Genomic DNA, 227,909 nt, shown 5'->3' with positions numbered 1-227,909 from the left:
TCGAGGTAGCTGACCAGGGTGCGCAGCTTGGCCGTCGAGCCCAGGTCGAGCTTGGCGCCTTCGTTGATGTCGAGCGGCTGGTCGTAGTTGTCGGTTTGCAGGCGCAGGAAGTTGGTGTCCTTGCCCTTTTCCAGCAGGGTAAAGCTGTACACCACGTTGGCCGGGTCACCGTTGCCGAGCATGCCCTTACCGGTCAGGCCGGCAGCCTTGGCGCGCTCGGGGTCGCGCAAGTCGTTCAATACTTGCGTGACCGCTGTTTGCGCCTGCGCGTCCAGCGTGCTGGTCACGTCCAGGTCCAGGCGGTCGAGGTTGTACATCCGGTTGTCGCCCAACAGGTTGGCCAGGTGGTTGCGGATCGCATTGGTGGCCTTGCGCGAAACAAAGGTCATCGGCGGCGCCGCTTGCAGGCCGTTGCCCTTGGCCGGATGCAGTTTCTGTTTCAGGGCCATGTCGCGCATGGCGGCCGTGATTACGCCATCCTTGGCCAGGATGCGCAGGTGGGCGTCGGCCAGCTGGTCGAGGTCGTCGGCGCCGTCGCCCAGATAGTAGCTGGGGCGGCGCTGCGCGATCATCAGGCTCAGCGCTTCCTTGTACACCAGCGCGGTATCGGCGTCCGGCTTTTCCAGGTCGCGCGCCATGATGCGGTTGAATTCGTCGAAGGCACGGCCGTACCACACCCACATGCCGTCACCGACGCCATTGACTTCGCCATAGCCGGGCTTGGCCGACAGCGGCACCGTGTTCAGGTATTCGATGACGATGCGGCGGCGCGCCTTGGTGGTATCCGGGCCGTCCTGGTACGAGCGCAGGCTGGCCGAGATCATCTGCTGCAGCTTGTCGGTCATGGAACCGGTGCGCCCTTCGGGCGAATGGCGGTATTTCTCGATTTGCGTGGCCAGCGTGCTGCCGCCCGCGGCGCGGTGGCCGGCGCCCAGTGCACTCATGCTTTTCTCGAGCACGGCCTTGGCCAGGCGGTCCCATTCCACTGCCGGATTGCGCTTGGGGTAGGTATTGTCGAGCAGTTCGCGGTTTTCGATGTAGAGCAGGGAGCTGATCAGCGCCATCGGCGCCTGCTCGAACTTGCCGTAGATACGCTCCGGATAAGCGGTAGCGTACAACTGCTGGGCGCGGCAGTCATAGATCGTCAGGCCGGTCTTGGTCTTCTCGTGGTACACCGGGAAGATGCCGCGCTCGGCCAGCTCCAGCATCTTGGGCGACATGCGCGACTGCGCGCTGACCTTGTACTCGCGCTCGCTCAAGCGGCCAATGTAGTCGGGCAGATTGGAATAACCGAGGCGCTCGTCGTACGGGCTGTCGTGCGGGAAGCGGATCGCCTTGCTCAGGCCCGGCTCGACCTTCCAGGTCATCTTGCCGGCCAGGTCGGTAAAGATGCGCGCCTGCATGGCGGAGGTACGGCTTTCCTGGACGCCGAGGTACACGGCAAACGAGGCGCCGACCAGCAGCACGAGGATGAAGGCATTGCGTGTGCGCTTGCTCTTCCGTGGTGGTTCGGACGGTGGCGCGTCAGGCTGCGCCGGCGCGAGAGGCGCTTCGGAATCTTCTATGGACATGGGGGGACAACTCGAAGGTGATGCGTGCGTCGAAAGTCAGGGTCAGCTGTTCAGTAAAGACTGCTAGTCACCATTGCACCACAAGGCGACCTTACAGACCGGAACGTTCGCAGAATAATTGCTTTACGGTGCGCATTTTCGCAAAAAAACAACGGCCAGGCCTACCCCTGACTTCCTTTAGTGATAGGCATGCGCCGCTGCTGGAGAAGCTGCAGGTTTTACGGCGCCGCGAACTCCACGCCCAGGCGCGTCAACTCGTCGCGCAGTTGCTGGAACGCCTCTAACGTCTGCGCCGGCTCGCCCTTCACGCCCAGCTCGATATGGCGGCGCGTATTGGCGTCGCCCACGCTGGGCAGGCTGAACACTTTGACACGCGTGTACTGTTTTTCCAGCGCCACCATCAGCGGCGTGAGCGACGACTCGGCCGCCTCGTACACCAGCACCGACTGCTCCAGGTGCGGCTCGCGGTTGAACAGGTTGGCGTACTTGTTGTCCAGCACCCATTCGATCATGGGCCAGGCCATGACCGGGAAACCGGGCACAAAGTAATGCTGGTGCAGCGAGAAGCCGGCGATGTTGTTGTACGGGTTCGGGATCAGGTCCGCGCCTTGGGCAAACTCGGCCATTTTCAGGCGGTGCAGGTTTTCCGGCGAATTCAGATCCGCCGGCTGGCCGGCCTCCTCGCCCATTTGCACGATGCGCTGCTCGATGTTGCGCTTGCCCTGTTCGTGCAGCACCAGCGGCAGGCCCAGCGCGTCGGCCACGGCCTGGCGCGTGTGGTCGTCCGGCGTGGCGCCGATACCGCCGCAGCAGAACACGATGTCGCCGCTGGCAAACGTGCGCTTCAAGGTGGCGACGATGCGCGGCGGCTCGTCGCCGAGGATTTCAGCCCAGTCGAGCTTCATGCCGCGCGCGGCCAGCAGTTGCACGACCTTGGAAAAATGCTGGTCGACGCGCCTGCCGGACAGGATTTCGTCGCCGATGATGATAAGTCCGATCGCCATAAGGTCCCGCTTTCTCAGAGTTCAATCGGGGTGGGGTCGGCCACCGCAGGTGCCTGGGCGCGCAGGCGCGCCAGCGCTTCCAGGCAGTAATAGGCAAACCACAACCCGGTAAAGATAAATACCAGCACGTACAGCCAGATCGACGCAGCCGCCAGGAACGGGAAGAATACCACCGCCATTACGCCGCCGAGCCAGATCGCGCCCGGCAAGGCGCCGGCCGCGCCGGACACCATGCCGATCACCAGCAAGCGCCAGCGGTGCTCGGCCAGGATGGTGCGGCGTTCCTCCGCGCTGGCATAGTCGGCCAGCACGTCATAGACCATCACGCGGCACGTCAGCCAGCCCCACAACATGGCTTGCACCAGGACCGCCAGCGGCGGAAACACGTACAGCGGCAAGGTCAGCAGCCACAAGCCGATAAAGATCAGCATGCCGCCGACCGCCGTGCCGACGCTGCCCATCACGCTGCCGCCCTGGCGCTGCTCGAGCTGCGGATAATGGCGCAGGCCCACGTGGCGGCAGATGACCGGCATGGCCACCACGCCGATGAAAATCAGCGCGGTCATGATCATCAGCGGCAACAGCAGCAACATGGAAATCAGCGGCACCACCACCGTGGTCAAGGTGCCCAGTCCGAGCGAGCGCAGCCAGCTGGTGCTGGTGGAGAACAGGTTGTGTTCGGCGAACAGGCCCTGCATGGCGTCGATCAGCGGTTGCAGGCCGAAGTACAGCAGCACGGCCCACACGCCCACGGCCAGCAGGAACGGCGCCAGGCTCATCGCCAGCAGCTTGCCATGCCATTGCGACAGGAAGGCGCGGCCCCAGGCGCGTACGACATTGCTCATCAGACCACGTCCTTTCGTGCGTATTCCACCAGGCGTTTGAGCGCCAGCCAGTGCTGCGACCAGAAACCCTTGCCGTATTCGCGCCCCGGCACCACGGTGCCGTCCGCTGCGGTTTTCGGCAGCTGGTCGCGGATGCCGGTGGTGACGAATTCCGGCGTGAAGTTGGCGGTCCTGAAAATGATATCCCACACCGGCAGCAGCACGGCAAAATTACAGCCGCCCAGGGTGCCGGCGCCTTTCGATTCGTGGCCGACGCCAATCGCGTGGTGCATGCGATGGTAGCGCGGCGACACCAGCAGGCGCTCGCCGAGCCAGCCGAAATGGATGCGCACGTTGGCGTGCTGCAGGCTTTGCAGGATGCGCGAGACCGAGACCAGCATCACGTACTGCGACGGCTCCACGCCGATGCACAGCGCGATCACGCCCATGTAAATGTCGCGCAGGAAGTCGTCGAGCACGTGGTTGCGGTTGTCGCTCCACAGGTTCATGTTCTGCTGGCTGTGGTGCAGGCCGTGCAGCGCCCACCACCAGTTGAACTGGTGCGAGGCGCGGTGGTACCAGTAATCGAAAAAGTCCAGCACCACGAAGTACACCAGGAACGCCCCGAGCGGACTGATGTTGGGTATCAGCGACTCGAGGTTGAACGGCTGGAAGCTCTCGAAGCGCAGCACGCCGGCCAGCGAGTCGAGCAGCGGATCGAGCGTGAAGAAGATCAGCACCGAGAACAGGCCGATGCGGTGCAGCACCGTGTAGATAAAGTCGTTCCAGCGCGCGCGCGGGTCGGTAAACTTGTGCACCGGGATCAAGGCTTCCATCGGCCGCAGCACCAGGAACAGCAGGAACAATTCGAGCACGCCGATCATCAGCCACTCGGTGCCCTCGAACGCCTCCTCGATGTATTCGCCAAAGCCGAGCTGGAATACCAGCGGCTGGATCACCGTTTCGAACAACCACCCCTGGGCGGCGCCGAACCAGTCAGAAATTGTCTGCATCATCGCGATTTGAACAGTGAAGAATAGTCAGGGTGCTCGCGCAGCGTGGCAAAGCAAAAACCTTTTTGCTCCAGGCCGCTAATGAGCGGCTCCAGGTTGGCGGGCGCCCACGCATCCTTGCGCGACCAGATGCCCATGTGGGCCACGAAGATGTCGCCGCTGCGCAGGTCGCGCAAGGACTTTTGCAACAATACCGGATTCGGGTAAGCCGTGCTCGACAGCTCATCGCCGGAGAAGCCTGCCGGCGCCCAGCCCACGTGCGCATAGCCGCACGCCTTGGCGGCCGCCACCGTGCGCGGCGACGTGCGGCCGGCCGGTGCACGCCACAGCGGGTCGAGATGGACGCCCGTCAACTCGACGAAGCGGCGATCGACGCGCTTGATTTCGTCGCAATACTGGTCGGGGGTCAGGCTGCGCAGCTTGCCGGCAGAGGCACCGAAGCCGGGCTTGACGCGGAACTGGCCGTCTTTTTCGCCGGCCAGCACGTCGTGGTCGAACGTGTGCGAGCCGAACGCATGGCCCTCGGCCACGCGCGCCTTCCAGTAGGCCGACCAGGCCGGGTCGAGCGAATAGTCGCCGCGCACGGTTTTCTCGTTGGCCAGGAAGAACGTGGCCTTGATGTGGTGGCGCTTCAGAACGTCGGCGATCAGCTCGGCCTGCGACTGGCTGCCGGTGTCGAAGGTGAGATAGATGGTGCCGTTGCAAACACCGGCTGGCGTAGCTGGGGCGGCAGCGAGCGCCGGCAACGCCAGCGCCGTCAGCAGCGCCAGCAGCGCCAGCAGCGGCCTGGCAGTCATGGGGCCCATCAGCGCTGGGCGGCGTTCATGAAGAACACGCCGTGCGGCGAGCGGCCCACCGGGATCAGCTTGGTGATCTTGCGCGTCTTGAGGTCGATCACCGCCACTTTTTTAATCCAGCGCAGCGTTACCCACATGGTCTTGCCGTCGTCGGTGATTTCCATGCAGTCGGGGCCGCCGGGCACGTTGATCTGGCCGACATTTTCCAGGGTCTTCTGGTCGATGATGTTGATCGAGTTCGAGACCCGGTTCGAGACATAGGTGTAACGGCCGTCGCCGGCCGAGCGGAAGTTGTGCGCGCCCATGCCGGTCTTGATGCGCTTGACTGTCTTCTGGGTTTTCCAGTCGATCACTTCGACGTAGTCGCTGCCCATGATGCCAACGAGCAAGTACTTGTCGTCGGGCGTCATGGCGATCCCGGCCGGCAGCTTGCCGACCGACATGGTCCATTTGACCACGCCGCTGGCCAGGTCGATGGCGCTGACCTGGTCGCTGCCCTGCTGGGTGATGAAGGCGGTGGTGCTGGCCGTGTCGAATGCCATGTGGCTCGGCAGCTTGGCCAGCGGAATGCGCTTGTTCAGGGTCAGGTTGGTGCCGTTGTAGCGGTAGATATCGACCCGGTCCAGGCGCAGCGAATTCGAGACGAACCATTTCTGGTCGGGCGAAAAGCCGATCTGGTACGGGTCGAGGATGTCCTTGAGGGTGCGCTGGATCTGGCCCGTCTTCGGATCGAGGAAGATCAGCTCGTTGCCGACCGAGCTGGCGACGATCAGCGACTTGTTGTCGGGCGTGGCCATCAGGTGGTGCGGCTCCTTGCCGACCGGGAAGGTCGACAAGCTCTGGTACGTGGCCTGGTCCAGCAGCTGCACGGTCGCATCACGCGAGTTGAGCACGACCACGACGTTGGCCTGCGCGCTCGGCAGGCAAGCGATGGCGCAAACGCTGGAAAAAACAATACGGCGGAGACTGCTGAACATGAAGAAATCGCTTGTAGGAGCAAAGACTTTATTTTACGTGCAAACCCAACCGTACCGAGGGAGAAAGTCACAATTATTCTGCCGTGAGGGCGGCCACGCGACACGGGCTGCGACTGCACCTTGTCGCTGCTGCTACAATTGATGACTTGTACCCAACAATAGAAGGAATAGCTATGTCCACCATCACTACCGACTCCGGCCTGCAATTCATCGAACTGACGGTTGGCGAAGGCGCCGAAGCCAAAGCTGGTCAAAACGTCACCGTGCACTACACCGGCTGGCTGCGCAACGACGACGGCACCAAGGGCGCCAAGTTCGATTCGAGCAAAGACCGCAACGACCCGTTCGAGTTCGCGCTGGGCGCGGGCATGGTCATCCGCGGCTGGGACGAAGGCGTGCAAGGCATGAAAATCGGCGGCGCCCGCCAGCTGATCATTCCAGCCGAACTGGGCTACGGTGCACGCGGCGCCGGCGGCGTGATCCCACCAAACGCCACCCTGATCTTCGACGTGGAACTGCTGGGCGTTTAATTAAGTAACGTAACACCGGAACGCCAGATCCGTCATCCCCGCGCAGGCGGGGATCCAATTACCGCCCTTCCCCCTCTACCGCTGCCAGTTCCGCCGCAACGCCTCCTGCTCCGCGCGCGCATCCATCATCCCCCCCACGATTCTCTGGTCGATCGCCTCGAGCACCGCCGTTGGCATCTCCGTACCCGCCACGCGCTGCGCGCTCATTTGCGGTGCCGGCCGCATGTTTTGCACCAGCACCGGCACCCGCCACTCCGCGCTGGCGCGGCAGGCCACGCCCACCAGATCCTGGCTCAGGCCCACCAGCGTAAAGGTGCGGCAGTAACCGCCCTGGTTGGACAGGAAACTCAAGCCCACCCGCACATCGCCCTCGGACGGCGCGGCGCCGCCCATTTGTTGGCTCAGCGCCAGGTCGAGCTTGCCCTGCGCCACCAGCATGCCGTTGCGGCTGATGATGGTGGTGGGTGCGGCTGGTGATTCGCCCAGCCAGGCCGGCTGCCAGTAAATCAGGGCGAAGCGTCCCGCCAGCAAGCCCGCGACCAGCGTGACGCCAAGCGCGCTCCAGACGCGCCAGCTCCAGCGCGGAGCCTGGGCCTTGCGCGCCGCTTGCTGCACGGCCACGCGCTGCGCGCGCACGGCCGCCAGGTGGACGACCTTGCCGTGGTGCGGCGCTGATGCCGGTGGGGTTGGGGACGAATGCGAGGTGAAGCGTGGCGCATGCATGAAGACGTCGCGCGTCGCGCGCAAGCGCGCCACCCGGCGCTGCAGGCTGGCGTCGCGCTGCATGGCATGCTCGACGGCGCGGCGGGTCGCGGCGTCGAGCTGGCCATCGGCGTAGGCAATCAGTGTGTCGTCTGAAAAGCTCATCATCCTGCTCGTCAATGCTGCGCAAGTCGTGTCATGATAAACCTTTTTGCTCATGATGCGAGTCCGTCAGGATTGCGTAAGCCCTTTAAGTACAAGGGATAAACCGGTGCACATCGACGCACGGCAGGTGCAGCAAGGGTTACTTTGAAACTCTTCGCGCGGAAACCATTACATCTGACAATATTTATGCTAATCTGCGCGCTCTAATAACCAAGGAGGTAGTAATGAAAAAAGGCGAACTGATTGCTGAATTTGCGAAACGCACCGAGATGTCTGCTGCTGCCGCCAACACCGCAGTAAACACCTTGATCGCCATCGTGACCGAGCGTCTGAAAAAAGGCGACACGGTAGGCATCACCGGCTTCGGCACCTTCTCCGTTGCCAAGCGTGCTGCGCGCAAAGGTCGCAATCCAGCTACCGGCGAAGCGATCAAGATCGCGGCGTCGAAAACCCCGAAATTCTCGGCGGGCGCGACCCTGAAGTCGGCTGTCAACCCGGCTAAAAAAGCCAAGTAATCATCACTATGCCGGGACGCAGCAGCGTCGCTGGCAGCAAGTAACACGGCGGTTCATGCCAGGCGCACACCTGTCATGGCCGCCGTTGTGTTTTTGAGGGGTTCCTCTAGCGGGTTTCGCGGAGGCTGCGGGTATGATGGACGATTGCCCCCAATACCAGGAGAAGACATGAGCTTACAAGCACAATTCGAACAAGCCCAGGCGGACTCGAAAAACCTGCCGGAACGCCCGGACAATATGACCCTGCTGAAAATCTACGCACTGTTCAAGCAGGCGTCGGTGGGCGACGCCACCGGCGAGCGCCCTGGCTTTACCGACATGGTCGGCCGCGCCAAGTTCGACGCCTGGGATGCCATCAAAGGCACCAGCGCCGACGACGCCAAGCAGCAGTACATCGACCTGATCGAAGACCTGAAGTAAGTCACCCGACAGGATGTGCGGGTTACGCGCTGAACACCCGCCGCATCTTGTCCGCCACCTTGCTCTCGATCTGCGCCGCGAACGCGCTGATCGGAAAGCCCAGCGCGATATGCAACTGCGCCTGGTTCGGCAGCAAACTGAGCGTACCATTCACGCCGCTGCGCTCGAAGCGCAGCACATCGCCATCCCAGCGCGACGTCAATTCGAATTGTTCGGACAGTTTGTCCGCGACTTGTTGCGCCGCCGCACGCGCTTGCTCGGGCGCCAGGTGGTGTTCCTGGACGATGTTGATGTCCGACATGCACTTCCTCATCAATAAAACAAAGGCTGCATCATGCCAGTTGCGACCGTGCCGCGCCACCCCAGGACGGTAGAATGCGGTCCTGCGCCGATTCCAGTCGCATTTGCTTATATGTATTGTATATAAGCGCCGTTTGTGAGAAATAGGGAATTACCTTAAAATACAGTGCTTTGCCGAGGTTAGCCGGCTACGCCATCGCCGACTACGCCACTGCGCACCAACAGGGCGCCTCGAAAAACCGTCGCGAGCGGCCTGTTATTGTCGGGAGTAGCGCAAGCGTACTCCGGTACGCTGAGCAACGCAGCGGCGATAGCGGGCCGCGCAGTAGGTTTGTCGAGGTGCACCAACATTGATAGGACTGTTATGACCCACGTTGTCACCGAATCTTGCATCAGCTGCCGTTATACGGACTGCGTCGATGTTTGCCCGGTAGATTGTTTCCGCTCTGGACCGAACTTCCTCGCCATCGACCCGGACGAGTGCATCGACTGCGCCGTGTGCGTGGCCGAGTGCCCGGTCAATGCGATTTACGCCGAAGAAGACGTTCCCGGCGACCAGCAGCAATACATCAAGCTCAACGCCGACCTGTCGCGCCACTGGCCTTCGATCACCAAGACCGTCGCCCCGCTGCCGGACGCCGACCAGTTCAAGGACGTTAAAGATAAGCTGCACCTGCTGGTACGCTAAGACGTCTGTCTGGCCGGGCAACACCGGGCCGCGCGCTAGTTACAGCGTGCAGCGTGGTGTCGCCTAACCACTATTGAAATCACAGGAAAAACGAATGAATAGCACTGTCACCCCTACCGGCGTCATCGAAACCGATGCCGTCATCATTGGCGCCGGCCCGGTCGGCCTGTTCCAGGTCTTCGAACTGGGCCTGCTGGAAATCAAAGCCCATGTGATCGACTCGCTGGGCGCGGTGGGCGGACAATGCGTCGAACTGTATCCTGACAAGCCCATCTACGACATCCCGGCCGTGCCTTCGTGCACCGGCCAGGAACTGACCGACAACCTGCTCAAGCAGATCGAGCCGTTCGAGCCGACCTTCCACCTGGGCCAGGAAGTGGTCAAGGTGCAGCGCCGCGACGACGGCCGTTTCGACGTCGCCACCACCGCCGGTACCGAATTCATCACCAAGACCATTTTCATCGCTGCCGGCGTCGGTTCGTTCCAGGCCCGCACCCTGAAAGTGGACGGCATCGACGTCTTCGAAGGTTCGCAGCTGCACTACAAGGTCAAGGATCCGGCCCAGTTCGAAGGCAAGAACCTGGTCATTTGCGGCGGCGGCGACTCGGCCCTGGACTGGGCCCTGAACTTCGTCGGCAAGGCCGAATCGGTCGTGCTGCTGCACCGCCGCGAAGACTTCCGCGCCGCACCGGCGTCGGTCGCCAAGATGAAAGCGCTGTGCGACGACTACGAAATGCAATTGATCGTGGGCCAGGCCACCGGTTTCGAGACCAAGGACGACAAGCTGACCGAACTGAAGGTCACCGGCCAGGACGGCGTCACCCGCCGCGTGCCGCTCGACATGCTGCTGGTGTTCTACGGCCTGTCGCCAAAGCTGGGCCCGATCGCCGAATGGGGCCTGGACATCGAGCGCCGCCAACTGAAGGTGCAAGATACCGAGAAGTTCGAAACCAATGTGCCGGGCATCTTCGCCGTGGGCGACATCAACACCTATCCGGGCAAGAAAAAGCTGATCCTGTCGGGCTTCCACGAAGCCGCGCTGGCCGCCTTCGGCGCCGCGCCGTACATCTTCCCGGACAAGAAGATTCACATGCAGTACACCACCACCTCGCCGAAGCTGCACAAGGTGCTGGGCGTCGAGACTCCGGTCTTCGACTGAGCATGAATCGCGCGTTACTATCGCCACGCCAGTAACGCAACACTCAAGTGGATGTCCTACACAAAAGCAGCGGAAACGCTGCTTTTTTTATGGGTTCGGCAGTATTATTCTTTGGACGGGCATGTTGCGCAATATCAGCAATTTTGCTTCGAAGCACCTAAAATACGCTGATCGCCAGCCTGAAGCGGCTTGCCACGCTGAATTGGCGTATCATGCAGTAATTGGTGCAACGCACCATAAATACACCGGGACAACTACCATGCTCTACCAGCTGCACGAAATGCAACGCTCGATGCTCACGCCACTGATGCAGTGGGCCGACGCCTCCGCCAAAATCTTCAGCAACCCGGTCTCGCCGCTCGCGCATACGCCGTTCGCGCAGCGCATCGCCGCCGGCTACGAATTGATGTACCGACTGGGCAAGGACTACGAAAAGCCGGCCTTCGAGATCGATACCTCGCCGGTCAAGGGCCTGGACCAGCCGGTGGGCATCATCGAACAGGTGGAAGTGAACAAACCGTTCTGCCGCCTGATCCACTTCAAGAAAGACCTGGGCGAGCAACAGGTCAATGACTTGGCGCAGCCGACCGTGCTGCTGGTCGCACCGCTGTCGGGCCACCACTCCACGCTGCTGCGCGACACCGTGCGCGGCCTGCTGGTCGAGCACGACGTCTTCATCACCGACTGGACCGACGCGCGCATGGTGCCGCTGAGCGACGGCGCCTTCCACCTCGACGATTACATCTATTACGTGCAGGATTTCATTCGCCACCTGGGTCCGGACGTGCACGTGATTTCTGTTTGCCAGCCGACCGTGCCGGTGCTGGCTGCCATTGCGCTGATGGCCACTGCGAAGGATCCGAAACTGCCGAAAACCATGACCATGATGGGCGGCCCGATCGATCCGCGCCGTTCGCCCACGGCAGTGAATAACCTGGCCACCGAGAAGAAATTCTCGTGGTTCGAAAATACCGTGATCTACCCGGTGCCGTCGAACTACCCCGGCTTTGGCCGCAAGGTATATCCGGGCTTCCTGCAGCACGCCGGGTTCATCGCCATGAACCCGGGCCGCCACGCCCAGAGCCACCGCGATTTCTACAACCACCTGGTCAAGGGTGACGAAGAAACCGCCGAATCGCACCGCAAGTTCTACGACGAGTACAACGCCGTGCTCGACATGCCGGCCGAGTACTACCTCGACACCATCAAGACCGTGTTCCAGGACTTTGCCCTGCCGCTGGGCACCTGGAACGTGGGCGGCCAGCTGGTGCGTCCGCAAGACATCACCACGGTGGCGCTGTTCACGGTCGAGGGCGAGCTGGACGACATTTCCGGCGCCGGCCAGACTCAGGCCGCGCACGACCTGTGCAGCAATCTTCCGGACACCATGAAGCAGGACTTCGTGGCCCCGGGCGCCGGCCACTACGGCATCTTCTCGGGCCGCCGCTGGCGCGAGATGGTGTGCCCGAAGATCACCGACTTCATCAAGCAACACGCTTAAAATCGCGGATCAAAAGTCCCGGCCCTTGAAAAGCGCCGGGCTTTTTTTCAGCCAAATACATCACGTTATGATATATTTCGGCATGACTTCCAAAATCCTGGCCAAATCTGACTTCGCCGCGCTCTCCGAATTCCGCTACCAGATGCGCCGCTTCGAACGCTTTTCCGAAGACGTGGTGCAAGCGCAAGGCATCACTCCGCTGCAATACTTGCTGCTGCTGCACATCAAGGGCTACCCGGGCCGCGACTGGGCCACGGTGGGCGAACTGGCCGAACGCCTGCAAGCGAAGCACCATGGCGTCGTCGCGCTGGCCACCCGCTGCGAAGCGATGGGCCTGGTCGTGCGGCGCGTGAGCGAGACCGACCGCCGCCGCGTGGAAATCCACTTGCTGCCGCACGGCGAGACTATCCTGGCGCAACTGGCCGAACAGCATCGCACCGAGCTGTTGTCACTCGACGGCGTATTCACGATTCCGCGGATCCGCCATGAGTAACCATGACACCCGCCGCGACTTCGACGGCAGGTCGCGCCTGCTGCTGCTGACCAGCATCGCTGCCGTGGTCGGTGCGCTCAGCACCGTCACCGCCGACCTGCTGCTGCACGCGATCCGCGTCTTCACCAACCTGTTCTTCTTCCAGAAGCTCTCGACCGCCTTCACTTCGCCGGCGGCCAACACCCTGGGCCCATGGGTGATCGTGGTGCCCGTGATCGGCGGCCTGGTCGTGGGCCTGATCGCCCGCTACGGTTCCGAGGCGATCCGGGGCCACGGCATCCCGGAAGCCATCGAGGCAATCCTGTTCAAGAAAAGCACCATGTCGCCCAAGGTGGCGGTATTGAAACCGCTGGCGTCGGGCATTGCGATCGGCAGCGGCGGCCCGTTCGGCGCCGAAGGCCCGATCATCATGACCGGCGGCGCGGTCGGCTCGCTGATCGGCCAGCATTTCCATTTGACGGCGGCCGAGCGCAAGGCGCTCCTCGTCGCTGGCGCCACCGCCGGCATGACCGCCGTATTCGGCACGCCGATCGCGGCCGTGCTGCTGGCGGTGGAGCTGCTGCTGTTCGAACTGCGCCCGCGCAGCCTGGCGCCGGTGGCTGTTGCCTGCGCGGTGGCCGGCTTCCTGCGTCCGCTGTTGATCGAATCCGGTCCGCTGTTCCCGCTGCACACGCAGGCGCTGCCGCCCTCGGCCCTGCTGTCGTGCCTGATCGCCGGCGTGCTGTGCGGGATGCTGGCGTGGCTGCTGTCGAACGCGCTGTACAAGGTGGAAGACGGCTTTCACAAGCTGCCGATCCACTGGATGTGGTGGCCGGCCCTTGGTGGCTTGGCCGTGGGCATCGGCGGCTACCTGCAGCCGCGTGCGCTGGGCGTGGGCTACGACGTCATCGCCGACCTGCTGAACAACCACCTGGCCGCCACCGCGATTGCCAGCCTGCTCATCGTCAAAGCCGTGATCTGGCTGCTGGCGCTTGGCTCGGGCACCTCGGGCGGCGTGCTGGCGCCGCTGCTGATGCTGGGCGCCGGCCTCGGTGCCCTGCTCGGTCCGTACCTGCCCGGCGGCGAACCGGCCGTGTGGCCGCTGGTATTCATGGCCGCCACCCTGGGCGGCATGATGCGCGCGCCGGTGATGGCGGTGGTGTTCGCATTCGAACTCACCCACGACGCCAACGCCCTGCTGCCGGTACTGGCCACCGCCACGGTGGCGTACGCGTTCACGGTGCTGACCATGGACCGCTCGATCCTGACCGAAAAAATCGCCCGTCGCGGCCACCATATCTACCGCGAATATGGCATCGATCCACTCGAGCGCCACAGCGTGGCAGAGGTGATGACCCACGTGCCGGACACCATCGCCGACGACGCGCTGCTGGCAGACGTGGTGAGCACCCACTTCCATGCTAAGCCTCGCCACCGCGCATACCCGGTGGTGCGCAGCGACACCGGCGCCCTGGTAGGCATGCTCGACCGCGAAGGTGCAGCCAGTCGCCCGGATGCGTTAAGGGTGGGCGAGCTGTTCGGGGTGAACGTTCCACTGGTGGCGCTGGCCGACGAGACCTGCCGGGCGGTGGCCACGCGGCTGGCCGTGCACGGCACGGGCCGGCTGCCGGTGGTGGCGGACATGCAGTCGCGGCGCCTGGTCGGCATCATCAGCCACAGCGACCTGATTAAACCAGCGCTCGGTTTGCACACAGACGAACTGGAACGGGAGACAGTACGGCATGTGCGGTTTTTCGGTGCGCGGCGCGCAGATGTCGGATAATGGCGTTTTACCGATTTTAAAACCGCCGTGTCCGACCTCCACACCCTTGCCGACCGCATCGAAGACGTCCTGCCGCAAACGCAATGCACCAAGTGCGGCTTCGATGGCTGCCGTCCGTACGCGCAGGCGATCGCGGACGGCGCGGCCGAGATCAACCAGTGCCCGCCGGGCGGCCTGGAGGGCATCGCCCGGCTGTCGGCAGTCACCGGCCGCAAGATCATCGCGCTCAATCCCGTCAACGGGCTCGAACGGCCACGCGCGGTGGCCTACATCGACGAGACGCTGTGCATCGGCTGCACCCTGTGCATCCAGGCCTGCCCGGTGGACGCCATCGTCGGCGCCGCCAAGCTGATGCACACCATCGTGCCCGACCTGTGCACCGGCTGCGACCTGTGCGTGAACCCGTGCCCGGTCGATTGCATCGTGATGTACCCGGTCACCGAGGCGACCGGCTGGGCCGCCTGGAGCCAGCCCGATGCCGATGCCGCGCGCGAACGCCACGACTTCCGCCTGCTGCGCCTGAAGCGCGAAAAACAGGAAAACGACGAGCGCCTGGCCACCAAGGCCGCCGCCAAGATGGACGCGGTGGAAGCGCTGGCGCCGGTGGACGACGCTGGCGCCGCCGAAAAGGAACGCAAGCGCGCCATCATCGCCGCCGCCATGGAGCGCGCGCGGGCCAAGAAAGAAGCGGCTAATGCTGAAGCGGCCGAAGCCGCCGCAGCCGACCGCCATAACGGAACCCAGCCTGAATGAATCCAGCCAAACGCTACGACATGTTCGTGCGCTTCCGCGCCGCCAATCCCCATCCCAAGACCGAACTCGAATACACCACGCCATTTGAACTGCTAATCGCGGTGCTGCTCTCCGCGCAAGCGACCGACGTGGGCGTCAACAAGGCTACCCGCAAGCTGTACCCGGTGGCCAACACGCCGCAGGCCATTCTCGATTTGGGCGAGGACGAACTCAAGACCTACATCCAGACCATCGGCCTGTATAAAACCAAGGGCAAGAACGTGATCGCCACCTGCAAGATGCTGGTGGAACTGCACGGCGGCGAGGTGCCGCGCGACCGCGAGTCGCTCGAAGCGTTGCCCGGCGTGGGCCGCAAGACCGCCAACGTGGTGATGAACACGGCGTTTGGCGAGCCGACCATGGCGGTCGATACGCACATCTTCCGTGTTTCCAACCGCACCGGCCTGGCGCCCGGCAAGAACGTCGACATCGTCGAGCAGAAGCTGCTGAAATTCGTGCCGAAAGAGTTCTTGCAGGATGCGCATCACTGGCTGATCCTGCATGGCCGCTATACCTGCAAGGCCAGGAAACCCGAGTGCTGGAACTGCATGCAGATCGATTTGTGTGACTACCGCAGCAAGACCCCGGCGCCGGACGGCATTTAAAACCCGACTTACACCAGCACCAGGTTATCGCGGTGCACCAGCTCCTTGCCTTCCAGGAAGCCGAGGATGCCTTCGATTTCGCTCGACGGCTTGCGCATGATGCGGCGCGTTTCGGCGCTGGTGTAGTTCGACAGCCCGCGCGCCACCGGCACGCCAGCGTGGTCCACGCACGTGATCACCGCGCCGCGACCGAACTCCCCCTTCACCTCCACCACGCCGATCGGTAGCAGCGACTTGCCCTCGGCGGTCAGCTTCTGCACCGCGCCCGCATCGAGCACGACCTGCCCTGCCGTGTGCAGGTGGTCGGCCATCCATTGCTTGCGCGCAGTGAGGTGGCCGGTTTGCGCGGCCAGTTCGGTGCCGATGGCTTCGCCGGCGGCGAGGCGTTCGAGCACATGGTCTTCGCGCCCGTAAGCGATCACGGTGTGTGCGCCCGACTTGGCGGCGCGCTTGGCGGCCAGGATCTTGGTCAACATGCCGCCGCGCCCCAGGCTGCTGCCGGCGCCGCCGGCCATCGCTTCCAGAGCAAGATCACCGGCGCGGCCGTGCTGGATCAATACCGCTTGCGGGTCCTTGCGCGGATCGGCGCTGTACAGGCCCTTCTGGTCGGTGAGGATGATCAGGGCGTCGGCCTCGATCAGGTTGGCCACCAGCGCGCCCAGGGTATCGTTGTCGCCGAACTTGATCTCGTCGGTGACCACCGTGTCGTTCTCGTTGATGATCGGCACAATCCCAAAGCGCAGCAAGGTGGTCAGCGTGGAGCGGGCGTTCAGGTAGCGTTCGCGGTCGGCCAGGTCGGCATGGGTGAGCAGCACTTGCGCCGTGCCCAGGCCGTGCGCGCGAAAGCTGGTTTCGTAAATCTGCGCCAGGCCCATCTGCCCGACGGCGGCGCAGGCCTGCAGTTCGTGGATGTCGTGCGGGCGGTGCTCGAAACCGAGGCGCAACATGCCTTCGGCAATCGCGCCGGACGAGACCAGTACCACCTGCTTGCCGAGCGCGCGCAAGGCGGCGATCTGCGCGGCCCAGCGGGCGATGGCAGCGTGGTCGAGACCGCGGCCGTCGTTGGTAACCAGCGACGAGCCGACCTTGATGATGATGCGTTGGGCTTTTTGTATGACGGAATTCATGGGTGCGACACTGCTCCAGACAAGCGAAAAAAACGACCGTGGTTGTGCTGTGATTGTGCTTAATGTGCGCAGGTCGGGCGGATGGCCTTGCTTGCCGCAGAAGGTTGCCGGGCTCGTGGTGACAAAGGCCGGCGGGCATCATCAGCTGATGGCGATTATGCCGATGGAAAAACAAAAGGCATAAGCAGCTGATGCTGATTATGCCTTTGATACCAGATTCCGTCGAGGACCGGTGCGGTCCCCGCGTGAAAATCAGTCGAGAATCTTGAAGCGCGGATCGTCCGGATCGATCGACGAAATGCCGCGTGCTTCCTCGGTCATCTGCGTCTCTTCGCTGCGCTGCTCGGTGTGACGCACTTGTTCCAGGTGCATCTGGATGGCGTTGACCAGCTCTTGCGTACCATCGTGGCTCAGCGCCGAGATCTCGAATACCGGGCCCTTGAAGCCGAACTTCTTGACGAAGTCCTTGACGCGCTTGACACGTTCCGCTTCCGGCACCATGTCGAGCTTGTTGAGCACCAGCCAGCGCGGCTTGTCCACCAGCGCTTCGTCGTATTTTTTGAGCTCGTTGACCAGGGCCTTGGCTTCCTTGACCGGATCGACATTGGTCTCGAACGGCGCCAGGTCGACGATGTGCAACAGCAGACCGGTGCGCTGCAAGTGACGCAGGAACTGGTGGCCGAGACCCGCGCCTTCGGCGGCGCCTTCGATCAGGCCCGGGATGTCGGCGATCACGAAACTTTTCTCGTGCGATACGCGGACCACGCCCAGGTTCGGGAACAAAGTGGTAAACGGGTAGTCGGCAATCTTCGGACGGGCGTTCGATACGGCCGAAATGAAGGTGGACTTGCCGGCGTTCGGCATGCCCAGCAGGCCGACGTCGGCCAGCACTTTGAGCTCGAGGCGGATTTCGCGGCGTTCGCCTTCTTTACCCTCGGTCTTCTGGCGCGGTGCGCGGTTGGTCGAGGTCTTGAAGTGGATATTGCCCCAGCCGCCCTCGCCGCCCTTGGCCAGCAATTCCATCTGACCGTGCTCGGTCAGGTCGGCCAGGATCTCGCCGGACACGTCGTCGATGATCAGGGTGCCGACCGGCATGCGCATGTGGATATCGTCAGCGCCCTTGCCATAGCAATCGGCGCCACGGCCCGATTCGCCGTCTTTCGCGCGGTGCACCTTGGAGAAGCGGAAATCGACCAAGGTATTGATGTTACGGTCCGCTACAGCCCAGATCGAGCCACCCTTGCCGCCGTCGCCGCCGTCAGGGCCGCCAAATGGGCGGAATTTTTCACGGCAAAACGAGGCGCAACCATTGCCGCCGTCACCACCGATTACTTCAATTTTTGCTTCGTCGATAAACTTCATGATGTACCGCCATAAAACTAAAAGGCCCTACCATGGGCAGAGCCTTTTCGATTGAAGGCTTGCGCCTTACAAAATCGGACCATGCGCCCCGCGCATCATCCGTTCAGCGTTATTACGCTGCTGCTGCTACCACGGTAACGTATTGCTTCGAGCCTGCGCCCTTGATCACGAACTTGACCACGCCGTCCACCAGAGCGAACAGGGTGTGGTCTTTGCCGGTGCCAACGCCTTCGCCGGCGCGCACTGGGGTGCCGCGTTGACGAATGATGATGCCGCCTGCATTGATCGTTTGACCGCCGTAAACCTTAACGCCCAGGCGTTTTGATTCTGAGTCACGACCATTTCGCGTTGTGCCGCCGCCTTTTTTGTGTGCCATGCTAAAGCTCCTTGAGTACTAGTGTGCCGGAACGGGATTAGCCGTTGATCGAGACGATTTGGATTTCGGTGTAATTCTGACGATGGCCTTGATGCTTCTGGTAGTGCTTACGACGACGCATCTTGAAAATCTTCACCTTATCGTGACGACCTTGAGCCACAACAGTAACCAGTACCGTAGCACCTTCAACCAGGGGAGCACCAAACTTGATGCTGTCGCCCGCGCCAACGGCGAGGACTTGGTCAATGGTGATTTCGGAACCAATGTCTGCAGGTATCTGTTCTACTTTAAGTTTTTCGCCAGCGACAACTTTGTATTGTTTGCCACCGGTTTTTATGACCGCGTACATGATTTGAAACCTCTTCATATGTTGAGAAAAATCCGCCAGCGCCTTGCAGCTACGAGTACTGCTGTCCTGCATGGAAACCGGGGAACCGCAGATTATACATGGGATGGGTTTTCGCGTCAAAAACTATTCACAAACTGCCGGCGGCGTGGTATGTCAGTCAACTTGGCTCTCCATCAAGATGGACAAATCCACCAGCGCCCCCGGTTGAGAGGGCCATGTCGTATAATCTCGGCACCTATAATGTCAACGCACAGGTTCGTCTTGTCTGCCGCCACCCAAACCGCCCCCCAGAACACCATCGCCCACTCGATCGCCGCCGACATGGACGCGGTCAATGCGGTGATCCGCCGCAAGCTGCATTCCGAGGTCAGCCTCGTCAACCAGATTGCCGAATACATCATCAGCGCTGGCGGTAAACGCCTGCGGCCGGTATTGGTATTGCTGGTAGCTAATGCGTATTCCTACAAGGGTACGGCCCACCACGAACTGGCCGCCGTGGTCGAATTCATTCATACCGCCACCCTGCTGCATGACGACGTGGTCGATGAATCGTCGCTGCGCCGGGGACGCGCCACCGCCAATGCGCTGTTCGGCAACGCCGCGTCGGTGCTGGTGGGCGACTTCCTGTATTCGCGTTCGTTCCAGATGATGGCCGACCTGGCCAATATGCGCGTGATGCAAATCCTGTCGGAAGCGACCAACGTGATCGCCGAAGGCGAAGTGCTGCAACTGCTGAACATGCACGACCCGGACGTGAGCCAGGAGCGTTACCTGCAAGTGATCCGTTCGAAAACCGCCAAGCTGTTCGAAGCCGCCGCCGAACTGGGCGCACTGATCGCCGGCGCCACCGAACCGCAGATCGCCGCCGCCGGCGAATACGGCCGCTCGCTGGGCACCGCGTTCCAGCTGATCGACGACGTACTCGACTACGCCGGCGACGCTGCCGAAATCGGCAAGAACGTCGGCGACGACCTGCGCGAAGGCAAGCCGACGCTGCCGCTGATCTACCTGATGGAAAACGGCACGCCGGAACAGCGCGAACTGGTGCGCACCTGCATCGAGCAAGGCGACGAACAGCACTTCGACGCCGTGCTGGCAGCGGTCACGAGCAGCGGCGCACTGGACTTCACGCGCCGCCAGGCCGAGCTCGCTGCCGAGAGCGCAGCCCAGGCGATTGCCGGACTGCCCGAGAGCGAATACAAGGACTCGCTGCTGCAGCTGGCGCATTTTTCGGTTAATCGTACGCACTAACCGTACGGGCGCGGTTTACCGCTGAGACCCATGGGGTCGGACCCCGTACGGGGTCCGACCCCGGCCCTGGCCGTGCGGGTCTTACAAAATTTCCAGCACCAGCTCCGAAGGCCGGCACAGGCGCACGCCCTTGTCGGTTACCACGAACGGCCGGTTGATCAAAATCGGATGGGCCAGCATGGCATCGAGCAGCGCCGAATCGGGCAACGACAAGTCACCGAGGCCCAATTCGCCGTACAGGTCGCCCTTGTCGCGCATGGCCTGGCGCACCGTCAGGCCGGCTTTGCCTATCAGTTCTTCCAGCTGCACCCGGGTGGGCGGGTTTTTCACGTAGTCGATGATCTGCGGCTCCACGCCGGTGGCGCGGATCGCCTCCAGGGTCTTGCGCGACGTGCCGCAAGCGGTATTGTGATAAATCGTGATTGCCATGAGGCTGCCTTCGAGGATCAATTCAAAGGCAGCATTATCGCCTAGAACTTCGTCGCCAGACTCACACCGATCGCGCGCGGCATCAGTCGATAGCCCTGCACGATCGACGCCACCTGCGGATGCTGGATCACGGTATCGTTGTCGAACGCATTCTTGACGAACACGGTGACCGTATAGTTGTCGAAGCTGGTACCGGCGCTGAAGTCGGCCGTGTGGTAGCCGGGCCGGTCGTAGTCGGTCGACTCCGGGTTGAGCGAGCCTTTGCTCGTACCCACCCACTGCACGCCCCCCATCACGAACGCGCTCTGGGCGCCGGCCAGGGCGAAGTTGTAGCGCGCACTGATGGCCGCGTTGTACTTCGGCACGCCCTGGATGCGCGCGCCAGCCACCGCCCCCACTACGCCGTTCTGGCTGCCGACATCGTTGCTCAACTCGGCCTTCACATAACCACCCGACGCGCTCAAGGTCAGCCCGGCCATCGGCTTGGCCTTGATGTCGAACTCGACGCCACGGGTAGTGGCGTCGCCGGCGTTGGCGTTATAGGTGTAGGCGCAGGTGGGCAGGTACACGCCTTGCTGGATGTTTTTCCATTTTACGTAGAACACGTCGGCGTTGACCGTCAGGCGGTTGCCGAGGAAGCGCGACTTGCTGCCCAACTCGTAACTCCACAGGCTGTCGGCTGCGTAGTTGGGCGGGCCTTCGCTCAAGCCGTTCAGCTCGAGGTCGGGGCCGCAGGTCGTCGGCGGCACGAAGATGTTCGAGCCGCCCAGCCGGAAGCCCTTGGCCACGCTGGCATACACGGTGTTGGCCGGATCGACTTCCCACGTCATTGCATACTTGGGCGTGAACGCGTGCGACGACAGGCTGGCGCCGCTGTTGTTGCCGGCGCCGGCCAGGTAGTTGCCGTTGCGCTGGGCCAGCGTCGACTTCGCTTTCAGGTAACGCGCGCCGACGGTCGCGTGCACGGCGGGGGTGAAGTAATAATTGGCTTCGCCAAAGATCGACGCCTGCTTTTCGCGGTAGTGGAACTGGCCGGCAAACGCGTCGTCGTTCGGAAACGCGCCGGGCCGCACGTCCGGCAACAGCTCGGGATCGTCAATATCGAAGCCGAACGATTTAAAGGTATCGGTCAGGCCGAAAATCGGATCGTTCTCGGCGATGTCGGTGCGCTGGCGCGAGAAATAGGTGCCGGCCAGCCAGGTCCAGGGCGACACCGCCGGAGCATAGGGACGCGAAGCCAGGCGGAATTCCTGCGACACCTGGCGCACCCGGTTTTGCAGGTACACGGCCGATGGCAGGCCGGCAATCGCGTCGATGAGCTCGGGCGGCGCCTTGCCGCCGTCCTCGGTCGAAGTAAGGAAAGTCGAGAGCGAATAGCTGTTGTAGGCCGAGCCGTTCTGGGTGCGGTCGAACTTGCGCGAGAAGTAGCTGGTGGCCGACGTCAGGTCGGCGCCGCCCAGGTCCCAGTTGACGGTGATGCTGGGCGCGAGCAGCTTGTCGATCGATGGCTCGCGCACTTGCTTTTGCGCCTGGTAATTGGGTCGGTCGAGGTTGAAGGCCGAGATATCTTTCGCATCGAGGCGCTGGAAATACAGCGACGGCGTCACGGTCACATCGCGCGTGGCCCGCCACTTGAGCGCCACGCGCAGTTCCTGGTCGCTGATCTTGTTGATGTTACTGGCCAGGCCAGACCCGTTGCCATCGACCTGGTCGATGAAGCCACCCGTGTGCTGGGCCTGCACACCGATGCGCAGCGCCAGCTCGTCGGGTACCAGCGGGAAATTGCCGACCACATTGGCCGACCAGCTGGCGCTGCCGCCCCTGGCATTCGAGGCCTCGGTATACGTGGTCACTTCGCGCTCTTTCAGATCCGGCTCGTTGGGCACGAACTTGATGGTGCCGCCCATCGAGCTGGCGCCATACAAGGTCGCCTGCGGGCCGCGCAGCACTTCCACCCGGTCGATATCGAAAAAGCGCGGCTCGATATTGCCCATCGTGTAGACGTTGCCGACCGTGACCGGCGTATCGCCCAGGTACACACCCACTGTGGCGGCCCCGGCGGTTGAGCTGACGCCACGGATTTCGATATTCGACGTCCCCGGCCCCGCCCCGCCGTTGCCGCTGGCAGCGGTAAACGAGATATTCGGCACCACGCGCGTGAGGTCGGTGATGTCGCGGATATGCTCTTCCTGCAACTGCTTGCCGGTCACCGCCGAGATGCTCATGGCCACCTTGGCCGGGTCTTCCCGGCGCTTTTGCGCGGTGACCGTCACCACTTCGATCTGGTCGCTGTTAGTCATCTTCTGGGCCACCTGTGCCTGGGACTGCGCCACTGGCGCCAGTACCGCCAACGCCGCCGCAACCGCACTGAACATGATCGTCCGTCGTGTTTTCATCCGTATTCCCCAATCGCCAAAGTGAGCCATGAGGGCGAACTGCGCCCTGAAATGATGCATCTTTTGCCAATCAACAAGCTTAACCATCTTAATCTTTTTGCAAAGCAAGATCTTTGCCAAGCTGGGTGAAAGCGTTGGCGGTGTGCCACAGACAGGGACAGTGCTGATGTGACGCAAACAATGGGCGCAAGCAGGTCAAATACCGTGGCGCACGCGCATCACGCGATTGAAGCGCGGGCGGGAATATGCTGAAATATCGGGGTGTCGGGGTGTAGCTTAGCCCGGTAGAGCGCTACGTTCGGGACGTAGAGGCCGGAGGTTCGAATCCTCTCACCCCGACCAACTTTGCCAAGGATCAAGTCAAACAGGAACCGTTACCATGACGAACACTGACCGCTTTACCAGCGTATGGGACGCGATCGAAGACACGCCGGAAGAAGCCGCGAACATGAAGGTTCGTTCGCAGCTGATGATGCAGCTGAAAAGCCACATCACCAACTCCGGGCTGAGCCAGGCAGACGCGGCCAAAGTCCTGGGCATCACACAACCGCGCGTATCCGACCTGATGCGTGGCAAGATCAATCTGTTCGCTATCGATGCGCTGGTGAATATGGCTGACAAGGCAGGCCTGCACGTCGAACTCCAATTGCTCGATGCAGCTTGACTGGCACGACCTGAACCTATCGGTAAGCGTAAGGCATTCACCATGGCCAAGCCAAAACAACTTGCAGACAAACCGGCAAACAAATCTCCGAAAAGCTGGCGTTTTATCTAAAAATTCATCTGCAATCAATGGCTTATACAAGCTGAAAAGCGGCAGAAAAAGCGGCATAGACCGTGTCCGCGCCCGCCTCCCTGCGGCGCCTGCAATGCTAGACTGAACCCCAGTCAAAACAACGCCACGGAGACGACATGCCACAAACGAGCGCTGCACTGAATCCTCAACCCACCGAACAGCCAAGCTATGTCCATGGCGCCCACGACGTGCCGCTGATCGGCGTGACCATCGGCCGCTTCCTGGCCGACATCGCCGCGCGCCACCAGGACAACGAGGCGCTGGTGGTGCCGCACCAGGGTGTGCGCTGGACGTATGCCGAACTCGATGCGCGTGTGTCGCGCCTGGCGGCCCGACTTCTTGCGCTGGGTTTGCAGCCGGGCGACCGGGTCGGCATCTGGTCGCAGAACTGCGCGGAATGGGTGCTGGTGCAGTTTGCCACTGCCCGCGCCGGACTGGTGCTGGTCAACATCAACCCGGCCTACCGGCGCAGCGAGCTCGAATACGTGCTGGGCAAGGTGCAGTGCGCGGCGCTGATCCTGTCGCCATCATTCAAGGCCAGCGACTACCTGGCCATCGTCAACGCCGTGGTGCCCGAGCTGCGCCACAGCAGTCCCGGCCAACTGCACGCAGATAAGCTGCCGCAGCTGCGCCACGTGATCCGGCTGGGCGCTGAGCGCACGCCCGGCATGCACAACTTCGACGAGCTGCTTGCCCTGCCCGATGCGCAGCAGCAGGCTGCACTGGCGGCCGTGGAAGCCACGCTGCAATTCGACGACGCGGTCAATATCCAGTTCACGTCCGGCACCACCGGCGCGCCCAAGGGCGCCACGCTCACCCACCACAACATCCTCAACAATGGCTTTTTCGTGGGCGAAGCCATGCGCCTGACCGAACGCGACCGGCTGTGCATCCCGGTGCCGCTGTACCACTGCTTCGGCATGGTGCTCGGTAACCTGGCGTGCGTCACGCATGGCGCGACGATGGTGTTTCCCGGCGAGAGTTTCGAGCCGGCGGCCGTGCTGGCCACGGTGCAGGCCGAACGCTGCACCGGACTGCACGGCGTGCCTACCATGTTCATCGGCATGCTCGATCATCCCGATTTTTCCCACTACGATTTATCGACGCTGCGCACCGGCATCATGGCCGGCTCGCCCTGCCCGGCCGAGGTGATGAGCCGCGTGATCGAGCGCATGCACCTGACCGAGATCACGATTGCCTACGGCATGACGGAAACCTCGCCGGTCAGCTTCCAGAGTTCGGTGGACGACCCGGTGCACCTGCGCGTATCCACCATCGGCCGCGTGCATCCGCACCTGGAAGTGAAAATCGTCGATGGCGACGGGCGCATCGTGCCGCGCGGCGTGAAGGGAGAACTGCTCACGCGCGGCTACTCGGTCATGCTCGGCTACTGGGGCGACGACGAGCAGACGCGCGACACCATCGACGCCGCGCGCTGGCTGCACACGGGCGACCTGGCCGTGCTCGATGCCCAGGGCTTTGCCAGCATCGTCGGCCGCGCCAAGGACATGGTGATACGCGGCGGCGAGAACATCTACCCGCGCGAGATCGAGGAATTTTTGTACCGCCACCCCAAGGTGCAGGACGTGCAGTGCGTGGGTGTGCCGGACGCAAAATATGGCGAGGAACTGTGCGCCTGCATCATCGTGCGCCCGGGCATGACCGCCGACGAGGACGAGATCCGCGCTTTTTGCCAGGACCAGATCGCGCGGTACAAGATTCCACGCTATATCCGCTTCGTGCCGGCGTTCCCGATGACGGTCACCGGCAAGATCCAGAAATACCTGCTGCGCCAGCAGGTGGCGACCGACCTCGGGCTGGCGCAACACTAGGCAGCCGGCACCATCTGCACCACCACCTTGCCCTTCGCCCGCCCCTGGTCGAGGTAAGCGAGCGCCTCCTGCGCCTGCGCGAACGGATATACCTGGTCGATCACCGGCCGGATGGCGCCCGCGTCCAGCAGCTTGCCGATCTCGGCCAGCTGGCCGCCATCCGGGCGCACGAACATGAACGAATAATCGGCGCTGCGCCGCTTGGCCAAACCCCGGATCTTGCGGCTCAGCAGCCCCATCACCAAGCGGAACACGACATTCATGCCACGCTGGCGGGCAAAGTCCGCGGTGGGTGGGCCGATCAGCGATACCACGTGGCTGCCCGGACGGACGATTTTCAGTGCCTGTTCCAGGCCGTCGCCACGTACCGTGCCCAGCACCACGTCGTAACCGCTCAGCACTTGCGTGAAGTCCTGCTGCTTGTAGTCGATCACTTCGTCGGCGCCGAGGCTGCGCACCAGCGCCACGTTGGCGGTGCTGGTGGTGGTGGCCACGCGTGCACCCATCTGTTTGGCCAGCTGGATCGCGAACGAACCGATGCCGCCCGAGCCGGCCGGGATGAACACTTTCTGGCCCGGCAACAGCCGCGCGTGTTCGTGGAACGACTGCCACGCGGTCAAGCCCACCATCGGGATCGACGCGGCCTGCACGAAGTCGAGGTTGACCGGCTTGTGGGCGGCCGCGTGTTCGGACACGGCAACGAACTCGGCCAGCGAACCGCGGCCGGTATCGAACACGCTGGCAAACACCGCGTCGCCGACCTTGAAGCGGCTGACACCGGCGCCGGTGTCCACCACCACGCCGGCGAGGTCGCTGCCGATCACGGCAGGCAACGCAAACTTGAGCAGCGGCTTGAAGTCGCCCTTCGGAATCGCATTGTCGATCGGGTTGAGGCCGGCCGCGTGAACCTGCACCAGGATCTCGCCAGGCCCCGCCACGGGACGGGCCACCTCGGCCAGCGCCAGGGCGCCGCTCTTGCCGTAAGCTTTCAGGATGAGTGCCTGCATGGTATTCCTCAGTTGGCCAGGGTTGGGTAATCAGTGTAACCGTTGGCGCCGGGCGTGTAGAACGTTGCCGGGTCCGGCGCATTCAACGGCGCATCGCGGCGCAGTCGCTCGACCAGGTCCGGGTTGGCAATGAACGGGCGACCGAACGCCACCAGGTCGGCCTCGCCGGCAGTCAGCGCCTGTTCGGCGCTGGCCTTGTCGAAGCCGCCGGCAGCGATGAACGGGCCGTCGAACGCTGAGCGCAAGGCCGCCTTGATGCTGGCCGGCACTGGCGGCGTGCCCATCGCGGAATGGTCGAGCACGTGCACATACATCAGGCCCAGTTGCGACAGTTCCGACACCAGCGCCACGTATTGCTCATCGACGCCGTCATAGGCGCCGGCAGCATTGACCACGCCGTAGGGAGAGAGGCGAATGCCCACGCGCTCGGCGCCGATCGCAGCGACCGCTGCGCGCGCCACTTCCAGCACGAAGCGGTTGCGGCCTTCGGCGGTCGCGCCATAGCCGTCGGTGCGCAGGTTGATATTGGCGTTGAGGAATTGCTCGAGCAAATAGCCGTTGGCCGCGTGCAGTTCGATGCCGTCGAAACCGGCCTCGATCGCCAGGCGCGCGGCGTTGGCATATTCGGCCACTGCGGTGGCGATGTCCGCTTCGGTCATGGCGCGCGGCGCCGTGTGCGGCACGGCTTCCTCCTTGCCATCGACGCGCATCTCGCCAGGGCACACTTCGGCCGAAGGCCCCACCACCACGGCGCCGGCCGGCAGGTTATCGACGTGGGTTACGCGACCGGTGTGCATCAGTTGCACGACGATCTTGCCGCCTGCGGCATGGACCGCGTCGGTTACCAGGCGCCAGCCTGCAGCGTGCTCGGCATTGAACAGGCCGGGAATCCGTGGGTAGCCGAGGCCGTTGGGCGATGGCGACGTGCCTTCGGTGATGATCAGGCCGGCGGTGGCGCGCTGGGCGTAGTACGTGGCCATCAGGCTGTTGGGCGTATTGTTGTCGACGGCGCGGCTGCGGGTCAGCGGCGACATCACCACGCGGTTGGCCAGCTCGGTGCCGCGCAGGGCGAAAGGTTCAAACATCATGGTGGTTATCCGGGGTTAGGGGTTAAGCAGGCAGCAGGCGCGGCGCGACGGTGCCGGTCTGGGCGGTGGCGAACAGGGTCACGCGGGCTGCTTCGTATTTTTCGATCAGTGACGCGTCGGCAATCGATGGCAAGGTCAGGGTTTCGCCCTGGTCCAGGCCGAACAGCGCGGCATCGACCATGGCGTCGGCCGCCATCACGGTTTCCGGCGCCAGCGCGGCCAGCGGCACGCCCGAAGGGTCCCACAGCTCGGTGGCGGTGGCAGCCGGCAGCACCGCTTGTACCTTGACGCCGGTCTCGGCCAGCTCGTGCTCGATGCCGCGCGTAAAGGCCACCACGAACGACTTGGTGCCGCTATAGACAGCGGTGATCGGCAGCGAGTGCAGGCCCAGCACCGAGGCGACGTTGATGATCAGGCCGGCGTTGCGCTGTTTGAACGCTGGCAGCACGGCGTACGTCAGGCGGGTCAGCGCGGTAATGTTCAGGGCCAGTTGCGCGGCCACATCCTCCGGGCTGCTGGCAGCCAGCGGCGCCAGGCGGGCGATGCCGGCGTTGTTGACCAGCACGCTCACGGCCGGATTGTTGGCCAGCACGTCGGCCACGCTGTCCTGCCCTGCGCTGGTGGCCAGGTCGGCCACCAGCGGCGTCACCTGCACGCCGTGTTTTTCGGTGAGGCTGACAGCGAGGGTTTGCAGGCGGTCGGCGCGGCGGGCGACGAGCACCAGGTCGTAGCCACGGGCGGCAAAACGGTCGGCATAGACGGCGCCGATACCGGACGAGGCGCCGGTGATGACGGCGATATTGCGGTGGCTGTGAGCGGTAGACATGACTTTTTCCTTTAGTGAACTGCAAAAAATATGACGATCATCATATTACGAGGCAAAAAAAACCGCCGAGGAATTATTCGGCAGCCGGTAAATACTGCTTGAGGGTGGCCGCGCACAGCGCCGCCGACAACTTGGGATCGTCCACCGCCCGGGCCAGCATGGTGGTGCCGATCAGGGAGGCGAGCAAGGACATGGCCTGTTCGTGGGCCTCGGGCTGGCCCCACTCGGGCATCTGGCGCGCCAGCACGTCGATCATTTCCTTGATGTGCACCGTGGCGACCTGGCGTACCTCGGGCGCCTGGCGCGGCATTTCGGATGCCAGCGCCGACACCGGGCAGCCGTGCTCGATGGACGCGATGTGTTGCGGTGACAGGTAAGCTTCCATGATGGCCTTGATCGCCTGGCCGGGCGGCGCACTGGCCGCCACCCTGGCCGCCAGCGCCACCGCGTCGGCGCCTGCGCGGTCGCCGGCCTCGGCCAGCAGCGCGTCGCGCGAGGCGAAGTGGGCGTAGAAGCCGCCATGGGTAAGGCCGGCCTCCTTCATGATATCGGCCACGCCGGTGCCATCGTAGCCGCTGCGGCGGATGGCGCGCGAGGCCACCTCGACGATACGGTCGTGGGTGACTTCCTTGCGGCTGGCAGCCGGGCGCTTGGCGGATTTGGTTTGCATGACGGTCATCATATACCCGTTTTAATTTGGCTGCAAGCCGCGCCCTGTTTTGGCGAACACGGTTACCGCACCGGCGGCATCGCATCCGTCTCAGCTTGGCCGGCCGGGCGCGCCAGCCATGCCACCGCCAGCGACACCAGCAGCAAACCCAGTGCCACCGGCGCAAACGCCCGCACGCCGAACCGGTCGAGCAGCAAGCCACCCGCCAGGCCGCCCCCGGCAATGGCCAGGTTCCAGGCCGTCACCAGCATCGATTGCGCCACGTCGGCAGCAGCGCCGGCGACGTTGTCGAGCGCGGTCTGAAACAGCGTGCCGGAGCCGCCGAACGCCACGCCCCACAGCGCAACAGCGAGATAAATCATGCCGGGGGCCGGCTGCGCGGGGATCAGCACCAGCAGCAGCGCCGCCAGCGCAAACAACGCATGGCTGGCAATGATCAGCGCGCGCAGGTGGCGGTCGATCAGCACGCCGGTAATCCAGATGCCGGCCAGCGCAGTCAGGCCGAACACCAGCAGCACCACGTCGATGCGCGGCGCCAGCCCGGCGCCGGCCAGGAACGGCGCGATATAGGTGTACAAAATATTGTGGGCCAGCACATACACCAGCACCATCGACAGCACCGGCCGCACGCCGGCCAGCGCCAGCACCGATGCCAGTGTCGATACCAGCGACCGGCGCGCGCTGGACGGCTGGCCCGCCACGTCGGGCACCTGGCGCCACACCCACAGCATCAACAGCAGCGCCAGTGCACTCATGGCGGCAAAGCACAGGCGCCAGCCCAGCAGCTTGCCGAGCAAGGTCGCCAGCGGCACGCCGAGCGCCAGCGCCAGAGGCGCGCCCACCATCGCCACCGCGATCGCCCTGCCCTTCTGGGGCGCCGGCACCATGCGCGCCGCGTAGCCGGCCAGCAGCGCCCACAGCACGCCGGCAGAAATGCCCGCCACCAGCCGGCCCGCCATGATGGCGCCGTAGTGGCTTGACAAGCTGGTGATACTGTTGGCGATGGCAAAACCGGCAATCGCCAGCAGCAGCAACGGCCGGCGGCGCCAGCCCTGGGTGAGCGTGACCAGCGGAATGGCCGCCACCAGCGAGCCGATCGCGTAAATCGTCACCATCTGGCCGACCATTGCTTCAGAGACCGACAGGCCGGCTGCGATCGGCAGCAACAGGCCGGCCGGCAGCGTTTCGGTAAGGATGGTGAGAAAGCCGGCCATGGCCAGGGCCAGCAGGGCTGCCAGCGGCAGTGGGCGCTCGTTTGACATGTGATGTCCTTTGGATAAAAAGAATCGATCATAGGCAGCGCGCCAATAAAGAAAAAGTCGGGTACAGTTCCTCGTTCTAAGGACATAACTGTCCGCAATCAGGGAGATGCATGGACAGCTTGACCGGCTTTACGGTGTTCGTGGCAGTGGCGGAGGCGCGCAGCTTTGTCGCAGCCGGCCGCGCCCTCGGCGTGTCGGCGTCGGCCGTGGGCAAAAGCATCGCCCGTCTCGAAGACAAGCTCGGTGTGCGGCTGTTTCACCGCAGCACGCGCAGCATCACGCTCACTGCCGAGGGCGGCCTGTTCCTCGAACGCAGCCGGCGCATCCTGGCCGAGATCGAAGCGGCCGAGCAGGAACTCTCGCAAGCGGCCGGGGCGCCGCACGGACGGCTGCGCCTGAGCCTGCCGCTGGTCAGTACACTGGTGCTGCCGATGCTGAGCGACTTCATGCGCCTGCATCCGGCGGTGCAGCTCGACCTCGACTTCACCGACCGCATGGTCGATGTGATCGACGAGGGTTTCGACGCCGTGGTGCGCACCGGCCAGCCTACCGACTCGCGGCTGTCGGCGCGCCAGGTCGGCACGTTTCGCCAAATGCTGGTGGCTTCGCCCGCTTACCTGGCCCAGCGCGGCGTGCCGCAGGCGCCGGCGGATCTGCTCCTGCACAGCTGCCTGCATTTCCGCTTTCCCCATAACGGCAAGCTCGATACCTGGCCGCTTCCCGGTGAGGACGACCAGCCGCCGTGGTCACCGCCCATCTCGATGGTCTGCAACAACATCGAAACCCGCGTGTGCTTCGCGGTGCAGGGGCGCGGTATCGCCTTCCTGCCCGATTTTTCGATCCGCGACCAGCTGGCCGACGGCCGCCTGGTGCAGGTGCTGCCCGGCTGCGAGCGCAGCAGCGCGTTTCACGTGCTGTGGCCGGCCAGCCGCCATCCGTCGCCCAAGGTGCGGGCCCTGGTGGACTTCCTGTGCGAACATCTGTTCGCGGCGTCCCCGCCTACGACCAAACAGGAGCATGGCAAACGATGAAGACGGTGTTGTTCTGGTTCCGCAACGACCTGCGCCTGCACGACCAGCCCGCCCTGCAGGCGGCGCTGGCCAGTGGCGCCCGATATCTGCTGCCGGTGGCGTGCCTGTCGGCGCCGAACGCGACTACCGCCTGGGGCTGGGAGCGCGCCAGTCCACAGCGCCGCGCCTGGCTCCACGGCGCGCTGTGCGACCTGGACCGGCAACTGACCGGCCTTGGCTGCCCGCTGCTGGTGTGCGATGGCGATCCGGCCACCGTGCTGCCGGCGCTGGCCGCTGTAGTCGGCGCTACCGAACTTTACTGCGAAGACATCGCCGCACCAGAGGAACAGCAGCACGTGGCCGCCTTGAGGGCGGCTGGCCTGGCGGTGCATACCACCTGGCAAAGCACACTGCTCGATCCGCAGTACCTGCCGTGGCCGGCGGATGCGCTGCCGGCCAGTTATACGCCGTTCCGGCAGGCGGTCGAGCGGGCGCTGCAATCGGCTGCGCCGGTGCCGCAACCGTTGGCGCCAGCCCGTGCTGCGGCATCGACAGCGCCATCCGCTGATACTGCGCCGGTGTCGCACAGGTCGTTCCCCGCTCTGGCCCCGGCGCCGCTGGCAGCGCCCGGCGCCATGTTGCCGTGGCCGCCGGCGGCTACCGCTGCTGGCGCGACCCTGCCGGGCTACCGCGCTGTACTGCTTGCGGTACCTGAGGATGCGCTGCTGGCCAATCCCCGCTCATCGCTACCGGCTGGACCGGCAGGTCTGCAAGGCGGCGAGACCGCCGCCCTGGCGCATCTGCACCAGTATTTGCAACGGCGCCTGCCCGACAGCTACAAGCGCACCCGCAACCAGTTATACGGCGTCGATTTTTCCAGCAAGTGGTCGCCGTGGCTGGCCAATGGCGCACTGTCGGCGCGGCGCATCCTGGCCGAGGTGCGTGCTTACGAGGCCGAGCATGGCGCCAACGAAGGCACCTACTGGCTGTGGTTCGAACTGCTGTGGCGCGACTACTTCCGCCTGCTGCATTTGCAGTATGGTGCGGCGCTGTACCGCGAACGCGGCCTGTCCACGCGGTCGGCAGCACCGCCTTCTGCTACCTCGGATGAGCGCACTGCCAACCTCGCTCGCTGGCGCCACGGCGCAACCGGCGAGCCGCTGGTGGACGCCGCCATGCGCGAACTGCTGCACACCGGTTACCTGAGCAACCGCCTGCGCCAGGTCGTGGCCAGCTACCTGCTGAACGAGTTGCAGGGCGACTGGCGCGCCGGCGCCGCGTGGTTCGAGTCGCGCCTGGTCGATTACGACGTCTACAGCAACCAGGGCAACTGGCTGTACATTGCCGGACGCGGTACCGATCCGCGCGGCGGGCGGCATTTCAATCTCGAGAAGCAGACCGCCGAGCATGATCCCGATGGCGTTTATCGCCGGCGGTGGGCGGGAAGCGAATGTCCGTAGCGCGGGCTACGGAAAACTCAGCACGAAACGCGCCTCGTCGCCATCGGTATCGAGCCGCGCCGCGCCGCCATGCACCGCCATGATGGCGCTGACGATCGCCAATCCCAGGCCGGTAGAACCGTCGGCATTGCCGCGCGCGGGATCGGCGCGGTAAAAGCGGTCGAACAAATGCGGCAAGTGTTCTGGCGCAATGGGTGCGCCCGTATTGGCGACCGTGATCTCGGCGCCGCTGCCGCGCCGGTCTGCGCGCAGGGTGATCGTGCTGCCCGGCTGCGCATGGCGCACCGCGTTCGAGACCAGGTTGGCCAGCGCGCGGCGCAGCAGGGCCGGATCGGCCTGCACCACCGCCTCGCCCACGCAGGCGATGTGCACGTCCTGCTCCTCGGCCATGCCCTCGTAAAAGTCGGCCACCTTGCGCAGTTCGTCCAGCGCGGCCAGCGGCTGGCGCGCCAGCAGCACGTCGTCCTGGCCGGCGCGCGCGAGGAACAGCATGCTCTCGATCATGCGCGCCAGGCGTTCCAGTTCCTCGATATTGGAGCCGATCAGCTGCTCGTAGTCTGCCGTGCTGCGCGGCTGCGCCAGCAGCACCTGGCTTTGCCCCAGCAGGTTGGTGATCGGCGTGCGGAACTCGTGCGCCAGGTCGGCCGAAAAGCCCGACAGCCGTGCATAGCCCTCCTGCAGGCGCGCCAGCATGGCATTCAGGGCATCGACCAGCGGCAGCAGCTCGGACGGCGCGTCGCCGGCATCGAGTCGCTGTGCCAGCGTACCGGGACGCACCAGCGCCGCGTGGGCCGCGATGCGGCGCAGCGGCCGCAGTCCGCGATGCAGCATCAATGCCGCGCACAGGGCGGCAGCGAGCGCACTGACGGCGGCGGCCATGGCGATGCGCCAGCGGTACTGGCCGAACATCGCATCGCGCTCGGCGTACAGGCGCGCCACGTACACGTTGACGTCACGGGTACCCAGGCGCGCGGCCGCAGCCACCACCCGGCCCGGCTCACCATTGCGGCCGCGCCAGCTGACGATCGCGTCACGGTCCGGTGCGGCGCCGGCCATGGTCGGTAGCGGATAGCGCTCGCTGCCGGCGTTGATATCGGCCAGCACGGCGCCGTCAGCGGCCACGATGCGCACCAGCGAGTTTTCCTGGCCGCTCATGGTGTCGCGAAAAAATTCCGGTTGCGTGCCCACCAGTTCCGCCGCACCGGGACGGGCCAGCACGATCTGCACCTGGCGCAGCTTGCCCAGCAGCTGGGCGTCGTCGCGGCGCTCGATCTGGGCCACGAACTCGCGGTACAGGTACGCACCCAGGCCGGCCGCCGCCAGCGCCACGATCAGCATGAACAGCGCGGTCACCCGCACTGTCAGCGAAGAGCGCCAGCGCCTCATGGCGCGTCCGGAACCGGAACCGGGGCCAGGTCGCACACATAACCCATGCCGCGCCGGGTGTGGATCAGTTTGACCGGGAACGGGTCGTCGAGCTTGCGGCGCAGGCGGCGCACGGCCACTTCGATGACGTTGCTGTCGCTGTCGAAGTTCATGTCCCACACCTGCGAGGCGATGATGGAGCGCGACAGCACCTGGCCCTGGCGCTGGGCCAGCAGGTGCAGCAGCGCAAACTCCTGCGAGGTGAGCACGATGGTGGTGGCGCCACGCCGCACGCGGCGGCGCAGCACGTCTATTTCGAGGTCGCCGATGCGGATCAGGTCATCCTCGCGCGCCGGGCCACGCCGCAGCAGCGTGCGGATGCGCGCCACCAGTTCCACGAACGCGAACGGCTTGACCAGGTAATCGTCGGCGCCCAGTTCCAGCCCGCGCACGCGGTCCTGCACTTCGTCGCGCGCAGTGAGAAACAGCACCGGCACCTGCTCGGTGGCCTGGTCGGCGCGCAATGCCGCCAGTACCTGCCAGCCGTCCATGCCGGGCAACATCACGTCCAGCACCACCAGCGCGAGGTCGGCGGCGCCTTCCTTTGCCATGGCCAGTCCCTCGCGGCCCGTGCGCGCCAGGCGCACTGGAAAACCCGATTCGGCCAGGCCGCGCATCAGGTAATCGCCGGTCTTCGGCTCGTCTTCGATAATCAGGATGGTCATGAAAGGGCTCGCCTGCAAAACAGCCATTCTACCCCTGCCATCCCGGGCGCTGGATGACGAAATTATCATCTGGCGGTCAGCTTCTTGTCGGGGTCGGGCAGGCACACTGCGGTCTTCGTTTAGCCGAGGACATCATGACTTTTACTACTGCACTCCCCGCTGCCTTGATCGCTTTCGCAGTCGCAGCGCCGGTCTATGCGCAAGACCTGGTTCAGCGACCGACCGTGACCCTTGAAGCCGCCGACCGCCTGGCCACCTCCGCCGCTGGCGCCTGCCAGCAGCTGGGCCGCACCATCGTGGTCGCGGTGCTCGATGGCGGCGGCCACCTGCTGGTGGTCCGGCGCGACCCGGCGGTCGGTCCGCACAACATCGAGGCGGCCCGGCGCAAGGCGTTCACCGCGCTCTCCACCCGCACTGCAACGCTGGACCTGGCGCGCCGCGCAGCGCTCGATGCGGATAGCCGCAACCTCAACACCCTGCCCGAGCTGTTGCTGCTGGGCGGCGGCGTGCCCCTGGCGGTCAAGGGTGCGCCGGTGGGCGCCATCGGCGTGGCCGGTGGCGGCGGCGCCGGCAACGACCATGCGTGCGCGCTGGCAGCGATTGCCGCCGTGCCCGCCCTCGATCAACCAACTTCGTCAACCACCAAGGAATCACCATGAACCAGCTGAAAAACTTCGCCCTCGCCCTGTCGTTCGCAGCCACCGCTACCACAGCCGGCCTAGCGGTCGCCGCGCCGGCAGCCAACCCGCTCAGCGTCCACGTGCTGGACCTGCAAAGCGGCCAGCCAACGGCCGGCATCCGCGTCACGCTCGAGGAACGTAATGGCGATGGCAGCAACGACTGGCGCGCCCTGGCCGCCGGCGTGACCAACGCCCAGGGCAGGATTGCCGCGCTGTACCCGGAAGGCAAAACCATGGCGGCTGGCGATTACCGCATCGTGTTCGAGACCGGCGACCATTTCAAGCGCGAAGGCAAGGCCACCTTTTTCCCGCGCATCCCGGTCGAGTTCAAGACCGAGGCGGGCGTGGCGCACTACCACATTCCGCTGCTGCTCAGCCCCTACGGCTACTCCACCTACCGCGGCAACTAAGCGGAACGCCAGCCATCGAGCCTGGCCCGTACATCGCGCATCGGCGAATTGCCGAACACCCGGCTGTATTCGCGGTTGAACTGGCTGGCGCTCTCGTAACCGACTTCGAAAGCCGCGCTGGCCGCATCGAGGCCGTCGATCAGCATGCGCCGGCGCGCCTCGTGCAGGCGCAGCTGCTTCTGGTACTGCAAGGGGCTCATCGAGGTCAGGCGACGAAAATGATGGTGCAGGGTCGACACGCCCATGCCGGCCTGCTGCGCCAGTTGCTCCATGCGCAGGGGCTGCGTGTAGTGGTCGCGGATCCAGTCCACCGCGCGGGCCGTGCGGTCGCTGTCGCCGCCGGCTGTGGCGATTTCGCGCAGGCGCGCGCCCGCTTCGCTGTGCAGCACGCGGTAAATGATCTCGCGCTGCAGCAGGTCGCCGAGAAACGCCGGCGGCTCGCCTGAACCCAGCAGGTCGAGCATGCGGCCGAACGCTTCCACCAGTTCCACCGTCACCACGCCGGTGGCCATGCCATAGGCGTCGGATGCTTCGACCCGGGCAACGGGTGGCGCGCTGACCAGCACCTCGCGCACCAGGCGGATATCGAGGCCCAGCCGCAGGCACATGTAAGGCGCCTTCACGCTGGCGTCGAGCACCTCGCTGCTGACCGGCAGGTCGAGGGCGGTGAGCAGGAAACGCGAGCGGTCGTAGACAAAGCTGTTCTCGCCCAGGTGCACGCGTTTGCTTCCCTGCATCACCAGCGCGATGCTGGGCAGGTAGGTGGTGGGCGCCGGCGGCGTCGGTTCCAGGTGGCGGTACACCGTGAGCGCGGCGATGCCGGTGGGGTTTTCGATGGCGCTGACCAGCGGCGCGCTCTTTCGCACCAGCTCGGCGCACAATGATTCGATCGTTTTATCCATGGTTGAGGCCAATGATAGCCACTGGCGCCCCCGGCTGGCTACCGGATTCGGCGATGCCAGAGGATTAGGCAAGCGACATAGAGGAACGGGATACCGCCGTGCCTGTCGAGGCGGCACACTGGTCCGGTTAGCCGGGCATGGCCCGGCATTCCCGAACCATGGAGCCCCAGATGCCAGACACGATGCCAAAAAACCCGGTGCCAGCCGCGCCAACGATTGACCGCCGCACCTTCATCGCCACCAGTTCCGGCGCCGTGGCCGCCACCATGCTGCCCGGTGTCAGCAAGGCAGCAGGCCAGAGCCCTTCCACCAGCGGCGCCGTCCCCTTTGCCAAAACCACCCTCACCGTCAACGGCAGACAACACCAGCTCGACCTCGATACCCGCGTCACCCTGCTCGACGCGCTGCGCGAACACCTGCACCTGACCGGCACCAAGAAGGGTTGCGACCACGGCCAGTGCGGCGTCTGCACGGTACTGGTGGGTGGCCGCCGCATCAACTCGTGCCTGAGCCTGGCCGTGATGCACGACGGCGACCACGTCACCACCATCGAAGGCCTGGGCACGCCCGATAAGCTGCACGCGATGCAGGCAGCCTTCGTCAAGCACGACGGCTACCAGTGCGGCTACTGTACGCCCGGCCAGATCTGCTCGGCCGTGGCCACGCTCGACGAAATCAAGCGCGGCGTACCGAGCCACGTCACCGGCGACCTCAATGCCGCGCCGCTGCTGAGCGCCGAAGAACTGCGCGAGCGCATGAGCGGCAATATCTGCCGCTGCGGCGCCTACTCCAACATCATCGACGCCATCACCGACGTGGCCGGGAGCCGCGCATGAAAGCCTTCACCTACGAACGCGCCCGCACCCCGGCCGAAGCGGCAGCGGCCATCGCCCGCACCCCGGGCGCGCGCTTCATTGCCGGCGGCACCAACCTGCTCGACCTGATGAAACTGGAAATCGACACGCCCGCGCACCTGGTGGACGTCAACCACATCGGCCTGGACCAGATCGCCGCGACGCCGGACGGCGGCCTGCGCATCGGCGCGCTGGTGCGCAACACCGAGCTCGCTGCCGACGCCACCGTGCGGCGCGGCTACGGCGTGCTGTCGCGTGCGCTGCTGGCTGGCGCCTCGGCGCAGCTGCGCAACAAGGCCACTACCGCCGGCAACCTGCTGCAGCGCACGCGCTGCCCGTATTTCTACGACACCAACCAGGCCTGCAACAAGCGCCAGCCCGGCAGCGGTTGCGCGGCCATTGGCGGCTTTACCCGGGGCCTGGCCATCATCGGCCACAGCGACGCCTGCCTGGCCACCCACCCGAGCGACATGGCCGTGGCCATGCGCGCGCTCGATGCGGTGGTGGAAACCGTGCGCGCCGACGGCGCCACGCGCAGCATTGCCATCGCCGACTTTTACCGCCTGCCCGGCAACGCGCCCGAGCGCGACACCAACCTGGCCCCCGGCGAGCTGATTACGTCGGTGGTGCTGCCGCCACCGGTGGGCGGCCAGCATTTCTATCGCAAGGTGCGCGACCGCGCCTCGTATGCGTTCGCGCTGGTGTCGGTGGCCGCCATCGTCCAGCCGGACGGCAGCGGGCGCGTGGCGCTGGGCGGCGTCGCCCACCAGCCGTGGCGCCGGCCGGAAGCCGACAGCGCGCTGCAACAAGGCGAGCAAGGCGCCCGGGCCGCCATGGCGCACCTGCTGGACGGCGCCAGACCGACCGCCGACAACGGCTACAAGGCAGTGCTGGCCGAACGCACGCTGCACGCCATCCTGGAACAAGCCACCAAGGAACGCGCATGAAATTCGACAAACCCGCCACCACCAATCCGATCGACCAGCTGAAGGTAGTCGGTAAACCACTGTCGCGCGTGGAAGGCCTGCTCAAGGTCACCGGCACCGCCACCTACGCCTACGAACAGCACGCGGCCGCGCCGAACGCCGCCTACGGCTACGTGCTGGGCGCCGCCATCCCCAAGGGCCGCATCGACAGCATCGACATCGCCCGCGCCCGCGCCGCCCCCGGCGTGCTGGCCGTGGTCACCGCCGACAACGCCGGCAAACTGGACAAGGGCGAGTTCTACGCCGCCCGCGCGCTGGCCGGTCCCGACGTCGATCACTACCACCAGGCCGTGGCGCTGGTGGTGGCCGAAACGTTCGAACAGGCGCGGTCCGCGGCCCAGCTGATTGCCGTGCGCTACACGCGCAGCGCCGGCGCCTTCGACCTGGCCGCCGCCAAGGACACGGCGCCGCCGCCGAAAGCGGCCAAGTTCACGCCGCCGGCCGAAACCGGCATCGGCGACTTCGCCTCCGCGTATGCCGGTGCCGCCGTCAAGCTCGACCAGCACTACACCACGCCCGACCAGGCCCACGCCATGATGGAGCCGCACGCCAGCATCGCCTCGTGGAACGGCGACCAGCTCACGCTGTGGACCGCGATCCAGCAGATCAACTGGGGTGGGCGCGACCTGGCCAAAACGCTCGGCATCGCGCCAACGAAGGTGCGGCTGGTGTCGCCGTACATCGGCGGCGGCTTCGGCGGCAAGGGCACCATCCTGTGCGACGCCGTGCTGGCCGCTTTAGGCGCGCGCGCAGCCAAACGGCCGGTGAAAGTGGCGTTGCAGCGCCCGCTAATGTTCAACAACGTCACCCACCGCCCGGCCACCATCCAGCGCCTGCGCATCGGCGCCACCAGCACCGGCGAGATCGTCGCCATCGGCCACGAAAGCTGGTCCGGCAATATCGCCGGCGGCCGGCCCGAGGCAGCCACCGCTCCCACCCGCCTGCTGTACGCGGGCGCCAACCGCATGACGCGCCTGCGCCTGGCCCACCTGGACCTGGCCGAAGGCAGCGCCATGCGCGCACCTGGCGAGGCGCCCGGCATGATGGCGCTGGAAATCGCCATAGACGAACTGGCCGAGCAGCTGAAGCTGGACCCGGTGGAACTGCGCATCCGCAACGACATCCAGGTCGATCCGGAAAACCCCGGGCGGCCCTACTCCCAGCGCCAGCTGGTGCAGTGCCTGCGCACCGGCGCCGAGCGCTTCGGCTGGCAAAAGCGACCGCAGCGCCCGGCCAGCCGCCGCGACGGCCGCTGGCTGGTCGGCTACGGCGTGGCGGCGGCCATCCGTGGCGCGCCGATCACCACGTCTGCCGCCCGCGTGCGCCTCGACCAGCGCGGCGTGATCACGGTGGAAACCGACATGACCGACATCGGCACCGGCAGCTATACCATCATCGCCCAGACCGCCGCCGAGATGATGGGCGTGACGGTCGAGCAGGTGGTGGTCAAACTCGGCGACTCGCGCTTTCCGGAATCGTCCGGCTCCGGCGGCCAGTGGGGCGCGGCCTCGTCAACCGCCGGCGTGTATGCGGCGTGCGTCAAACTGCGCGAGGCGGTGGCGAAGCAGCTCGGCTTCCAGGCCGATGACGCCACCTTTGCCGACGGCCAGGTACGCTGGGGCGGGCGTAGCGTGCCGCTGGCCTATGCCGCGCGCACGCGCGAGCTGGTGGGCGAGGACAAGATGGAGTACGGCGAGCTGTCGAAACAGTACGCGCAGCAAACCTTCGGCGCCCATTTCGTGGAAGTGGCAGTGGATGCCGCCACCGGCGAGGTACGCATCCGCCGCATGCTGGCCGTGTGCGCGGCCGGGCGCATATTGAATCCCAAGACCGCGCGCAGCCAGATCATCGGCGGCATGACCATGGGCGCGGGCGCGGCGCTGATGGAACACATGGTGGTCGATCACAAGCTCGGTTTTTTCGTCAACCACGACCTGGCCGGCTACGAGGTGCCGGTACACGCCGACGTCCCGCACCTGGACGCGATCTTCCTCGACGAGGTCGATCCCACCATGAGCCCCCTGAAAGCCAAGGGCGTGGGAGAGCTGGGTATCAGCGGCGCGGCAGCGGCGATTGCCAACGCCATCTACAACGCCACCGGGGTGCGGGTGCGGGATTACCCGGTGACGCTGGACAAGCTGATCGACAAGCTGCCGCTGCGGGCATAAGCGCGCCGCGCCGCCACCCGCAGGGTCACGCGGGTGCCGCTGCCGGGGGCGCTGTCCACGTGCAGCGTGCCGCCCACGTCGCTGGCGCGTTCGCGCATGCCGGTCAGGCCCCAGTGGCCAGGTCGGTGGCCCTGCACGGACACCTCGGCCGGCAGTCCGCGTCCACGGTCGCCCACTGTGAGCGTGAAGTGGCGCGGCGCATAGTGCAAGTCCACCGTGACGGTGGCGCTGTGGGCATGGCGGCAGGCGTTGAGCAGCGCTTCGCGGGCGATGGCGTATGCTTCCGCCGCCACCGCCGTCCGCAAAGGCCGCGCCGTGCCCTGCACCGTCAAGGAAAATTGCGCGTCGTGACGCGGCGCGAGCGAGTGGCCCAGTTGCGACAGCGCGGTGTCCAGGTCCCCCGACAATTCGTGGCCGATGCGCAGCTCCAGCACCTGCGCCCTGCCTTCGTTGAGCACCTCCTCGGCCGTATCGAGCGAGCGGTCGATGCTGGCGCGGGCCGGGTCATCGGGCGCCAGGCCGTGCTTGATGCGGTCGAACTGCAGCATCAGCGCTTCCACGCTTTGCAAGAAGTTGTCGTGCAGCGTACGGGCGATGCGTTGCCGTTCCCCCAGGCGCTCGCGCAGCCGTTCGGAGATGCGCCGGGTGACCAGCGCCAGCCGCCACCAGTAACACAGCAACAGCAGCACAATCGCCGCTGCGCCGCACAGCAGTTTGAACCAGATGGTTTGCACGAAAGCCGCCTCGATGCGGAACGCCACCGCGCCCGGCACGGTACTCCACACGCCGTCCTCGTTGGCGGCGATGACCTCGAAGCGGTAGTCGCCCGGACCCAGGCTGGTATAAAACGCCTGCCGCCGGGCGCCCGCATCGCGCCAGTCTTGCTCCAGGCCGCGCAGGCGAAACCGGAAACGGATGCGCTCCGGCACCGACAGACCGGCCGCCGTGAAATCGACCTCCAGGTTGCGCGTGCGGCGCGGCAGTACCTGTCCCGATATCGGCCGGTATTGCTCGCGGTCGGTGCGCAGTGCGAGCACCTGCGCCGCCGGCGGCCGCCGGTTGCGCACGATGTGCGCCGGATCGATCCAGCCCACGCTGCCGGACGTGGCGTACCACAGGCGACCGTCGGCCGCTTCCGTGAGCGCGCTCAGCGGCCGCAGCGGCGCCGGCTTGCCTTCGTGGCCGTCCAGGTGATTGAACCGTTCGACGGGCAGGCGCAGCGCACCGCTGCGCACGCGGGCCAGGTCGGCAGCGGCCACGCGCGTGAGGCCATCGGCCCCGTGGAGCCACAGTTCACCGCCGCGCGTGAGCGCCATGCCCGAGCCGCCGCCCAGCGCGGTGCCGTCCTCCCCCTCCAGCGCGGCAAAGCGGCGGCCGTCGAACCAGCCCACGCCCTGGTCGCCGCACACCCAGAGACCGCCGCTGCTGCCCGGGTCGGCAACCATCACCGTGATATTGCCCACTTCGACGCCGTCCCCGGGGCCGTATTCGCGCACGGTGGCGCCGTCCAGCACGGCCAGGCGGTTGCCGGGATAGCCGAACCACACCCGGCCCCGCGCATCGGCCAGCAGCGACACGCTGGTGCGCGTGGCCAATGCGGCGATGCCGCCGCCTGGCTGCCACTGACCATCGCGAAACACGTGCACGCCCTTGCGCATCACCGACACCCACAGCCTGCCAGAAGCGTCCATCGCCAGCGCCTGCACGTCGTGGCCGCGCAAGTCGGGCGGCAGCGGCCAGCTTTGCCAGCGACCGGCTGCGCGATGCCATAGCGTCAGCCCGCTCGCGAACCAGGCGCTGCCGTCCGGCGCACGCGTGGTGGCCGTCACGCCCAGCAATGGCGTGGTCTGGCGCGTGCCATCGGCCAGCAGGCCGAAGCTGCGCTGCTCGTAGTTGCCAGTCGACTGGAAGTTTCCGACCCACACCGCGCCGTCGCCATCGGCCTGCACGCTCAGGCCGCTGAACATGCGCGGCGGCAGCGCAATCGTGGTCAGGCGCGATTCGCGCACGCGGTCGACGCCATTTTCGGTGGTGAACCACAGGTTGCCTTCGCGGTCGTCGAAGGCGTTGTAGATCAACTTGCCGCTGAGATTATTGGGCGCATAAAACGCGCGCTGGGTGCGCAAGTCGGGCGCCAGCAGCTTGACCCCGGCGTCGGTGTTAATCCACATGGCACCGCGCTGGTCGAGAAAAACGCCGAACGGCTGGTCGCCGTCGGGCAGGTGCAGTGGCGTGAGCGCGCCGGTGGCAGGCGCATAGCGGTACAGCTTGTGCTCGGTACTTACCAGCAACACGTCACCATCGGGCCGCAGGTGGCCGATTTCGATATCCTTGCCCGCCAGCACCCGGCGGAAGCGGTGGCCGCCTGGCGTGCTGCGGTACATGCCGTCCGGGTGGTAGGCCAGCACCGTCTGATCGGGCAGCACCGTAAAGTAATGGAAATCGCCGGCCGGCAGGCCGTCCTCGGGCTCGACGTGGCGCCAGCGCTGGCCTTCCAGCCAGTACAGCCCGGTGGAAGCCGAGAGCCAGACTACGCCCTTCGCTGTCCGCGCCAGGCGGTACACCGAGCGTTCCGGCAAACCGTCGCTGGCATCGTAATGGCGCACGCGGCCCTGGTCGAAGACGCTGACGCCGCCAAAGTTATAACCTACCCACAAGGCTGTGCCCACCACCAGCAGGGCGTTGGTGTTGGACGAGCGCAGCTTGTTGCCGTCGATGGCGGTGAGGCGCTCGAAATGGACGCCGTCGAAACGGTGCAAGCCGTCGCCGGCGGCAAACCACAGCATGTCGCGATGATCCTGGGCCATATCGAACGCGGCGGTCGGGGCGCCATCCTGCTTGGTCCAGGCAGTGTGCACCATGCTCGTGTGCCAGTACGGATAGGAAGCGGCGCCAGCGCCGGTGACGCCTGACCACAGGACGACAAACACCAGCCAGCGCACGGCGCAGGCGGTCGATATTGAACGAAGCGGGAACATAAAACAGGCCAGAAAACGGACTGTTATTGTAAAGGCGGGGCACTGGTTTCGGAGGGACCGAGGCCTCCGCCTGATGGCCTATCCACGCCTCTGGCTAACGGCAGAGGCGCAGATCGGCCGGCGTGCCGGCGACGCTTAATCGAGGAAGTCGGCGAACTCGCGCTGTGCGTAACCGTGGAGATTTTTCCACGGCGCCGGCATTGCGCCGGCGCGCGCCACCACGTCCACCCGGCGGTAAAAGGTCCCGGCCTTGTCGCCGCTCTCGATCATCAACGGAATCTGGCGCTGTTCGTCCCACAGCACGCGCTGATAGACGCCATTGTCCTCGCGCTCGCGCCACCTGGCGCCCGGCGTGGTGCTGGCGCGGGCGGTCACTGTCATGGTTTTGAGCAGCCGTGGATCGAGCAGGTAGAACGCGCGGTCCCACGAACCGTCGAAGTTGACGTTGTCAAATTCGGTGGCGGGAATCGCGATCACCGCCTTCTCCCTGGCATCGACAAACTCCAGGCGCGGCGTCTTGCCGGCATCGATCACGTGGCGCGGCATGGCGATGTGATTGAGGCCGTGGCGGTGGCCACCCTCTTCGTTCTGGTGCTGGTGCTGGAACTGCGGCGCATTGGCCGGCAGCACCCGCGCGCTCCACACGTGGCCGGGCCGGCGCAACATGGTTTCCTGGTAGCGCGACTCGCGGGTGACGCCATCGGGCGTCAAGGTTTTGCTGTAGTAGGTAATCGCCAGGTCCAGGTCCGGCGCGGAGGCAGCCGGCGCGTTGGCGACGGCGTGGACGGTGCCAGCGAGGCTGAGCGTGGCGAGAAGGACAGATAGGCTGGAAGTTTGCATGATATTTCTGTATGAATTAATGCCGACTCCGTTTATTCCGTCATTCCCGCGTGCGCGGGAATGACGGAATGGCGTTTTTCGTCTTGATTGGATTCCCGCCTGCCTGGCGGTCCACCAAGACCCTTTGCATCGCGTACTTAAAACCCGAACGCCGTCTTCAGCAAACCGAACACCTTGGTGTTATCCAGCGTGCCCTTGAACGGCTTGGCGCCGGCGCCGGTGGCGAACAGTTTGACATCGCCGCCGCCGTGGGTTTCGCTCGACAGGCGCACACCGGTCTCCTGCAGGTAGTTATCAGCCATGACGGTGGTGCTGTCGAGGTTGTCGCGCAGGTTCGGGCGGTTCGGGCCGTTGCCGAATACCAGCGTGGTGTAGGTCTTGCCGTCGGCATCCTTGGCCGGCTGGCCGTCGCGGTAACCACGGTTGATGTCGAGGATAGGATTGCCGCGCTTGCCGTAGCCGTTGAACGCCAGCGTGTGGTCATGGTCGGCGGTGACCACGATCAGGGTGTTGGCCAGGGTCGGGTCGGTCAGCCTGGCCTTGGCCAGCGCGGCCTTGATGGCGTCGTCGAAAGCGATGGTGTCGGTCAGCGCGCGCTTGGCGTTGGTGCCGTGCAGCGCATGGTCGATACGGCCGCCCTCCACCATCAGGAAGTAGCCGTTGGTGTTTTGCGCCAGCAGGTCCATGGCCTTGACCGTCATCTCGGCCAGGCTCGGTTGCGCCGCGCCCTCGCCCAGCGGCGGCGTGGCGGTGCGATCGAGTTCGTATTCGAGGTGGCTGCGGCTGCTGTACAGGCCGATGAACTTCTTGCCGGTGGCGGCGTTCATCTCGGTCTTGTTGGCGGCCACCGTGTAGCCCTTGGCGGCCAGCTCGGTCAGCAGGTTGCGGCCATCGGCGCGGCCGGTGGTGTTGCCGGCGCCGTAAGGGGTGAAGTGGTTGCGGCCACCGCCCATCAGCACATCGACGCCATCGCCCAGGGCCGTGTTGAAACCGGCGCCGCCGGGCACCAGCTGCGCGGCGATCTGGTACTGGGCGTTGCGGTTGCAGATGTGCGACCAGGCCGTCGCCGGTGTGGCGTGGGTCAGCTCGGTGGTGGTAATCGTGCCCACGGCCTTGCCCTTGGCCTTGGCCAGTTCCAGGATGGTGGCAGCCGGGGTGCCGTTGGTGGCCGCGCAGTTGTTCACGCCGAGGTTGCCGTTGGCGTCGCGGCCCGGGTTGGTTGCCACGGTTTCGGGCGACATCGAGATCACCTCGTTGTTCATTTTGACGCCGGTCATGTAGGCGGCCATCGACGGGGCGCTGTCGGTGGTCTGGGCGTCGGCCGAGAAGGTCTTGATGCGCGCAGTGCGCTCGAGCGTGTCCATGGTCAGGCTGCCGTCTTCGCCGTACTTGTAAATGCGCGCGGCGGTGATGGTGGTGGGGCCCATGCCGTCACCGAGGAAGAAGATGATGTTCTTGGCTTCGCCGGCGGCGTGCGCTGGCAGGGCAAAAGTCGTGGCAAGGCCCAGGGCCAGGCTGGCCGCAATCAGGGTAGGTTTCATGTCTGGTATCCGTATGAAAGTTTTACAGGCCGGAGGCGGTCTTGACCAGGCTAAACACCTTGGTGTTGTCGATGGTGCCGGTGAAATTCTCGGCGCCCTTGCCGATGGCGCCCAGGAACACGTCGGCGCCGCCGTGGGTCTCGCCGCCCACGGCCATGCGCACCACCGCTTCCTGGTGGTAGGTGTTGGCGCCGGTCACGCTGTCGTCCATGCTGGCCATGCTGCTGCGGTTGCCCTGGGTGCGGTTCTCGCCGTTGCCGAAGCCGATGATCGAATACGGTGCGCCGTCGAGGTCCTTGTCCACCGCGCCGGTCACATAGTTCTTCACCACGCCCAGCACGCCGGCGTTGGCGGCGGTGGTCTTGCCGGTGCGCTTGGCGTAGCCGTTCAGCACCAGCGTGTGGTCATGGTCGGCGGTAACCACGATCAGGGTGTTTTTCAGATCAGGGTCGGCGATGCGCGCCTTGGCCAGCACGGCCTTGATGGCGTTGTCGAAGGCCACCATGTCGTGCAGGGCTTTCTTGGCCGTGGTTTCGTGCAGCGCGTGGTCGATGCGCCCGCCTTCCACCATCAGGAAGTAACCCTTGCTGTTCTTGGCCAATACGTCCATGGCCTTGGTGGCCATTTCCGCCAGGCTCGGTTCCTTGGCCGGATCACGGTCGAGGTCATAGCTCATGTGGCTCGAGCTGAACAGGCCCAGCAGGCGCTCGGTCTTGCTGGCGTCGACGGCATTGAGCTCGGTGACGTTGCTGGCAAAGGTGGCGTTTTTCGCCTTCATCTCGTTGATCAGGTTGCGGCCGTCGCTGCGCTTGCCGCCGGCGGCGACCGGCACGAAGAACTGGCTGCCGCCACCGAGCAGCACGTCCAGCCCCGTGCCGAGCGCGGGATTGAAGCCGGCGCCGCCCGGCACCGAGGCGGCGGCGATATCGTTTTCCAGGTCGCGGTGGCAGATGTGGGCGTAGGTCGCTGCTGGCGTGGCGTGGGTGACGCGGGTGGTGGTGACCACGCCGGTGGCCATGCCCTGCGCCTTGGCCTGTTCCAGCAGGGTCGGCACCGCCGTGCCATTGCTGGCGCCGCAGTTGTTGCCGAGCTTGTTGCCATTGGCGTCGTTGACCGGATCGACCGCGACCGTGTTGGTCGACATCGAGATCACTTCGTTGTTCATTTTCACGCCGGTCATGTAGGCGGCCATCGATGGCGCGCTGTCGGTCACCTGGGCGTCGTTGGAGAAGGTTTTCACGAACGCCGATTCCGGCAGCGTATCGACGGTCAGTTCGCCCTCTTCGCCCACGGCGTAGATCCGGGCGGCGGTCATGGTGGTCATGCCCATGCCGTCGCCGAGGAAGAAGATCACGTTCTTGGGGGCGGCAGCCACCGGGGTGGTGGGCGCGGCGTTGTTGACGGGGGTGGAATCGCTGTTGCAGCCGGCCAGCAGGGCGGCGGTCAGGCCGGCAACGAGCATCGGCTTGCACAAGGAGTTGCGGTTCATGGTGTGTATCCGGCAATCGTTTTAAAGATTTGCAAGATAACAAGCCGGTATTACCAGCCGATGACAGGCCGTGGCCGTCCTACAACATCAGGCCGCGTGCGGACCGCCCCGGTGCAATGGCAAGGTGACGCTGAACGTGGTGCCGCTCTCCTCGCCGGAAACGACCTCGATGCGCCCGCCGTGGGCGTGGGCGATCTGGCGCGCGATGTACAGGCCGATGCCAAGGCTGGTGTGTTCGCCCGCATCCGGGCTGCCCTCGTGGCCCACCCGCACCAGCGGGTCGAAGATGCCGGCGATCTTGTCGGCCGGGATGACCGAGCCGAAGTTGTTGACCGTGATGACGATGTCTTCACCGGTGTCGTCCACCACGGTAATGGTCACCGGCGTGTCCACCAGGCCATACTGGACGGCGTTGCCGATCAGGTTGGACAGCATTTGCGCGATGCGGCCGTTATCGATCATCGCCATCACGCTCGCTGGCGCCTGCAGGGCGATATTGCGCTCCGGGTGGAAGGTGCGCAATTCTTCCACCACCTGGCGGCTGACGGTGGCCAGGTCGCCGTGGCGCGCATCGATCGGCATGCCGGCGCCGAAATGGGTGCGGGTGTAGTCGATCAGGTCGTCCACCAGGGAGCTCATGCGCCTGGCGCTGCTGTGCATGCGGGTGGCCGCCAGCGCGTACTTGTGCGGAATATCGTTGGCCTGCATCAGGAAGCTCGATCCCATCACCACCGCGCCGAGCGGGTTGCGCAGGTCGTGCGCGAGGATGGCCAGGAACATGTTCTGCGACTTTTTCACCAGGTACTCGTAGCGCGCCACCGATTCGGCCAGCGCCTGGTCGATCGCCTCGTTAAAGCGCGTCATGTCGCCGCTGTCGGTAGCGCGTTCTTCCTTGGTGAAAGCGTCCCACAGCGCCAGCACGCTCGAGCGCAGGGCACGGTATTCGGACACCAGTTGCACGATGGTGTAGCCCGACAGCAGGCGTGCTTCGGCGTGGATTTCGGAGGCGGTGTCTTCATGGTCGCGGTCCCCCAGGCCCTGCGACTTGGCCACCCGTTCGCCTTCGGACTGCGGCTGATCGAGGTCGTCGGCCACGGCCAGCAGCATCTGCCGGGCGTGGTCGCGCAGCGCGACGTCGTCCATGGTCAGTGCCGGCGGTTCGACGGTGCGGGCAAAATCTTCCCAGGCCTGCAGGATCGCCTCGATATTGGTGCGGATAAAATCGGCAAGCCGAAGGTGTGCCATGGGTGCTCGCCTCGCGTTAAGGGGACTATCAAAGGGGTGGGCGATGATAGCACCTGCGGCTTGCCGCACTGTTGCTTACTTACATCGACGTCAGCGTAAAACCGCCATCGACCATCAGGCTCTGGCCGGTAACGAACCGCGCCTCGTCGGTGGACAGCCACACGGCCACGTCGCCCACATCGGCCGGCAGGCCCGCGCGGCGCAGCGGCGTGGCGGCGGCAAAGCCGGCCAGCGCTGCGTCGTCGCCCAGGCGGTGAAACATTGGCGTGTCGATAATGCCGGGATACAGGTTGTTGATGCGGATGCCCTGCGGCCCCACTTCCTGCGCCACCGCGTGCATCATGGCGTCCATGCCGCCCTTGCTGGCGGCGTAGGCCGAGCTGCCCGCCACCGCGCGCACCGCCAGCCACGACGACGTATTGACGATCACGCCGCCGGCCTTCATCGCCGCTACCTCGTGCTTGATCGACAGCCAGGCGCCCTTCAGATTGGTGCCGATGATGTGGTCGAAGTCGTCCTCGGTCAGCTCGGCGATCGGCGCGAAGCGCCCTTCCGCGCCAGCGTTGTTGAAAGCGATGTCGAGCCGGCCGTGGCGCGCCATCACGGTGGCGACCAGTTGCCGCACGCTCGCGCCCTGCGACACGTCCGCCACGCAGGCCGAGGCGACGCCGCCGGCAGCCGTGATCAGGGCCACGGTGTCATCGAGTTCGGCCTGGCGGCGCCCGGCCACCACCACCTGCGCGCCTTCGCGCCCGTAGGCCAGTGCTGCGGCGCGGCCGATGCCGGAACCGCCGCCGGTGACCAGCGCCACGCGGCCCGGCAGTCGCTGGTTGAAATTCTGTTCCATAATATGCCTTCCAGTAAACGAAGCACCTACTGAGGCGCGCCGTTTGCCGGCGATAAGCCGTCCACCATCACCTGGCCTGCTGGCCCGTATTCATCAATCATGCGCTCGAACGAACTTGCCGAACTGATCGCCTTTGCCGCCGTGGCCGAGCACAAAAGCTTTCGCCGCGCGGCCGAACAGCTGGGCCTGACCGCCTCCACGTTGAGCCACTCGCTGCGCGCGCTGGAAACGCGGATGGACGTGCGCCTGCTTAACCGCACCACGCGGTCGGTGGCGCTGACCGAAGCCGGCATGGCGCTGCTCGACCAGGTAGGGCCGGCGCTGCGCCAGATCGCCGGCGCGGTGGACCAGGTCAACGCCGCCAGCAGCGAACCGCGCGGCACGGTGCGCATCAACGCCTCGCACCTGGCGGCCGACCTGGTGCTGGGCCGGCGCCTCGGCGACTTTGCCCGCGCCCATCCCGGCATCACGCTCGACATCGCCAGCGACGACCGCTTCGTGGACATGGTGGGCAACGGTTACGACGCCGGCATCCGCTTGGGTGACAGCGTCGAGCAGGACATGGTGGCGATTCGCCTGACCGCGCCGCTGCGCATCGTGGTGGTGGGTTCGCCCGCCTACCTGGCCGAGCGGCCGGCGCCAGCAACGCCAGACGAACTCGATGCGCACCGCTGCATCGGCTACCGCATCAGGAACGGCAGCGGCACCGGCAAATTATGCAAATGGGAGTTTGGCCGCGACGGCGTCACGGCCGCCTTCGAGCCCGGCGTCCAGTTGGTGGTGGACAGCCACGCGCTGCTGGTCGGCGCCGCACTGTCCGGCGCCGGCCTGGCCTACGTGGTGGAGGCGGCAGTGGCCGGTCATCTGGCCGCTGGCCGCCTGGTAACGGTGCTGGACGACTGGTGTGCACCGGTGGCAGGGTTTTTCCTGTACTACCCGAGCCAGCGCCAGCTGCCGTCGGCCTTTTGGGCGCTGGTCGAATTCCTGCGTGCAGGCCAGGGCGCCTGACGACGGTCAGCCTTCGGTATCGATGGTACAGGTGAGCGCCGTCACGCCCTCCTCGGTGCCGGCAGACAGTACGCCAAGCTTGGTGGCGCGGCTATAGTGCTGGCCGTCCTTGCCGGGTTTGAGCTTGGCTGCCTTGGCCAGCTGGGCGACGGTTATGCCTGGCAAAAAAGCGCGATAAACCTGCTCGCCGCTGTCATTGGCGACCGCAATGCGCAGGGTATCGAAGCCGAACACTTTCAGTGGCACGGGCAACGTCACCGGATCGGTGCCTTGCGACGCATTCCAGCCAGCGCTCGCCAGCGTGCCTTCGGCCTGCTTGAACTTGTCGATGCTGGCGCAGGTCAGCGCCGCCTCGATCAAGGGCCGCGCCTTGGCCCATGCGGCGGCATCGGCCGCGCCGGCTCTTGGCGCGCCCATGGCAAACGCTGCCAGCATGCTGGCGATCACCAGCCCGCGTGCGGCGGCGCGGCATTGTGGATGACGGATGGTCATGGATGCTCCCGTGCTTGAGTTATTTATATGATAACTCTGGTTGTATTGCCGGGCCCGCACGGTTAGCCGCGTGACTGCGGCCTCACGATGCCTGGGCGCGCCGCCACTGCGCCGGGCCATGGCCTTCAGTCCGCCGGAATTCGCGCGCCATGTGGCTTTGGTCGGTAAAGCCGCAGCGCTGGGCGATGTCGGCCAGGGTCAGTTCGGAGCGCAGCATCAGGTGGCGCGCGCGCGCCAGGCGGCGTGTGATCAGCCAGCGGTGCGGGGTAACGCCGGTGCTGACCTTGAAGGCGCGGCCGAAGTAGCCCGGTGAAAGCTGGCACAGCGCCGCCAGTTCCATCAGGCCGATGCGGGTATCGAGGTGCGCTTCCATGTATTGCTTGGCGCGCGACTCCTGCCATGGCGCCAGGCCGCCGCGCTGCGGACCGCGCCGGGCCTGGCCGGCATAGTGCTGCGTGAGGTGGCTATGGACCGACAGCAACAGCGTATCGAGAAACAGCGACGTGGCCGGTCCGGACGGGTTCACCGCCACCCGGGCGATGCGGGCCAGGTGCGCCAGTACCAGGTCGTCCGCGCCCTCGAGCAGCGGCAGGTTGTCCAGGCGCCGGGTTTCCTGGACGTCGGACAGGGCGTCAAGCGCGGCATGGGGCAGGTAGAGTTGGACGCATTCGTAGCCGCTTACCAGGTCGGCCACCGGCCGGCTGCGCAGGTCGAGCATGGTCAGCGCGCCGGCCTGATACGGATCGACCAGCACTGCCTTGCCATCGAGCCACAGGCGGTGCTGACGCAGCGGTTGCAGCTGCACGGCCAGCAGCAATGCCGGTTCAGCCGGAATCGGCGCCGTCATGCCGGTGCCGCTGCGCGCCTGCAACCACGTCAGCGCCACATCGTTGGGCAGGGCCGCGCTTTCGACCGCAGGCAGATGCCGGCGGCCAAAATACTCGCCCATGGTATCGCCGTACGCCTTGCCCACTTGCCCCTCCGCAGCGCTGTTTTGTCGCCCGACAGTTTACCAGTGTCCCGACGGGCCTGCCTGTAAGCCCCCGATGGCGACGTTTTACCGCCGGCCACGTCGTTTTTGTACAAGCCGGCGGGGATCGGCCCGCACTATGCTGGGCTCGACCGAATAGTGGAAAGGGAGCGGCACGATGCGCAGCAAACGACAGAACAGATTACTGGTGGCCGGCCTGTGCGCCTGCGCCGCCGGCCTGACGCTGCAGCGCGAGGGGCTTGGTGTGGCTGCCATGCTGGCCGTCATGGTGGTCTGGCTGGCCTACCGGCTGGGGTGCGCCGAACGCGGCCCAGCCGCCACGCCACCGCCGACCGGCGACGATATCCGCCTGGCCGAACGCGCGCGCATCGCCCGCGCGCTGCATGACGCTTTTCTGCAAAGCCTGCAAAGCCTGATCCTGCGCCTGGGCGTGGCGATCGCAAGGCTGCCGGCGGGCTCGAACGACCGCCTGGAGCTGGAACGGGCGCTGGACCTGTCCACCGCCGTGATGGAAGAAGGCCGCGACGAATTGATGTACTTGCGGGCCGCCACGGTCTCGACCGACCTGGCCACGGCGCTGGCCCGCAGCGCCGAACGGTTTCGCCATGACAGCGCGGTGGCAGTAGCCATACACAGCCGCGGCGCGGCGCTGGCCATGTCGGCGCTGACCCGGTCCGAGGTGGTGCGCATCGCCTGCGAAGCCATCGCCAACGCCCTGCGCCACGCCCAGGCGCGGCATGTCGATATCGCGCTGGAATGGGGCAGCCACGCCCTCACCCTCGCCATCACCGACGACGGCGTGGGCCTGCCTGACGCGCTGCTGTTGCAAACGCGGCTCGGCGGCTGGGGGCTGACCGGCATGCACGAGCGCGCACTGCTGATCGGCGCCAACCTGTCGCTGGCGCGCCGCGCAGAAGGCGGCAGCCGGGTGACACTGGTGGTGCCGTGCACCCCGCAACCGGAAGACGCCGGCCTGGCATGGCACCAGCGCCTTTGCGGACGCCGGCACCAGTGGTAAAAATTACGGCACGATGGCCGTAAACAGGTACACCGCGAAAATCACCAGGTGCACCGTGCCCTGCATCACCGTGGTGCGGCCGGTACCGAGCGACAGCGTGGCCACGATCAGCGACAGCAACAGCAGCACGCTCGACTTCACATCGATACCGAGCGACAGGGTCCAGCCGGTCATCAACGAGACCACCGCCACGGCCGGAATGGTCAGGCCGATACTGGCCAGGGCCGAACCGAGCGCCAGGTTCAAGCTGGTTTGCAGGCGGTTGGCGCGGGCGGCGTGGAACGCGGCGATACCTTCTGGCAGCAGCACCACGGCAGCGATGATGATGCCGACCACGGCCTTCGGTGCACCCAGCTTGAGCACGGTCGCTTCCAGCGTGGGCGACAGCATCTTGGCCAGCAACACTACGCTGCCCAGGCAGGCCAGCAGCAGCGCGGCCGACAGCCAGGTCATTTTCAATGGCGGCGGCGGCGCGTGGGTGTCTTCGTCGTTGGTGGCCACTTCCGGCAGGAAGTAATCGCGGTGGCGCACGGTTTGCACCAGCACGAACGTGCCGTACAACACCAGCGATACCAGCGCGATGAAGCCAAGCTGGCTGGCGCTGTACGACGGGCCGGGCACGGTGGTGGTGTAGTTGGGCAGGACCATGGTGAGGATGGAAATGGCCGCCAGCGTGGTCAGCGCGGCCGACACGCCCGACAGCGTAAAGGTCTGCTCGCCATGGCGCTTGGCGCCGGCCAGCAGGCACAGGCCCAGCATGCCGTTCAGGATGATCATCACGGCCGCGAACACGGTATCGCGCGCCAGCCCTGCCGTGGACTCGCCACCGGCGATCATCAGCGAGACGATCAGCGCCACTTCGATGGCCGTGACGGCCAGCGCCAGCACCAGCGTGCCGTACGGTTCGCCCACCCGGTGCGCCACCACCTCGGCATGGAACACGGCGGCCAGCACGCCGGCAAACAGGCCCGCCACCAGCAGCAAGGTATACACCTGGCCGACCATGGCCTGGGCGCCCATCGCCTGGCCGGCGATCAGCAACCAGGCCACCACCGGCGCGGCGACGGACCAGAGGGGCAAAGACTTCGATATTTTCACTGTGACGCTCCCGTGCTTGATTCTGGAAAGCGCATTGTAACTTGCGCATCCCTCGACCCTGTCACGGCAGCGTATGCGTGAGTCCGGACGGTCAGGCCGCAGCCGGCATGCCCCGCGCGTCCGCCTGCTTGCGCCGGCGCATCCAGCCGATCAGCCCCAGGCCACCGAGCATCATGGCGTACGTGGACGGCTCCGGCACGGCGGTGACCGAGATATTGTCCACCGCGACGTCGAAGTTGGTGAAGCCGTACATATAGCCGGGCACGAAGGTGCCGAAGACCACTTCGTCCACGCTGGCCAGGACGTCGGCAAAGCTGCGGCCGGTGGGCAGCTTGGGACCTGCGCCGTCGTCGGTGGAGCCGTAACCGCCCCAGCCCGCCGGCAGGCCGGTGGCGGTGGGGTCGCCGATGGTGACCGACAGGTGCTGCCAGTCCTGGGTGGCGTCGATGGTGCCGAGCTTGTACCACACGCTCGAGTACGGCATGCCGGCTGGCGTATTGCCGTAGTCGCGCAGCTCCACCACCACGTCGCGCGCGACGTCCTGGTTGAAGAACTTGATCTCATTGGCCTTGATGTCGAGGCCCAGCGTGACCGGACCCTTGGCGGTGTAGTCACCGAGGAAGGCGGCGTTGGTGGTGGTGCCGAACGAAATGCCGAAGTTTTCGATCACCGTGCGCAGCGCCGGCGCGCCGTGGCCCATGCTGGTGTCGATGCCGGAGCCGCCGATGCCGTCTGCCGGTTCCATGCCATACCAGCCCTGGTTACCGTTGGAAAAATCCACCGTGGTGGAGCCGCCGGCAGCAAACGCGGCGCCACCAGCTACGGACAACACCGCCGCCATCAATGCTTTGTTCAAAGTCATGAGTCTTCCTTTGTCAGTTGGAGGGAGAACAGGCCACCGGGGCCGGAAAACTTGTGATTTCCTCAAGCCGGTGCAAGGCCAGTTTGTTGTCGTTCCATCCAGCTGTCAAAGACTACTGGTCACAAATTTGTAACCATAATGTAACCATTGGGCGGGTAAGTTTCCACAGTTCCACCCTGCGTTCTATTTGGAAATGGTCACAATAACGACCGGAAGTCGCCAATCGATCGTGACACACTATGAATGATGAGTCCGTCAGTACTTGCGTCCATAGCGCCTGCAACGCGCAGTTCTGCATAACCGCCGGTAATGTTCATCGCATCATGCATGTCACGTTTCTGCCACAGCCCTACCGCGCTGGCTGCTGGTACAAACCCTGTAACTGGGCATAGGGCATGGCTTGCGCCACCAGCGGGCCGGCGTTGCCGGTAGCGAGGAAGTCGCGACCCATGCCGGCTGCTGCCGCCCATAACGCCTGCGCAATGCCGGAGCCGGCGCTCAGGCGGCGCACGCCCAGTTGCGCGAGCGCCTCGGCGTCCGGCACGCCCGGCCAGTCCATCACGTTGACCGGCAAGGCCACTGCCGCCACCACTTGCGCAATCTCGTCCGGTTTGACCATGCCGGCCACGAACAGGCCATCGGCGCCGGCCGCCTGGTACAGCGCGGCGCGGCGCAGCACTTCTGCCACCCGCTCCCCTTCTGGCGCCAGGCCTTTCAGGTAGACGTCGGTGCGGGTGTTGATGAAGATGTCCCGGCCCTCCTGCGCCGCCAGCTCCTTGATCGCGGCGATCTTGGCAGCGAGTACCTGCGGTGCGTCGTGGCCGTCTTCGAGGTTGATGCCGGCCACGCCCGCGTCGATCAGGCGCAGCACGCTCAGTGCGACGGCCTGCGGATCATCGTCGTAACCGTTTTCAAAGTCCACCGACAGCGGCACCGTCAGCACCCGCGCGATATTGGCGGCCACCGCGATTGCCACATCGACCGGCATCTGGCCGCCATCGGAATATCCGGCCGCCCACGCCACGCCGGCGCTGGTGGTGGCAATCGCCGGCGCACCAAGACTTTCGAACAGGCGCGCACTGCCCGCGTCCCAGGCGTTGGGCAGGTGCAGCAGGCGGCTGCCGTCGTGCAGCTGTTTGAAAGTGGTCACTAGGTTCATCAGGGCTCCTTAGAATAGGCTCGATTGCATGGTGGTGAGATTGCCGAAGCTGTCGTGCATCGGTTGCAGGATGGCGTCCGCGATCGGCTGCAGCTGCTTGGCCAGATAATGTTCGTAGTCGATCTGCGAGCGCAGGTCTTCCAGCGGCTCGGGACCGCTGGTGGTCATCACGTAGCTGATCCAGCCGCCGTTCTGGTACCGTTGCGGGCGCCGGTGCGCCAGGTTGTATTCGTCGGCCAGGCGTGCCGCGCGCACCTGCGGCGGCACGTTGACCTTGTATTCGTCGAGCGGCTGGCGCAGACGCTTGCGGTACACCAGCAGGTCGTCGCAGTGGCCGGCAAGCATGCGGTCGGCGTACTCGCGCACATAGTCCTGGTACGGCTGGTTCTTGAACACGCGCAGGAACAGCCCTTGCTGGAACTGCTGCGCCAGCGGCGTCCAGTCGCTGCGCGCCACTTCCAGGCCGCGGTATATCACCTCTTCTTCGCCCCTGGCGTTGATCATCAGGCCGGCGTAGCGCTTCTTGCTGCCCATCTCGGTGCCACGGATGGTGGGCATGAAAAACTTCTGGTAGTGGGTGTCGAACTCGATTTCGAGGTGGCAGTCGAGGCCATGTTTTTCCCTGAGCATGGTGCGCCACCACTGGTTGATGCCATCCGCCAGTTGCTGGCCGATGGCCAAAGCGTCGTCGTTCCTGTGCTCTTTTTTGAGCCAGATGAAGATCGAATCGGTGTCGCCGTAGATCACGTCGTAGCCTTCCGCTTCCACCAGCTTGCGCGTCTGCTTCATCATCTGGTGGCCGCGCAAGGTCACCGACGACACCAGGCGCGGATTGAAGAAGCGGCATTCGGTGGCGCCCAGCACGCCGCAAAAGGAATTCATCAGGAGCTTCAAAGCCTGCGACAGCGGCTCGTTTTTTGCCCGCTTGGCGGCGTCGCGCTGCTTCCAGATTTGCGTGGTGATCTCGGGCAGGCAGTGCCTGGTGCGCGAGAACACGGTGCCGTTCACGCCTTCCACCTGGTCGGCCGCATCGGTGGCGGACTCACCTTCGACCAGCCCCACCGGATCGACCAGGAAGGTGCGGATGATGGACGGGTACAGGCTTTTGTAGTCGAGCACCACGACCGAGTCGTACAGGCCCGGCTTGGAGTCCATCACGAAGCCGCCCGGCGACGCTCCGCCCGACACATCGCCCACGCTGGGCGCCACGTAACCCTCCCGGTGCATGCGCGGCAGGTAGTGGTGGCTGAAGGCGGCAATCGAGCCGCCCAGGTGGTCGGCCTGCAGGCCGGTGACGGTGGCGCGCTCGATCATGAAGGCCAGCAGGTTGGCCTTGTCGAAGATGCGCGTGACCAGCTCGCAGTCTTTCAGGTTGTAGTGCGCCAGCGCCGGCTTGTCCTCGTGGAAGCGGCGCTCGATCTCGGCCATCTTGTCGTAGTCGCTGCCGATGTCCTTGCCCTCGCCCAGCATCTCCTGCGAGACGTTCTCCAGGCTGTACGACTGGAACATCCACGACGCCGCCTTGAGCGCGTCGATGCCGTCCAACACGATGCGCCCCACCACCGGCGCGAACATATAGCCCTGCTTGCCCGGATGCTCGCGCCACTCGATGGTTTTGTTTTCGCGGCCCAGCGTGAGGGCAATGCGGTGCTTGTCGGCGTTCTTTTGCAGCACCCGTAAATCGAACTGCACCACGTTCCAGCCGATGACCACGTCGGGATCGTGGCGCGCGAACCAGGCGTTGAGGCGTTCGATGATCTGGCGCGGCGTGGCGCAGTATTCGAGGTCAAAGTCGATGGCTTGCGTTGTCGCCTCGGGTGCGGCGCCGAGCATATACACCTGACGCTGGCCGCAGCCTTCCAGCGCGATCGAATACAGGTCACCGTGGGCGCTGGTTTCGATATCGAGCGAAACGATCTTGAGCTTGGGGCGGTAGTCGGGCGCCGGCTTGAGCTTGCAGTCGAAGATGGTATGCCCTTCGATACGTCCGCCCTCGACATTGACGCCGGCCGAAATGAAGCGCTCCATCAGGTAGCGCTCGGGCGGCCGGATGTCGGCCTCGTACATGCGGATGCCATGCTCGCGCAGCGTGCGCTCGAGCGCGGTGAGCGCCTTGTAGCGCGACGCATACACGCCCACCACCGGCTCCTGCTGGAAGGTTTTCAGTTGCAGGTCGCGCAGCTCGATGCCGCCCGACTGATCCATCAGCGCCTCGATGGCCGCGCGCTGGCCTGCCTCGGCAAAGGCGACCGAGGTTTGCGCGGTGAGGCGGATTTTCCGGGGGCCGTCGTCGGTGGCCAGCCAGAAATCGATCTCGGTGCCGTGCGCAGTATCGCGCCAGTGGCGCGTGAGGATAAAGCCGGTGCAGGTCATCCCGGAATTATACTGTATGCGCATACAGCCACCGTCTAACCCGCACAGCCAACCGGGGTCGGACCCCAGACGGAGTCCGACCCCAACCTGTCAGGCATGCGTATCACAGCCCGCGTCTTGGGGGTTAAAACTCAAGCGCTATCGCGCTCGATGATGGAAAAGCCGATATCGAGTATGCGCTCGCCCACGTCACGGTCCTGCGAGCGGTCGAGGATGAAGCGCGCGGCCGTGGCGCCGATCAGCGCGCCGTCGATGCGCACGGTAGTCAAGGCCGGATGCAGCTCGCGCGCAAACGCCAGGTCGCCCAGGCCGATCACCGCCAGTTGCGACGGCACCGCAATGCCCAGCGCCTGCGCCTCGGTCAGCACGCCTAGCGCCACCATGTCGGAACTGCAGAACACCGCGTCGATATCGGGATGCTGCGCCAGCAGTGCGCGCAAGCCGGTGCGCCCGAAACCGGTGTTGGTGGGCGCCGGCGCCACCAGCGCGGGAATTGCCGCCTCGCCCGGCGCGGCCATGCCCAGCGCGATGGCCGCGTCCGAGAACGAGCGCATGCGACGCTGGGCGCGGTCGTCGTCGGCTCCCAGCGTGGCCACGCGGCGGCGGCCGCGCGCGTGCAGGTACTCGGCCACCGCCTGCCCCACTTTTTCGTGCGAAAAACCGATCAGCATGTCGATCGGATTGGGCGCCAGGTCCCAGGTTTCCACCACCGGGATGCCGCTGCTCAGCAGGCGCTTGCGGCCGGCAGCCGAATGCATGATCCCGGTGAGCACCACGCCGTCCGGGCGACGGCCGATGATCGCTTCGAGCAGTTCGTCCTCGCGCGAATCTTCATAGCCGGACTGGCCCAGCATGACCTGGTAGCCATGCTGCGCCAATGCGGCCGTCAACGACTGCACCATCTCGAGGAAGACGTTGCCGGTAATGGTGGGGATCACGGCGGCCACCAGCCGGCTCTTGCGCGAAGCGAGGCCGCCGGCCAGCATATTGGGCACGTACCCGGTTTGCGCGACCGCGTCTTTTACCCGCTGCATGATCGCATCCGACACCACGCTGGGATTGTTGAGCGCGCGCGACGCGGTGATCGGCGCCACCCCGGCCAGGCGCGCGACGTCGCGCAGCGTGATGCCGCCGCTGTTGCGGCGGCGCTTGGGAACGTCGTTACCAGGTGGGTTATCGGTGGGATAGGTCATGCGGCGATTTTAACAGGTGAACAACAGGTGGACTTCAGCGGTAGGTCAGCATGTCGGTCCCGCCCAGCGCTTCCAGGTGGGCGTAGTTGTTGAAGTAATCGAGGCCGAACTCGCCGGGCCGATGCAGCAGCCGCGTGACCGAGCAATTGGCCATTTTCCAGGTCATTTCCATCACCTGGTAGTCCTGCAAGCCCAGCACGTGCTGCATCACGGTGGCGATCACGCCGCTGGACGTGAAGACCAGCGTGGCCTGCTTGCTGTCGGGGCGGTCCAGGCGCTCGAGCGCGGCCACCACGCGGGCGCGAAACTCGGGCCAGGCTTGCGCATACTGGTCGTCGTGCCAGCCCGTCATCCAGCGCTGCATGGCGGCGCGGAACAGCTGCTCCATCGCACGCTGCGGTTCGGCCGCGCCGGCCAGGCGCGCACCGAGTGCTGCAGGATCGGCAAATTCCGGGCAGTGGCGCAGCATCACTTCGTGGTGGTCGAATTCGGCGAAGCCGGGTTCGAGCTCACGCTGCGCTGCGGGCCACGAGGCGGCCGGCATCTCGGCCTGGCAGGCCTCTGCCGCCTGCGCGTGGCGCGCCATGGCGCCGGTCAGCACGCGCTGAAAGCGCTGCCCGCGTTTGGCGAACCACTGCCCCAGCAAACGCGCCTGCTGTTCGCCGCGCGTTGACAGCTGGTCGTAATTGGCGCTGCCGAACGACGCCTGCGCGCTGCGCACCAGGAAGATCTGTCCCATGACGGTCCTAAGGTTACGAAACCGGGCAGGCCGCGCTGCCATTGGCAGCGAGCGCGCGCACCGCCGTGGCAATGTCGGCGCCCAGGCGCGCCACGGCGCGGCGGTGGCCGGCCACCAGCGCCTCGTTACCGTCGCCGACCGTCTCGTTGGCGACAGTGCGGCAGGTCAGCACTTTCGGGCTGCCCACCATTCTCACGCTCCACACGGCGTCGAGCAGCGCGTACTTGCCGGGGGCCGACTCGAAGCGCTGCACATTGGTGCTGATGCGGTACACGGTCGCGCCTTCCGGCGTGGGTGTGCGGAACACGTCCACCGCGCCCAGGTCATTGGTGACCACCTGCGACAGCGCCTGGCCGATTTCGGCCGCCGGCGGCGAAGTCCACAAGTCCTGTTCCAGCAAGTCCATGCGACCGTCGGTGGTCACCACCAGCTGCTTGCGCGCCACCTGCTGCGGCACCGTCACCGCCGGGATCTCGATGAAGTAACTGGGCGCCGCGCCGCTCTTGGTTGTGGGCGTGCCCATGCCGGTGGCCAGGCTGTAGAAGCGGTCCGGCGGCGTGCTCGAGCAACCGGCCAGCGCCACGACAGCAGCCGCTGTGACTGCGCTGGCGAGACGGAAAACTTGGTGCGTCATTTCTTCTCTCCTTTTTTCTCCGGCTTGCCGCGGATGAGCGACTCGGGATGGCGCTCCAGGTAGTCGGTCAGCGCGTTGATCGATTCCATGGTTTGCGTGAGTTGCTGCAGCGCCTCGCGCAGGTCGGACTGCACCGGCGAATCCTTTTGCAGCAGTTCCTCGGCGGTGCCGAAGGTCTTGCGCGCCGCACCCAGGGTGTCTTTCATCTCGGGCACCACTTGCGAGTCGAGCTGCTTGAGCAGGGTGTTGGCGCTTTTCAGCGTGTCGCGCAGGTTGGTGCCGATTTCTTCGAACGGTACCTTGTCGAGCTTGCGCGCGATGCTCGAGAGCTGGGTTTGCAGTTCGTCGAGCGTGTTGGGCACGGTCGGAATCTCGAGCGGATCCTTGCTCATGTCGAGCTTGACGCCCTTGGCGTTCGGGAAGAAGTCGAGCGCCACGTACAGCTGGCCGGTGAGCAGGTTACCGGTGCGCAGCTGGCCGCGCAGGCCCCGCGCCGCCAGGCGCTCCATTAACTGCGGTCCGGCGTTGCCGTCCTGGTCATCGTCGATGCTTTTCTGGAAGGCGCGGCCCAGGCGCGCCGGGTACATGTCCACCGTGACCGGCATGCGGAAGGTTTTCTTGACTCGGTCGAATTCCACGCCCACCGAGCGCACTTCACCGAGCACGATGCCGCGGAAGTCCACCGGCGCACCCTGCGACAGGCCCCGCAGCGACTGGTCGAAGTACAGCACCGTGGTAATGGCCGGGCCGTCCGGGTCGCGCAGCGCGCTGGCCTGGTCAGCGGCCAGCAGGAACTGGCTGCCCTGCGGCGCCACGGCGTCCGGCTTCTGGCCACTGGCACTCTCGAAGGCGATGCCGCCCACCACGAGGGCGGCGAGCGACTGCGTATTGAGCTTGAAGCCCGACGAATCGAGCCGCACATCGACGCCACTGGCATGCCACCAGCGCGTGTTCTTGCCCACGTACTGGTCGTACGGCGCGCGGATAAAGACCTTCATTTTCACGCCGCGTCCCTGCTCTTCCAGGTCGAACGCGGTCACCCGGCCCACCGCGATGCGGCGATAGTAGATGGGCGAGCCCACGTCGACGGAACCGAGGCTCTCGCCGTGCAGCGTGTACAGGCTACCCTTCTCGTCGGTGGCTACCTGCGGCGCCTCTTCCAGGCCGGTGAAGTCGCTCGCGGTCTCCTCGGACTTGCCGGCATCGACACCGATGTAGGCGCCGGAGAGCAGCGTGCCCAGGCCGGTCACCCCGGTGGCGCCCACCTTGGGCCGCACCACCCAGAAGCGGGTGTCGGTGGCGGCGAAGCGCTCGGCTTCCTTGCTCATGTCGATCTTGACCAGCACTTTGGAAAGGTCGCGCGAAATCGAGATCGAGCGCACGATGCCGATATCGACGTCCTTGAATTTGACCTTGGTCTTGCCCGGCTCGAGGCCGTCGCCGCTGCGGAAGCTCACCGTCACCGAGGGCCCCTGGTCGACAAAAGTCTTGATCACCAGGCCCACGCCGATCAGCGCGGCCAGCAAGGGGATCAGCCAGACCAGCGAGGGCAGCCAGCGATTGGCCTTTTCGACGGCCGGCTCGTGCACCGGCCGGGGGTGGTCTTCATTTTCAGGCATGCTTTTCTCCATGTGTATCGACGGGGTCCCAGATCAGGCGTGGATCGAACTGCATCGACGCCATCATCGTCAGGACCACCACGGCGCAAAACGCCAGCGCGCCAGGGCCGGCGGTAATCACCGCCAGCGTCTGGAAGCGCACCAGCGCCACCGTCAGCGTAATGACAAAAATATCGAGCATCGACCAGCGGCCGACGAATTCAACGATGCGGTACAACACCGTGCGCTGCTCCGGGCGCCAGCGCGAACGACGCTGCGCGGTGTACGCCAGGATCGCCAGCGCCACCAGCTTCATCACCGGCACCACGATACTGGCCACGAAAATGATGATCGCCAGCGCCTGCGAACCGCTGTTCCAGAACAGCAGCACGCCGCTGATGATGGTGTCGTCCTCCTTGCCGAACAGGGAGTTCGTGTACATCACGGGCAGCAGCATGGCGGGTATATAAAGAATCGTGGCGGCCAGCAGCAGCGCCCAGGTGCGGCCCACGCTGTCCGGGCGGCGCCGGTGCAACGCCGACTTGCAGCGCTCGCAATGTTGATGCCGACCGCGTTCGGGAGCCACCAGGCCGCAGCTGTGGCACGCCACCAGCGGCGCGCCAGCGGCCAGCGCCTGGTAATTGAACTGCGACTGCGACGGCCGCATGCCCTTGGGGCCCGGCAGGTGCTCGCCGATATTCCACAAAATCTTGGGGTCGAACGACATCACCAGCGCCAGCATCAGGGTGAGCACCGCAAACGCGAACAGGCCGGGATGGACGATCACCCGCGCCAGGCTGGTCATCTTGACGATGGTGATCAGGATGCCGATCATCAGCACCTCGGTCATGCCCCAGCGCCGCGCCGTGCCCAGTGCGCGCAGCATGGAGTCGAAGCCGGGCGGCCTTCTGCCCCGGCTCAGCGACAGCGTGACATAGAACAGCGACCCCAGTTCCACTGCCGGCAGCACGATGGTAAACAGCGTGACAATCGCCGCGACGATCTCCATCTTCTCGTGCCAGAGCACGTAAATCGCGCCCATCAAGGTGGAGTCGATGCTGTAGCCGCCAATCGACAACTCGACGATGGGGAAGAACTGGGCAATCAGGTAAGTGAAGATGGCGGCCAAGGTGATGGCGGCCATGGCGCGCGGGTCGGAGCGGATGCCGCGATACAGGACGGAGCCGCAACGCACACACCGCGCCTTTTCGCGCGGTTGCAACGGCCGGTGCTGGTGCAGCACGCCGCAGTCATGGCAACTGATCAAATCGTAGCGATACACGGTCCGGCCGGAATGAGGGAAACATTCGTATCATACGGCAATACTGGTGCGCACAATTGTGCGGCGGGGCCGGTTTCGGGCCACTTTTCGTGTCACTTACGCCAATTTACTTTTTCTGCAGGAAATCCAGCAGCGTGGCGGCCACCACCTTGGTCGCGTTGCGCAAGTCGTCGAGGCTGAGGCGCTCGTCGGCCTTCTTGGCGTTCGATTCGGGCACCGTGCGCGGGCCGGCGCCGTACAGCACCGCCGGCATCCCGTGTTCGCCGTACAGGCGCGCATCCGCGTACAACGGCGTACCCTGGGCAGGAATGGTCTCGCCCAGGTAGGTTTGGGCATTGTGCTGGAGGCTGGCCACCAGTTGCGCGGTGCCGGGCAGTTCGCGCAGCGCGTGCGACAGCAGCAGCCGCCGGATCTCGAGCGTGATGCCCTCCTGCCCCGTCACAGCTTTCTCGATCAGCGCCCGCACCTGCGCCTCCACCTGCACCGGGTCTTCCTCGGGAATCATGCGCCGATCGAGCTTGAGCACCACCTTGCCCGGCACCACATTGGTATTGGTGCCGCCGTCGATGCGACCCACCAGCATGGTCGGCGAGTCGATGCCGGCAATCTTCGACTTGATCTTTTTGAGCTCGGGCAGCTCGTCGTAGATGGCGTTGAGGATGCGAGTGGCCGCCTGTAAGGCGTCGTGGCCCGTCTCCGGCATGGCGCCGTGGCCGGACTTGCCGTGCACGGTCACTTCCAGTTGCAGGCAGGCGTTGTGGGCGGTGACGATGTTGTAGCTGAAGCCGGCGGCGATCACGTAATCGGGCTTGGTGAGCTTTCGTTCGAGCAGCCAGCCGGGGCCCAGCAGGCCGCCGAATTCCTCGTCGTAGGTAAAGTGCAGTTCCAGCGCGCCTCGCAACGGCACGCCCAGCGCTTCCAGGGCGCGGGTGGCGAAGATGTAGGTGGCGAAGTCGCACTTGGAGACCGCGGCGGCGCGGCCGTAGATGTAGCCGTTATCAATCACGCCGCCGTAGGGCGGATAGGTCCAGTTGTCACCGGGCGGCACCACGTCGCCGTGGGCATTCAGCGCAAGAGTGGGGCCGCCGCTGTCGTACGGGCGGCGTACGATCAGGTTGGTGATGGACTCCATGCCGTAGTCGCGCACCTGTTCTTGCGGAACCGCGTGCTGCTCGGCGGTCCACCCGTAGGCTTGCACCAGTTGCGCCACCATCTCTGCGTGCGGCGCGTTGTTGCCGGGCGGGGTATCGGTGGGGATGCGCAGCAGTTGCTGGAGCACGCCCACCTGTTCGTCGAAGTGGGCGTCGATCCACTGCGCCAGTTGTGCTTTTTTTTGGTCGTTCATGATGTCCTTCATTTTGCACCGGCCTCGTACCAGGCGGCGATTTGTGCGCGTTCGGCGTCGGTCATCTGCGTCAGGTTCGCCAGTGGCATGGCTTTCAACTGGACCGTCTGCTTGTAGATCTTCTCGGCGTTCTGGCGAATCTCCGCCTCGTTCTCGAGCATGATTCCGGCCGGCGCGGCCGCAAAGCCTGCCTGCTTCGGTTGCGCCGCGTGGCACGCCACGCAGCGGTGGTCGATGATGGTTTTCACTTGCGCGAATTCTTTCGCAGATGACTGCGGATCGACGGCGGGCGCGCTCGCTACGGCCACCGGGCGCGCTGGTGCAATCGCCACGGCCACCGCCGCCAGCAGCGCCAGGCCGATCACCGGATAGCGCCACTCCACGCGGCCCTTGTGGCGCAAGTTGAAGAAGTGGCGGATGAACACTCCGGCCGCCATGATCATGGCCAGCACCAGCCACGAGTACTCGTGGCGGTACGTCATCGCGTAATGGTTGCTGATCATGATGAACAGCACCGGCAAGGTGAAGTAGTTATTGTGCACGCTGCGCTGCTTGGCCTTCTGGCCGTGCACCGGGTCCGGCATGCGGCCGGCCGACATGGCTTCGACCATCTTGCGCTGGCCGGGAATGATCAGCATCAGCACATTGCCCACCATGATGGTGCCGATCAGCGCCCCCACGTGGATGTACGCTGCGCGGCCGCTGAGCACATGGGTCAGGCCATATGCGGCGGCAACGATCAGGATAAAGATCACCACGCCGAACCAGAAGTCATGCTTGCCCAGCGGTGAGCGGCACAGCAGGTCGTACACGGTCCAGCCGACGACCAGGGTACCGATACCGATGCCCACCGCCTGCCAGCTGGTGATGTCGGCCACCGATTTGTCGATCATCATGGCCTGGGCGTTGAAGTAGTAGGCGATCGTCAGCAGCGCGATGCCGGACAGCCAGGTGGAATAGGCTTCCCATTTGAACCAGTGCAGCTCCTTCGGCAGTTCGGCCGGCGCCACCAGGTATTTTTGCGGATTGTAAAAGCCGCCGCCGTGGACCGCCCACAGTTCGCCCGACACGCCTTTTTTTGCCAGTTCCGAACCCGGCGCCGGTGGCCGGATCGAGTTATCGAGCCACACGAAATAGAACGACGCACCGATCCAGGCGATGCCGGTGATGACGTGGAGCCAGCGTACCAGGAGGTTGAGCCATTCGAGGCCATACGGGACGAGGTACGCGAACAATTCCATGGCTAGTCTTTCAGGTCAGGGCTGTGGCTAATTTACAGAAGATAGCCGCAAATGCTGCAATGCACATGAACTATCGAGTATATTAAACATATCGTATCCCGTATAACCTGAACAAGACTTTTCATGGCCGCTCTGCCGCAACACCTGGACCTGCACCTGATCCGCATCCTGTACATGCTGCTGGTGGAGAAAAACGTCTCGCGGGTGGCGCTCAAGCTCAATCAGCCGCAGCCCTCGATCTCGGCCTCGCTGCGCAAGCTGCGCGAGCTGACCGGCGATCCGATCCTGGTGCGCGGCGCCCGTGGCATGGTGCCTACCCAGCACGGCGAGAGCCTGCTGCTGCCGGCCAAGCGCATCCTCGACGAGACCGAGAACCTGTTCCTGAAAAAGTCGCCGTTCGTGCCGCAGATCGAAGCGCGCACTTTCCACGTGGCCGCGCCCGATTATCTCGACAGCCAGTTCCTGCCCAATCTTGTTGCGCTTTTACGACGCGGCTCACCGAATAGCCGCGTCAAGATCCACAGCCTCGGTCCTCGCGTGGACTACGTGCGGCTGCTGTCGGACGGCGACATGGACCTGGTGATCGCCAACTGGGACGAACCGCCCGAGCACCTGCACATGTCCAAGCTGTTCGAAGACCCGATCACCTGCGTGATGCGCGCCGACTGCCCGTACGCGCTGCGCACCCCCAGCGACGCCATGACGCTCGACGACTACCTCACCCTGCCCCACGTGGCGCCCACCCAGCTGATGCCAGGCTACCTGGGCGTGATCGACGATTTCCTCGACCGCCAGGGCTTGCAGCGCAACGTGGTGGTGGAGTCGGCATATTTTGGCCTGATCCCCAACATGCTGGCGCAGACCGACCTGGTACTGACCACCGGGCGTCAGTTCGTGCGCCAGTACGAAAAGCAGATGCCGTTGAAGACCTACGCGCTGCCGGTCAAGTTCCCCGCAATGCGCTTTTACCAGCTGTGGCACGAGCGCGTGCACCAGGCGCCGGAACACAAGTGGTTAAGAGACCAGGTGGCGGCTGCGGCCAAGGGATTGGTGCTGAAGTAAGCGTGCGGCTATAGCTCCTACCTGGCGCCGCATATGTCACGCCTACGCCACGCGCGCTATTATCGGGGCTACATAACGGACACCCACGCCATGACCACCCTCTCCGAGCTCAATCGCTGCGACGCCGCCACCTTCATCGACAGCCTGCGAGGCATCTACGAACACTCGCCATGGATCCCCGAACGCGCCGCCGCCCGGCGCCCGTTCACCAGTGAAACCGCGCTGAAGCTGGCCTTGCAGGACGTGGTCACACGCGCCACGCTCGACGAGCAACTGGGCCTGATCCGCGAGCACCCGGAACTGGCCGGCAAGGCCGCGGTCGCCGGCCAGCTCACGATGGAGTCCACCAGCGAACAGGCGGCGTCCGGCCTGCACCTGTGCAGCGCCGAGGAATACGCCACGCTGCACCAGCTCAACGCCGACTACAACGCCAAATTCGGCTTCCCGTTCATCCTGGCGGTCAAAGGTCCCACCGGCAAGGGCCTCACGCGGCGCCAGGTGATCGCCGCCTTTGCCCGCCGCCTGAAAAACCGCCGGCCCGACGAAATCGCCGAATGCCTGCGCCAGATAAAGCGCATCGCCGAGATCCGCCTGAACGACCTGCTGGGCGTCACGCTCGCCTTCGGCCCCGCCATCATGGAGTGGGCGGAAACCATCGCCGCCTGGAGCGATGTGGAAGTGGGCGAAGACCAGGACTTCGACCTCACCTGCGCCTACCTGACACCGGCCCACCAGCGCACCGCCGCGCAGCTGCGCGACTGGATGACCGAAGCCGGCATGGACGCCCACATCGATGCGGTGGGCAACGTGGTCGGCGTGTACCGCTCCGATGCACCGGGCGCCAGGACCCTGATGACCGGCTCCCACTACGACACCGTGCGCAACGGCGGCAAGTACGACGGGCGCCTGGGCATCCTGCTGCCGATCGCCATCGTGCGCCACCTGCACCAACTCGGCGAGCAGTTGCCGTTCCACCTGGAGGTGGTGGGCTTTGCCGAAGAAGAAGGCGTGCGCTTCAAGAGCACCTTCCTGGGCAGTAACGCGATCACCGGCCGCTTCGACCTGGCGCTGCTCGACCAGCAGGACGCCGACGGCATCTCGATGCGCGCAGCATTGGCCGCCGCCGGCCACGACTTCACCCGCATTCCCGACATCGCCCGCAAGCCGAAAGAACTGCTCGCCTTCGTGGAAGTGCATATCGAACAAGGCCCGGTGCTGCTGCAGCGCGACCTGGCGCTGGGCGTGGTGACGGCGATTGCCGGCAGCTCGCGGTTCCTGGTGCAACTGACCGGCCTGGCCAGCCACGCCGGCACCACGCCGATGGTCATGCGCAAGGACGCCGCCGCCGCTGCGGCAGAAATCGTGCTGCTGGTCGAACAGCGCTGCGCGCAGGCGCCCTCGCTGGTCGGCACCGTGGGCCAGCTGGAAGTGCCGGGCGGCTCGGTCAACGTGATCCCCGGCGCCTGCAAGCTCTCGCTCGACATCCGCGCGGCCGACGACGCGGTGCGGCTGGCAGCGGTGCGGGATGTACTGGATGGTATTGCCGCCATCTGCGAACGCCGCCAGGTGGAGTTCGCGCTCGAACAGATCGTCGATGCGGCCGCCGCACCCTGCGCGCCGCGCCTGATGGACCAGTTGGGCGCCGCCGTGGAACGCGCCGGCCTGCCGCGCTTCGATCTGCTCTCGGGCGCCGGCCACGACGCGATGGCAATGGCAGCGATGACCGACGTCGCCATGCTGTTCACCCGCTGCGGCAACGGCGGCATCAGCCACAATCCGCTGGAAACCATGACTGCGGACGACGCCGACATCGCCGCGCGGGTGCTACTCGATTTCATCCGAAACTTCTAAGCTTCGGGGTCAGTGCCGACATTCGGACACGGCCTCAACAGATCATGGCAGAGCTCGTGTCTGAATGTCGGCACTGACCCCGAACTCAAGGTTGTGGTGTGCTGTTCTTGTCGGCCGTGACCGGCACATACACCAGCCCGAACAGCTTGGCGTATTCTGCCATGCTGGAAAGCCCGATGCTGCGGCGGCGGGCATCGACGTTGGCCTCGTCCTCGATCGGCTGAAAATGCAATGGCTCGCCAACCAGCTGGCTGCCGTAGAGTTGTGGCTTGCCCTCGGCTACGCGTAGCCTGTCCTCCAGCAGCGCCAGCTGCGCGCCCAGCGCATCGTGACGCTCCACGGCCTGGCGCAGCAGGGGCAGGTACTTGCGCTGGGTGGCATTATCTGAGTGCTGCAATACCAGGAAGGCGGTCTGCGACGCCGCGCCGGCAAAGCGCAGGCCGGGCCAGCCGAAGGTGTCGACAATTTCCGACAAACGCTTGGTGTTGGCGACATCGATGGCAGTTTGCTGCCGCCAGTCTTCGTCGGTCAGGCTGGCGCCGGTGGCGTCCCGTCCACGGTACAACTGGTCGGACGCCGACATCTTCACCAGGTCCTGCACGGCCCTGGCACGTTCGGCACTGATGGATTCCCTCGACATGACGACGTCTTCGCCGAAAAAAACGATCGGCTGGCCCGCCGGTGGCGTCAATCTTCCCTGCACGTTGTCGGCGTAACGTATGCGCTTGTCATCGCTCTCGGTCTTGTTGGACACAGCCCTGAATTCCACCGTGCCCCCGATCGGAAAAATCATGCCGCCAACTGGCTTGCCGTTGGCATAAAACGAGATCGTGGTCTGGCTCAGACTCTCCTGGGCATGGCTGACCTGCGTTAGCCCCAGTAGCGCGGCAGTCAACAACCAGCGTAGCCTCAAGACGCCACCCTGCCCGCCCGCTCCAGCATCGCATGCAACAGCACATTGCATCCGGCCTCCAGGTGCTCCGGCTTGGCGTCCTCGATTTCGTTGTGGCTGATGCCGTCCTTGCACGGCACGAAAATCATGCCCGACGGCGCCAGCCGGGCCGCATAAATGGCGTCGTGGCCGGCGCCCGATACCACGTCCATGGTCGAGTATCCCAGCTTGGCGGTGGCGCTGCGCACCGCGTCCACGCAGTCGGGATGGAACGGGCATGGCGGATAGTACGACACGCGTTCGAGCGCGATCGTCAAGCCGGTGTCGCTGCGGGCCTGGTCGAGGAAGGCCAGCAGCTCGCCGTGCATGGTGTTGAGCAGTTCGTCGTTGACGTTGCGCAGGTCGATGCTGAACTTGACTTCGCCCGGAATCACGTTGCGGCTGTTGGGGAACACCTGCACCATGCCCACCGTGCCGCGACCGTATGGCGGGTAGCGGTTGGCAATCGCCACCACTTCCTGCATGATCAACGTCGACACCTGCAAGGCGTCGCGGCGCAGCCCCATCGGCGTGGGGCCGGCGTGCGCTTCCATGCCGGTCACCACGCAGTCGTACCACGACAGGCCCATCACGGCCGGCACCACGCCGATCACCTTGTCGGCGTCTTCCAGCACCGGGCCTTGCTCGATATGGGTTTCGAAATAAGCGCCGATCGGATGCTGGCCCGGCACCTGGTCGCCCTTGTAGCCGATGCGCTCCAGTTCCTCGCCCACGGTCTTGCCATCGGTGTCCTTCGCAGCGTACGCGGTCTCCAGGCTGAAAGCGCCGCAGAATACGCCGGAGCCCATCATCACCGGCACGAAGCGCGACCCTTCCTCGTTGGTCCAGAAGGCCACCTCGATCGGCGCCTCGGTCTGGATGTTCAAATCGTTCAGGGTGCGCACCACTTCCAGCCCGGCCAGCACGCCGTAATTGCCATCGAACTTGCCGCCGGTGGGTTGGGTGTCGATGTGGCTGCCGGTCATCACCGGAGGCAGCGCGTTGTTGGCGCCGTCGCGGCGCATGAAGACGTTGCCGATCTGGTCGATGGTGATCGACATGCCGGCTTCCCTGCCCCACCCGACCACCAGGTCGCGGCCCTGTTGATCGAGATCGGTGAGCGCCAGGCGCTTGACGCCGCCCTTGGCGGTCGCGCCAATTTTGGCCAGTTCCATCAGCGCCGCCCACAGGCGGTCGCCATTGATGCGCATGTCGGTCATGGTCAGGCTCCTTGGTTGAATGCAGGGCGGTCGATGTGGCGGCCAGCACCGGCCACCGCCATCAGTTCGCCGCGATGAAATACCACCACGCCCGCCGCCAGCGTGGTGGACGGGATCCCCTTGACGGTGCGCCCTTCGAACACATTGAAGCCGCCCTTGGCGAACTGGGTTCTGGCCGAAATGGTGCGGGTGCCATCCGGGTCCCACACCACGATATCGGCGTCCGCACCGACCGCAATCACGCCCTTGCGCGGATAGATGTTGAAGATTTGCGCGGCGTTGGTGGAGGTCACACGGACGAATTCCGACGGCGTGAGCACGCCGGTATTCACGCCCGCATCCCACACCACCGACATGCGGTCTTCCACGCCGCCGCAGCCGTTGGGGATCTTGGTGAAATCGTCTTTGCCGGCTGCTTTTTGCTCGGCGCAGAAGGTGCAGTGGTCGGTGGCAGTGGTATGCAGGTTGCCGCTTTGCAGGCCGTTCCACAGCGCCTTTTGATGATGCTTGCTGCGAAACGGTGGGCTCATCACGTGGCCCGCCGCAAACTCCAGGTCGTCGCTCTGGTACACGCTGTCGTCGATCACCAGGTGGCCGGCCAACGCTTCGCCGTATACTCGCTGGCCGTTGGACCGCGCGCGGGTAATCGCGTCCAGCGACTCTGCGCACGAGACGTGGACGATGTACACCGGGGTGTTCAATACATTGGCAATCGCGATGGCGCGGTTGGCCGCTTCCGCTTCCACCGCCGGAGGGCGCGACAGCGGATGCGAGCTGGGACCGGTCAGCCCCTTTTTCAGCAGGTCCTGCTGCAGCTGGTACACCAGCTCACCGTTCTCCGCGTGCACGGTCGGAATCGCCCCCAGTTCCAGCGACCGGCGGAAGCTTTTGACCAGGGTTTCGTCGTCGGCCATGATGGCGTTCTTGTATGCCATGAAGTGCTTGAAGCTGTTGACGCCATGGTCGCGCACCAGGATGCCCATGTCGCGGTGCACGGTATCGTCCCACCAGGTGATCGCCACGTGGAAGGTGTAGTCGCCGGCCGACATGGCGGACCACTCGCGCCACTGCTGGTAGGCTTCGATCAGGTTCTGCTTCGGCGCGGGTATCACGAAGTCCATGATGGTGGTGGTGCCGCCGGCCAGTCCGGCTGCCGTGCCGGTGAAAAAATCGTCGGCGGTGACGGTGCCCATGAAGGGCAGATTCATGTGGGTATGGGTGTCGATCCCGCCCGGCATCACGTACTGGCCGCTGGCGTCGATCACCCTGGCCGACGCCGGAGCGTCGAGGTTCTCGCCCACGGCCACGATCTTGTCGCCGTAGCACAGCACATCGGCGCGGAAGGCGCGGTCGGCGTTGACGACGGTGCCGCCCCGGATAATGGTGGTCATACAGGTCTCCTGTTTTTCTAACGTCAAGAGTGAACCGGCGCGCCGACGGCAGGCACGGTCTTCCCCTTCATCATGATGCCGTAGACGGTGGCCGAAATGGCCACGCCGACAAACCAGGCATACGTATAAATCGTTTTGAACAATTCGCCCACGTCCGGGAACGAGGCCGGGAAGGCGGCGTTGAGAAAGCCGGGAATATTGGGCAACACGCCGATGATGAACGCCACCAGTGCGGCCATGTTCCACCCATTCCCGTAAGAGTACTGCCCGTCCTCGCGATACAGCTCATCGACATTGAGCTCGGTCTTGCGCACCAGGTAGTAGTCAACGATCAGGATGCCGGCGATGGGACCGAGCAGCGCCGAGTAGCCGATCAGCCAGGTGAAGATATAGCCCTCGGTCGACTCCAGTATTTTCCACGGCATCATGACGATGGCGATTGCCGCCGTCAGGTAGCCGCCAGTGCGGTAGGTGATCTTGCTGGGCGCGAGCGCCGAGAAATCGTAGGCCGGACCCACCAGGTTGGCCGCCAGGTTGACCGACACCGTGTCGATCAGCAGGATGATCAGCGCCACCAGCACGGCCACGCCGGTCATGCGGCTGGCCAGGTCCACCGGATCCCAGATCGCCTTGCCGTACAGGACCACGGTGGCCGAGGTGACGATCACCGCCATCATCGACAGCAGCGCCATCGGCACCGGCAGGCCCACCGACTGTCCCACCACCTGGTCGCGCTGGGTTTTGGCAAAACGGGTAAAGTCGGGAATATTCAGGGCCAGCGTGGCCCAGAAACCGACCATGGCGGTCAGCGATGGCCAGAATACTGACCAGAACTGGCCCGCCTTCTTGCCGCCTTCAACAAACTGCGACGGCGCCGACAGCAGGTCGCCGAAGCCGCCGGCCTTGCTGTGCACCCAGCCCAGCAGGACGAAGCAGATCAGGATTTTCAAAGGTGCGGTGTAGGTTTCGAGCTTGCGGATCGATTCCATGCCGTGCACGATGTAGTACAGCTGGATGGCCCAGAACCCCAGGAAACACAGCAACTGCGTACCATTGATGCCGAGGATGGCGATTTTTGCGCCACCGATCTCGCCGCCCATCAGCACACCGAGCAAGGTGTAAATCATCTGCCCGCCGAACCAGGTCTGGATGCCGTACCAGCCGCAGGCGACGATGGCGCGCATCAGTGCCGGCAGCTTGGCGCCGGCCGTGCCGAACGACGCCCGCGCCAGCACCGCGTACGGAATGCCGAACTTGGTGCCCGCGTGGCCGATCAACAGCATCGGCAACAGCACGATGGCATTCGCAATGAACACTGTCATCACCGCCTGCCAGCCCGACATGCCGCCCTCGATCAAACTGGCCGACAAGGTGTACGCCGGGATGCACATCACCATGCCCACCCACAGCGCCGCGAAGTGATACCAGCGCCAGGTACGCTGCGCGGCGGTGGTCGGCGCCAGGTCTTCATTCCACAATTGCGTGCTGCTCGTTTTGCTGGGGTTATTCACGGTCACGGGGCGGACTCCAAAGGTTGATCGACAAGCTTCTGCGAATCCAACGCTGCGCCGTCAATTGGATTCCCGCCTGCGCAGGAATGACGGCTCGTCGGTCTTCGGTGTGACTGCTGCAAGTTTCGTACCCAGGAAGATCAGACAGTCTCCGCCACCGCAGGCCGCTCCGCGCGCGGGTTACGCGGGTCCTGGGTCCAGTTCATGTACGGCTTGCCGGTATGCTGCGGCACCATCGTGATGCAGCCCTGCACCGGGCAGGTGATCTCGCACAGGTTGCAGCCCACGCATTCGTCCTTGATCACCTCGTAGGTGCGCACGCCGGCAGCGTCGATCAACTGGCTGATCGACTGGTGCGACGTGTCTTCGCACGCCACGTAACAGCGGCCGCACTTGATGCAGTCGTCCTGGTTGATCTGGGCGATGACCTGGTAGTTCATGTTCAGGTATTTCCAGTCGGTGGTGTTGGGCACGGCCTTGCCGACAAAGTCGCTCACCCTGGTGTAACCCTTCTGGTCCATCCAGCGCGACAGGCCGTCCTTCATCTCTTCGACGATGCGGAAGCCATGCAGCATGGCGGCCGTGCACACCTGCACGCAGCCAGATCCCAGCGCCATGAACTCGGCCGCGTCGCGCCAGTTGCCGATACCGCCGATGCCGGAAATCGGCAAGCCGGCGGTGGCCGGATCGCGGGCGATTTCCGCCACCATGTTCAGTGCGATCGGCTTGACCGCCGTGCCGCAGTAACCGCCGTGGGTGCTGGCGCCGCCGACGACCGGGTACGCCACCATCTGGTCCAGGTCCAGGTGCGTGATCGAGTTGATGGTGTTGATCAGCGAGACCGCATCGGCCCCGCCAGCCTTGGCTGCACGGGCCGGCGCGCGCACGTCTGTGATGTTGGGCGTGAGCTTGACGATGACCGGCAGCTTGCTGTGAGTCTTGCACCAGCGCGTGACCATTTCCACGTACTCGGGCACCTGGCCCACGGCCGCGCCCATGCCACGCTCCGGCATGCCGTGCGGGCAGCCGAAATTGAGTTCGATGCCGTCGGCGCCGGTCGCTTCCACCAGCGGCAGGATGTCGGCCCACAGCTTTTCTTCGCACGGCAGCATCAGCGAGACGATGATCACGCGATCGGGCCAGTCCTGCTTGACCTGCGTGACTTCCTGCAGGTTGATCTCGAGCGAACGGTCGGTAATCAGTTCGATGTTGTTAAAGCCGATCACCTCGCGGTTCTTGCCATACAAGGCGGAATAGCGCGACGAGACGTTGACGGCTGCCGGGTCTTCACCGAGCGTTTTCCACACCACGCCGCCCCAGCCGGCTTCAAAGGCGCGCACCACGTTGTAGGCCTTGTCGGTGGGCGGTGCGGACGCGAGCCAGAACGGATTGACCGATTTGATGCCGCAAAATTCGATGCTCAGGTCAGCCATGTGCGGCCTCCGGTTTGAGGTGGATATTAGGGTTGATGTCGCTGTGGATGGCGTGCGCTGCCAGCTTGCCGTGTTGTACCGCCTGCACCGTCAGGTCCTGTCCCGGCGCCACGCAGTCGCCGCCGGCGTAGATCTTCGGCAGCACGGTGCGGAACCGGTCATCGACATGAATTTTTTCGCCGTCGCGCTTGAGCGTGGCAGCGAGCGGATCGCTGATGCTGCTTGTATCCATACCCTGGCCAATGGCCTTGAAGATGGCGTCGGCCGCGATCTCGAACGTCTCGCCGGTGCCGGTCAAGCGGCCACTGATATCGGTGGTGCGCTCGAAACGCATGCCGCGCACGCGGCCCGCGTCGTCGAGCAGCACCTGCTGCGGTTGCGCCCACGTGCGCATGCGCACCTGGTTCTCCTTGGCGATGTGCTGTTCGTGCTCGGTGGCGCTCATCGCCTCGAAGCCACGGCGGTACACCAGCGTTACTTCCTCCGCACCGAGGCGCTGGATCTGCACCGCCATGTCGATGGCGGTGTTGCCGGCGCCGATGACGATGGCGCGCGATGGCAGCGGCAAGGCAGCGAGGTCGCTAGCCTGGCGCAGTTCGGCGATGTAGTCCACCGCTGCCAGCAGGCCCGGTGCATCTTCGCCGGTCAGGCCCAGCTGCTTGCTGGCGCCCAGGCCCAGGCCGAGGAACACGGCGTCGTACTGTGCATGCAGATCTTTCAGTTGCAGGTTGGCGCCGAGCTTGTGACCATGGCGAATCTCGATGCCGCCGATTTCGAGCAGGAAGTTCACTTCCTTCTGCGCGAAGTTGTCGGTCAGCTTGTATTTGGCAATGCCGTATTCGTTGAGGCCGCCCGATTTTTCCTGCGCCTCGAACACCACCACGTCGTTGCCCAGCATGGCCAGCCGGTGCGCGCACGACAACCCCGCCGGTCCGGCGCCCACCACCGAAATGGTTTTGCCGGTAGCGGCGGCGCGCGTAAATGGATGGGCGGTGAGCGTCATGTTGTCCACTGCGTAGCGTTGCAGCAGGCCGATTTTAACGGGCTGGCCTTCAGCGTCGTGGTTGCGCACGCAGGCGTCTTCGCACAGGATTTCGGTGGGGCACACGCGCGCGCAGCTGCCGCCAAAAATGTTCTGCTTGAGGATGCCGGTGGCTGCGCCGTTGATGTTCTCATCGTGGATGTTGCGGATGAAACTGGCGACGTCGATGCCGGTCGGGCAGATGCGCGTGCATGGTGCGTCGTAACAGTACAGGCAGCGCGCGCTTTCGATGGCGGCCTGGCGCGCATTGAGCGCAGGCGCCAGGTCGGTGAAGTGGGAAGCCAGTTGGGCATTGGCTTGCTTTGGATGCGGCATGTAGTTCAGAGATTCGATCATCATCTTTTTCCTGGCGAATTGCTTGGTGTGAACGTGATGCCCGAGAGCGGCCTTACTTCATCTGGGGGAATGCAAATTCCGCGCCAGCCGTCGAGGTATTGGGCCAGCGTTCCATCACTGCTTTATGCCGCGTGTAAAAGCGCACGCCTTCCGGTCCGTAGGCGTGATGATCGCCGAACAGGCTGCGCTTCCAGCCGCCGAAACTGTTGAACGCCATCGGTACCGGCAGTGGCACATTCACCCCCACCATGCCCACCTGGATTTGCCGCACGAACTCGCGCGCGGTACCGCCGTCGCGCGTGTAGATCGCCACACCGTTGCCGTACTCGTTGCGATTGATCAGTTCCACCGCGCTGCCCACGTCGGGTAGGCGCACGATGCACAGCACGGGGCCGAAAATCTCTTCCTTGTAAATGCTCATGTCGGGCGTGACATGATCGAACAAGGTGCCGCCGACGAAGAAGCCGTTTTCGCGTTCGGGCACTACGTGGTTGCGACCATCGACCACCAGCGTTGCGCCTTGCGCCACGCCTTCGCCGATCAGTTTTTCGATGCGCTGCTTGGCGGCGCTCGATACCACCGGCCCCATTTCGGCGTCATGCGCCATACCGTCGCGCACTTTCAGTGCGGCCGTGCGCTGTGCCAGTGCATCGATGATTTTGTCGCCGGCGTCGCCCACCGCCACCACCACGGAAATGGCCATGCAACGCTCGCCGGCCGAGCCGAACGCCGCACCCATCAGGGCATCCACCGTCATGTCCATGTCGGCGTCGGGCATGACCACCATGTGGTTTTTTGCGCCACCCAAGGCTTGCACGCGCTTGCCGGCCGCGCAGCCGCGTGCATAAATGTATTCGGCAATCGGCGTGCTGCCGACAAAGCTCAGCGCCTGGATCGCCGGGTGATCGAGCAGCGCATCGACCGCCAGTTTGTCGCCCTGCACCACGTTGAACACGCCATCGGGCAGGCCCGCTTCTTTGAGCAATTTGGCGTGCAGCAGCGACGCCGAAGGATCGCGTTCGGACGGTTTCAGCACGAAGGTATTGCCGCAGGCGATAGCGAGCGGGAACATCCACATCGGCACCATCACCGGAAAGTTAAATGGCGTAATGCCGGCCACCACGCCGAGCGGCTGGCGCACCGACCAGGCGTCGATGCCGCGCGAAATCTGCTCGGTGAATTCGCCCTTGAGCATTTGCGGAATGCCGACCGCAAACTCCACCATCTCGATGCCGCGCGCCACTTCGCCCTGGGCGTCAGCAAAAGTCTTGCCGTGTTCGAGCGTGACCACCGCCGCGAAATCGTCGATGTGCTGCTGGCACAGTTGCAGGTACTTGAACAGCACGCGGGCGCGCGTCAGCGGCGGCGTGGCGGACCACGCAGGAAACGCCGCTTCGGCTGCGTGCACGGCGGCGTCCACTTCTTCCGCACTGGCCAGCGCCACGCGGGCGACCGGCTCGCCCAGGGCCGGGTTGAAGACATCCGCATAACGACCCGATGCCGTGTCCTGCTTGGCGCCGTTGATGAAGTGGGTGATGGTGTCCAGCTTGCTGTCGAGGTTGCTCATATGGTGGTTCCGCTTCAATCGAGGTTGTTCAAGATCGCGGACAGCTTGCCGAACAATTCGTCGACGTGTTTTTTCTCGAGCACCAGCGGCGGCGAGAGCGCGATGATGTCGCCGGTCACGCGTATCAACACGCCGTCCGCAAATGCCTGCTTGAACGCGGCGAACGCGCGCGTGCCGGGCTTGCCGGCAATCGGCGCCAGTTCGATGCCGGCCACGAGACCGATGGTGCGGATGTCGATCACGTGCGGCAGGCCCTTGAGCGAATGCACGGCATCGGTCCAGTACTCGACCATGCCGGCCGCGTGGCCGAGGATGTCCTGTTCCTTGAACACTTCCAGCGTGGCCAGGGCTGCCGCGCATGCGATCGGGTGGCCGGAATACGTGTAGCCGTGGAACAGTTCGATGCCCGGCGGCGCGTCCATGAAGGCGTCGTGGATGTGCTGTTTGCTGAACACCGCGCCCATCGGGATGGTGCCATTGGTCAGGCCCTTGGCGGTGGTCATCAGGTCCGGTTCGACGTCGAAGTAGTCGGCCGCGAACGGCGTGGCCAGGCGGCCGAAGCCGGTGATCACTTCGTCGAAAATCAGCAGGATGCCGTGCCTGGTGCACAGCTCGCGCAGGCGCTTCAGGTAACCCTTGGGCGGCACCAGCACGCCGGTGGAACCGGCCACCGGCTCCACGATCACGGCCGCGATGGTGGACGCGTCGTGCAGGGTGACGATGCGTTCGAGTTCGTCGGCCAGCTCGAAGCCGTGTTCCGGTTCGCCGCGCGTGTAGGCGTTCTTTTCCAGGTTGTGGGTGTGCGGCAGGTGATCGACGCCGGGCAGCATCACGCCGTACGGTTTGCGGTTGCCGGCGATGCCACCGACGGAGATGCCGCCGAAGCCCACGCCGTGGTAGCCGCGCTCACGGCCGATCAGGCGGGTGCGGCCTGCCTCGCCGCGCGCGCGGTGGTAGGCCAGCGCCATCTTCAGGGCGGTATCGACAGCCTCGGAGCCGGAGTTGGTGTAAAAGACGTGGCCGAAGCGGTGGTTGGTGTACTCCATCAGGCGGTCGGCCAGCTCGAACGCGGCCGGGTGGCCCATCTGGAACGTGGGCGCGAAGTCGAGCTGGCCCACCATTTCGCGCACGGCGGCGACGATCCTGGGCTGGGCGTGGCCGCACGGTACGCACCACAGGCCGGCGGTGCCGTCGAGGATGGTGTTGCCATCGACATCCTTGTAGTACATGCCTTCGGCGGAGACCAGCAGGCGCGGATTGGCCTTGAAATCGCGGTTGTTAGTGAAGGGCATCCAGAACGATGCCATGGAGTCGGGGCGGGACAGGTTCATGCATATCTCCATGAAGGGGAACTTTTGACGACCCGTAAAAAAATTTTACAAGTGGCAAAACGATGATGCAATAATAGTCAGCGATATAACTATGGCACATATACAAAGACGGTAAAACAGCCCAACCGTATTGGTGGTAAAAACAGTACAGTTTTGATTTGTGCACCAGGGGAGTCAAGCATGGAGGATGGAAACGTTGCGGTCGATCAAGCCGACTGGCCCGTTCTCGCCATAGAGCGCAGCAAAAAGGGCAGCCTGGTCGAGCAGATCGTGGCCGCGATCTCTGCCATGGTGGGCCGCCGCGAGTTACGAATCGGCACTAAAATGCCGTCGGTGCGGCAGTTTGCCAAGTGTAATGGCATCAGCACCTTTACAGTTGTGGAGTCGTACGACCGCCTGGTCACGCTGGGCCTGTTGATGTCGCGCCGCGGTTCCGGTTATTTTGTCGCGCGCCAGGACCTGCCGCCAGCGCTGACGCCGATGGCCCTGCACACCATGCCGACTGCAATCGACGCCCTCACCCCGGACCTGTATTCGGGCGTGTCCGAGGCGCTGGCCGCCGGCGTGGGCTGGCTGCCGCCCGAGTGGTACGGCGACGACACCGTGCTCGACGCCGTGCGCCACGCCATGCGCATTCCGTCGAACCGCCTGCGCGGCTACGGCCACTCGATGGGTTTTCCCACGCTGCGCCACCACCTGGCCGCCACGCTCAGCGACGACCTGTTCCCGGTCGATCCCGAGCAGATCCTGCTCACCCACGGCGCCACCCACGCGTTCGACCTGATTTTGCGCACCCTCACCCGCCCCGGCGACACGGTCTTCGTCGAAGACCCCGGCTACAGCAACCTGCACTCGCTGATCCTGCACCACGGCTGCATCGCGGTGGGCATCCCCCGCGGTGACAACGGCATCGACGTCGAACTGCTGGCGCGCCAGGCGGCCATGACGCAACCGAAGCTCATGTTCGTCAACACGGTGCTGCAAAACCCGCTGGGCACGTCGCTGTCGGCGGCGCAGGCGCACCGGTTGCTGGCCCTGGCCGAGCAGTTCGATTTCTGGCTGGTGGAAGACGATATCTACCGCGAGCTGGCGCAGCGCGGCGAAGCGTCGCTGGCGGCGATGGACGGCTTGCGTCGCGTGATCCGGGTGGGCAGCTTTTCCAAGACGCTGTCGCCGGTGCTGCGGGTGGGGTCGATCTGTGCGTCCGCCTCGCTGCTGCCCGAGCTGCTGCGGGTGAAAATGCTGGCGGGGCTCACCACGTCCGAGATCAACGAGCGCGCCGTGTATCACGCCATCAGCGCGCGGCCGTATAAACGCATGGTGGACAAGCTGGTGGCGCAACTGGAATCCGGCCGCGAGCGCACCATCGAGAGCCTGCGCGGGATCGGCATGGCGCCGATAGCGAAGCCGCGCGGGGGCATGTTCGTCTCGGCTGGCTGGCAAGAACAGCCTCGCGCCGACTGCAACGGCAAGACCATCGCCGACGCCGCGCTCAAGGCCGGCATCCTGCTCTCGCCATGCGACTTTTTCATGCTGCGCCAGCCCGAGTCGGTCTGGTTCCGTTTCAATGTCGCCTACAGCAACCACCCGCAGCTGCTGGACTTCCTGCAGTCGGTGCGCCCTGCCTGAGAGAGCCGAATATGTCGATCACCAAATTGGAAGCCGCACCCAGGATCAAGCGCAGGGTGATCAACCGCGACAAGCTCGAAGCCGACATCGTGGCAGTTGCCGTGAAAGTGTTTGCCGAAAGCGGCTACGAGGGCGCCTCGATCGCCACCATCGCCGACCAGGCCGGCCTGTCGAAGCAGAACCTGATGTACTACTTCCCCACCAAGCAGGCCCTGTACGAGCGGGTGCTCGACGATGTGCTCGACGACTGGCTGGCACGGATGGAGAGCCTGGGGGCGGCCGACCAGCAACCGCAGGCGGTGCTGCGCGCCTACGTGCAGGCCAAGCTGAAGTTTTCGCGCGAGCAGCCGTGGGCGTCGCGCGTGTATGCAATGGAGGTGATCAGTGGCGCCCAGCTGTATGGGGCGCAGATCCAGCGCCGCGTGGTGCCACTGCTGCGCAAGGATATCGCGGTGTTCGAGCAGTGGATCGCAGCCGGCAAGATCGCACCGGTCAACGCCACCCACCTGCTGTTCGCCATCTGGGCCATGACCCAGTCCTACGCCGACTTCGCACCGCAGATGGCGCTGGTACTGAACCGCAAGCAGCTGGTAAAAAAGGATTTCGACGACGCCGAACAGCTGATCGTCGACATGGTCCTCGCCACTGTCACCGTACCGGCAGCAAGCAAGACCGCCTGACAACCGCTCAGGGCAAGGCCCTGCAACGCCGCCTTTAACGACTTTTCAGGGACCAAGAGCGCCTGACAACCGCTCAGGGCAAGGCGCAGGGCCGCAGACAGTACGAGCGTACGGCAAGGCGCTGCAACGCCGCGCTGAGTGGCTTGTCAGGCGCTCTTGCGGCGGCGGGCGATGAAGCCGAGCAATCCCAGGCCCGCCAGCATCATGGCGTAAGTCTCCGCCTCCGGCACGGCGGTAGCCAGGCTGCCGCTGAATTGTTGCAGGTGGACTTCGCCTTGCTGATTGAACGCCTTGGCGTAAACGCCGCCTTCGACGTTGGCGCCGCCCCGGTTGCTGAACGTGCCGTCAGCCACCAGTACCTGGCCGACGAAGGTGCGATCCACGGTCACGCTGGTGGCGCCCGCGAAGTTCCAGATCAGCGAACTACCCAGGCTGTTTGGGGCCAGGAAATTGGCGCTCAGCGACAGCGCCTTGTTGTCGGTGTTGAAGATCACCGTGCTGGCCTTGTTCAGGTTGAACGCGAACTCGCCGATATTCGATGCGAAGATCTGGCTGTCGAGCGAGGTCAGGTCGAACACCAGCACGCCGTTGGCGTTGCCGGTACCGCTGAAGGTGACCTTGTTGCCGGCAATCGCCACAGCCGCGTCCTTGCTGCCCTTGAGCGCCGACAGCTTGGTGCTCATATTGTTCATGACGTTGCTGAAGTCGGTGCTGCTGGCGGCGGCGCGGGTGCTGTTCATCTCAGCGGTCGTCGCGGCCAACTTGTTATTGTTGTTGGTATTGGTGTAGCTGGCGGCGTGGCCTGCGCCATTGAAGTTGACGCCGTTGGCGGCGCCAGCCACCCAGGCGTTGCCGTTGAACGTCGTCGAAGTGGCGCTGCCGCCCACGTAGGTTTGGCCGGAGTTGACGATGATGCCGTTGGCGTTGCCGCCCACCACGGCGCCGAGGCCGTTCACATGCAGGTTGCCGCTGGCGTTACCGCCGACGGTCAGGCCGGCATAGGCCGACTTGGCGGTGTCCGAAGCGTGCTGGACATAATCGCCGCCCTGCAGGTTGCCGGCGACATAGGTACGGCCATCGACGTGCGAGGTCGAGGTCATGTCGCCCTTCACCACCACGTTGAATTGCTTGAGCATTTCGTCGGCCGTCAATGGTGCGGCGTGTGCAGCGCCAGCAAACAGGGTGGCAGCGGCAAGGGCGAGGCAGGTACGAACCATCATGGAGACTTATCCTAAGGAAATTAGTAGGGCGTTGTGATATCGATCAATTAGATTTCATAACCACAACAATGATTGCGATGATAGCACCACAATTGCATTTTGAATACTTTATTCTTTGCAATTTACAATTTTTTTTCGCGACACCCGCTGTCGCCCACCCGCCAGCGCGCCCGCTGGTCGCGCGCAACGACCGCTTGTCCCGCCAAAACCGCAGTTGATCGGAAACCGCCCCCTTGCCGCGCCCGGCGCGGCTAAAGTGACGTCATCAACCACACTGACCCAGGGAGACCACCATGAGCAACTTTTTCCACAACACCGGCAACGTTGTCGATGAAATTACCCGCGCCTTCACCCAGGCGCTGCGCTACGGCGCACGCACCATCCGCCGCCTGTCCTGGCCGGCGCTGCTGGGTTGCGCGCTGGTGCTGGCCTTTATCGTCAGCATCCTGCCGCTGGCGTTGACGCTGTTTGCCATCTTCTTGCTGGTCAAGCTGGCGCTGGGCGGCTGCGACGGCATGCGCGGCCGCACCGTCAAGGAACCGCTGCAATGAACTGACGGTGATTTCGCTTGAGCGCGATCAGGCTATACTGGATTTCACTCGAACTAATTTGCCGTTCGTTGATCGTAACAGTTCCACTTTCCGCAGAGGAGGAACCATGACCAGCATCCCCAAGCAAACCTTGTGCAACGTCGTGCCCTGCATGCGCTACCGCGATGCGCCGACCGCCATCAAGTGGCTCGGCGACACCTTCGGCTTCGAAGCGCAAGTGATGGTGCCCAACGACGACGGCACCATCGCCCACGCCCAGCTGGTCTTCGGTCACGGCATGATCATGCTCAGCTCGGTTTTCAATACCGAGTTCGGCCGCTTGATGAAACAGCCTGCCGAGGTCGGGCAATTCGTCACGCAAAGCACCTACCTGGTGGTCAACGACGCCGACCATGTTTACAGCCGGGTGCTCGAGAGCGGCGCCGACATCCTGCTCGACATCAAGGATGAAGACTACGGCGGCCGGGGCTTTACCTGCCGCGATCCGGAGGGGCATATCTGGAGCGTGGGCACGTACGACCCGCAGCTCACCTAACTTGCCAGCGCCGCCACCAGCGCGTGGTCGCGCACCTGCGTGGGATTGAGTCCGATCACTTCCCGGTACAACGGCGGCATGGCGGCGCACACGGCAGCCAGGGCCGCCGCATCGATGCGCGGCGCCACGTACTGCAACTGCGCCGGATTATGCGCCGGCAGCGGCCCCTCCATGGTCGAAGCCCAGGCGCCCAGGTCCATGAAACTCACCGCGCCGTGGTCCGGTCCGTGCGCGAACACGAACGTGCCTTCGCGCGGATGGCCCAGGTACAGCCGCACCTCTTCCTGCTGTGCGGCGCTGGCGCCGTCCATCAGCTTGTAGCGCAGCTGCGCATACGCGCGCGTGGTTTCCATGAAGGCGCTGCGAATACCCGACTGCGCCCGCTTGCCGGACATGCACAGCAGCAGGTTACCGAAGGCGTCGAGCAGGGCCACGGCATCGCCCTCTTCCGCGCGGACCATGGCCTGCCGCAGGAACGGCGCCAGGCCGGCGTCCGGCACATGGGGCGCGCAGCGGTAGGTCAGCGCATCCGGATGCAGTTGCTTGAGGGCGCGTACGATGCGGTGATCCGGCGCCAGCGTGGCCGGGTCGCGCAGCTGTTCACGCGCGCGGTCGGCGCCGAACAGCGCCACCACTTCGCGCGAAGTGGCCTCGAACGCCAGCGCGCACAGCGCCTGGGTGGCTTCCGCAATGGTTTTACCGATGAAGAACGACCGCGGCGTGGCGCCGGCGCCGGCGCGCGCATACAGCGAGGCGCCCAGCACCGCCGGGTAGCTGAAGCTGCGCTGCGCCTGGGCGCGCAAGCCAGCCGGCAGCGCGCCGAACCTGGCGTCGCAGTCATAGTTGATGCCGGCGATGCGGTCGGGGGCGGCGGCCACCACGTTGAAGCCGCCGGCCAGGATCGCGCCGCTGCACATGCAGCACGGGTCGAGCGTGGTGACGATGGTGATGTCCCCGGGCGCCGGCAGCGCACGGCCACGGGCGCGCTCGGCATAGTACCAGTCGATCAACTGGCGTTCGCCGTGCGCGGTGGGGTCGAACACCAGGCCATGCCGGATTACGTTGTTGTGCAGCGACTTGAGCACGTTGCCGTGCTGATCGAGCATCAGGCCACCGACGCCGAACGTGCCCTGGGTCTTGGCGGCGATGGCCTCGGCTGCCGCGATGGCAACGGCGGCCTGCACATCGATTGTCTTCTTGAAGACCAAGGAGTTACTTCTTCAGGTCGGCGCGGCCGAACCCGTTGGGCAGCTGGGCGGCGGCCGTAGTCTCAAGGATGTCGCCCTTGAGGTTGGTGAGCAGCACCGGCAGCTCGTCGCCACCCAGCTCCAGGATCACCTGGCGGCAAGCGCCGCAGGGGGCGATCGGGCCGTCGGTCTCGCCGATCACGACCAGCTGGTCGAAATCGCCGGGCTGGTAGCCGTGGGCAAAGGCGCTGAAGAAGGCGGTGCGCTCGGCGCAATTGCACAGGCCATAGGCGGCGTTTTCCACGTTACAGCCATGGAAGACCTTGCCGTCGCGGGTTTGCAGCGCGGCGCCGACCTTGAAGTTCGAGTACGGCGTGTAGGCCTTCAGGCGCGCGGCGGTGGCTTCGGCGATCAGTTCTTGTTTGTTCATGTCGTTGTCCTCTGAAACGTCATTCCCGCGCAGGCGGGAATTCGTAAGTTATCCTGTATTCCGTCATTCCCGCGTCCGCAGGAATCCGTAAGTTATCCTGTATTCCGTCATTCCCGCGCAGGCGGGAATTCGTAAGTTACCCTGTATTCCGTCATTGCCGCGCAGGCGGGAATCCGTAAGTTATCCTGTATTCCGTCATTCCCGCGCCCGCAGGAATCCGTAAGTTATCCTGTATTCCGTCATTGCCGCGCAGGCGGGAATTCGTAAGTTATCCTGTAATCCGTCATTGCCGCGCAGGCGGGAATCCGTAAGTTATCCTGTATTCCGTCATTGCCGCGCAGGCGGGAATTCGTAAGTTACCCTGTATTCCGTCATTGCCGCGCAGGCGGGAATTCGTAAGTTATCCTGTAATCCGTCATTCCCGCGTAGGCGGGAATCCATAGAACCTGTGAGTCGCGTCAGCTTCGCCATGTTTTACCACGAAGCATGTGGTCTATGGATTCCCGCCTTCGCGGGAATGACGGATTGGCGGTTAAGGGTTGTCGTTGTCATTGTCGTTGTCGTTGTCGTTGGCGTTGAGCTTATGGGCGGATGGTGCGGTACACCACCGGATTGGCAACAGCAGCGGTTTCGCCGATTACGTACGCGGCCTGGATCTCGCGGATGGCCTGGTCGGCCGCTTCCTGCGTGCGTGCGTGTACCGTCGCCAGCGGCTGGCCGGCGTCGATCTTCTCGCCCAGTCCCACCAGGCCGGTCAGGCCGACCGCGAAGTCGATCGGGTCGGCTGCGCGGCGGCGGCCACCGCCAAGTGAGACCACGGCCAGGCCGATCTCGCGGCAGTTGGTGGTCGCTGCATAACCGGAGACCAGCGCCGGCGCCGGCACGATGATCGGCGCGCGTTCCAGGTACTTGTCCGGATTGTCCATCAGGTCGGCCGGGCCGCCCAGGGCCGTGACCATGCGCGCGAAGCGTTCGGCCGCTTCGCCGCTGTCGAGCGACGCCTGCAGCTTGGCGCGCGCTTCCGCGTCGGTGGCGGCCAGTTTGCCCAGCACCAGCATCTCGGCGCACAGCGCCATGGTCACCTCGTGCAGGCGCGCGGGACGCGACTTGCCGGTCAGGTAGTCGATCGCGCCGCGCACCTCGACCGCGTTGCCGGCGTACGGCGCCAGCGATTCGTTCATGTCGGTCAGGATGGCCGACGTCATCATGCCCGCGCCATTACCCACCTGGACGATGCTCTCTGCCAGTTCCACCGATTTTTCGTACGTCGGCATGAAGGCGCCGGTGCCGGCTTTCACGTCCATCACCAGGGCATCGAGGCCGGCCGACAGCTTTTTCGACAGGATCGAGCCGGTGATCATGGCCACCGATTCCACGGTGGCGGTGACGTCGCGCACGCCGTAAAAAATCTTGTCGGATGGCGCCAACGACGACGTCTGGCCAATGATGGCCACGCCCACTTCCTTGACCACCTTGCGGAACAAGGCGTTGTCCGGCACGGTGGAGTAGCCGGGAATCGAATCGAATTTATCGAGCGTGCCACCGGTGTGGCCCAGGCCACGGCCCGAGATCATCGGCACGAAACCGCCGCACGCAGCAATCATGGGGCCCAGCAGCAGCGACACCACGTCGCCCACGCCGCCGGTGGAATGTTTGTCCACCACGGGGCCTGGCAGGTCGAGCGAGCGCCAGTCCAGCACTTCGCCGGAGTCGCGCATGGCCAGGGTGAACGCCACCCGTTCATCCATGGTCATGTCCTTGAAATAGACAGCCATCGCCAGTGCGGCGATCTGGCCTTCGGTGATGCTCTTGGTGGTGATGCCGCCGACGAAGAACTGGATCTCTGCGGCCGACAGGATGCCGCCGTCGCGCTTCTTGCGTATGATCTCTTGAGGTAAAAACATGCGATTCTCCGCTCGATAATTTGGGGTAAAAGCGATACGGGCCGACGGCTCCAAGAAGAGCGCCGGCCCTGAAACCCCGTCGCCCTCGCGCAAGCGGGGGGCCATACTGAGCGTGCATTCACGCGCTCTATGGGTCCCCGCGTTCGCGAGGACGACGGATTAAACGCTGCGAGTCATTCGGACGTCACATCATCAAACGCCGTAAGGAATCCACACGTTCTTGACCTGCGACGCATGCGCCAGCACCGCGCGGCCTCCCGCTTGCGCCGTGCTGTACCAGTCGCGGCCCTTGGCCCCGCCTACCCAGGTGCGCTTGAGCGAGGCGGCCGACAGGCGCTCCACTTCCGCGCAACCGGCTGCGGAACCATCGTGGCGCCACACGGCGTCAATGTCGCCGTGGGTGGCCAGCGTGCGCGCCAGTTCGTCGGTGCTACCGGTGACGATGTTGACGACGCCGCCCGGCAGGTCCGAAGTATCGAATACCTGGTACAGATCGGTGGCCGACAGCGGATGCGCCTCGGACGGCACCACCACCACGCGGTTGCCCAGCGCGATGGCCGGAGCCACCAGCGAAATGAGACCGAGCAACGGCGCCTCGTTCGGGCACACGATGCCGATCACGCCGACCGGTTCGTTCAGCGCCACGGTCACGCCGTGCATCGGCGGCTGGTGCGCCAGGCCGTCGTACTTGTCTGCATAGGCAGCGTAGTAGAACAGGCGCTCGATCGAGGCCTGCACTTCCTTTTCCGCGTTGGCAGTCGAGGCGCCGGTCATGGCGCTGATGCGCGCGGCAAATTCCTCGCCGCGCGCGGCCAGGTTTTCAGCGATGTAGTACAGCACTTGCGCGCGGTTGTGGGCGGTCGCTTTCGACCAGCCGCCGGCTTTGTGGGCCGCTTCCACCGCGTTGCGGATGTCCTTGCGGCTGCCCTCGCCCACTTCGGCAATGAACGCGCCATCAAAGCCATTCACCGCGCGGCTGTAGGCGCCGTCAGGGCGGGCCTGCTTGCCGCCGATGTACATCTTGGCGGTGCGGTCGATGGCAAACGCGCCACCGGCAGCCACTGGTGCGGCGGCCTTGGTCTTGGCCGGAGCGGAAAGGACCGGTGCAGCCGGGCGTGCATCTTCCGACAGCGCGGTCATGTACTCGTACATGCCTTCGCGGCCGCCTTCGCGGCCGAAGCCCGATTCGCGGTAGCCACCGAAGCCGCAGGCGGCGTCGAACTGGTTGGCGGTGTTAATCCACACCACGCCAGCCTTGATCTGCGGCGCGACGTCGAGCGCCAGCGAGATGTTCTCGGTCCACACGCACGCGGCCAGGCCGTACACGGTGTTGTTGGCCAGTTGTACCGCTTCGGGCGGAGTGCGGAAGCTCATGGCAACCAGCACCGGACCGAAGATCTCGGCCTGCGCCACGGCGGCCGACGTGGAGGCGCCGGTGATCAAGGTTGGCGGGAACCAGGCGCCGGCAGCCGGCATTTCGCAGGCCGGCTGGTACACGGTGCAGCCTTCGGCGCGGGCCGATTCCACCAGCTCGGCGATGCGCTGCTGCTGGATCGGATCGACCAGGGCGCCCACGTCGATCGACTTTTCCAGCGGCGCACCGAGGGTGAGCTTGTCCATGCGCGCGCGCAGCTTGGCGAGGAATTTCGCTTCCACCGACTCCTGCACCAGCAGGCGCGAACCGGCGCAGCAGACCTGCCCTTGGTTGAACCAGATCGAATCGACCAGGCCTTCGACCGCTGCATCGAGGTCGGCGTCTTCGAACACGATGAACGGTGACTTGCCGCCCAGCTCCAGGGAGAGCTTCTTGCCGCTGCCGGCGGTGGCGATGCGGATCTGGCGACCCACTTCGTTCGAACCGGTGAAGGCCAGCTTGTCGATGCCGGCGTGGTTGACGATGGCCTCGCCCACGGCGCCGTCGCCGGTGACGATGTTGACCACCCCCGCCGGAACGCCGGCCTGCACGCAGATCTCGGCAAACAGCATGGCGGTCAGCGACGTGAACTCGGCCGGTTTGAACACCACCGTGTTACCGGCGGCCAGCGCCGGGGCGATTTTCCACGACAGCATCAAGAGTGGGAAATTCCATGGCACGATCTGCCCCACCACGCCCACGGCGCGGTAGTCGGCGAATTCTTCGGCCTGCAGCTGCGCCCAGCCGGCGTGGTAGTAGAAGTGGCGCGCGGCCAGCGGCAGGTCGACGTCGCGCGTTTCGCGAATGGTCTTGCCGTTGTCCAGGGTTTCCAGTACGGCGAACAGGCGCGCGTGCTTTTGCAGCAGGCGTGCGATCGCGTACAGCACCTTGGCGCGGCCATGGCCTCCCAGTGCCTGCCAGCCCGGCTGCGCGCGGCGCGCTGCTGCCACGGCGCGGTCGACGTCGTCGGCGGTCGCTTGCGTCAGGTCGGCCAGTTTGGAGGCGTCGGCCGGATTGGTGGAGGCGAACAGTTCGCCGGCGTCGGTCCAGGCGTTGTCGATGAACAGGCCGAAGGTGCGGCCATGCTGCTCGAGCCACGCTTGCGCTTCTTTCTGGCTCTCGGGTGCTGGGCCGTATTCCATGGTATTGAGTATCTCTTTAATTGATGGCATGACGTGTCCGTGCTTTGAAACTGCGTTAGGGTTGGGCGTGGCGATGAGCAGCAGAATAACTGCCGGTCACGTAGTGCTCGAGCTGGCGTTCGATGTCGGTCAGCAGGCTCGAAGCGCCGATGCGGAACAAGTGCGGCTCGAGCCACTCGTTGCCCAGTTCTTCCTTCATCAGGGTCAGGTATTGCAGGGCCGCCTTGGCCGTGCCCACGCCGCCCGCAGGCTTGTAGCCGATCTTGAAACCGGTCTGCTCGTGGTAGTCGCGAATCGCGCGCACCATCGTCAGCGACACGGGAATGGTGGCGTTGACCGGCTCCTTGCCGGTGGACGTCTTGATGAAGTCCGCGCCGGCCATCATGCACACCCACGAAGCCTTGGCGACGTTTTCCAGCGTGACCAGCTCGCCGGTGGCGAGAATCGCTTTGACGTGGGCGTCGCCGCACGCCTGGCGATAGGCCAGCATTTCGTCGTACAGCGCCTGCCAGTTACCGGTCAACACGTGCTGGCGGGTGATGACGATATCGATTTCGGAAGCGCCCGCGGCAACCGACAGTTCGATCTCGCGCACCTTGGTTTCCATGCTGGTGAGACCTGCCGGGAAGCCGGTGGAGACTGCAGCGATCGGCAGGCGGCCTTGCAGCACCTCGCCGGCCGGCTTGATCATCTCGTGGTACACGCAGACGGCGCCGGTGGTCAGTGGATGGCCGGACAGGCCCAGCGCCTCGACCAGGTCGGCGCGCAGCGGCCGCATGGACTTGCGGCACAGGCGCTCCACGCGGCCCGGGGTGTCGTCGCCGGACAGGGTGGTGAGGTCGATCAGGCCGATGGCCTTGACCAGCCACGCGGCCTGGTATTCCTTCTTGACCGTGCGGCGGTTGGCCAGGCTGGCGGCGCGGCGGTCGGCTGCGCTCTTGTTGATGTGGATGTGGTTGATCCAGCCCAGGTCCAGCGGGACGGCTTCGTTACGCTTGAAATCGGCGAGGTGCAAGTCTTGGCTCATAACAGGTTGTTTCCGTTGGAAAGTGGTGGCACGCCCAGGTGGTGCGCCAGGGTCTGGCCGATGTCGGAGAACGATTCCGAAATGGGCAACTGCTGCGGTGCGACACCGGGGCCGAAGAAGATCATCGGAATGTGTTCGCGCGTGTGGTCCGAGCCGGGCCAGGTCGGATCGCAGCCGTGGTCGGCGGTGATCACGGCCACGTCGCCCTCCTGCATGCGCGATATGAACTCGGGCAGGCGCGCATCCATTTCGTGCAGCGCGTTCGCGTAGCCGGTGACGTCGCGGCGGTGGCCGAAGGCCTGGTCGAAGTCCACGAAATTGACGAACGTGAGCGACTTGTCGCCCGCTTCGTCCTGCACTTTGAGCAGCGCGTCGAACAAGGCCATATTGTCCTTGCCCTTGACCACGCGCGAGACGCCTTGCGTGGCAAAGATGTCGCTGATTTTACCGAGCGCGATCACTTCGCCGCCGTCGTTCTTCACGTGGTCGAGCAAGGTGGGCGCCGGTGGCGCGACCGCGTAGTCGTGGCGGTTGGTGGTGCGGGTGTAGTTGCCGTTGGCGCCGGTGAACGGACGCGCGATCACGCGGCCGATGTTGTACGGTTCCACCAGCTTGAAGGCGATCTCGCACACTTCGTACAGGCGCTCGAGGCCGAACGAATCTTCATGCGCGGCGATCTGCAGCACCGAGTCGGCCGAGGTGTAGATGATCGGTTTGCCGGTGGCGACGTGTTCATCGCCATGCTTGTTGATGATTTCCGTGCCCGAGGCATGGCAGTCGCCGAGGAAGCCCGGCACGCCGGTCAGTTCCTGCAGCTTTTGAGTGAGCTCCGCCGGGAACGACGGCACCGTTTTCGGAAAATATCCCCAGTCGAATTCCACCGGCACGCCGGCGATCTCCCAGTGGCCGGACTGGGTGTCCTTGCCGGTGGAACGCTCGCGCGCAGCGCCCCAGGCGGCGGTAAAACCGTCGCGCTGATGAAAGCCCTGCGCCCATTGGCCGCTGGCGGCATGGGCGGCAGCGGCCAGGCCCAGTTTTTCCATCACCGGCAGTTGCATCGGCGTGCCGGCCTTGGCGGCCCAGTCGGCGATGTGGCCGAAGGTGTTGACGCCGACATCGTTGTACTTGTCGGCGTCGGGCGTGGCGCCGAGGCCGAAGGAATCAAGCAGGAGGATAAATGCGCGTTTCATGGTGTGCTCCTTTAGGTGCAGATAGGTGCAAATGAGGATGTAAATGCGACGGACCGTCAGCAGTTATCGCCAACCTCAAAACCGTCATTCCCGCGAAAGCGGGAATCCATACCGAGCTTGCACATCAGCCGTTCTATGGATTCCCGCGTGCGCGGGAATGACGGCTCGACAGCTAACAACGGCTCCAGGACCAACAACGTGGCGTGGAGCCGCCTTTCAACTTCAAGCCTGCGGGGTTTTGCCAACGTTGGCCAGGAAGGCCAGAATCACTTCGATCAGCGACGTGGCGGCAACGGCTGCGTATTTCAGGGTCTGCTCGTGCGACAGCGGGAACGGCGACAGGCCTTCGGCCAGGTTGGTAATCGCCGACACGCCCACCACTTTCAGGCTGCAATGACGGGCCGACACCACTTCCGGCACCACTGACATGCCGACGACATCGGCGCCCAGGGTTTTGAAGGCGCGGATTTCGGCTGGCGTTTCGAAGTTCGGACCGGCGTAGGCGATGTACACGCCTTCATGCAGCGGCACGTTCTTTTCCTTGGCCGACGCGTGCAGCAGTGCACGCAGGTCGGCGTCGTAGGCGTTGGCCATGCTGAAGAAGCGCGGACCGAAACGCTCGTCGTTCGGGCCCATCATCGGGGTACCCGGCAGGTAGTTGATATGGTCAGTGAGCGCCACCAGCGAGCCCGCATCGACTTCGGTGCGCAGCGAACCGGCCGCATTGGTCACGAACAGCATCTCGCAACCCAGCAGCTTCATGGTGCGCACGGCGCTGGTCATCACGCCCAGGCCATAGCCTTCGTAGACGTGGCCGCGGCCCTTCATGCACACCACCGGCACGCCCGCCAGGGTACCCACCACCAGTTCGCCGGCGTGGCCGTGCACGGTGCTGATCGGGAAGCCCGGCAGTTCGTTGAAGCTGATGGTGACCGCGTCGGTCATCTGCTCGGCCAGCACGCCCAGGCCGGAGCCGAGGATCATGGCCACGCGTGGCTTGAAGTCTGCTGGAATGCGGGCGCGGACGATTTCTGCGGCCTGGAATGGGGAGTTGCTGGACATGGTTTTCCTCTGTTGTTCTTGGGATGGGCCGCTCGGGTAGAGACGATACTTGGCCGTTGGACGAGCATGGAGATGCGACATGATGCCTCATCCCCATTATGTATGGCAAATACCATTTTTCTTGCCGATTTATAGCTCATGCATATAAATAGGCGTACATTATAAATCAATGGAAACTTCGCTGACGCAAGCTAACCATGGCAGTTGACCATTGACAGACATTTGTTTACTATTAAAGACAAATGTTTAAACAGGCGCACAACCCGTGACCGAACCCTCCAAGAAGGAACAGCTATACCAGCTGATCCACGCCAACCCCTTCATCTCGCAGCAGGACCTGGCAGCAGACCTGGGCCTGTCGCGCTCGGCCGTGGCCGGGCATATTGCCAGCCTGATCCGCGAGCGGCGCCTGCTCGGCCGTGCCTACGTGCTGCCGGCGCCGCGCGGCCAGCGCCCGGTCGTGTGCATCGGCGCGGCCAACGTGGACCGCAAGCTGCGCACCATCGCCACCCTGCAGGCAGGTACTTCGAACCCCGCCACTGCGTCCGAGACCTACGGCGGCGTGGCGCGCAATATCGCCGAGAACCTGGCGCGCCTGCACACCCCGGTAGCGCTGCTGACCGCCCTCGGCGACGACGGCGCCGGGCGCGCACTGCAAGACCACGCGCAGGCAGCTGGCATCGACACGCGCGGCAGCCTGGCGCTGGCCGATACCGCCAGCGGCACCTATACCGCCATCCTCGACGCCGAGGGCGAGCTGCACGTGGCCCTGGCCGACATGGCGCTGTACGACCAGCTCACGCCCGAGTTTTTAGCCAGCCGCGCGCCGCAACGCGCTGCCGCCGCGCTCACGGTCGCGGACCTGAACCTGCCGCTTGAGACCGTGGCGGCACTGATCGACAGCGCCCGCGCCGATCACGCGCCATTGGTCATCGTCGCCGTCTCGCAACCCAAGATGGCGCGCCTGCCGCACGACCTGCACGGCGTGCGCCTGCTGATCCTCAACCGCGCCGAACTCGAAACCGTGGCCGGCCGCCCGCTGCCCACCGAAGCCGACGTGCGGCTGGCGTGCGCCGGCGTGCAGCAGCGCGGCGCGCGCGATGTCATCGTCACCTGCGGCAGCCAGGGCGTGTTCCACACCTGCGACGGCCAGCTGGTGTGGCTGGCCGCACACCAGGTGAAGGTGGTCGATGTCACCGGCGCCGGTGACGCGTTTTCCGCCGCCGTGTGCTGGTCGCTGGTGCAAGACAACGATGACAGCGCCGACCTCACCCTGGCCTGCCGCCGTGGACTGGCGCTGGCCGCCGTCACCGTGCAAAGCGCCAGCACCGTGGCGCCAGCGCTGGACGCCGGCCTGCTCGAGGCAATCTCCAATACCGATGCGGCGCATGACCCTGGCCATTCCGCGCCGCTTTACACAACCAACTGATCAAGGATTCACCATGCACCAGTACCTGCTGTTCTCCCCTGAAGTCGCCGCCGCCCGCGCTGCCGGCAAAGCCATCGTCGCACTGGAATCGACCATCATCTCGCACGGCATGCCTTACCCGCAAAACGTCCAGATGGCGCGTGAAGTGGAACAGATCATCCGCGACGGCGGCGCCGTGCCGGCCACCATCGCCATCATCGGCGGCAAGATCTGCATCGGTCTCTCGGAAGAGCAACTGGAACTGTTGGGCACTTCGCCCGATGCCATGAAGGTCAGCCGCCGCGACCTGCCGTTCGTGCTGTCCCAGTCCAGGCTGGGCGCGACCACGGTGGCAGCGACCATGATCTGCGCCGAGCTGGCCGGCATTTCCGTGTTCGTCACCGGCGGCATCGGCGGCGTGCACCGTGGCGCCGAGACCAGTTTCGACATCTCGGCCGACTTGCAGGAACTGGCCCAGACGTCGGTGGCCGTGGTGTGCGCGGGCGTGAAATCGATCCTCGACATTGGCCTCACCCTCGAATACCTGGAAACCCACGGCGTGCCGGTGGTGAGCGTGGGCCAGCGCGGCTTCCCGGCGTTCTTCACCCGCGAGAGCGGCTTCAATGCCGACTTCCAGCTCGACACGCCAAGCGAGCAGGCAGCTTTCATCCGCACCAAGTGGGCGCTGGGCCTGAAAGGCGGCATCGTGGTCAGCAACCCGGTGCCGGCAGCGGAAGCGATGCCGAAAGACGAAATCGACGCCATCACCTTGCAGGCGCTGGGCGAAGCCGATGCCCAGGGCGTGACCGGCAAGAACGTCACGCCGTTCCTGCTCTCGCGCATCAAAGCGCTGACCGAAGGCCGCAGCCTGGTGACCAATATCGCGCTGGTGAAGAACAATGCGCGCTGCGGCGCCGCGCTGGCGGTGGCGATGCTGGGGGCGTAAAGAACACCGCCAGCATTGATTCCGTCATCCTCGCGAATGCGGGGATGACGGATAAGCCGTCCGCGAGTTCAGCTTTGCCTTGCCTTTGTTAGAATAGCCCATGTCCATCGATCTGAAACAACTGAAGTACTTCCTCGCCGTCGCAGAAGAAAAGAGCTTCAGCCGGGCTGCCGAACGGCTGCACATTTCGCAGCCGCCGCTCAGCCAGCAGATCATGAAGCTCGAGAGCGAACTCGGTGTGAAGCTGTTCGCCCGCACCACGCGCACGTTCGAGCTTACCGTGGCCGGCAAGGCGCTCATGAGCGAGGCCTCCGACCTGCTGGGTCGCATGCGCATGACCATCGACACCATCCGCCAGATCGACCGCGGCGAAGTCGGTCGCCTGCGCGTGGGCATTGTCGGCTCGGCCATGTGGGGACCGATCCCCAGCCTGCTCGAGCAATTCCAGACCAATTTTCCGCGCGTGACCTGGACCATCCACGAGCTGGGCCCCACGCTGCAATACGAAGCGCTGCGGGCCAAGCAGGTGGACGTGGGATTCTGGCGCGAGCCGCGCATCGACGAGGATTTGCTGCGCCAGGATAACCTGCGCCAGGAGCTGTGCTTCAAGGAAGACGTGTGCGTGGCGATCAACGAGCACCACCCGCTGGCCAAGGCCGACGCCATCGAGTTGATCGACATCGCCAACGAACCGATGCTCACGCTGGCGCTCGACAAGTCGTCGTTCCCGCGCTATTTGATCCAGTGCTGCGTGGACGCCGGCTTTCAGCCGACCATTTTCCAGGAAGCGACCGAGCCGCAAACCCTGCTGGCCATGGTGGGCGCGGGACTGGGCGTCACGCTGCTGCCGGAGACCACCAGCCGGATCGGCTGGCCCGGCGTGGTGTTCGTGCCGATCCGCACCAATCCACCGTCGGCCAACCTGTACATCACCTACACCGCGCTGGACGACGCGCCCGTGGTGCGCGCCTTCCTGAACATCCTCAATCCACCCAAAGCCAATTAATCCGGGCTTGGTGCGCGCTTAGTGCGTCACGCCACCCGACTCGCGCACATCGACCGTGTGCGCGAGCGTGGTGCGGATGGCAATGCGCAAACCTTCCACCATGTCGTCGAGCCGCATGCTGGCGCTGCCCGGATGCGCGGCGGCCTGCTGCGGCAGATACGGGATGTGGATAAAGCCGGCGCGCATGGTGGTGCCCCAATCGCGCGCCTGGTGCATCAGGCCATAGAACACGTGGTTGCACACGAAGGTGCCGGCGCTTTGCGACACCGACGCCGGCAGCCCCGCCTCGCGCAGTGCCTGGACGATGGCCTTGATCGGCAAGGTTGAAAAATACGCGGCCGGTGCGCCGTAGACCACTGGCTGGTCGACGATCAGGCGCTGTACATTGTCGGCAATCGGTGCGTCGTCGATGTTGATGGCGATGCGTTCGACCGAGATATCGGGGCGGCCGCCGGCCTGCCCCACTGCGATCACCATGCATGGCTGCAGCTCTTCCACCGCATGGTGCAGCACCTTGTTGGCCTGGCCGAACACGCACGGCAGCTGGCGGGCATGGACGATGAAGTCGCCCTCGCTCCAGCCCTGCAAGGCCCGCACGGCTTCCCACGAGGGGTTGATGGTCTCCTGGTTGAACGGCTCGAAGCCCGTCAACAGAATGATTTTTCGCATTGGCATATTGGTTACCTCCTACCAGGACGCTACTCTACCCCAATTGTCATAGCCTGGCATAGCCGTTACAAATTCATCAAAAAGTAGAGCAATGCGATATTGGCCAACAATACCGGCACTGCGGTAGCCAGTTGCGCCTTGATGACGGCATGCTTGTCCGGCAGTTCGAGCAGCGCGGCCGGCACGATATTGAAGTTGGCCGCCATCGGCGTCATGAGCGTGCCGCAGTAGGCGCTGAACATGCCGATGGCCGCCATCACCGCCGGATTGGCATCGTACACGCCGACCAGCACCGGCACACCGATGCCGCCGGCGATTACCGGAAACGCCGCGAAGCCATTGCCCATGATGATGGTAAACAGCGCCATGCCCAGGCAGTACACGGCCACCGCCACCAGCTTCATGTCCATGTCGATCGTGGACGTGACCACGTGCGCCACCGCCTTGCCCATGCCAACCTCGGAGAACAGCAGGCCCAGAACCGCCAGCATGTGCGGCAGCACCACCGCCCAGCCCAGGTGATCGACCAGCCGGCGCGATTCGCGCAGCGCCTGCAGCGGCGTGGCGCGCGTGACCGCACAGGCAATCGCCACGGCGATCAGCGAACCGCAACCGAGGCTCGCCAGCGTGAGATTCTTCTGGTCGAGCAGGAAGCTGCCGTCGAATTGCACATCCTTCAACAAGGTGGAGCCGATCACGGTGACGACCGGGATGGCCAGCGCCGGCAGCAGCAGCTTGTGGCCGAGGCGCGCGGCGCTGCTTTGCCGCTCCTGCGGCGTACGCTCGCCGTGGCGGCCCAGCGCCACGCCGCCGAAGCCGGCGATCAGCGCCATCACCACCATCAAGGCGCCGGCAACGATGGGCGCCAGTGCTTCGCCGGCCAGGTACACCACCGCGTACAGCCCCCAGAACAGCGCGCTCGAATAACGTTTGGGATTGTGGCGGTCGCGCAGCGTCATGACGGCAATCGCCAGCAGCATGGCGCCCAGCACGTAGTAAAAATAATCGAGCTGGATGATCATGGCGCCATCCGCTTCATGGTGCGCGCGATGTGGGCGTCGAAGCGGTGCAGGCGCCACGCGTGGATGATGAAGGCGGTGACCGCCGTCGGGATGCCCCACAGCGCGATGTGCAGCGGATCGACTTCCAGCCCCTCGCCGCGCAGGAAGGTCTGCATCAGGACGATGGCGCCGAAAGCGACAAAGACGTCCTCGCCGAAGAACAGGCCGACGTTGTCGGTGGCGGCCGACATGGCGCGGATGCGGTGGCGCACGGTGTCTGGCAGCTTCAGATAGCGCAACTCGGCCGCGCCCTCGGCCATCGGCGCGATCAGCGGGCGCACCATGTTCGGGTGGCCGCCGATGCTGGTCAAGCCAAAAGCCGCGCTTATCTCGCGGATGGCCAGGTAGACGATCAGGATGCGCCCGGTGGTGGCCGACTTGATGCGGGCGATCGACGCCTGCGCGTGCTCGCGCAAGCCATAGCGCTCGAGCAGGCCGATGGCGGCCAGCGGCAGCAGCAGGATCAATGGCAGGTTGCGGGTCTTGATGAACGCCGCACCGAGGGTGGCCAGCAGGGTCGGCACGTCCATGGCGGCGGCAAAGCCGGTCACGAAACAGGCGGCGACCACCACCAGCACCGGGTGCGCGCGCAGGGCAAAGCCCGCGATGATCACGGCCACGCCCAGCAGCGGCCACAGATTGACGGTGTGATTCAACGACGTGTCTCCCTCAAAGTAAAAAGCCCCGCGCACTTTGCAGTGCGCGGGGCCTTGAATTTACAGCATGTTAAAAATTAACCTTGAAGGTCCCGCCCCAGGTGCGCGGTTCGTTCAGGATGCCGGTCAGGTTGTCGAAGTCGATCGCACCCAGGATCACCTGGCGGTCGGTGATGTTGCGGCCGAACGCTGCCACTTCGTATTTGCCATTGCCCCACTTGTACGCTGCACGCACGCCGCCTTCGGTCAGCTTCTTGGCCTTGTACTCCGGTGCTTCGTACAGGAAGAAGTTGTAGCTGGTGCGGTAGGCCCAGTCGGTCATGGCGTAGAACTCGCCGTTGCCGATTTCGGTGCTGTACTTGAGGGTGAAATTCAGCTGGTGCTTCGGCGCGCGTGGCAGCGGGTTGCCGTCGATGTAGGACGTGCCCACGAACGGGCCTTGCCGGTTGGTCGGGGTGCAGCCGCTGGCGGCGTTGTTCAAGACGTTACCGCAGTATTGAACGAACAGGTTCTTGTCCTTGATCTCGGTGTCGTTGTAGCTGTAACCGATGGTCGTGCTGAACTCGTCGCTGAGGTTGGCCTGGAAGTCCAGTTCCACGCCCTGCCCGGTGACCTTGTCGGCGTTGATCAACTGGTTCATATTTACCGCGCCGCTGCCGGCGGTGAGCTGCTTGTCCTTCATGCGGTACTGGAACACGGAGGCGCTCAGGCGCGCGCGGCGGTCGAACAGGTCCTGCTTGACGCCCGCTTCGTACGACAGTGCGCGTTCGGCATCGGCCGACGACGGCTTGTCAGCCAGGCCGTTGAGGCGACCCTGGATCGACGGCGCGCGGTAACCGGTCGCCACGCGGGCAAACAGGTTGGTGGTCTTGCTCAACTCGTAGGTGCCGCTCAAATCCCAGCTGACGTTGTGCGAATCCTTGTTCACTGCCAGCGGGCCCGAGGAAAGAGGCGGCTCCACGCGCATCGCCGTGAAGTCCTTCTTGTCGCTGGTGTAGCGCAGGCCGCCGCGTACTTTCAGCTTGTCCGACACGGTGTAATTGAGCGACCCAAAACCGGCCCACGACTTGTTCTTCTGGTTCTGCACCGCGTACTGTGCATTTTGCGGATTGCCTGGTGCGAAGGTGTTGAAATTGATACTGTCGATCTGGATGCTCTCGTCGAAGTAGTACAAGCCGCCGATCCATTGCAGCGGACCGCTGTAGTTGGACTCGGCGCGGAACTCCTGCGAGAACTGGCGGTGGTTCGGCAGCACGTCGGCCGTCTCCACCGGGAACGGGATGAAGCCTGGACCCGACGGCGGCGCGAACACGGCGCCGTAACCGCCATCGACGTCGGCGCGGCTGTAGAACTTGAGCTTTTCGTAGCCGGTGATCGAGTGCAGCGTGATGTCGCCGGCGTTGTACTTCAGGCGAATGCTGCCGCCCTTGGTTTCCAGGTCCTGCTGGTTGATGCCGTCGCTGGCGTACGAACCGTAGTCGAAGCCGTCCACCAGGTCGTTGGTGCCCTTCTTGATGATATTGGCGCGGAACAGCGCGGCGTTGCCGTGGTAGTTACGGGCGTGGACGTTGAAGAGGGCCGAGAAGTCCTTGTTCGGCTGTACCAGCGCCTGCAGGCGGAACGCCTGGTCGCCGTAGCCTTCGAAGTCCTGGGTGCCCTTGCCTGCGGTAGGGTTGGTGTTGTGCACGCGGTTGCCGCGGTGCTGACTGGTGCCCGAGAAGCGCAGCGCCACGGTGTCGCTGACCGGCATATTGAACACGCCTTCTGCGGTTTTGGTCGAGTAGTTACCGAGGCCCAGTTGCAGATAGCCTTCGGTCTTGAAGACCGGCTTGGCCGAGTCGAACTTGATCACGCCGGCCGGCGAGTTGCGGCCGAACAGGGTGCCCTGCGGACCGCGCAGCACTTCCACCTGGTCCACGTCGAACACCGGGAAGCCCTTGAGCATGGCGTTTTCCATGACGATATCGTCCATCACCAGGCCGACCGGCTGCGAAGCGTTCAGGTCGAAGTCGGTGTTACCGAGGCCACGGATGTAAAAGCGCGGGAAGGTGCGGCCATAGTCCGATTCGATGCTGACCGACGGCGTGCGGCCGGACAGGAAGCGGATGTCGGCGGCGCCGGAGGTGAGCACATCGAGCTTGTCGCCCTTGACGGTGGCGATCGACATCGGCACGTCGCGGATGTTTTCGGCACGGCGCTGGGCGGTGACGATCACGGTTTCGAGCTGGTTGCGCCCTGCCGGCGCAACCGTTGCCGAAGCCCCTGCGCCGGCACCCTGCTCTACCGCCTGCTCCGCCGCAGCTTCAGCGACGGCCGCCGCTTCGGCAGCGAATGCCGATGACAGCGGGAAGGCGCTGGCGACAGCCAGTGCGATCAGTGACGGTACGGCGGACCGCAAGACGGAACGATGTGTGCTCATGGATACTGCTCCCGGATATTGTTTATATGGTTATGTTGAAAACGCTGGATGCGATGCTAGCACGGGGCAAAATCGCCGCAAACTGGCATTTTTGCCCACTTGATTAATAGCTAATTCGACTAAATAGCCAAGCAAAAACGAATTTGTCGTACATATCGACCGTGATGCATAGTTGTAGGCTGCTTAAAAAATAGTCGCGAACGGCCTATTTGCTGCATTGCAGAGTGAAAACGCGTTGGCGGGAGCAGTAAGGAAAAAGGCAAGCAGCGCCAGTCCGCGCAAGGTTCGCGGCCAGAGTGCATGAAAACGCAACAGACAAAAAATATTTTATTTGGTTTGCAACGTTGCTGCGGTGCGACACATGCGTACTTATCATGGTTTAAGGAAAACGCGGCCAAAGTACATCATTCGTCCAATAAAAATATACAATATCGTTCTTCCAGGAGCCTATTCATGAAACTTAAACAACTTAGTTTGACGGTTGCAGCCGTGTTGGTCGCTGCCAGCGCGTCCGCAGCGGCCCCAAAACTGGCCGTCGTGTATGACGCCGGCGGCAAGTTCGACAAATCGTTCAACCAGTCCGCATTCGAGGGCGCCTCGCGCTTCAAGCAGGAAACCGGTATCAATTTCATCGAGGTGCAAGCCTCCAGCGACACCCAGGCCGAGCAGGTGCTGCGTGGCCTGGCCCGCAAGAACCTGGACCTGATCGCGTCGATCGGCTTCGCCCAGCAGGCCGCCGTGCAAAAGGTCGCCAAGGAATTCCCGAAAGTGCGCTTCGTACTGATCGACGGCGTGGCGCAAGGCGCCAACGTCAACTCGATCACCTTCAAGGAAGAAGAAGGCTCGTACCTGGTCGGCGTGGCAGGCGCCATGGCGTCCAAATCGAAAAAGCTCGGCTTCATCGGCGGCATCGACATTCCCTTGATCCGCACCTTCGCCTGCGGTTATACCCAGGGCGCCAAGGCGGTCAACCCGAAGGTTGAAGTATTCTCCAACATGGTCGGCACCACTGCCGCCGCCTGGAACGATCCGGCCAAGGGCGGCGAACTGGCGCGCTCGCAGTTCGACCGTGGCGTGGACGTGGTCTTCGCCGTGGCCGGTGGTTCGGGCATGGGCACGCTGCAAACGGCCAAGGAAAAGGGCAAGCTGGCGATCGGCGTCGATTCGAACCAGAACGCGCTGTACCCTGGCGCTATCCTCACCTCGATGGTCAAGCGGGTGGACAACGCCGTGTATGACTCGTTCACCCAAGTGAAGAACGGCACCTGGAAAGCCGGCGTCACCGCCAAGGGCATCAAGGAAGGCGGCGTCGATTGGGCACTGGACGCCAGCAACCGCAAGCTGATCACCCCGGAGATCGAAAAGCGCGTACTTGGCGCCCGCAAGGACATCATCGACGGCAAGATCAAGGTGATCGACATCCGTTCGGGCGCTGCCTGCCCGGTCTGATCCCTGTTTGACTTCAGAGCGCGCCGCCGGGGAGCATCCCCGGCGGCGCGTTTGGTTTTTCCCACATTACTCCGCACCGACTACGACTATGCAGCCAGCAGTAGAATTTCGCGGCATCTCCAAGCACTTTGGGGCTGTCAAGGCGAACACCGACGTCAGCTTTGCCATCGCCAAGGGATCGATCCATGGCCTGGTAGGCGAAAACGGCGCCGGCAAATCGACCCTGATGAGCATCCTGTACGGATACTACCGCGCCGATGGCGGGGAGATCCTGCTCGATGGCCAGGCGCGCCAGATCCGCACCAGCCAGGAGGCGATCTCGATGGGCATCGGCATGGTGCACCAGCACTTCATGCTGGTAGAGAACATGACCGTGCTCGATAACGTCATGCTTGGCAGCGAAGGCGGTTTCCAGCTCAAGCCCAAGCGCGCGGCCGTGGAAGCGAAGCTGCGCGAGATCTGCACCCGCTACCGACTCGACGTCGATCCACTGGCCGTGATCCACGACCTGTCGGTCGGTGCGCAGCAGCGCGTGGAAATCCTCAAGCAGATCTACCGCAGCGCCAACATCCTGATCCTCGATGAGCCGACCGCCGTGCTCACCGCGCAGGAAACCGCGTCGCTGTTCGAGATCCTGCGCCTGTTCAAGGAACAGGGCAAAACCATCATCCTGATCACCCACAAGCTGCAGGAAATCCTCGACATCACCGACACCGTCACCGTGATGCGCGGCGGCCGCGTGATCGGCGCCGTGCCCACGGTCTCCACCACCAAGGAAGACCTGGCCAACATGATGGTTGGGCGCCAGATCATCAACAACCTGCCCCGCGCTCCCTACAATCCGGGCGCACCGGTGCTGCACGTGCAGAACCTGCAACTGCAGGACGACCAGGGCGTAAAACTGCTCGCCGATATCGGCTTTACGCTGCGCGCCGGCGAGATCGTCGCCATTGCGGGCGTCTCCGGCAACGGCCAGAGTGAATTGATGGAAATCCTGTCGGGCATGCGCCTGCCGTCGTCGGGCCAGGTGGACTTCCAGGGCAAGGCGCTGCCGTTTGCCGGCCGGTCCGACGCCGACGGCTTGCCGCGCACCATCCGCGATCTCGGTATCGCCCACATTCCGGAAGACCGCCTGCGCGACGGCGTGGTGAAGAACTTCTCGGTCATGCACAACACCATCCTCGGCTACCAGGACAAACTAAAAGGTCGCTGGGGCCTGTTCGACTTCAAGGCGATTGCGGCGCGCTGCGCGGCGCTGATGCAGGACTTCGACGTACGTCCCAACAACCACGACCTGCGTATCGGCCTGCTCTCGGGCGGCAACCAGCAAAAGGTGGTGATCGCGCGCGAAGTGCTGGCGCAGCCGACGCTGATGCTGGTGGGCCAGCCCACCCGTGGCGTCGACATCGGCACCATCGAAAGCATCCACCGCCAGCTGCTGGCGCTGCGCGACGCCGGCGTGGCGATCCTGCTGGTGTCGGTCGAACTGGAAGAAGTGCGGGCGCTGGCCGACCGCATCCTCGTCATGTGCGGCGGCCGCATTACCGGCGAACTGAAAATTGAAGAATTCGATACCACCCGCATTGGCTTGCTGATGGGCGGGATGCACAAATCATGAACAACCAAGACCTGCCACGCTGGGCCACAGCCTTTGTCATGCCCCTCCTGAACCTGCTGTCGGCCCTGCTGGTGACCGCGCTGGTGATCCACATGCTGGGCGAAAGCCCGACCGAATCGCTGGCCATCCTGGTCAACAGCGCGGTCGTCAATCCGGAAGGCCTGAGCTATACGCTGTTCTACGCGTCCACCTTCATCTTCACCGGCCTGGCGGTATCGATCGCCATGCAGGCGGGCCTGTTCAACATCGGCGCCGAAGGCCAGATGTACCTGGGCGGCCTGGGCCTCACCTTGGCGATGCTGGCCTTCGACAGCTCGCTGCCGGCGTGGGCGCTGATCCCGGTCGGGGTGCTGGGCGCGGCGCTGTTCGGCGGCCTGTGGGCATTCCTGCCCGGCTACCTGCAGGCGAAACGCGGCAGCCACGTGGTGGTCACCACCATCATGTTCAACTTCATCGCCGCCTCGCTGATGAACTTCGTGATCGTCAAATACATGATCCCGGACGGCGAACAGAATCCCGCCAGCCGCCTGTTTACCGCTGCCGCCGAGCTGCCGCGCCTGAACCAGTGGTTCCCGATTCTGGGCGAGACCCCGCTCAACATCAGCTTCTTCCTGGCCATCATTGCGCTGGCCGTGTACGGCGTGATGACCACCCGTTCGTCGTGGGGCTTCAAGGTGCGCGCGACGGGCCTGAACAAGCACGCCGCTCACTACGCCGGCATCCGCATCAGCAAGATGATCATCGTGGTCATGCTGATCTCGGGCGCCCTGGCCGGCCTCGGTGCGGTCAATTCCGTCATGGGCTCCACCCACTACCTGTCGCTCAACTTCGTCGGTGGCGCGGGCTTTATCGGTATCGCGATTGCGCTGATGGGCCGCCAGCACCCGGTGGGCATCTTCCTGTCAGCGGTGCTGTTCGGCGCGCTGACCCAGGGCGGTTTCGACCTGTCGCTGGAAAAGCAGAACATCCCGCCCGAAACCGTGATCCTGATCCAGGGCCTGATCATCCTGTTCTGCGGCGCCATGGAAAACCTGTATGCGCCGGTCATCGCCAAGATGCTGAACCTGAAGAAGTAACAACCGAGCTAACGACATGACTTTTGACGACCTCCATCTGGGCAGCATCCTGGTATCGACCGTGCGCAACGCGCCGGTCCTGATTTTCGCCGGCATGGCCGGCCTGTTCGCCGAACGTTCGGGCGTGATCGACATCGGCCTGGAAGGCAAGATCCTCGCCAGCGCCTTTGTCTCGGCTGCCGTGGCCTACCTCACGCAAAATCCGTGGAGCGGCATCGCCGCCGGCATGCTGGTCTCCGTCCTGCTGGCCACCCTGCAAGCGTACGTGGCGATCACCCAGAAGGGCAACCAGCTCGTCGCCGGCATCGCGATCAACATCGCCATGAGCGGCCTGACCTTCGTGGTCGCCCAGTACATCTTCCAGCAAGGCGGCCGCACGCCCGACATCGGCTCCGCGCGCCTGTTCGACGTGGTCCTGCCGGGGACTGCCGCGATCCGCGACGTGCCTTTCATCGGCTGGGTGTATGCACACCTGATCGGCGGCCACTCGGTGCTGGTGTACCTGGCGTTCGCGCTGGTGCCGCTGGTGCACTGGCTGCTGTACCACACCCGCTTCGGCCTGCGCCTGCGCGCCTGCGGCGAGAACCCGCACGCAGCCGACGCGGCCGGCGTCAACGTCGCCCGCCAGCGCTACACGACGATGATCGTGGCCGGTGTACTGTGCTCGTTCTCGGGCGCCTACCTGTCGATCGTGCAGAGCGGCTTCTTCCTGCGCGACATGTCGGCTGGCGCCGGCTACCTGGCCCTCACCGCCATGGTATTCGGTAACTGGCGCCCGCTGTACACATTCCTGGGCTGCCTGATGTTCGGCTTCTTCGCCGCCGTGCAAATCCAGATCGAAGGCGTGGACCTGCCGGTGGTCGGCCGCCTGCCGGGCTCCTTGATCCAAATGGTGCCGTACGTGGTGACGGTGATCGTGCTGGCCGGGCTGATGGCCAAGTCGGTGGCGCCGAAGGCGCTGGGGACGCCGTTCGTCAAGTCGCGTTAATCAGGCGTTGGTTGACGGCGCGGCTTGCTGGACTGCCGCGCCGTCAGATATCGCCAAGGGCGTAATGCTTCTGTTCATAGTTGCCGACCAGCGTGGCCAGCAACTCGAGCAACCCGGCCAACGGATGCTGCTCGTTATCTCCCATCACATCAAGCACGCGGTTCATCAGCGCCACCGCATGATCGTAGCTGGCCTCATCGTGAATCGGCCGCAACCGCGCAACCCTGTCGAGCTCGCCCCATGCCGCTTCGAGCGCGTGGGCGTCGATATCGTCTGCCAAAGTATTCATTCCCGGACCTTTCCCTGCTGGTAACGCTTGGTCCACTTATCATACTCGCGGTGCGTGAACACGTCGCGAATAAAGACAGTGCCGCTGGCGTAATGAACAATGGCGATCAGCCTGAACTTGTTGCCGCCGAGGTTGAACACGGTAAATGGCGGGACGTAGTCGGCGCTGCGGCTGAATGTCCTGAGGTCGGAAAAATTCAGCGGTTGCGCGTCGATCATTGTTTGCCCCCACTTGCGGATGGCGCTGCGTGCGTCCGGGTGGCTAACACAGAACTCTTTGAGCACTTTTGTGGAGAGGAGGCGCATGTGCCAATGTATGACGCGTCTCACAATAGCCTTTGAGTTTTCTCAATAGTGATCCAAACCCGTTATCCCGAACGCCCCTCAGCGCAAGCCGCGCATATACGCCAGCAAATCGGCCACCTGCTGTTCGTCGCCGATGCCCCAGAAGCGCATGCTGGTGCCGGGCACCACGTCGTGCGGGGCGCGCAGGAAGGCGGCCAGGTTGGCTTCGGTCCAGACCAGACCCGAGCGCTTCATCGCTTCCGAATATTTATAGCCGGCCGACGTGCCGGCCTTGCGGCCGACGATGGCGTTCAGCTGCGGGCCGTAGGCCGGTTGCGCGTACTTGCCCACCTGGTGGCACGACGCGCATTTCAGGAACGCGGCTTCGCCGGCCTTGGCGTTGCCGATCTTGCCAGCGGCCTGGGCAGGGGCGCTGGCCAGGGCTGACAGCAGCAGCGGCAGCAGGATTTTTTTCATGGTCGTCGGCCGGGTTGCGCGCTACGGCCAGATCGCCTTGAGCACTGCCGCCAGCTGGTAGCCGCCCTGCGTGAGCTGCTGTCTGGCGATGGCCGAGCTGGGAACCGGGTAGTTGTCCGGCATCGCCAGCGCCCACACGGTGTAGGTTTCGCCCGTGCTCTTGCTGGTCTGCTGCGACGCCGCACCCACCGTCACGTCGGCATAAGCCACCTTGGAAATGGCCAGCGACTGGTCGGCCCACTGGTACGGCCAGGTGGCCAGGTCACCCCTGGCCGGCACCACGGTCGGGTTGCCGGCGATGACCAGCTTGGCGAACTGCTCGGGCGTGCGTGCGCCGATGCGGCGGAATGCGTAGTTGACCACCGTGGTGTCCCAGTACGAGTGGAACGGGCGCGTGGTTTGCGGCGCGCGCGCTGGAGCACCGGCAGGCTTGCCCTCCTCCACCGGCGCCGCCGGAATCAGCTGGTCGCTGGTGGCGGTCAGCTTGACGTCGTCGAGCAGCAGGTTGTTGCCGCCGCGCGCGTCGAAGACTTCGCCGGCGTCCAGCTGCGCCTGGGTGGGCACCACGAACCGGCCATCCTTGCTGACAAAACCGGCGCCCACGTGCAGCGGCTGGGCGATGTCGCCGGCCAGGTGGGTGAGGATCAGCAGCGCCTGGCGCGGCGTGAAGTGGTGCGGGTTGGTGGCGGCATCGGCCTTGCCCTGCAGGACCGCGATGCACTGCTTGGCGGTCTGCACGATGTCGTCGTCGGCCGTGCCCACGCCATGGTCGTGGTACGCCGGCAGCTGGAACGGCACGTCGGTGTAGTGGTATTCGCTGTGCTTGGGATTGGCCGCCACGTACGATTTCATCTCGTCGCTTTGCGGGCCACAATACGTGCCCTTCACGCAGTCGGCCCAGGTGGAGACTTTTTCCAGGCTCTCGCCCGGCAGCAGCAGCGCCTGCACATGCTGCTGCGCGTTGCTGCCCTTGAGCAGCTGGTCGGCGATGGCGCCCACCGCGCGGTGGCCGTCGTTGCCCCAGGCGTGGGCGTTGAAGGTGGCAAAAGCACCAGCGAGCGCCACGATCATCGAAACCTGTTTTGTCGTAAATCGCTTCATTCTGCTTTGCCCTTGACCGGTTTCGGATACTGCTTGGAGATATTGAGCGGCTGCGCGTACGGCGACGTCCAGATCTGCTCTTGCGTGGCGGCCAGGCGTTCGGCCATTTTCTCGTTGCGCATCACCACCTCGAAATTGCGCGAGGCGTCCATGTACCCGCCGGACCAGTTGCTGGTGCCCACCCAGGCCACCTGGTTGTCGATCACCATGGTCTTGCTGTGGATGACGCGCGCGAACGGAATGAAGCCGCTCGAGGACATCGGCAGGGTCACCACGCGGATCTCGACGTTGGGCAGCACCGCCAGGCTTTTCAGGTACGCTTGCGCCGGCATTTCCAGGTTCCAGTTCGAGACCATCAGCTTGACCTTGACGCCACGGTTGGCGGCGGCGCGCACGGCGTTGTCGATCACCGCGTAGTACGGACGGGTGCCGTTGGGGCCATAGCTGATCGGCGCGTAGTCGAGCAGTTGCACCCGCACTTCGGTCTTGGCGTTGGCCAGCAGCGCCGGCAGGCCGCTCTCCGAGTCGCCCACTCCACGGGTGTTGTACTTGTTGGGGCTGGCCAGCAGGTAGGCGTCCTGGCGGTAGTCGGCCGCCACCACCTTCTTGTTCACCTCCGGTACCTTGCCACCCTTGGCCAGCAGGGCCTGGGCGCGCCAGTCCTGGTTGAACACGGCCAGCACTTCGCCGACCATCTTCGCATCGGTGATGCGCAGCCCGGTTTCGTGGATATGTTCGAACGAGCGCCAGTCGAAGTTCTGGCTGCCGATAAAGGCTTGCTTGCCATCGACCACCAGGTACTTGGCGTGGATGATGCCGCTGCCGGTCAGCTTGCTGAAGTCCATCACCCGCAGTTCCAGGTTGGGAATCGCTTTCAGGCGCTCCAGCGTGGATGCTTCGGACAGGCCCACGCCCTTCTGGTCGATCAGGAAGCGGATCTTGACGCCGCGCGCGCCGGCGGCAGCCAGCCGTTCCACCACTTTTTCAAACGCCGTGCCGGGCTTGGTAACGGCGTAGAACTGGCCGATCACGATCTCCTTCTGGGCGCTGTCGAACATCTCGCTCCACACCGTGACCGGGTCGCGCAGGTCGGGATTGCGCAGCACCGTTTCGGCCGGCGAGGTTTGCACCAGCTCGAAGCCGGGGATGGAAAATTCGGCGTGGGCGGTGGCACTGACAGCGAACAGCGCCGGCACGAGGATGGACAATAAAAGTGGGCGCATCGGTAACTCCTATGGCTATTGCAGGCGCTGGTAGCGCTGTTGTGGTTGCGCGGCGCCGGCGGGTTTGCCGGACTGTTCGCGCTTGACCAGGTAATCGTTGAAGGCATCGATGTCGCGGATGCCGGTGTTGGAGCGATTGCGGCCATTGGCAAACGTCGGGAAGCCGTCGCCACCCTCGGCCAGGAAGTTATTGACCATCACGCGGTACGTCGTTTCGCGCTCGATCGGTTTGCCATTGAGCCTGGCGCTGCCCGGCACCACCTTGCTGCCATCGCCACGGCGCGCGTCCCATCGATAAGTAAAACCATCGGATACCTGGAGCAAGCCGCGTGTTTCTTCGCGCCCGCCGCTCCACTGTTCTTCGAGCAGGTCGAGGATTTGCCAGCCCTTGAGGTTCATCACCACCAGTGTATTACCGAACGGCAGCACCATGCGGGTCTGGCCAACGCTGGCGCGATCGTTGTCGGTGTCGAGGTCCTGGCGCATGCCGCCGTTGTTCATGAAGCCGATCTGCACGCCGAACGGCCGGCCGGCCTGCAAGACCGAATCGGCCACCAGGTCGCCCAGCGCGGACTCGCCGCTGTCGTTACGCGTGCGCACCACGCTGGCCACCGCCAGGCGCGCCACCGGCTGCGCCAGCAACGCCGCGCTGCGTGCACGCGCGGTCTCCAGGTAGGCCGCCAGTTGCGGATCCTTCGGCCATTTACCGGGCACCATCACCTCCTGGCGCGCGCGGATGTCCTTCAGTGTATTGGTGGTGGTATCGACCGTGAGCGCGATGCGGCCCAGCACGTGGCCGCCCATATCCGATTGCGTGACGGTGCGGCCATCGACCTGGCACGTATAACCCTTGTGCGAGTGGCCGCTGACCACCAGCCGCACGGCCGGATCGAGACGCTTGACGATCTCGGTGACCGGGCCGGTGAGCTTGCTGCAATCGGGCTGGTCGAATTTTTCCACCGTGGTGCCGCCCTGGTGTACCAGCGCCACGAACACGCCCACGCCCTGCCGGCGCAGCTCGGGTAACTGGCGGTTGATGGCGTCGGCCTCGTCGATGAATTCGAGGCCGGCGATACCGGAGGCCAGCGCCGATTCGGCCGTGCCTTGCAGGACCGTGCCGATGAAGGCGATCTTGACGCCGTGCGCGGTCTCTATTTTGTAGGCCGGCAGCACCGGCTTGCGGGTGGCGGTGTCGATCACGTTGGCGGCCAGGTACGAGAATTTGGCGCCGCCGAAGTTCGGTTCATACTTGCAGGCCTTGTCGGCGCGCGGCGACTTGCAGCCGCCGCCCTGCTGGCGCAGCAGCTCCACCCGGCCGGCGTCGAATTCGTGGTTGCCCACCGAGCTGGCGCGCAGGCCCAGCATATTCATGGCGGCGATGGTGGGTTCGTCGGCCCACATCGACGAGATGGCGGGACTGGCGCCCACCAGGTCGCCGGCGCCAACCAGCAGCAGTTGCGGATCGTCGCGGCGCCAGGCTTGCAGCGCGCCGCCGATGGTGTCGATGCCGCCCGCTTCGATGGTGCGCGCACCGCCGCCGTTGACGCTATCCCACACGTACTTGCTGGGCTCGAGGTTACCGTGGAAATCGTTGAGCGTGACCAGTTCGACCTGCACCAGGTGCGCGGGTGCTGTGGTAGAGGTGGCGGCGGTGTTGTCGGCGGCAGCGGGCAGGCGCGTGGTACAGGCTGGCAGCGCGGACACCAGGGAAGCGGCCAGCGCGAGCGCGGCTACACGACGAAGAGGTAATTTCATTGCAGTCCAGGCGTGTCGGAATCGATTATTGTACAGCGCAAAAGCACGCAAGGAACAGCGCAAGCAGCCGCTGGAATATTACGTTACAAAGCTGGGCGCACCATAAAAAACGGCCGGTGTCGCCACCGGCCGTTCTGTGTTTCAAGTGCGCGTTACGAACTTAGAATTCGTACTTCACAGTGGCTTGAACAGCCCACTGCGATTCGCCCTTGGCTTGACGGGTTTCCAGGTTCTCGACGTTGTCGCGTACCTTGTAGATATAACGGCCCTGGCCATCCAGACCCACGAAGTCCACGAAGCTGCGTGCCTGTGCGCCACCGCCCTGGAACGCCACTTCATTGATACGGCCCCACTTCTTGTTCAGCAGATTGCCGACGTTGAAGATGTCGAGCGTGAAGACAGCTTTATGGCCGCTGAAGAAGCTTGGCACTTCCTGAGCGATACGCATATCGAAGCTGTTGGTCCATGGCGAGAAGTCGGTGTTGCGACCAATCACGCCGCCAGCGGCCTGTTTCAGCGCCTTGTTGCCGTTCACGATGCCCCAGAACTTGGTTTCGTTGGCGTTGTTGGTCGGGGTGTCGCCCGCGAACACTACCTGGCCCGAACCTGGCGCCGAAGGAATGAACATCAGGTCGTTACCGGCAACCGAATCACCGTTCAAGTCGTTGTTGATGGTCCAGCTGTACGGCTTGCCGGAACGGCCTTCGTAGAACAGACCAAAAGTGGTCTTGTAGTTATCGAAGAAACGCTTCTGGAAGTTCAGGACGGCGCTGATACGATCCTTGACCAGGTAGCTCGAGTTGGCGGCAACCTCTTCATTCGGGTTGAATACCGAACGGCCGTTAAATGTCGAGCTTGAGGTGGACGAGGTCAGTGGCGAGACTTCTTTCGACTCGGTGTACGAGTACGCCAGCGACCAGCTATAGCCACCCGACATCGGACGCGACAGCGAAGCGGTAGCGACATTGCTGTAGCCCTTGTTGGTGCCGGTGGCGACCAGCACGTTGCCGAAGCTGCTGTTGCTGGCTGCCTTGCTGCGGTAGTTGGCGCAGTTGGTACCGCCGACGGTGCCGCTGGTGATTGCGGTGCCGCTGGCATTCCAGCAGTTGGCCGACAGCGCGGCGGCGTTGTAGTACATCGGACGACCGTCGGTGCCGGTAGCCGTTGCCGCACCCAGGTTGTAGTTCTGGTAGTAGATACCGTCACGTACCTTGGTGCGCAGGAACTCGGCGCCGAAGACCATGCCGTACCATGGCAGTTCGTGGTCCAGTGCGATGTTAGCTTTCCATACCGACGGTTGGCGCAGACCTGGCGCCAGAGTGTCGATCGGCGGTACCGGGGTGGAGGTGGACAGTGCGCCCGGCACAACGCCGACGGCTGGGTTGAATGCGCCGCCAGCGGTCGGGCACACGGTGGTCGAGGTGCTGCACGTGGTCGTGCGGGTAGCTACGCCGTTGTTCTGGAACGGGTTGGCCAGCCAGACGGTTGCTGCCGCGCCCTGGAACAGGCCGGCGCCGCCACGGAGCTGGGTACGACGCTCGGTGTCGAACTTGTAATTGAAGCCGGCGCGCGGCTGCCACAATTTCTGGCCGTCGAAGGTAACGGTGTTGTCGAGGCCGAAGCCGCCGGTCTGGCGGCCGGTGACCAGGCCCACGCCAGGCGCGGTGATGCTGGCCACGGCGGCACCTGCCACGCTGGCGTTCAGGGTTGGACGCTCAGGCACGGAAGCGCTGTCCAGGCGTACACCGTAGCTGACGGTCAGGCTCGGATTGATGGTCCACACGTCCTGCAAGAACACGCCGGTATTCTTCATGGTGAAGTTCGCGGCGGCGTTCTGCTCCAGCGTATTGCCTGGCGCTGCGGTCAGCAGGGTGTACGACGTTGGGCGGCCGATACGGAAGTTTTCCAGGATCGCGCGCTCCACCTGGGCTGCCGTGGCGGTACCGCAGTTGATGGCGCCGAAGCTGTACTGCAGCGCCGCGCTGCTGTTCTGGCAGCTGAAGTTGTAGTTGCCGTAGGTGTTTTGCAAGAACGCGTTGAAGATCTCGTTCTTCTGGTAGTCAGCGCCAAACTTCACTTCGTGGTCGCCCAGGGTCCAGTTGGCGCCGCCGTACAGGTCCAGCGTCTTGGTGTTGAGGTTGTTAAACTGGCGGCTCGAATCGGTACCGAAGTTCAGCGTACGGCTCGCTGGCAAGGTTTCGGCGCCGGCCGGCAACGCGCCAGCAAACGTCAGCGAGATCGCTGGCAACGTCGAGTTATTTTGCGGCACGCTCTCGTAATCGCGCTGCGACGCCTTGAATTCGGTCGAGAAGGTCGGGGTCCAGTCCGAAGTCAGTTGCGCGACCTTGGTTTCGATGTTTTTCTTCTGTGCATACCAAGCCGAGCTCAGCGACAACGTATTACTCGAAATGCTGGGGAAGATCGGTTCCGACTGCTCGGTCTTCGAGTAACGCACCATCAGGCGGTGGTCATCGTTGATGTTCCAGTCGAGCTTGAACAGCTTGTCGGTGACGTCCAGCTTGGTGCCGCCTGGAACGTCGCTGGTGCCGATGTCGATGCCGTAACCGGTGGCGATGGCTTGTGCCTGGGCGATCGCATTCGGGGTGATGGCGACGTTGGTCAGTGAGCTGCCCAGTGGGCCGAATGCTGGCGCGCTGCGCGACGATTCCAGCTTTTCGTAGTTAGCGAAGAAGAACAGCTTGTCCTTGATGATCGGACCGCCGACGGTGAAGCCCTTGGTCGTATCTTTCGACTTCGGTGGCGCATAGTAGCTGTCGGTGCTCGAGTTGTAACGATCGCCGGACAGCTTGTCGTCGCGGAACACGTAGTACACGCTGCCCTTGACGGTATTGGTACCGGACTTGGTGACGGCGTTGATGTTGCCGCCGACATAGCCCTTCTGGGTAACGTCGTAGTTGGCGACGTTGATCTGCACCGACTGGATCGCTTCGATCGAGATCGGTTGCTTGGAGGTCGGCGAGCCGCTCGCTTCCAGGCCGAAGGTATCGTTGACGGCCACGCCGTCGATGGTCAGCGAGTTGTAGCGCGAGTTCTGGCCGGCAACGGACATCTCGCCGCGTTCCTTGTCGGTCTGCGACACGCGCGGGTCGGCACGGGCGTAGTCTTGCAGGTTGCGGTTGATCGAACCCTGGATCGCCAGTTCGGTCGCGCTGATGCTGGTGCCGGCGCCCATATTGGTTTTCGAGAATTTCTCGGAACGGGCGGCGGAGCCGGCCACGGTCACGACTTGCATTTGCTGCGCGCCCAGGGTGGCGTCCACGGTGGCGGTTTCCGCCAGCTGGGTGAACACGTTCTCGCGTTTTTCTTCAACGCCGTCCTTGGAGATGATGATCGTGTACGGACCACCGGTACGCAGGCCACGCTGCAGGTAGCGGCCTTCGGCGTCGGTCACCACCTTGGTGCTGGTGCCGGACTCGGTGTGAACGATAGTAACGGTCGCGCCAGCGGCAGGCTTGCCATCGCCAGCCGACACGCGGCCGGCGATCGACGACGTCGTGTTCTGAGCCATGGCCGGGACTGTCGCAAGCGCGATAGACAGGCTGAACGCGATTTGCGTCAGCTTGAGCCGTTTGTGATTGATCATTGTATAACCCCAAAAAAGACTAATAGTTATTGTCGAAACCCGCTGGTGGCAGGAATCTCCCTCTTACGTTTGCTGCAACTGGTCAGACCGTCCAAGTCTCCCGGCACAAACGTGCAGCGGGTGAGTGTAGCGGTGAAATATGTCAGGGCTGTGACGGGGATAAGCTCCAGGCAAGGAAAAAACTTGCCTTTTTGCCTCATTAAATCCGACTATGCATTAACCAAAAATCGCTGACAAATACGTTTTACTTTAATTATTCAGATCGAAAAACTATAAATGCGCGAAAAAAATCGCTGCAATTCTGGCTGCCGGGACTGCCCCGTCAAAAACAGGCGAAATTATAAGTCAGCGATTACCACGTGAAATCCATTCATTGCCAAACAAGCATCAAGCCACGCTTGCTACGCCGAATTCTGTAGCTTGCCGGCCACACTTGGCAAAAAACAACTGTCCAGTTGAAGGAAATAAAGGTAGGGGTGACAACAGGCGGACGCTGTCGTGCGGGGAAAAATATTTGCGACGAAGTGGCTGCGGGTGTGGACGTTGCGCCACACACCCGGCGGTCTTAAAGCGTACTCAGCGTTTTTGCTTTGGTTGTGCCTTCGCAATATCGGCTTCAAATCTGTCGAACTTGCCGTCTAAAGCTTTCAACAACCGTTGTTTATCTGCGTCAGCCAGGAAGGAATAACGGATGCTGTCGTACGACAGCTTCTTCACTTCGCCATACGTCGGCTGGTAGCGCGACGCGAACAGCACGTATTCGCCGGACAGGTTGTTGCGCGACACGCCAGCGTCATCGGTGCTGAGCACGAACGGCACGCCATATTTGCGGAACAGCGTGACCGGGTGTTCCTGGTCCTTGATGCCCAAAATAAAGTCGTTACTGCTCAAATTGACCTCGACCGGGATATTCCGATCACGCATTTTTTTCATGATGCCGAGCGGATCGTGCTCGTGGGCGATGTCCATGCCATGGCCGATGCGGCTGGCGCCCGCTACGTCGAGCGCATCCTTGATGTGGAATTTCAAACCTTCCGGTTCCACCATGCCCAGCGACAGCTCACCGGCGTGCAGCGCCAGTTTCACGGACGGGTACTTGGCTTTCAGGAAGCCGTACATTTTCATGTGCAGCGCATAGTCGCGCATCGATACGTGGGTGCTTTCCTGGCCGACGATGTTGACGCCGACGATCATCGGACTGGCCGTGGCCAGCTTGAAGCTCGATACCATTTGTGAAAAAACCTGCGACGGCGTGAGGAAGCGCAGCGCAAACGGCTGGTAGCGCAGGGTGAAGCTCTCGTCGTCGATGCCGGCGCCCGATTTTTTCACGTTGTCGAGGTAGGCGGCGATCCAGCCGTTGAAGGCCTGGTCGCCTTCGAGCTTGCTCATGTACGCGGCCAGGTCGGCGTCGGTGACGGTGCCGGCGCGGGCCTTGTCGTCGAAACCGGCATCCTGGGCGATCGGCGCAATCTCGAAGATGGTCTCGATGTAGCTGAGGTTTTCGTCGATGGCGCGGCGCTTGAGCGTCTGCAGGCCCTCGGCGGTATTGGTGGAGGCTACCGAATTGAAATAGGCGAAAGTGTCGAAGAACTGGCGGTCTGGCGGGTTCTGGATGGCGCCGTGGTTGTGGTAGTCCTTGTCGGACCAGCGCTGCAGCAGGTTGGACAGGAAAGTGTTGTCCAGCATGGTGTCTTCACCCGACAGGCAGGCGCGTTCTGCCAGCGGCCGCGCGCGTTCTGCCTTGGCCACTGCCTGGTCGACGTTGATGGTGTAGCCGGCCTTGTTGATGCAGAAGCCCTGCTTGTCCACCCAGCGTAGGTACTGCTCGGCGTACAGCGCGCCCGAGTAATGGTGGTGCAGGTCGCCGCCCTTGGGCATCAGCGTGAAGAACATGGTCAGCTCGGCCAGCCTGGGCTCCTTGCCGGCCACCATGGACGCGAACACGTTGCTGGTGACCGCTTCATTGGTCGCGGCCTGCGCTGCCAGCGGTGCTGCGCACAACATGGCCGCCGCCAGTGGAATGGCCAGGGCGTTGAAGCTGACGAAGTGTTTATGCATGGTTCTTCCCGATGTGAGGTGATATTAAGTGCGGACGTGGACCTGGCGACCGCCCGAATAGGTGGCGGCAATCGCCCGGTCGTCGCCCAGCAGCGCCAGCGCAAACAGCTGCTCTTCCAGGCTGGCGACGCTGCGCGAGCGGCGCTGCAACAGCGGCGTGCCTTGCGGATCGACGACGATGAAATCGGCCTCCGCGCCCGGGGCGAAATTGCCGATCGTGCCCTCCAGCTGCATGGCGCGCGCCGCGCCCAGCGTGGCCAGGTAAAACATTCGCAAGGCCGGCAAATTGCTGCCCTTCAAGCGCGCTACTTTATAGGCTTCATTCATGGTTTGCAACATCGAGAACGAGGTGCCGCCGCCCACGTCGGTCGCCAGCGCGACCAGCATACCCGCCTGGTCGGCGCGCTCGAAGTCGAACAGGCCGCTGCCGAGGAACAGGTTGGACGTCGGGCAGATCGCGGCTGCGGCGCCGGTTTCCGCCATGCGCCGGCGATCGGCGTCGTCGAGCCAAATGCAGTGGCCGTACATGGCGCGCGGACGCAGCATGCCGTAGCTGTCATACACGTCGATGTAGCTGCGCGACTGCGGGAACAGTTCGCGCACCCACGCGCATTCGGCTTCATTTTCCGACACGTGGGTCTGGATATAGGTGTCCGGGTAGGCACGCGCCAGTTCTCCGGCCAGGTGCAGCTGCTCGTTGGTGGACGTGGGTGCAAAGCGCGGCGTGATCGCGTACTGCGAGCGGCCGTGGTTGTGCCAGCGGTTGATCAGGGCTTCGGTATCGCGCGCGCCGCTTTCGGCCGTGTCGCGCAAAAACTCGGGGCAATTGCGGTCCATCAGCACCTTGCCGGCCACCATGCGCAGGCCGCGCGCTTCGCTGGCGGTGAAGAACGCGTCCACCGATTGCGGGTGCACGGTGCAGTACACCATGGCGGTGGTGGTGCCGCAGCGCAGCAGCTCGTCGAGGAAGAACTCGGCTACGCCAGCCGCATGTTCGGGGTGCTCGAAACTGCGCTCGGCCGGGAACGTATAGGTCTCCAGCCACGGCAGCAGTCCTGCCGATGGCGAGGCGATGATATCGGTCTGCGGGTAGTGGATGTGGGTGTCGATAAAGCCGGGCATGAGCAGCTTGCCGCTGTAGTCGTGCACCGTGGTCCCAGCAGGCAGCGTGGCGTGCAAGGTGGCGTAGTCGCCGGCCGCCCGCACCTTGCCGTCCGCGACGATCAGCAGCCCGTCTTCATGCCAGGCGTGCGCGTTGTCGCTGAACGCCGGATCGGCGAGAAAGTGCAGCAAGCTGCCTCGATAGGCTTGCAGGTCGGTGGTGGACATAGGGGGCTTTCTGAAATCAGGTGGTAACGGCGCTGCGATGTTGATGCTGCTGCTGGTGTTGTTGGTGCTGCTCCCAGACCATCAGCAATTGCGCGCACACGGAGGCGGCGATAGCGGCGGGGAGCTTACTGGTAATGCCGGGCAGCCCGATCGGGCAGACCATGGCGGCGATACGGTCCTGCGCGATGCCGCGCGCGGCCAGGCGCCGTTCGAATTGTACCCGTTTCGTGTTGGATCCGATCAGGCCGAACCAGCCCACGTGCGGACGGGCCAGGATGGCCTCCGACAGGCGCTGGTCGAGCGCGTGGCTGTGGGTGAGCACCAGGTAGCTGGCGCCATCCGGTGCGCACGCCACCAGCGCTTCGGGCGTGTCGGTCGCTTCCACGGTGACGTTGGCCGGCACAGTGGCGGGGAACATGTCTTCGCGTTCGTCGATCCAGGTGACGGTGCACGGCAAGTCGCCCAGTGTGCGAACGATGGCCGCGCCCACGTGGCCGGCGCCGAACAGCAGCAGGTGGGCGCGCGGTGCCGGGCAGGCGTCGAGCAGCCAGCGACGGCCGGTGGGGTCGCGGAACACGTTGGTGGTTCTGCAGGTTGCGGAAGTGTTGGCGCCGCCGGCCATGACCGCGCCAGGTATACGTGCGCCTGGCTTGGCGTGGCTCATGCCGATCAGGGTGCCTGCGGCCAAGGCCGGTACGGCGCCCTGCCCGGCAATGGTCATCCCGTCGGCATCGAGCAGCAGCGCTGCCGGCGGGCCGTCGATGGCGCTCACGCGCCAGGTATCTTCACGCGTACGTAAGCGCAAGGCGGCCAGCACCGCGCGCAGCGCTTCATCGACCACCTCGAACGCCAGGTGCACCACGCCGCCGCAGCACTGGCCGAGCGTGGGGCCCAGGGCATAACGCTCCAGCCGGCTGGCGCCAGCGGTGGGGTCGTCGAGCATGGCGCGCGCCAGGTCCACCGCGCACAGCTCCAGGTGGCCGCCGCCGATGGTGTCGAACTGGCCGGTGCGCGTGACCAGCATCCTGGCGCCGGTTTCGCGTGGGCCGGAACCCTCGACGATGGCCACCGTCACCAGCACCGCCGGTTGCGCCACATTGGTCAGCCACGCATTCATTTCAGACACCAAGCTCGACGATGGACACCGCGCGCAGGATTTCCTCGCTGGTGGCCGGCGCGTTGAGCGGCGGGTTGACGTGGTGGCCGCCCACGCTCGATATCGCATCGCGAATCGCAAAGAACACCGAGAACGGCAGCAGCAACGGCGGCTCGCCCACGGCCTTGGACCGGTGGATGCTGTCTTCGACGTTGTCGTTCCGGTACAACGTGACGCGCAAGTCTTCCGGGCAGTCCGAGATGCCGGGGATCTTGTATGTCGATGGCGCGTGCGTCATCAGCTTGCCGGCGCCGTTCCACCACAATTGCTCGGTGGTGAGCCAGCCCATGCCCTGGATAAAGGCGCCCTCCACCTGGCCGATATCGATAGCCGGGTTGAGCGAGCGGCCGGCGTCGTACAGGGCGTCGGCGCGCAGCAGCTTCCATTCGCCGGTCAGTGTATCGACCACCACTTCGGAGACAGCTGCGCCATAGGCATAGTACGAGAATGGGTGGCCGCTCATGGTTTTCGGATCCCAGTGCAGGCCAGGCGTGGCGTAGAAACCGTCGGACCATAGCTGCACGCGCGCCAGGTAAGCTTTTTGCACCAGTTGCGGGAACGGTACCACGTGACCGTTGACGTGCACCGCGTTGTCCTCGAAGCGCACCGGCTGGCCGTCGTCGGCGCCGTACAGTTTGATGGCATGGGCGGTAAGGCGCTCGCGGATCTGGCGTGCGGCGTCCTGCGCCGCTTTACCGTTCAAATCCGCGCCGGTGGAGGCGGCGGTGGCCGACGTATTCGACACCTTGCTGGTATCGGTGGCAGTCACGCGCAGGTTTTCCATCGACACGCCCAGTTCGTGCGCCACCACCTGCATCACCTTGGTGTTGATGCCCTGCCCCATCTCGGTGCCGCCGTGGTTGACCAGCACCGAGCCATCGACGTACACGTGCACCAGCGCGCCGGCCTGGTTCAGGTGGGTGACGTTGAAGGCGATACCGAATTTTACAGGGGTGAGCGCCAGGCCTTTTTTCAGCACCGGGCTGGTTTGATTGAAGGCATCGATGGCCGCGCGGCGGGCGCGGTATTCGCTGCTGCGTTCCAGGTCGGCGGTCAACGCCCCGATCACGTTGTCGACGATCTCCTGGCCATACGGCGTGATATTGCGGGATGTAGTGCCGTAGAAATTGACCCGGCGGATATCGAGCGCATCGCGCCCGAGGTTGCGGGCGATATCGTCGATGATGTATTCGATCGCAATCGCGCCTTGCGGGCCGCCGAAGCCGCGGAACGCGGTATTCGATTGAGTGTTGGTCTTGCCGCAGCCGGCCAGGATTTCCACGTCCGACAAATAATAGGTGTTGTCGAAGTGGCAGACCGCGCGCGTGGCCACTGGGCCGGACAAGTCGGCCGAGTAGCCGGCGCGCAGCGTCATGTCCACCTTGGCGGCGAGGATTTTACCGCTGTCGTCGTAACCGACTTCGTACTCGTAATAGAAGCAGTGGCGCTTGCCGGTGACCAGCATGTCGTCGTCGCGGTCGGCGCGCAGTTTGACCGGGCGTTTCAGCTTGGCCGCTGCGATGCCGGCGGCAGCCGCCCACAGCGCCGACTGCGACTCCTTGCCGCCGAAACCACCGCCCATGCGCCGGCACTCCACTTGCACCTTGTGCGAGTGCACGCCCAGCGCGTGGGCCACCACGTGCTGCATTTCGCTCGGATGCTGGGTCGAGCATTGCACCAGCATGCCCTGGTCTTCCTTGGGGATAGCGTAGGCGATCTGGCCTTCCAGGTAAAACTGCTCCTGGCCACCGACGAACAGCTTGCCTTTGACCACGCGCGGCGCCAGGTCGAACGCGGTCTGGAAATCGCCGCGTTTCAGTTGCATCGGCGGCAGTACGTACGATTGCGCCGCTTTCGCCTCCTGCGGGGTGAGAATGGCCGGCAGTTCCTCGTAATCGATCACGGCGCGGCGCGCGGCGCGGCGGGCGTTGTCGTGGGTGTCGGCCACCACGATGAAGATCGGCTGGCCCACGTACAGCACTTCGCCGGCGGACAGGATCGGGTCGTCGTGGATGATCGGGCCGCAGTCGTTGGTGCCGACGATGTCGGCGGCCGTGTACACCGCCACCACGCCGTTCGAGGCGCGCACGGGCGCCAGGTCGATGCGCTTGATGTTGGCGTGCGCCTTGGCCGACAAGCCCAGCGCGGCATGCAAGGTGCCTTGCAGTTCCGGGATGTCGTCGGTGTAGGTGGCCTGGCCCAGCACGTGCAGCTCGGCCGATTCGTGCTGACGCGCGATGCCGACGGCTTGCCAGCTGGCGGCGTCACGCACGCTGTTGGGGGCGGTGGGCTGGTTCATGCGGACTCCCTCGCGTTTTTGAAGGCAAAGGCATTGACTTCTTCATTGGCCAGCGGCGCCTCGAGCCGGGTTTCGAACCAGAACCGGCGCAGCAGGTTTTGCGCGGTCTGCATGCGATAGCTGCCTGATGCACGCATGTCGGACAGCGGCGCGAAGTCCTGCGTCAGCATATCCATCGCCCCCCGCAAGTTGGCTTCGTTCCAGCGCAAACCGGTCAGCGAACTCTCTGCCCGTGGCGCGCGGCGCGGCGTGGCGGCCATGCCCCCATAGGCGATGCGGGCGTCGACGATATGGTCACCATCGAGCGTAAACGCGAATGCCGCGCACACGGCCGAAATATCCTGGTCGAAGCGCTTGGCCAGTTTATAGGTGCGGAACTGGACGTTCTCGCGCGGCAGCGGCACCCGCACGGCAGCGACGATTTCGTCAGGCTGCAAATCCTTTTTCTGGTAGTCGAGGTAGAACGCTTCGAGTGGCAGCACGCGCTGGCCATTGGCGCCTTGCAGCACCACCTCGCTGCCCACCGCGATCAGCCACGGCATCGAATCGCCGATCGGCGAGCCGTTGGCGACGTTGCCGCCCAGGGTGCCGGCATTGCGGATCGGCAGCGAGGCGAAGCGCTGGCGCAGTTCGCCCAGCTGGCTCGGATACAGTTCGCACAGCGCGTTGTAGGCGTCTTCCAGCGACACGCCGGCGCCGATTTCCAGCATGTCGCCCTGCTCCACCACAGTTTGCAGCGCGGTCACGTGGCCCAGGTAGATGATGTCGCCCAGTTCGCGCAGCTGCTTGGTCACCCACAGGCCGATGTCGGTGGAGCCGGCCAGCAGGGTCGCTTGCGGGTGGGCGGCGCGCAGGGCCACCAGTTCTTCGATGGTGCGCGGCGCGTAAAAGGTGCGGCCGTGGGCGGTGTAGCTGCTGCCCGCCTCGCGCTGCAACGCTTGCAGCTGTGCGGTCAGCGCGGCGCGGTCGAACGCGACGGCCGGCAGTGCGGTCATGCGATGGGCGGCGTCGATGATGGGGCGGTAGCCGGTGCAGCGGCACAGGTTGCCGGACAGGCAGTCGTCGATCTCGCGGCGCTGCGCGGACTGGCCTTCTTTATCGAGGTACATGCCCCACAAGGACATGACGAAACCGGGGGTACAGAAGCCGCACTGGGAGCCGTGGCACTCCACCATGGCCTGCTGTACCGGGTGCAGCGCGCCGTCCGGCTGCTGCAAGTCTTCCACGGTAAACAGCGCCTTGCCGTCGAGCGTGGGCGCGAACTGGATGCAGGAATTGACCGCCTTCATCTCGAGCTGGCCGGCCGGATTGAGGCTGCCGACAACCACGGTGCAGGCGCCGCAATCGCCTTCGGCGCAGCCTTCCTTGGTGCCGGTGCAGTGCAGGTCTTCGCGCAGGTGCTGGAGCACGGTGCGGGTGGGCGCGCCACCCGTAAATTCATGCACGGCGCCACGGAAGTAAAAGCGGATCGGTTCGGACATCAGGGCCTCACGCAGAAAATGGATGGGTGGTGCGCCAGTGGTCGGCGATATCGATGCGGCGCGTGATCCATACCTGCTCGTGCGACTGCACGTAGTCGAGGAAGCGCGCCAGCGCAGCCAGCCGTGCAGGCCGGCCGACGATGCGGCAGTGCAGGCCGATCGACAGCATCTTGGGCGCATTCAGGCCGGCCGGGTCGCCTTCGGCGTACAGCACATCAAAAGCGTCCTTCAGATAGTCGAAGAACTGCGTGCCCGAATTAAAACCCTGGGCGGCAGCAAAGCGCATGTCATTGGTGTCGAGCGTGTACGGCACGATCAGCTGCGGCGCGGTGGTGGGCTGGCCGTCGGCGCCCGTGTGGGCCACCTGCTGCCAGAACGGCAGGTCGTCGCCGTAATGGTCGGCGTCGTAGGCAAAGCCGCCGTGTTCCATCACCAGCCGGCGCGTATTGGGCGAGTCGCGCCCTGTGTACCAGCCCTGCGGCGCGCTGCCGGTGAGTTCGCGGATGATGTCCACGGCTTCTTTCATGTGGGCGCGCTCGGTGGCTTCGTCCATATTCTGGTAGCTGATCCAGCGCAGGCCGTGGCAGGCGATCTCGTGGCCGAGCGACTGGAAGGCGGCGACGGCCTCCGGGTGGCGCTTGAGCGCCATCGCCACGCCGAACACGGTGAGCGGCAGCTGGCGGTCTTCGAACAGGCGCAGCACGCGCCACAGGCCCGCGCGCGAACCGTATTCGTACAGCGACTCCATGCTCATGTGGCGGTCTGGGAAGGACGCCGCGCCGATGATCTCGGACAGGAAGGTCTCGGAACCGGCGTCGCCGTGCAGCACGCTGTTCTCGCCGCCCTCCTCGTAATTGAGCACGAATTGCAGCGCCACCCGCGCGCCGCCGGGCCAGCGGGCGTGGGGCGGGGTGCGGCCGTAGCCGACCAGGTCGCGCGGGTAGTTGTCGTATGTGCTCATGCGGGTGCTCATTCAGGTCTCAAAGACGCGGGCCGGTATGTTGAGGAAAATATTGGGGAATATATCCTTAATCATATAGGCGTCGGCGCGCGCCGGTATATGATTTACACGATAGCCGCTTGTCATTCACCGATATAGACCGATACAGGACACCACCGCCATGGGCAAACTCAGCACGCACGTACTCGATATCACCCAGGGCAAGCCCGGCGCCGGCGTCAAGCTGGCGCTGTACGCGGTCAACGCAGAGGGCCGCACCCTGCTCACCACCGACGTCACCAACGCCGACGGCCGCTGCGCCACGCCGCTGCTGGCGGGCGAGCAGCTCAAGGCGGGCAAGTACGAACTGGTGTTCGCCGCCGGCGACTATTTCGCCGAGCAGGGCGTGCAAGTGCCCGAGCCGCGTTTCGTCGATGAAGTGACCATCGCCTTCGGCGTGGCCGACGCCGGGCAGAACTACCATGTGCCGCTGGTGGTGTCGCCGTGGGCGTATTCCACTTACCGGGGTAGCTAAGCTAAGATGCGGGCACCATGACCACATCCCACCCGGCGTTGATCGCCTCCCTGCTGCGCCAGGCCGTGCAACTGCAACAGCAAGGCCAACTGGAGCCCGCGCAGGCGCTGTACCGGCAGGTACTGGCGCTCGAGCCGCAACACTTCGACGCACTGCACCTGCTGGGCGTGATCGCACGCCAGCAAGGTGACGCAGTCGCCGCCATCGACCTGATCTCGCGGGCGATCGCGGTCGATGGCGGGCAAGCCAGGGCCCACGCCAACCTGGGCGTGGCGCTGATGGACGCCGGCCGCGTGCAGGACGCGCTCGACAGCCACGAGCGCGCCATCGCGCTGCAAGCCGACTACGCCATGGCCTGGAGCAATCGCGGCAACGCGCTGCGCCAGCTGCAGCGCCATGGCGAGGCGCTGCACAGCTACCAGCGCGCTTTGACGCTGCAGCCCAACTACCCGGAAGCGCATTGCAACCGCGCCATCGTGCTGCAGGAAATGGGCCGCTACGCCGAGGCGCTGGGCGCGTCCGAGGATGCGCTCGACCTGCGCGAGCGCTACGCCGACGCCTGGTTCGCACGCGGCAATGCGCTGCACGGCTTGCGCGCGCTCACAGAAGCGATCGACAGTTTCGAGCGCGCCATCGCGCTGCGTCCCGCGTGGGCCGAAGCGCACAGCGCGCTGGGCGCCAGCCTGCAGCGGCTGGGCGACTTCGACGCTGCGCTGGCCGCCTACGACCGCGCCCTGGCACTGAAACCGGGCCACGCGCTGGCGCACTACCATCGGGGCAACACCTTGCGCTCGCTGGGCAGGATCGAGCAGGCGGTTGCCGCCTACCGCGCCGCGCTGGCTCACGGCGACGATCCGCAAACCATCGCCTTTGCGCTGGCCTCGGTGGGTGCGGGCGAGACCCCGGCCACGCTGCCGGGCGAGTATGTGCGCACGCTGTTCGACCAGTACGCCAACCACTTCGACCAGCACCTGACCGAAGTGCTCGGCTACCGCACCCCGGCCGCGCTCGACGAACTGATACGCGGCAATGGTCACCATGATGACCTCGACATCGTCGACCTGGGCTGCGGCACCGGCCTGTGCGGCCCTTACCTGCACGCGTACGCACGCCGACTCGACGGCGTGGACCTGTCGCAGCACATGCTGGACAAGGCGGCCGAACGCGCGCTGTACGGCGAGCTCGCCTGCTGCGACCTGGTGACGTATCTGGCTGGCCGCGACCAGGCATGGGACCTGGCTATGGCTGCCGACGTATTCGTCTACATCGGCGACCTGGCGCCCGTCTTCGAAGCGGTACACCGGGCCTTGCGCGCGGACGGCCGCTTCTGCTTCTCGGTCGAAGCCGGGGTGGAAAACGGCGCCGACTACGTTTTGCAACCGTCCAACCGCTACGCCCATACCCTGCCCTACCTGCACCGGCTGGCAGCCGCCACCGGCTTCACCGTCCTGGCCACCGGCAACCTGGCCGCCCGCCAGGAAAACGGCGCCCCGATCACCGCCCACACCCTGCTGCTGCGCAAAACCTGACTTCGGGGGCAATGCCGACAATTGTGATCAAGCCATCAAGGTGATCAAATTATTACGTACCTTGCACACTTCGGACGGCAAACGCGGCCATTGAATCGTGCGGCGGTGGCTGCGCGCAACAGCAGAGGTACAATCGGCTCGACCAGCGGTCTGCACGCTTTACAAAGGATGTGCCTGAGGGCATGATTCAGAAGGGCAACTGGTTCGCCCTCCACCATCCGTTGGAAGCAGCCATGGCCGCAGTCTTACCGAATACCGTTCCGATGCCGGGCCTGGCGCGCGCCCTGATGCAGGCCGGCCGCCTGTCGCCGCCGCAGGCCGAGGCGCTGCACAAGAAAGCTCACCACGAAAAGCAGCCGTTCATCGACGTGCTGCTCGCCAGCGGCGCCATCGATGCGCGCGCGCTGGCCACCTTTTGCGCCGAGACCTTCGCCTACCCCTTGCTCGACGTCTCGATGCTCGACATGGAAGCGCTGCCGGCCAAGGCCATCGACGCCAAGCTGATGCAGGGCCAGCGCGTGGTCGCATTGGCCAAGCGCGGCAACAAGATGGCCGTCGCCATTTCCGACCCCACCAACACCCAGGCGCTCGACCAGGTCAAGTTCCAGACCGAATCGACAGTGGAGCCGGTGATCGTGCCGCACGACGCCTTGCTGCAACTGCTGGCGCGTTTTGGCCGCAGCGCCGAGCAGAGCATCGCCGACCTGGCCGGCCCGGAAACCGAGTTCCAGTTCGCCGAAGAAGAGGAAGCGCCGGCCAGCGCGGCCGACACCGCCGCCGCCAACGAAGTGGAAGATGCGCCGGTGGTACGGTTCCTCAACAAGATGCTGCTCGACGCCGTGACCATGGGGGCGTCCGACCTGCACTTCGAGCCGTTCGAAAAATTCTACCGCGTGCGCTTTCGCGTCGATGGCGTGCTGATCGAACATGCGCAGCCGCCGGTGTCGATCAAGGACAAGCTGGTCTCGCGCATCAAGGTGCTGGCCAAGCTCGATATTTCCGAAAAACGCGTGCCGCAGGACGGCCGCATGCGCCTGGTAGCCTCGCCCACCCGCACCATTGACCTGCGCGTCTCGACGCTACCCACGCTGTTCGGCGAAAAGACCGTGATGCGCATCCTGGACGGCAGCCAGGCGCAGCTGGGCATCGACGCGCTCGGTTACGAGCCGGAACAGAAAGCGTTGTTGATGGACGCCATCCATCGCCCCTACGGCATGGTGCTGGTCACCGGGCCCACCGGTTCGGGCAAGACGGTGTCGCTGTACACCTGCCTGAACGTGATCAACAAGCCCGGCATCAATATCTCCACCGCCGAAGACCCGGCCGAGATCAACCTGCCGGGCGTCAACCAGGTCAACGTCAACGACAAGGCCGGACTGACCTTTCCGGTAGCGTTGAAGTCTTTCCTGCGCCAGGACCCGGACATCATCATGGTCGGCGAGATCCGCGACCTGGAAACGGCCGACATCGCCGTCAAGGCCGCGCAAACCGGCCACCTGGTGTTTTCCACGCTGCACACCAACGATGCGCCATCGACCCTCACGCGCCTGATGAACATGGGCGTGGCGCCATTCAACATCGCCTCGTCGGTGACCTTGATCACGGCCCAGCGCCTGGCGCGGCGGCTGTGCAGTTGCAAGCAGCCGGTAGACATCTCGGCTGACCTGTTGCTCAAGGCCGGCTTCCGGCACGAGGATCTCGATGGCAGCTGGAAACCATACGGCCCGGTCGGCTGCGAGCGCTGCAACGGCGGCGGCTACAAGGGCCGCGTGGGCATCTACCAGATCATGCCGATCACGCCGGCCATCGAGGCGCTGATCCTGGCCCACGGCAACGCCATGCAGATCGCTGCCCAGGCCCAATCGGAGGGCGTGAAGTCGCTGCGCCAGTCGGGCTTGCTCAAGGTGCGGCAGGGCATGACCAGTCTCGAAGAAGTACTCGGCTGCACCAACGAATAGGACCGCGACCCATGGCAAACCCCGGCAACCAGGTCAAGGAAACCATCTTCGCGTGGGAAGGCAAGGACAAGACCGGCAAAACCGTGCGCGGCGAGTTGCGCGCCGGCGGCGAGGCGGTAGTCAACGTCACCTTGCGGCGCCAGGGCATCATGGTCACCAAGGTGCGCAAGAAGACTTACCGCAGCGGCAAGCGCGTCAAGGAAAAGGACATCTCGCTGTTCACCCGCCAGCTCGCGACCATGATGAAGGCCGGCGTGCCCTTGCTGCAGGCGTTCGACATCGTGGGCAAGGGCCATTCCAATCCGTCGGTGTCGAAACTGGTGATGGACTTGCGTGCCGATATCGAAACCGGCACCAGCCTCAACCAGGCGTTCCGCAAGTTCCCGCTGTACTTCGACGCCCTGTTCTGCAACCTGGTCGCCGCCGGCGAACAGGCCGGCATCCTGGAAGACCTGCTCACCCGGCTGGCCATCTACAAGGAAAAGACGCTGGCCATGAAGGCCAAGATCCGGTCGGCGCTGATGTACCCGATCTCGATCCTGGCGGTAGCCTTCATCGTCACGGCCGTGATCATGATCTGGGTGGTGCCCGCTTTCAAGGAAGTGTTTGCCAGTTTCGGCGCCAACCTGCCCGCCCCCACGCTGTTCGTGATGGCGCTCTCGGCGTTCTTCGTTAACTGGTGGTATGTAATTTTTGGTAGTCTTGGCCTGGGCATCTGGTTGTTCTTCCGCACCTGGAAACGCTCGGTCAAGATGCAGCGCACCATGGATCGGCTGATCCTCAAGGTACCGGTGTTTGGCGACGTGGTGCGCAAGGCCACCATCGCCCGCTGGACCCGCACCCTGTCCACCATGTTTGCCGCCGGCGTGCCGCTGGTCGAGTCGCTCGATTCGGTCGGTGGCGCGGCCGGCAACGCCGTGTATGCCGACGCCACCCGCCGCATCCAGAACGAGGTAAGCACGGGAACCAGCCTCACGGCCGCGATGCAGAACGCCGACGTGTTCCCGAACATGGTCACGCAGATGGTGTCGATCGGCGAGGAATCGGGCGCGCTCGACGCCATGCTGGGCAAGGTGGCCGACTTTTACGAGGAAGAAGTGGACGAGGCCGTGGCCTCGCTGTCGAGCTTGATGGAGCCGGCGATCATGGTCATCCTGGGCGTGCTGATCGGCGGGCTGGTGATTGCCATGTACTTGCCGATCTTCAAGCTGGGCTCGGTGGTGTAAGCAAGTTAGTCCGGTTTTTTCGTAGCGGAACGCAAGGCCAGCAGGCGCTGGCGGCCGTCGGCCAGGGCGGCGTCGCCCTGGTCGAGCAGGTGCTCGATGGCCGCGCGCTCGGCGCTGCCGGCTGGAAAGCGCTGGCCGACGCTTTGAAAGCTGAGCAGGATGCCTTGCATGCCCTGCAGCAGCGCATCGTGGACATCGCTGGCCAGGCGCTCGCGCTCGGCCAGTTGCGCCAGCAGATCGCGGCGGCGGCACATGGCTTGGCACCAGCGGTCGTGGCACAGCAAACCCAGCACCAGGCACAGGGACAGTCCCAGCAACAGGCCACCGGTCAGCCACAACCAGGGGGGTAAAAAAGTCGGCAATCGAAACTCCAGCAGGTCAGTTCCGTCACCTTGCCATTAACTTTTGGTTACGCCCATATCTCGTACGGGGGAGAAATTGCCCCAATCCAGGGCAAATTTGACTGACCGCATGGTCCCCATGCTTTAATATGCACTGCGACTCACCAAACCACTCAAACTATGCAATCGTCCCCGCTGTTCGCACCCGCCGGCGAACTCGCCATCAGCCTGATCGCGGGGCTGTTCGGCCTGCTGATCGGCAGCTTTCTCAACGTCGTGATTCACCGCCTGCCGCAGATGATGCAGCGCGAGTCGGACAATTATTGCGATGTGGAAGCCGGCAAGCCGCCGCGCCACACCACCCAGTACAGCCTGGTAGCGCCGCGCTCGGCCTGTCCCCATTGCGGCCACCAGATCACGGCGCTGGAAAACATCCCGGTGATCAGCTGGCTGGCGCTGCGCGGCAAATGCAGCCAGTGCAAGGCGCCGATCTCGCCGCGCTACCCGCTGGTGGAATTGCTGACCGCCGCGCTGTCGGCGCTGGTGGTGTGGCAGTTCGGCAGCGGCTGGCAAGGGCTGGGCGGCTTGCTGCTGCTGTACATGCTGGTCGCGCTTACCTTCATCGACTTCGACACCCAGCTGCTGCCCGACGACCTCACCTATCCGCTGCTGTGGGCCGGTTTGCTGCTCAATCTCAACGCCACCTATGTCTCGCTCGAGAGCGCGGTGATCGGCGCAGCGGCCGGCTACCTGGTGCTGTGGTCGATTTACTGGGCCTATAAATTGCTGCGCAAGCGCGAGGGCATGGGTTACGGCGACTTCAAGCTGCTGGCCGCCCTCGGCGCCTGGCTCGGCTGGACCATGTTGCCGGCCATCGTGCTGATGGCCTCGCTGGTGGGTTCGGTCGTGGGCATCGCGCTGATGGTGCTCAACCGGCGCGGGCTCGACTACCAGATCCCGTTCGGCCCCTACCTGGCCGCTTCCGGCCTGATCTGCTTCCTGTACCGCGCGCCGCTGGCCGAGGTCAGCGCGATTTTCTATCCGGTGCTGCGATGACGGTCCCGTTTGCAATCGGCCTGACCGGCGGCATCGGCAGCGGCAAGAGCACGGTGGCCGACCTGTTTGCCGCGCGCGGCGCCAGCATCGTCGACACCGACGTGATCGCCCACAGCCTCACCGCGCCCGGCGGCGCCGCCATGCCAGCCATCGTCGATGCGTTCGGTGCACAATTTGCCGACGCCAGCGGCGCGCTCGACCGCGCCCGCATGCGCGCGCTGGTGTTCTCCGATGGCAAAGCGAAAGCCACGCTCGAAGCGATCCTGCACCCGCGTATCCGCGCCGGTGCACTGGCCGCCGCCGAAGCCGCGACCGGCGACTACGTCATGTATGCGGTGCCGCTGCTGGTGGAGTCGGGCACCTGGCGTGACAGGGTGTCGCGCGTACTCGCGGTAGACTGTCGCGAAGAGGTGCAGATCGCCCGCGTGATGGCCCGCAACAATCTCACCGAAGCGCAGGTGCGCGCCATCATGGCGGCCCAGGCCAGCCGCGTCGAACGGCTCGCGGCAGCCGACGATGTCATCGACAATAACGACGGCCTGGACGCGCTGGCGCCGCAAATCGACCGCCTGCACGCCCAATATCTGAAAATGCGCGGTTAATTTCGACCGGATCGCGCACTATGCCCTCTCAATGTTTGTAATTTTGCTTGGCTTGCTTCAAAATCACGTGCATTGTTTGCAGGTCCACCTATAGAGGGATGTTATTTTGATCGTCTACGAATATCCTTTCAACGAACGCATCCGCACCCTGTTGCGCTTGGAGGATCTGTACGAGAAATTCCAGTTCTTTGCGCATCAGCCCGACCCGATGCAACACCATGTCGCCCTGTCCACCATTTTCGACATGCTCGAAGTGGCCGGCCGCGCCGACCTCAAATCCGACCTGCTGCAAGAGCTCGAACGCCAGCGCCAGACCCTGCTCGGCTACCGCCTCAATCCCAACGTCCAGCCCGACATGCTCGACGCCATCCTGGCCGAAGTCGATTCCGTCAGCAGCGCGCTGGTGGCCGCCCAGGGCAAGACCGGCCAGAACGTGCGCGATAACGAGTGGCTGATGAGCATCCGCGGCCGCACCATCATTCCCGGCGGCGCCTGCGATTTCGACATGCCGTCGTACTATGCCTGGCAACAGCGGCCGGCAGACCAGCGCTACAACGACATCGTCACCTGGTTTACGCCGCTGGTGCCGCTGTTCGACGCGCTGGGCCTGGTGCTGCGCCTGCTGCGCGACTCGGGCGCGCCGGTAAAAATGATTGCGGTGGCCGGCAGCTACCAGCAAATGTTGCAAGGCAAGGTGTACCAGATGCTGCGCCTGACGCTCGACGAAACCTCGGGCGCCATCCCCGAAATCTCGGCCAACAAGTACATGTTGTGGGTACGGTTCACAACCCAGGGCGGCGACCTGAAACCCAAGCCGCTGGAAGATCAGGTACCATTCGAGCTTACCCTCTGCAACTTCTGATCAAATATTATGGTTACCGTAGTGTCGTGCCCCACCTGTTCCGCCAAAGTGGAATGGAAGCCTGAAAACAAGTATCGCCCGTTCTGCTCGGAACGCTGCAAACAGATCGACCTCGGCGCCTGGGCCGAGGAAAAGTACGCAATCCCCGCAGCGCCGCCCAAAGACCCGCACGAAGAAGAGTAAGAGCGACTGCCAGGCCAGCCGCTCCTGGCGGCTTGCCGTTACATCGCTACCCTGACCGCCTTGCCGATGTAGAGCACCGGCCCGGTCGGTTTGCCGGTCGGCGAACCGGCTTGCGGTTCCAGCGTAATTTCAAATAACTGGTCCTGCTGCACTTGCGGCAGCTGGTCCAGGGTCAGCTTGACCGATTGATTCGGTTGTACCAGCCCCAGCGATACCGGCGCCCGCCAGTCCGTCCCCTTGGTCCAGAATTGCAGCGCCTTGTTGCCCGGTACGGCCACGCCTTGCAGCGGCGTCAGGGTCAGTTTGCGGTTCAGGCTGGCCTGCACCACGTAGCCGGCCGTGCGCTCCTGCGGCGCCACCAGCACCACCATGTAGGCCGGTTGCAGCGCTTCCGTTGCCGGCTGGCGCGTGAGCAGCACGGCCAGCACCAGCGTGGCAAACACGGCGCCGCCGCTCAGCGCGCGCCACAGGCGCAGGTCGTCCCACCAGCGGCGCCAGCCACCGGCAGCCGTGACCGCTTGCGGGGTCAGATTGCCGGCGAGGTTGTTGGCCAGGTTGGCAGCGCGGCTGGCGGCACTGCTGCCGGCCAGGCTGCTGCTGAGGCTGTTGCTGATCTTGGGCCACAGGCCCGGCGACGGCTCGGCCGGCTCTGCCAGCGCGGTCAGCGGCAGCAGGCGCTGTTCCCACGCGGCGACTTCGGCGCGCAGCAGCGGCTCGACCGCCAGGCGGCGTTCGACGTCCTGGCGCGCGGCCAGCGCCAAGGTGCCCAGCACGTACTCGCCGGCCAGCTCGCGCATTTCCTCCTGCTGTTGTTCGATAGATTGCGTCATCCCATGCACTCCCGCAAAGCGGCCAGGCCGCGCTTGAGCCAGGCTTTGACCGTGCCGAGCGGCGCATTGAGCCGCGCCGCGATTTCACTGTGGCTGCACCCATCGACATAGGCGCAGACGATGCTGTTGCGCTTGGCGCTGTCAAGGTTGCCGAGGCAGTCGTTCAGGCGTCCCATGTTCGCTTGCAGCTCGAACTGTTCGGCAACGGGGTTGCCATGCGCGCCCTGCCCATCCTGCCCATCCTGAGCCTGCTGCAAGGCGTCGAGTGCGTCGTTGTCGCCGGTATAGACGTCGCGCTCGCGCGAGCGCAGCGCATTGAGGGCCTGGTGCCGCACCACGCTGAAAATCCAGCCCCGTCCCGCACCACGGCCGGCGTCGAAGCTGGCCGCCTTTTGCCAGATGCTGACAAAGGCGTCGTGCAGCACGTCTTCGGCCAGGTCGCGCCGGCGCACGATGCGCAGCGCCACGCCCAGCAAATGGCGGCTGTCCTGCTGGTACAGGCGTTGCAGCGCCTGCTGGTCACCGAGCGCACAGGCGTGCAGCGCAGCGTCGTAGTCGAATCCGTCGGCGGTTGGTGGCATCGGCATTTCTGTCGTAGGGTGGGCGGAGCGCTGCTGCGGCTGATTATAGCCGAGCGCGGCGCGTCCGCCGAGCTTGCCTACGTGCGATCAGGCGGCTTTCCAGAAGATGTAGTCGGCCTGGTACTTGACCGTCTGCCTGGCGCCGGCATTGGCCGCGCCGCACATGCCGGCAGGGGCCACGCCGCCTTTGGTCGCCAAGCGCTGGATGTAGGTCACGCCCGTCATGGCGCCGTTGCCCATGGCCGGATTGGCCTTGACCAGCTGCGACGGAATATTGCCGGCGCCGGCCGGTGCGACTGCCAGCTGGGTGGCGGTGATCTTGGAGCCGTCGTTGCTCTGCCACGTTGCTGGCGGGCCGAAATATTTACCGACGTTCATGCCGCCACGGTCGGTGAGCTGGGCATCCGGGCCGATGAAGGTCCATTCGTACTGGTCGGCGCTGTCCTTCTTGAGCTTGCATTCGTAGGTGATGTCGCCGGCGCCCACGGTTTCCATGGCAACCTTGTGGCCGGCCGGTACCTGCACGGTCGCTGGCAACGCTTGTTGATTGAAGCTGGGCGTGCTGGCGCAAGCCGAGAGCAGGACGGCAGCGGCAACGGCGGTGGCGATGGAAAGTTTTTGCATGGCGGACTCCTTGGGTAGTTGTAAGTAGCGGCGCCGCGTTGTGAGCATTGCGCCGATACCTGTACTACCCGCCAGCACAGCGTTTGGATGCAGTGGCTTGCAAATATTTTTTCAGCGAGCGAATTTATTGACTGAGTTTAGCGACCGAACCGCAGCTGGTCGAGCCACTCGATCAGCGGGATCGTGGCCGGCAGCAGCGGCTCCACGCCCACCGTGCCCTGCCACGCAAACGCTTGCCCTTCCAGGCTTTGCGGCTCGCCGTGCCAGTCGCGGCTGATGAAGAAGTGCAGCCGCACGTGCGCGTGCGGATACACGTGCTCGACGCCGCACCACTCTTCGGCGCTGTTGATCGTCAGGCCCAGCTCCTCGACGAACTCGCGTTTCAGCGCTTCGAGTATGGTTTCGCCGGGATCGACCTTCCCGCCCGGGAATTCCCAGTAACCGTCGTACGGCTTGCCGGCCGGTCGCTGGCCCAGCAACACGTCGCCGTTCGGCTGCATCAGGATGCCGACCGCGACGTCGATCGGCTTGTTGTTCACATCGCTCATGCCAGCCGTCCCGCGTAATCCTTGGCGAACTGCCACGCCACCCGGCCCGAGCGCGAGCCGCGCTGCAAGGCCCAGCGCAAGGCGTCGCCGCGCGCATCGGTTATCTGCTGCGCGCTGCACCCGAGCGACGCCAGCCAGTGGTTGACGATTTCCAGGTAGTCGTCCTGCTTGAACGGGTAGAACGTCAGCCACAGGCCGAAACGTTCGGACAGCGAAATCTTTTCTTCGACCGTCTCGCCCGGGTGCAGGTCGCCGTCGTCGCCGTGCTGGTAGCTCATGTTGTCGGACATGCGCTCGGGCAGCAGGTGGCGGCGGTTGGACGTGGCGTAGATCAGCACGTTATCGGACTGGGCCGAGATGCTGCCGTCGAGAGCCACCTTCAGCGCCTTGTAGCCGCTTTCGCCCTCTTCGAACGACAGGTCGTCGCAGAAGATGATGAAGCGCTCGGGCCGGCCGGCTACCTGGTCGACGATGTCGGGCAGCTCGGCCAGGTCGGCCTTGTCCACCTCGATCAGGCGCAGGCCATCCCGGGCGAACTGGTTCAGGCAGGCCTTGATCAGCGACGACTTGCCGGTGCCACGCGCGCCGGTGAGTAGTACGTTGTTGGCCGGGCGGCCGGCAACGAACTGGCGCGTGTTCTGCTCGATCTGCTGCTTTTGCGGGCCGATGTGCTGCAAGTCATCGAGCGCGATATCGGACACGTGCGCCACCGCCTGCAGGTAGCTGGCGCCACCGAAGCCACCGCCGCTGCGCTTGCGCCAGCGGAAGGCGTAGCCGTTGGCCCAGTCCGGCGCCGGCGGCGCTGGCGGCAGCACTGCCTCCACCCGCGCCAGCACCGCCTCGGCCCTGGCCAGAAATTGTTCCAGCGTGGTCATCGCTGGCATCACGAACGGTAGTCGGCGTTGATGCTCACGTAGTCGTGCGACAGGTCGCAGGTGTACACGGTGGCAGCCTGGTCGCCACGGGCGAGCTTGACGCGCACCAGGATCTCGCTTTGCTGCATCACGCGCTGGCCATCGGCTTCCTGGTAGTCGGGATTGCGGCCGCCGTTCTTGGCCACCCACACGTCGTCGAGGTACAGGTTGAGCTTGCTGACATCGAGGTCGTCGACCCCGGCATAGCCGATCGCGGCCAGGATACGGCCCAGGTTCGGATCGGACGCGAAGAACGCGGTCTTGACCAGCGGCGAGTGGCCGATCGAATAGGCGATCTTGCGCGCTTCGGCCACGCTGGCGGCGTCTTCCACGGTAATGGTGATGAACTTGGTGGCGCCCTCGCCGTCGCGCACGATCGCTTGCGCCAGGAACAGCGACAGTTCGGTAACGGCGGCGGCCAGTTCGCGGTATTCGGGCGACTCGACCGACGTGATCTCCAGGCTGCCGGCGCCGGTGGCGATCAGCATGAAGGAATCGTTGGTCGAGGTGTCGCCGTCGATGGTGATGCAGTTGAAGGTCTGGTCGGCCACCTGCTTGACCAGCACGTCGAGCACCGGTTGCGCCACCTTGGCGTCCAGCGCCAGGTAGCCGAGCATGGTCGCCATATTGGGCTTGATCATGCCGGCGCCCTTGGAGATGCCGCTCATGGTCACCGTGTGGCCGCCGATGGTGACCGTGCGCGAGCCGGCCTTGGGCTGGGTGTCGGTGGTCATGATGGCTTCGGCCGCGTTGAACCAGTTATCGGCTTGCAGGCCGGCTACCGCTTGCGGCAGGCCGGCAATCACCTTGGCCGCCGGCAGCGGTTCCAGGATCACGCCGGTGGAGAACGGCAGGATCTGCGACGGTTCGCAGCCGAGCTGGCTGGCCAGGGCGGCGCAGGTTTCGTTGGCCAGCGACAGGCCCAGTTCGCCGGTACCGGCGTTGGCGTTGCCAGTGTTGACCAGTAGTGCAACCACCGGCTTGCCGGTTTCCCTGGCGGCGGCCAGGTGCGCCTTGGCGATCTGCACCGGCGCGGCGCAGAAGCGGTTGAGGGTGAACACGCCGGCAACAGTCGCGGTGGGCGCCAGCTTCATCACCAGCACATCCTTGCGGTTGGGTTTCTTGATGCCGGCTTGGGCAAAGCCGATCTCGATACCGGCAACAGGTTTCAGGTCGGCGGCGACAGGCAGGGGGGAATTGACGGCCATATTCAGTGATCTCGTGGGTGGCAGGGAAGCCGATATTGTAATGCCTGACCGGCAAAACAGCGCAGCGCGCGGACCACGACGTTCAAGCGTGGCAAAAAGGTTAAACATGCTTGCCTGATTACTGACACGATGTCGTACAACTTGTTGATTTCGCAGGGATTTTGCGTAAAAACGACGAAATATAGTACGTTCGTCCACTTCTTTGCATAAATTCTCATGCTCTACGGCAATTTAGTTTAATGTTGCCAACGAATGCCCCATCCCCGCATTGCCCCATACCCCGCAGTACCGAACACAACAGCAGACCAATTACCGCAAGGATAAGCATCCCATGAAAAAGCAACTGTTAGCAGCAGCGATTCTGGCCGCCATGGCCACCATGCAGGCCCATGCCGGCGCCCTCGACGACGGCAACCTCAGCATCAGCGGTTTCGGCACCGTTGGCGTTGCCAAAAGTAATTCGGACGTCGCCGAGTTCGCCCGTTACAACCAGGCCAAGGGCGTCGGCGACAGCCCGCGCATCAGCCTCGACACCAACCTCGGCCTGCAAGCGACCTACAAGATGAACGACTGGCTGTCGGGCACGGTTCAAGTACTGACCCGCAAGGGCCCGGAAGGCAACTTCGGCACCGAGGTGACCTGGGGCTTCCTGAAAGCGAAGATCAACGACGAAGTGAGCGTGCGCGTGGGCCGCGTGGTCGTGCCGACGTTTTTGATCTCGGATTACCAGAACGTCGGTTACGCCAACACCATGATGCGCCCGCCGGTCGAACTGTACGCGCAGAACCCGATTGAAAACTCGGACGGCGCCGACATCAATTACCAGACCAACTTTGGCGACCTCACCTTCACGGCGCAGGCCTTTGTCGGTGTTTCGCGCGGCAAGATTTACGTGTCGTCGGGCAGCGGCTCGGTCGCCACCTACCGCGCGCCGGACGCCGGCATCAGCATCAGCGGCGAATACGGCCCGTTCGTGGTGCGCGCAGCGCACGCCCGCGCCGACATGGAAATCAACGACATCGGTTCGCTCAACACCTTGAGCAGCACCTTGACGGCCGTCGGTTTCGGCAAACTGGCCTCCGACCTGAACTTCAAGGATGGCAAGAAGATTGCGTTCACCTCGGTCGGCATGACCATGGACTGGAACAACATCGTGCTGCAAACCGAATACGCGCAGCGCCGCGCCAAGGAGCCGGTGTACCTGGCCGACACCAATGCCTGGTATGCGATGGCCGGCTACCGCATCGGCAAATTCGTGCCTTACGTTGCCCACGCCACCGTGGAAGGCCACGGCAAGTCGGTGACCGTGCCTGCCGCCTTCGCGGCCGCGCCGGCAGCCTTGCGCGGCGCCGTCACCGGCCTGATGGGCGCCCAGGAACAAAGCACCAGCCTGGTCGGCGTGCGCTGGGACTTCGCCAAATCGATGGCGCTGAAGGTACAACTGGACCACGTGAAGCCAAAAGCCAAGTCCGGCTACCTGATCCACGCGCCGGCCGCCGGCACCACCAAAGACATCAACGTGGTCGCAGTCGGCCTCGACTTCGTATTCTGATCCGGGAGCACCTATGAACAAAAATATTATTGCTGCAGCACTGATGGCCGCGCTGGGCGCCCTGGCATTGCCGGCCTCGGCCGAAGTAGTCGTCATCGTCAGCCCGAAAAACCCCGCTACCCGCATGTTCTCGGAACAGGCGTCGCAGTTCTTCCTCGGCAAATCCAACCTGTTCACCCCGGTGGACCTGCCGGAAAGCTCGGCCGTGCGCGCCGAGTTCTACAAGAAAGTGGCTGATAAGGACACGGCGCAAGTCAAGGCGCTGTGGTCGAAGCTGGTATTTACCGGCAAGGCCACCGCACCGAAAGAATACGCCAGCGCCGCCGAAGTGAAAAAGGCGGTGGCAGCCGATCCGAAAGCGATCGGCTACATCGAAAAGTCGGCCGTCGATGAGTCAGTGAAGGTGATTTTGACGCTGCCGTGAGATGAAGTAGTGGCGGCCACTGTGGGTCCGGTGGCCGCGTGCTTTCTCGCGTTCTTTCTCGCGTTCTGTCTCGCGTTCTGTCTCGATTAATGCGCTCATCGGAATACCTTCGGTAGTTGGTCTGAACAGACGTATCTCTCGAAAAATATGGCATAAGATAGACGCCCGGTGACAAATTGACGCCATGCGGCATTTTGACGCCGCACCGACGGTCGTAAAAAAGCCACCATTGCCGCGCGAGCGACAATGGTGGCTTTTTCAATCGAACCGACTTACGCCAGCTTGCCGTGGCAAGCCTTGTATTTCTTGCCGCTGCCGCATGGGCAAGGGTCGTTGCGGCCCACTTTCAGGCCCATTTCCATCAGCTGCTCGCCCGTGAGGTTTTGCAGTTCCGGTGGCAGACCGGCGTAGTTGTTGCCCGATGCCGAGGCCGGTGCGGGCGCCAGCAGGTCTTCCGGCGCCGCGTTCGGGTCGAAGTCGGCGTGCTGGTAGCTGACGTTTTCCACGTGCGACTTCTGCATCTCGGCTTCGGCCTGTTCGATCTCGTCGCGCGACTGGATGCGCACCGTCATGATCAGCTTGACCACTTCGTTCTTGATCATGTCCAGCATCTGGCCGAACAGCTCGAACGCTTCGCGCTTGTATTCCTGTTTCGGATTCTTTTGCGCGTAGCCGCGCAGGTGGATACCCTGGCGCAGGTGGTCGAGCGCGGCCAAATGCTCGCGCCAGTGGCTGTCCACGCTTTGCAGCATGACGTTGCGCTCGAAGCCGGCAAACGATTCGCGGCCAACGATGGCGATCTTCGCTTCGTACTGCGCATCGGCGGCAGCGAGCACGCGTTCGAGCACGTCGTCGTCGTTGATGTCTTTTTCGGTCTCGAGCATCTTCGTGAGCGGCAGGTCGATTTGCCACTCGGACGCCAGGGTCGCTTCCAGGCCAGCGATATTCCACTGCTCTTCCACCGATTCGGCCGGCACGTATTCGCGTACCAGGTCGGTGAAGGCGCCGTGGCGCAGCGAGTCGATCAGTTCCTTGGTGTCGGTCGCTTCGAGCAGCTCGTTACGCTGCTGGTAGATCACCTTGCGCTGGTCGTTGGCGACATCGTCGTATTCCAGCAATTGCTTGCGGATGTCGAAGTTGCGTGCCTCGACCTTGCGCTGGGCCGATTCGATCGAGCGCGAAACGATGCCCGCTTCGATCGGTTCGCCTTCCGGCATTTTCAGGCGGTCCATCACGGCGCGCATGCGGTCGCCGGCAAAGATGCGCAGCAGCGGATCGTCGAGCGACAGGAAGAAGCGCGACATGCCGGGATCGCCCTGGCGTGCCGCACGGCCGCGCAACTGGTTGTCGACGCGGCGCGATTCGTGGCGCTCGGTGCCAACGATGTGCAGGCCGCCAGCGGCCACCACTTCTTCGTGCAGCGCTTGCCAGCCGTCGCGCAGCGCCTGGGCCTGCTTGGCCTTGTCGGCGTCGGACAGGTCGGGATTGGCTTCGATGAACTGGATCTGCTTTTCCACGTTACCGCCCAACACGATGTCGGTACCGCGACCGGCCATGTTGGTGGCGATGGTAATCGCTCGCGGGCTACCGGCCTGGGCAATGATTTCCGCTTCGCGGGCGTGCTGCTTGGCGTTCAGGACGTTGTGCGGCAGGCCGGCCTTGGTCAGGATGCTCGACAGCAGTTCGGAGTTCTCGATCGAGGTGGTACCGACCAGCACCGGTTGGCCGCGGTCGTAGCACTCGCGGATTTCCAGCATCATGGCGTTGTACTTTTCCTGCGCCGACTTGTACACCTGGTCCTGGCGGTCCTTGCGGGCCGATGGACGGTTCGGTGGCACCACCACGGTTTCGAGACCGTAGATTTCCTGGAATTCGTAGGCTTCGGTGTCGGCCGTGCCGGTCATGCCGGACAGCTTGGCGTACATGCGGAAGTAGTTCTGGAACGTGATCGAGGCCAGGGTCTGGTTCTCGTTCTGAATCTTGACGCCTTCTTTCGCTTCCACCGCCTGGTGCAGGCCGTCGGACCAGCGGCGGCCGGTCATCAGGCGGCCGGTGAATTCATCGACGATGACGACTTCGTCGTTCTGCACCACGTACTGCTGGTCCTTGTGGTACAGCGCGTGCGCGCGCAGCGCGGCGTACAGGTGGTGCACCAGCGTGATGTTGGCGGAGTCGTACAGCGACGCGCCTTCGGCCAGCAGGCCCATTTGCGTGAGGATGGCTTCGGCCTTCTCGTGGCCGGCTTCGGTGAGCAGCACCTGGTGCGATTTCTCGTCCTTGGTGTAGTCGCCCGGCACTTCGATCTTGCCCTTGCCGTCCGAGGTCTCCTCGCCCACTTGCAGGGTCAGGTGCTGCGGCACTTCGTTGATCTTGTAGTACAGGTCGGTGTGATTTTCAGCCTGGCCCGAGATGATCAAAGGAGTACGCGCTTCATCGATCAGGATCGAGTCGACTTCATCGACGATGCCGAAGTTCAGTTCGCGCTGGACGCGGTCCTTGGCGTCGAACACCATGTTGTCGCGCAGGTAGTCGAAACCGAACTCGTTGTTGGTGCCGTAGGTGATGTCCGAACGGTAAGCCAGCTGCTTGGTGCCGTGGTCCATCTGCGACAGGTTGATGCCGGTGGTGAGGCCGAGCCAGCTGTACAGCTTGGCCATGGTCTCGGCATCGCGCTGGGCCAGGTAATCGTTGACGGTGACGATGTGCACGCCCTTGCCGGACAGCGCATTCAGGTAGGCAGGCAGCGTGCCGGTCAGGGTTTTACCCTCGCCGGTGCCCATTTCCGCGATCTTGCCATGGTGCAGAACCATACCGCCGAGCATCTGCACGTCGAAGTGACGCATCTTGAATACGCGCTTGCTGGCCTCGCGGCAGACCGCGAACGCTTCAGGCAACAGGGCGTCCAGCGACTCGCCTTTGGCGAACCGGTCCTTGAACTCGGGCGTCTTGGCTTGCAGCTCGGCATCCGACAGTTTTTCCAGGGCCGGCTCGAGGGCATTGATCTCGCGTACCGTTTTTTGGTATTGCTTGAGCAGTCGCTGGTTGCGGCTGCCAAAAATCTTGGTCAGTAATGACATGCTTGAATTCTTGAAAAAACGCCGTTAAAAAAGCTCTGTAGGTGAAGCTCGGTAGGGGGACGGGCCGACCGCACGGAGTTCGACTATGGCAAAAGACGGTGATTTTATCACGCGTCGGGTTGTACATTGGGTCTATGGTCTGGATAACAATGGCCGAGGTGTGAACAATGTCACCCAATCAACCTATTTTACCCGGTGGTGACAGCGTGGCCGGTGGATGACGCGCGGGGCGCCGTTGTGATATGTTCGCGCCATGCGATTCAATTCCTCCAACCTGACAATCAAGCGCCGCACCGCCGTGGTGGCCACCGACTTCCTGCGCCGCGACGACAAGATGGCCGCCCTGCTGCCCGCCATCGAGCGCATGGCCGCGCTGCAAAAAGACTGCGCCACCGCGCTGCCGGCCATGTTCCGCTACTGCGACATCCTCGCTTTCGAAGACGGCCAGCTGACGCTGTCGGTGCCGAACGCCGCGCTGGCAGCCAAGCTCAAGCAGCAAATTCCAAAATTACAGGAAACCCTGGCCAAGCGCGGCTGGCAAGTGAGCGCCACGCGCCTGAAGGTGCAGATGACCAAGGCGGCCGAAATCAAGGAGCAGATGCGTTCGCTGTCACTGTCGGACGCGGCAGTGACCGCCTTCGACGACCTCGGCAACAACCTCGAACAGTCGCCGCAGAATGCCACCCTGATTGCTGCCCTGAAGGCGATGGTGGCCCGTCGGCGTGAAATTTAATTACGTCTGCGCCCACTCGCTGGCCATTTGCCGGGCGTATGACTGCGGTGCGGACTCGACCTTGTCAAACGTGACGATCTCGTAAGCATCGGGATGCTTGAGCAACTCCAGCAGCAGCTGGTTGTTCAATGCATGGCCCGACTTGTGCGCCTCGTAACCGGCGATCAGCGGGTGACCCACCAGGTACAGGTCGCCGATGGCATCGAGAATCTTGTGACGGACGAATTCGTCGTCGTAGCGCAGCCCGTCGGAATTGAGGATGCGGTACTCGTCCATCACGATGGCGTTTTCCAGCGAACCGCCGCGCGCCAGGCCGATGCCGCGCAACATTTCCACGTCCTGCATGAAACCGAAAGTACGCGCGCGCGCCACGTCGTGCACGTACGAGACGTCGCCGAAATCGACCACCGCGCGCTGCTGCGTGCCATCGACCGCCGGATGGTTGAATTCGATGAAGAAGTCGAGCTTGAAGCCGTCGTGCGGCACCAGGCGCGCCCATTTTTCGCGGTCGCCCGTTCCTTCGCGGATTTCCACCGGCTTTAATACGCGGATGAATTTCTTGGCCGCCGGCTGTTCCAGCACCCCGGCCTGCTGCAACAGGAACACGAACGAGGAGGCCGAGCCATCCATGATCGGGATTTCTTCGGCACTGACTTCGATGTACAGGTTGTCGATCCCGAGACCGGCGCAGGCCGACATCAGGTGCTCGACCGTGGAGACGCGGGCGCCGTCCTTGACCAGTACCGACGCCATGCGGGTATCGCCGACCGCCATCGCACTCGACGGAAACTCGACCATGGGCGACAGGTCGACACGGCGGAACACGATGCCGGTATCTGGCTCGGCCGGGCGCAGGGTCAGTTCGACCTTGCGCCCGGAATGCAGGCCCACGCCGGTGGTGCGGACCAGTTCTTTGATGGTGCGTTGTTTTAACATGGGCTGATTATATCCAAGTTGTCTGGCCGGGGTTGCTAAGGGTTGACTATGGGTGCTCCGACTCCTTGTGCGCAGACTCGCGCCGCACCAGGTAGATGCCGCTGGCAATGATGATACCCGCTCCCAGCAAGGTATAGCCATCGGGCAGCGCCTGCCACAACAGCCAGTCGATCGCCACGCCCCAGGCCAGCGCCGTGTACTCGAACGGCGCCACGATCGAAGCCTTGCCGGTACTGAACGCCTTGGTAATGGCCAGCTGGCCGAAAAAGCCCGACAGCGCCAGCGCCAGCAAGATCGCGCCATCGGCCGCGCGCACCGGCACCCACATGGGCCACGCCAGCGCCACCGCGCCGATTGCCATCAAGGTGAGCAGCCAGAACATCATCGACTCGGTGCTGTCGGTGCGCGCCAGCAGCCGCGCGGTAATGGCCGAGACCGCGTAGCACGCGGCCGCTGCCAGGATCGCCAGCCCGCCCAGCGTGAGAAAACCGCTGCCTTCGGGTCGCAGCACCACCAGCACACCGACCAGTCCGACCACGATGGCCACCCACTGCCCGGCCACCACGCGCTCCTTGAGCACGAACACCGACAGCATGGTGATGAGCGCAGGCGCAATGAAGAAAATCGAATACGCCTCGGCCAGCGACAGCGCCTTCAAGCCATAGGCAAATGTCGTGAGCATGGCGATGCCGAGCACGGCGCGGAACACGTGCATGCCCCAGCGAACCTTGAAAATGCCGCGAAACGCGCCGCGGTACCAGATGTAGGCGCACAGCAGCGGCAGGGAGCTGAGCGCACGCAGCGCGGTGACCTGGGTGGCGGGATAGGTCGCCGAGAGCAGTTTCATGGTGGTGTCCATGAACGAGAACATCATCACGGCGATCAGCATGGCGTAGATGCTGTGCAGGTTTTCCTTGCGGGAGATGGGATTGGTGAAAGCGGAAGTCAGAGGAAGCTCCTTGCTACGCTGGCCGGAGGGGCCACTGGGAACGTCATCATGGCGACGTCCGGAGCCAGGGCCGTCGGTATGGGACATGCGTGGCCGGCTCCGATTATAGCAAGGTGACAACGGCTTTGCAGCGGGTGCGAGGAAGGCAGTTGACACGGACACCGCTAGTCATGGGTAGCGTCGCTTGGCATGTACCACGTTGAGCGCAACGATATCGGTGTCGTCGATATGGTCCACAAGCTTCGCTGCTGCCAAGGGAGCCCTGCGTGCTACATACCTCTCGATGTCGTCCAGATCCAGGCGATATGTCGCGCTACGCACGAGGCGCTTCATCACACACCAAGCTTGGCTTTTTTTACCCGACGAATTTCAGCCCACTCATCTTCTGAATAAACTGCATTACTGCCATTGCGTAGGCCGTCGAGCGATGCCTGAACCTTGGAGCGTACCCAGTCATCGTGTGCGACGGACGACAACTGGCCGTTGTCGTACAGCCCTTGCTCGACAAGATAAGCCGCCGCACGCTGGGAGGTGGAAAATTCGATGCCACGGTCGAGTGTGCCATCGCGCAAGGTACCGCTGCCCTGCGCAGTCATGACGTGTATTTGATATTTTGCGCCGACCTCCGCCACTTTCAATGAGCGGACGCCACCGTCCCGGTACATCTGTATCAGTTCCGGCAACTCAAAATATTGCATAGCATCCTCCGCAGGTCTTGGAATCTCAGCCAATCATCATACTCCGCACACGCATCCAGTTTGGACAGCCCTTGTCTCATTAAGTTCAGCCAGATTGAGATCAAGGCAACAACATCACCAGCTTCAGATCGTGCCGCTTGGCCAGGTGCATGGTCACCTGGGTAAAAGCCAGCTCGCCCATGGCCGGATGCTGAAAACGGCGCAGGCCGCCGTCGCGGCCCACCACGTCCTGCAAGGTCCACCGCGCCTGGAACTCGGTACTGCCTTGCGCCAGCTCGGCGATCAGGCCCACGACGGCGGGCAGGCCCGTGTGCTTGCCGATGTCGGCGCGAAACTCGGCCACCAGGCGGCTGGCGCGCTCGCCCCAGTCGACGATCAGGCCGCGAGCCGCAGCGCTGCGGAACATGAAGCGCAGCAGGTTCGGCCGCGTCGGCGCATCGGCCGCCACGTCCAGCCAGCCGCCGAACAGCGCCAGCGCATCGGCGTTCCAGGCCAGCGCGTCCCACTGGCGGTCGAGCACATAGGCCGGGGCGTTGATCGCATTCACCATCGCCTGCAACGGCTGCACTTCTTCGTGCATCTCGTCCGCATGGGGGTCGAGCCGTTCGGCCAGGCTGAACAGGTAAGCGCGCTCGGCCGTACTCAAATGCAGCACGTCGGCCAGGCGCGCCAGCAGCTTGCCCGATGGCGCCACGTCGCGGCCCTGCTCGAGCCAGGTCAGCCAGGTTGGACTGACGTCGCACAGTTGCGCCAGTTCTTCGCGGCGCAGGCCGGGCGTGCGACGGCGCCCGCCCGCTGGCAAGCCCACCCGGTCGGGCGTGGTGCGCTCGCGGTGGGCGCGGATGAAGTCACCGAGATTCTGCATGGTAGTTCCTTATACCAGGATAAATCCTTGTCTTGTTACAGGATACAAACCCGCTTATTCTGCCCTGACCGCCACCTTTTTTGGAGAAAATCTGATGCAACAGCCAGCCCTCGTCGCCCGACAGTTCGGCAACACCGCCAGCGCCTACCTGACCAGCGCGGTCCACGCGCAAGGCGCCGACCTGACCGCCTTGCGCGACATCGCCGCCAACCTGACCGGCAGCAGCAAGCGCCCGGTGGTGCTGGACCTCGGCTGCGGCGCCGGCCACGCCAGCTTCGCGGTGGCGCCGGTGGCGCAGTCGGTCACGGCGTTCGACCTGGCGCCGGAGATGCTGGCGGTGGTGGCTGGCGTCGCGCAGGAGCGGGGCCTGCCGCAGATCGTCACGCAGCAAGGCAACGTGGCGAGCCTGCCGTTTGCCGATGCGTCGTTCTGCATGGTGATGACGCGCTTTTCCGCCCACCACTGGTTCGATGTGCCTGCCGCGCTGCAAGAAGTGAAACGCGTGCTCAAGCCGGGCGGCGTGTTGGTCGTCATCGACATCACCGCGCCCGAGTCGCCGCTGCACGACACCACCTTGCAAGCGGTGGAACTGCTGCGCGACGGCTCGCACGTGCGCGACTACCGGGCGTCCGAGTGGTTGCGCATGTTCGACGAGGCCGGCTTCGCCGGCGAGCGCGTGGACGGCTGGAAGCTGGACATGCAGTTCGACGAATGGACCGCACGCATGCGCACACCGGGCGAGCGCGTGACCGCCATCCGCAGCCTGCTGCGCGGAGCGCCGCAGGAAACCCGCGACTACTTTGCGGTGCGCGAGGATGAAACCTTTACCATCGATTCGACGATGTTCAGGGCATGCTTGAAAAAATAGCTTGCCAGCGGATGAAGGCTACTTCTCATCTTTGTCTTGGCGCGGGCTTTCGATGCCATCGGCCGCCCCGGCAGCATCAGCCACCGCCTCTTCCACCGACTGCCCACCCACGGGCTGCTGCGGCAACTGGCCGATGCGGCGCGTGGCGGGGGATTGCTGGTCGGTATTGACTTCTTCGGCCACCTGGTCATCGGCGGGCAGCAGCTTGTCGGATCGGTTTTGCGTATTCATCTCGGCTCCTTAAATATGGTTGGAGGTAGGAAACTGCGGCAAGTTCCATCGCGGCCTGTGCCGCCTTGCCCGGTCTCCGTGTCGTCCCTCGACGTCATCCCTCGGCGTTATCCTATAACAGTCCGAAGAAGCCGAAATTATCGGAGCGCGCTGTCCTACACGTCTGCGGAAAACTGCCCCACACAGGCCAGCATGCCGCCCTCCTATGCTGATCCAATTGACCGGAGACAGCCGCCATGAGCGACACCATCGACAACGCTTTTGTTCCCACCAAAAAAAGTGCGCCCGACGGCTTTCGCCACGGCGACGACCTTGCCAAAGATCACGCTCACCAGCACGACCACCCGCGCGGCTGGCGGCGCTGGCTCTACGCCACCAACCACAAGGACATCGGCACCCTGTACCTGTGGTTTTCGCTGGTGATGCTGATGAGTGGCGGTGCACTGGCCATGCTGATCCGGCTCGAACTGTTGCAGCCAGGGCTGCAATTTTTCCAGCCCGAGTTCTACAACCAGATGGTGACCATGCATGGCCTGGTGATGATTTTCGGCGCCATCATGCCGTCGTTCGTGGGGTTCGCCAACTGGATGATCCCACTGCAAATTGGTGCTTCCGACATGGCGTTCGCGCGCATGAACAATTTTTCGTTCTGGCTGCTGCCGCCGGCCGCGCTGCTGCTGATCGGCTCCTTCTTTGCCGGCGGCGGCGCCACCGCCTCGGGGTGGACGCTGTACCCGCCGCTGTCGATCCAGATGGGCCCCGGCATGGACATGGCGATTTTCGCCATTCACCTGATGGGCATCTCGTCCATCATGGGCGCAATCAACATCATCACCACCATCCTCAATATGCGCGCGCCGGGCATGACGCTGATGAAGATGCCGATGTTTTCCTGGACCTGGCTGATCACCGCCTACTTGCTGATCGCCGTGATGCCGGTGCTGTCGGGGGCGGTCACGATGCTGCTCACCGACCGCCACTTCGGCACATCGTTCTTCAACGCCGCCGCTGGCGGCGACCCGATCATGTTCCAGCATATTTTCTGGTTTTTCGGCCACCCCGAGGTGTACATCATGATCCTGCCAGCCTTCGGCATCATCTCCGAGGTGGTGCCTACGTTCTCGCGCAAGCCGCTGTTCGGCTATGCATCGATGGTCTACGCGGCGGCATCGATCGCCATCATTTCCTTCATCGTGTGGGCGCACCACATGTTCGCCACCGGCATGCCCATCACGGGCCAGCTGTTCTTCATGTACGCGACCATGCTGGTGGCCGTGCCCACTGGCGTGAAGGTGTTCAACTGGGTCGCCACCATGTGGCGCGGAGCGCTCACGTTCGAGGCGCCGATGCTGTTTGCCATCGGCTTCATCTGGGTATTTACCATTGGCGGCTTCTCGGGCCTGATTCTGGCGGTCACGCCGATCGACATCCAGGTGCACGACACCTATTACGTCGTCGCCCATTTCCACTATGTACTGGTGGCAGGTTCCCTGTTCGCCATCTTCACCGGCTTTTACTACTGGGCGCCCAAGTGGACCGGCCACATGGTCAACCAAAAGCGCGCGGCGTTCCACTTCTGGAATTCGCTGGTGTGGGTAAACGTGACCTTCTTCCCGATGCATTTCCTGGGACTGGCCGGCATGCCGCGCCGCTATGTCGATTACTCCACCCAGTTCACCGACTACAACCAGCTCACCACCATCGGCGCGCTGCTGTTCGGCCTCACCCAAGTGTACTTCGTGTTCGCCATCGTGCTGCCCACCATCCGCGGTGGCGCACCGGCGCCCGCCAAGCCATGGGAAGGCGCGGAAGGCCTGGAGTGGACCGTGCCGAGCCCGGCGCCGTTCCATACCTTCGAGAAGCCGCCGGTGGTGGCGTAAAGGGCGCACCATGCCGCGCGATACCAGTATCGGCAACGGGGGCAGCGGGTGGCAAGGCCCGCCCCTGCACCGCTGCTGGTGGCTGCGCCGGCGCAGCAGGCTGACCGACCGCCAGTTGCTGTTGCTGGGCGCGGCGCTGTGCCTGCCCACGCTGGCGCTGGCGGCGGTTTTCCTGTGGTGGGGCTACTGGCACATGCTGGCCTACGCCGCGCTGGAAGCGGCCGTGATGGCCGCCTGCCTGCACCACCATGCGCGGCACCTGGACGACTTCGACCGCATCGAACTGTCCGCTGACTGCCTGCTGGTCGAGCAGCGGCGCGGACGCTCCCACAGCCTGTGGTCGATGCCGCCGTGGCACACGCGCGTGCTGATGCCGCCCACCGACCACGCCGTGCCGCAGCTGGCCTGTGGCGACCTGCGCGTACCGCTCGGACGCCATGCGCCTGCTGTGGCGCGGCGCCAGGTCGCGATCGAACTCACGGCGTGGTTGTACCCACGCCAGCATGGCTGAAAAGTCGGGGCTTTTGAAATATGACTGCCGCCCGACGGAGCGGTAAGACGGAGCGGTAAGTAAGCTCCCCCTAAACCACACTGCGATACGCGTGCCCTGCCACGTGGGTCCGCCCGCGGTTGGCATTGCGGGTTTGCCAAAAAAAACGGCGCCGAAGCGCCGTTTGTCGTTACTGCGAACCGAAGCCGATTACAGCTGGCCCAGCAGCGTTTCTGCGTTCGAGACTTCGAACTTGCCGCCCTCTTCCACGTTCAGCTGGGTGACCTTGCCGTCTTCCACCAGCAGCGAGTAACGCTGCGAGCGGGTGCCCATGCCGAACTTGCTGAAGTCGGCGTCCAGGCCCAGGGCCTTGCTGTAGGCGGCATTACCGTCGGCCATCATGCGCACGATGCCGGTGGCTTTCTGGTCGCGGCCCCAGGCGCCCATCACGAACGCGTCGTTGACCGAGATGCACCAGATTTCATCGACGCCCTTGGCCTTGAAGGCTTCCGCGTGCTGGACGTAACCTGGCACGTGTTGTGCCGAGCAGGTCGGGGTATAGGCGCCCGGCAGGCCGAAGATGGCGATCTTCTTGCCCTTGACCAGGTCTTGCACGTTGAACGTGTTCGGACCCAGTGCGCAGCCTTCGGTTTCGGTGTCGATGAATTCGGACAGGGTGCCTTCTGGCAGTTGGTCGCCGATCTTGATGGTCATGGTGTTTCCTTTGTATGTGTATGAATGATTAGTCGGCTTGCTTGCGCAGGAAGGCTGGAATGTCATAGGTTTCCATGCCATTCTTTTCCATCGCGCGCACTTGCTCGGAGGCCGACTCGCGGCGCCATACGGCTGGCGCCTTCATGCCGTCGAAGCCGGCAGCGCCCGAACCCATCACGCCGGTCGAACCCATGCCCACGTTGACCGCCGCGCCGCCCATGCCGGCCGATGGCATCATCGGGCTGTTGTGGGTGCCGGTGCGCAGCATTTGCTGCGGTACCAGTTGCACGTGCTTCTTGTTCTTGCCCAGGCCAGTGGCGACCACGGTGACGCGGATTTCGTCGCCCATGGCGTCGTCGTACGCGATACCTTGCGCGATCGATGCGTCCGGTGCGGCAAAGGCGCGCACGGCAGCCATGACTTCCTTGATCTCTTTACCTTTGAGGCCACGGCTGGCGGTCACATTGACCAGCACGCCACGGGCGCCCGACAGGTCGACGCCGTCGAGCAGTGGCGAGGCCACGGCCTGTTCGGCGGCGATACGCGCACGGTCGATGCCGGATGCGGTCGCGGTGCCCATCATGGCCTTGCCCTGCTCGCCCATGATGGTCTTGACGTCGTTGAAGTCGACGTTGATGTGGCCTGGCACGTTGATGATCTCGGCGATACCGGCCACCGCGTTGTTCAGTACATCGTCGGCGTGTTGCAGCCATTCGATCAGCGATTCGTCTTCGTAGATCTCTTCGAGTTTTTCGTTGAGGATCACGATCAGCGAGTCGACGTTGGCCGACAGCTGTTCCAGGCCTTCGTCGGCGATGTCCATGCACTTCTGGCCTTCGTGCGAGAACGGCTTGGAGACCACGGCGACGGTCAGCGCGCCCAGCGACTTGGCCACTTCGGCCACGATCGGTGCGGCGCCGGTGCCGGTGCCGCCGCCCATGCCGGCGGCGATGAAGACCATGTGCGCGCCGCGCAGTGCATCTTCGATGCGCGCGCGCGATTCTTCGGCCAGCTTGCGGCCGACGTCCGGCTTCATGCCGGCACCCAGGCCGGTCTCGCCGATCTGGATGACGTTGTGTGCGCGCGAGGTAGCCAGCGCCTGCGCGTCGGTATTGGCGGCGATGAATTCCACGCCGGACATGCCCTTGTTGATCATGTGTTGAACCGCATTGCCACCTGCTCCGCCGACACCGACCACCTTGATGACGGTGCCCAAAGCTGCGTTATCGACCATATCGAACTCCATGATGTGCTCCCTATCAGTTTGCCGTTTCCAAGCGCCAGTCCTCATATTAGTAGGAGAACTGGAGATTGAAAACTGCGGATTAATTTAAATAATTTAGATGCTTACGTTTTCGTTCAGCTGCTTTTGCTACCGTTCTGTACTTCGTTCTGCTTAAAAGTTCCCGAGGAACCATTCCTTCATGCGTTGCCACACTGCCTTCACCGACCCATCCTGGCGCGTCACGATGTGCCCGCGCAGGTACTGTTTTTTCGCTTCCAGCAGCAGGCCCAGCACGGTGGCGTAGCGCGGGCTGCGCACCACGTCGGCCAGCTGGCCCCGGTAGTCCGGCGTGCCCAGGCGCGCCGGCCGCAGGAAGATGTCTTCCGCCATCTCCACCATGCCCGGCATGATGGATGTACCGCCGGTAAGGACGATGCCCGACGAGAGCACGCCTTCGTAACCGGACTCGCGCACCACCTGGTGCACCATCGCAAACAGCTCTTCCACGCGCGGTTCGATCACCGCTGCCAGCGCCTGGCGCGACAGCGTGCGCGGACCACGGTCGCCCAGCCCCGGCACTTCCAGCGTCTCGCCCGGATCGGCCAGCACCTGCTTGGCCACGCCGAAGCGGATCTTGATCTCTTCCGCTTCCGCCGTCGGCGTGCGCAGCGCCATGGCGACGTCGTTGGTGATCTGGTCGCCCGCGATCGGAATCACTGCCGTGTGGCGGATCGCGCCGTCGGAGAACACTGCCACGTCGGTGGTGCCGCCGCCGATGTCGATCAGCACCACGCCGAGTTCTTTTTCGTCGGTGGTCAGTACCGCGTCGGCCGAGGCCATAGGCTGCAATATCAGGTCCGATACTTCCAGCCCGCAGCGACGTACGCACTTGACGATGTTCTGCACCGCAGAGACGGCGCCGGTAACGATATGGACTTTGACTTCGAGACGGATGCCGCTCATGCCGATCGGCTCGCGCACATCTTCCTGGCTGTCGACAATGAACTCCTGCGGCACGGTGTGCAGCAATTGCTGATCAGTCGGAATGTTAACCGCCTTTGCCGTTTCGATGACGCGCGCTACGTCGGTGGCCGTCACTTCCTTTTCCTTGATGGCCACCATGCCGCTCGAATTGAAGCTGCGGATATGACTGCCGGCAATGCCCGCGTACACATTGCGGATTTTGCAGTCGGCCATGAGCTCAGCTTCCTCGAGCGCGCGCTGGATCGATTCGACGGTCGCTTCGATGTTGACGACCACGCCTTTTTTCAGGCCCTTCGATTCGTGCTGACCCAGCCCGATCACTTCGTGGCGTCCATCGCTCATCACCTCGGCCACCACGGCCACCACCTTGGAGGTGCCGATGTCGAGACCGACGATAAGGTTTTTCGCGTCTTTTGTCATGTGTTGCCTGCTCTGTTCTGCTTGTGATTGTTATCGTGGTTATCGTGTTGCTGGCAATGGCTTTTGGGCGCCAGCCGCAGTCTTCTTCATGGCCTGCTTTTTCGGCCAGGCGCCGTCTTTCGGTATCTTCAATCCCCTGGCGCTCAGCGCCAGGCCGTTCTGGTAACGCATGTCGATGGTCTCGATCTCGGGCAGGTGCTCGACCAGTTGCGGGTAGATGCCCAGCAGCCGCTCCACCCGCTCACGCAGCGTGCTGCTGGTCTGCTCGCGGCCCAGCGCCACGCTCATGCCGTTATCGAGCTTCACGGTCCACGCGTAGCGCGAAGACAGCGACAGCGCCTCTGGCACCAGCTTGAGCGGCGCGAACCAGGTGCGCAGCTCGCCGTAACGGGCCAGCACTTCCTTCTCGCTGCCATCGGGGCCATCGAATTCCGGCAGGTCGTGATCCTCTTCCGCCTCGGCCAGGTTGGCGGTAAACACATCGCCCTTGGTCGAGAGCAGGCGGCCGTCCTCGCCCCACGTGCCCAGCGCCTCGTGCTCTTCCAGCGTGACGATCAGCTGGTTGGGCCACTCGCGGCGCACGGTGGCGCGGCGCACCCACGGCACCGCCTCGAACACCTGGCGCACGGCGTCGAGGTTGGTGGTGAAGAAGTTGCCCTTGAGGCGCCACAGCGCGCTGTTACGCAGGGTCAGCTGGTTCACGTGGCGCAGGCCGTCCTGGTCCATGCTCTCGATGCGGATGGTACGCAGGTCGAACATCGGACGCTGCGCCACCCACCACACGCCGGCGGCGATGCATGCCAGCAGCGCGGCTGCGAACAGCGCGCTGGCGGTGGCATTCAAGGCTTTAGCGTCTTGCCACATCGTGCTCTCAACCCTTCATTTTCAAACGGGCCGTGCGCAGGATCGCCACGCACAAGTCTTCGTAGCTCATGCCCTCGGCACGCGCAGCCATCGGCACCAGCGAGTGGCCGGTCATGCCGGGCGACGTGTTCACTTCGAGCAGGAACGGCTTCTGGTCGCGTTCGCGCAGCAACACGTCCACCCGGCCCCAGCCCTCGCAACCGATGTTGCGGTAGGCCGCCACGGCGATGCGCTGCATCTCGGCCGTCAGTGCGGCCGGCAGCACGGCCGGGCAGATGTACTGGGTGTCGTCGGTGAAGTACTTGTTCTGGTAGTCGTAGTTGCCCGCTGGCGCGACGATCTCCACGATCGGCAATGCCCGTGCATCGGCACCGGAGCCGATCACGGCCACCGTGAACTCGCGGCCGGTAACAAACTCCTCGGCCAGCACGGCATCGTCGATGGCGGCGGCGATGTCGCAGGCAGCCTTGAAGTCGGCGGCCGCCGCCACCTTGGTGATGCCGATGGTCGAGCCTTCGTGCGGCGGCTTGACGATCAGCGGCAGGCCAAGGTCGGCGCTGACGGCGTCCAGGTCCGAGCTTGCATCGATCACCGCGTAGCGCGGCGTAGGCAGCCCGGCGGCCAGCCACAGGATCTTGGTGGTGATCTTGTCCATCGCCACCGCGCTGCTCATCACGCCGCTGCCGGTGTATGGAATGCGCAGCAGTTCCAGTGCTCCCTGCAGGCTGCCGTCTTCGCCGTAGCGGCCGTGCAGCGCGATGAACACGCGGTCGAATTTTTGCTCGGCCAGTTCGGCCAGGGTGCGCTCGCCGGTATCGAAACCGTGGGCATCGACGCCCTTCGATTGCAGCGCTTTCAATACGCCGGCGCCGGACATCAGCGACACTTCGCGCTCGGCCGAGCGGCCACCGAGCAGTACGCCTACCTTGCCCAGCGCCTTGATGTCTTCAGTTGAAATAATGCTCATGCTCGGACCTTTGGGTAATTAGTCAGTTTGGCCGGCACGGCGCTGATGGCGCCGGCGCCCATGGTGATGACAACGTCGCCGTCGCGCACCACGCTCATGATGGTTTCCGGCATGTCGCCGATGTTTTCCACGAAAATCGGTTCGATCTTGCCGCGTGCACGCAAGGCATGCGCCAGCGAGCGGCCGTCGGCTGCGACGATCGGCGCTTCGCCGGCGGCGTACACCTCGGCCAGCACCAGCACGTCGGGCGCGCCCAGCACCTTGACGAAATCTTCGAACAGGTCGCGGGTGCGGCTGTAGCGGTGCGGCTGGAACGCCAGCACCAGGCGGCGGCCCGGGTACGCGGCGCGCGCGGCGGCCAGCGTGACTTCGGTTTCCACCGGGTGGTGGCCGAAGTCATCGACCAGCGCAAAGGTGCCGCGCGGTTCAGCTCCACCTTGGATGGCAACCTCGCCATAGCGCGTAAAGCGGCGGCCCACCCCGCCGAAGCCGGCCAGGCCCGCTTGCGTATGGTGGTCTTCGATGCCGATTTCGCGGGCGATCGCAATCGCCGAGCAGGCATTCTGCACGTTGTGCATGCCGGGCTGGTTCAGCACCACGTCCAGGTCCGGGTAGCCGTCCTGCAGCACCGTGAAGTGCATTTCCACGCCGACGGCGCGGGCATTGATGGCGCGCACCTCCGCTTCCTCGTGGAAGCCGTAGGTGGTGACCGGCTTGGTCACGTGCGGGATGATCGAGCGCACGTGCGCATCGTCGATGCACAGCATGACGCGGCCGTAGAACGGCAGGCGGTGCGTGAAGTGCACGAACGCCTGCTTGAGCTTTTCGAAATCGTGCTCGTACGTGTCCATGTGGTCGGCGTCGATGTTGGTGATCACTTCGATCATCGGCGTCAGGTTCAGGAACGACGCGTCCGACTCGTCGGCTTCGGCCACCAGGTAGTCGCCGGTGCCCAGCTTGGCGTTGGCGCCGGCGGACGTCAGCCGGCCACCGATCACGAACGTCGGATCCAGCCCACCTTCGGCCAGTACCGACGCCACCAGGCTGGTGGTGGTGGTTTTGCCGTGGGTGCCGGCGATGGCGATGCCGCGTTTCAGGCGCATCAACTCGCCCAGCATCACGGCGCGCGGCACGATCGGCACCTTGCGCGCGCGCGCTGCCAGTACTTCGGGATTGTCCTGCTGCACAGCGGTCGAGGTGACCACAGCGTCGGCGGCGCCGATATTGTCGGCCGCATGACCCTGGAACACTTTGGCGCCCATGTCCGCCAGGCGCTGGGTGACAGCGTTGCTGCCCAGGTCAGAGCCGGAAACGGAATAGCCGAGCGTGAGCAGCACTTCGGCGATGCCGCTCATGCCGCTGCCGCCGATGCCGACGAAGTGTATGTTCTGTACTTTATGTTTCACTGCCTGGTTCCTATGTTCTAAGCGCTATGCTTTTACTGCAAGTTGTTCAATTACCTGTGCGATCGCCTGGTTCGCATCGCGCTTGCCCACCTGGTGCGCCGCCGTCGCCATGGTGAGACACGCGGTGCGGGTGAGCGTTTCGAGCAGCGTCGCCACGCTTTGCGCGCTCATTTCCGTCTGCGGCATGTGGATCGCCGCATTCTGCTTCGCCATCCACTGCGCGTTGTCGCGCTGGTGGCTGGTGGTCGACGCCACCAGCGGCACCAGTACGCTGGCCACGCCGGCGGCAGTCAGTTCCGACACCGTGATCGCACCGGCGCGGCAGATCACCACGTCGGCCTGGGCGTAGGCGCTGGCCATGTCGTCGATGAAGTCGACCACGTTGGCGGTCACGCCGGCCTGCGCATACGACGCCCGCAGCGCGTCGATATTCTTCTTGCCCGACTGGTGGGTGACCAGCGGGCGCTGCTCGGCCGGGATCAGCGCCAGCGCGGCAGGCAGGTTGTCGTTGAGCGCTTTCGCGCCCAGGCTGCCGCCCACGACCAGGATGCGCAACGCACCGCTGCGCCCGACAAAACGTTCGGCTGGCGCCGGCAGATCGAGAATCTCCTTGCGCACCGGGTTGCCGGTGACCACCGCCTTGTCGGCCGCCTTGCCGAAGTTGGCGGGGAAGCCGAAGCAAACGCGCTCGGCGAACGGCACCAGCGTCTTGTTCGACAACAGCAGCGCGGCGTCGGCATTGACCAGCACCAGCGGCGTGGCGCGCATCTTCGCCATCAAGCCCCCAGGGACAGTAACGTAGCCGCCCATGCCGAGGATGACATCGGGCTTGCGGCGGCCGATAAAGCCGTGGCACGCGATAAAGGCTTTCACCATTTTCAGCGCGCCGCCGATCGAGTGCGACAGGCCCTTGCCGCGCATGCCGGTGAAGTCGATGCTGTCCATCGCGATGCCGCTCCTGGGCACCAGGTCCTGCTCCATGCCCGCAGAGGTACCCAGCCAGGTCACTTCCCAGCCGCGCGCGCGCATGGTCTGCGCAATCGCCAGGCCGGGGAAAATGTGGCCGCCGGTGCCGGCTGCCATGATCATCAGTCGTTTCATAATCTGCCACCACGCATCAGGACCCGGTTTTCGTAGTCGATCCGGAGCAGGATCGCCAGGCCGATGCAGTTAATTACCACGCCCGTGCCGCCATAGCTCATCAGCGGCAGGGTCAATCCCTTGGTAGGCAGCAAACCAAGGTTCACGCCCATATTGATAAAGGTCTGCACGCCGATCCAGATGCCGATGCCCTTGGCGGTCAGGCCGGCAAAGGTCTGGTCGATGGCAATCGCCTGGCGGCCGATGTCGAAGGCGCGCTTGACGATCCAGTAGAACATGGCAATCACGACCAGTACGCCGACCAGGCCCAGTTCTTCGCCGATCACCGCCATCAAAAAGTCGGTGTGCGCTTCGGGCAGGTAGTGCAACTTTTCCACGCTGCCACCCAGGCCAACGCCGAAGATTTCGCCACGGCCGAACGCGATCAGCGAGTGCGTCAACTGGTACGCCTTGTTCATCGCATTGTTCTCGTCCCACGGATTGAGGTAGGCGAAGTAGCGCTCGCGGCGGAATTTCGACAGCGCGATGATCGAACCGAAGATGGCGACGAGCATCACGCCGATGCCGCCGAACCACACCGCGTTGATCCCGCCCAGGAACAGGATGCCCATGGTGATGCAGACGATCACGCCGAACGCGCCCAGGTCGGGCTCGAGCAGCAGCAGCAAGCCGACGAAACCGACGGCGGCGGCCATCGGCAAAAAGCCCTTGGTCAGCTTGTGCATGTATTCCTGCTTGCGCACCGTGTAGTCGGCCGCGTACAGCACCGCCACCACCTTCATCAGTTCCGACGGCTGAATCTTGATCACCACCAGCGACAGCCAGCGGCGGCTGCCGTTGACCACCGAGCCCAGGCCCGGGATCAGCACCATCACCAAGAGCACCAGGGTGCCGATGAACAGGTACGGCGCCCACTTTTGCAAGGTGGCGATACGGGTGCGGAACACGAACATGCCGATAATCAGCGACACCACCACGAACATGGCCTGGCGTTGCAGGAAGTAGGTGTTCTGCCAGCGCACGTAGTTGGCAAAGCGCGGCGAATCGGGCAGCGAGATCGACGCCGAATACACCATCACCATGCCGAGCAACATCAGGATGATGGTGACCCAGACCAGCGGCTGGTCGTATTCCATCATCTTCGACTGCCGCGCGCGGCCATCGATCGGCGTGACCGCCGATTTCTGTCCGAAGCGGAACGGCATCTGGAAGGCCATCAGAGCTCCTGTCCGTTGTCGAGGGCGATCTCGCGCACGGTGTCGATGAACACCTGGGCGCGATGCGCGTAGTTCCTGAACATGTCCATGCTGGCGCACGCCGGCGACAGCAGCACGGCGTCGCCGGTTTGCGCCAGGTCGCGCGCACGCATGACCGCCTTGGGCAGATCGGCGCCGCAGTCTTCGAGGGCGATGCCGGTGTGCGCCAGCGCCGCGCGCAACAACGCGGCATCGCGGCCGATCAAGAGCGCGGCGCGCACGTAGCGGCTGGCCGGTTCGGCCAGCGGGCCGAAGTCCTGGCCCTTGCCGTCGCCGCCGAGGATCACCACCAGGCGCTGCTCGGCGCCGGTGAAGGCTTTGCCGAGGCCATTCAAGGCGGCCACGGTAGCGCCCACGTTGGTGCCCTTGCTGTCGTCGTAGTATTCGACGTCGTTGATGGCGCCCACCAGTTCGACCCGGTGCGGCTGGCCGCGGTAGTCGCGCAGGCCATGCAGCAGGGGCGCCAGTGGCAGGTCGATGGCGCGGCACAGCGCCAGTGCGGCCAGCGCATTGGCGGCATTGTGCACGCCACGGATTTGCAGCGCGTCGGACGGCATCAGGTTTTTCACCGTGGTCTCGACCGGTGGCGGCGGCGGATCGTTCTTCTTGCGCTTCTTCGGTTCGCCCTCTTCCTCGGCCGGCACGGCGGTGGCCAGCCACAGCACGTTGCGTTCGTTGTTCAGGCCGAAGTCGCCGAGATGTTTGGGCGCGTCGGTGCCGAAGCTGACATTGACGCCATTGTTGCTGGCCATGCGCATCACGGTGGCGTCGTCGCGATTGAGTACGCGCACGGTGTCGTGGGCGAAGATGCGGTGCTTGGCGGCCGCGTACGACGGCATGTCGCCGTGCCAGTCCAGGTGGTCTTGCGTGACGTTGAGCACCGTGGCGGCGTGGGCTTCGAGGGTGAAGGTGGTCTCCAACTGGAAGCTGGAGAGTTCGAGTACCCAAATGTCCGGCAAGTTGTCGCTGTCCAGGACTTCGCGCAGCACGTCGAGCGCCGCCGGGCTGATATTGCCGGCCACGCGCACGGTCTTGCCGGCGCGTTCGCACAACTGCCCCACCAGCGTGGTCACCGTGGTCTTGCCGTTGGTGCCGGTGATGGCAATGATTTTCGGCGCATACGCGCGCTCATTCTTCAGCCATTCCAGCGCCTGGGCGAACAGCTCGATCTCGCCCCACACGGCAATGCCGGCGGCAGCCGCTGCCGGCGCGATCACGCCCAGCTCGCGGCCCGGCGCCAGGCCAGGACTCACGGCCACGAAATCGACGCCATCGAGCAAGGCCGCGTCGAACGCGCCGGCGACAAATTCCACGCCTGGCACGGCCGCCTGCAAGGCAGGCAGTCGCTCGGGCGCCGCGCGGGTATCGGCCACGCGCACGCGCGCGCCGCTGCGGGCGAGCCACAGCGCCATCGCCAGCCCCGATTCTCCGAGGCCCAGTACCAATGCGTTTTTGCCGTCGTAGATCATCGCAGCTTCAGGGTAGACAAACCAACCAGCACCAGCATCATCGTGATGATCCAGAAACGCACGACGACCTGGGTCTCTTTCCAGCCTTTTTGTTCGAAGTGGTGGTGCAAGGGCGCCATCAGGAACACGCGGCGGCCCACGCCGTAACGCTTCTTGGTGAACTTGAACCAGCTCACCTGCATGATCACCGACACGGTTTCTGCGACGAAAATACCGCCCATGATGAACAGTACGATTTCCTGGCGCACGATCACGGCGATGGTGCCCAGCGCGCCGCCCAGGGCGAGTGCGCCGACGTCGCCCATGAACACCTGGGCCGGATGGGTGTTAAACCACAAAAAGGCCAGGCCGGCGCCAGCGAGCGCGCCGCAGAAAATGATCAACTCGCCCGCGCCCGGAATGTGCGGAATCAGCAGGTACTTCGAATACGTGGCGCTACCGGTCAGGTAGGCGAACAGGCCCAGGGCCGCGCCGACCATAATCGTCGGCATGATGGCCAGGCCATCGAGGCCGTCGGTGAAGTTGACGGCGTTGCTGGTGCCAACGATCACGCAGTACGTCAGCGCGATGAAACCCCACACGCCCAGCGGATAGCTGATGGTCTTGAAGAACGGCACGATCAGGTCGGCCTTCGGCGGCAGGTCAAGCTGGAAGCCCGACTGCACCCAGGCGAAGAACAGCTCGAACACCTTGCCCGCATTCGGGGCGGACACCGAGAACGCCAGGTACAGCGCGGCGGCCAGGCCGACCAGTGACTGCCAAAAGTATTTTTCGGCCGAGCGCATGCCCTCCGGGTCCTGGTTGACCACCTTGCGATAGTCATCGACCCAGCCGATGGCGCCAAAGCCCAGCGTGACCACCAGCACCGGCCAGATCAGGCGGTTCGACAGGTCGCACCACAGCAAGGTGGAGACGCCGATGCCGATCAGGATCAGCACACCGCCCATGGTCGGGGTACCGTGTTTTTTCAGGTGCGTTTGCGGACCGTCGGTGCGCACGGCCTGGCCGTACTTGAGCGACGTCAGCATGCGGATCACGGCCGGACCGGCCGCCAGGCCGATGATCAGGGCGGTGGCCGCCGCAGCGACAGCGCGGAAAGTGATGAAGTTAAAGACCCGAAGCGGGCCAATCTCGTCCTGGAAAAACTGAGCGAGCCAAAGCAGCATGATTAGTGACTTCCTTTAATAGCTTGTTGCAATCCAATCAAATGCTGCACGACCCGTTCCATTTTCATGAAGCGGGAGCCCTTGATCAATACGGTTGCGTTCGACGTGACTGCCGCATCCACTGCGGACAATAACGCGTCGAATTGTTCAAAATGACGAATGGCGTCCCCACGCATGTGGGCGGCCAGTTCGCCGGTAACGAGCACCTGTTCGATGCCTTTGCTCTGCGCGTATGCGCCGATCTCTTCGTGGAACTCGCGGCCCTGCGTGCCCACTTCGCCCATGTCGCCCAGCACCAGCACGCGCGGCGCGGCAGCCTTGGCCAGTACGTCGATGGCGGCGCGCACCGAGTCCGGGTTGGCGTTGTAGGTGTCGTCGATGACGGTGGCGCCATTGGCGGAAATCTTCCTTTGCAGGCGGCCGCTGACCGGTGCAAAGGTGTCGAGTCCCAGCTTGATATGTTCGAGCGCGATGCCGGCTGCGTAGGTGCAGGCGACAGCGGCCAGCGCATTGCGCACATTGTGTTCGCCGGCGGCCTGCAGGTTGACGAAGAACTGCTGTTCGCGCTCGCCTTCACCTTCACTTTCGCGGATGGTGACGAACATCTGGTTGCCGAATGTGGCACCTGAGTCGTCGGCGCGGAACGTGCACGACACCTCGGCCGCCTTGCTCAAGCCGAAGCGCAGCGCGCGGCGACCGGCGGCCAGTTCGTCCCACACCGGCGTGTATTCGTCGCCGTGCGGGTAGACCGCCACGCCATCGGCCGGCAAAGCGGACAGCACGGCGCCGTTTTCACGCGCCACCGCTTCCACCGTGTGCATGAATTCCTGGTGTTCGCGCTGGGCGTTGTTGACCATGGCGATCGTGGGCGCGGCAATCGCGGCCAGGCGGGCGATTTCGCCCGGATGGTTCATGCCCATCTCGATCACGGCCGACTGCTGCTGTGCGTCCATGCGGAACAAGGTCAATGGCACGCCGATTTCGTTATTCAGGTTGCCGCGCGTGGCCAGCCGCCCTGCTTCGCCGTGGGCGGCAGCGAGGATGGTGGCGATCATTTCCTTGACCGTGGTCTTGCCGTTGCTGCCGGTAACACCGATCACCGGCACCGCGAACTGGCCGCGCCACCAGTTGGCCAGCTGGCCCAGCGCCGTCAAGGTGTTGGGCACAACGATGGCCGGCACCGTCAAACCTGCCGGCACTTCTTCCACCACCACGGCGGCGACGCCCTTGGCGGCAACGTCATGCAGGAACCGGTGAGCGTCGAACACCTCGCCGCGCAGTGCGACGAACAGGGCGCCGCTTGCGACGCTGCGGCTGTCGGTGGAAACACCATTGAAGGCTATGGCATCATCGCCAGCGAAGGTGACGCCAGCCAGTGCGGGAAGGACCTGTGCGAGTACAGCGCGCATCAATGGGTCCTCATCATGGTCAGGCGCGCCGACAGCGCCAGCTGGGCGTGGTCGGTATCCGAGAACGACAGCTTCTTGCCCTTGATTTCCTGGTACGGCTCATGGCCTTTGCCAGCGAGCAGAATCACGTCGGCCTTGGCGGCGTGCTTGATGGCAGACAGGATGGCGCCGGCGCGGTCGTCCTGGGTTTGCACGCGCGAGGCAGGGTTGCTCAAGTCCATGCCGGCAACGATCTGCTCGATGATGGCGTGCGGGTCTTCGCTGCGCGGGTTGTCGCTGGTGACAATCACCTGGTCGGCCGCCTGGGCGATACGGCCCATTTGCGGACGCTTGCCCGGATCGCGGTCGCCGCCGCAGCCGAACACGCACCACAGCTGGCCGTGGCGGTCGCTGGCGACAGCGCGCAGCGCGGCGAGGGTTTTTTCCAGCGCGTCGGGCGTGTGGGCGTAGTCGATCACGATCAGCGGCGCATCCTGGCCACCCACCTGCTGCATGCGGCCGGGGGCGGGTTCCAGTGCTTCCACCGCGTCGATGGCGCCGCGCAGGCCGGTGCCCTTGGCCAGCAGCGCGCCCATCACGCCCAGCGCGTTGCTGATATTGAAGGCGCCCACCAGGTGAGTTTTCACCAGCGCCACGCCCAGCGGGCAGTCGAGGTGGAACTCGGTACCGCCGGCGCGGCCGGTACGCAGCTGGCTGGCGCGCAGCATCAGCACGTCGTCGATATCGGGCTGCGCAGCGTCATCCTGGAGCGTATAGCCGATCAGCGGAATGGTGCCAGCCAACGCAGGCTTGGTCTTCAAGTAGGCGATCAGGCGCAGGCCGGCCGGATCGTCGAGGTTGACGACAGCGGTTTTCAGTCCCGGCCAGTCGAACAGTTTGACCTTGGCCGCTTCGTACGCGGCCATGTCGCCGTGGTAGTCGAGGTGGTCGCGCGTGAGGTTGGTAAACACCGCCACGTCGAAATGCATGCCGGCCACGCGATGCTGGTCGAGCCCGATCGACGACACTTCGATGGCGAGCGACCTGGCGCCTTGTTCGCGCAGGCCGGCCAGCGTTCGCGCCAGCAGCACGGCGTCGGGCGTGGTGTAGCCGGTGACGTCGTAATCGACTTCGCCACGAGCACGGAACACGCCCACGCCCAGGGTGCCGATGACGGCAGCCAGTTCACCGCCGCGCGCCAGCGCCTGGCCGAGCCACACGGCGCTCGAGGTCTTGCCATTGGTGCCAGTCACGCCGACGGTAAACATGGCGGTATCTGGCTGCGCGTAATACGCGTGGGCGATCGGGCCGGCGTGTTGCTTGAGATTGGTCACGCCGATGCGGGCCACGGTCACGTGGTCGGGCAGGTCGCCACCGGCGGGGTCGAATACCACCAGCGCGGCGCCATTGGCCACCGCGCTGTCGATAAAGGCGCGGCCTTCGGCAAAAGCGAAAAACACGTCGCCCGGCTCCACGCGGCGCGAGTCAGACGTCAGGCGGGCGCCTGGCGCCAGCTTGCGGATCGCGTCGGCGATGGCGGGTATTCCGGCCAACGGGTCGAAGTTTAAAGTCGTCACATGTTCCCCTGTGCTGCGGATTCAGGAATGATGATATGGGTCAGGTCGGAGTCCGGCGCCACGTTCTTGGCGCGCAGCGCCTGCGCGGCCAGGGCCGAAAAAATCGGGCCGGCGACGTCGCCGCCGTATTTGAGGGGGCCGCTCGGCTCATCGATCATGACGGCGATGATGAAGCGCGGGTCCGACATCGGCGCCATGCCGACGAAGTTGCCGATGTACTTGGTGTGCGAGTAGCGACCGTTGACCACCTTTTGCGCGGTGCCGGTCTTGCCGCCAACGCGGTAGCCCGGCACTTGGGCCTTGACGGCGGAGCCGCCCGGCAGTGTGACCATTTCCAGCATCTCGCGCATTTCGGCGGCAGTCTTGGCGCTCACCACCTGGGTGCCATGCGGCGCTTCGGTCACTTTCTGGAACGACAGTGGAATGATGTCGCCGTTGCGCGCGAAAATCATGTACGCGCGTGCCAGCTGGATCAGCGACACCGTCAGACCCTGGCCGAAGCTGATATTGGCGTGTTCCACCGTGCGCCAGGTTTTGTAGGGACGCAGGCGGCCCGCCACGGCGCCCGGGAACCCCCAGCGCGGCGGCTGGCCAAAGCCCACCTTGGTATAGATTTCCCACAGGTCCTGCGCCGGCATGGCCAGCGCGATCTTCAGCGTGCCGATGTTGGACGACTTCTGGATCACGGTCTGGACGTCGATGGTGTGGTGCGCGCTGGTGTCGTGGATGGCATGGCCGCCGACCATGATCGCGCCGTTGCCGGTATCGATCATGGTATGCGGCGTGACGCGTTTTTCATCGAGCGCCAGGCCCACCGTGAACGGCTTGAGCGTGGAGCCGGGTTCGAAGCTGTCGGTCATTACGCGATTGCGCAGTTGCTCGCCGGTGAGCTTGGAGCGGTCGTTGGGGTTGTAGGTCGGATAGTTGGCCAGCGCCAGCACTTCGCCCGTGTGGACGTCGAGCACCACCGCAGCACCGGCCTTGGCCTTGAATTTCTCCACTGCGTCTTTCACCTGGGTGAAGGCAATGTACTGGATCTTGCCGTCGATCGACAGCGTGAGGTCCTTGCCGTCGTGCGGTTCGCGCACCGAGCCGATATCCTCGACGATGTGGCCCAGGCGGTCGCGGATCACGCGGCGGGTGCCGGTCTGGCCGACCAGGTTCTTTTGCTGGGCCAGCTCCATCGATTCCTGGCCCACGTCTTCCAGGTTGGTAAAGCCCACCACGTGGGTGGTCACTTCGCCCTGCGGGTAGAAGCGCTTGTATTCTTTTTCCGAGCCGATGCCGGTGATCTTGAGCTTGGCGATCTTGTCGGCCACGTCCATTTCGACCTGGCGCTTGAGATAGACGAAGCTGCGGTCGGAATCGAGCTTTTTCTGCAGTTCGGCGTTGGTCATGCCCAGCAGCGTGGCCAATTCCTTGAGCTGGTCGGCCGGTGCATTCTGCACGTCGTCCGGGTTGGCCCAGATGCCCTTGACCGGCACCGACGACGCCAGCACCTGGCCATCGCGGTCGGTGATCTTGCCGCGCGTGGCAGGCAGGATCAGGGTGCGCGCGTAGCGGGCCTCGCCCTGCTTTTGCAGGAACTGGGTGGACATGCCCTGCAACCACATGGCGCGGCCGGCCAGCGCGGCAAAGGCAAAGAACAGCACGAACAGCACCACGCGCGAGCGCCATACCGGCAGGCTCACCGCCAGTACCGGGTTCTTCGAGAACGGCACGCCCTTGGAGCGGGCGACGCGCCCGTTGTTCTGGTGGCCGCTGCGACTCATTTCGATGCCTCTGGCGTCAAGTACTGCGTGCGCGCCGCGGTGAGCGCCGTCATGCCCAGGTCGCGGCGGGCGATTTCCTCGATGCGCGCGTGCTTGCCGAGCGTGGACTGGTCGAGCTGCAGCTGCGACCATTCGATGTCGAGCTGGCGCGCCTGCGACTGCGAGCGTTCCAGTTCGATGTACAGGTGACGCGCCTGGTACTGGGCGTTGACCAGCGACAGGCCGCAGCCCACCAGCAAGGCGGCCAGCACGATGTTGATCTTGCCGCTCACGCTGCGTCCTCAGGGAATGGCAGGCGGCGCGCCACGCGCATCACCGCCGAGCGGGCGCGCGGGTTGGCGTCCACTTCGGCGTCCGATGGCTTGAGCTTGGCCAGCAGCTTGATCTCGGGCTGCGGCAGGTCCACCGCGCGGATCGGCAGGCGGCGGTCGGGCTGTTCGACATTGGCGCGGGCGGCAAAGAAGCGCTTGACCATGCGGTCTTCCAGCGAGTGGAAGCTGATGATGGCCATGATGCCGCCCGGCGCCAGGCTGGCGTACGCCTGGTTCAGACCGATTTCGAGGTCTTCAAGCTCTTTATTGATGAAAATCCGGATAGCCTGAAAGGTGCGAGTGGCCGGATCCTTGCCCTTCTCCCGGGTTTTGACCGCGCCTGCCACGATGCCGGCAAGCTGTCGTGTGGTCGAAATTGGCTCGATTGCCCGGCGAGCAACAATCGCCTTTGCAATCTGGAAAGCAAACCGTTCTTCCCCATATTCTTTAATAACCTTTTCCAGTGTCTGTTCGTTTTCGATGGCAAGCCATTCGGCTGCCGACATGCCGCGCGTGGTGTCCATGCGCATGTCGAGCGGACCGTCGTTGCGGAAGCTGAAGCCGCGCGCGGCGTCGTCCACCTGTGGCGACGAAATGCCCAGGTCAAGCAGGATGCCGTCCACCTGCGCCACGCCGCGCTCGGCCAGGGCCGCGCCCATGGTGGCAAAGCTGTCGTGAACGATGGTGAAGCGTGGATCGTCGATTTGTTCGGCGGTGGCGATCGCCTGCAGATCCTTGTCGAAGGCGACCAGGCGCGCATTGGCGCCCAGCTTGGCCAGGATCAGGCGCGAGTGGCCGCCACGGCCGAAAGTGCCGTCGACGAAGACGCCGTTGGCGCGCGCGCCGGTGAGCGCCAGTGCATCGACCGCCTCGTCGAGCAACACGGTGCGATGCTGGAAGTCGGCGGCGGCTACCGGTGATGCGCGGTCGGGTACCGCGCTGTCAGGTACCGTAGGTGTCGTGATCACGGCGTACCTTAGAAAGAGAAATTGGCGAGGACATCGGGGGTGCCGGCTTCGATTGCCTGCTGCTCTTTTTCCGCCATCTTGGCGGCGTCCCAGATTTCGAAATGCGAGCCCATACCCATCAACATCACTTCGCGCTCGATGCCGACCGCGCTGCGCAGCTCGGGCGCGACCAGGATGCGGCCGGCGGTATCGAGTTCGACGTCGGTGGCGTAGCCGAGGAAGATGCGCTGCCAGGCGCGTGCCTGCATGGGCCACTGGGCGATCTGCTGACGGTGCTGCTCCCACACGGGACGGGGGAACAGCATGACGCAGCCATCGGGATGGCGGGTGAGCGTGAGGCGGCCTTCGCATTGGATGGCCAGCGCGTCACGATGCTTGGCAGGGATAGACATCCTGCCTTTTGCATCGAGATTGATTGCGGACGCGCCTTGAAACACGGGATTACCTTTGACCTCAAATTGTTAGCGGAGCATGAATTGCAACTTTTGTCGTCCAACTTCCCCTGCCGCTAAGTCAGTAGAAATTTCCCACAAAAAGACACTTTTTCACACAGATGCCCACTTTAGTGGATGGCCGTATCGTGGTCAAGCGCTTTCCGGCAATCGAAATCCCGATTTTAGTAATGAAATTAAGGACTTAGCGCGCTTCCTTGAAGCCAGCTAGAAACAAAATAGCTCAACAAATTAAGTACTTATGTCCAAAACTGAATGTGGACTCTCATCTATGCACATGTGTTTGGGGGTTGCGCTCGATCAAAAATGACTGGATCAAAACAATAAAATAATCGCATAAAGTTGCCAGATGCCAACATTGCATTAAATTATTTACAACAGTCGAGTTCGGTAATGTCGAGGAGGCAAAAGCGGGACAAGGACGATGAATGCCGTGCAAAGCGGCTCCAGGGGCGGGGGAATAGCGGGTCAGTGACTTTCAGTCGGCTTTCGGCGTATCAAACCGGTCGATAAGCCGAACATACCAGCTGGCTTAAGTTGTCTATACATATTAGCGCGAGGCAGTGCCGTGCCATATTAGCTTTCCTGGTCCTGATGCCAGTCGCGTGAGCGCGCCACTGCCCTGCCCCAGTTGGCCAGCAAGGCCTGCCGCCGGTCATCGCCCATGGCCGGTTCGAAGCGCCGTTCGCAGGTCCATTGCGCCGCCACTTGCTCGCGGCTGTCCCAGTAGCCCACCGCCAGACCGGCCAGGTAGGCGGCACCCAACGCCGTGGTTTCGGTCACGTGCGGACGCACCACCGGCACGCCCAGCAGGTCGGCCTGGAACTGCATCAGCAGGTCGTTACGCGCCGCGCCGCCGTCGGCGCGCACCTCGCTCAAGCTGAAGTCGCGGCGCGAGGCGGCCACGTCGCGCTGCATGGCGATCATCAGCTCGGCGCTCTGGTAGGCGATCGCTTCCAGTGCGGCGCGGGCGATATGGCCGCGATGGCTGCCCCGGCTCAGGCCCACCAGGGCGCCGCGCGCATACGGGTCCCAGTGCGGCGCACCGAGGCCGGCAAAAGCCGGCACCAGGAACACGCCGCCGCTGTCGGCCACGCTGGCGGCCAGCGCTTCCACTTCGCTCGATTTCTGGATCAGGCCCAGGCCGTCGCGCAACCACTGCACGGTGGCGCCGCCCATGAACACGCTGCCTTCCATCAGGTAGTCGGTTTCGCCGTCGAGGCGCCAGCCCACGGTGGTGAGCAGGCGGTTGTGCGAGGCGACCGGGTGGCGACCCAGGTGCATCAGCATGAAGCAGCCGGTGCCATAGGTATTCTTGACCATGCCCGGCTGCAGGCAGGCCTGGCCGAAGGTGGCGGCCTGCTGGTCGCCGGCGATGCCGGCCACGGCAATCGGCACGCCGAACAGTTCGGGCTTCGTCGTGCCGATTTCCTCGCTCGACGACACCACCTGCGGCAGCACCTCCTCGGGGATGTCGAACAGCGCCAGCATGTCGCTGTCCCAGCGCAGCAGGTGGATGTTGAACAGCATGGTGCGCGACGCATTACCCACGTCGGTGACGTGGCGGCCGGTCAGCTGGAACACCAGCCAGCTGTCCACGGTACCGAAGGCCAGTTCGCCGCGCCCGGCGCGTTCGCGTGCGCCCGGGACGTGGTCGAGCAGCCATTTGAGCTTGGTGGCGGAGAAATAGGCGTCGAGTTCGAGCCCGGTGGCGGACTTGATCAGCGCCGCCTTGCCGGCCGCGCGCAACGCGTCGCAGGTATCGGCGGTACGGCGGTCCTGCCAGACAATGGCCGGGGCGATCGCCGCACCGGTGGCGCGGTCCCACACCAGCGTGGTTTCGCGCTGGTTGGCGATGCCGATGGCGCGGATCTGGCGCGGGTCGATGTGGTTGTCGCGCAGGACCTGGCGGGCCACGGCGAGCTGGCTTTGCCAGATGTCCTGCGGGTCGTGTTCGACCCAGCCGGGATGGGGGAAATGCTGGGGATATTCGGCTGCCGCGCTGCCGCAGATGTGGCCGGCGTGATCGAACACGATGGCGCGCGAACTGGTGGTGCCTTGGTCCAAGGCCAGTATGTACTGTTTCATCGGCGTCCCCGGTCGGCGCGGTGTCGCATCGATCCGGCGGCAGCCGCATGGTTATTAGTTGAAGCAAGCCGATAGGCCGGATTTTGTTACGGCGCGGCGAACCGCGCTATGACAGCCATTCCTCTAGGCGCTGGATTACTCCAGCGCTCAAGCTTCCTACCCGCACGCTCCGCGAGCAGCATCATCGCGTGCCTATTTGGAATTGCACCAGGTGGAGGTTACCGCGTTTCACCGTAACTTAATACGCTCGTCTCTGTGGCCCTGTTCCTCGCCTTATACCTCGCCGGCTTGCGCCAGCAAAGGCTTTCGGCGGACGGCCGTTAACCGTCACCCCGCTCTGTGGAGTCCGGACCTTCCTCCCGCCAGGCATTACGCACTGGCCAGCGGCTGTCTGGCTTGCTTCAGGCGGTATTGTAACAGCCCATGCCGCCAATTCTGAAATTTGGTGTCGCCATTGTTAAAGCCCGCGCCGGGGCGCCGCCTTAGAATGATGAATCCCTACCTGTAAAGGCCACACATGACGCACCCCACCCGCAGCGGCGGCCAGATCCTGGTCGACGCCCTCCAGATCCACGGCGTCGATACCGCCTTCGGCGTGCCCGGCGAAAGCTATCTCGACGTGCTCGACGCGCTGCACGACTCCGGCATCCGCTTCATCATCAACCGCCAGGAAGGCGGCGCCGCCTTCATGGCCGACGCCTACGGCAAGATGACCGGCCGCCCTGGAATCTGCTTCGTCACGCGCGGACCGGGCGCCACCAATGCCTCGATCGGCGTGCATACCGCGTACCAGGATTCGACGCCGATGATCCTGTTCATCGGCCAGGTGGGCAGTGACTTCATCGACCGCGAAGCGTTCCAGGAAATCGACTACCGCCGCATGTTCGGGCAAATGGCCAAGTGGGTGGCGCAGATCGACCGCGCCGACCGCATTCCCGAGTACCTGGCGCGCGCGTTCCAGGTGGCCACCAGCGGCCGCCCCGGCCCGGTGGTGCTGGCCCTGCCCGAGGACATGCTCACTACCATGGCCGCAGTCGCCGATACGCGCCGCTACCAGCCGGTGCAGGCGTCGCCATCAAGCGCGCAAATGGACACCGTGCGCACCATGCTGCAAGGCGCACAGCGCCCGCTGCTGCTGCTGGGCGGCGGCGGCTGGACCGAGCAGGCCTGCGCCGATGTGCGGCGCTTTGCCGAAGTGAACCACCTGCCGGTGGCGTGCGCGTTCCGCTTCCAGGACCTGCTCGACAACGACCATCCCAATTACGCCGGCGACGTCGGCATCGGCATCAACCCCGCGCTGGCCAAACGCGTGCGCGAGGCCGACGTCATCGTTGCCATCGGCCCGCGCCTGGGCGAGATGACCACTGGCGGCTACGGCCTGCTGGCCGCGCCAGTACCGCAGCACCGCCTGGTGCACGTCCATGCCGACGCCGAGGAACTGGGCAGCGTGTACCAGGCCGAGCTGATGATCAACAGCGGCATGCCGCAATTTACGGCCATGCTGGCCGCGCTGGCGCCATTGCAGAGCGACGCGTGGCAAGCGAGCGTGGCGGCGGCGCGCGCCGACCTGGCGGCGTGGCAACAACAGCCACCGATTTTCCAGGACGGCGCCGCACCGCTCGACCTGTGGCAGGTGGTGCAGGACATCGACCGTATCGCCCCGCACGACGTCATCATCACCAACGGCGCCGGCAACTACGCCACCTGGGCACACCGCTTCCACCGCTACGGCGGCATGCGCACCCAGCTCGCGCCCACCAGCGGCGCCATGGGCTACAGCGTGCCGGCCGGCGTGGCGGCCAAGATCATCGACCCTGAGCGCACCGTGATCACCTTTGCCGGCGACGGCGAATACATGATGAACGGCCAGGAGCTGGCCACGGCGGTGCAGTACCGCGCGGGCGTGGTGGTGATCGTGTTTAACAACGGTATGTTCGGCACCATCCGCATGCACCAGGAACGCGATTATCCGGGCCGCGTGTCGGGCACGGAATTGCACAACCCCGATTTTGCGGCGCTGGCGGTGGCCTATGGCGGCCACGGAGAAGTGGTGACGGCGACAGCCGAATTCGGCCCGGCGCTCGAACGCGCGCTGGCATGGGCCAACGAAAAACAACTGCCGGCGCTGATCGAGCTGCGCTATGACGGCGAGCTGATTACGCCGGGGGCCACCTTGGCCACCATCCGCAGCACGGCGCAGGCCGCGCAGGCAGCCCGGAAAATCTAGGGTCAGGCGCCGCCGTTGCTGGCGGCCGGCGCATCCTTCTGCTCTTTTTGCGGCGGACAGGCGCGGCACACGCCCGCCTTGCGGCCAAAATCGGTCACCAAAGGCAACCGCATCGGCACAGTGGCGTCGCCGCAGTAGCCGCCATCGAGCACCAGCGCCTTGCCGCCTTCGACGATCTTGCCGCTGATGGTGCGCTCGTCCTCTTCCGGTGGCTGCACGGTGAAGTACATCTGCCTGCCGCGCGGATCGATATTGACGTCGCTGGCCACCACCGGCCAACTGATGCCGCCGGCCGTGTATTCGTACAGCACGGTATCGACCTCGTTAAACCGTTGCAAGGTGATGCGCTGGCCGCCGAATTCGCCGCTGTCGGCATTGATGCACAAGTCGGAAAACACCAGCATGCCGTAGCGCGGCAAGCCGCGCTCGTCGGCCTTGCGCGCGCCGGGCGCCTTGGATGCCGCCAGCACCGCGCATGAGGCCAGCAGCAGGGCGCCGGCCAGCAGCGCACGTTGTCGGTTCTTCATTCGTCAATCGCTTTCCCAAAAGAACAACGGCTGCACCAGGCAGCCGTTGTGGATTCTAAACCTGAGAAGTCAGATTAGAACGCGTGTTTTACGCCCAGGTTGAAGGCTTTGTCGCCCGTACCGGCTTCGGTGTTGTTACCGACGGTGTAAGCAGCGCCGTTTTTGTTGTTGATTTTAGCGAAAGCAACATAGGTGCTGGTGCGCTTCGACAGAGCATACGAGTAACCAACAGCGAACTGGTTAGCATCGCGGTTCAGTGGATCTTTGTCGTTCTTGCGGGTGTACGAAGCCATCACGGTGCCGGCGTCGCCAACTGGTGCGGTCAGACCGATCAGCGCGTTGACGGTGTTTTCCGAGTTGCCGTAAGGCAGGTTGCTGTAAGCGTTAGGCACTGCAACGTTCGAGCTGTTCAGGCCTTTGTTGTTGCCGTAGGCAACGTAAGCTTTAACAACTTTGAAGTTGTAGTTCACACCAACCAGGGTGTTGTGGCCGTTACGCAGGTTAGGATTGGTCGCGGTGTCGTTGTTGTGCGTGTTGTACGCGATACCAACGTTCAGGTCGCCATTGGTGTACAGACCCGACGCGCCGATTTGACGCTGTGCGCCCGAATCGCCAGCTTGTTCGCCCAGGCTGTACGAAACCGAACCCGAGAAACCGTAGTAGCTAGGGGTTTTGTAGACAACAGCGTTGTCGTTGCGGGTGCCGGTGGTGACGTTAGCCACGGCGCTGGTCGAGCCCACTGGGAACAAGTTTTTGGCGGTACCGGCCATGCCCATTGCGAACGGGTCAGCCACGTCGCGCAGAACTTCGTAGTAAGGGGTGTACTGACGACCCAGGGTCAGGGTACCGGCAGTTTTCGAGCTCAGACCAACGTAGGCTTCGCGGTTGAACAGGCGATTGGTGCTGTTGTCCAGTGCGCCGTCGTCGGTTTTTACGCCGGCTTCCAGCTTGAAGATAGCGTTCAGACCGCCACCCAGGTCTTCGGTACCTTTGAAGCCGATACGCGAAGCCGAAGCAGTGCCGCTACCCAGTTTGGTCACGTTGCCATTGATGCCACCGCGTTCTGCGACGATACCGGCATCAACGATACCGTACAGGGTAACGTTCGATTGTGCCATTGCCACGTTGCTCAGGGCGCCCAGGATGGCGATGGAGATCAGGGATTTTTTCATTCTTTATTTCCTTCAGTTGTATTGCTATCAAAGGTAAAGCAGCTAATAGTGCGGCTCAATTCGGTTGCTTATCGACGCCTGCTGCGACGTCGTTTGCGCCTGAGAGCTCACTCCCGAGCGGCCACTGCTGTCTTTCTGTGGCGCTATTTTATCGCATCGCAATATTTCATGCCGAGCAAGCGAATCAGACGCGTTCTTTCCGCACGATGAACATGGGTGACAGTCCGTTGTGCGGCCTGCCTGTGTAACGTTGCCATGTCATGCATCATTACAACATCGTGGTCGGACCAAGTAAAAATAGCTACATTGCTATTTACCGCGCTATTTTATAACGAAGAGCCCGTATTCACCCCTAACTCATTGCTAATAAGCTTACAAGTCGTCGCCTGGTTTGCGCCTGAAAAAATCAAGAAGATGTTAAAAACCAACTTTGCAAGCCGTATTACAGGCGTATGACAGGGGTAACTTCTGCCCGAATTGCAACTTTTAAAGGCAACTCAAGATTTTGTAAGTAAATGCTACCTGTTGCGCCGCAGCCACAAAAGCTGCACCACTTCGTGCGTAATTCGCCCCAAACGGGGGCGCGATGCACCGAAAACGCTGCCAGACACCGGCGAAAAACACCGTATCCGGCGGGCAAGTGCGGACTGCGGCGGATGGCGGTCAGCGGTCTGCCGCACGCGCTCTGTTAAAATAGCATCATTTCCCCCATGTCCGGCCTGGCCGGGCATCAGCTTGAAGCGCCCCCAACCACCTATGTTTAGTTTCTTCAAGAAAAAACCTGTCGCCCCCGAAGTGCCGCAGGTCGCCACCCCGGCACCAGTGCCGGCGCCCCCATCCACGCCCGCCATCCCTGCCATCCCTGCCATTCCTGATCTTCCGGCCCTGCTGCCGATCGAGGAACCGGCGCAAAAGCAATCGTGGATGACGCGCCTGAAGGCTGGCCTGTCCAAGACCTCGAACAACCTCTCACTGCTGTTCGTGGGCGCCAAGATCGACGACGACCTGTACGACGAGCTGGAAGCGGCGCTCTTGATGGCCGATGCCGGCGTCGATGCGACCGATTACCTGCTTACCGCACTCAAGCGCAAGGTCAAGGAAGACAAGCTGCTCGACGCCGCCGCCGTCAAGGCCGCGCTCAAGCAACTGCTGACCGAGCTGCTGCTGCCGCTGCAAAAGCCGTTCGAGCTGGGCCGCCACCAGCCGATGGTGATGATGATCTCGGGCGTGAACGGCGCCGGCAAGACCACCACCATCGGCAAGCTGGCCAAGCACATGCAGTCGAACGGCCAGTCGGTCTTGCTGGCCGCCGGCGACACCTTCCGCGCCGCCGCCCGCGAACAATTGATGGTCTGGGGCCAGCGCAATAACATCACCGTGATTTCGCAGGCCTCGGGCGACCCGGCGGCCGTGTCGTTCGACGCGGTACAGTCGGGCAAGGCGCGCGGCCTCGACGTGGTGATGATCGATACCGCCGGCCGCCTGCCCACCCAGCTGCACCTGATGGAAGAGCTGAAAAAGGTCCAGCGCGTGATCGGCAAGGGCATGGACGGCGCACCGCACGAAACCTTGTTGGTCATCGACGGCAATACCGGGCAAAATGCGCTGGCGCAAGTGAAAGCGTTCGACGACGCCCTCAAGCTGACCGGCCTCGTGATTACCAAGCTGGACGGCACAGCCAAGGGCGGCGTGCTGGCCGCCATCGCCCGCGTGCGTCCGGTGCCCGTGTATTTCATCGGCATCGGTGAAAAAATCGAAGACTTGCAGCCGTTTGTCGCGGCCGAGTTTGTTGAAGCCCTGCTCGGATAATTACAGAGATAAGCACACCATAGAATGATCGAATTCCGCAACGTCTCCAAGCAGTACTCCCCCGATGCGGTGGCGCTGCGCGACATCTCGTTCAACGTCGACAAGGGCGAACTGGTGTTCCTGGCCGGGCCGTCCGGCGCCGGCAAGTCCACCTTGCTGAAAATGATCGCCGCCGTCGAGCGCCCCACGGCCGGCCAGGTGATCGTCAACGGCCAGGACATCTCGCGCATCCGCGCGTCGGCCGTGCCGTTCCTGCGCCGCAAGCTGGGCCTGATCTTCCAGCAGCAGCGCCTGCTCATCGACCGCACCATCCTGGCCAACGTGATGCTGCCGCTGCTGGTGACCGGTTCCTCGCACCGCGAAGCCGAGCAACGCGCCCGCGCCGCGCTCGACAAGGTAGGCCTGCTCGAGCGCGCCAGCGCCCAGCCGCTGGCGCTGTCCGGCGGCGAGCAGCAACGCGTCTCGATCGCGCGCGCCATCGTCAACCGGCCGCAGGTGATCCTGGCCGACGAACCCACCGCCAACCTCGACCGCGCCAGCGCCAACAAGGTGCTCGACGCGCTCAAGGCGTTCCACTCGGTAGGCGTGACCTGCCTGATTTCCAGCCACGATGAGCAGATGCTGGACGCCGCCGCGCGCGTGATCCGGCTCGACCACGGCCAACTGGAGGTGGCGCCATGACTTACTGGTTCCGCCAGCACCATTACGCGCTGTCGGTGGCGCTGGTGCACCTGCGCCGCGCGCCCGGCAGTTTCCTGTTCAATATATTAGTGGTGGCAATTGCGCTGGCGCTGCCGTTCATGGGCGCCACCCTGCTCGACAACGTGCGCCCCATGTCCGAGCAACTGTCGGTCGATCCCGAGCTGAGCATCTTCCTCAAGCAGGACACGCCGCGCCAGCAGGCCGAGGAACTGGCCGTGCTGTTGCGCCAGGCGGTGCCCGACAAGCAAGCCAAGATCATCTTTACCGAGCGCGAAAAGGCGCTGGAAACCCTCAAGGAAAAAAGCGGCCTGGCCGATGTGTTGACCACGCTGGGCGAAAACCCGCTGCCGGACAGCTACGTGCTGAAACTCGACGCGTTCCGCCTGGCCGAGTCCGGCGGCGACGTCGATGCGCTGGCCGAGCAAATCCGCGAACTGCCCGGCGTCGATACGGTGCAGGTCGATTCGGCCTGGGTCAAGCGCCTGGCCGCGCTGCTGGGCATCCTGCGCCTGGCGCTGCTGCTGCTGGCGGCAACGCTGGGCACGGTGGTCGTGGCCGTGGTGTTCAATACCATCCGTTTGCAGGTGCTCACGCAACGCGAGGAAATCCAGGTCTCCAAGCTGATCGGCGCCACCGACAGCTTTATTCACCGCCCGTTCTATTACACCGGTGCGCTGCTGGGCCTGTGCTCGGGCGCGCTGGCGCTGGGCGCGGTGGCGCTGGCGCTGCGTCCGCTCAATGCGGCGATTGCCGAATTTGCCCGCCTGTATGCCTCCGAGTTTCAGCTGACGCCGTTGTCGCCATTGCTGATGGCTGCCCTGCTGGCCCTGTCGGCCGGCCTCGGCCTGATCGGCGCGATGCTCTCCGTGCAACGCCACCTGGCGCGCGTGCAGTAATTACCCGGTGCCGCAACCAATTGGTTGCGGCATGTGCGGCCTTTAACCGACTTCCCAAGCCCCTCCCGTCAGGATAGGCACGACGTTAAGTCCTGTCTAAGCTCCAACGCGCACACTTCATACATGGAAGCGATGAGTTTGAACAAGCTCATAGCAAAATCACTATCAAGACGATAGATTTGCAGCAATTGGCACTCTCGTACAGAGAGTGCTAATATGGGAACACTGCAGAGCTTATCAAGTCTTTGTAGCAACCAGCAATCATCGAGCGAAGGAAATGAAAATGACTATGATGTCCGCAACGACCTCGTTGGCCCCTGCCAACAACAGTGCTTTGGGACTCGGGTTCACTGGCAACCTGGGGAACCTGGACGCCTACATTTCGGCCGTCAACCGCCTGCCGATGTTGACGCACGACGATGAGGTATCGCTGGGTAAGCGTCTCAAGGAAAACAATGACCTGGCCGCCGCGCAGCAGCTGGTGCTGTCGCACCTGCGCCTGGTGGTATCGATCGCCCGTGGCTACCTCGGTTATGGCCTGCCACACGCTGACCTGATTCAGGAAGGCAATATCGGCCTGATGAAGGCGGTCAAGCGTTTCGACCCCGATCAGAACGTGCGCCTGGTCTCGTACGCCATGCACTGGATCAAGGCCGAGATGCACGAGTACATCCTGAAAAACTGGCGCCTGGTCAAGGTGGCAACCACCAAGGCCCAGCGCAAGCTGTTCTTCAACCTGCGCAGCCACAAGACCGGTCTCGATGCGATGAGCCCGGCGCAAGTGGACAGCCTGGCCAAGATGCTCGACGTCAAACGCGAAGAAGTGATCGAGATGGAAACCCGTCTCAGCGGCCGCGACATCGCGCTGGAGTCGCCTACTGACGACGAAGACGACAAGTTCGCACCGATCGCCTACCTGTCGTCCGAGCAGTCGGAACCGACCCGGGTGCTGGAAGCGGAGCAAGTCACGCGCCTGCAATCGGAAGGCCTGGAGCAGGCGCTGGGCAAGCTCGACGCCCGTTCGCGCCGCATCGTCGAAGCGCGCTGGCTGGCCAACGACGACGGTTCGGGCGCCACGCTGCACACGCTGGCGGAAGAGTTCGGCGTATCAGCCGAGCGCATTCGCCAGATCGAGTCGGCAGCGCTGAAGAAAATGAAGGGTTCGCTGGCGGCTTACGTTTAAGCCGCGCCGCGAACGGGGCCTGACCCAGCGGGTCCGGCCCCAGGCAACATAACCCGCGTAGGCTGACCGCCTACGGGGTGCAGTTCCTCTTATTCAGCCAGGCTCTTCGCCAACAATTCGCCCACCAGCTGATTCATATCAACGCCACGTGCAGTTGCTTGTGCATTTAATTGCGCAACCAGGTCGCTATTGAGTTTGACGGCGAACGGCACCAGGCCCAGGGCCTGGTCGCGGCGGCGTTGTTCGCGCTTGTCGATCACTTCCGGCGCCTTGCCGAAGCTGGACGCGTGGCCCGCCGACATTTTGCCCATGATTTTTTTGGCGTCGGCCTTGGCCAGTTCGGTCTTGCGCATGGTAATTCCCTGTGAGTGTTTGCTAAGTGCCGACATTCTACGCAGCTTGGGCGCAGCCGGTGGGCTTAGTTTGCGCCAAGCGTGGATTTACGTTGCCGATGCTTAATCGTGCGACACACTAATGATTGTTTTGTTAAGATTTTCAACCAAATTATTCAGAGAGGTCAAGATGAAGTCTGTTTTGCGCCAACTGATCGTCCTGCCCCTGCTGACGGTCGTGATGGCCGGGCTGTACGCCTGCGGTTCGGCGTCCGGCACCAGCCGCGCCGCTGCCACGCCGCAGCCATTTGCCACCACCTATGTGCTCGCGCAAAGCGCCAGCGCCCTGATCGCGCCAGCTGCCCGACCTGCTGCCAATGGCAAAGCCATCGCACCGGTGGTGCGCCTCGACCGCGTCAACGACAGCCGCTGCCGCGAGGGCGCCGTGTGCGTCTGGGCCGGGTATATCAGCTACAGTTTCAGCCTCACCCGTCCCGACGGCGCCACCAGCAGTTTCGTGCTGTCCGACAGCATGCCCAACGGCGCTACCAGCGTCACCCAGGATGGCCTGACCTTTACACTGGCCGGCGTGGAGCCGCAAGCGGTGCCGCCCAAGAACGATATCATTCCCGATTACCGGGTCAGTATCCAGGTGAGCAATGTAGCGAAGGTAGCGAAGGTGGCGGCAGCGCATTCGTCGTGAATCCGCTCTCAGCGATTCCGTATCTGCTGTAATGATCGTTTGAACGCTTTCAGTTCTTTAGCAGAGAACAACTGGCTGCGCCCAACCTGGCCCACGGTCTGAATACTCTGCTGGCTCACATAACGGCGAAAGGTGGACAGCGACACTTCCAGGTACTCAGCCGACTCGGCCGCAGTGAAGCGCGCATCTGTCAAGTGGCCAAAAACCTGCTCGTACGAATAGCTATCTGCATCAATACCCGGCTCGGCCAAAAGAAAAAAAACCTCGCCCTCTCCTGGGCAGGCAACTTCTTGAAACTTTTAAACAAGCTTTCTGCGTTAATTTGCGCCATCACGTCCCTCGCGATTTCAAATATTTTTTGTGAGTCGCATAGAAATTCTCGTGCGTACCCAATTGGTAAAAGTCTATCGATAATGATTCCCTCTGCGCGCCGGCCGACGAAATCTCGGCCGCAGAAGGAGGCCGGTAAGCGATCAGGTACTGCTGGCGTTGAAAAGTAAATTTGACCACGCGAATTCCCTGCAGATCGCCCACCTTGGCTTCGCCGACATGCGGGTTGGCCTTGAAGACACGTTTCATGGTGAGTATATATGTATTCAGATCTGAAAATATATAGCACCACTTCTCCAAGCCAGATGCATGTGCGCCTCCGGAGTATGCGATGTATCAATACGTGGGACGGACAGCGATTTCGGTTAAGCTAAGGATGATGCACCAACTTCCTTTTTGACAAACGCTCGCCCCTACTCCATGACACCATTTCCCCGTCCCGCCCGTCCTCTGCTGGTTTCCACCATCATCGTCACGCTGGCGCTGCCGCCGGCCTGGGCCAAGACGCCGGTGGCAACGGGCACCGGCGGTGCGGTCGCCACCATCAGCGCACCGGCCTCGAAAGCAGCCATCGCCATTCTCGACCAGGGTGGCAATGCGATCGATGCGGCAGTGGCGGCGGCCGCCACGCTGGGCGTGACCGATCCGTTCAGCTGCGGCATCGGCGGTGGCGGCTTCATGGTGATTTACCTGGCCAAGGACAAGCGCGTGATCACCATCGATCACCGCGAAACGGCGCCTGCCAGCTTCTCCCCTACCGTGTTCCTCGACCAGGGCAAGCCCATGGATTTCGAGACCGTGGTGGCCAGCGGCATGTCGGTGGGCGTACCCGGCACCGTGCGCGGCTGGGACGAGGCGCTCACCCGCTACGGCTCGATGTCGTTCAAGCAGGTGCTCGCGCCAGCGGTGAAAGTGGCCACCGATGGCTTTACCGTCAGCGACAATTTCAACCGGCTGCTCGGCATCAACCTCGTCAAGTTCGGCAAATTCCCCGCCACCGCTGCCATCTACCTGAAAAACGGCAAGCCGCCAGTGGCCGGCAGCGTGCTGCGCAACCCGGACCTGGCGCGCGCCTACCGCGAACTGGGCGCGGGCGGCGCCAAGGCTTTCTACACCGGCAAAATGGGCCGCGCGGTGCTCGATGCCGTCAATCGTCCCACGGTGGCCGCAGGCGCAAGTGTCCGGCCCGGTAACATGACGATGGCCGACCTGGCCAACTACGAAGCGCGCCTGCGCCTGCCCGTGCACAGCACCTATCGCGGCTACGACATCTACGGCATGCCGCTGCCCAGTTCGGGCGGCGTGGCGATTGCCGAGGCGCTCAACATCCTCGAAGGCTACGACCTCAAGGCCATGCCGCGCGACCAGGCCGAGCACCTGTACCTCGAAGCGAGCCGCTTGGCGTTTGCCGACCGCAATGCCTACCTGGCCGACCCCGAATTCGTCGACGCGCCGGTGACCGGCCTGCTCAGTAAAGACTACGCCGCGCGCCGCCGCGAAGCCATCGACCCCACCCGCGCCGCACTGCATGCACCGCCCGGCGATCCGTATCCGTTCCAGAACGACACCAGTGTGCCGCTGCGACCGGCCGGCTACAAACTGCTGTCCGAAGGCGCCCACACCACCCACCTGACGGTGTCCGACAAGGACGGCAATATCGTCTCGTACACGTACACCATCGAGTCGTGGGGCGGCAGCGGCATGGTCGTGCCGGGCTACGGCTTCCTGCTCAATAACGAGATGACCGACTTCGACTTCACCGGCCCCGCGCCGAATGTACCGGAGGCGGGCAAGCGCCCGCGCAGCAGCATGTCGCCCACGCTGGCCTTCAAGGACGGCAAGCCGGCGTTCTCGATCGGCAGTCCGGGCGGCGCCACTATCATCACCACCGTACTGCAAACGATCTTCAATTACATCGACCTGGGCCTGCCGATGCCGCAGGCGGTCGATGCGCCGCGCCTGTCCGAGCGCAACGGCATGGCCACCGATATCGAACCCGGTTACACCACGCTGCCGGCCGCGCAGGCGCTGGCCAAACGCGGCCAGCGCTGGAGCGCAGAGCCGGAAGAAATCGGCGCCGCCAACGCGCTGGTGTTCAACCCGGACGGCACGGTGACGGCAATGAGCGAAGGCTGGCGCCACGGCGTGGGCAGCGCCATGGTGCAAAAAGCTGCGCATTGATTGCCTTGCCATGATCGAATTCCATGGCCTGGCCAAGACTTACGGCGCTTTCGACGCCGTCAAACCGTTGAACCTGACCGTGCCGCGCGGTGAGCTGTTCGGCTTCCTCGGCCCCAATGGCGCCGGCAAGACCACCACCATTCGCATGATGATGGGTATCCTGGTGCCCAGCGCCGGGCGGGTGCTGATCGACGGCTACGATTGCCACGCGCAGCCGGCCGAGGTCAAGCGCCGCGTGGGCTACCTGCCCGATACGCCGGTGTTCTACGACTACCTGCGCGGACGCGAGATCCTGCGGTTTGTCGCCGAGATGCACGGCTATCCGCGCGCGGAAGCGGCGGCCCGCAGTGCGCGCCTGCTGGCCGAGTTCGGCCTGGAAGAAGCGGGCGAAGACTACGCGGTCAACTACTCGCTGGGCATGAAGAAGCGCCTGGGCCTGGCCTGCGCGCTGATCCACGATCCGGCGGTGCTGATCCTCGACGAGCCGATCAACGGCCTCGACCCGCGCGCGTCGCGCGATGTGCAGGAGCTGCTGCTGGCTGCCGCTGCGCGCGGTGTCACCATTTTTGTCTCCACCCATTTGCTCGACATGGCCGAAAAACTGTGCGACCGCGTGGGCATCATTCACCGCGGCCAGCTGGTGGCCACCGGCACGCTCGACGACATCCGCACCGAAGCTTCCACCAGCGGCTCGCTCGAAGACGTGTTCCTCAAGATTACCGACGACGCGGCTGCCGATGATGGACGCTGATCGCGGCTTGAAAGCGCCGCCGTCACCGGCGCGCGCGGTCTGGCTGATGACCAGGATGCGACTCACGCGCCAGTTCAACCAGGTCGGCAACGCCTTTTCCCGCAAAAAGAAAAAGGCCGGGGCTCCGGTCACCCGCGTTGCCCACGGCGGCAAGCGCAATGGCATGTGGATCGTCTCGGCCGTGGTGGCGGTGCTGATGCTGTTCGTGTGCCTGAACATGTCGCGCATGGCGGTGCTCAATATGCAGTGCCGGCTGGTCGATGACGGCGCCTGCGCGCAAAGCGTCACGCGCGATGGCTTCGACTTCGACATGGCAGCCAGCGAACTGCATGCAATGCCATTCGACCCGTCCCTGATGGGCGGCCTGTCGATGGTGCTGACCGCGCTGTTCGCCATCTCGGTGCTGCTGCCGCTGGCCGGCAAGGAGCTGGCCAAGCCGGACTGGGACCTCGAATGGCTGGTGACGCTGCCGGTTGAGCGCTCCACCCTGCTGTGGGGACGGCTGCTGGAACGCAGCGCCAGCAACCTGTCCGGTATCTTCGCGCTGTTTCCACCGTACCTGGTGATTGCCTGGTATTCCGGCTTGCAGTGGAGCGCCGTGCCGGTCGCGCTGCTGGCCACCGCGCTGCTGCTGCCGCTGGCGGCGCTGCTGCACACCCTGATCGACACCGGCGTGCGATTGTGGCTGGCGGCGGCGCAACTGCGCAACCTGCAGGCGCTGCTCTCGCTGCTCAACGCGCCCATGCTGTACCTGGTGTTCGCGCTATCGATGCCAGCCGCCAGCAGCTTCGTGATGGACCTGGCGCGCGGCTTCCCGGCCTGGGGCCTGTGGCTGCCCACGGGCGTGCTGCTGCAGGCGATCCAGGCCCAGGGCGCGCAACAATTCGGCGTACTGGCGGCGCTGCTGGCCGCGCAGATCGGGGTGCTGCTGTGGGCCGGCGTGGCGCTGCTGCGCTGGCAGCTACGTAACGGTGTGGTCGGCTCGGGCGTGCGCGAGAGCGGACGCAAAGCCGCCATCTCCGCACCGGCGCCGGTGGGCAAGCTGCACTTGCCACTGTCGCCGGTGATGCGGCGCGAACTGCGCCTGCTGGCGCGCGACCGCAACTTCCTGGTGCAAACCCTGGTGCTGCCGTTGATCGTGGTGGGCAGCCAGCTGGTCTTCAACGGCAAGCTGGACACCATCTCGCAATTCGGCGAGATGCCCACCGTGGCGGCGGCGATCGCCTTCGGCATCGGCGTCTATGTGCTGATGCTGTCGGCCTTCCAGACCCTCAACAACGAAGGCAACGCCCTGTGGCTGCTGTACACCGTGCCCGATTCGGTGGAAAACGTCTTGAAGCAAAAGGCGCGGCTGTGGGGTGCGTTGGCCATGGTCTATCCGCTGATTGTCGGCGCAATCACGCTTGCTACCGCACCGCAGCCGACGTGGCAGATGCTGGTGCTGCTGTTGATCGTAATGGCAGGCATTCCGATCTATTCGACCATCGCGGTGGCGCTGGGCGTGTTCGCGTGCGACCCTACCGCCATCGAGGTACACAAGCGCATCCGGCCTACCTACAGCTACCTGTTCCTGCTGCTGGCCAGCTTTTATACGTGGTCGATCTACACCAGCCTGTGGTCACAAAAAGTGGTGATCATGGTGCTCAGCGGCGCGCTGGCGCTGGCCCTGTGGCAGAAGGCGCGCGACGCCCTGCCCTATTCGCTCGATCCGGGCGCGTCGCCACCGGCGCGGGTATCGGCGTCCGACGGGCTGATTGCCGCCACCGGCTTTTTCATCGTGCAGGCCATCGTCGCGCTCATTCTCATGCGCGGCAAAGCCCAGGCCACCCTGCCCGCACTGACGATCGCCTTTGGCATCGCTGGCCTGCTGGTGTACGCGCTGATGCGTTTCATTTACTGGCGCGCGAAAACCACCGGGGTGCCGGCGATCTTGCGCGGCGCCAGCTGGTGGCCGTCGGTGAAGGTGGCGTTGCTGCCATCGGCCCTGGCGTGCGCGACGGCGCTGGCGTACCTGACCGCGCTCAGGGTGCTCGATGTACCGCTGCCGGCCGGCCAGGGGCCGGTTGACTCGGTGGCCCACTCGCAGCTGTGGATGGTGGCGCTGGCGGTGGTGGCCGCGCCGCTGTGCGAGGAGTTCATTTTCCGAGGACTGATCTACGGCGGCTTGCGCCGCTCGCTGCCGACGTGGTCGGCGATCATGGTGAGCGCGGCGATCTTCGCGGTGGTGCAGCCGCCGCTGTCGATGCTGCCGGTGTTCGTGCTCGGATGCTGCGCGGCCTGGACCTATGAACGCAGCAAGACGCTGCTCGCGCCCATGCTGGTCCATGCGGTGTACAACGCGGCAGTGCTGGCCGCGCAATGGCAGCTGGCAGCCGGGAACTAGTCCTTGAACCGCATCGGCGCCAGCGCAAAGGCGCCGCCGTGGTACGTCACGGAGCTGTTCGGGTCCGGGTACACGCCGCTGTCGGGGAACTTGCCGTCGAACTGTTTCGAGCTGTCCTTGGGGCGGTAGCCGATGTGCGAGGCCTTGCTGTTGTCCCACCAGGCGACGTCGTTGTTGGACGTGCCGAACAGGATGGTAAAGCCCACGCGGGTGGCGAACAGGGAGCTGCGCAGCGCTTCCACCAGGTCGTCGTAGCTGAGCCACGTGACCATCATGCGGCGGTCGGCCGGTTCCGGGAACGAGGAACCGATGCGCAGGCAGACCGTCTCGAGACCGGTGCGGTCGTAGTAGTAGCTGGCCAGCTGCTCGCCGAAGCATTTCGATACGCCATAGAAGCTGTCCGGGCGGGTGGGCGCGGTGGCGTCGATATAGTCGGTGTTGCGGTAAAAGCCCACCGTGTGATTCGAGCTGGCGAAGATGATGCGCTTGGTACCATGCTTGTGCGCCGCTTCGTACAGGTTGGCAGTGCCGATGATATTGGCCTGGACGATGTTTTCAAACGTGTTCTCGGTAGAGATACCGCCGAAGTGCAGCACCGCTTCCACGCCTTCGAGCAGCTTCATTACCGCGGCCTTGTCGGACAGGTCGCACTCGATGATTTCCTCGCCTGCGCGGGCCTCGCCCAGGTCGGCGATGTCGGACAGCACCACCACATCGGCCCAGGGTTTGATACGGTCACGCAGAATCTTACCCAGGCCGCCGGCGGCGCCGGTCAGCAGCAAACGTTTGAATGGCTTAGTCATGGTCTCTTATTTTTTAACTGTATTTAACTGTAAGTCTTTTTAAAGTACGCTCGCTGCCAACACGGCGCCGATTACGTCACCGGGGCCGGGTTGAACAGCACCAGCGCGTTTTGCAGCTTCCATTTTTCGGCCCAGGTTTCGCGGCCGCTGGCCACGTCGAGCACCAGCTGGAACATCTCCCAGCCCACGTCCGCAATGGTGGCGTCGCCGCTGGCGATGCGGCCGGCGTTGATGTCCATCAGGTCGTGCCAGCGCTTGGCCAGATCGTTGCGGGTGGCGACCTTGATCACCGGGACTTCGGCCAGGCCGTAAGGAGTGCCGCGACCGGTGGTGAAGATGTGCACATTCATCCCTGCAGCCAGTTGCAGTGTACCGCAAATGAAATCGCTGGCGGGCGTGGCGGCGTAGATCAAACCCTTCTGTTTGAGCTTTTCGCCAGGACTAATCACGCCGTTGATTGCACTGCTGCCCGACTTGACGATCGAGCCCATGGCTTTCTCGACGATGTTGGACAAACCACCCTTCTTGTTACCGGGTGTGGTGTTGGCGCTGCGATCGACGCCGCCGTGTTCGAGGTAGCGGTCATACCAGGCCATCTCTCGGATCATCGCTGCTGCCACTTCCGGCGTTTCGGCGCGCGAGGTCAGCTGGTCGATACCGTCGCGCACTTCGGTGGTTTCCGAGAACATCACGGTGGCGCCGGCGCGCACCAGCAAGTCGGTGGCAAAGCCCACGGCCGGGTTGGCGGTCACGCCCGAGAAGGCGTCGCTGCCGCCGCACTGCACGCCCACCACCAGCTCCGACGCCGGCACGGTTTCGCGCTGGCGCGCGTTGAGGCGCTTGAGGTTGGTGTCGGCCTGCTTCATGATCGAGTCGATCATCGACATGAAGCCGACGTGTTCACCATCTTGCAGGCAGACCAGCGCCGGATCGGCGCCGCCTTCGTTCTGGATCGGGATCGAACCCTTGGGGAACAGGCGCGTGGGTTGCAGCTTCTCGCAACCGAGACTCACCACCATGGCCTGGCCGCCGAAGTTGGGGTTCAGGGCGATGTTGCGCACGGTACGGATCGGGATCTCGGCGCCGGGCGCGTCGATCGCCACGCCGCAGCCGTACGTATGCTCGAGGCAGACCACGTCGTCGACGTTCGGATACTTGGGCAGCAGCTCTTTCTTGATACGGTCCACGGCAAACTCCACCACCCCCGAGACGCATTGCACGGTGGTGGTGATGCCGAGGATGTTGCGGGTACCGACGCTGCCGTCCGGGTTGCGGAAGCCCTGGAAGGTGTAGCCTTCGAGCGGCTCGGCCTTGGGCAGCGCCCGGGTGGAAATCGGCAGGCCTTCGAGGCCCAGCGCGCCCGGCATGATGACGTTGCCTTCGTTGAGCCAGCGGCCGGCCGGCAGGTCTTCACCGGCAAAGCCGATGGTGACGTTGTAGCGCACGACTTCATCACCCTTGGCCAGGTCGCGCAGCGCCACCTTGTGGCCTTGCGGGACGGCTTCGAGCAGGGTCAGGCCGTTTTCGAACACGGCGCCGGCCGGCAGGCCGCCGTCGTTGACGACAATGGCGACGTTGTCGTTGTCGTGCATGAGGATGTAGCGCGGAGTATTGACCGGGGTAGCGCCGGGAGCGGTGGCGGGCAAACGCTGGATATCGGTGATGCTGGACGGTGGCGTCATTCTGGCTTCCTTTCCGGGAGTCTCTGCCCGGCTAACGTTGTTTTTTCGGCTGTCAAATTGGTCAGGCCAATTTCGATATTGGTCCGCCCACTTTTTTCATATGGGGACAAACCGCGCCCTTGCAACCCGCATTCCACCGTGCTTTAATCCTGTTTTCAGGCCGCTGAAACGGTATTCGGGAGGCTATTTGACGCTCCGAGTATGCCACCTAAAAAAGTATTTGGCTAGTCCGCGTTGACCAATTTGGTCAGACCACCTTAGAATGGCCTGACCAAATGGCAGAGAATTCATTCCTAAAGCCATATCTTGAAAAACGAGACAACGATGCAGAAGAGAACTTCCGCACTCCCCGAACCGCATGTCCATGAAGCACGCCTCTACCGCGTGGTGGCCGACCGCATCCAGGACCTGATCCGTACCGAAAACATCGCTCCCGGCGAACGTCTGCCGTCCGAACGCGATCTCGCCACCAAGCTCAGTGTCAGCCGTGCCTCGCTGCGCGAAGCGCTGATCGCGCTCGAACTGGGCGGCGTGATCGAGGTGCGCGGCGGTTCCGGCGTGTATGTCAGCGAGCGCCCCGCGCCCGCCGACCTGCCCGAGGCAGGTCCCGGCCCGTTCGAGGTGCTGTCGGCGCGGCGCCTGATCGAAGCGGAGATCGCGGCAATTGCCGCGCGCGTGGCCACCGACAGCGCCATCGACGCCATCCTGCAGGCAGTGGTCGAGATGGAGCAGAGCCACGCCAACTACTCGAGCAACGAGCAGGCCGACCGCAATTTCCACCTGGCGATTGCGCGCGCCACCGGCAACAGCGCGCTGGTCGGTTCGCTCAACTACTTGTGGGACCAGCGCGGCCGCCTGTGGCACAAGCTCAAGGAGCACTTCCAGACCGAGGAGCTGCGCCAGGAAACGCTCAAGGACCATCGACGCATCCTGGAGGCGATTGCCGCCCACGATCCGGCTGCCGCCCGCAAGGCCATGCGCGCCCACCTCGAACGCGTCACGCGCACGTTCTCGCGCGGCTGACAACAGCATCCGGCCGCCGCGCGCACGCCCCGCCTGCGGCGCGCGTGGCGATCAACTTATTGAGTATTTGCGACTGGCCGTGCGGTACGTGTGCTTTGCACAACAGTCGCCCCAACTGTCCGTGAGATGACCATGATGACTCGCCTGATCCTTGCTGCTCTTGCCACCTCCTCTGCGCTGCTGTGCGCGCCGGTCCACGCCGCCGAACCGGCCAAGCCGGCGCGCCTGATCCTGGTGGGCGACTCCACCATGGCCAGCAACAGCGGCTACGGCGACGCCTTCTGCGCCCGCGTCCACCGCGCCAATACCTGCATCAACCTGGCCAAGGGCGGCCGCAGCTCGGGCAGCTTCCGCGCCGAGGGCCGCTGGAATGAAGTCGAGGGGCTGCTGCGCGGCGGCGCCGCCTACAGCACCACCTATGTGCTGATCCAGTTCGGCCACAACGACCAGCCGGGCAAACCTGGCCGCTCCACCGACCTCGCCACCGAATTCCCGGCCAATATGACGCGCTACGCGCAGGAAGTGAAAGCGCTGGGCGGCATTCCGGTGCTGGTCACCCCGCTCACGCGTCGTAGTTTCCGGGACGGCGTCCTGCAAAACAACCTGACGCCGTGGGCCGACGTGATCCGCGCCACCGCCAAGGCGCAACAGGTGCCGCTGCTCGACCTCAACGCCGACAGCTTTGCCGCCGTCCAGGCGATGGGCGCCGAGCAGGCCGACACCTTTGCGGTGGAACCGCCGCCAGCTAAAAAAGACGCGGCCGCACTCACGCCCGGTAACGTGGAGGTGGCTGGCGCCGCCAAGTCGGCGTTCGACTACACCCACCTCGGCCCCAGGGGCGCGGCCTACTTTGCCGACATGGTGGTGGGGGAGATGAAAACGGCGGTGCCGGTGTCGGCCGGCCTGTTCATCGCGCCACGGCCATGACGACGGTGGTGCATATAACCACTGCAGCAGCGGCTGCGGCTGCGGTACTGCTCACTTGTGCGAGCAGCGTCCAGGCGCAAAGCGAACCGGCGCGGCGCCCTCAACTGACAGCCGAACAAGCCAGACACTACGCCTACAGCGAAGTGCTCAAGTACGTGGGACCGGCCGGCAGCGAGCGCATCGACCCGTGGGATCCGCTGGCCGATCCACTGGCACGCAATGCAGCGCTTACCCCTGATTACGTGGTGGACCAGGCGGCCAAAGCCGACGGCATAAAAATCTTCAACACGGTGCAGGCGGCGGTGAGCCGTGCGGTGGCCGACAGCAAGGCTGCGCCAACGAAGCGCCTGTACCTGCTGGTCAAACCGGGCACCTACCCGGAGCTGGTGTACGTGCCGGCAGTTGCTGCGCCGCTCACGCTGTACGGCGACGGCAAGGACGCCGCCGCCACCCGCATCACGGCCAAGCTCGACGCGTCCGCCACCGGCGCCGATTACACTGCCCTGTATGCCGGGCAGTTTGCCGACGTGGCGCCCGAGATCCGCGCCATGTTCGACAGCGTGAAAGACCGCGACCAGATTCGCACCTTCGGCACCGCCACCGTGTGGGTGCAGAGCGACGGCTTCCAGGCCCGCAACCTGACGTTCGAAAACGGCTACAACAAGGACATCGGCAACGCCCGCGCGGAAGCGCTCCCCAATGTGAACAACGTCCACCACCAGGCGCTGGCGCTGCAAGTGGACGGCGCCGACAAGGCGCAGTTCGAGAAGGTGCGCCTGATCGGCTTCCAGGACACCCTGTACGTCAAGGCCAAGGCGGTGGCCACCAGCACGCGCAGCTTCTTCAACAAATCGTATATCGAGGGTGACGTCGATTTCATTTTCGGCGACAGCACCGCCTATTTTTACCAGTCCGAGATCAAGACGCTGGGCGACCGCGGCGTGTCGTACGTGGCTGCGCCCAACACCAACATCAAAACCAGGTACGGTTTCGTGTTCGACAGCAGCCGCTTCACGCACGACGGATCGGTCAACGCGCGCGCCGGCCAGTTCCACCTGATGCGCCAGTGGTTCCACAATTCCAAGTGCACGCCGTACGCGAAGGTGGCCCTGACCGGCTACCGCTGCACGCTGGGTACAACCGACGTCTATCGCGCACCGGCAGGCACGCTCACCAAAACCACGCTGGAAACGGTGGGCAAGATGGTGGTGCTTAACTCGCGCATCGGTGCCCACATCAACCGCGAGCGACCATGGGCGGATTGGAACAAGCCGGGGGCGATTGCCTACCGGCCGGTCCAGTACAGCAGCAACGACTACTGGCACAACCTGGCCAGGAACGGCATCGATCCAGTGCGAGACCTGGGCTACGGCGCGCAGCCGTCGCCGGCCGACATCTTTGTCGCGGAATTCAATAACCAGCACGACGACGAATAACCAGGAGACCGTATGACCCCACCTATCGATACCCAGCGCCGCAGCCTGATGAAAGCCCTGCCGGCCGCCGGCCTCACCCTGGCCCTGCCCGCTACCGCCGCCGTGGCGCCCGATCCGTGGTTGCAGGCGCAAGCCATCATCGACCGAGTGTCGAAGCCTTTGAAATTCCGCCAGCAGGATTTCGTGGTGACGAAGTTTGGCGCCAAGCCGTGCAAGCTCACCAACATCAAGGCCTGGGTATCGTTCGAAGGACAGGACACGCTGGCCACGCCGGCCGCCAAGTCGCCCGACTGCTACGGCGCCATCAAGGCTGCCATCAAGGCCTGCCATGACGCCGGCGGTGGCCGCGTGGTGATCCCGGCCGGGAACTGGTACTGCGCCGGTCCCATCGTGCTGCTGTCGAACGTCAACGTGCACCTGAGCGCGGGTGCGCACATCTACTTCAGTCACGACCCGGCCGACTACGCCAGGTACGGCGATATCGATTGCGGCAAGAATGGCAAGCTGGTGGTCTCGCGCTGGCAGAGCAACGACTGCCTCAATTATTCGTCGATGATCTACGCCTACGGCCAGGACAACATCGCGTTGACCGGCGAAGACTGGACCAGCGTGCTCGATGGCCAGGGCGGCGTGCCGTTCAACGACGCGGGCGACTGCTGGTGGACCTGGAAGGGCAAGCAGAAAACCATCAACTCGATCGGCCAGGGCAACACGCCCAATTTCGTCGCCGGCAAAATGTCGGAAAATACCGAGAACCCCAACAATGCCAGGTCGCTGGCCGACATCGCCCCCGGCATCACCGACGCCGAGCGCGCGCTCATCGAAGGCAAGGATCAAAGCTGGCGCACCGACTCGAAATACCTGCCATCGCTGTCGGAAGCGGGCGTGCGGCTGGCCAGGCGCGTATTCGGCGTGGGCCACTACCTGCGCCCGCCGATGATCCAGATCATCGGCTGCACCAACGTGCTGCTGCAGGGCTACCACGTGATGCGCACGCCGTTCTGGATGCACCACCCGGTCCACTGCCGCAACCTGGTGATCCGCAAGGTGCACTGCGAAAGCCATGGCCCCAACAGCGACGGCTTCGACCCGGAAGCATGCGACCACGTGCTGGTGGAGGACTGCACCTTCGACACCGGCGACGACTGCATCGCCATCAAGGCCGGCAAGAACCAGGATACGCAATACGGCCCGTCGCAAAACATCGTGATCCAGAACTGCATCATGCACAGCGGGCACGGCGCCGTCACGCTGGGCAGCGAGATGGCCGGCGGCATCCAGAACGTGTTTGCGCAAAAGCTGGTGTTCCAGAACGCCAACTGGCAAACCAACCCGCTCAATATCGCCATCCGTTTGAAGACCAACCTCAATCGCGGCGGCTACCTGCGCAATTTCTATGTGCGCGACGTCTCGATCCCGAACGGCGTGCAGCTGACCGCTTCGCACTACGCCACTTTTCCCGACTCGCCGATCAACGGCAAGCAGGTGGCCACTGCGGCCGGCGCGGTCGTCGCCTTCGACTGCGACTACATCCCGACCGCCGATCACGTACGCACCCGGCCGCCGGTGGTCAACAACATCCACATTTCGAACGTCCGCGTCGGCAATGTGACCAAAGACGGCAAGACCGGCTCATGCTTCCAGGCCATCATGCTGCTCGGCCCTGTCGCGTCGGACTACAACGGCCCGCAACCGGCGCCGCCGGTGGTGCCGATCACCGACGTGACGATTACCGACTGCGATTTCGGCGCACCAACCAATGCGGCGGAACCGTGGTTTGTGTATAACGTGAAGGGGGTGACACTCAAGAATGTCACCATTGCGGGCAAGGTGTACAACACCGTTTTGAATGCGCCGGCATGACAACATAGCAAGCTTTGGTTGACCTGTCTTGATTTCTGACATAAGGCCACGCTTCATTGTTTGGCAACCGGCAATACCCTCCTCCGGCCTGGCGGCAACATCAGCCTCTCAGGTCAAGGAGGCCCCATGTCATACCATTACGCAGATGCCCGCTCACTCGATGGCAAACCCAAAATCGGCGACGCTGAATGCGTTACGCTGATCAGGCACTACACCAATGCCCCCGCTACACGGCTGTGGCGCCAAGGGACCAAGGTTCTTGGCAATAAAGCGATACTGCCGGGGACCGCGATCGCCAACTTCGAGAACGGGCGTTGGCCGGGTCGCAGCAAAGGCAACCATTCTGCGTTCTACCTCGGCCAGGTTTCCGACGGCATCTATGTGGTCGACCAGTGGCCCTCGCCGGAAAAGAAAAATATCTCCATCCGGTTCATCCGCAAAAAGGGCCGTCACCAGGACGGTACGTACGCGAACCCGACCGACAATGCCGATGCATTCTGGGTAATTGAATAGGAAAAGCGATGATATCTAACGCGTGTATTCCGTTGCTGCTCGCTACGCTCATGCTGGGAGCGACCGCTGGCGCCAGGGAGCAGCGTATCGTCTGTCCTGCTGAAATACCAATGTCGTCGATCCGGCTGATTGACACGCCTGAGCCATGGAAAGCCCATGTGGCGGCGTCCATACCGCTTTCCTCCGCTGGTGCCACGGCGGGACCGCCCGAACGTAAAGCCGTGCTGATGGGGGATTCGACCTGGAAAAAAGGGGCGACTGCGTGGACGACGACCTACGATCTTGCTGGCGCTGGTTTTCCTGAAGGAAAATGGATGGAGTGCAGATATGGTGAATACGATCAGATCAGCTATTCGGTGCGGCTTGATGAACGAACTAGTTCCTGCAAAGTTGAAATCGTTCAAGGCATAAAGGCCGGACAAAAAAACATCACCATTCTGTGCCAGCGGATACCGTAGAGCTTGATGCCCATTAAAAAAGGCAGGTGCTCACGCATCTGCCTTTACTTTGCTACACCATCAAGCCCCGAACGGCGTTTCCGCAACGCCTTTAACGCCAGGATCGAGCAAAATCACCGCCCCGCCCCACTCGGCATCTTCCGGTTTCCCGGACGGAATCGACGTCACCAGCAACTGGTCCAGGTGCTTGCCGCCGAACGCACACATGGCCGGTTTCAGCATCGGCACATCGAGCTTGCGGTCGAGCTTGCCCTGCGGCGTGAAGCGCAGGATGTAGCCGCCGTCGTTGCCGCACACCCAGTAACAGCCTTCGCTGTCGACTGCCGCGCCGTCGGGCCGGCCTACCGACTTGGTCAGATCGGCAAACACGCGCTGCTTGCTCGGTACGCCGTCATCGATGTCGTAGTCGAACGCCCACACCATGCGCCGCAGCGGGTGCGAGTCGGACAGGTACATGGTGCGCCCGTCCGGCGAGAAGCCCAGGCCGTTTTGCGTGAGCAGGTCGGCGACCATCGGCTTCGAGATGCCACGGCTGTCGTAGCGATACAGCTTGCCCACCGGACGCGCCTGGCCCATGTCCATGAACATGGTGCCGGACCAGAAACGGCCCTGGCGGTCGCAACGGCCATCGTTGAAGCGCATGCCCTCGCCCAGGTCGGCGCCCGGCGTGGCCAGCTTGGTCTGGACGGCAGCTTCGCCGTCATTCAGATCGAGCTGGAACACGCCGGTTTCCATGCCGGCGATCAGCCCGCCGCCGGCCCGGGTGGCGATGCAGCCTGCCATCTGGTCCAGGGTCCAGAAACGGGTGGCGCCGGTGGCCGGATCAAGCCGCCAGACGCGCTTGGCCGGAATGTCGGTCCAGTAAAAAACCGACTCCGCCGCGCTCCAGGTGGGGCTTTCCCCCACCGCGCACTTGATATCGCTTATGCGTTCCATACCAGGTCACCGTTGACGATGCGCGGAAGTTTTTCCGGATTGTCGTCAGCGAGCGAAGTTGGCAGCAGGTACGACGGCACGTCCTGGTAGCTCACTGGACGCAGGAAGCGGTCGATGGCCGACGCGCCCACCGAGGTGGTGCGGCTGTCGGACGTCGACGGGAACGGGCCGCCGTGGACCATGGCGTGCGCCACTTCCACACCGGTACCGAAACCGTTGAACAGGATACGGCCCACTTTGCGTTCCAGGATCGGCAGCAGGCGCGCGGCCAGGTCGCGGTCGTCGGCGGTGGCGTGCACGGCGCCGGTCAGCTGGCCTTCGACGTGGTTGGCAACAGCCAGCAGTTCGGCTTCGTCTTCCGCCACGACCAGCAGCGAGGTTGGTCCGAAGATTTCGCCTTCGAGCTTGTCGTCGGCCAGGAATTTCTTCGCTGGCACCTGGTACAGGAACGCTTGTGCAGCGCATGGGGCTTCGGTGCCCTGGCCGGCAGCAACCTGCTGCACGCCGTCGACGCCAGCGAGGTTTTTCACGCCGGACAGGTAGGCCTTGTGGATACCCGGGGTCAGCATGGTCGAAGCAGCCTTGGCGCCGATGGTGCCGGCGGTGGCGTCAACGAAGGCTTGCAGCTTGTCGCCCTTGATGCCGATCAAGAGGCCCGGGTTGGTGCAGAACTGGCCGGCGCCCATGGTCAGCGAATCAGCAAACGCTTGCGGCAGCTTGTCGTTGGCCAGCGCGCCTGGCAGCAGGAACACCGGGTTGATCGAGCTCATCTCGGCGTACACAGGGATTGGTTCCTTGCGTTCGGCGGCGGTTTTCATCAGTGCCAGGCCACCGGCGCGCGAGCCGGTGAAGCCCACGGCCTTGATGGCTGGATGGCTGACCAGGGCCTGGCCCACGGTCTGGCCGGAGCCGATGATCATCGAGAACACGCCAGCTGGCAGGCCGGACTCTTCCACGGCTTTGGCAACGGCTTTACCGACCAGCTCGGAGGTGCCGAGGTGGGCCGAGTGGGCCTTGACGATGACCGGGCAACCGGCGGCCAGGGCGGAGGCGGTATCGCCACCAGCCACCGAGAACGCCAGCGGGAAGTTCGAGGCGCCGAACACGGCAACCGGGCCCAGGCCGATCTTGCGCAGGCGCAGGTCGGGACGTGGCGGGGTGCGTTCCGGCAGCGCGCTGTCGAGCGTGGCGGACTGGAAGCGGCCGTCGCGCACGACTTTGGCAAACAGTTTCAGTTGATTCACGGTACGACCGCGCTCGCCTTCCAGGCGGGCTTGCGGCAGGCCGGTTTCCTGCATCGCGCGTTCGATCAGGGCCGGGCCCAGGTCCATGATGCGGTCGGCAATGGTTTCCAGGAACTTGGCGCGCACTTCCAGGCTGGTGTTGCGGTACGGGTCGAAGGCGGCGTCGGCCAGTTGGGCCGCTTGCTCCAGGTCGGCGGCGCTGGCCAGGCCGAACGCCGGTTCGATTTCCGCGTTGCGCGACGGGTCGATCGCCTTGATCGTGCCCTCTTTACCTGTCAGTGCTTTACCGCCAATGATCATTTCGCCAGCTACTTGCATATCGACTCCTTAGATGTGTGAAAAGCGCGGACCAGCCGCGCTTGAATTCAAATCAAAAAACAGGCTTCAAATTACTTGGCTTGTTTCTTGATCAGTTTGTCCAGCATGTCGCACTCTTCCGCGGTCAGGTCGGTCAGCGGAGCGCGGACCGGACCGGCATCGTGACCAACCAGGCGGGCGCCGGCCTTGACGATGCTGACGGCGTAACCGGCTTTGCGGTTGCGGATTTCCAGGTATGGCAGGAAGAACTCGTCGATCATGCGGTTTTGTTCTGCAAAGTTATCCGCAGCAACTGCATGGTAGAAGTCCATCGCCAGTTGTGGCACGAAGTTGAACACTGCCGACGAGTATACCGGAGTACCGATGGCCTTGTAGGCAGCGGCGTACACTTCAGCAGTAGGCAGGCCGCCCAGGTAGCTGAAGCGGTCGCCCATTTTGCGCCAGATCGAGACCATCAGTTCGATGTCGCCGATGCCGTCCTTGAAGCCGATCAGGTTAGGGCAACGGTCGGCCAGGCGGGCCAGCGAATCAGGGGTCAGGCGGCAGTTGGCGCGGTTGTACACGACCACGCCCAGGTTGGTGGCTTTGCAGACTTCAGCAACGTGCTCGACCAGGCCGTCCTGGCTCGCTTCGGTCAGGTAGTGTGGCAGCAGCAGCAAGCCTTGCGCACCGGCTTTCTCGGCTTCTTTGGCGTAAGCTGCAGCAACGCGGGTCGGACCACCGACGCCGGCCAGGATCGGTACCTGGCCACGGCAGGTGTCAACCGCGGTCTTGATGATTTCAGGGAATTCTTGTGGGGTCAGCGAGAAGAACTCGCCGGTGCCGCCGGCGGCGAACAGGGCGCTGGCGCCGAATGGCGACAGCCACTCCAGGCGCTCGATGTACGATTTCCTATTGAAGTCACCCTGGGCATCGAAGTCGGTGATAGGGAACGACAGCAGGCCAGAGGAAAGGATTTTTTTCAGGTCATTCGGTTGCATAACAGTCTCCAATAATCGACATCTAGTGTGTGGAAGGGGTCTCACTCGGTGTGATCACGATCATCTGCACCGGTTGTATGACATCGTACAACCATATACGACCGGGGGCAAGCACTTTCCTGAGAACCGTTACAGGGTGTGTGGCCGCCGGGCAAAACACTCACGGATTTGACTGTAACGCCAAGGTCAGGCGTCGGCTTCGATGCCCTCCTGGGCCCGTCGCAGGCGTTCGCGGCTATTGCTCAAGTGGGTGCGCATGGCCGCGCGCGCTGCTTCGGCATCCTGGCGCAGGATGGCGCGGTAGATATCGTCGTGTTCGCGGTTCACGCGCTCGAGGTAAGCTGCCGGATCGGAATGGGCCAGTTGCGCGGAGTTCACGCGCGCGCGCGGGATGATGGTGTTGCCAAGGTCGCTCAGGATATCGACAAAGTAACGGTTGCCGGTCGATTGCGCGATCAACAGGTGGAAGTGGACGTCCGCCTCCACCGAGCCCGGCAAGCCGGCCGAACTTTGAATCCGCGCCAGGGCCTCGCCCATCTGCTGCACCTGCTCTTCGCTGCGGCGGCTGGCCGCCAGCCAGGCCGCCTCGGTTTCCAGGCTGATGCGCAGTTCCAGGATGGACAGCACGTCGCCGATGGTGCGGATGGTGTCGGACGAGATGCGCAGGTTGGCCGGTTGCGGCGCCAGCACGAAGGTGCCGATGCCGTGGCGCGTTTGCACCAGGCCGGCGGCTTGCAGGTGCGAAATCGCTTCGCGCACCACGGTGCGGCTGACGCCATGCATTTCCATGATCACCGATTCGGTCGGCAGCTTTTCGCCCGGTTTCAGGGTGCCGGCCTGTATGGTCTGGGTAAAGCTTTCCACCACGCCCTGGGCCAGGTTGCGGTGCTTCTTGCGCGGCGCGGGCGTAGGCGCGAGCACTGGCGATGGTGGAATGGCGGCTGCTGCGGTGTGATTCATGGTGACGGGCTTGTTGTATGACGACTGTTGCCATTATCGCCCATGCAGCCATGCCGATCGACGCCGAATGGCGGATTTCTGGTCAAAATGATGATTAACACATCGTTTATGCCACAAACAGGGGCAATCAAACCAGCAGCGCGGCACTCATCGAAGCGGCGTCGGCGCGCGACTCGCGCAGGATCTGCTCGAGCGCGGCATTGTCGTCGATAAAACCGGCCAGGCCAGCCGGCTGGCCGGCGGGCGCCAGCGGCGAGGCCACCGGCGCCAGGTGTTTGGCGATGAGCAAGGTATCGCGCAGGCCCAGCGGTGGCGGCGTGAGCGTGGCGCCGGGCAGCGATACCACGGACAGCGCCACCGGGTCCGGGATGCACAGCTTTTTCATCAGTTCGCGGGCGATGATTTCCTGCGGTGCGCCAAACCAGTCGGCCGGGTCGTCCAGCAGGCCAGGCATGTCGTCGGCCCTGGACAGCAGGTAAAAGCCCCCTGCTTCGTGGATGATGCCGGCGAACAGCGCGGTGTCGGGATCGGTGGCGGTCAGCTTGCCGCCGATCACATACGACAGCGCGGCCACGTGGGCGGTATGGCGCCATAATTGCTCGGCCTTGGCACGCAGTTGCGGGTCGCGGATGCGTGCGCCGAATTGGCGCACCACCATCGCTGCCGCCATCGAGTACAGGTGGCGGTAGCCCACGCGCGCCACGGCGGCGCGCACGCTGGTAATCGGCGTGCCGCCCCGGTTGAACACGGCGGCATTGGCCAGCGCCACGGTGCGGGCGGCCAGGACCGGCTCGGCCAGCACACAGCGCAGCACCTCTTCGGCCTCGGCATCGGGATCGGCCAGCATCATCTGCAGGCGCAGGGCCGCGTTGACGCTGGTAGGGAAGACCAGCTCGCCGCGCGCGGCTTGCGTCACTATCTGCGAGATCTGGTTAAGTTTAATCATGGAAACATTATAGCCGCACGGCCAATGATGCCTCAACCGCTTTCATGCGCGGTGTGTGGGATGGGGCCCCGCGCCGGTACGCGGGGCTTTGCTGCGGTATTACTCTTTTACAGGTGCGCGGAAATTTGCGGCAGCAGGTCGTCAAAGGTACGGCCGTTGCCGTTTTCGCCGATCGCGTGCATTTTCCAGGCGCCGTTGTGACGGTAGACCTTGGCCATGATCTGGGCCGAGTGCGGGCCTTGTACCGACAGGTTGAAGCGCGCCACTTCCTGACCGTTGCTGGCATCGACCAGGCGGCAGTAGGCGTTTTCCACCTGCGCGAAGGTCTGGCCGGTGAAGCTGTTGACGGTAAATACCAGGCTCTTGACGGTCGCCGGCACGGCGCCCAGGTCGACGTTGATCTGTTCGTCGTCGCCATCGCCGGCGCCGGTGCGGTTGTCACCGGTGTGGACCACGCTGCCGTCCTTGCTGCGCAGCTGGCGGAACCAGATCACGTCCACCGGACTGTTGCCTTCGTCGAACATGACGACCGAGGCGTCGAGATCGACCGCTTCGCTCTTCGAGCCGAAGCCGAGGAAGCCCTTGGACTTGATGGCATCCCAGCCCAGGCCCATGGTGACCTTGCCGAGGGCGCCGCCGCCTTGTTTTTCCAGATTGATCTTCTGGCCTTTGCTCAAACTGACTGACATGTTTGTTCTCCTTGATTGTAGGTTTTACTGGGCCGGGGTCTGCACCCAGGTTTTGAAGGCCGTGCTGTTGCGCGAGCAGATCAGCACTTTGCCGCTGCCGGAAAAGCGCAGCACCATGCCTTCGCCGCTGGTCTGGCTATTGACCAGGTTGCCGAGGAAGCCGCTGCTGCCACCGGTGGTGACCGATATCTCGTAGCGCAGGCGACTGTCCCACGCCACCACGTGCGCATTGTCGATGACGACGTCGCGCCCGGGCGTGACGTCCAGCTGCGACATCGACCCGAAGCCCGACACCGCCACCTGGCCATTGCCACCGGTCTCGGTGATGAAGAAGCCGCCGCTCTGGGCGAACAGCGCATTGCCCAGGTTTTGCGTACGCACCTTCAGCTCCACCGTTTCGGACGCCGCCACGAAGGCGCCGTCGCTGAGCATGTACTGCTCCTTGCCGACATCGAGGATTTGCACCGCGCCCGGCAGCCGCGGCGACAGCAGGCAATCGCCGTCGCCGCGCACCGCTTCGATATGCTGCTGGAAGAAGGATTCGCCGTTGGCAAAGCGCCGCATGATGGCAGCACCAATGCCGCCGGTCATCTTGCCCTTGAGGTCAAGCGCCTCTTCCATCATCACCATCGCATCGGACTCGCAGTAAATCTTTTCACCGCGTGCCAGCGACACATGCAGGAACGGATCGATATCACCGGTGACCGAAAATTTTGGCATGACGAATCCTTTCCTGGTTTAAACGCTGACGCCGAACGAGGCTGCGAGAGGGCCGAGGCCGCCCTTGAAGCCCTGGCCCACGGCCTTGAACTTCCACTCGGCGCCGTTGCGATACACCTCGCCGAAGATCATGGCCGACTCGGTCGAACCGTCTTCCGACAGGTCGTAGCGGGCAATTTCCGCTTCGCCGGCAGCGTTGACGGTGCGCACATAGGCCTTTTGCACCTGGCCGAAGTTCTGCTTGCGGGCGTCGCCGTCGTGGATGGTCACGCAAATGGCGATGCGCTCGATATCGGCCGGCACGGTGGCCAGGTCGATGGTAACGGTTTCGTCGTCGCCGGCGCCGTCGCCGGTGCGGTTGTCACCGGAGTGGGTGACGGCGCCGTCGGACGACTTGAGGTTGTTGTAGAAGATGAAGTCGTTGTCGGCGCGAACTTTGCCGTCGGCCTTGAGCAGGAATGCAGAACCGTCCAGGTCGAACGCGCTGCCATCGGTGGAGCGCACGTCCCAGCCGAGGCCGACGATGATTTTCGACAGGCCTGGGGCTTCTTTGCTCAGATTAACGTTACCGCCTTTTTGCAGACTGATTGCCATGGTAAGACTCCTTAAAAAGAAAACCGGACTAGGGGTACTACAGGGGACCTCGAAAAACCGTAGCGAGCGGTTCGTTATCGTCGCGAGTAGCGGAAGCGTACGGCTGTACGCTGAGCAACGGAGCGGCGATAGCGGATCGCGCAGTAGGTTTTTCGAGGTCCCCTACACTGCAGCGAGCCGTGTCCGTAATAGACGGCCCGCTGTGTTCTTTGGTTCTTGCTTGAGCTTTAATTCATTTCGCTGCGATGGCCGCAGTAGCTTCCTGCTGACGACGGTAACGAATCGAGGACCAGACCGAGGCGGCAATGAACGCTACACCGATCAGGCCGGTAAAGATTTCCGGCACGTGGAACTTCATACTTGCCAACATGATCGCCGCCAGGATACCGATGGCGTAGTGGGCGCCGTGCTCAAGATACACGAACTGGTCGAGAGTACCTTTTTTCACTAGGTACACCGTCATCGAACGCACGAACATCGCGCCGATGGCCAGGCCCAGCATGATGATCACGACGTCGGTGGTGATGGCAAACGCGCCGATCACGCCGTCAAAGCTGAACGATGCATCAAGCACTTCCAGGTACAGGAAACCGCCGATACCGCCCTTTTTGACCATGTCGCCGACATCGCTGCCGCCTTCTTCCTCTTTTTCCAGCAGGCTGCTGATCGCATCGACACCGACGTACACCAGGATGCCCCACAGACCGGAGATCAGCACGACCAGTTTTTGCGCTTCGGTGACGATGCTCATGCAGCCCAGCAGCACGGCCAGCGAAATCATCACCGAGATCGACGAGACCTTGCCCAGCGAACCGAGCTTCTTTTCGAAGTTACCGAGCCAGTGCACTTCCTTGTCGCTGTCGAGCAGGAAGTTCAGGAATACCAGCAGCAGGAACATGCCACCGAAGGCCGCCACTTCCGCGTGGTGGTTGGTCAGGTGCATCGAATAGGTTTTCGGATCGTTCAGTGCCAGCGTCCACACATCCATGATGCTGATGTCGGCGGCAACCGCCACGATGACCAGCGGGAACAGCAAGCGCATACCGAACACGGCGATGATGATGCCCAGGCCCAGGAACAGCTTTTGCCAGAATTCGTCCCAGTTCTTCAGGACCGACGCGTTGACCACCGCGTTATCGAACGACAGCGACACTTCCATCGCCGCCAAAATCACTGCCACGCCGAACGCCGACAGCGCCCCGCTCCATCCGCCCAATTCGTAACCCCACCAGCCGGCCAAACCCAGGCAGATGAAGGTCACGAGGAAGGAAATTCTGAAATGCTTCATGGATTTCTCTCGTTGTAAGTTATAAATCGACACCTGGCAGTATAGGGTCTGACAACTCATTTAAAAATAGAAGATAATTGAAGTATTACTTCGTATTAATTGAAGAGTTGTTGATGAAAACCAGCGGTCTGAACTATCGTCACTTGTACTTTTTCTGGATCGTTGCCAAGGAAGGCGGCGTCACCCGCGCGGCCGAGCGGCTGGGGCTGGCGGTGCAAACCATCAGCATGCAGCTCTCCGCGCTGGAACTATCGATAGGCAAGCAACTGCTGGAGCCACAGGGCCGGCGCCTGGTGCCTACCGAGGCCGGCAGGTTGGCGCTCAGCTATTGCGAGCAGATTTTTTTGCTGGGCGACCAGTTGCAGGATGCGCTCGACGAAGCCGAGGCCGGCAAGATGCGGTTGACCGTCGGCATTTCCGACTCGCTGCCCAAGCTGATCGCGTTCCGCCTGCTGCAAGCCACGCAGACCATGAACAAGCAGGTGCGGCTGGTGTGCATGGAAGACGAATTCGAAAACCTGCTGGCCGACCTGGCTCTGGGCAAGCTCGACGTGGTGCTGACCGACCGCACCGTGCGCGCCGGCGGCAGCCTCAAGGTGTTCAGCCACCTGCTGGGCGAGAGCGACATGAAGCTGTTCGGTGTGCCGCGCCTGGCGGACAAATATCGCGGCAACTTCCCGGCCAGCCTGCACCACGCGCCACTGTTGGTACCCACCCGCAACAACGCGCTGCGCGGACGGATCGATACCTGGCTGGTGCAGCACAAGGTGCGCGCCGAGATCGCCGGCGAATTCGAAGACAACGCCATGCTCAATACGTTCGGCCGTAACGGCATGGGCCTGTTCTTCGCCCCGTCGGCGCTGGCGCACGACATCGAAGACCAGCTGGGCGCGGTACTGGTAGGCGACGCCCCCGAACTGCGCGAACACTTCTACGCCATCTCCAACGAACGCAAGATCCGCCACCCCGCAATCGAAGCCATCATCTCGGCCGTCCACAGCGGCCTATTCGCCCACTGAGCGCCTGACACTTCGGGGTCAGTGCCGACATTCGGACATTTTTGAACCTTTTTATTGAAGTGCGCATCAAAGAAAAAGTTCCGCAATGTCCGAATGTCGGCACTGACCCTCGAATTTGGGGCCTCCCGAAAGAGGCAATTCGTGCTGCTTTGGGCCGCTGTCGTTTAATATAGGCGTTTTTATACGAAGAAATTCGCCGCTCGGCCCCTATGCAAAACGTTCTGCTTGTCGTGCTCGCCCTATTTTTGGTCGCGCTCAATGGATTCTTTGTGGCGGCCGAATTCGGCATTGTCACGCTGCGTAAAACCCGGGTACGGGCAATTGCCAAGACGCAGGGGCTGCGGGGGCGCATCCTCGGCAAGGTCCACGGCGAACTCGACGCCTACCTGTCGGCCTGCCAGCTTGGTATCACGTTGGCCTCGCTGGGCCTGGGCTGGGTGGGCGAGCCAGCCTTTGCCAGCCTGCTCGAGCCGGTGCTCACCGCCATCGGCATCACCAAGCCCGAAGTGGTGCATGGCATCGCCTTCGTGTTTGCCTTCAGCGTAATTTCCTTCCTGCACATCGTGGTGGGCGAACTGGCACCGAAGTCGCTGGCCATCCGCATGCCCGAAGCCGTGGGCCTCTGGGCCGCGCCGCCGCTGTATATTTTCTACTGGATCATGTACCCGTTCATCTGGGTACTGAACGCCAGCGCCAACATGGTGCTGCGCATTGCCGGCCTGTCCGGCAAGGGCGGCCACGACAGCCATTACTCGGTCGACGAACTCAAGCTGATCCTGCGCACCAGCCAGCCGGGCGAAAAGTTCAACAAGGACGAGCGCAACATCCTGGCCCATTCGCTCGATTTTTCCGACCTGGCAGTCTCGGACCTGATGCGCCCGATTAACGAGGTGATCAGCCTGCACGCGAGCCGCACCCTGGCCGACAACCTCGACACCATGCTGCGCAACCGCTTCAGCCGCTATCCGTACTACGACCGCGACGGCGAGACCGTGCTGGGCGTGGTGCACCTGAAAGACCTGTTCTTCGCCCAGCAGTCGGGCAAGCCGATTACCGACCTGCTGCCGTTCCTGCGACCGGTGGAAACCATTTCCGCGCGCACGCCGGCGCTGGAACAGTTCCGCCGCTTCCGCGATGGCGCCCCGCACTTCGCGCTGATCGGCGAAAAAGGCAAGCGGCCGGTGGGCTTCATAACGCTCGACAATTTGCTCGGCGCCATGGTCGGCGAAATCCACGACGAATTCCGCCTCAACGAAAACGACTGGCTCAAGCAGCCCGACGGCACCTTGATCGGCAAGGCCAGCCTGCCGATCTTCTCGCTCGAACGCACGCTGGGCATCGATATCGAAAACGAGGAACTGGGCATGGAGGAAGTGGAATCGGTGGGCGGGCTGATCATGGTCAAGCTCGGCGACATCCCCAAGCAGGGCCAGCGCATCAGCTTTCGGCATTTCGATATTGTGGCGAAAAAAATGAACGGACCGCGTATCCTGCTGGTCAAGGTGATACCGAAGGACGACACTGAAGATAACGCGGATCTGGATTAAGGCGCCTGATGACTGACTCGATCACGAAAGCCACCGCCGCCCCCACTGTGTAGGCCACCAGGTCCAGCCAACCGAACGCCGTCCCCAGCACCAGGTGCCCGAGCGGATGCACACGTACGGCCACGATCCACGGCGCCTGGTACAGCTGGCCGAACTCCACCGCCCCGGAAATCGCCAAGGCGCCCAGCGCCAGCTGCAGGACGCTCAGGCGCGGTGCGATCACGGCCAGGCCGAAGAACACCATCATGGTCCATAGCGCGTCGCCCGGGTACTTGCCCAGCGCGGCCGGAAACAACCAGGGGAATTTGCGCGACGCCAGGCCCAGTGCGATTACCGCCAGCACGATCGCACAATAAACCAGACGGTTGCGCGGCTTGATAAGAGCGCTCACTCCTGCTGCGCGGTGTAGTTGCGCAGCAACCCCATGCCTACCGCCAGCAGGGTCGGGCCGATGAACAGGCCCACGAAGCCGAACGCCAGCACGCCGCCCATCACGCCCAGCAGCACCAGGATGAACGGCAGGCTGCTGCCACGGCTGATCAGCAGCGGCTTGACCACGTTATCGACGCCACTGATCAACAGCACGCCCCAGATCGCCATGAAGATGGCCCAGCCGGTCTGGCCGTGGTCGAACAGCCAGATGGTGGCGCCGATCCAGATGATCGGCGGCCCGACCGGAATCAGGGAAAACAGGAAGGTGGCCACCGACAGCAGCGCGACAGCCGGCACGCCGGCAATCAGGAAGCCTGCCGCCGCCACCACCGATTGCGCCAGCGCCGTGCCCAAGAGGCCGTACATCACACCGCGCACGGTGCGACCGATCGTGTCCGACACCGACCTGGCCTGTTCGGCGCCGATCAGCTTGTCCATTCCCCTGCTAAGCGAAGCGAGCATGGTAACGCCATCGCGGTACAGGAAGAAGCTGACGAACACGGCCAGGCTTACCTGCGCCACGCCGCTGCCCAGCAGCACGCCGCCACCGAGCAACAGGTGGCGCGCCGGCTCGAGCAGGTTCTTGGCAACGTTGAGCAATTCCTCGCGGCTGCCCAGCAACTTGCGCAAATAGGTGTCGATCATCTCGCCCACCAGCGGCAGATCGCGCAGCCAGCCCGGCGGCGCCAGCGTGCCGCTGCCAAGGCTGGCCTTGAAGTGGTCGTAGAACGAGGCGGCGTTGTCGGCGATATTCCAGGTCACCAGGGTCAGCGGCACCAGAATCAGCAGGGTCAATCCCACGCTCATGATCGCGGCAGCGATCGAGCGCCGGCCCTTGACCTCGTTCAGCAGGCGCAGGTACAGCGGCCAGCTCGAGATGGTGATGGCGCAGGCAAACAGGATCGCCGCCACGAACGGGCGCAGCACGATCAGGCAGCCGATGACCAGCAGGATGACGGCGGCGAGCCGGGTGAACGGTTGAAAGCGTTGGCGCATGGCAGTTACAACAGCTGTTCGATATCGTGCACGATGGCCGCCTGGCCTTTGGCGTGCGGCACCATCAGGCGCACCTTGCCGTGCTTGTCGAAGATGTAGCTCGCTGCCGTGTGGTCCACCGAGTAGTTGACGGCATCGGTGCCGGGCACCTTGGCATAGAAGATCTTGAATTCCTTGGCCACCGCTGCGGTCTGCGCGGGTGTGCCGTACAGGCCGATAAAGCGCGGATCGAAGGTGGGCACGTATTGCGCCAGCAGCGGCTGGGTGTCGCGCTCGGGATCGACGGTGACGAACAGCACCTGCACCTGGTCCGCCCTGGGACCGAGGGCTTTCATCACGCCGGCCATCTCGGCCATGGTGGTGGGACAGACGTCCGGGCACTGGGTAAAGCCGAAGAACATCACCACCACCTTACCACGGAAATCGGCCATGGTGCGCGGCTTGCCGGTATGGTCGGTCAGCGCGAAGTCTTTCGCAAAGGCGGCGCCGGTGATGTCGACATTCTGGAAGCTCTGCGAGGAAGTTTTCTCGCCGCAGCCGGCCATGATCATGGAGACGGCCAGCACGGCCAACGCGAACAGTTTCTTCATATTTTGATGTAGTGGTCCACCAGCAGCGCCGCGAACAGCAAGCCCAGGTACATGATCGACCAGGCAAACGCCTTGCGGGCCACCTGGTCGGAATAATGGCGGTAAATCTTCCACGAATGGCGCAGGAAGACCGCGTTGAGGATGATGGCAGCGACCAGGTAAATCAGTCCGCTCATTTGCACCACGTAAGGCAGCACCGTGGTGGCGGCCAGCGCGATCGAGTACAGCCACACGTGGAACTGCGTGTATTCCATGCCATGCGTGACCGGCAGCATCGGCAGGCCCGACTTGGCGTAATCGTCGCGGCGGTACAGCGCCAGCGCCCAGAAGTGCGGCGGGGTCCAGACGAAAATGATCATCACCAAGAGCCACGCTTCGGCCGGCACTTCGTTGGTCATCGCGGCCCAGCCCAGCGCTGGCGGCATGGCGCCCGACAGGCCGCCGATGACGATGTTCTGCGGCGTGGCAGGCTTCAAGATCATGGTGTAGATCACCGCGTAGCCGACAAAGCTGAAGAACGTGAGCCACATGGTGAGCGGATTGACCAGCGCATACAAAATCCACATGCCGGCGCCGCCGATCAGCAGCGCGAACACCACGGTTTCGCCAACGGTGACGTCGCCCATGGCATTCGGGCGGCGCGCGGTGCGGGCCATGCGGGCGTCGATCTCGCGCTCGGCCAGGCAGTTCACTGCGAAGGCCGCGCTGGTGAGCAGGAAAATACCCAGGGTGGCCGGCACCGCCACGCGCCAGTCAGGAATCCCGTCCGTCGCCAGGAACATGCCGATGATGGCGCAAAACACCGCCATCTGGGTGATGCGCGGCTTGGTCAGCGCCCAGAACTGCGAGGCGCGGTGGGAGGATTTGGTCAGAGTCTGCGTGGTCATGATGTCATTTCGAAGCCCGTCGCCGGATGGCAAACAGATGGCAAACTATTGCTGCTTCAACGGTAAATTATGCGATAAACCAGCACCCGATGCTGCTTTTTTGGCAAGATCGTGCTGGAATTTAGCCTTGTAGTTTAACACGGTCAGCAAAAGTACCAGCAGCGCCGCCCCGGCGTTATGCAACACCGCAATGGTCAGCGGGAAGCTGAAGTAGATCGTCGCCAGGCCGGTGGCGATCTGCGCCACCAGCACGATGGCGATGGCGCGCGCGGTGTTATGCAGGACCACGTTGCCCCACGCGCGCCACGCCGTGTAACCGGCCACCAGCGCCACGATGAAGCCGGCGTTGCGATGCACCCAGTGGATCGCCGTCAGCGCCGCGAACGGTATGTAATGGCCGGCGGCGGTCTTGCCCAGTTCGCGCCACAGGGTAAAGCCGTGCTGGAAGTCCATGTCCGGCACCAGCTTGCCGCCACACAGCGGGAAATCGGTGCAGGCCAGCGTGGCGTAGTTGGTACTCACCCAGCCACCGAGGGCGATCTGCACCACCAGCAATAGGGCCGAGATACCGGCCAGCCAGCGGATCTTGCGCATCGCGGTGGGCGAACCGGACAGCGTGCGCACCGGCGCAATCAGCTGGTTCTGGCGGCCGCCGTACCACACCAGCAGCGCCAGCAAACCCATGCCCAGCAGCAAGTGGATGGTGACGATCACCGGTTGCAGTTTCATGGTCACGGTCCAGGCACCGAACGCGCCTTGCAGGCAGACGAAGAAGAACAAGAAGGTCGGCATCCCGGGCTTGTACTCGGGGCGGGTACCCTTCGATTTACACCACTGGTACCACGCCTGCGCCATCATCGCCACGATCAGCACGCCGATCGCCATGGCCAGGTAACGGTGGATCATCTCGATCCAGGCCTTGGCCACGGTGACCGGGCCGGTGGGGTTGAGGGTTTCGGCGGCGACAATTTCGGCATGGGCCAGGAACGGGTTGGCGGCGCCGTAACAGCCGGGCCAGTCTGGGCAGCCGAGGCCGGAATCGGTCAGCCGGGTAAACGCGCCAAACACGATCAGGTCGAACGTGAGAAATACGCTCACCCAGATCAGCTTGCGGTACTTGTTGGCGTCGGACGATGTCCATACCAGCGACAGCGGCAGCAGCGCTACCAGCAGCGCCGTGATGGCCATTTGAGCGAGAGTCAGGTGCATCGTATATCTATCCTATTATCCTATGGCGGAAGCTTTGAGCAGTTTGGCGATGTCCTTATGGACCTTGCTCGCCTTGGCGGTATCGCTGGAAACCGCGCCTTTCGGAAAGCGCATCATCAGGTTGCCCAGCGGGTCGATCAGGTACACGTAGTCGGCGGCGCGTTCGCCCTGCTCCACCGGCAGCCATTTTTGCACGGTGGCGGCCGGCGCACGCAACATGTGGGTGCCGTCGTTCACGCGCATGAGCATGGTTTCGAGCGGCTGCTCGTCGGTGATCAGCCAAACCCGTTCCACGCGCTCCATCGCCTTGCCCTGCATGGTGCGCAACTGGCGCATGGCAAACAGCTGGTCCTGGCAAGCCTGCTGGCAGTCGGACGGCCCCACCTTGAGCATGATCCACTTGCCGCGATAATCGGCCAGCGTCGCCGGGCTGCCGTCGAGCTGGCGGCTGGCCATCGGCGGGATCGGATACTGGCGCGCGTCGAGCAGGGTGCCGTAGTTGGTCTCGCCGCCCTTGGGCTTGACCACGTAGTACATGAAGTATGACGCCAGCAGTGGCGCCGCGCAGACCGCGATCACGGCCAGCAGCTTCCAGCGCCCGCGCGCCGTCTGTTTAGGGTTTGCCTGATTTTCCACGTCTGAATCCATTTACGACAAAAAAGATGACCGCCATCGCCGCCAGCGCATACCACTGGAAGGCGTAGCCCTGGTGTTTTTCGGGATTCATGCCCGAAGCCGGCCATTCGCGGCCCATGCGCAGGTCGTCGCCACCCGGGCGCGCCGGCGCGCTTTGCTGCAGTACGAACGGCTGCATGGTCAGGCCGCTGGCCTTGGCCACCTGCAGCGGATCGGCGTTTTGCACGATGACGCCGGGCGCCAGCGCCGGCCCCGCACCGAGCTCCATCACGTGGCCCGAATGCAGACGCGCCACGCCGTCCACGGTGACGATACCTGTGGGCGTAGCGAACGCGGGCAGCTTGTCGCGCGCCAGCGGATCGCGCGGCAACCAGCCGCGCTGCACCAGCACATGCATATTGGATCCGTCGATCTTGAACGGCATCAGCAGATAGACGCCGGCGCGGCCCTGGTACGGACGGTTGTCGAGGTACAGCGGCCAGTCCTGGACGAACTGGCCGGTGACGGTCACGCGGCGGTATTCGACGTCGGCAGCGGCCAGCGGCGCGCCGGTCAGCGCCAGCGGTGCGGCGGCCACGCCCTGGTCGAGCCGGGCCTGGGTGGCGATTTTCTCATCGGCGCGGCGCTCCTGCCAGTTGCCCAGGGCAATGCCCAGCGCCACCACCAGGACCGTGGCGATCAAGGGAATCAATTTAAATCGGAAGGCAATCGGCATTACAATGAAGCCTCACTCATCTCGCTGCCCTGTCATGAAAATTGTCGTCGCCATCGCGTTCGTGCTGATCATCGGCAGCCTCGGTTCCGCGCTGTTCTTCCTCATGCGCGACAAGGGCAAGAGCAACAACACGGTCCGCTCGCTGGCGGTGCGGGTGGGCTTGTCGATCGCCCTGTTCGTGATGATCCTGGTTGCCTACAAGCTCGGCTACATCCAGCCCACCGGCTTGCGCTGAGCGGCTGCGGCTGAGGTTTCCGTTACGCCAGAAAAAACGGCCGCACCGGACCTTCCGTGTGCGGCCGACAGCATTATAGCGCCGATGTTTGGGCGATGTTCAGAGCCAGTAGATCACGACGTAAAGACCGAGCCACACCACGTCCACGAAGTGCCAGTACCACGCCGCACCCTCGAAGGCGAAGTGATTATCGGGCGTAAAGTGTCCCTTGAGTACCCGGTACAGCACGACCGACAGCATGATCGCCCCCATCGTCACGTGGAAACCGTGGAAGCCGGTCAGCATGAAGAAGGTCGAGCCGTAGATGCCGGACGTGAGCTTGAGATTGAGGTCTCGGTAGGCGTGGATGTATTCGTAAGCCTGGAAGCCCATGAAGGTGGCGCCCAGCAGCACGGTGGCAAACAGCCAGATCGCCGTCTGCGCGCGGTGACCGGCGCGCAGCGCGTGGTGGGCGATGGTGAGCGTCACACCGGAGGTCAGCAGCAAGGCGGTATTGATGGTTGGAATCGGGAACGGTCCCATGGTGCGGAACTCATCGACCATGCCGGCCGGGCTGGCGCCGCCCCACTGCGCGGCAAAATCGGGCCAGATGAATTTATGGTCGATGTCGCCGAGCCATGGCATCGAGATCACGCGGGCGTAGAACAGTGCGCCGAAGAAGGCGCCGAAGAACATCACCTCGGAGACGATGAACCACGCCATCGACCAGCGGAACGAGTAGTCGATGCGCTGGCTGTACAAGCCGCCTTCGGATTCCTTGATGGCGTCGCCGAACCAGAAGTACAGCACCGCGATAATGCCGGCCAGGCCGACCATGTTGACCGGCATGCCCCACGACACGTCGTTCACCCAGGCCGAGGCGCCAGCCATGGTCACCAGCAGCGCAATACCGGCCAGCAGCGGCCAGCGCGACGGCCCCGGCACGAAGTAGTACGGTGCTGCGGTGTTGTGTGCGCTCATCTTGATCTCCCTGTCATTTTGTAAGGACTATTTTGCTACCGCCCACTGCACGGCCAGGATCAGCAGCCCGATGAACAGGGCCACGGCGATCAGCGCCGCGATCACGATGTGCACCGGGTTGAGCCGGGCATCATCGTTGTCGAAATCACTTTTGCGGCGCAGGCCGAAGAACGACCACACCACCGCCTTCAACGAATACAGAAACGACGCCGGCTTCTTGTCCATTTATTTAGCCGCAGTCTTGTCCATGCCGCCCACCTCGAAGAAGGTGTACGACAGGGTGATGGTTTTCACATCGCGCGGCAGCTTGGGGTCGATGTAGAACATCACCGGCATCTGCCGCGCCTCGTTCGGCTTCAACGCTTGCTGGCGGAAGCAGAAGCACTCGACCTTCTTAAAATGCTGCATGGCGTTCTGCGGCGCGTAGCTCGGGATCGCCTGCGCCGCCACATCGCGGTTCTGGGTGTTGACCACCTCGTACGTCACCGTGGCCAGCTCGCCCGGGTGCACCGTCATCGAGGCCACCGTGGGCCGGAAGCGGTACGGTCCCTGGCTGTTGGCATCGAACTCGATGGTGATGTTGCGGCTGGCGTCCACCTGCGTGTTCTTGTCGTACTCGACCGTGCCATCTTTTTGCGTGAGCACGTTCAGGCCCAGCGCTTCGCAGATCTGGCGGTAGAACGGGTTCAGCGCATAGGCAAAGCCGAACATCACCACGGCCGTGACCAGCAGCTTGCCGAGCATGGTGCGGTTCAGTCCGGAGGTGCCGTCTTTTTTCATGTCAGCTCAGCCAGATGCGCTTGACGAATACCGACAGAAAAAACAGCACCGCCAGCCCGGCCAGCAGCAGGGCCAGGCGCGTGTTGTTGGGCTTTTTTGTGCTCATGGCGGTCAGCTTATTTGAACTGCGGTGGCGTTTCAAACGTATGGAACGGCGCTGGCGACGGCACGGTCCACTCGAGGCCCTCGGCGCCTTCCCAGGGCTTGGCTTCCGCTTTCTTGCCGCCCCGGATGGTGGGGATCACCACGCCAAACAGGAAGAACACCTGCGACAGGCCGAAGCCGAACGCGCCGATGGTGGCGATCATGTTGTAGTCGGTGAACTGCGCCGAGTAATCGACATAGCGGCGCGGCATGCCGGCCAGGCCCAGGAAGTGCATCGGGAAGAACGTGACGTTGAACGAAATGAGCGACAGCCAGAAGTGCGCCTTGCCCATGGTTTCGTTGTACATGTGGCCGGTCCACTTGGGCGACCAGTAATAGAAGCCGGCAAACAGCGCGAACAGCGAACCGGCGACCAGCACGTAGTGGAAATGCGCCACCACGTAATACGTGTCTTGCAGCTGGATGTCGATCGGGGTGACCGCCAGGATCAGGCCGGTAAAACCGCCGATGGTGAACACGAAGATGAAGCCCACCGTAAACAGCATCGGGGTCTCGAAGGTCATCGAGCCCTTCCACATGGTGGCGATCCAGTTGAACACTTTCACGCCGGTGGGCACAGCGATCAGCATGGTGGCGTACATGAAGAACAGCTGCGACGTCACCGGCATGCCGGTGGTAAACATGTGGTGGGCCCAGACCACGAACGACAGGATCGCGATCGACGCGGTGGCGTACACCATCGACGCGTAGCCAAACAGCTGCTTGCGCGCGAACGCCGGCAGGATCTGCGAGACGATGCCGAACGCCGGCAAGATCATGATGTACACCTCGGGGTGGCCGAAGAACCAGAAGATGTGCTGGTACATCACCGGGTCGCCGCCGGCTGCGGCGTTAAAGAACGTGGTGCCGAAATGGCGGTCGGTCAGCGTCATGGTGATCGCGCCCGCCAACACCGGCATCACCAGGATCAGCAGGTAGGCGGTGATCAGCCAGGTCCAGCAGAACATCGGCATTTTCATCAGGGTCATGCCGGGCGCGCGCATGTTGAGGATGGTGACGATGATGTTGATCGAGCCCATGATCGACGAGGCGCCCATCAGGTGCATGGCGAAAATCGCCATGTCCATGCCCGGTCCCATTTGCGTGGACAGCGGCGCGTACAGGGTCCAGCCGGCGGCGGTGGCGCCACCGGGCACCAGGAACGACGTCGCCAGCAACAGCGCAGCGGGCGGCAGCAGCCAGAACGAGAAGTTGTTCATGCGCGCAAAGGCCATGTCGGACGCGCCGATCTGCAGCGGGATCATCCAGTTGGCAAAGCCCACGAAGGCCGGCATGATGGCGCCGAACACCATCACCAGGCCGTGCATGGTGGTCAGTTGGTTGAAGAATTCGGGCTGGAAGAATTGCAGGCCAGGGTGGAACAGCTCGCTGCGGATCATCAGCGCCAGCACCCCGCCCGACAGCAGCATGACGAACGAGAACCACAGGTACAGCGTGCCGATATCCTTGTGGTTGGTGGCGAACAGCCAGCGTTTCAGGCCGCTGGGGTGCTCATGTGCGTGGTCGTGGTCGTGCGCGTGGTCGTGCTCATGACCATGGGCGTGATCAATGGTGCTTGTGCTCATTTGTGTCTCCTGCTGTTCTGCTGGATTATTTACGTGCAGCCACGATTTCGGCCGGTTGGACGATGTTTTGTTCTGGCTTGTTCGACCAGCTGTTGCGGGTGTACGTGATCACGGCCGCAATTTCGGTATCGGACAGCTGCTTCCACGCCGGCATTTCGGCAGGATATTTCCCGCTCTTCTGGCCGTTGAGCAGCACGTGGATTTGCGCGGCCTTGTCGCCGTTGACGACAGCCGAGCCGTCGAGCGGGGCGAACGCGCCCGGCACGCCCTTGCCGTTGGCCTGGTGGCAGACCGCGCAGTTGGCGGTGTAGACTTTTTCGCCGCGCGTTTTCAGCTCGTCGATGGTGAAGGTCTTGTTCGGATCGTCGGCCAGCGCGGCCATTTCCTTTTTCTTGCCATCGACCCAAGCCGTGTAGTCGGCGTCGCTGACCACGCGCACCACGATCGGCATGAACGCGTGCTCCTTGCCGCACAGCTCGGAGCAATAGCCGCGGTAGGTGCCGGTGTGTTCGGCCTTGAACCAGGTGTCGCGCACGAAACCCGGGATCGCATCCTGCTTGACGGCAAACGCGGGAATCGACCACGAGTGAATGACGTCGGCGGCGGTGGTGACGATGCGGATCTTTTTATGGACCGGCACCACCATCTCGTTGTCGACTTCCATCAGGTAATTGTCGCCGCGCTTTTCGGTCGGCGCAAAGCCGGGGGCGCCAACCTGCGCGCGTGGCGTGGTCAGGTTGGACAGGAAGGAAATGCCGTTGCCTTCGCCGCTCAGGTAGTCGTAGCCCCACTTCCATTGCATGCCGGTGACCTTGATGGTGATGTCGGCGTTGCTGGTGTCTTTCATGCCGACCACGGTGCGGGTGGCAGGCAGCGCCATGCCGATGACGATGAGGAACGGCACGATGGTCCAGGCGATTTCGACGCTGGTCGATTCGTGGAACGTGGCCGGCTTGTGGCCCAGCGATTTGCGGTGCTTGAAGATCGAGTAGAACATCACGCCGAACACGGCGACGAAGATCACCAGGCACACGATCATCATCCACGTGTGCAGGTCATAGACCTCGGTGGCGATGCGGGTGGCAGGCGGTTGCAGGTTGAGCTGCTTTTCGATGGGGCCGCCGGTGCCGCCGGTGGCCGGGCCGTAGGTTCCAGCAGTGTCTGCCGCCCTCGCTGCAATACTGGCTGCCGTCATCGTAAAGCCGAGCATGAACGATGTAAGTCGCTTCGCAAGTGTCATGTTTTCCCCAACAAACCCAAGTGTAATTATTTTGTAACGACCTGGATTCCGGTAAACCAAACCCGCGTCGCTCCTTAAACAACTCCAGGTCCCGTTGGCACACTGCCGGGACGCTGAAGCCTTTGTCTCCATCCCCTACTTCACAGCGTGCTGCGAGAGAACTATACAAAAGCCCGATGCTGCTTAAATCAACTGCCCACTTCGTTTCATTTAGTGACCGGATAGCGGCTTTGCCCATGAATTGGTGGCAAAGTTGGTTATTGATTATATAGAACAAAAACCACGCACATCAACAAATAAACGATTTTGCAACTCTGTGGTCCTCGCGACGCATTTCGCTTGCATCCGGGGCGAGATCGCGCTATGGACGATGTTAATTCTTCTTGCGCGGCAGGTCGAAGCGGATGATCGCCTCGCCCTTGGACGTGGTGCGCGGCGCTGGCCGGAATGCGTGGCCGTAGATCACCTCGAACGTCAGCGTCAGCTTGCCGTCGGGCCGGCGCTGGCGCTCCAGCGCCGCCAGCATGCGCTGCCACGCCTGCCGGCCCGTCAGCCCCCGGCTGCGCGTGGCCAGCGGATTGCCGCCCAGCGCGCGCACATCGGCCAGCAGCGCCTGCGTTGTATCGTAAGTGACCGTGATCACTTCCATGTCGAGTACCGGCGTGGAAAAGCCCACTTCCACCAGCTGGTCGCCGAAATCATGCATATCGACGAACGGCAGCACGTGCGGCGCCAGGTCGGCTTCGGCAAACGCCGTGCGCAACTCGCGCAGGGTGTCGGGGCCGAAGCACGAAAACATCAGCAGACTGTTGACCCGCAGCACGCGGCGCCACTCGGCAAACACGCGGTCGGGCTGCGGATGCCAGTGCAACGCCAGGTTGGACCACACCAGATCGATGGAGTTCGGCGCCAGCGGCAAATCGGCGAAATCTCCGCAGACCAGGTCGATACCGGCCTTCGCCGGCAGCAACTTCGCCAGCAGCTGGTTCAGCGACGATTGCCTGGCGCCCTGGCTGCGCACGGCGCGCAGCGGCGCCTCGGCCGCATCGACACCGAGAATCTGGGCGGCAGCGTACATTTTCTGCAACATGCCGAGGTCGGCGCCATCGCCACAACCGGCATCGAGCACGCGCAAAGGCGCGATTTTAACCAGTTCCAGCCGGTCGACCATCCTCGAGGCGATTTCCCGGCGCAGGAAATCAGCGGCACGGGTGCGTTCGGGACGGGAAAACAGGGCGCGTACATGATGCAGATCAATCGGAGCGCTGAGTTTGGGCGGGTTGGCAGGGGCGTGCATATATGGTTGACAGTTGGGTTCTACCGGGGACGACAGCACCGTCATGCAACTGTGGCCGCGGCAGTCGTCGTCGGTAATGCGATAATGTCGGCAGTGTACATGGTTGGCGCCAGGCTGGCCGCTGTGCGCTGCGATTTTTGGGAAGTTGGCATGAATGGCAAGCTGTTCCAGCGTGCGCTCAATCTGCTGTTGCCCACCTCGTGTGCGCTGTGCGGCGCGGGCGGTGACGACACCTTGTGCAGCGCCTGCGTGGACCAGTTTTTCGGCGACGCCACGCGCCTGCCGCGCTGTCATTGCTGCGCCAACCCGGTCGTGGCCGGGGCGACGCTATGCGGCCACTGCATCGCTGCGCGCCCGGCCTTCGACCGCACCATCGTGGCCGCCGACTATGCGCTGCCGGTCGATCAACTGGTGCTGCAGCTGAAATTCGGCCACCGGCTGGCGCTGGCGGCGCTGATGGCGCGGCGGCTGGCGGTGGTGGTGGGCCAACACCCGGACACGCTGCCCGACGTGCTGTGCGCGGTGCCGCTGGGTCGGCGCCGACTGGCGCAGCGCGGCTACAACCAGGCGCTGGAAATTGCCCGGCCGCTGGCGCGCAGCCTCGGCGTGGTACTGCAGCCAAGGCTGCTCGCGCGCATCCGCGAGACGGCCGCGCAGAGCAGCGTGGCGCCCGAGCATCGGCGCGCCAATATCGCCGGCGCCTTTGCGCTGGCCGCGCCGGCGCTGGCACTGGTGCGCGGGCGCCATATCGGCGTGGTCGACGACGTGATGACCAGCGGCGGCACGCTCGACGAAATGGCCGCCACCCTCAAGCGCCACGGCGCGGCGCGCGTGAGCAACTTCGTGTTCGCGCGCACGCCGCCCCATTGAAATATTTAAGGAGAAGCATCTTGTTTCACGTCGTACTCGTCCACCCCGAAATTCCGCCCAATACCGGCAACGTCATCCGCCTGTGCGCCAACACCGGCGCCCAGTTGCACCTGATCGAGCCACTCGGCTTTCCGCTCGAAGATTCCAAGCTCAAGCGCGCCGGCCTCGACTACCACGAGTACGCGAAAATGAAGGTGCACGCCGACTGGCAAGCGTTCTGCGCCGACCTGCAGCCCGACCCGTCGCGCATGTTCGCCATGACCACGCACGGCTCGTCGCCGTTCGCCAGCGCCAGCTTCCAGCCGGGCGACGTGTTCGTGTTCGGCTCGGAAACCGCCGGCCTGCCGCCCGCCCTGCGCAACAATTTCCCGGCCGAACAGCGCATCCGCCTGCCGATGCGGCCCGACAACCGCAGCCTCAATCTGTCCAATACCGTCGCGGTCGTAGTTTTTGAAGCCTGGCGCCAGAACGGCTACGCCGGCGGCGCTTAGGGTTTAATGGAATCGTCAACGCAGAGCGCCTGACGAACCTCCAGGGCAAGGCGCAGCGACGAAGACAGTACGCCAGTACGGCGAGGAGTTGCAACGCCGCCATGGAGCTTCGTCAGGCGCTCGTCTTTCTGCGTGCAGTAGAAGTGCGCAGGATCAGCTGCGGCTCGATCATGCCGGTCTCCGGCTCCGGCTTGCCATCAATGGCGGCAATCAGTTTTTCCATCGCCGCCGCCCCCATCCGCTCGCTCTGCATATCGACGGTGGTCAGCGCCGGCGACGTGTACTGGCCATACGAGATATTGTCGAACGCCGCCACCGACAGGTCGTCGGGCAGCGAAAAACCGAGGGTTTGCGCCGCCTTCATGAAGCCCAACGCCATCAAGTCGTTGTAGCAGATCAGCGCATCGGGCGGGTTGCCGCCCAGCAGGATGGCCGAACACACGCGTTCGCCCTCGGCCGACGTGGGCGTGCCGCCCTCGTACACCGTCAGTTCCAGGTCCTGCTCGCCCAGGCAGGCGCGGATGGCGTCGAGGCGGTCGTGGTCGCGCCGGGCGCGGGCAAAACGCAGGTAGGCAAACCGCCGGTGCCCCAGCGACAGCAGGTGACGCACCAGCATGGCGGCGCCACGGGTGTCGTCGCTGCTCACCCATTGCAACGGCAGCCGCGTGGGCCGGCCGAAATACACCAGCGGCTTGTCCAGGTCCATCAGCCAGTCCATCTCGGACTCGACCATGCGCGAGAAGAGGATCAGGCCATCGACGCGGCGGCTCAGCGCTTCGATCAGCGGCCGTTCGCGGTCGGCGTTTTCTTCGGTATCGACCAGCAGCAAGGTGTAATTATGGGCCAGGGCCACGCGGTTGGCGCCCTTGACGATGCTGGTGAAATGGGGATTGTTGATGTCGAGGATGGAGAGGCCGATGCTGCGCGTGCGGCCCGTGATCATCGATTGCGCCAGCGGGTTGGACCGGTAGCCCAGTTTGGCGATCACTTCCTTGATGGTGGCTTCGACTGCCGGTGAAAACCGTTGTGCGCCGTTCACAAACTTCGACACGGTGGCGGTCGAGACGCCGGCGGCGGCGGCCACGTCACGGATGGTTGCTACGTTTTTTTTCATTGCAGGCAGGAGTGGGCGCGTGATCGATCGTGGCAACGATCTTAGCACGCGCCCACCGGCCCCTACCCCTTACAGATCGGTAATCTCTTTATGGCGCGGCACCAGGATTTTCATGACCGACCACGCTGCCAGGTAGGCCACGGCGCAGATCGCGAACATGATCATGTAGCCGGTGTAGATGTCGTTGACCGCCTTGTAGTGGTCGAACACCCAGCCGCCCAGCTTGGTCAGCAGCACGCCGCCGATACCGCCGGCCATGCCGCCGATACCGACCACCGACGCCACCGCTTTTTGCGGGAACATGTCCGACACGGTGGTAAAGATATTGGCCGACCAGGCCTGGTGGGCCGAGGCGCCGATACCGATCAGGATGACAGGCACCCAGAAGCTGATCGAACCGAGCGGTTGCGCCAGCAGCACCAGCAGCGGGAACAGCGCGATCACGAACATCGCCCGCATGCGGCCGTCATACGGCGCATAACCACGGGCCATGAAGTAGCTGGGGAACCAGCCGCCGCCGATCGAACCGATCATGGTCATACTGTAGAGCACGGCCAGCGGCACGATGATGGCGTCGCCCTTCATGCCGTACTGGGCCGACAGGTAAGTAGGCAGCCAGAACAGGAAGAACCACCACACGCCGTCGGTCATGAACTTGCCGAAGGCGAAAGCCCAGGTCTGCGGGTATTTCAGCAACTGGAACCACGAGGTTTTACGGGCAGCAGCGGCCGACGCTTCCTCGGTGGTTTCGACTTTGACCACCTGGTCGCTGCGGATATAGGCCAGTTCCGCGGCGCTCATGCGCTTTTGCTGTTCCGGCTTGTCGTACAACCAGATCCACAGCGCCATCCAGAAGAAGCCGACCGCGCCGATGATGATGAACGCCCACTGCCAGCCCCACACGGAGGCGATCAGCGGCACGCTGATCGGCGCCAGGATCGCGCCGACGTTGGCGCCGGAGTTGAAGATGCCGGTGGCGAACGAACGCTCTTTCTTGGGGAAGTATTCGGCAGTGGCCTTGATCGCGGCCGGGAAGTTACCGGCCTCGCCGATCGCCAGCACCGCGCGCGACACCATGAAACCAACAATCGACGGCACCAGCACCAGCCCGAAGGCGCCAGCGACCACCGCTATGCCCTCGCCCATCGGCACCGCAAACGCGTGCAGGATGGCACCCAGCGACCAGATCACGATGGCCACGATATACGCGGTCTTGGTGCCGATGCGGTCGACCACGCGGCCGGCCAGCAGCATCGAGACCGCGTACACGAACTGGAACGCGGCGGCGATGTTGGCATAATCGGTATTGGTCCAGCCGAACTCCCTGGACAGGTCCGGCGCCAGCAGGCTGAGCACCTGGCGGTCGAGGTAATTGATAGTGGTGGCAAAAAACAACAAGGCACAGATGGTCCAGCGGTATTTACCGACGGCCTGGCCGACTGACTGCGGGTTGACGGGCTCGCTCAGATTCATGGCATCACTTTGTATTATGTTTATATAGATGATCTCCCGGTCTCCACGAGATCATGTCATATGTCATCGTACAACCATAAAAGTTGTGAAGCAAGAAAAAACAAGTGGCTGCTCAAAGGCAGCCACCAAATGATCAAATCGTTGCGCGAAGCGTTTTTTTATGCTGCCTGCTTCATTCTAGGACGGGCCAGCAACAGCGCGATCAGGCTGATCACCGCCGCCCCGCTCAGGTAGTAGCCGACGTATTGCAAACCGTAGTTGGTGGCCAGCCAGGTGGCGATGTACGGCGCCAGCGAGGCGCCCAGGATACCGGCCAGGTTGAACGTGAGCGAGGCGCCCGTGTAGCGCACTTCGGCCGGAAACAGCTCCGACAAGATGGTGCCCAAAGGACCGTAGGTCAGTCCCATCAGCCCCAGGCCCAGCGACAGGAATACCGTTACCTGGACCGTGCTGCCCGAGCCGAACAGCGGCGCCAGCGCCAGCCCGAAGACGGCGATCGCCGCCGAAATCCAGATCAGCGTGCGCGCACGGCCATGGCGGTCGGCCCACACCGCTGCGATCGGTATGGTCAGGCCAAAGAACAGCACCGCGAACAGTTGCTGGATCAGGAAGTCCTTGCGCGAGAAATGCAGCGCAGTGGTGCCCCAGCTGAGCGCGAACACCGTCATCAAATAGAACAGCACGAAGGTCGCCAGCGCAATCAGGGTGCCCAGCACCAGCATGCGGCCATGGTCGCGGAACACCGTCACCACCGGTACTTTGACGCGCTCGTTCTTTTCCAGCACTTTCTGGAAGTCCGGTGTTTCGTGGATTTTCAGACGCACATACAAACCGACGATCACCAGCAATGCGCTGGCCAGGAACGGGATGCGCCAGCCGTAGGCGAAGAATTCGGCATCGGTCTGCACTTCGGTGAGCAGCAGGAAAATCCCGCCCGACAGGAAGAAGCCGATCGGCGCGCCCAGTTGCGGGAACATGCCGTACCAGGCGCGCTTGCCCGGCGGCGCGTTTTCGGTAGCCAGCAGCACCGCGCCGCCCCATTCGCCACCGAGGCCCAGGCCCTGGCCAAAGCGGCACAGCGCCAGCAACGCTGGCGCCCAGGTGCCGATGGTCGCGTACGTGGGCAGCAGGCCGATCACCACCGTGGACAGACCCATGGTGAGCAGCGCCGCCACCAGGGTGGCCTTGCGACCCACGCGGTCGCCGAAGTGACCGAACACGGCGGAACCAATGGGCCGCGCAAAGAAGGCGATGGCAAACGTGGCCAGCGACTGCAAGGTGGCGGCGGCCGGGTCGGCGGCGGGGAAGAACAGCTTGGGAAACACCAGCACGGCGGCGGTGGCGTAGATATAGAAGTCGAAGAATTCGATCGTGGTGCCGATCAAGCTGGCGAACAGCACGGTGGCCGGCTTGTTGGTCTGGGCCGGTTTTGACTGACTCATGCGTAAAGCTCCTGCGAATGAACGGTGCGGTCCATCATACACACGCCATTGGCAGGATGCCAAGCAAAGAAGGCTGCGGCAGGTAGTGCTACTGAGAGAACGATCAAGCTCGGGGATCGATCTGTTGCAAACCGTCCGCGATCGCGGCCGCCTCCAGCGGGCGCACCACGCGCGCCACCTCCACGCCATCCTTCAGAAAAATCATGGTCGGCCACAGCTTGACCTTGAACGAGCGGCCCAGTGCGCGGCCGGGGCCGTCTTCGACCTTGTAGTGGGTAAGCTGCTCGTGGCCGGCAAACGCCTGCGCCAGCGGCGCCTGCGCGGCCTGGCAGTGACCGCACCAGTTGGCGCCGAACTCGAGCAGGACTGCGCCCGGCAGGGCATCGATATCGGCGCGCTGCGGCGCCTCGGCTAGGTAGTGAGTTTTCATTTTTTCCTGAATTTGGCGCAGGGGTCGGGTCGTTCCTGCGTGCTCAGCGCATAGGTTTGATCATAGCGGCCGGCGTGTTCGCCCGGCTCCACGTAGCCTTCGGCGCGCACCGTCAGTATAGGCTGGACCAGGTTAAGCCAGCGCGCCACACCGATATCCTTGCGCACATGGCCGTTGCCGGCGATGAGCACCACGTCGCGCGGGCGCTGGTCGCGGATGATCCTGGCCATCCAGATGTCGCGCGCCAGCTGGGCATTGACCATGCCATCGACCATCATGGCTGGCAACATGCCGCAATGGCCCATCTCTATCTCTTTTTGCTGGGCGACGCGCAGATCGGCCGGCACCGGCTGGTCCAGGCGGTAGTCCTTGATGCCTTGCGGGTCGAACGTGGCCTGGATGCCGTCGCGCACCACGCGCGAGGCATCGGCCCGCGACAGGTTGCCCGCCACCAGCGGCAAGTGGTACGTGAGCGCTAGCTGGATCACCGGGTAGTACAACTGCCAGTCCCAGCGCGGACCGTGAACGATCTGGATCACGCACTGGGCGTCAAGACAGCCCTTTTGCGCCCTGTCGAGCAAATCCTGGTTTTCGCGGTCGAACTGCTCCATCACGATGGCCGGGCGCCAGCCCGCCTCCACGCGCTGGCGCAGCAGCTCGTAGCGCAGGCGGTGGCCTTGCTGGTTGTCATGCACCTCGCCCAGCAGCAGGACCTGGGGATTCGGGCCCACCGGCGCCGGGGGCGCCGCAGCGGTGCTGACGACTGCGCCCGGCCTGGCCACGCCAGCGCAGCCGCTCAACAGTGCGAGGGTGGCCAGCACGCTGGCGCCACACATCAATCGGACTCTGTACATCATGGGATATCACCCTCTGCAGGCTAATTGGTTGATTTGATGGGTCTAATTTATGACAGACCCAGCGCCACACGTAACACTGTTGGTGCAGTGCAATAAAAAATTTCTATTGAATAAACTAAAATAGCAATGTGTTATGAATTGTGGTTAAATGTCAGTTCGGTCAGTTGTCAATCGATCTGGCGCAAAAATTATACGGATAACGCATTAAATTGCTGTTAAGCCTGGCGCCGAATACAGTTTCAGGAGTGTCATGTGAAAATTTTATCAAACATCAGTACCGCTATCTTCGCTTTGGGCTTGTGTGGCACCGCCTCGGCCGAGGTTGCCACCACGCCTGACGCGCCTGCAATATCGGTGTTCCACCAGTGCCCGGACGATACCGGGTGCGACAGCGTTGCACAGCGTAACGGCCAGCCGGCTACGCAGGACCGCCAGTCGGCCGCCAAGGTCGAGGAAGCACCGCTGCCGGTGCCGGAACTCGAAACTTCGTTGATGTTCATGCTGGGCCTGGTCGTGCTGGGCGTGACCTCGCGCCGACGGTCGTCGGAGCGTTTCGACCGCTAAGTGCCAACGTACGTCCCCTGCAATCCCGCCTGGTGCGGGATTTTTTTATGTCGAGGTTAGATTACCGGTGTTGCCGGGCTCACCGGTGTCACCGGTGTCACGCAGGGCATGCGCAGGGTAAAGCAGGCGCCCTGCCCCAGTACGCTGGCCACCGTGACGGTGCCGCCGAACTGCTTGGCCATCAGGTTGAACACGATATTCAGGCCCAGGCCGGTACCACCCTGGCCGCGCCGCGTGGTGACGAACGGATCGAATACCTTGTCGATCATGTCCGGCGCAATGCCCTTGCCGTTGTCGCTCACCTGCATCTCGAGCCAGTCGCCCTGGCGCGCCACGCCGATCATGATGCGCCCCTCCTCTTCCGGTTCGAACGCATGGTCCACGCAATTGAGCGTGAGATTGGTGAGCACCTGGGCCAGCGCGCCCGGGTAACTGTCGAGCACCAGGTCGGGCGGACAGGCGATGCTGACCGTGATCCGGGTCTTCTTGAGCTTGGGCTGCAGGCTCGACACCACCTCGTTGATATAGCCGCGCAGCTCGAAGCGGCGCCGCGCCTCGCTCACCTGGTCCACCGCGATCTGCTTGAAGCTGTGGATCAGGTGGGCCGCGCGGTAGGCGTTGTTCATGATCAGGCGCGTGCTTTCGGCAGCCGTCTCCAGGTAGCGGGTGATGTCCGACTTCTTGATATTGCCTTCGGCCACCGCTGCGTGGACCTTCTCGGTCGCCTCCATCAGCACCGAGGCGCTGGTGAGCGCGATGCCGACCGGGGTGTTGATTTCATGGGCCACGCCCGCCACCAGGCCACCCAGCGAGGCCAGCCGCTCGGCTTGCAGTAGCGACTCCTGCGCCAGCCGCAGCTCGTCGAGGGCACGGGTAGTGGCCAGCGCGGCCTGGCGCGCCTCGTCCTCGGCCTCGCGGATGCGCTGGATATTCGATTTGACCTTGCGCTGGATGGCATTGAAACCACGAATGACTTCGCCCAGTTCGTCGTGGCGGTTGTCGGGCAACTCTTCCACTTCGTCGCTGTCGCGGGTGGCCAGGTCCACCAGGCCGTCGCGCAGGCGCTTGAGCGGATCGAACACGATGCGCAGCGACAGGGCCAGCGCCGCCACCAGGATCAGGTCCAGCAGCAGCACCTCGATCACCTTGCGCCGCACCTCGGCCGCCAGCGTGGCCTCGATCTGGGCGCGGCTGAAATTGACCACCACCCGGCCCACGATCACCGGCTTGAGGGCAGCGCCGGCGCCGCCGGAGTCGCGGTAGGCCAGGTCGGCCACCACCGGGGTGCCGCCGACGGCGGCGTCGGTTTCGATCGGCACCAGGGTGCCGTCCTCGCGCCGCAGCCGGCCGGAGAACAGCCCGACCGAGGTGTCGTACACCCGGATCGAGACTAGTTCGGGCGGCATCATTTCGGCGGCCACGATGTTGTCGACCTTGGCCTTGTCCAGGTCCCACAGCGCCGAAGGCAAGCTCGTTTGCAGCCGCGCCAGCACGCCCTGGCGCAGCCGCTGGCTGCCCGCCTCGAGTTCCTGCGACAGGCTGTGCTGGGCATAGGTGCCGGAAATACCGAGCACGAGGGTGACGATCACCACGAACAGCAGCGTCAGGCGGCCTTGAATGCCAAACATCGAACTTTACCTCCCTCACGCTGAATTTGACCGCAACTGGTGAATGTAAGGTAAGCAATGCATCTTGGCAAGCAACGATCGGACAACACCGCGCGGCGCAAGCAGACTTGGAACGTTCTCAATGGTAATATCGATCCAAACAGGGAACCTCGGGAGACTGCAATGACAGGCACTTATCATCAACTGGCGCTGGCCGAGGTACGACCGGGCATGGTCCTGTCGGACGTGCTGCTCGACGTGCAGGGCCAGGTCCTGCTGCCGCAAGGCGCGGTGCTGACCGAAGCGATGCTGGCGCTGATGCCG

Annotated in this window: 212 protein-coding genes, 1 tRNA gene and 1 other RNA gene (2 of these 214 running past the window's edge); 73 read left to right on the top strand and 141 right to left on the bottom strand. The window is 63.9% G+C overall.

Annotation, left to right across the window (positions count from 1 at the left end):
- The 6 genes from J2X54_RS15615 to J2X54_RS15590 form a co-directional block, all read right to left on the bottom strand.
- A protein-coding gene (locus J2X54_RS15615; RefSeq protein WP_310181849.1) for a transglycosylase domain-containing protein crosses the window boundary here: on the bottom strand, positions 1-1,571 show its 5' end (the start). 1,606 nt of this gene lie to the left of the window's left edge; only the first 1,571 of its 3,177 coding nucleotides appear in the window; the start codon lies at positions 1,569-1,571; its stop codon lies off the left edge, out of view.
- 218 nt (positions 1,572-1,789) lie between these two features.
- Entirely contained in the window at positions 1,790-2,575 is a 786-nt protein-coding gene (locus J2X54_RS15610) for a molybdopterin-binding protein (RefSeq protein ID WP_310181846.1), read from the bottom strand.
- A 14-nt stretch (positions 2,576-2,589) separates the two neighbouring features.
- Entirely contained in the window at positions 2,590-3,420 is an 831-nt protein-coding gene (locus J2X54_RS15605; RefSeq protein WP_310181844.1) for an EI24 domain-containing protein, read from the bottom strand.
- Positions 3,420-4,415 (bottom strand): sterol desaturase family protein, encoded by a 996-nt coding sequence (locus J2X54_RS15600; RefSeq protein ID WP_310181841.1) that lies wholly within the window; start codon positions 4,413-4,415, stop codon positions 3,420-3,422. The genes J2X54_RS15605 and J2X54_RS15600 overlap by 1 nt, the downstream gene beginning before the upstream one ends.
- Entirely contained in the window at positions 4,412-5,209 is a 798-nt protein-coding gene (locus tag J2X54_RS15595) for a polysaccharide deacetylase family protein (RefSeq protein ID WP_310181839.1), read from the bottom strand. Before J2X54_RS15595 ends, J2X54_RS15600 begins: the two co-directional genes overlap by 4 nt.
- Positions 5,210-5,217: 8 nt before the next feature.
- Positions 5,218-6,186 carry a cytochrome D1 domain-containing protein gene (locus tag J2X54_RS15590; protein ID WP_070246081.1) on the bottom strand — a complete coding sequence of 323 codons (969 nt, stop codon included), beginning with the start codon at positions 6,184-6,186 and terminating at the stop codon, positions 5,218-5,220.
- Between the two features lie 173 nt (positions 6,187-6,359).
- Between J2X54_RS15590 and J2X54_RS15585 the strand changes: the two genes are divergently transcribed.
- On the top strand, positions 6,360-6,716 hold the full coding sequence (locus J2X54_RS15585) for an FKBP-type peptidyl-prolyl cis-trans isomerase (RefSeq protein ID WP_070246080.1): 357 nt from the start codon (positions 6,360-6,362) through the stop codon (positions 6,714-6,716).
- Positions 6,717-6,791: 75 nt separating this feature from the next.
- Here J2X54_RS15585 and J2X54_RS15580 read toward each other — a convergent pair whose 3' ends face one another.
- Positions 6,792-7,586, bottom strand: coding sequence for a hypothetical protein (locus tag J2X54_RS15580; RefSeq protein ID WP_310181835.1), 795 nt, complete (start codon positions 7,584-7,586; stop codon positions 6,792-6,794).
- Positions 7,587-7,807: 221 nt separating this feature from the next.
- Between J2X54_RS15580 and J2X54_RS15575 the strand changes: the two genes are divergently transcribed.
- Together J2X54_RS15575 and J2X54_RS15570 are read left to right on the top strand one after the other, a co-directional pair.
- Positions 7,808-8,098: an HU family DNA-binding protein gene (locus tag J2X54_RS15575; protein ID WP_019921569.1), complete on the top strand. Its 291-nt coding sequence runs from the start codon at positions 7,808-7,810 to the stop codon at positions 8,096-8,098.
- Between the two features lie 168 nt (positions 8,099-8,266).
- Positions 8,267-8,518, top strand: a complete 252-nt coding sequence (locus J2X54_RS15570) for an acyl-CoA-binding protein (RefSeq protein WP_310181833.1) — start codon at positions 8,267-8,269, stop codon at positions 8,516-8,518.
- A gap of 22 nt (positions 8,519-8,540) precedes the next feature.
- Here the strand turns inward: J2X54_RS15570 and J2X54_RS15565 are convergent, their stop codons facing one another.
- Entirely contained in the window at positions 8,541-8,819 is a 279-nt protein-coding gene (locus J2X54_RS15565) for a polyhydroxyalkanoic acid system family protein (protein WP_070246079.1), read from the bottom strand.
- Between the two features lie 363 nt (positions 8,820-9,182).
- Here J2X54_RS15565 and fdxA point away from each other — a divergent pair, with 363 nt between their 5' ends.
- The 7 genes from fdxA (at position 9,183) to nth (ending at position 15,818) form a co-directional block, all read left to right on the top strand.
- Positions 9,183-9,506 carry a ferredoxin FdxA gene (gene fdxA / locus J2X54_RS15560; RefSeq protein WP_056137511.1) on the top strand — a complete coding sequence of 108 codons (324 nt, stop codon included), beginning with the start codon at positions 9,183-9,185 and terminating at the stop codon, positions 9,504-9,506.
- 94 nt (positions 9,507-9,600) lie between these two features.
- Positions 9,601-10,665 (top strand): NAD(P)/FAD-dependent oxidoreductase, encoded by a 1,065-nt coding sequence (locus J2X54_RS15555; RefSeq protein WP_019921565.1) that lies wholly within the window; start codon positions 9,601-9,603, stop codon positions 10,663-10,665.
- A gap of 259 nt (positions 10,666-10,924) precedes the next feature.
- Positions 10,925-12,166 carry a polyhydroxyalkanoate depolymerase gene (locus J2X54_RS15550; protein WP_310181826.1) on the top strand — a complete coding sequence of 414 codons (1,242 nt, stop codon included), beginning with the start codon at positions 10,925-10,927 and terminating at the stop codon, positions 12,164-12,166.
- A gap of 82 nt (positions 12,167-12,248) precedes the next feature.
- Positions 12,249-12,659: a MarR family transcriptional regulator gene (locus J2X54_RS15545; protein WP_310181824.1), complete on the top strand. Its 411-nt coding sequence runs from the start codon at positions 12,249-12,251 to the stop codon at positions 12,657-12,659.
- The gene (locus J2X54_RS15540; RefSeq protein WP_310181822.1) at positions 12,652-14,421 is read left to right on the top strand and encodes a chloride channel protein; all 1,770 of its coding nucleotides are present in this window, start codon (positions 12,652-12,654) and stop codon (positions 14,419-14,421) included. Before J2X54_RS15545 ends, J2X54_RS15540 begins: the two co-directional genes overlap by 8 nt.
- 27 nt (positions 14,422-14,448) lie before the next feature.
- A complete protein-coding gene (gene rsxB / locus J2X54_RS15535; protein WP_310181821.1) occupies positions 14,449-15,174 on the top strand; it encodes an electron transport complex subunit RsxB in 726 nt (241 codons plus the stop codon).
- Complete coding sequence (nth, locus tag J2X54_RS15530) at positions 15,171-15,818, top strand: endonuclease III (protein ID WP_310181819.1); 648 nt, start codon at positions 15,171-15,173, stop codon at positions 15,816-15,818. The genes rsxB and nth overlap by 4 nt, the downstream gene beginning before the upstream one ends.
- Positions 15,819-15,826: 8 nt before the next feature.
- On the opposite strand, the gene proB is transcribed toward nth, so the two are convergent.
- Positions 15,827-16,945: a glutamate 5-kinase gene (gene proB, locus J2X54_RS15525; protein ID WP_310181816.1), complete on the bottom strand. Its 1,119-nt coding sequence runs from the start codon at positions 16,943-16,945 to the stop codon at positions 15,827-15,829.
- Here proB and J2X54_RS15520 point away from each other — a divergent pair.
- A complete protein-coding gene (locus tag J2X54_RS15520; protein WP_310181813.1) occupies positions 16,932-17,129 on the top strand; it encodes a hypothetical protein in 198 nt (65 codons plus the stop codon). The genes proB and J2X54_RS15520 overlap by 14 nt on opposite strands.
- Positions 17,130-17,197: 68 nt before the next feature.
- On the opposite strand, the gene obgE is transcribed toward J2X54_RS15520, so the two are convergent.
- From obgE to rplU, 3 genes are all read right to left on the bottom strand, one after another.
- Positions 17,198-18,307, bottom strand: a complete 1,110-nt coding sequence (gene obgE, locus J2X54_RS15515; RefSeq protein WP_310181811.1) for a GTPase ObgE — start codon at positions 18,305-18,307, stop codon at positions 17,198-17,200.
- Positions 18,308-18,419: 112 nt separating this feature from the next.
- Positions 18,420-18,683, bottom strand: a complete 264-nt coding sequence (rpmA, locus tag J2X54_RS15510) for a 50S ribosomal protein L27 (RefSeq protein ID WP_070245829.1) — start codon at positions 18,681-18,683, stop codon at positions 18,420-18,422.
- A gap of 37 nt (positions 18,684-18,720) precedes the next feature.
- A complete protein-coding gene (gene rplU / locus J2X54_RS15505) occupies positions 18,721-19,032 on the bottom strand; it encodes a 50S ribosomal protein L21 (protein WP_026637237.1) in 312 nt (103 codons plus the stop codon).
- A gap of 240 nt (positions 19,033-19,272) precedes the next feature.
- Here rplU and ispB point away from each other — a divergent pair, with 240 nt between their 5' ends.
- Positions 19,273-20,283: an octaprenyl diphosphate synthase gene (gene ispB / locus J2X54_RS15500; RefSeq protein WP_208599974.1), complete on the top strand. Its 1,011-nt coding sequence runs from the start codon at positions 19,273-19,275 to the stop codon at positions 20,281-20,283.
- Positions 20,284-20,364: 81 nt separating this feature from the next.
- Here the strand turns inward: ispB and arsC are convergent, their stop codons facing one another.
- Positions 20,365-20,712: an arsenate reductase (glutaredoxin) gene (gene arsC, locus J2X54_RS15495; protein ID WP_310181807.1), complete on the bottom strand. Its 348-nt coding sequence runs from the start codon at positions 20,710-20,712 to the stop codon at positions 20,365-20,367.
- Between the two features lie 41 nt (positions 20,713-20,753).
- The gene (locus tag J2X54_RS15490; RefSeq protein WP_310181805.1) at positions 20,754-23,087 is read right to left on the bottom strand and encodes a TonB-dependent receptor domain-containing protein; all 2,334 of its coding nucleotides are present in this window, start codon (positions 23,085-23,087) and stop codon (positions 20,754-20,756) included.
- Between the two features lie 286 nt (positions 23,088-23,373).
- Between J2X54_RS15490 and J2X54_RS15485 the strand changes: the two genes are divergently transcribed.
- The 3 genes from J2X54_RS15485 to J2X54_RS15475 all read left to right on the top strand — a co-directional run bounded on the left by J2X54_RS15485 (position 23,374) and on the right by J2X54_RS15475 (position 25,736).
- Positions 23,374-23,450 (top strand) — tRNA-Pro (locus J2X54_RS15485).
- A gap of 37 nt (positions 23,451-23,487) precedes the next feature.
- Positions 23,488-23,772 carry an XRE family transcriptional regulator gene (locus tag J2X54_RS15480; RefSeq protein WP_310181802.1) on the top strand — a complete coding sequence of 95 codons (285 nt, stop codon included), beginning with the start codon at positions 23,488-23,490 and terminating at the stop codon, positions 23,770-23,772.
- A 248-nt stretch (positions 23,773-24,020) separates the two neighbouring features.
- A complete protein-coding gene (locus J2X54_RS15475) occupies positions 24,021-25,736 on the top strand; it encodes an AMP-binding protein (protein WP_310181800.1) in 1,716 nt (571 codons plus the stop codon).
- On the opposite strand, the gene J2X54_RS15470 is transcribed toward J2X54_RS15475, so the two are convergent.
- From J2X54_RS15470 to J2X54_RS15450, 5 genes are all read right to left on the bottom strand, one after another.
- Positions 25,733-26,743, bottom strand: coding sequence for an NADP-dependent oxidoreductase (locus tag J2X54_RS15470; RefSeq protein WP_310181797.1), 1,011 nt, complete (start codon positions 26,741-26,743; stop codon positions 25,733-25,735). The two genes, J2X54_RS15475 and J2X54_RS15470, sit on opposite strands and share 4 nt — an antisense overlap.
- Before the next feature lie 8 nt (positions 26,744-26,751).
- The gene (locus J2X54_RS15465) at positions 26,752-27,831 is read right to left on the bottom strand and encodes an alkene reductase (RefSeq protein ID WP_310181796.1); all 1,080 of its coding nucleotides are present in this window, start codon (positions 27,829-27,831) and stop codon (positions 26,752-26,754) included.
- A 22-nt stretch (positions 27,832-27,853) separates the two neighbouring features.
- A complete protein-coding gene (locus tag J2X54_RS15460; protein WP_310181795.1) occupies positions 27,854-28,657 on the bottom strand; it encodes an SDR family NAD(P)-dependent oxidoreductase in 804 nt (267 codons plus the stop codon).
- Positions 28,658-28,730: 73 nt separating this feature from the next.
- Positions 28,731-29,339, bottom strand: coding sequence for a TetR/AcrR family transcriptional regulator (locus J2X54_RS15455; RefSeq protein WP_404990920.1), 609 nt, complete (start codon positions 29,337-29,339; stop codon positions 28,731-28,733).
- A 50-nt stretch (positions 29,340-29,389) separates the two neighbouring features.
- Complete coding sequence (locus tag J2X54_RS15450) at positions 29,390-30,589, bottom strand: MFS transporter (RefSeq protein ID WP_310181791.1); 1,200 nt, start codon at positions 30,587-30,589, stop codon at positions 29,390-29,392.
- A gap of 110 nt (positions 30,590-30,699) precedes the next feature.
- Here J2X54_RS15450 and J2X54_RS15445 point away from each other — a divergent pair, with 110 nt between their 5' ends.
- Together J2X54_RS15445 and J2X54_RS15440 are read left to right on the top strand one after the other, a co-directional pair.
- A complete protein-coding gene (locus J2X54_RS15445) occupies positions 30,700-31,620 on the top strand; it encodes a LysR family transcriptional regulator (RefSeq protein WP_310181789.1) in 921 nt (306 codons plus the stop codon).
- Positions 31,617-33,059: a DASH family cryptochrome gene (locus J2X54_RS15440; RefSeq protein WP_310181788.1), complete on the top strand. Its 1,443-nt coding sequence runs from the start codon at positions 31,617-31,619 to the stop codon at positions 33,057-33,059. The genes J2X54_RS15445 and J2X54_RS15440 overlap by 4 nt, the downstream gene beginning before the upstream one ends.
- A gap of 6 nt (positions 33,060-33,065) precedes the next feature.
- Here the strand turns inward: J2X54_RS15440 and J2X54_RS15435 are convergent, their stop codons facing one another.
- On the bottom strand, positions 33,066-34,445 hold the full coding sequence (locus J2X54_RS15435) for a heavy metal sensor histidine kinase (RefSeq protein ID WP_310181786.1): 1,380 nt from the start codon (positions 34,443-34,445) through the stop codon (positions 33,066-33,068).
- Positions 34,442-35,149 (bottom strand): heavy metal response regulator transcription factor, encoded by a 708-nt coding sequence (locus tag J2X54_RS15430; RefSeq protein WP_310181785.1) that lies wholly within the window; start codon positions 35,147-35,149, stop codon positions 34,442-34,444. The genes J2X54_RS15435 and J2X54_RS15430 overlap by 4 nt, the downstream gene beginning before the upstream one ends.
- Before the next feature lie 134 nt (positions 35,150-35,283).
- Between J2X54_RS15430 and J2X54_RS15425 the strand changes: the two genes are divergently transcribed.
- Positions 35,284-35,808, top strand: a complete 525-nt coding sequence (locus J2X54_RS15425) for a heme-binding protein (protein ID WP_310181783.1) — start codon at positions 35,284-35,286, stop codon at positions 35,806-35,808.
- Complete coding sequence (uraH, locus tag J2X54_RS15420) at positions 35,805-36,239, top strand: hydroxyisourate hydrolase (protein ID WP_070245844.1); 435 nt, start codon at positions 35,805-35,807, stop codon at positions 36,237-36,239. The genes J2X54_RS15425 and uraH (J2X54_RS15420) overlap by 4 nt, the downstream gene beginning before the upstream one ends.
- On the opposite strand, the gene J2X54_RS15415 is transcribed toward uraH (J2X54_RS15420), so the two are convergent.
- Positions 36,236-37,141: an AraC family transcriptional regulator gene (locus J2X54_RS15415; protein WP_310181782.1), complete on the bottom strand. Its 906-nt coding sequence runs from the start codon at positions 37,139-37,141 to the stop codon at positions 36,236-36,238. The two genes, uraH (J2X54_RS15420) and J2X54_RS15415, sit on opposite strands and share 4 nt — an antisense overlap.
- A 170-nt stretch (positions 37,142-37,311) precedes the next feature.
- Between J2X54_RS15415 and paoA the strand changes: the two genes are divergently transcribed.
- Genes paoA through paoC form a run of 3 tightly spaced genes read left to right on the top strand, consistent with a single transcriptional unit; the run spans position 37,312 to position 41,149 of the window.
- Complete coding sequence (gene paoA / locus J2X54_RS15410) at positions 37,312-37,977, top strand: aldehyde dehydrogenase iron-sulfur subunit PaoA (protein WP_310181781.1); 666 nt, start codon at positions 37,312-37,314, stop codon at positions 37,975-37,977.
- Positions 37,974-38,942, top strand: a complete 969-nt coding sequence (locus J2X54_RS15405) for a xanthine dehydrogenase family protein subunit M (RefSeq protein ID WP_310181778.1) — start codon at positions 37,974-37,976, stop codon at positions 38,940-38,942. The genes paoA and J2X54_RS15405 overlap by 4 nt, the downstream gene beginning before the upstream one ends.
- Positions 38,939-41,149, top strand: a complete 2,211-nt coding sequence (gene paoC, locus J2X54_RS15400; protein WP_310181775.1) for an aldehyde oxidoreductase molybdenum-binding subunit PaoC — start codon at positions 38,939-38,941, stop codon at positions 41,147-41,149. Before J2X54_RS15405 ends, paoC begins: the two co-directional genes overlap by 4 nt.
- Here paoC and J2X54_RS15395 read toward each other — a convergent pair.
- The 6 genes from J2X54_RS15395 to J2X54_RS15370 all read right to left on the bottom strand — a co-directional run bounded on the left by J2X54_RS15395 (position 41,098) and on the right by J2X54_RS15370 (position 50,089).
- Positions 41,098-44,127 carry an ATP-binding protein gene (locus tag J2X54_RS15395; RefSeq protein ID WP_310181772.1) on the bottom strand — a complete coding sequence of 1,010 codons (3,030 nt, stop codon included), beginning with the start codon at positions 44,125-44,127 and terminating at the stop codon, positions 41,098-41,100. The two genes, paoC and J2X54_RS15395, sit on opposite strands and share 52 nt — an antisense overlap.
- 135 nt (positions 44,128-44,262) lie before the next feature.
- Positions 44,263-44,967 (bottom strand): hypothetical protein, encoded by a 705-nt coding sequence (locus J2X54_RS15390; protein ID WP_310181769.1) that lies wholly within the window; start codon positions 44,965-44,967, stop codon positions 44,263-44,265.
- Between the two features lie 137 nt (positions 44,968-45,104).
- Positions 45,105-46,508, bottom strand: a complete 1,404-nt coding sequence (locus J2X54_RS15385; protein WP_310181767.1) for an alkaline phosphatase — start codon at positions 46,506-46,508, stop codon at positions 45,105-45,107.
- A gap of 22 nt (positions 46,509-46,530) precedes the next feature.
- Positions 46,531-47,997, bottom strand: coding sequence for an alkaline phosphatase (locus tag J2X54_RS15380; protein ID WP_310181765.1), 1,467 nt, complete (start codon positions 47,995-47,997; stop codon positions 46,531-46,533).
- Positions 47,998-48,084: 87 nt separating this feature from the next.
- Entirely contained in the window at positions 48,085-49,242 is a 1,158-nt protein-coding gene (locus tag J2X54_RS15375) for a sensor histidine kinase (RefSeq protein ID WP_310181763.1), read from the bottom strand.
- Between the two features lie 79 nt (positions 49,243-49,321).
- Positions 49,322-50,089, bottom strand: coding sequence for a glucose 1-dehydrogenase (locus J2X54_RS15370; protein WP_310181761.1), 768 nt, complete (start codon positions 50,087-50,089; stop codon positions 49,322-49,324).
- A gap of 99 nt (positions 50,090-50,188) precedes the next feature.
- Here J2X54_RS15370 and J2X54_RS15365 point away from each other — a divergent pair, with 99 nt between their 5' ends.
- Positions 50,189-51,097 (top strand): LysR family transcriptional regulator, encoded by a 909-nt coding sequence (locus tag J2X54_RS15365; protein ID WP_310181759.1) that lies wholly within the window; start codon positions 50,189-50,191, stop codon positions 51,095-51,097.
- A gap of 6 nt (positions 51,098-51,103) precedes the next feature.
- Here J2X54_RS15365 and J2X54_RS15360 read toward each other — a convergent pair whose 3' ends face one another.
- On the bottom strand, positions 51,104-51,589 hold the full coding sequence (locus J2X54_RS15360; protein WP_310181756.1) for a hypothetical protein: 486 nt from the start codon (positions 51,587-51,589) through the stop codon (positions 51,104-51,106).
- Between the two features lie 82 nt (positions 51,590-51,671).
- A complete protein-coding gene (locus tag J2X54_RS15355) occupies positions 51,672-52,562 on the bottom strand; it encodes an AraC family transcriptional regulator (RefSeq protein ID WP_310181754.1) in 891 nt (296 codons plus the stop codon).
- A 175-nt stretch (positions 52,563-52,737) separates the two neighbouring features.
- Here J2X54_RS15355 and J2X54_RS15350 point away from each other — a divergent pair, with 175 nt between their 5' ends.
- Positions 52,738-53,598 carry an ATP-binding protein gene (locus J2X54_RS15350; protein WP_310181753.1) on the top strand — a complete coding sequence of 287 codons (861 nt, stop codon included), beginning with the start codon at positions 52,738-52,740 and terminating at the stop codon, positions 53,596-53,598.
- A 3-nt stretch (positions 53,599-53,601) separates the two neighbouring features.
- Here the strand turns inward: J2X54_RS15350 and J2X54_RS15345 are convergent, their stop codons facing one another.
- From J2X54_RS15345 to J2X54_RS15295, 11 genes are all read right to left on the bottom strand, one after another.
- Entirely contained in the window at positions 53,602-54,696 is a 1,095-nt protein-coding gene (locus J2X54_RS15345) for an ionic transporter y4hA (protein ID WP_310181751.1), read from the bottom strand.
- Positions 54,697-54,787: 91 nt separating this feature from the next.
- Entirely contained in the window at positions 54,788-55,558 is a 771-nt protein-coding gene (locus J2X54_RS15340; protein ID WP_310181748.1) for a PEP-CTERM sorting domain-containing protein, read from the bottom strand.
- Positions 55,559-55,907: 349 nt separating this feature from the next.
- A complete protein-coding gene (locus J2X54_RS15335; protein WP_310181746.1) occupies positions 55,908-56,717 on the bottom strand; it encodes an isocitrate lyase/phosphoenolpyruvate mutase family protein in 810 nt (269 codons plus the stop codon).
- A gap of 9 nt (positions 56,718-56,726) precedes the next feature.
- The gene (locus J2X54_RS15330; RefSeq protein WP_404990919.1) at positions 56,727-59,114 is read right to left on the bottom strand and encodes a DNA polymerase II; all 2,388 of its coding nucleotides are present in this window, start codon (positions 59,112-59,114) and stop codon (positions 56,727-56,729) included.
- 107 nt (positions 59,115-59,221) lie between these two features.
- On the bottom strand, positions 59,222-60,283 hold the full coding sequence (locus J2X54_RS15325; protein WP_310181745.1) for a LacI family DNA-binding transcriptional regulator: 1,062 nt from the start codon (positions 60,281-60,283) through the stop codon (positions 59,222-59,224).
- A 34-nt stretch (positions 60,284-60,317) separates the two neighbouring features.
- The gene (locus tag J2X54_RS15320; protein ID WP_310181743.1) at positions 60,318-61,022 is read right to left on the bottom strand and encodes a histidine phosphatase family protein; all 705 of its coding nucleotides are present in this window, start codon (positions 61,020-61,022) and stop codon (positions 60,318-60,320) included.
- Positions 61,023-61,035: 13 nt separating this feature from the next.
- Positions 61,036-61,656: a membrane integrity-associated transporter subunit PqiC gene (locus tag J2X54_RS15315; RefSeq protein ID WP_070246755.1), complete on the bottom strand. Its 621-nt coding sequence runs from the start codon at positions 61,654-61,656 to the stop codon at positions 61,036-61,038.
- Positions 61,653-63,275 (bottom strand): MlaD family protein, encoded by a 1,623-nt coding sequence (locus J2X54_RS15310; protein WP_310181740.1) that lies wholly within the window; start codon positions 63,273-63,275, stop codon positions 61,653-61,655. Before J2X54_RS15310 ends, J2X54_RS15315 begins: the two co-directional genes overlap by 4 nt.
- Complete coding sequence (locus J2X54_RS15305; RefSeq protein ID WP_070246757.1) at positions 63,268-64,536, bottom strand: paraquat-inducible protein A; 1,269 nt, start codon at positions 64,534-64,536, stop codon at positions 63,268-63,270. Before J2X54_RS15305 ends, J2X54_RS15310 begins: the two co-directional genes overlap by 8 nt.
- 106 nt (positions 64,537-64,642) lie before the next feature.
- Positions 64,643-65,881 (bottom strand): ArgE/DapE family deacylase, encoded by a 1,239-nt coding sequence (locus J2X54_RS15300; RefSeq protein WP_310181736.1) that lies wholly within the window; start codon positions 65,879-65,881, stop codon positions 64,643-64,645.
- An 8-nt stretch (positions 65,882-65,889) separates the two neighbouring features.
- Positions 65,890-67,122 carry a urate hydroxylase PuuD gene (locus J2X54_RS15295; protein WP_310181735.1) on the bottom strand — a complete coding sequence of 411 codons (1,233 nt, stop codon included), beginning with the start codon at positions 67,120-67,122 and terminating at the stop codon, positions 65,890-65,892.
- A 123-nt stretch (positions 67,123-67,245) separates the two neighbouring features.
- On the opposite strand from J2X54_RS15295, the gene J2X54_RS15290 reads away from it, so the two are divergent.
- Positions 67,246-68,184: a LysR substrate-binding domain-containing protein gene (locus J2X54_RS15290; protein ID WP_070252375.1), complete on the top strand. Its 939-nt coding sequence runs from the start codon at positions 67,246-67,248 to the stop codon at positions 68,182-68,184.
- A 90-nt stretch (positions 68,185-68,274) separates the two neighbouring features.
- Complete coding sequence (locus J2X54_RS15285; RefSeq protein WP_310181732.1) at positions 68,275-70,035, top strand: allantoate amidohydrolase; 1,761 nt, start codon at positions 68,275-68,277, stop codon at positions 70,033-70,035.
- 85 nt (positions 70,036-70,120) lie between these two features.
- Here J2X54_RS15285 and J2X54_RS15280 read toward each other — a convergent pair whose 3' ends face one another.
- From J2X54_RS15280 to J2X54_RS15245, 8 genes are all read right to left on the bottom strand, one after another.
- Positions 70,121-70,948 (bottom strand): DUF6624 domain-containing protein, encoded by an 828-nt coding sequence (locus J2X54_RS15280; RefSeq protein ID WP_310181730.1) that lies wholly within the window; start codon positions 70,946-70,948, stop codon positions 70,121-70,123.
- A complete protein-coding gene (locus J2X54_RS15275) occupies positions 70,945-72,186 on the bottom strand; it encodes a Zn-dependent hydrolase (RefSeq protein WP_310181728.1) in 1,242 nt (413 codons plus the stop codon). Before J2X54_RS15275 ends, J2X54_RS15280 begins: the two co-directional genes overlap by 4 nt.
- Positions 72,187-72,188: 2 nt before the next feature.
- Positions 72,189-73,577, bottom strand: coding sequence for a dihydropyrimidinase (hydA, locus tag J2X54_RS15270; protein ID WP_310181725.1), 1,389 nt, complete (start codon positions 73,575-73,577; stop codon positions 72,189-72,191).
- Positions 73,578-73,600: 23 nt separating this feature from the next.
- Positions 73,601-75,094, bottom strand: coding sequence for an NCS1 family nucleobase:cation symporter-1 (locus J2X54_RS15265; RefSeq protein WP_404990918.1), 1,494 nt, complete (start codon positions 75,092-75,094; stop codon positions 73,601-73,603).
- 134 nt (positions 75,095-75,228) lie between these two features.
- Positions 75,229-76,521: an NAD-dependent dihydropyrimidine dehydrogenase subunit PreA gene (gene preA, locus J2X54_RS15260; protein WP_310181722.1), complete on the bottom strand. Its 1,293-nt coding sequence runs from the start codon at positions 76,519-76,521 to the stop codon at positions 75,229-75,231.
- The gene (locus tag J2X54_RS15255; RefSeq protein ID WP_310181720.1) at positions 76,514-77,902 is read right to left on the bottom strand and encodes an NAD(P)-dependent oxidoreductase; all 1,389 of its coding nucleotides are present in this window, start codon (positions 77,900-77,902) and stop codon (positions 76,514-76,516) included. Before J2X54_RS15255 ends, preA begins: the two co-directional genes overlap by 8 nt.
- Positions 77,903-77,951: 49 nt before the next feature.
- Positions 77,952-79,466, bottom strand: coding sequence for a CoA-acylating methylmalonate-semialdehyde dehydrogenase (locus J2X54_RS15250; protein ID WP_070252384.1), 1,515 nt, complete (start codon positions 79,464-79,466; stop codon positions 77,952-77,954).
- 14 nt (positions 79,467-79,480) lie between these two features.
- A complete protein-coding gene (locus J2X54_RS15245) occupies positions 79,481-80,797 on the bottom strand; it encodes an aspartate aminotransferase family protein (RefSeq protein ID WP_310181717.1) in 1,317 nt (438 codons plus the stop codon).
- Positions 80,798-80,977: 180 nt separating this feature from the next.
- Here J2X54_RS15245 and J2X54_RS15240 point away from each other — a divergent pair, with 180 nt between their 5' ends.
- Together J2X54_RS15240 and J2X54_RS15235 are read left to right on the top strand one after the other, a co-directional pair.
- A complete protein-coding gene (locus tag J2X54_RS15240) occupies positions 80,978-82,426 on the top strand; it encodes a PLP-dependent aminotransferase family protein (protein WP_310181715.1) in 1,449 nt (482 codons plus the stop codon).
- Between the two features lie 11 nt (positions 82,427-82,437).
- Entirely contained in the window at positions 82,438-83,106 is a 669-nt protein-coding gene (locus tag J2X54_RS15235; protein WP_310181713.1) for a TetR/AcrR family transcriptional regulator, read from the top strand.
- A gap of 146 nt (positions 83,107-83,252) precedes the next feature.
- On the opposite strand, the gene J2X54_RS15230 is transcribed toward J2X54_RS15235, so the two are convergent.
- On the bottom strand, positions 83,253-84,326 hold the full coding sequence (locus J2X54_RS15230) for a collagen-binding domain-containing protein (protein ID WP_310181711.1): 1,074 nt from the start codon (positions 84,324-84,326) through the stop codon (positions 83,253-83,255).
- 293 nt (positions 84,327-84,619) lie between these two features.
- On the opposite strand from J2X54_RS15230, the gene J2X54_RS15225 reads away from it, so the two are divergent.
- Together J2X54_RS15225 and J2X54_RS15220 are read left to right on the top strand one after the other, a co-directional pair.
- Positions 84,620-84,877, top strand: a complete 258-nt coding sequence (locus J2X54_RS15225; RefSeq protein ID WP_310181710.1) for a hypothetical protein — start codon at positions 84,620-84,622, stop codon at positions 84,875-84,877.
- 106 nt (positions 84,878-84,983) lie between these two features.
- Positions 84,984-85,412 (top strand): VOC family protein, encoded by a 429-nt coding sequence (locus tag J2X54_RS15220; protein WP_310181708.1) that lies wholly within the window; start codon positions 84,984-84,986, stop codon positions 85,410-85,412.
- On the opposite strand, the gene J2X54_RS15215 is transcribed toward J2X54_RS15220, so the two are convergent.
- From J2X54_RS15215 to xapA, 7 genes are all read right to left on the bottom strand, one after another.
- The gene (locus tag J2X54_RS15215; RefSeq protein WP_310181706.1) at positions 85,409-86,620 is read right to left on the bottom strand and encodes a nucleoside deaminase; all 1,212 of its coding nucleotides are present in this window, start codon (positions 86,618-86,620) and stop codon (positions 85,409-85,411) included. The genes J2X54_RS15220 and J2X54_RS15215 overlap by 4 nt on opposite strands.
- A gap of 4 nt (positions 86,621-86,624) precedes the next feature.
- A complete protein-coding gene (locus J2X54_RS15210) occupies positions 86,625-87,029 on the bottom strand; it encodes a cytidine deaminase (protein WP_070252397.1) in 405 nt (134 codons plus the stop codon).
- 581 nt (positions 87,030-87,610) lie between these two features.
- Positions 87,611-88,933 (bottom strand): thymidine phosphorylase, encoded by a 1,323-nt coding sequence (gene deoA / locus J2X54_RS15205; protein WP_310181704.1) that lies wholly within the window; start codon positions 88,931-88,933, stop codon positions 87,611-87,613.
- Positions 88,934-89,125: 192 nt separating this feature from the next.
- Entirely contained in the window at positions 89,126-91,519 is a 2,394-nt protein-coding gene (locus J2X54_RS15200) for an aldehyde dehydrogenase family protein (protein WP_404990917.1), read from the bottom strand.
- A 25-nt stretch (positions 91,520-91,544) separates the two neighbouring features.
- A complete protein-coding gene (gene deoC, locus J2X54_RS15195) occupies positions 91,545-92,516 on the bottom strand; it encodes a deoxyribose-phosphate aldolase (protein WP_310181703.1) in 972 nt (323 codons plus the stop codon).
- The gene (locus J2X54_RS15190; protein ID WP_070248089.1) at positions 92,513-93,706 is read right to left on the bottom strand and encodes a phosphopentomutase; all 1,194 of its coding nucleotides are present in this window, start codon (positions 93,704-93,706) and stop codon (positions 92,513-92,515) included. The genes deoC and J2X54_RS15190 overlap by 4 nt, the downstream gene beginning before the upstream one ends.
- Positions 93,707-93,928: 222 nt before the next feature.
- Positions 93,929-94,768, bottom strand: a complete 840-nt coding sequence (xapA, locus tag J2X54_RS15185) for a xanthosine phosphorylase (RefSeq protein WP_310181701.1) — start codon at positions 94,766-94,768, stop codon at positions 93,929-93,931.
- 265 nt (positions 94,769-95,033) lie between these two features.
- Between xapA and J2X54_RS15180 the strand changes: the two genes are divergently transcribed.
- The 3 genes from J2X54_RS15180 to J2X54_RS15170 all read left to right on the top strand — a co-directional run bounded on the left by J2X54_RS15180 (position 95,034) and on the right by J2X54_RS15170 (position 98,128).
- A complete protein-coding gene (locus tag J2X54_RS15180; RefSeq protein WP_310181698.1) occupies positions 95,034-96,197 on the top strand; it encodes a carbohydrate kinase in 1,164 nt (387 codons plus the stop codon).
- Between the two features lie 13 nt (positions 96,198-96,210).
- The gene (locus J2X54_RS15175) at positions 96,211-97,122 is read left to right on the top strand and encodes a pseudouridine-5'-phosphate glycosidase (protein WP_070248353.1); all 912 of its coding nucleotides are present in this window, start codon (positions 96,211-96,213) and stop codon (positions 97,120-97,122) included.
- 100 nt (positions 97,123-97,222) lie between these two features.
- Positions 97,223-98,128: a LysR family transcriptional regulator gene (locus J2X54_RS15170; RefSeq protein ID WP_070248093.1), complete on the top strand. Its 906-nt coding sequence runs from the start codon at positions 97,223-97,225 to the stop codon at positions 98,126-98,128.
- A gap of 18 nt (positions 98,129-98,146) precedes the next feature.
- On the opposite strand, the gene pcp is transcribed toward J2X54_RS15170, so the two are convergent.
- The 4 genes from pcp to J2X54_RS15150 form a co-directional block, all read right to left on the bottom strand.
- Positions 98,147-98,797 (bottom strand): pyroglutamyl-peptidase I, encoded by a 651-nt coding sequence (gene pcp / locus J2X54_RS15165; protein ID WP_141749519.1) that lies wholly within the window; start codon positions 98,795-98,797, stop codon positions 98,147-98,149.
- Between the two features lie 65 nt (positions 98,798-98,862).
- Entirely contained in the window at positions 98,863-99,819 is a 957-nt protein-coding gene (locus tag J2X54_RS15160; protein WP_310181695.1) for a DUF979 domain-containing protein, read from the bottom strand.
- Positions 99,816-100,514: a DUF969 domain-containing protein gene (locus J2X54_RS15155; protein ID WP_310181693.1), complete on the bottom strand. Its 699-nt coding sequence runs from the start codon at positions 100,512-100,514 to the stop codon at positions 99,816-99,818. The genes J2X54_RS15160 and J2X54_RS15155 overlap by 4 nt, the downstream gene beginning before the upstream one ends.
- 70 nt (positions 100,515-100,584) lie before the next feature.
- Positions 100,585-102,933, bottom strand: a complete 2,349-nt coding sequence (locus tag J2X54_RS15150) for a TonB-dependent receptor domain-containing protein (RefSeq protein ID WP_310181690.1) — start codon at positions 102,931-102,933, stop codon at positions 100,585-100,587.
- A gap of 453 nt (positions 102,934-103,386) precedes the next feature.
- Between J2X54_RS15150 and J2X54_RS15145 the strand changes: the two genes are divergently transcribed.
- The 4 genes from J2X54_RS15145 (at position 103,387) to J2X54_RS15130 (ending at position 108,064) form a co-directional block, all read left to right on the top strand.
- Positions 103,387-104,382, top strand: a complete 996-nt coding sequence (locus J2X54_RS15145) for a BMP family ABC transporter substrate-binding protein (RefSeq protein ID WP_310181687.1) — start codon at positions 103,387-103,389, stop codon at positions 104,380-104,382.
- A gap of 88 nt (positions 104,383-104,470) precedes the next feature.
- A complete protein-coding gene (locus J2X54_RS15140) occupies positions 104,471-106,000 on the top strand; it encodes an ABC transporter ATP-binding protein (protein WP_310181685.1) in 1,530 nt (509 codons plus the stop codon).
- The gene (locus tag J2X54_RS15135) at positions 105,997-107,076 is read left to right on the top strand and encodes an ABC transporter permease (protein ID WP_070248105.1); all 1,080 of its coding nucleotides are present in this window, start codon (positions 105,997-105,999) and stop codon (positions 107,074-107,076) included. Before J2X54_RS15140 ends, J2X54_RS15135 begins: the two co-directional genes overlap by 4 nt.
- A 16-nt stretch (positions 107,077-107,092) precedes the next feature.
- Positions 107,093-108,064, top strand: coding sequence for an ABC transporter permease (locus tag J2X54_RS15130; RefSeq protein WP_070248107.1), 972 nt, complete (start codon positions 107,093-107,095; stop codon positions 108,062-108,064).
- Between the two features lie 43 nt (positions 108,065-108,107).
- Here J2X54_RS15130 and J2X54_RS15125 read toward each other — a convergent pair whose 3' ends face one another.
- The 13 genes from J2X54_RS15125 to puuE form a co-directional block, all read right to left on the bottom strand.
- Positions 108,108-108,353, bottom strand: coding sequence for a hypothetical protein (locus tag J2X54_RS15125; RefSeq protein WP_070248109.1), 246 nt, complete (start codon positions 108,351-108,353; stop codon positions 108,108-108,110).
- Entirely contained in the window at positions 108,350-108,658 is a 309-nt protein-coding gene (locus tag J2X54_RS15120; RefSeq protein ID WP_310181680.1) for a type II toxin-antitoxin system HigB family toxin, read from the bottom strand. The genes J2X54_RS15125 and J2X54_RS15120 overlap by 4 nt, the downstream gene beginning before the upstream one ends.
- 78 nt (positions 108,659-108,736) lie before the next feature.
- A complete protein-coding gene (locus tag J2X54_RS15115) occupies positions 108,737-109,114 on the bottom strand; it encodes a c-type cytochrome (RefSeq protein ID WP_310181677.1) in 378 nt (125 codons plus the stop codon).
- Between the two features lie 21 nt (positions 109,115-109,135).
- Positions 109,136-110,215 carry a S1/P1 nuclease gene (locus J2X54_RS15110; RefSeq protein WP_310181675.1) on the bottom strand — a complete coding sequence of 360 codons (1,080 nt, stop codon included), beginning with the start codon at positions 110,213-110,215 and terminating at the stop codon, positions 109,136-109,138.
- Complete coding sequence (locus J2X54_RS15105) at positions 110,212-111,438, bottom strand: phospholipase D-like domain-containing protein (protein WP_310181673.1); 1,227 nt, start codon at positions 111,436-111,438, stop codon at positions 110,212-110,214. The genes J2X54_RS15110 and J2X54_RS15105 overlap by 4 nt, the downstream gene beginning before the upstream one ends.
- Before the next feature lie 15 nt (positions 111,439-111,453).
- Positions 111,454-113,193, bottom strand: coding sequence for a bifunctional metallophosphatase/5'-nucleotidase (locus tag J2X54_RS15100; RefSeq protein ID WP_310181672.1), 1,740 nt, complete (start codon positions 113,191-113,193; stop codon positions 111,454-111,456).
- A gap of 160 nt (positions 113,194-113,353) precedes the next feature.
- Positions 113,354-116,797, bottom strand: coding sequence for a TonB-dependent receptor (locus J2X54_RS15095; RefSeq protein WP_310181671.1), 3,444 nt, complete (start codon positions 116,795-116,797; stop codon positions 113,354-113,356).
- 576 nt (positions 116,798-117,373) lie between these two features.
- Positions 117,374-118,855: an adenosine deaminase gene (locus J2X54_RS15090; protein ID WP_310181668.1), complete on the bottom strand. Its 1,482-nt coding sequence runs from the start codon at positions 118,853-118,855 to the stop codon at positions 117,374-117,376.
- Positions 118,856-118,879: 24 nt separating this feature from the next.
- Positions 118,880-120,184, bottom strand: a complete 1,305-nt coding sequence (gene guaD, locus J2X54_RS15085; protein ID WP_310181667.1) for a guanine deaminase — start codon at positions 120,182-120,184, stop codon at positions 118,880-118,882.
- Positions 120,185-120,200: 16 nt separating this feature from the next.
- The gene (gene xdhC / locus J2X54_RS15080; protein ID WP_310181666.1) at positions 120,201-121,301 is read right to left on the bottom strand and encodes a xanthine dehydrogenase accessory protein XdhC; all 1,101 of its coding nucleotides are present in this window, start codon (positions 121,299-121,301) and stop codon (positions 120,201-120,203) included.
- Position 121,302: 1 nt separating this feature from the next.
- Complete coding sequence (gene xdhB / locus J2X54_RS15075) at positions 121,303-123,639, bottom strand: xanthine dehydrogenase molybdopterin binding subunit (protein WP_310181664.1); 2,337 nt, start codon at positions 123,637-123,639, stop codon at positions 121,303-121,305.
- On the bottom strand, positions 123,636-125,120 hold the full coding sequence (gene xdhA / locus J2X54_RS15070) for a xanthine dehydrogenase small subunit (RefSeq protein ID WP_310181658.1): 1,485 nt from the start codon (positions 125,118-125,120) through the stop codon (positions 123,636-123,638). The genes xdhB and xdhA overlap by 4 nt, the downstream gene beginning before the upstream one ends.
- Positions 125,121-125,127: 7 nt before the next feature.
- Positions 125,128-126,081: an allantoinase PuuE gene (gene puuE, locus J2X54_RS15065; RefSeq protein ID WP_310181656.1), complete on the bottom strand. Its 954-nt coding sequence runs from the start codon at positions 126,079-126,081 to the stop codon at positions 125,128-125,130.
- Between the two features lie 160 nt (positions 126,082-126,241).
- On the opposite strand from puuE, the gene uraH (J2X54_RS15060) reads away from it, so the two are divergent.
- The 4 genes from uraH (J2X54_RS15060) to J2X54_RS15045 all read left to right on the top strand — a co-directional run bounded on the left by uraH (J2X54_RS15060) (position 126,242) and on the right by J2X54_RS15045 (position 131,308).
- Positions 126,242-126,595, top strand: a complete 354-nt coding sequence (gene uraH / locus J2X54_RS15060; RefSeq protein WP_310181654.1) for a hydroxyisourate hydrolase — start codon at positions 126,242-126,244, stop codon at positions 126,593-126,595.
- Positions 126,596-126,612: 17 nt separating this feature from the next.
- Positions 126,613-128,124, top strand: a complete 1,512-nt coding sequence (locus tag J2X54_RS15055; RefSeq protein ID WP_310181653.1) for a tetratricopeptide repeat protein — start codon at positions 126,613-126,615, stop codon at positions 128,122-128,124.
- Between the two features lie 233 nt (positions 128,125-128,357).
- On the top strand, positions 128,358-130,082 hold the full coding sequence (pilB, locus tag J2X54_RS15050; RefSeq protein ID WP_310181651.1) for a type IV-A pilus assembly ATPase PilB: 1,725 nt from the start codon (positions 128,358-128,360) through the stop codon (positions 130,080-130,082).
- 11 nt (positions 130,083-130,093) lie between these two features.
- On the top strand, positions 130,094-131,308 hold the full coding sequence (locus J2X54_RS15045; RefSeq protein ID WP_310181649.1) for a type II secretion system F family protein: 1,215 nt from the start codon (positions 130,094-130,096) through the stop codon (positions 131,306-131,308).
- 5 nt (positions 131,309-131,313) lie between these two features.
- On the opposite strand, the gene J2X54_RS15040 is transcribed toward J2X54_RS15045, so the two are convergent.
- Positions 131,314-131,670 carry a histidine kinase gene (locus J2X54_RS15040; protein WP_310181648.1) on the bottom strand — a complete coding sequence of 119 codons (357 nt, stop codon included), beginning with the start codon at positions 131,668-131,670 and terminating at the stop codon, positions 131,314-131,316.
- A gap of 159 nt (positions 131,671-131,829) precedes the next feature.
- Here J2X54_RS15040 and J2X54_RS15035 point away from each other — a divergent pair, with 159 nt between their 5' ends.
- From J2X54_RS15035 to J2X54_RS15020, 4 genes are all read left to right on the top strand, one after another.
- Entirely contained in the window at positions 131,830-132,705 is an 876-nt protein-coding gene (locus J2X54_RS15035; protein WP_310181647.1) for an A24 family peptidase, read from the top strand.
- Positions 132,702-133,307 carry a dephospho-CoA kinase gene (gene coaE / locus J2X54_RS15030; protein ID WP_310181645.1) on the top strand — a complete coding sequence of 202 codons (606 nt, stop codon included), beginning with the start codon at positions 132,702-132,704 and terminating at the stop codon, positions 133,305-133,307. The genes J2X54_RS15035 and coaE overlap by 4 nt, the downstream gene beginning before the upstream one ends.
- A 106-nt stretch (positions 133,308-133,413) precedes the next feature.
- Entirely contained in the window at positions 133,414-134,169 is a 756-nt protein-coding gene (gene zapD, locus J2X54_RS15025) for a cell division protein ZapD (RefSeq protein ID WP_310181643.1), read from the top strand.
- Positions 134,170-134,178: 9 nt separating this feature from the next.
- A complete protein-coding gene (locus tag J2X54_RS15020) occupies positions 134,179-134,352 on the top strand; it encodes a DNA gyrase inhibitor YacG (protein WP_019921459.1) in 174 nt (57 codons plus the stop codon).
- Between the two features lie 38 nt (positions 134,353-134,390).
- Here J2X54_RS15020 and J2X54_RS15015 read toward each other — a convergent pair whose 3' ends face one another.
- From J2X54_RS15015 to argJ, 6 genes are all read right to left on the bottom strand, one after another.
- Positions 134,391-135,182, bottom strand: coding sequence for an anti-sigma factor domain-containing protein (locus J2X54_RS15015; protein WP_310181641.1), 792 nt, complete (start codon positions 135,180-135,182; stop codon positions 134,391-134,393).
- The gene (locus J2X54_RS15010) at positions 135,179-135,763 is read right to left on the bottom strand and encodes a sigma-70 family RNA polymerase sigma factor (RefSeq protein WP_310181639.1); all 585 of its coding nucleotides are present in this window, start codon (positions 135,761-135,763) and stop codon (positions 135,179-135,181) included. The genes J2X54_RS15015 and J2X54_RS15010 overlap by 4 nt, the downstream gene beginning before the upstream one ends.
- A gap of 87 nt (positions 135,764-135,850) precedes the next feature.
- Entirely contained in the window at positions 135,851-136,387 is a 537-nt protein-coding gene (locus J2X54_RS15005) for a DUF3455 domain-containing protein (protein WP_310181637.1), read from the bottom strand.
- Positions 136,388-136,524: 137 nt separating this feature from the next.
- Positions 136,525-136,935 carry an NUDIX domain-containing protein gene (locus J2X54_RS15000; RefSeq protein WP_070248151.1) on the bottom strand — a complete coding sequence of 137 codons (411 nt, stop codon included), beginning with the start codon at positions 136,933-136,935 and terminating at the stop codon, positions 136,525-136,527.
- Entirely contained in the window at positions 136,932-137,810 is an 879-nt protein-coding gene (locus J2X54_RS14995) for an ATP-binding protein (RefSeq protein WP_070248153.1), read from the bottom strand. Before J2X54_RS14995 ends, J2X54_RS15000 begins: the two co-directional genes overlap by 4 nt.
- An 8-nt stretch (positions 137,811-137,818) precedes the next feature.
- Complete coding sequence (argJ, locus tag J2X54_RS14990; RefSeq protein WP_310181632.1) at positions 137,819-139,057, bottom strand: bifunctional glutamate N-acetyltransferase/amino-acid acetyltransferase ArgJ; 1,239 nt, start codon at positions 139,055-139,057, stop codon at positions 137,819-137,821.
- Positions 139,058-139,388: 331 nt separating this feature from the next.
- Between argJ and J2X54_RS14985 the strand changes: the two genes are divergently transcribed.
- Both J2X54_RS14985 and J2X54_RS14980 read left to right on the top strand, forming a co-directional pair.
- Complete coding sequence (locus tag J2X54_RS14985; protein ID WP_070248157.1) at positions 139,389-140,609, top strand: porin; 1,221 nt, start codon at positions 139,389-139,391, stop codon at positions 140,607-140,609.
- Positions 140,610-140,622: 13 nt separating this feature from the next.
- Positions 140,623-141,033 (top strand): hypothetical protein, encoded by a 411-nt coding sequence (locus J2X54_RS14980; RefSeq protein WP_070248159.1) that lies wholly within the window; start codon positions 140,623-140,625, stop codon positions 141,031-141,033.
- A 272-nt stretch (positions 141,034-141,305) separates the two neighbouring features.
- Here the strand turns inward: J2X54_RS14980 and secA are convergent, their stop codons facing one another.
- A complete protein-coding gene (gene secA / locus J2X54_RS14975; protein WP_070248161.1) occupies positions 141,306-144,110 on the bottom strand; it encodes a preprotein translocase subunit SecA in 2,805 nt (934 codons plus the stop codon).
- Positions 144,111-144,363: 253 nt separating this feature from the next.
- On the opposite strand from secA, the gene J2X54_RS14970 reads away from it, so the two are divergent.
- Entirely contained in the window at positions 144,364-144,843 is a 480-nt protein-coding gene (locus J2X54_RS14970; RefSeq protein WP_310181631.1) for a DciA family protein, read from the top strand.
- Here J2X54_RS14970 and lpxC read toward each other — a convergent pair whose 3' ends face one another.
- The 4 genes from lpxC to J2X54_RS14950 form a co-directional block, all read right to left on the bottom strand.
- Positions 144,844-145,779, bottom strand: coding sequence for a UDP-3-O-acyl-N-acetylglucosamine deacetylase (gene lpxC, locus J2X54_RS14965; protein WP_310181630.1), 936 nt, complete (start codon positions 145,777-145,779; stop codon positions 144,844-144,846).
- Between the two features lie 46 nt (positions 145,780-145,825).
- Positions 145,826-146,668: a DMT family transporter gene (locus tag J2X54_RS14960; protein WP_310182076.1), complete on the bottom strand. Its 843-nt coding sequence runs from the start codon at positions 146,666-146,668 to the stop codon at positions 145,826-145,828.
- A gap of 392 nt (positions 146,669-147,060) precedes the next feature.
- The gene (locus J2X54_RS14955; protein WP_310181628.1) at positions 147,061-147,426 is read right to left on the bottom strand and encodes a hypothetical protein; all 366 of its coding nucleotides are present in this window, start codon (positions 147,424-147,426) and stop codon (positions 147,061-147,063) included.
- Between the two features lie 100 nt (positions 147,427-147,526).
- Positions 147,527-148,291 carry a helix-turn-helix transcriptional regulator gene (locus J2X54_RS14950; RefSeq protein ID WP_310181626.1) on the bottom strand — a complete coding sequence of 255 codons (765 nt, stop codon included), beginning with the start codon at positions 148,289-148,291 and terminating at the stop codon, positions 147,527-147,529.
- A 94-nt stretch (positions 148,292-148,385) separates the two neighbouring features.
- Between J2X54_RS14950 and J2X54_RS14945 the strand changes: the two genes are divergently transcribed.
- Positions 148,386-149,159 (top strand): class I SAM-dependent methyltransferase, encoded by a 774-nt coding sequence (locus J2X54_RS14945; RefSeq protein ID WP_310181624.1) that lies wholly within the window; start codon positions 148,386-148,388, stop codon positions 149,157-149,159.
- 18 nt (positions 149,160-149,177) lie between these two features.
- Here J2X54_RS14945 and J2X54_RS14940 read toward each other — a convergent pair whose 3' ends face one another.
- Positions 149,178-149,390 carry a hypothetical protein gene (locus tag J2X54_RS14940; RefSeq protein WP_310181623.1) on the bottom strand — a complete coding sequence of 71 codons (213 nt, stop codon included), beginning with the start codon at positions 149,388-149,390 and terminating at the stop codon, positions 149,178-149,180.
- A gap of 236 nt (positions 149,391-149,626) precedes the next feature.
- Here J2X54_RS14940 and ctaD (J2X54_RS14935) point away from each other — a divergent pair, with 236 nt between their 5' ends.
- The gene (ctaD, locus tag J2X54_RS14935; RefSeq protein ID WP_310181621.1) at positions 149,627-151,270 is read left to right on the top strand and encodes a cytochrome c oxidase subunit I; all 1,644 of its coding nucleotides are present in this window, start codon (positions 149,627-149,629) and stop codon (positions 151,268-151,270) included.
- A gap of 10 nt (positions 151,271-151,280) precedes the next feature.
- Positions 151,281-151,781 carry a DUF2244 domain-containing protein gene (locus tag J2X54_RS14930; protein WP_070248180.1) on the top strand — a complete coding sequence of 167 codons (501 nt, stop codon included), beginning with the start codon at positions 151,281-151,283 and terminating at the stop codon, positions 151,779-151,781.
- Between the two features lie 189 nt (positions 151,782-151,970).
- Here J2X54_RS14930 and J2X54_RS14925 read toward each other — a convergent pair whose 3' ends face one another.
- From J2X54_RS14925 to rnpB, 18 genes are all read right to left on the bottom strand, one after another.
- Positions 151,971-152,474, bottom strand: coding sequence for a peroxiredoxin (locus tag J2X54_RS14925; protein WP_070248181.1), 504 nt, complete (start codon positions 152,472-152,474; stop codon positions 151,971-151,973).
- 28 nt (positions 152,475-152,502) lie between these two features.
- Positions 152,503-153,720, bottom strand: a complete 1,218-nt coding sequence (gene ftsZ, locus J2X54_RS14920) for a cell division protein FtsZ (RefSeq protein WP_070248183.1) — start codon at positions 153,718-153,720, stop codon at positions 152,503-152,505.
- Positions 153,721-153,870: 150 nt separating this feature from the next.
- Positions 153,871-155,103 (bottom strand): cell division protein FtsA, encoded by a 1,233-nt coding sequence (gene ftsA / locus J2X54_RS14915; RefSeq protein ID WP_070248185.1) that lies wholly within the window; start codon positions 155,101-155,103, stop codon positions 153,871-153,873.
- A 39-nt stretch (positions 155,104-155,142) separates the two neighbouring features.
- Positions 155,143-155,967, bottom strand: coding sequence for a cell division protein FtsQ/DivIB (locus J2X54_RS14910; protein ID WP_070248187.1), 825 nt, complete (start codon positions 155,965-155,967; stop codon positions 155,143-155,145).
- Positions 155,968-155,974: 7 nt separating this feature from the next.
- A complete protein-coding gene (locus tag J2X54_RS14905; protein ID WP_310181615.1) occupies positions 155,975-156,934 on the bottom strand; it encodes a D-alanine--D-alanine ligase in 960 nt (319 codons plus the stop codon).
- Complete coding sequence (murC, locus tag J2X54_RS14900; RefSeq protein WP_070248191.1) at positions 156,931-158,340, bottom strand: UDP-N-acetylmuramate--L-alanine ligase; 1,410 nt, start codon at positions 158,338-158,340, stop codon at positions 156,931-156,933. The genes J2X54_RS14905 and murC overlap by 4 nt, the downstream gene beginning before the upstream one ends.
- A gap of 24 nt (positions 158,341-158,364) precedes the next feature.
- Positions 158,365-159,441 carry an undecaprenyldiphospho-muramoylpentapeptide beta-N-acetylglucosaminyltransferase gene (gene murG / locus J2X54_RS14895; protein WP_070248193.1) on the bottom strand — a complete coding sequence of 359 codons (1,077 nt, stop codon included), beginning with the start codon at positions 159,439-159,441 and terminating at the stop codon, positions 158,365-158,367.
- Positions 159,438-160,658: a putative lipid II flippase FtsW gene (gene ftsW, locus J2X54_RS14890; RefSeq protein ID WP_310181611.1), complete on the bottom strand. Its 1,221-nt coding sequence runs from the start codon at positions 160,656-160,658 to the stop codon at positions 159,438-159,440. The genes murG and ftsW overlap by 4 nt, the downstream gene beginning before the upstream one ends.
- Positions 160,658-162,166, bottom strand: coding sequence for a UDP-N-acetylmuramoyl-L-alanine--D-glutamate ligase (gene murD / locus J2X54_RS14885; protein ID WP_310181610.1), 1,509 nt, complete (start codon positions 162,164-162,166; stop codon positions 160,658-160,660). The genes ftsW and murD overlap by 1 nt, the downstream gene beginning before the upstream one ends.
- A complete protein-coding gene (gene mraY / locus J2X54_RS14880; RefSeq protein WP_070248197.1) occupies positions 162,163-163,332 on the bottom strand; it encodes a phospho-N-acetylmuramoyl-pentapeptide-transferase in 1,170 nt (389 codons plus the stop codon). Before mraY ends, murD begins: the two co-directional genes overlap by 4 nt.
- Before the next feature lie 2 nt (positions 163,333-163,334).
- Positions 163,335-164,741 (bottom strand): UDP-N-acetylmuramoyl-tripeptide--D-alanyl-D-alanine ligase, encoded by a 1,407-nt coding sequence (murF, locus tag J2X54_RS14875; RefSeq protein WP_310181608.1) that lies wholly within the window; start codon positions 164,739-164,741, stop codon positions 163,335-163,337.
- Entirely contained in the window at positions 164,741-166,297 is a 1,557-nt protein-coding gene (locus J2X54_RS14870) for a UDP-N-acetylmuramoyl-L-alanyl-D-glutamate--2,6-diaminopimelate ligase (protein ID WP_310181607.1), read from the bottom strand. The genes murF and J2X54_RS14870 overlap by 1 nt, the downstream gene beginning before the upstream one ends.
- Complete coding sequence (locus J2X54_RS14865; protein WP_070248199.1) at positions 166,294-168,069, bottom strand: penicillin-binding protein 2; 1,776 nt, start codon at positions 168,067-168,069, stop codon at positions 166,294-166,296. The genes J2X54_RS14870 and J2X54_RS14865 overlap by 4 nt, the downstream gene beginning before the upstream one ends.
- Positions 168,066-168,341: a cell division protein FtsL gene (ftsL, locus tag J2X54_RS14860; protein ID WP_070248201.1), complete on the bottom strand. Its 276-nt coding sequence runs from the start codon at positions 168,339-168,341 to the stop codon at positions 168,066-168,068. Before ftsL ends, J2X54_RS14865 begins: the two co-directional genes overlap by 4 nt.
- Positions 168,338-169,348 (bottom strand): 16S rRNA (cytosine(1402)-N(4))-methyltransferase RsmH, encoded by a 1,011-nt coding sequence (gene rsmH, locus J2X54_RS14855; RefSeq protein WP_310181605.1) that lies wholly within the window; start codon positions 169,346-169,348, stop codon positions 168,338-168,340. The genes ftsL and rsmH overlap by 4 nt, the downstream gene beginning before the upstream one ends.
- 8 nt (positions 169,349-169,356) lie before the next feature.
- Complete coding sequence (gene mraZ / locus J2X54_RS14850; RefSeq protein WP_070248203.1) at positions 169,357-169,785, bottom strand: division/cell wall cluster transcriptional repressor MraZ; 429 nt, start codon at positions 169,783-169,785, stop codon at positions 169,357-169,359.
- Between the two features lie 591 nt (positions 169,786-170,376).
- Positions 170,377-171,888, bottom strand: a complete 1,512-nt coding sequence (gene glpK, locus J2X54_RS14845; RefSeq protein ID WP_310181603.1) for a glycerol kinase GlpK — start codon at positions 171,886-171,888, stop codon at positions 170,377-170,379.
- 56 nt (positions 171,889-171,944) lie between these two features.
- Positions 171,945-172,291, bottom strand: an RNA gene (gene rnpB / locus J2X54_RS14840) — RNase P RNA component class A.
- 114 nt (positions 172,292-172,405) lie between these two features.
- Between rnpB and J2X54_RS14835 the strand changes: the two genes are divergently transcribed.
- A complete protein-coding gene (locus J2X54_RS14835) occupies positions 172,406-174,115 on the top strand; it encodes a thiamine pyrophosphate-binding protein (RefSeq protein WP_310181602.1) in 1,710 nt (569 codons plus the stop codon).
- A gap of 2 nt (positions 174,116-174,117) precedes the next feature.
- On the opposite strand, the gene J2X54_RS14830 is transcribed toward J2X54_RS14835, so the two are convergent.
- Positions 174,118-174,642, bottom strand: a complete 525-nt coding sequence (locus J2X54_RS14830; protein ID WP_070248209.1) for a hypothetical protein — start codon at positions 174,640-174,642, stop codon at positions 174,118-174,120.
- A 74-nt stretch (positions 174,643-174,716) separates the two neighbouring features.
- Positions 174,717-175,814, bottom strand: coding sequence for a porin (locus J2X54_RS14825; RefSeq protein WP_070248211.1), 1,098 nt, complete (start codon positions 175,812-175,814; stop codon positions 174,717-174,719).
- A gap of 756 nt (positions 175,815-176,570) precedes the next feature.
- On the opposite strand from J2X54_RS14825, the gene ftsY reads away from it, so the two are divergent.
- From ftsY to rpoH, 4 genes are all read left to right on the top strand, one after another.
- Positions 176,571-177,623 (top strand): signal recognition particle-docking protein FtsY, encoded by a 1,053-nt coding sequence (gene ftsY / locus J2X54_RS14820; protein WP_310181601.1) that lies wholly within the window; start codon positions 176,571-176,573, stop codon positions 177,621-177,623.
- 24 nt (positions 177,624-177,647) lie between these two features.
- Entirely contained in the window at positions 177,648-178,304 is a 657-nt protein-coding gene (gene ftsE, locus J2X54_RS14815; protein WP_070248215.1) for a cell division ATP-binding protein FtsE, read from the top strand.
- The gene (gene ftsX / locus J2X54_RS14810; RefSeq protein WP_310181600.1) at positions 178,301-179,221 is read left to right on the top strand and encodes a permease-like cell division protein FtsX; all 921 of its coding nucleotides are present in this window, start codon (positions 178,301-178,303) and stop codon (positions 179,219-179,221) included. The genes ftsE and ftsX overlap by 4 nt, the downstream gene beginning before the upstream one ends.
- Before the next feature lie 283 nt (positions 179,222-179,504).
- Positions 179,505-180,404, top strand: coding sequence for an RNA polymerase sigma factor RpoH (gene rpoH, locus J2X54_RS14805; RefSeq protein WP_208600035.1), 900 nt, complete (start codon positions 179,505-179,507; stop codon positions 180,402-180,404).
- Positions 180,405-180,493: 89 nt separating this feature from the next.
- On the opposite strand, the gene J2X54_RS14800 is transcribed toward rpoH, so the two are convergent.
- Positions 180,494-180,757, bottom strand: coding sequence for a hypothetical protein (locus J2X54_RS14800; RefSeq protein WP_056137638.1), 264 nt, complete (start codon positions 180,755-180,757; stop codon positions 180,494-180,496).
- A 169-nt stretch (positions 180,758-180,926) separates the two neighbouring features.
- On the opposite strand from J2X54_RS14800, the gene J2X54_RS14795 reads away from it, so the two are divergent.
- Positions 180,927-181,439, top strand: coding sequence for a hypothetical protein (locus tag J2X54_RS14795; protein WP_310181597.1), 513 nt, complete (start codon positions 180,927-180,929; stop codon positions 181,437-181,439).
- Positions 181,440-181,447: 8 nt separating this feature from the next.
- Here the strand turns inward: J2X54_RS14795 and J2X54_RS14790 are convergent, their stop codons facing one another.
- Positions 181,448-181,690: a helix-turn-helix domain-containing protein gene (locus J2X54_RS14790; protein ID WP_310181595.1), complete on the bottom strand. Its 243-nt coding sequence runs from the start codon at positions 181,688-181,690 to the stop codon at positions 181,448-181,450.
- Positions 181,691-181,769: 79 nt separating this feature from the next.
- Positions 181,770-182,018 carry a type II toxin-antitoxin system RelE/ParE family toxin gene (locus J2X54_RS14785; protein ID WP_310181593.1) on the bottom strand — a complete coding sequence of 83 codons (249 nt, stop codon included), beginning with the start codon at positions 182,016-182,018 and terminating at the stop codon, positions 181,770-181,772.
- Positions 182,019-182,189: 171 nt separating this feature from the next.
- Between J2X54_RS14785 and ggt the strand changes: the two genes are divergently transcribed.
- Genes ggt through J2X54_RS14770 form a run of 3 tightly spaced genes read left to right on the top strand, consistent with a single transcriptional unit; the run spans position 182,190 to position 187,084 of the window.
- On the top strand, positions 182,190-183,950 hold the full coding sequence (gene ggt / locus J2X54_RS14780) for a gamma-glutamyltransferase (RefSeq protein ID WP_310181591.1): 1,761 nt from the start codon (positions 182,190-182,192) through the stop codon (positions 183,948-183,950).
- A gap of 10 nt (positions 183,951-183,960) precedes the next feature.
- Positions 183,961-184,701, top strand: coding sequence for an ABC transporter ATP-binding protein (locus tag J2X54_RS14775; RefSeq protein WP_070248226.1), 741 nt, complete (start codon positions 183,961-183,963; stop codon positions 184,699-184,701).
- Positions 184,688-187,084, top strand: coding sequence for a type II CAAX endopeptidase family protein (locus J2X54_RS14770; protein ID WP_310181590.1), 2,397 nt, complete (start codon positions 184,688-184,690; stop codon positions 187,082-187,084). The genes J2X54_RS14775 and J2X54_RS14770 overlap by 14 nt, the downstream gene beginning before the upstream one ends.
- On the opposite strand, the gene J2X54_RS14765 is transcribed toward J2X54_RS14770, so the two are convergent.
- Both J2X54_RS14765 and garD read right to left on the bottom strand, forming a co-directional pair.
- Positions 187,081-187,887, bottom strand: a complete 807-nt coding sequence (locus J2X54_RS14765; protein WP_070248230.1) for an NAD(P)-dependent oxidoreductase — start codon at positions 187,885-187,887, stop codon at positions 187,081-187,083. The genes J2X54_RS14770 and J2X54_RS14765 overlap by 4 nt on opposite strands.
- A gap of 71 nt (positions 187,888-187,958) precedes the next feature.
- Complete coding sequence (gene garD, locus J2X54_RS14760) at positions 187,959-189,479, bottom strand: galactarate dehydratase (RefSeq protein WP_310182075.1); 1,521 nt, start codon at positions 189,477-189,479, stop codon at positions 187,959-187,961.
- Positions 189,480-189,893: 414 nt separating this feature from the next.
- On the opposite strand from garD, the gene J2X54_RS14755 reads away from it, so the two are divergent.
- From J2X54_RS14755 to J2X54_RS14730, 6 genes are all read left to right on the top strand, one after another.
- Entirely contained in the window at positions 189,894-190,592 is a 699-nt protein-coding gene (locus J2X54_RS14755) for a FadR/GntR family transcriptional regulator (RefSeq protein ID WP_070248231.1), read from the top strand.
- 132 nt (positions 190,593-190,724) lie between these two features.
- Entirely contained in the window at positions 190,725-191,519 is a 795-nt protein-coding gene (locus tag J2X54_RS14750) for a rhamnogalacturonan acetylesterase (protein WP_310181588.1), read from the top strand.
- Positions 191,520-191,527: 8 nt separating this feature from the next.
- On the top strand, positions 191,528-192,955 hold the full coding sequence (locus J2X54_RS14745) for a pectinesterase family protein (RefSeq protein ID WP_310181586.1): 1,428 nt from the start codon (positions 191,528-191,530) through the stop codon (positions 192,953-192,955).
- 12 nt (positions 192,956-192,967) lie between these two features.
- Positions 192,968-194,818 carry a glycoside hydrolase family 28 protein gene (locus J2X54_RS14740; protein WP_310181585.1) on the top strand — a complete coding sequence of 617 codons (1,851 nt, stop codon included), beginning with the start codon at positions 192,968-192,970 and terminating at the stop codon, positions 194,816-194,818.
- Between the two features lie 126 nt (positions 194,819-194,944).
- Entirely contained in the window at positions 194,945-195,331 is a 387-nt protein-coding gene (locus tag J2X54_RS14735; RefSeq protein WP_310181584.1) for a BPSL0067 family protein, read from the top strand.
- A gap of 8 nt (positions 195,332-195,339) precedes the next feature.
- Positions 195,340-195,789 (top strand): STY0301 family protein, encoded by a 450-nt coding sequence (locus tag J2X54_RS14730; RefSeq protein WP_310181582.1) that lies wholly within the window; start codon positions 195,340-195,342, stop codon positions 195,787-195,789.
- Between the two features lie 60 nt (positions 195,790-195,849).
- Here the strand turns inward: J2X54_RS14730 and J2X54_RS14725 are convergent, their stop codons facing one another.
- The 9 genes from J2X54_RS14725 to J2X54_RS14685 form a co-directional block, all read right to left on the bottom strand.
- Positions 195,850-196,725 (bottom strand): SMP-30/gluconolactonase/LRE family protein, encoded by an 876-nt coding sequence (locus J2X54_RS14725; protein WP_310181581.1) that lies wholly within the window; start codon positions 196,723-196,725, stop codon positions 195,850-195,852.
- Positions 196,713-198,287: an aldehyde dehydrogenase (NADP(+)) gene (locus J2X54_RS14720; protein WP_070248236.1), complete on the bottom strand. Its 1,575-nt coding sequence runs from the start codon at positions 198,285-198,287 to the stop codon at positions 196,713-196,715. Before J2X54_RS14720 ends, J2X54_RS14725 begins: the two co-directional genes overlap by 13 nt.
- A 71-nt stretch (positions 198,288-198,358) precedes the next feature.
- A complete protein-coding gene (gene kdgD / locus J2X54_RS14715) occupies positions 198,359-199,267 on the bottom strand; it encodes a 5-dehydro-4-deoxyglucarate dehydratase (protein WP_310181579.1) in 909 nt (302 codons plus the stop codon).
- A gap of 186 nt (positions 199,268-199,453) precedes the next feature.
- A complete protein-coding gene (locus J2X54_RS14710) occupies positions 199,454-200,227 on the bottom strand; it encodes a FadR/GntR family transcriptional regulator (protein ID WP_310181578.1) in 774 nt (257 codons plus the stop codon).
- A gap of 127 nt (positions 200,228-200,354) precedes the next feature.
- Positions 200,355-201,173, bottom strand: a complete 819-nt coding sequence (locus J2X54_RS14705; protein WP_070248240.1) for an HDOD domain-containing protein — start codon at positions 201,171-201,173, stop codon at positions 200,355-200,357.
- A 107-nt stretch (positions 201,174-201,280) separates the two neighbouring features.
- Positions 201,281-201,862 (bottom strand): TerD family protein, encoded by a 582-nt coding sequence (locus tag J2X54_RS14700; protein WP_310181576.1) that lies wholly within the window; start codon positions 201,860-201,862, stop codon positions 201,281-201,283.
- Positions 201,863-201,886: 24 nt separating this feature from the next.
- Positions 201,887-202,582: a TIGR00266 family protein gene (locus tag J2X54_RS14695; RefSeq protein WP_070248243.1), complete on the bottom strand. Its 696-nt coding sequence runs from the start codon at positions 202,580-202,582 to the stop codon at positions 201,887-201,889.
- An 18-nt stretch (positions 202,583-202,600) separates the two neighbouring features.
- Positions 202,601-203,176 carry a TerD family protein gene (locus tag J2X54_RS14690; protein ID WP_070248245.1) on the bottom strand — a complete coding sequence of 192 codons (576 nt, stop codon included), beginning with the start codon at positions 203,174-203,176 and terminating at the stop codon, positions 202,601-202,603.
- Positions 203,177-203,408: 232 nt separating this feature from the next.
- Positions 203,409-204,464: a DUF475 domain-containing protein gene (locus tag J2X54_RS14685; RefSeq protein WP_070248246.1), complete on the bottom strand. Its 1,056-nt coding sequence runs from the start codon at positions 204,462-204,464 to the stop codon at positions 203,409-203,411.
- A gap of 113 nt (positions 204,465-204,577) precedes the next feature.
- On the opposite strand from J2X54_RS14685, the gene nhaR reads away from it, so the two are divergent.
- Positions 204,578-205,483, top strand: a complete 906-nt coding sequence (gene nhaR / locus J2X54_RS14680; RefSeq protein WP_070248249.1) for a transcriptional activator NhaR — start codon at positions 204,578-204,580, stop codon at positions 205,481-205,483.
- A gap of 209 nt (positions 205,484-205,692) precedes the next feature.
- Positions 205,693-207,030: a hemolysin family protein gene (locus J2X54_RS14675; protein ID WP_310181574.1), complete on the top strand. Its 1,338-nt coding sequence runs from the start codon at positions 205,693-205,695 to the stop codon at positions 207,028-207,030.
- Here the strand turns inward: J2X54_RS14675 and J2X54_RS14670 are convergent.
- The 7 genes from J2X54_RS14670 to J2X54_RS14640 are packed head-to-tail and all read right to left on the bottom strand — an operon-like array spanning position 206,981 to position 212,495.
- On the bottom strand, positions 206,981-207,421 hold the full coding sequence (locus tag J2X54_RS14670) for a DUF2809 domain-containing protein (RefSeq protein WP_310181572.1): 441 nt from the start codon (positions 207,419-207,421) through the stop codon (positions 206,981-206,983). The two genes, J2X54_RS14675 and J2X54_RS14670, sit on opposite strands and share 50 nt — an antisense overlap.
- Positions 207,418-208,458 carry an AI-2E family transporter gene (locus J2X54_RS14665; RefSeq protein WP_310181571.1) on the bottom strand — a complete coding sequence of 347 codons (1,041 nt, stop codon included), beginning with the start codon at positions 208,456-208,458 and terminating at the stop codon, positions 207,418-207,420. The genes J2X54_RS14670 and J2X54_RS14665 overlap by 4 nt, the downstream gene beginning before the upstream one ends.
- Positions 208,459-208,463: 5 nt before the next feature.
- A complete protein-coding gene (locus J2X54_RS14660; protein WP_310181570.1) occupies positions 208,464-209,048 on the bottom strand; it encodes an SCO family protein in 585 nt (194 codons plus the stop codon).
- The gene (gene cyoE, locus J2X54_RS14655) at positions 209,045-209,935 is read right to left on the bottom strand and encodes a heme o synthase (RefSeq protein ID WP_070248261.1); all 891 of its coding nucleotides are present in this window, start codon (positions 209,933-209,935) and stop codon (positions 209,045-209,047) included. Before cyoE ends, J2X54_RS14660 begins: the two co-directional genes overlap by 4 nt.
- A gap of 45 nt (positions 209,936-209,980) precedes the next feature.
- Entirely contained in the window at positions 209,981-211,144 is a 1,164-nt protein-coding gene (locus tag J2X54_RS14650; protein WP_310181568.1) for a COX15/CtaA family protein, read from the bottom strand.
- 15 nt (positions 211,145-211,159) lie between these two features.
- Entirely contained in the window at positions 211,160-211,792 is a 633-nt protein-coding gene (locus J2X54_RS14645; RefSeq protein ID WP_404990916.1) for an SCO family protein, read from the bottom strand.
- The gene (locus J2X54_RS14640; protein ID WP_310181566.1) at positions 211,758-212,495 is read right to left on the bottom strand and encodes an SURF1 family protein; all 738 of its coding nucleotides are present in this window, start codon (positions 212,493-212,495) and stop codon (positions 211,758-211,760) included. Before J2X54_RS14640 ends, J2X54_RS14645 begins: the two co-directional genes overlap by 35 nt.
- A gap of 34 nt (positions 212,496-212,529) precedes the next feature.
- Between J2X54_RS14640 and J2X54_RS14635 the strand changes: the two genes are divergently transcribed.
- Positions 212,530-212,730: a twin transmembrane helix small protein gene (locus J2X54_RS14635; protein ID WP_070248267.1), complete on the top strand. Its 201-nt coding sequence runs from the start codon at positions 212,530-212,532 to the stop codon at positions 212,728-212,730.
- A 99-nt stretch (positions 212,731-212,829) separates the two neighbouring features.
- Here J2X54_RS14635 and J2X54_RS14630 read toward each other — a convergent pair whose 3' ends face one another.
- The 7 genes from J2X54_RS14630 to J2X54_RS14600 form a co-directional block, all read right to left on the bottom strand.
- Positions 212,830-213,690, bottom strand: coding sequence for a cytochrome c oxidase subunit 3 (locus J2X54_RS14630; RefSeq protein WP_310181565.1), 861 nt, complete (start codon positions 213,688-213,690; stop codon positions 212,830-212,832).
- A gap of 27 nt (positions 213,691-213,717) precedes the next feature.
- Positions 213,718-213,915, bottom strand: coding sequence for a DUF2970 domain-containing protein (locus J2X54_RS14625; RefSeq protein WP_070248270.1), 198 nt, complete (start codon positions 213,913-213,915; stop codon positions 213,718-213,720).
- Positions 213,916-214,470 carry a cytochrome c oxidase assembly protein gene (locus tag J2X54_RS14620; protein ID WP_310181563.1) on the bottom strand — a complete coding sequence of 185 codons (555 nt, stop codon included), beginning with the start codon at positions 214,468-214,470 and terminating at the stop codon, positions 213,916-213,918.
- 1 nt (position 214,471) lies between these two features.
- Positions 214,472-214,576 carry a cytochrome oxidase small assembly protein gene (locus J2X54_RS14615; protein ID WP_229255336.1) on the bottom strand — a complete coding sequence of 35 codons (105 nt, stop codon included), beginning with the start codon at positions 214,574-214,576 and terminating at the stop codon, positions 214,472-214,474.
- Positions 214,577-214,586: 10 nt separating this feature from the next.
- Positions 214,587-216,200: a cytochrome c oxidase subunit I gene (gene ctaD / locus J2X54_RS14610; RefSeq protein ID WP_310181562.1), complete on the bottom strand. Its 1,614-nt coding sequence runs from the start codon at positions 216,198-216,200 to the stop codon at positions 214,587-214,589.
- Positions 216,201-216,225: 25 nt separating this feature from the next.
- Positions 216,226-217,410 (bottom strand): cytochrome c oxidase subunit II, encoded by a 1,185-nt coding sequence (gene coxB / locus J2X54_RS14605; RefSeq protein ID WP_404990926.1) that lies wholly within the window; start codon positions 217,408-217,410, stop codon positions 216,226-216,228.
- Between the two features lie 403 nt (positions 217,411-217,813).
- On the bottom strand, positions 217,814-218,737 hold the full coding sequence (locus tag J2X54_RS14600; protein WP_070248371.1) for a methyltransferase domain-containing protein: 924 nt from the start codon (positions 218,735-218,737) through the stop codon (positions 217,814-217,816).
- Between the two features lie 150 nt (positions 218,738-218,887).
- Here J2X54_RS14600 and J2X54_RS14595 point away from each other — a divergent pair, with 150 nt between their 5' ends.
- Together J2X54_RS14595 and trmL are read left to right on the top strand one after the other, a co-directional pair.
- On the top strand, positions 218,888-219,607 hold the full coding sequence (locus tag J2X54_RS14595; RefSeq protein WP_070248373.1) for a ComF family protein: 720 nt from the start codon (positions 218,888-218,890) through the stop codon (positions 219,605-219,607).
- A 20-nt stretch (positions 219,608-219,627) separates the two neighbouring features.
- The gene (trmL, locus tag J2X54_RS14590) at positions 219,628-220,098 is read left to right on the top strand and encodes a tRNA (uridine(34)/cytosine(34)/5-carboxymethylaminomethyluridine(34)-2'-O)-methyltransferase TrmL (RefSeq protein ID WP_070248276.1); all 471 of its coding nucleotides are present in this window, start codon (positions 219,628-219,630) and stop codon (positions 220,096-220,098) included.
- A gap of 112 nt (positions 220,099-220,210) precedes the next feature.
- Here the strand turns inward: trmL and J2X54_RS14585 are convergent, their stop codons facing one another.
- The 5 genes from J2X54_RS14585 to J2X54_RS14565 form a co-directional block, all read right to left on the bottom strand.
- The gene (locus tag J2X54_RS14585) at positions 220,211-221,212 is read right to left on the bottom strand and encodes a LacI family DNA-binding transcriptional regulator (protein WP_310181560.1); all 1,002 of its coding nucleotides are present in this window, start codon (positions 221,210-221,212) and stop codon (positions 220,211-220,213) included.
- 69 nt (positions 221,213-221,281) lie between these two features.
- Positions 221,282-222,685, bottom strand: a complete 1,404-nt coding sequence (locus J2X54_RS14580) for an MFS transporter (protein WP_310181558.1) — start codon at positions 222,683-222,685, stop codon at positions 221,282-221,284.
- 158 nt (positions 222,686-222,843) lie between these two features.
- Complete coding sequence (locus tag J2X54_RS14575) at positions 222,844-224,127, bottom strand: MFS transporter (protein WP_070248282.1); 1,284 nt, start codon at positions 224,125-224,127, stop codon at positions 222,844-222,846.
- 103 nt (positions 224,128-224,230) lie between these two features.
- A complete protein-coding gene (locus tag J2X54_RS14570) occupies positions 224,231-224,557 on the bottom strand; it encodes a thioredoxin family protein (RefSeq protein ID WP_310181556.1) in 327 nt (108 codons plus the stop codon).
- A complete protein-coding gene (locus tag J2X54_RS14565) occupies positions 224,554-225,414 on the bottom strand; it encodes a ChaN family lipoprotein (RefSeq protein ID WP_310181553.1) in 861 nt (286 codons plus the stop codon). The genes J2X54_RS14570 and J2X54_RS14565 overlap by 4 nt, the downstream gene beginning before the upstream one ends.
- A gap of 252 nt (positions 225,415-225,666) precedes the next feature.
- On the opposite strand from J2X54_RS14565, the gene J2X54_RS14560 reads away from it, so the two are divergent.
- Positions 225,667-225,978: a hypothetical protein gene (locus J2X54_RS14560; RefSeq protein WP_310181551.1), complete on the top strand. Its 312-nt coding sequence runs from the start codon at positions 225,667-225,669 to the stop codon at positions 225,976-225,978.
- Between the two features lie 56 nt (positions 225,979-226,034).
- On the opposite strand, the gene J2X54_RS14555 is transcribed toward J2X54_RS14560, so the two are convergent.
- Positions 226,035-227,606: a HAMP domain-containing sensor histidine kinase gene (locus J2X54_RS14555; protein ID WP_310181550.1), complete on the bottom strand. Its 1,572-nt coding sequence runs from the start codon at positions 227,604-227,606 to the stop codon at positions 226,035-226,037.
- A gap of 162 nt (positions 227,607-227,768) precedes the next feature.
- On the opposite strand from J2X54_RS14555, the gene J2X54_RS14550 reads away from it, so the two are divergent.
- On the top strand, positions 227,769-227,909 hold the beginning of the coding sequence (locus tag J2X54_RS14550; RefSeq protein ID WP_070248294.1) for a hypothetical protein. The gene runs 204 nt beyond the window's last position; only the first 141 of its 345 coding nucleotides appear in the window; the start codon lies at positions 227,769-227,771; the stop codon falls past the right edge of the window.

It is taken from the genome of Duganella sp. 3397 (assembly GCF_031456625.1).
Classification (GTDB): domain Bacteria; phylum Pseudomonadota; class Gammaproteobacteria; order Burkholderiales; family Burkholderiaceae_D; genus Rugamonas; species Rugamonas phyllosphaerae.
The sequence above is the reverse complement of the archived record's forward strand: the minus strand, read 5'-3'. Positions and strand labels throughout refer to the sequence as shown.

Excerpts from the sequence above, each read along its gene's own strand:
- J2X54_RS15610 (WP_310181846.1), bottom strand. The coding sequence starts at position 2,575 with ATGGCGATCGGACTTATCATCATCGGCGACGAAATCCTGTCCGGCAGG.
- J2X54_RS15605 (WP_310181844.1), bottom strand. The coding sequence starts at position 3,420 with ATGAGCAATGTCGTACGCGCCTGGGGCCGCGCCTTCCTGTCGCAATGG.
- J2X54_RS15600 (WP_310181841.1), bottom strand. The coding sequence starts at position 4,415 with ATGATGCAGACAATTTCTGACTGGTTCGGCGCCGCCCAGGGGTGGTTG.
- J2X54_RS15595 (WP_310181839.1), bottom strand. The coding sequence starts at position 5,209 with ATGACTGCCAGGCCGCTGCTGGCGCTGCTGGCGCTGCTGACGGCGCTG.
- J2X54_RS15590 (WP_070246081.1), bottom strand. The coding sequence starts at position 6,186 with ATGTTCAGCAGTCTCCGCCGTATTGTTTTTTCCAGCGTTTGCGCCATC.
- J2X54_RS15585 (WP_070246080.1), top strand. The coding sequence starts at position 6,360 with ATGTCCACCATCACTACCGACTCCGGCCTGCAATTCATCGAACTGACG.
- J2X54_RS15580 (WP_310181835.1), bottom strand. The coding sequence starts at position 7,586 with ATGATGAGCTTTTCAGACGACACACTGATTGCCTACGCCGATGGCCAG.
- J2X54_RS15575 (WP_019921569.1), top strand. The coding sequence starts at position 7,808 with ATGAAAAAAGGCGAACTGATTGCTGAATTTGCGAAACGCACCGAGATG.
- J2X54_RS15570 (WP_310181833.1), top strand. The coding sequence starts at position 8,267 with ATGAGCTTACAAGCACAATTCGAACAAGCCCAGGCGGACTCGAAAAAC.
- J2X54_RS15565 (WP_070246079.1), bottom strand. The coding sequence starts at position 8,819 with ATGTCGGACATCAACATCGTCCAGGAACACCACCTGGCGCCCGAGCAA.
- fdxA (WP_056137511.1), top strand. The coding sequence starts at position 9,183 with ATGACCCACGTTGTCACCGAATCTTGCATCAGCTGCCGTTATACGGAC.
- J2X54_RS15555 (WP_019921565.1), top strand. The coding sequence starts at position 9,601 with ATGAATAGCACTGTCACCCCTACCGGCGTCATCGAAACCGATGCCGTC.
- J2X54_RS15550 (WP_310181826.1), top strand. The coding sequence starts at position 10,925 with ATGCTCTACCAGCTGCACGAAATGCAACGCTCGATGCTCACGCCACTG.
- J2X54_RS15545 (WP_310181824.1), top strand. The coding sequence starts at position 12,249 with ATGACTTCCAAAATCCTGGCCAAATCTGACTTCGCCGCGCTCTCCGAA.
- J2X54_RS15540 (WP_310181822.1), top strand. The coding sequence starts at position 12,652 with ATGAGTAACCATGACACCCGCCGCGACTTCGACGGCAGGTCGCGCCTG.
- nth (WP_310181819.1), top strand. The coding sequence starts at position 15,171 with ATGAATCCAGCCAAACGCTACGACATGTTCGTGCGCTTCCGCGCCGCC.
- J2X54_RS15520 (WP_310181813.1), top strand. The coding sequence starts at position 16,932 with ATGACGGAATTCATGGGTGCGACACTGCTCCAGACAAGCGAAAAAAAC.
- proB (WP_310181816.1), bottom strand. The coding sequence starts at position 16,945 with ATGAATTCCGTCATACAAAAAGCCCAACGCATCATCATCAAGGTCGGC.
- obgE (WP_310181811.1), bottom strand. The coding sequence starts at position 18,307 with ATGAAGTTTATCGACGAAGCAAAAATTGAAGTAATCGGTGGTGACGGC.
- rpmA (WP_070245829.1), bottom strand. The coding sequence starts at position 18,683 with ATGGCACACAAAAAAGGCGGCGGCACAACGCGAAATGGTCGTGACTCA.
- rplU (WP_026637237.1), bottom strand. The coding sequence starts at position 19,032 with ATGTACGCGGTCATAAAAACCGGTGGCAAACAATACAAAGTTGTCGCT.
- ispB (WP_208599974.1), top strand. The coding sequence starts at position 19,273 with ATGTCAACGCACAGGTTCGTCTTGTCTGCCGCCACCCAAACCGCCCCC.
- arsC (WP_310181807.1), bottom strand. The coding sequence starts at position 20,712 with ATGGCAATCACGATTTATCACAATACCGCTTGCGGCACGTCGCGCAAG.
- J2X54_RS15490 (WP_310181805.1), bottom strand. The coding sequence starts at position 23,087 with ATGTTCAGTGCGGTTGCGGCGGCGTTGGCGGTACTGGCGCCAGTGGCG.
- J2X54_RS15480 (WP_310181802.1), top strand. The coding sequence starts at position 23,488 with ATGACGAACACTGACCGCTTTACCAGCGTATGGGACGCGATCGAAGAC.
- J2X54_RS15475 (WP_310181800.1), top strand. The coding sequence starts at position 24,021 with ATGCCACAAACGAGCGCTGCACTGAATCCTCAACCCACCGAACAGCCA.
- J2X54_RS15470 (WP_310181797.1), bottom strand. The coding sequence starts at position 26,743 with ATGCAGGCACTCATCCTGAAAGCTTACGGCAAGAGCGGCGCCCTGGCG.
- J2X54_RS15465 (WP_310181796.1), bottom strand. The coding sequence starts at position 27,831 with ATGATGTTTGAACCTTTCGCCCTGCGCGGCACCGAGCTGGCCAACCGC.
- J2X54_RS15460 (WP_310181795.1), bottom strand. The coding sequence starts at position 28,657 with ATGTCTACCGCTCACAGCCACCGCAATATCGCCGTCATCACCGGCGCC.
- J2X54_RS15455 (WP_404990920.1), bottom strand. The coding sequence starts at position 29,339 with ATGATGACCGTCATGCAAACCAAATCCGCCAAGCGCCCGGCTGCCAGC.
- J2X54_RS15450 (WP_310181791.1), bottom strand. The coding sequence starts at position 30,589 with ATGTCAAACGAGCGCCCACTGCCGCTGGCAGCCCTGCTGGCCCTGGCC.
- J2X54_RS15445 (WP_310181789.1), top strand. The coding sequence starts at position 30,700 with ATGGACAGCTTGACCGGCTTTACGGTGTTCGTGGCAGTGGCGGAGGCG.
- J2X54_RS15440 (WP_310181788.1), top strand. The coding sequence starts at position 31,617 with ATGAAGACGGTGTTGTTCTGGTTCCGCAACGACCTGCGCCTGCACGAC.
- J2X54_RS15435 (WP_310181786.1), bottom strand. The coding sequence starts at position 34,445 with ATGAGGCGCTGGCGCTCTTCGCTGACAGTGCGGGTGACCGCGCTGTTC.
- J2X54_RS15430 (WP_310181785.1), bottom strand. The coding sequence starts at position 35,149 with ATGACCATCCTGATTATCGAAGACGAGCCGAAGACCGGCGATTACCTG.
- J2X54_RS15425 (WP_310181783.1), top strand. The coding sequence starts at position 35,284 with ATGACTTTTACTACTGCACTCCCCGCTGCCTTGATCGCTTTCGCAGTC.
- uraH (WP_070245844.1), top strand. The coding sequence starts at position 35,805 with ATGAACCAGCTGAAAAACTTCGCCCTCGCCCTGTCGTTCGCAGCCACC.
- J2X54_RS15415 (WP_310181782.1), bottom strand. The coding sequence starts at position 37,141 with ATGGATAAAACGATCGAATCATTGTGCGCCGAGCTGGTGCGAAAGAGC.
- paoA (WP_310181781.1), top strand. The coding sequence starts at position 37,312 with ATGCCAGACACGATGCCAAAAAACCCGGTGCCAGCCGCGCCAACGATT.
- J2X54_RS15405 (WP_310181778.1), top strand. The coding sequence starts at position 37,974 with ATGAAAGCCTTCACCTACGAACGCGCCCGCACCCCGGCCGAAGCGGCA.
- paoC (WP_310181775.1), top strand. The coding sequence starts at position 38,939 with ATGAAATTCGACAAACCCGCCACCACCAATCCGATCGACCAGCTGAAG.
- J2X54_RS15395 (WP_310181772.1), bottom strand. The coding sequence starts at position 44,127 with ATGTTCCCGCTTCGTTCAATATCGACCGCCTGCGCCGTGCGCTGGCTG.
- J2X54_RS15390 (WP_310181769.1), bottom strand. The coding sequence starts at position 44,967 with ATGCAAACTTCCAGCCTATCTGTCCTTCTCGCCACGCTCAGCCTCGCT.
- J2X54_RS15385 (WP_310181767.1), bottom strand. The coding sequence starts at position 46,508 with ATGAAACCTACCCTGATTGCGGCCAGCCTGGCCCTGGGCCTTGCCACG.
- J2X54_RS15380 (WP_310181765.1), bottom strand. The coding sequence starts at position 47,997 with ATGAACCGCAACTCCTTGTGCAAGCCGATGCTCGTTGCCGGCCTGACC.
- J2X54_RS15375 (WP_310181763.1), bottom strand. The coding sequence starts at position 49,242 with ATGGCACACCTTCGGCTTGCCGATTTTATCCGCACCAATATCGAGGCG.
- J2X54_RS15370 (WP_310181761.1), bottom strand. The coding sequence starts at position 50,089 with ATGGAACAGAATTTCAACCAGCGACTGCCGGGCCGCGTGGCGCTGGTC.
- J2X54_RS15365 (WP_310181759.1), top strand. The coding sequence starts at position 50,189 with ATGCGCTCGAACGAACTTGCCGAACTGATCGCCTTTGCCGCCGTGGCC.
- J2X54_RS15360 (WP_310181756.1), bottom strand. The coding sequence starts at position 51,589 with ATGACCATCCGTCATCCACAATGCCGCGCCGCCGCACGCGGGCTGGTG.
- J2X54_RS15350 (WP_310181753.1), top strand. The coding sequence starts at position 52,738 with ATGCGCAGCAAACGACAGAACAGATTACTGGTGGCCGGCCTGTGCGCC.
- J2X54_RS15340 (WP_310181748.1), bottom strand. The coding sequence starts at position 55,558 with ATGACTTTGAACAAAGCATTGATGGCGGCGGTGTTGTCCGTAGCTGGT.
- J2X54_RS15335 (WP_310181746.1), bottom strand. The coding sequence starts at position 56,717 with ATGAACCTAGTGACCACTTTCAAACAGCTGCACGACGGCAGCCGCCTG.
- J2X54_RS15330 (WP_404990919.1), bottom strand. The coding sequence starts at position 59,114 with ATGCGCATACAGTATAATTCCGGGATGACCTGCACCGGCTTTATCCTC.
- J2X54_RS15325 (WP_310181745.1), bottom strand. The coding sequence starts at position 60,283 with ATGACCTATCCCACCGATAACCCACCTGGTAACGACGTTCCCAAGCGC.
- J2X54_RS15320 (WP_310181743.1), bottom strand. The coding sequence starts at position 61,022 with ATGGGACAGATCTTCCTGGTGCGCAGCGCGCAGGCGTCGTTCGGCAGC.
- J2X54_RS15315 (WP_070246755.1), bottom strand. The coding sequence starts at position 61,656 with ATGACGCACCAAGTTTTCCGTCTCGCCAGCGCAGTCACAGCGGCTGCT.
- J2X54_RS15310 (WP_310181740.1), bottom strand. The coding sequence starts at position 63,275 with ATGCCTGAAAATGAAGACCACCCCCGGCCGGTGCACGAGCCGGCCGTC.
- J2X54_RS15300 (WP_310181736.1), bottom strand. The coding sequence starts at position 65,881 with ATGAACGACCAAAAAAAAGCACAACTGGCGCAGTGGATCGACGCCCAC.
- J2X54_RS15295 (WP_310181735.1), bottom strand. The coding sequence starts at position 67,122 with ATGGAATTGTTCGCGTACCTCGTCCCGTATGGCCTCGAATGGCTCAAC.
- J2X54_RS15290 (WP_070252375.1), top strand. The coding sequence starts at position 67,246 with ATGGCCGCTCTGCCGCAACACCTGGACCTGCACCTGATCCGCATCCTG.
- J2X54_RS15285 (WP_310181732.1), top strand. The coding sequence starts at position 68,275 with ATGACCACCCTCTCCGAGCTCAATCGCTGCGACGCCGCCACCTTCATC.
- J2X54_RS15275 (WP_310181728.1), bottom strand. The coding sequence starts at position 72,186 with ATGACCGACATGCGCATCAATGGCGACCGCCTGTGGGCGGCGCTGATG.
- hydA (WP_310181725.1), bottom strand. The coding sequence starts at position 73,577 with ATGACCACCATTATCCGGGGCGGCACCGTCGTCAACGCCGACCGCGCC.
- preA (WP_310181722.1), bottom strand. The coding sequence starts at position 76,521 with ATGGCTGACCTGAGCATCGAATTTTGCGGCATCAAATCGGTCAATCCG.
- J2X54_RS15255 (WP_310181720.1), bottom strand. The coding sequence starts at position 77,902 with ATGATGATCGAATCTCTGAACTACATGCCGCATCCAAAGCAAGCCAAT.
- J2X54_RS15250 (WP_070252384.1), bottom strand. The coding sequence starts at position 79,466 with ATGAGCAACCTCGACAGCAAGCTGGACACCATCACCCACTTCATCAAC.
- J2X54_RS15245 (WP_310181717.1), bottom strand. The coding sequence starts at position 80,797 with ATGAACCTGTCCCGCCCCGACTCCATGGCATCGTTCTGGATGCCCTTC.
- J2X54_RS15240 (WP_310181715.1), top strand. The coding sequence starts at position 80,978 with ATGGAGGATGGAAACGTTGCGGTCGATCAAGCCGACTGGCCCGTTCTC.
- J2X54_RS15235 (WP_310181713.1), top strand. The coding sequence starts at position 82,438 with ATGTCGATCACCAAATTGGAAGCCGCACCCAGGATCAAGCGCAGGGTG.
- J2X54_RS15230 (WP_310181711.1), bottom strand. The coding sequence starts at position 84,326 with ATGATGGTTCGTACCTGCCTCGCCCTTGCCGCTGCCACCCTGTTTGCT.
- J2X54_RS15225 (WP_310181710.1), top strand. The coding sequence starts at position 84,620 with ATGAGCAACTTTTTCCACAACACCGGCAACGTTGTCGATGAAATTACC.
- J2X54_RS15220 (WP_310181708.1), top strand. The coding sequence starts at position 84,984 with ATGACCAGCATCCCCAAGCAAACCTTGTGCAACGTCGTGCCCTGCATG.
- J2X54_RS15210 (WP_070252397.1), bottom strand. The coding sequence starts at position 87,029 with ATGAACAAACAAGAACTGATCGCCGAAGCCACCGCCGCGCGCCTGAAG.
- deoA (WP_310181704.1), bottom strand. The coding sequence starts at position 88,933 with ATGTTTTTACCTCAAGAGATCATACGCAAGAAGCGCGACGGCGGCATC.
- J2X54_RS15200 (WP_404990917.1), bottom strand. The coding sequence starts at position 91,519 with ATGCCATCAATTAAAGAGATACTCAATACCATGGAATACGGCCCAGCA.
- deoC (WP_310181703.1), bottom strand. The coding sequence starts at position 92,516 with ATGAGCCAAGACTTGCACCTCGCCGATTTCAAGCGTAACGAAGCCGTC.
- J2X54_RS15190 (WP_070248089.1), bottom strand. The coding sequence starts at position 93,706 with ATGAAACGCGCATTTATCCTCCTGCTTGATTCCTTCGGCCTCGGCGCC.
- xapA (WP_310181701.1), bottom strand. The coding sequence starts at position 94,768 with ATGTCCAGCAACTCCCCATTCCAGGCCGCAGAAATCGTCCGCGCCCGC.
- J2X54_RS15175 (WP_070248353.1), top strand. The coding sequence starts at position 96,211 with ATGCACCAGTACCTGCTGTTCTCCCCTGAAGTCGCCGCCGCCCGCGCT.
- J2X54_RS15170 (WP_070248093.1), top strand. The coding sequence starts at position 97,223 with ATGTCCATCGATCTGAAACAACTGAAGTACTTCCTCGCCGTCGCAGAA.
- pcp (WP_141749519.1), bottom strand. The coding sequence starts at position 98,797 with ATGCGAAAAATCATTCTGTTGACGGGCTTCGAGCCGTTCAACCAGGAG.
- J2X54_RS15160 (WP_310181695.1), bottom strand. The coding sequence starts at position 99,819 with ATGATCATCCAGCTCGATTATTTTTACTACGTGCTGGGCGCCATGCTG.
- J2X54_RS15150 (WP_310181690.1), bottom strand. The coding sequence starts at position 102,933 with ATGAGCACACATCGTTCCGTCTTGCGGTCCGCCGTACCGTCACTGATC.
- J2X54_RS15145 (WP_310181687.1), top strand. The coding sequence starts at position 103,387 with ATGAAACTTAAACAACTTAGTTTGACGGTTGCAGCCGTGTTGGTCGCT.
- J2X54_RS15140 (WP_310181685.1), top strand. The coding sequence starts at position 104,471 with ATGCAGCCAGCAGTAGAATTTCGCGGCATCTCCAAGCACTTTGGGGCT.
- J2X54_RS15135 (WP_070248105.1), top strand. The coding sequence starts at position 105,997 with ATGAACAACCAAGACCTGCCACGCTGGGCCACAGCCTTTGTCATGCCC.
- J2X54_RS15130 (WP_070248107.1), top strand. The coding sequence starts at position 107,093 with ATGACTTTTGACGACCTCCATCTGGGCAGCATCCTGGTATCGACCGTG.
- J2X54_RS15125 (WP_070248109.1), bottom strand. The coding sequence starts at position 108,353 with ATGAATACTTTGGCAGACGATATCGACGCCCACGCGCTCGAAGCGGCA.
- J2X54_RS15120 (WP_310181680.1), bottom strand. The coding sequence starts at position 108,658 with ATGCGCCTCCTCTCCACAAAAGTGCTCAAAGAGTTCTGTGTTAGCCAC.
- J2X54_RS15115 (WP_310181677.1), bottom strand. The coding sequence starts at position 109,114 with ATGAAAAAAATCCTGCTGCCGCTGCTGCTGTCAGCCCTGGCCAGCGCC.
- J2X54_RS15110 (WP_310181675.1), bottom strand. The coding sequence starts at position 110,215 with ATGAAGCGATTTACGACAAAACAGGTTTCGATGATCGTGGCGCTCGCT.
- J2X54_RS15105 (WP_310181673.1), bottom strand. The coding sequence starts at position 111,438 with ATGCGCCCACTTTTATTGTCCATCCTCGTGCCGGCGCTGTTCGCTGTC.
- J2X54_RS15100 (WP_310181672.1), bottom strand. The coding sequence starts at position 113,193 with ATGAAATTACCTCTTCGTCGTGTAGCCGCGCTCGCGCTGGCCGCTTCC.
- J2X54_RS15095 (WP_310181671.1), bottom strand. The coding sequence starts at position 116,797 with ATGATCAATCACAAACGGCTCAAGCTGACGCAAATCGCGTTCAGCCTG.
- J2X54_RS15090 (WP_310181668.1), bottom strand. The coding sequence starts at position 118,855 with ATGCATAAACACTTCGTCAGCTTCAACGCCCTGGCCATTCCACTGGCG.
- guaD (WP_310181667.1), bottom strand. The coding sequence starts at position 120,184 with ATGTCCACCACCGACCTGCAAGCCTATCGAGGCAGCTTGCTGCACTTT.
- xdhC (WP_310181666.1), bottom strand. The coding sequence starts at position 121,301 with ATGAATGCGTGGCTGACCAATGTGGCGCAACCGGCGGTGCTGGTGACG.
- xdhB (WP_310181664.1), bottom strand. The coding sequence starts at position 123,639 with ATGAACCAGCCCACCGCCCCCAACAGCGTGCGTGACGCCGCCAGCTGG.
- xdhA (WP_310181658.1), bottom strand. The coding sequence starts at position 125,120 with ATGTCCGAACCGATCCGCTTTTACTTCCGTGGCGCCGTGCATGAATTT.
- puuE (WP_310181656.1), bottom strand. The coding sequence starts at position 126,081 with ATGAGCACATACGACAACTACCCGCGCGACCTGGTCGGCTACGGCCGC.
- uraH (WP_310181654.1), top strand. The coding sequence starts at position 126,242 with ATGGGCAAACTCAGCACGCACGTACTCGATATCACCCAGGGCAAGCCC.
- J2X54_RS15055 (WP_310181653.1), top strand. The coding sequence starts at position 126,613 with ATGACCACATCCCACCCGGCGTTGATCGCCTCCCTGCTGCGCCAGGCC.
- pilB (WP_310181651.1), top strand. The coding sequence starts at position 128,358 with ATGGCCGCAGTCTTACCGAATACCGTTCCGATGCCGGGCCTGGCGCGC.
- J2X54_RS15045 (WP_310181649.1), top strand. The coding sequence starts at position 130,094 with ATGGCAAACCCCGGCAACCAGGTCAAGGAAACCATCTTCGCGTGGGAA.
- J2X54_RS15035 (WP_310181647.1), top strand. The coding sequence starts at position 131,830 with ATGCAATCGTCCCCGCTGTTCGCACCCGCCGGCGAACTCGCCATCAGC.
- coaE (WP_310181645.1), top strand. The coding sequence starts at position 132,702 with ATGACGGTCCCGTTTGCAATCGGCCTGACCGGCGGCATCGGCAGCGGC.
- J2X54_RS15020 (WP_019921459.1), top strand. The coding sequence starts at position 134,179 with ATGGTTACCGTAGTGTCGTGCCCCACCTGTTCCGCCAAAGTGGAATGG.
- J2X54_RS15015 (WP_310181641.1), bottom strand. The coding sequence starts at position 135,182 with ATGACGCAATCTATCGAACAACAGCAGGAGGAAATGCGCGAGCTGGCC.
- J2X54_RS15010 (WP_310181639.1), bottom strand. The coding sequence starts at position 135,763 with ATGCCACCAACCGCCGACGGATTCGACTACGACGCTGCGCTGCACGCC.
- J2X54_RS15005 (WP_310181637.1), bottom strand. The coding sequence starts at position 136,387 with ATGCAAAAACTTTCCATCGCCACCGCCGTTGCCGCTGCCGTCCTGCTC.
- J2X54_RS15000 (WP_070248151.1), bottom strand. The coding sequence starts at position 136,935 with ATGAGCGATGTGAACAACAAGCCGATCGACGTCGCGGTCGGCATCCTG.
- J2X54_RS14995 (WP_070248153.1), bottom strand. The coding sequence starts at position 137,810 with ATGACCACGCTGGAACAATTTCTGGCCAGGGCCGAGGCGGTGCTGGCG.
- argJ (WP_310181632.1), bottom strand. The coding sequence starts at position 139,057 with ATGGCCGTCAATTCCCCCCTGCCTGTCGCCGCCGACCTGAAACCTGTT.
- J2X54_RS14985 (WP_070248157.1), top strand. The coding sequence starts at position 139,389 with ATGAAAAAGCAACTGTTAGCAGCAGCGATTCTGGCCGCCATGGCCACC.
- J2X54_RS14980 (WP_070248159.1), top strand. The coding sequence starts at position 140,623 with ATGAACAAAAATATTATTGCTGCAGCACTGATGGCCGCGCTGGGCGCC.
- secA (WP_070248161.1), bottom strand. The coding sequence starts at position 144,110 with ATGTCATTACTGACCAAGATTTTTGGCAGCCGCAACCAGCGACTGCTC.
- J2X54_RS14970 (WP_310181631.1), top strand. The coding sequence starts at position 144,364 with ATGCGATTCAATTCCTCCAACCTGACAATCAAGCGCCGCACCGCCGTG.
- lpxC (WP_310181630.1), bottom strand. The coding sequence starts at position 145,779 with ATGTTAAAACAACGCACCATCAAAGAACTGGTCCGCACCACCGGCGTG.
- J2X54_RS14960 (WP_310182076.1), bottom strand. The coding sequence starts at position 146,668 with ATGCTGATCGCCGTGATGATGTTCTCGTTCATGGACACCACCATGAAA.
- J2X54_RS14955 (WP_310181628.1), bottom strand. The coding sequence starts at position 147,426 with ATGCAATATTTTGAGTTGCCGGAACTGATACAGATGTACCGGGACGGT.
- J2X54_RS14950 (WP_310181626.1), bottom strand. The coding sequence starts at position 148,291 with ATGCAGAATCTCGGTGACTTCATCCGCGCCCACCGCGAGCGCACCACG.
- J2X54_RS14945 (WP_310181624.1), top strand. The coding sequence starts at position 148,386 with ATGCAACAGCCAGCCCTCGTCGCCCGACAGTTCGGCAACACCGCCAGC.
- J2X54_RS14940 (WP_310181623.1), bottom strand. The coding sequence starts at position 149,390 with ATGAATACGCAAAACCGATCCGACAAGCTGCTGCCCGCCGATGACCAG.
- ctaD (WP_310181621.1), top strand. The coding sequence starts at position 149,627 with ATGAGCGACACCATCGACAACGCTTTTGTTCCCACCAAAAAAAGTGCG.
- J2X54_RS14930 (WP_070248180.1), top strand. The coding sequence starts at position 151,281 with ATGCCGCGCGATACCAGTATCGGCAACGGGGGCAGCGGGTGGCAAGGC.
- J2X54_RS14925 (WP_070248181.1), bottom strand. The coding sequence starts at position 152,474 with ATGACCATCAAGATCGGCGACCAACTGCCAGAAGGCACCCTGTCCGAA.
- ftsZ (WP_070248183.1), bottom strand. The coding sequence starts at position 153,720 with ATGGAGTTCGATATGGTCGATAACGCAGCTTTGGGCACCGTCATCAAG.
- ftsA (WP_070248185.1), bottom strand. The coding sequence starts at position 155,103 with ATGACAAAAGACGCGAAAAACCTTATCGTCGGTCTCGACATCGGCACC.
- J2X54_RS14910 (WP_070248187.1), bottom strand. The coding sequence starts at position 155,967 with ATGTGGCAAGACGCTAAAGCCTTGAATGCCACCGCCAGCGCGCTGTTC.
- J2X54_RS14905 (WP_310181615.1), bottom strand. The coding sequence starts at position 156,934 with ATGAGCATTATTTCAACTGAAGACATCAAGGCGCTGGGCAAGGTAGGC.
- murG (WP_070248193.1), bottom strand. The coding sequence starts at position 159,441 with ATGAAACGACTGATGATCATGGCAGCCGGCACCGGCGGCCACATTTTC.
- ftsW (WP_310181611.1), bottom strand. The coding sequence starts at position 160,658 with ATGGCCTTCCAGATGCCGTTCCGCTTCGGACAGAAATCGGCGGTCACG.
- murD (WP_310181610.1), bottom strand. The coding sequence starts at position 162,166 with ATGATCTACGACGGCAAAAACGCATTGGTACTGGGCCTCGGAGAATCG.
- mraY (WP_070248197.1), bottom strand. The coding sequence starts at position 163,332 with ATGCTGCTTTGGCTCGCTCAGTTTTTCCAGGACGAGATTGGCCCGCTT.
- murF (WP_310181608.1), bottom strand. The coding sequence starts at position 164,741 with ATGCGCGCTGTACTCGCACAGGTCCTTCCCGCACTGGCTGGCGTCACC.
- J2X54_RS14865 (WP_070248199.1), bottom strand. The coding sequence starts at position 168,069 with ATGAGTCGCAGCGGCCACCAGAACAACGGGCGCGTCGCCCGCTCCAAG.
- glpK (WP_310181603.1), bottom strand. The coding sequence starts at position 171,888 with ATGAAACAGTACATACTGGCCTTGGACCAAGGCACCACCAGTTCGCGC.
- J2X54_RS14835 (WP_310181602.1), top strand. The coding sequence starts at position 172,406 with ATGACGCACCCCACCCGCAGCGGCGGCCAGATCCTGGTCGACGCCCTC.
- J2X54_RS14830 (WP_070248209.1), bottom strand. The coding sequence starts at position 174,642 with ATGAAGAACCGACAACGTGCGCTGCTGGCCGGCGCCCTGCTGCTGGCC.
- J2X54_RS14825 (WP_070248211.1), bottom strand. The coding sequence starts at position 175,814 with ATGAAAAAATCCCTGATCTCCATCGCCATCCTGGGCGCCCTGAGCAAC.
- ftsY (WP_310181601.1), top strand. The coding sequence starts at position 176,571 with ATGTTTAGTTTCTTCAAGAAAAAACCTGTCGCCCCCGAAGTGCCGCAG.
- ftsE (WP_070248215.1), top strand. The coding sequence starts at position 177,648 with ATGATCGAATTCCGCAACGTCTCCAAGCAGTACTCCCCCGATGCGGTG.
- ftsX (WP_310181600.1), top strand. The coding sequence starts at position 178,301 with ATGACTTACTGGTTCCGCCAGCACCATTACGCGCTGTCGGTGGCGCTG.
- rpoH (WP_208600035.1), top strand. The coding sequence starts at position 179,505 with ATGACTATGATGTCCGCAACGACCTCGTTGGCCCCTGCCAACAACAGT.
- J2X54_RS14800 (WP_056137638.1), bottom strand. The coding sequence starts at position 180,757 with ATGCGCAAGACCGAACTGGCCAAGGCCGACGCCAAAAAAATCATGGGC.
- J2X54_RS14795 (WP_310181597.1), top strand. The coding sequence starts at position 180,927 with ATGAAGTCTGTTTTGCGCCAACTGATCGTCCTGCCCCTGCTGACGGTC.
- J2X54_RS14785 (WP_310181593.1), bottom strand. The coding sequence starts at position 182,018 with ATGAAACGTGTCTTCAAGGCCAACCCGCATGTCGGCGAAGCCAAGGTG.
- ggt (WP_310181591.1), top strand. The coding sequence starts at position 182,190 with ATGACACCATTTCCCCGTCCCGCCCGTCCTCTGCTGGTTTCCACCATC.
- J2X54_RS14775 (WP_070248226.1), top strand. The coding sequence starts at position 183,961 with ATGATCGAATTCCATGGCCTGGCCAAGACTTACGGCGCTTTCGACGCC.
- J2X54_RS14770 (WP_310181590.1), top strand. The coding sequence starts at position 184,688 with ATGATGGACGCTGATCGCGGCTTGAAAGCGCCGCCGTCACCGGCGCGC.
- J2X54_RS14765 (WP_070248230.1), bottom strand. The coding sequence starts at position 187,887 with ATGACTAAGCCATTCAAACGTTTGCTGCTGACCGGCGCCGCCGGCGGC.
- garD (WP_310182075.1), bottom strand. The coding sequence starts at position 189,479 with ATGCACGACAACGACAACGTCGCCATTGTCGTCAACGACGGCGGCCTG.
- J2X54_RS14755 (WP_070248231.1), top strand. The coding sequence starts at position 189,894 with ATGCAGAAGAGAACTTCCGCACTCCCCGAACCGCATGTCCATGAAGCA.
- J2X54_RS14750 (WP_310181588.1), top strand. The coding sequence starts at position 190,725 with ATGATGACTCGCCTGATCCTTGCTGCTCTTGCCACCTCCTCTGCGCTG.
- J2X54_RS14740 (WP_310181585.1), top strand. The coding sequence starts at position 192,968 with ATGACCCCACCTATCGATACCCAGCGCCGCAGCCTGATGAAAGCCCTG.
- J2X54_RS14735 (WP_310181584.1), top strand. The coding sequence starts at position 194,945 with ATGTCATACCATTACGCAGATGCCCGCTCACTCGATGGCAAACCCAAA.
- J2X54_RS14730 (WP_310181582.1), top strand. The coding sequence starts at position 195,340 with ATGATATCTAACGCGTGTATTCCGTTGCTGCTCGCTACGCTCATGCTG.
- J2X54_RS14725 (WP_310181581.1), bottom strand. The coding sequence starts at position 196,725 with ATGGAACGCATAAGCGATATCAAGTGCGCGGTGGGGGAAAGCCCCACC.
- J2X54_RS14720 (WP_070248236.1), bottom strand. The coding sequence starts at position 198,287 with ATGCAAGTAGCTGGCGAAATGATCATTGGCGGTAAAGCACTGACAGGT.
- kdgD (WP_310181579.1), bottom strand. The coding sequence starts at position 199,267 with ATGCAACCGAATGACCTGAAAAAAATCCTTTCCTCTGGCCTGCTGTCG.
- J2X54_RS14710 (WP_310181578.1), bottom strand. The coding sequence starts at position 200,227 with ATGAATCACACCGCAGCAGCCGCCATTCCACCATCGCCAGTGCTCGCG.
- J2X54_RS14705 (WP_070248240.1), bottom strand. The coding sequence starts at position 201,173 with ATGATTAAACTTAACCAGATCTCGCAGATAGTGACGCAAGCCGCGCGC.
- J2X54_RS14700 (WP_310181576.1), bottom strand. The coding sequence starts at position 201,862 with ATGTCAGTCAGTTTGAGCAAAGGCCAGAAGATCAATCTGGAAAAACAA.
- J2X54_RS14695 (WP_070248243.1), bottom strand. The coding sequence starts at position 202,582 with ATGCCAAAATTTTCGGTCACCGGTGATATCGATCCGTTCCTGCATGTG.
- J2X54_RS14690 (WP_070248245.1), bottom strand. The coding sequence starts at position 203,176 with ATGGCAATCAGTCTGCAAAAAGGCGGTAACGTTAATCTGAGCAAAGAA.
- J2X54_RS14685 (WP_070248246.1), bottom strand. The coding sequence starts at position 204,464 with ATGAAGCATTTCAGAATTTCCTTCCTCGTGACCTTCATCTGCCTGGGT.
- nhaR (WP_070248249.1), top strand. The coding sequence starts at position 204,578 with ATGAAAACCAGCGGTCTGAACTATCGTCACTTGTACTTTTTCTGGATC.
- J2X54_RS14675 (WP_310181574.1), top strand. The coding sequence starts at position 205,693 with ATGCAAAACGTTCTGCTTGTCGTGCTCGCCCTATTTTTGGTCGCGCTC.
- J2X54_RS14665 (WP_310181571.1), bottom strand. The coding sequence starts at position 208,458 with ATGCGCCAACGCTTTCAACCGTTCACCCGGCTCGCCGCCGTCATCCTG.
- J2X54_RS14660 (WP_310181570.1), bottom strand. The coding sequence starts at position 209,048 with ATGAAGAAACTGTTCGCGTTGGCCGTGCTGGCCGTCTCCATGATCATG.
- cyoE (WP_070248261.1), bottom strand. The coding sequence starts at position 209,935 with ATGACCACGCAGACTCTGACCAAATCCTCCCACCGCGCCTCGCAGTTC.
- J2X54_RS14650 (WP_310181568.1), bottom strand. The coding sequence starts at position 211,144 with ATGCACCTGACTCTCGCTCAAATGGCCATCACGGCGCTGCTGGTAGCG.
- J2X54_RS14645 (WP_404990916.1), bottom strand. The coding sequence starts at position 211,792 with ATGGATTCAGACGTGGAAAATCAGGCAAACCCTAAACAGACGGCGCGC.
- J2X54_RS14640 (WP_310181566.1), bottom strand. The coding sequence starts at position 212,495 with ATGCCGATTGCCTTCCGATTTAAATTGATTCCCTTGATCGCCACGGTC.
- J2X54_RS14635 (WP_070248267.1), top strand. The coding sequence starts at position 212,530 with ATGAAAATTGTCGTCGCCATCGCGTTCGTGCTGATCATCGGCAGCCTC.
- J2X54_RS14630 (WP_310181565.1), bottom strand. The coding sequence starts at position 213,690 with ATGAGCGCACACAACACCGCAGCACCGTACTACTTCGTGCCGGGGCCG.
- J2X54_RS14625 (WP_070248270.1), bottom strand. The coding sequence starts at position 213,915 with ATGGACAAGAAGCCGGCGTCGTTTCTGTATTCGTTGAAGGCGGTGGTG.
- J2X54_RS14620 (WP_310181563.1), bottom strand. The coding sequence starts at position 214,470 with ATGAAAAAAGACGGCACCTCCGGACTGAACCGCACCATGCTCGGCAAG.
- J2X54_RS14615 (WP_229255336.1), bottom strand. The coding sequence starts at position 214,576 with ATGAGCACAAAAAAGCCCAACAACACGCGCCTGGCCCTGCTGCTGGCC.
- ctaD (WP_310181562.1), bottom strand. The coding sequence starts at position 216,200 with ATGAGCACAAGCACCATTGATCACGCCCATGGTCATGAGCACGACCAC.
- coxB (WP_404990926.1), bottom strand. The coding sequence starts at position 217,410 with ATGCTCGGCTTTACGATGACGGCAGCCAGTATTGCAGCGAGGGCGGCA.
- J2X54_RS14600 (WP_070248371.1), bottom strand. The coding sequence starts at position 218,737 with ATGCACGCCCCTGCCAACCCGCCCAAACTCAGCGCTCCGATTGATCTG.
- J2X54_RS14595 (WP_070248373.1), top strand. The coding sequence starts at position 218,888 with ATGAATGGCAAGCTGTTCCAGCGTGCGCTCAATCTGCTGTTGCCCACC.
- J2X54_RS14585 (WP_310181560.1), bottom strand. The coding sequence starts at position 221,212 with ATGAAAAAAAACGTAGCAACCATCCGTGACGTGGCCGCCGCCGCCGGC.
- J2X54_RS14580 (WP_310181558.1), bottom strand. The coding sequence starts at position 222,685 with ATGAATCTGAGCGAGCCCGTCAACCCGCAGTCAGTCGGCCAGGCCGTC.
- J2X54_RS14575 (WP_070248282.1), bottom strand. The coding sequence starts at position 224,127 with ATGAGTCAGTCAAAACCGGCCCAGACCAACAAGCCGGCCACCGTGCTG.
- J2X54_RS14570 (WP_310181556.1), bottom strand. The coding sequence starts at position 224,557 with ATGAAAACTCACTACCTAGCCGAGGCGCCGCAGCGCGCCGATATCGAT.
- J2X54_RS14565 (WP_310181553.1), bottom strand. The coding sequence starts at position 225,414 with ATGATGTACAGAGTCCGATTGATGTGTGGCGCCAGCGTGCTGGCCACC.
- J2X54_RS14555 (WP_310181550.1), bottom strand. The coding sequence starts at position 227,606 with ATGTTTGGCATTCAAGGCCGCCTGACGCTGCTGTTCGTGGTGATCGTC.